This is a genomic window from Pseudoalteromonas sp. ABV4_021, from assembly GCF_056159365.1.
The window spans coordinates 1583491-1814176 of the sequence record NZ_JBSWVB010000001.1 but is presented as its reverse complement, the minus strand read 5'-3'; the positions used below and the strand labels follow the sequence as shown (position 1 = coordinate 1814176).

Here is a 230686-nt window from a genome sequence, read left to right as displayed (position 1 = left end):
AGTAAAATACTTAGCGCTTTTTTTATAACTTATTGATTTCTTTCGCTACTTGGTAGCCATCGTCCGTTACAATTTTTTCAAGTACTTGAACACGTTCAGTTAGCTTGGTGATCTGTTGTTTTAAATCTTCTGTTTGTGCATCACTTGCTTGATTGTGTTTTAACGTCTTCTCTTTAAATTTAATGTGCTTGTTGTACATATCTGCTAACACGCCAAAACCTACTGAGACGAACACGATCATTACAATCATCGTTGTGCCACTCATTGTCGCTCCTAACCTTCGAGTAAATGTGGCTTTAGCTTAATGCAAAAACATACACAATGTGAAATTTAATGATAAGCGGTCAAATTTGGTGTTTTTCGAGTCGATATAAAAAGGCTTTGTAACTTAGCCCTAATAATTTTGCGGCTGCAGTTTTATTATTTTCGCACCGTTTAAGCGACTGCAATAAAATATCGCGTTCAAACTGATGCCAATCTATTCCTTCATTTGGCAGGGTATATTTATCGCCTTGCTGGAGTTGCCCGTTTTCGTGTGTAAGGCTCTCTAATAGTTCGTCTTCATCGCCAAGTAGGGCGTAACGCTCAATGCAATTTGATAGCTGTCTAACATTACCAGGCCACGGGTAGTTTAATAACTGTTTTAACGTGTGTGCACTTAATGGTTCGATAACCCCACCATATTGCTGGCTAAATTTGTCTTTAAAGTAATGAATAAGCTTGCCGATGTCTTCACTTCGCTCACGCAGCGCAGGCATATGAATAGGCACAACGTTTAAACGATAATACAAATCTTCACGAAACAGGCCTTCTTCAACTTGTGCTAATAATTGTTTATGGCTTGCGGCAATCACACGCACATCAAGTGCTACTTCTTGGTGACAGCCTAACGGGGTGATCACCCCTTCTTGTAAAAAGCGCAGTAGTTTAGTTTGTAATTGCGGGCTAAGTTCCGCCACTTCATCTAAAAATAACGTACCGCCGTCGGCCGCGGCAAATTTACCGAGCTTGTCTTGATTAGCACCAGTAAAAGCCCCTTTTTTGGCGCCAAATAATTCAGCTTCGGCAATGGATTCAGGAATTGCGCCACAGTTAATGGCAATAAAGGGGCTATTTTTGCGCGGTGAAATTTTATGAAGCGCACGCGCAGCAAGCTCTTTTCCGGTGCCGCTTTCACCACTAATTAAAACAGTTGCGTTAGTGGAAGCCACTTTTTCAATACGTTGAAATACCTTTTGCATACAGGGAGCACTGCCAATCAAATCGACCATGCTGTCTTGTTGGCTCAGTTGGTTATTAAGCGTTTGGTTGGTTAAACGTAACTGATTTGCTTTATTTGCTTTGGCGAGTGCAAGTAATAGCTCTTGGCGCTGAAATGGCTTTGCTAAATAGTCATCCGCGCCTTTTTCTATGGCAAGAGCTGCATGATCAATTGAGCCATAGGCTGTGGCAATGACAATACCCACGGGAAAGTTGTTTTTTCGCGTAAATTCTAACAACTCAAGCCCGCTTAACTGGCCCAGTTTCCAATCACTAAAAATTAAGCTAATGCGATTATCTGCTTTAAGCGCCACAATCGCTTCTTCCACGCTAAATGTCGCTGTGACGGTAAACCCCTCGGCACTTAGCATTGCAGCGATTAACTCATTTTGAGCAGCATCGTCCTCAACCAATAGAATATGTACGTTATCCATTAAACTTCTCTTTTAAACATTGCGCGAAAGTGACTACCATTTTGACTGGTGTTAACAAGTTGAATATCGCCCGCGTAATATAAATTGATAATCTGTTTAGCGAGGTAAAGGCCGATGCCGGCACCATCTGGCTTGTCGCTTACATGCGGTTGGAATAATTGCTCTTGAATCGCTGAATTTACACCTTTACCTTTATCATTAATATCAACGTGTACCGTGTTTTCATGTGTATTCACATCAATATCAATAGCGTTGTTTTCGCCGCCTGATTCAATACCGTTGACGATAAGCGTATGTAAAATACTGCGCACTTCGGTTTCGAGACCAACGAGTTTAATACTGTTATCGCAACTGATGTTAATGGGTATATTTTCTGATAATAGTTCGAGCTTTATATCCGTTAGTACGGCAGCAAGCGGTACCTCAGTGCTTCTGTCGACTTTATCTTTGGAGAGGGTTAAAAGTGCATTAATATTTTTATCAATATGCTCGATTTTAGTATGCGCAATTTGTTCTAGCTTAGTACGCTCTGTTTCGGGAGCTTTAAAATATTGGTCGATGGTTAAGTTTAGGGTGTGAACGGGATTACGAAGTGCATGGGCAATACCGCGACTTAATTCACCGAGCTGCGCTAAGTGTTTTTTCTGTTCTATTTGGTGCTGTACCTTAGCGAATTCGGCCAGCTTGCTGCTCATTGAATTAAACTGCTGTGCACAACGCTTAAGTTCGGTTACCCCTTTAGCAGGAATTTGAATACCGAGTTTATCGTTATCTAACTCATCCATCGCTTGCACTAGCTGATTAATTGGTCGCGTGATTTTGTTGGTAAGCCAAAGCGCCAGTAGCAATGCAAGGGCAGAGGAAATAGCAATACTCCAAAGAATTGACTGCGTAAAGCGTTCAAAGCTCGCGCTGTCGGTAAGGTATTCGGTACTAATTTGACGGTGTACTTGCATATTGTCTAAGTCGTCTACCGCCATAAATACCGCTTCAATTTGCTCAGCATTTTGACTAATAATTTCAATACTGCGTTCGTTATCTTTATCAATTACCACATGGCGTTTTACAACCGTGGTACTGTTTTCGTGCGCGTTAGAGGTTGCATTAGCATCGCTATCGGATTCTGCAGCGATATGAAATTCAAATTTCATATCACTGTTATCCCCACTTTTTGGGGCAATTTCAATTAGCTTTTTACGAACCTTATCTTTGGTCGAGGCCAATATTTTTTCTGTTAATACTTCACTTTTACTTAAGATTTCACTTTCGATTTGCTGCTTAAAATACATAGTCAGTGCCGTTTGAATTAATGCGACGCTGGCAAACAACACAATTAAAGTGATAATTAACAGTTTTCTGATACTCAAAGACGGCTTCCTTTTTAACGAATGTAAATAACACGTGGTTACATCTTAATTCAAACTTTGTACCAGATTATCAGCTAATGCCTAAATTAAGAATAACTATACAACACATTGAAAGTTATATAGTTACTAATCAAATGTAATTAAGCATTTAAAAAAGAGTTCACCGTTTTTGTACTGTAATTCCTGATATCAGGATATGCGACCCGCATATAGGTAAAATCAATTTCCTTAAAATGTTCAAAAAATAGCAAAAATCATTTTAAATCAGGTGATTATGCTTTTGGCATGAAAATTCCTTAGAAACAAACAGAGTTAACAACAAAACCAATTAAACAAGGAATTAATTATGTTACTTAAAAAAACACGTTTTTTACCATTAGCGGCATTAGCACTTGCATGTACTACAGCGATGGCGGGTGATACAGAGAAAAAAGTAAACGTTATTGAATACAAAACTGATATTGAACTGATAAGTGATGGGGCAACAACGCCTATTAAGATACAGTTCGATGGCAAGCCGAGTGAGCAGCAAATTGAAGATGCAGTTGCGGGTTTACCACCTGAAAAGCAAGAAAAGGTGCGTCAGTTATTACGTAACCTTGAGGTTGAAAATGATGAAGGATTGAAGGTATTTGCATTTAAAAGTGGTGAGGGCGATATTGAAAAGCATATCGAAATACACGCCGATGAAGCTTGGTCGTCACAAAGCGGTAGCAATGTATTTGTTTTGAGTGACGGTGAAAAGCAGGCTCAAGTATTTAAGTTTAAATTTGAAGGTGATGAATCGGATGGACCTTTTCATGCGTTAAAACACCTTTTGAACACGGCCGATTTAACGCCGACGCAAATTGTTGAGTTGCAAAATATACTAAGTCAAAAATAACAAAATATACATCAAGCGAAGCCAAGCAGTTAAAACCATGCTTGGCTTTATTACTTGCGTCCACTTTTCTATAAATCATTAAATCTGTTTATTCTATTTAACCTAAACTCGGGTTGTTTAATGCATCCACAACGTTTAATGCGGGTTAACTCATCTCACGCTTTTTTCGTATATTAATACTACATTGTAGAGTTAATTGGACGGGTTAAACTATTTATTCTACATTGTGATAAAAATTATCTATCTAAATGCCAATGAAAGAGAAATTTCTAGGTGAGTTTGAACAAATGGTGATGCTTGCCATTTTAAAACTCAATGACAATGCATACGGGGTGTCTATTCGCGACATGCTAATTGAAGCTATTGATCGCGATGTGAGTGTAGGGGCCTTGTATACCACTTTAGAACGCCTTGAAAAAAAAGGTTTGTTAACAAGTTCGCAAGGTGAAGCAATTGCTGAACGAGGTGGTAGAGCAAAGAAGTTTTATGCCGTAACCGGTCAAGGAAAGCAGGCGCTTAATCGTGCTAAAAATGCACTAGATACCTTATGGCAAGGTGTACAGTTAAGTAAGTTAGCACGTTATGCATAGTTCATCTCCGCTTAAAAACAAACACGAAATGGTGCTGGCAAATAAACTATTGAGCTGGTGCTTACCTGCATCAATACGTGAAGCGGTAATTGGCGATTTAGAAGAAACGTATTATTTAAAACAACAACAAGGCCTTGCGCCGATTGCAATTCAATATTGGTATTGGCAGCAGACGTTTAATCTAGCCTACCGTTTTATGCCAACAACTCAAAGAGGGTTAATCATGTTTATTTTAAGTCTAATTGTGTTTATGTCGATGATGGTATTTGGCATGGTTATGGGTGCGGATGTAACCGCGTTTATTGATGTGCCATCTGCAATGTTGGTGTTTCCTCCGGCTATCTTTTTTGCTATTGCTGCTACGTCTTGGCAAGAGTTTACCTTTGCATTCGGTTGCGTGGTAAGTGATGAAAGAAGCTTTAGTGAGCGAGAACTTGTGCAATCAAAGCGTGTTTTTTCGGTATTAGGAAATTCTGCGTTGTGGTGTGGCGGCATTACGACCTTGATTGGTTGGGTAGCAATGGCATCAAATATTAGTGCACAAGAGTTTAGCAGTGTAATTGGCCCTGCATTTGCGGTATCAATTTTGACGTTTTACTACGGCGCTATTGTTAAACTGATTTGTTATGTTGCAGCGCAACGAATTGAATCTAAGTTACTAGACTAAAAAAATTACGCTAGCGTTGATACAAAAAAAGCCCGCATTGCGGGCTTTTTTGTCTTTATTTTGTTCGGGTTAATTGACTTTCTTTCTGCCTGAAAACGCATGAGAGAGTGTCATACCGTCTACTAAATCAAGTTCACCACCAACTGGCACGCCATGGGCAATACGTGAAGCACTAATGTTATTTTTAGCACACATATCGGCAATATAATGCGCTGTTGTCTCACCTTCTACCGTTGGGTTTGTCGCTAAGATAACTTCTTCAATGGTGCCCGACTTTAATTGTTGTTCAAATACATCCAAACCAAGTTCCATTGGTCCGATACCGTCAAGTGGCGATAAGTGACCCATTAAAACAAAATAACGGCCTTGAAATTGCCCCGTTTGTTCAATCGCTAGAATATCCGTTGGTGACTCAACGACACATAGCAGACCTGAATCTTGGCGTTTTGTGCTTAAGCAAATATCACATTGGTCGGTTTCGCAAAAAGTTCGGCAAGTTTTACAGTGGCCGACGTTTTCCATTGCAAACGTTAAACTTTGACCTAATTGACGACCGCCATCGCGATCATGCTCTAACAGGTGAAATGCAATACGTTGCGCTGATTTTGGGCCGATGCCAGGCAAGCAGCGCAAGGCTTCAACAAGTTGGCTTACGCCTGATGTTAATTTCATAAGGAGTTTGAGTTTTCCAATTTTGCTATAACATACACTAAGTTACTAAATGAGCCAATTATTCAAAGCTGAGATTACTTGGCTTTGCTAATAACTGTGTATTGCGTGCGATAGGCTCGTAAGTATATTCAATTTGTGGATTACGTAGCCAAAGCTTACCTTTACTAATAAGTAAGGCACCAAACGACACTATGGTGGCTTCATCTGTAATGGGCAGTGTTACCTCAATGTCGCGCCAGTCTCTTGTTCCACCGCTACTTGTATAACGTAAGTTATCAAACGCTAGGGAATTATTGTCTTTGTCTTCGATGCGCATCCAAATACTTGCCATGGACTTAACAAATTGGTGTTTAATTTGTGCGCGAAAGGTGATACCGGTGACGTTTTCTTTTTTGGCACGGGTTGCATCGAAGTTAAATCGTTTTAACAGCACACCGAAGTCAGGGGTATCAATTACACTTTCGAGTAATAGGGTGTCGCCATCATTTCGCGCTTGGTATTCACCATCAAGTTCGTCACTGATTTCCCAAGTTGATAGATCAATAGATTGAGGCCCTAGGGTAAATTTACCAAATGGCGTTGTGTTGTAACCAACTATATTTAAATATTTGGTGCGGTCTTCGCTGGGGGCATCATCTTTTGGCCTAACATAACCGAAAGGGGTGCTCGTGTCTTTTGCATCATGTGGTGCCTCGTTAATTTCAAATTTATCGAACCACACTTGCCCTGAGCCTTGGAGTACACCTGAGTATGACAATGCCGATATGTCGGATGTAATATCCGCAACTACTGAAAAGCGCTGCCACTCAAGGTCGCTTTTAGTGCCAATAAACTTCGCTTCAGCGCGACGAGTAATGCTGTCTTCTTTATCCATTAAATAAAGTCGCAATAAGGCTTCACCGTCTAAATTGCTGGCTTTCACGTAGCCAGATATTTCAATTTTTTTATTTTCAAATGGCGTAGCATCAATCGTTTGTTTAATGGTTGCAATACCCTCTTTACTAGGCAATTTGTTAATTAGAAATACGCTCGATTTACCATCAACTTTTTCCTTGTTTGATAGCCCATAGCGGTAATTGTTAAATGGATAAGCAAAAAAATACCAATCGTTGAGCGCTGGCTTTTTTTCCAGCGATAAAATTTGATGACTTGAGAGAAAATCAAAATGATTTAGTTGCACATTGCGATTATGGATCGCTGAATAAACGAAGGCTGTGCAACAAATTAATAGTATAAAAATCAGAGTACGAATTGCGATTGTCATTGTTGTAATTAACTCAATACAGCGTAGTTGGTGATTGTATCGTTTACGGGGAATATTTAAAACAAGTGTAAGTCTGATTGCGCTTAATTTCGGCAACTATTTCGGATTTGAACGTTTACTCTTGAAATCTAGAAACTCAACCCTATATCAAATTGCACTATAGCAAAAACCTAAGATTTTGACGGAGTTTTCAATGTCTGCCCAAAAAGAAACATTTGGTTTTCAAACCGAAGTAAAGCAACTTCTACAGCTTATGATCCACTCTCTTTATTCAAACAAAGAGATTTTTCTACGTGAACTTGTTTCAAACGCATCCGACGCCGCAGATAAACTGCGCTTTCTCGCACTAGAGAATAACGACCTTTACGAAGGTAATGGCGAGTTACGCGTGCGTATTAGCGCTGATAAAGATGCAAACACCGTAACTATCTCAGATAACGGTATTGGTATGAGTCGCGAAGAAGTGATTAGTTCACTTGGTACTATCGCAAAATCAGGCACGGCTGAATTTTTCCAGAACTTAACGGGCGATCAAGCACGTGATTCACAGCTAATTGGTCAGTTTGGTGTGGGTTTTTACTCAGCGTTTATCGTTGCTGATAGTGTGACGGTACGTACTCGTAAAGCGGGTGAAGCGCAGGCAACTGAATGGCACTCACAAGGTGAAGGCGAATATACGCTTGCGGATATCGAAAAAGCTGAGCGTGGTACCGAAATTATTCTGCACTTACGTGACGATGAAAAAGAATTTTTAGAAGAATTCCGTTTACGTTCAATCGTAACTAAATACTCAGATCACGTATCAATTCCAGTGGAAATGTATCAAGCGCCAACGGAAGAGTCAGAAGGTCCTGATGGCGAGAAAATTCCAGCAACGCCAGGTGAGTGGCAAGCAATTAACAAAGCAACAGCGCTTTGGACACGTGATAAATCAGAAATTTCTGATGAAGAATACAAAGAATTCTATAAGCACGTTGGTCACGATTGGGAAGAGCCACTAACATGGGCTCACAATAAAGTAGAAGGTAAAACAGAGTACACAAGCCTACTTTATATTCCTAAAAAAGCGCCATTTGATATGTGGAATCGCGACCGTCAACACGGTTTAAAACTGTATGTGCAACGCGTATTCATTATGGATGATGCTGAGCAGTTTATGCCTAACTACTTACGTTTTGTTAAAGGCTTATTAGACTCAAACGACCTTCCACTTAATGTGTCGCGTGAAATTTTACAAGACAACAAAGTGACACAAGCAATTCGTAAAGGCTGTACTTCACGTGTGCTTAAAATGCTTGATCGTATGGGTAAAAACAAACCAGAAGAATACCAAACATTCTGGAATGAGTTTGGCCAAGTGATTAAAGAAGGTCCAGCTGAAGATATGGCAAACAAAGAAGCCATTGCTAAGCTACTTCGTTTTGCGTCAACGGATTCAGATCTTGAGACACAAAATGTATCGCTTGAACAATACATTGCGCGCATGAAAGAAGGCCAAGATAAGATTTACTATGTTGTGGCTGATAGCTTCCAAGCAGCGAAAAGTTCGCCGCATCTAGAAATCTTCCGCAAAAAAGGTATTGAAGTGTTACTGCTTTCTGACCGTGTTGATGAATGGATGATGAGTCACCTAACTGAATTTGACGGTAAACAGCTAACATCAATCACTCGTGGTGATTTAGACCTTGGTGATCTGGATGACGAAGAGAGCAAGAAAGAGCAAGAAGCGTCTGAAAAAGAAGTGGAAGGCTTAATTGAGCGTGTTAAAACAGCGCTGGGTGATAAAGTGAAAGAAGTACGCTTTACTCACCGCTTAACAGACTCGCCAGCCTGTGTGGTTGCCGATGAACACGACATGAGCTCGCAAATGCAAAAGCTAATGGAGCAAATTGGTCAACAAGCACCTGAAACAAAACCAGTGTTTGAGTTAAACCCAGAGCATCAACTTGTTAAGCACTTAAATGATGTGCAAGATGAAGACAACTTTGCACAGTGGGCTGATGTACTGCTTGACCAAGCATTACTTGCGGAGCGCGGTAGCTTGAAAGACCCGGCAGGCTTTGTATCTCGTTTAAACAAACTAATGTTAGATTTAAGCAAGTAACCAATCTGGTTAAAAGAAAAGGGCGCTAAGCGCCCTTTTTTATTGTAAGTGTTTAGTCGTTAAATTAGTCATTTTCTTCGGTTGTTGGCGCTAACTGCTGTTTTTGCGCTTTGATAACTGTCCACGCTTCGAGCATTACTAAAACACACACGACTAACACAATAATATCTAGGGTAACTAATAACCAATTACCTGCACTGTAGTATTCTTGCAGTTTAAGTATGCCGGCGAAAAATGCCATCACTAGCACAAATAGCATGGGCACTAATGTGTAACGTGCAGGTCGTCCCATCTTTATTAACATCACAGAAATAACTAACAGTGTTAGACTGGCAAGGATTTGGTTAGTTGAGCCGAATAATGGCCAAATGATCATGCCGCCCGAACCAGACGAACCGCCTGCGCCAAACGCCAATAACAAACAACACGCCACAGCAATAAGTGTGGCGATAATGCCATTTCTAAATGCGCTGATCTGATATATCTCGCCCCATTCTTGAATAATATAGCGCTGTAAGCGAACACCTGAGTCCATTGTTGTTCCAGCAAACAATACAACCATTACGGCAAGTAGAGTGGATGCAAGTTCAGATGGAATGCCCCAGCCTTGAAAGATAAGGTTTGAGCCACCTTGAATAAATGCGCCAACACTACCTGCACCGAGATGACTATATACTTCGTGCCACTCCTGTGGGCTCATTGCGAGTGTTACACCACTTACGGCAACAATGGTAATAAGGGCAAGCGACCCTTCACCAACCGCACCTAAGTAACCAACAAATCGTGCATCGGTATCTTTATCTAATTGTTTAGAGCTGGTGCCACTCGACACAATACCGTGGAAACCAGATACCGCACCACAGGCAATCGTAACGAATAATAGGGGGATAATACTGGGCGTAGACTCTGCAACTTCGCTATTAAAAGCGGGGGCTGTAATGTCAGGCATAAACATAAATACGGCGCCGTAAAGTAACACTAACCCCACCAATAGCTGAACACCATTAATAAAGTCACGAGGTTGTAGTAGCACCCACACAGGTAATAATGATGCGACAGCGGCATAAATAAATAGCAAAATAATCCAGTTAGCTTTGTCACTTAACCCGAACATTTCTTTTGGTAAGGCCAGTGGCATTTCGCTACCTGCATACACGGTTAAGTAAAGCGCCACTACTCCCAACAAACACAAAAACACTAAGTTAAAGTTGCGGCGAATTAACTGACCAATAATTAAGGCAAACACAATCGCAGCCCAGGCTGGCAATACTGCAGTTGGTTGGCTAACAAATGAGTTGGCAATCACCACGCCAAATACCGCGTTAACCATTAACAGCACTAAAAATACCACTATCATAAATAAAGCGCGGGTGCGTTTACCGATAACTTCTTCTGATAGTGCGCCAATTGATTTACCTTTGTGGCGGCTGCTCGCCCAAAGTGCGCCCATATCGTGAACACCAGCAAAGAAAATAGTCCCGAGTACTACCCAAATAACAGCGGGTACCCAGCCCCAATAAACCGCAATGGCAGGACCAACAATCGGTGCAGCTCCAGCAACAGAGGTAAAGTGGTGACCCCATAGAACCACTTTTTTGGTCGGTACAAAATCAACGCCGTCATTAATTTGATGAGCAGGGGTAATGTACTTGTCATCCATTTGGAAAATGCGACATGCAATAAACTTAGAATAGACAAACCAGCCAAACAGCATGCCGATAATGCCTAGCAATACAATTACGACAGATTGCATAGGTGTTCCTTATAATTGATTATTATTTAAACCAGCTTAAAGCAGCATATTGTAAAAGCAAGTATTTGGCTTGAGACTTTGGCATAACACGGCGCCATTTATTTCGCTTTGAGTTAAGCTCCTTTTATATCTTTAGCTTAATTGTTGAACAAAGTTCGCCAGCCTCTTAGCAAAAATACGCGAAATAATAGCTTTGCAGTTAGTTGGTTAAACAAAGGTTAAACTTTTGGCTAATCACTATTGAGAATCAACTGTCACTGTGAAAGAATTCCCCCAATTAAAAAACATCTTGAGGAAAAGTCATGCGCATTATTCTTTTAGGAGCGCCAGGTGCAGGTAAAGGTACGCAAGCACAATTTTTAATGGATAAGTACGGTATCCCACAAATTTCGACAGGCGATATGTTACGCGCTGCGATCAAAGAGGGTACACCACTTGGTCTTGAAGCTAAAAAAGTAATGGATGCAGGCCAGCTTGTTTCTGATGAAATTATTATTGGCCTAGTAAAAGAGCGTGTTGCTAAAGCTGACTGTGAAAACGGTTTCCTATTAGATGGTTTCCCACGCACAATTCCTCAAGCAGATGCAATGAAAGAAAACGGCATTACAGTTGATCACTGTATTGAGTTTGACGTTGCAGACGAAATCATTGTTGAACGAATGGGCGGCCGTCGTGTACACCCAGGTTCTGGTCGTGTTTATCACGTTGTTTACAACCCACCGAAAACAGAGGGTAAAGACGACGTAACAGGCGAAGACTTAATTATTCGTGATGACGACGTAGAAGAAACAGTACGTAAGCGTTTAGCAATTTACCACGAACAAACTAAGCCGTTAGTTGATTACTACCGTGCTGAAGCCGACGCAGGTAATACGCAGTACCACAAATTAGATGGTACACAAGCAGTTGAAGCAGTAAGTGCACAACTTGCAGATTTACTGGGCTAATACCTAATATATAAAAAAACCGCCATCTAGGCGGTTTTTTTATATCTGAACGTTAATTATAACTTCTTAAGAGCTGACTCTACTGAGACATAATCAGGTTCTTTCGCTAAATTAGTCACTAACTGCTTGTAAACAATTTTGTGGTCTTGATCTAAGATGACCACACTACGCGCTAATAACCCCATGTCTTGAATTAGCAAGCCATAGTTTTGGGCAAACTCACGCCATACCGCGTCTGATAAAGTGTGCATTTGAGTAATGTTTTCGGCCTTACAAAAGCGGCTTTGTGCAAATGGTAAATCCATACTGATAGTAAGCATCACCACGTCACTGTAATTCGCTGCAAACTTATCATTGAAGTGTTTTGTTTGTAAGCTACACACGCCAGTGTCTAGGCTTGGTACTGTGCTAATTAGTACTGCTTTTCCTTCAAAATCACTTAAAGAGACTGGTGCAAATTTATTGTTTGCCGCTTTGAACTCGGGCGCTTGTTGTCCTAGTTCAACCGGATTACCACGTAAGGTAAGCATTTTACTGTTGGCTGAAATTTTACCAGAATCAGTTTGATTCAGAGGTAACTGATATTGCGCTGCCGCTAGGTTTAAGGACAAAAGAGACGCGCTAATTAAACCCGTTAACGTCATTAAATTTTTTAACATAATAAAAACACAGTTTCTGCTATAAGTATTGTTAATTTAGCACACGTGTAAGACACTGATAAAGTGATAATAATAGTTATCTAATAATGGTTTTCGACACGCGATACGAAACTTAACAATTTGGTGAAATATGCAACTTTGTGAACGAAACTTTTGTAATTTGTTACAATTTTTAGCACAATAGTCTTAGATTTCATGCAGTGCTAGTTAAAACCTACTTCCTGCTCTAAACTTATAAAGACAAAAAATAAGAGTGATAGTATGGCAACCCCAGTTTTAATATGTGATGACTCTCGTTTGGCGCGGCGACAGCTCGCTCGTTCGCTACCAGATGATTGGGACATACAAATTGAATACGCTGAAAATGGTCTTCATTGTTTAGAGCAAATAAAAGCGATTCAACCTGAAATTCTGTTCCTCGATCTTAATATGCCACAAATGGACGGCTACGAAGTGCTGCAAGCAATTAAAGCAGAGAATTTGCATGTGCTGGTGGTGGTGGTGTCTGGTGATATTCAGCCAACGGCCCATGAACGAGTGATGACACTGGGGGCGATTGATTTTATAACTAAGCCGTGCGATGGCGCCAAGCTAGAAGAGATTATTGAAAAACATGGCATTAAAGACAAAGCCATGCGCGAACGCTTGCAGCATTCACTTGGCGAGCAACTCGATCCTGAGCTGCGAGATATCTATCAAGAAATCACTAACGTAGCGATGGGGCAAGCGGGTAACTTATTAGCACGCTTGCTTAATGTGTTTGTTGAACTGCCCATTCCTAACGTTAACGTATTAGAAGTCAATGAGCTTTCAATGGCGTTGCAATCAATTGATACCAATGCCTCCACATCAGGTGTATGTCAGGGCTTTATAGGCGGTGGCGTATCGGGTGAAGCATTATTGCTACTCAATGATTCAAGTTTTGTTGAAATCGCATCTTTAATGAATTACGAAGGTGAACTGAATCAAAAAGTGGAACTAGAGCTGTTAATGGACGTGGGGAATATTCTCATTGGCGCAGTATTAACGGGGCTCGCTAAACAACTTGATATGCACTTTTCACAAGGGCACCCTGTGGTAATGGGGCAGCACTGTAACGTAGCAGATTTAGTCAGTACTAACCAAGATCGTTGGCAGCGCACGTTAGCAATTGAGATCAGTTACGGCATTGAAAATCACAACGTTAACTGTGATCTAATGTTGTTATTTACTGAAGACTCACTAAAAACACTCAAGTTTAAAACACAATACTTATTAGAAGACTAACACTATGAGCGTAGACTTTGAACTCAATGAAATTCACTGGATGATGGATATGTTTAACACCATAGACGTCGGTTTGGTGGTGTTAGACAGAAAATACAATATTTGTGTTTGGAATGGCTTTATGGAAGCCCATTCCGGTTTGTTACCGAGTGCGGTAAAAGGCAAAGACGTATTTGATGCCTTCCCCGGTATTGATGAACCTTGGTTTCGTTCAAAAGCCGAATCGGTGTTTGTGTTAAAAACGCGTTCTTTCACCATTTGGGAACAGCATCCGTACATTTTTAAGTTTAAAAATTACCGACCAATCACTGGGAAAGCGGATTACATGTACCAAAATGGCACTCTTATTCCGCTGACGAACACCACAGGCGAAGTGTCTCACTTGTGCGTGATTATTTACGATGTAACTGATGAAGCGGTTAACAAACTTGAGCTTGAACAAGCGAACGCAAAACTAGAAGAATTAAGCCGAGTTGATAGGTTAACGAATCTTTATAATCGCGGATTTTGGGAAGAAAGCTTTTCAAAAGAGTTCAAGCGTCAGCAACGCAGTCAGGCAAAAAGCTGCTTGTTAATGTTCGATATCGATCACTTTAAAAAGATTAATGATTTATTTGGTCATCAAGGTGGCGATGCGGCGCTGTGTTTTGTGTCACAAACGTTGAAAAAAGTGCTGCGTGAGTCGGATGTAGCAGGGCGTTATGGCGGTGAGGAATTTGCTGTAACGTTAGTTGATACTGACTTAGATGGCGCTAAAGTATTTGCTGAACGCTTGCGTAAAACCATAGAAGATGCGGTAATCCATTACGAAGAGTCGGAAATCACGCTTACTATAAGCATAGGTATTGCGCAGTTCGATGGTAAATATACAAAATACGAACAGTGGATTGAAGACGCCGATAAAGCGCTATATCGTTCAAAAGAAGCAGGGCGAAACACCATTAATGTGGCGTAATTCTGCAGGCTTAGCGTTAGCAAGTTAACATACTTACTAACGCTATTAGCTTTCTTACTCAGCTAAAATACCCCAACCGTCGCCGTAGCCATTAAGTGGATTAGCAACTGATTCTAGGTAGTTTTCTAAATCTGTAATAAGCTGATGGTCCGGTACCATTTCAACACTCACTAACACTTCAAATACCCCTGTATCAGGACACTTTTGTTGCTTGGTATTAGGAGCAAGACCGTCCTCGCTAATAACTTTGGCAAACTTATCTGCATCACTGACTTTTTCAAAAAGAATAAAGAAGTCGAGTGTATGTGTTTTGGTTAAATCGACACCTTCTTGGTGCATCTCGGCCAAAATTTGCCCATTGTCGTCTGTTGGAAAATCCATCAAGGTACTCACGTAATAATTTATAGCGCTAAGTTTACTGCGTGCGTGAAACGGGGTAAATATGTAATCGTGAATGTTTTTGTTTATTCGCACATTTTGGCAGGTTAGAATAGGTACGGTTGCTTTTTGACGTTCTATTTCATTCTCGTTGAGCGTGTTTTTATCACGGCCTTTGATGTGTTGCATTGTAGGCTCAGCGAGCGTCGACGAGCAAAGGCTGATATGCGCTTAAAGAATCAATCGCCTCCGAATTCATGATTAAAATAAATTGAGTATAAATTGTTCCGCAGCATTATTATTTTTACAGTGTTATGTTTGTTCTCTTGCTCAGTGTTGGCATCGCCAATTGTTTCGAGCATTACTGTAAAAACAGAAAACGACGGGCTAAAACGCAACGTCGAGTTATATTTAAATGAACTCAAACAACAGTCATTTTCTCCAAGCATCATTAAAAAAGCTAAAACGCTTACGCAAAATGCGTTAAAACCGTTTGGTTATTACTTACCGACCATTGACCTTAAAGCAGAAGATGACGACGGGCAAGTACGCCTCGTTGTTAATGTCGATGCAAAAACGGTGACACAAATTAGCCAGCTCGATATTCAGGTCTTCGGTGACGCTGCAAGGCAAAAAGAAATTAACGAAGAGATAGCAAAACTTAACTTGGCGGTTGGTCAGGCGCTTAATCATAGCGCGTATGAAAAAGCAAAAAGCCAGATCAGCTCCGTGCTTTTCGAATATGGTTATTTTGACACAAAGTGGTTAAAGCATGCCATTGAAGTACGCCGTGGTACTTACAGCGCGGTTATTCGCTTACATGTGGATTCGGGAATTCGCTATAAATTTGGCCCTGTTGTGCTAGATAAAGAAATAAAAGCGTACGAGTTGGTGCACCGTTTAAATCCAATGGTTGTTGGCAATCCATATGATAACAACACGGTAACTGATTTTAATATTCAACTGTCAAACATGCCTTACTTTAAAAGTGTGCGTGTTTATCCCGATATTATTAATCGTGAAAATGGTGAGATCTCGGTTATCGTACAACTGCTGCATAAACCTGAGAACAGTTTCGAGGTCGGTGGTGGTGTAAGCACTGACGATAACGGTTTAAAGTTACGGTTTAAATGGACTAAACCATGGATCAGCGAAAATGGCCATTACCTTGAAACCAACATTGAAGCCAGTCAAGTAGACCCACAAGCACGTATTAGTTATACCATTCCGGTGAACGATCCGAATAATGATGTTTGGCGTTTTGGCGCGGGTTATATTTATGACGATAATAAACTATCCCGAAAAGCAACAGTGCAAGCACAACGACAATGGCTTACAGAGAGTAATTGGATCCGTACCGCGTTTTTAAAGTATGAAATCGAAAATTATGAAATAGACAGCACCCATTATCACAGCAATATGGTACTGCCGGGCATTAGTTACGCAAGAAAACGTACGCTAGGTGGAACTACGCCATATTGGGGTGAGCAGTTGTTAATTTCCACCGAATTTGCCAGCGAAAGCCTCGCATCCGATACAGATTTAGTAAAAGTGCAGCTATTAGGTCAACGCATTACCACTTTTGCTGAGCGTCATATGCTATTTGGCCGCATTAATATAGGCGCCATAATCACTGATGATATTAATGATGTGCCAATTTCGATGCGCTTTTTTGCTGGTGGTGATAAAAGTATTCGCGGTTATCGTTATGAGTCGGTGGCACCAAAAATTAATGACCAAGTTGTTGGAGGGCAGTACTTAGCTACTACCAGTGCCGAATATAACTATCGCTTTTTACCGAATTGGCGGGCCGCGTTATTTATTGACGCCGGTACTGCAACCAACGATTTCGAAGATAAAATTCAGGTAGGTACAGGCCTTGGTTTGCGCTGGTTAACGCCAATTGGCCCGGTAAGAATTGATTATGCCTTTGCTGTTACTGATGACACGCGTACAGGTCGCTTTAGTATTACCATAGGGCCAGAAATATGAGTGAAACGGTAACTAAAATCACACTAACGAAAACGGTTTTACGCGTGTTTCGTAATCTATTTTGGTCTTTGTTAGTAGCACTTATTGGATTAGTCGCGCTGGTATTCAGTGGTGTTGGAAATCAACTGATAGTGTATGGTGCAAACAAACTCGTGCCTAATCTTTCTATTTCCATGAAAGACGATCCTTTGTTACGCGGCGGTCAGTTTAGCGTTAGTTATAAAAACGAACAGTTAGCGCTTACGTTAGTTAATGCGCAGCTTGATGTGCGTTTTTATAGTTGTGCAGCGATATGTGTAAAGCAGTTTAATGCGCAATCTGTTGCGGTTGAGTTAGCAGCAAATAAAAATACCCAAGAGCCTGATACGCAATCGCCACTTGGCAAAATAGAGCTGCCAGTGTCGTTAGCGGTAAACACATTTTCAATAAAATCATTTCGTTTTACCCAGGGTGAGTTGGCGCTTGATGTCACAGAGTTTTTTACCCAACTTAATGCGCAAAAGAGTGAGCTGACCGTTGAGCGCTTAGCAGTAAATAAGATTAAGTTAGCGTTGCCTGCACAAAATAAAGAAACCAGTGCTACAAAATCAACATCGCCAATAACGATGCCAAAAATATCGCCACTGCATTTTGAAACCCCACTTGATTGGCAAATAAACGCGCTACGTGTATCGCAATTTGAGCTAGTACAAGCAGATGTATCGCAAGTGATTCGAAATGTATCGTTACAGGCAAAGCAACAGGCGAGTGATTTAAATATTATTCACTTAAGCCTTGATTATCAGGACGTCAGTGCGGCACTGAAAGGCGCTTTATCCCTATCAAACCAAAACCCAATAAGCTTAAACGCAACTGTTAAACACCCAAAACACGCTATTAAGGCGAATCTTGAAGGGGATTTAAGTGCATTAACAATCAGCAGTGAATTAACGGGTTTGTACAGTGCATCAGTTAATGGCAGTGCATCGTTGCTGAATGCGCAACTACCGTTTGAGCTGAGCGTTTTATCAAAGCACTTAGAGCTAGTACAAGACGATAAAACAATCGCCGTAGATGATGCAAGCGTTAGTGCAAAAGGCGATTTGACCGCTTTTGATTATAGTTTGAACACAAAGCTAAGTGTTACAGATATGCCAAAGCTTGCGATTGATGGTCAGGGCAAAGGTAATTTCTCTGAACTCAATATTGAACGCTTGGATATAGAAAGTGAAAAAAGTACATTAACACTCGCGGGTAAGGTGAATTGGCAACAAGGCGTTGATGCCTCTATTTCAGTATTATCTGAGAATATTAGTACTGAGGAGTTTTTGCCTTCGGTTGCTTCTAATTTAGCGCTAAAAGGTGACTTGGCGGTACGCGCAAATGGTAACGAGTGGCAACTCGATATTTCGGAATTCGCAGTTGCCGGTCAAATAAACAATGCGCCTATCGATGCGATTGTTGCGATGAAAGTTGATGATAGCCTAAAAGCGTCAATATCTCAGTTACAGATCACCAGTGACAAAAATCAATTAACGTTACATGGCGAAATTACAAAAGAGTGGGATATTTCAGGTAACCTGAATTTAGTAAACCCCGATACGCTTGACCCAAGGTTGTCAGGACATGGAAACGCTGAGTTTAAAATTACCGGCGAGCTCGAAAAACCAAAAGCGCGCTGGCAAGCAAATTTAAAACAGTTGGCATTTGAAGAGTACCGAATTGATACGCTTAGCAGTGAAGGTCATGTTGATGTTGCAAAAAATTATTTAAGTAAAATTGCGCTTGATGCCAAAGAGATCTCACTTGATGATCAGCCTATTCATGCGGTTTCCATTTTGATAGAGGGCGACCTAAAGCAACATTTGGCTGAGCTATCGTTAGAATCTGAAACATTAAATGCAAAATCACAAATTAACGGTGGTTTAATCAACAACCAATATGCTGGTAGCTTAAATAAGCTGGCGCTTAAAAATCAAAAAATCAATTTAACTAATCAGCAAGCGATAGATTTCAGTTATCACGTAAACTCTGGCCAAGTTAATATTAGCGAACATTGCTGGCAAGGCACCAATACAGCCTTTTGTTTAAAACCGCTAACGGCATCGGCCGAGCAAGGTGAATTATCGTTAGCATTAACGCACTTCGATCTTTCTCTATTAACGTTAGCGCTTCCTAAAAGCATAACGCCTGCAGGCCAATTATTCGGCCATTTAGATGCACGCTGGCAAAATGGCAAATTATTGAGTTTAAATAGTGAGATCAAATCCAGCGACGTTAATTTTGCAATCAACGAAAGCTTTATTAAAACGCAAGTGCCAATCGAACAGTTTTATTTGAACGCTAAAGCGGATCAAAAAAATGTTACGTTAGATGCAAACTTAACATCGTCCGTACTAGGCAACATTATTAGTGATATCGATATTACAGATGTGACCGGAAAACGTGCGTTAACAGGCAAAATACAACTACAAGCGCTCGACTTTAGTAATTTAACCGGCTTTAGCCAGCAAATTGATAAGCTCGACGGTGAACTGAATGCCGATGTTACCTTATCAGGCAGCACGTTTTCGCCACAAGTAAACGGAAAACTAGCTCTACAAGGGCTTGCGTTTCTCGCGCCATGGACGCCATTAAGCATTGAACAAGGCAATATGGCTATAAACTTTAATGATCATAGTGCTAATCTCAACGGCGAATTGTTTGATAGCAATAAAGGCAGTTTAGCGCTTGATGGCCAAGCAAATTGGCAAGACGAACTGAGTGCGAGCGCCAATATTAAAGGCAATGGTTTTAAAATCGCCCTTGAGCCTAATTTGTGGTTTGCAATATCGCCAAATATTAATATGACCTATGAACAGCAGTTCGCCAATGTTTCAGGGCAAGTACGTGTCGTTGATGGCCGCATTAAAGTAAAAGAATTACCTGAAGGTGCTGTAAGCGTTTCCGATGATGAAGTTATTGTTGATGCTGCTAAACAAACCAAGAAACCGTTACCAATTCGCTACGGCATCGATCTTTCAGTTGTCATTGATGAGAATGTGCGTATTGATTCGTTTGGTTTACGCTCAAAGCTAAAGGGCGATGTGCTGTTTAAACAAGTAGGCGATACGCCGCTGATTGCAACGGGTGAAGTAGCGTTAATAGAGGGTTACTATCGTGGGTTAGGGCAAGAGCTGCAAATCGAAAAAGGGCAAATCGCCTTTAATGGTGCGGTTGATAAACCGCTACTGAATGTGAGAGCAATTCGTAACCCCGACCTTACTGAAGACGGTGTTATTGCTGGCATAAAACTCACAGGTGGTGTTGAACAGCCGCGCCTTGAAGTATTTTCAGATCCCAAGATGGATCAAGCCATGGCGCTGTCTTATTTATTGTCAGGGCGTCCGCTCAGCGATTCTAACTCTTCGAGTGATGGCATGTTAACCCAGCTCTTATTATCGCGCGGTCTTGCGCATGGTGAGGGCAGTATTACTAAAATAGGTGAAGCAATCGGTATCGAAGATGTATCGTTATCATCTCGTGGCAGTGGTGAAGAAACCAAAGTAGAGATCTCAGGTTACGTCGCGCCCGGCATTCAAGTGCGATACAGTATTGGCATATTTGATTCGATGAGCGAAGTTGCAGTGCGCTATCAATTACTACCAAAACTGTATATTGAAGCGATTAGCGGCCTAAATGACTCGCTCGATATTTTATATAAATTTGATTGGGACTAATAATGATAAGAAAAACCCTAGTATCGCTTTTTGTAGGCGCGTTGGCTGTTATCAGCACAGCAAGCCAAAGCAATGATAAGCCATTATCACCTGCCAAAGTGATAGCACAATCAAGCCAAAATGAATGGCGTGCGCTCGATTTAGAAAACACGTTAATACTATCGCTAAACACTGGCGATGTAGTAATTGAGCTCAACCCGTTGCTTGCTCCTAATCACGTTACTAACTTTAAAAAGTTAGTACGGGAAGGATTTTATAAAGACTTAAATATTTATCGTTTTGTCGAAGGCTTTGTTGCGCAAGGTGGTGATATTTCAGAAAAGAAACAGCCAAAAGCAGCTAGCAAATCCATCGCCGCGGAATTTATAAAAACAACACAAAAACCCATTACAATACAGCTTGTGGATACACAAGATGGTTATGCTGATAAAACTGGCTTTTTAAATGGTTTTGCTGTGGCGCAAAACGCGGCGGGCACTCAAACATGGCAAACTCACTGTATTGGCAATTTTGCGATGGCGAGAGGCAACGAGCTGGATAGTGGCGGTACAGAGTTTTACGTGATTTTGGGCAATCACCGTTATTTAGATTTAAATATCACATCGTTTGGACGCGTTGTAACGGGTATTGAGCATATTCAACGGCTAGATAGAAAAGCAAAAACGACTATTGAAGATGTTAGCTTTAATCCAATTCGCAATTTTGTTGTCGCAGCAGATTTAAGCGATTCGCCAGCACATGATGTTGAAGTGATGAAAACTAATAGTGATAGTTTTAAGCAGTATATTGAATCACGACGCAATCGCCCAGAACCTTGGTTTCACCACCAAGCAAATTACATCGATGTCTGTGGCTTAAACGTGCCTATGCGCGCAAAAACCACAGAAAAATAACGATAGTTTAAGTAACCGCTTATTGGCGGTTACTTTTTAACTTAAATTGCGTTGTCGAAAAATCGGTAGAGCGATACGGGTTGATATCTAAACCACCACGACGCGTATAGCGTGCAAATACTTCAAGTTGTGTCATCGACAACTTATTCTGAATATCGCAAAACAAGCGCTCGACACATTGTTCGTGAAATTCGTTATGATTTCTAAATGAAATAAGGTACTTGAGCAAACTCTCATGGCATATTTTTTTGCCGGTATAGCGGATCACCACTGATGCCCAATCTGGCTGTGATGTGATCAAGCAGTTAGATTTTAATAAATGGCTATACAGTGTCTCAGTCACAATCTCATTGCTCGCATCGGCTTTGAGCAGCTCGGTATTGAGATCGTATTCACTTACTTCAATATCTAAGTCATCTAAACACGTGCCAGTAAACGGGGTTGGCATTAAGCAATCGAAATCGTCGGCATTGAAAAGTTTTACAACCACATCGCAATTTGCCGATTTAGATAAATCGCGGGTTAGAATTTGCTGAACCTGCGCCATAGAATCAAATTTAGTTTGGTTAAAGCTGTTTAAATATAGTTTAAATGACTTTGATTCAATAATATGGCTGCTGGTGGCTGGGAAAATGAACTCAGCAACGGCTACGACTGGCTTACCTTTTTGATTTAACCAAGAAAGCTCATAGCCTGTCCACGTATCTTCGCCTTTAAATGGCAATGCACTTTCATCGATATTTAAATCGTCGCGATTAAGTTTTCGTGCAATGGGAAACAGTAACGACGCATCGTAACTGTCTTTATATTCGGTTTGTTGTCCGAGTAAAGCACCTTTTAATTCAGGCGCGTCTTGGTAATGTGACATAATCAGATTAAAATCGGTAAAATAATTAACTATTGTAACGAATAAATTGGGCAAAGGCAGTATGTCAATTAGCGAAAACTTACAACGCGTGTACACGGAAATTACGCAATTAGCAAAGCAGAAAACAGGGCAGGCACCGCGCGTGTTTCACGATAGTGATTGGCCAAGTCCATGTGAAATACCAAATAGTGTCGAAAATGAATCGGTTGCTTGGCAGCAAGTGGCGCAAAACGGTAATATGCAGGCGTTAGAAAAAGCCCTTGAAACACAATTTCCGGCGGCACTTCAGGCTTATTTTAGCAGCTTTTACAGCGATAATTTATTTGCCAGTTATCAGGACCATAATCTTTGTTTGTTGCAAGCTTGGAGCGAACAAGACTTTGATCGCTTACAGCAAAATATTACCGGCCATGTGCTTATGAAGCGTCGGTTAAAACAGGCCGATACGGTGTTTTTTGCAACCTGTGAAGAAGATGATTTGCTACTTGTAATGAAATTAGAGGATGCAAGTATCTGGCTTGAATACCTTGGTAAAGAACCACACCATAAACTAGCAGACTCAATGGAAGCATTTTTAGCTGACTGCAAGGGTCTCTACTACACGCAATAACGTGTAATACTAAGGTTATTAATTATCTGATTTTGTTTTCGAGCAAAAGCATCATCACGTACGTTAAAAAATTCTGATGTTGCACAGTGAAAAGTCACATTTTTCACTTTGTTGCAGAATGTTTTTTTGTCGAAGTAAAAAAGTGGTAGTTACTATAATAAGGCGCGCTTTGCGCCTTATAGAAGTATTGACGTTACTGAAAGTCCCACGAAATATTAGATACCAGCTCACAGGTATCACAGCGAAAATCAAACAAGCCAAACCATGGCTCTTCTAAGCGCCAATCACCGTTACATTTCGGACATTTACGCGACAACTCTTGCTCTTTTGATAATCCGCCCACTCGGTATAAATAGTAATACACCGGTTTTTTCGTAAGGAAGCGAATGCGCTTTGATAAATCCATACCGCGTCTAAAAAGATCACTATCAATATCAGCTAATTCTTTAATTGCTGCAAATTCGCAGCGTGTTGCACCATTGATTTGAATTTGGTCGCAAGCTTGCCAATCTTCTTGCCACTTTAACAGAGCTTTAAAGTCACCATTGGCAACTGCAGGCACTTTATAGAGTGGTACGGGCATAAAGTCGTCACCGCAGTAAAGCGGGCTACAGGTATGCAAATAGGTAGTATATAAAATATAGCTCGATGGCGATGAACAAGCGTCAGAGCCATTAGAATGAATATCTTGCCCAATTACTTTTACTTTCGGCTGTAATAGGCCAGCTTCATTGAGTTTCTCTAAGCTAAATTTTACAAATGGACTGTGATTTAATGGATGCAGTGCGTCTTCTTCTGGGCACATAACACGGGTAATAAAAAAGCCATCTTTTAGCGTTGTTGGAAATTCTTCCCCAATAATTTGGCCATTAAAGCGCAGTGCATTAACTAAACGCACTATGGCTTGTTCAGCCGCATCGAGAGTGGTGTCTTGATAGCAATCAAAGGTAAGGTCGACAATGTACATAGGATTATTTATTTTCTAGCAGGGATAACAACTTATCGAGCTTAGCTTCGATACGATCGAGTTGCGTTTGCGACGCACTTGAGGTTTGTGCTGGCTGTTGCACTTGCTTTAGTGTTTGATGTTCAAAATCACTTGGGTTTTGTTTATAACGTGCAAGCACATCAATAATGATAGGCATTGGCACCGGTTGAGGTAAATTTGCTTTTACGAGTGCAACATTGGGTTGCTTGTTGGTAGCTAACAGCTTACTGATAGTTGCGATGACGATATCTTGCATAAATGTGCCCTTTTAAAACCATTGGGCAATTTTACTGTAATCTAACGGAGCAGGCTATCGAGTTGATCGATAATTTCGCACCAATCAGCATCTTGCTCGATTGATTCTTTAATAAAGCTCGCTTGGCTTTGGCTCCAAAATGGCGCATCGGCAAGTATTAGGCTTGGTGAAATTTTATGGGTAGCGATAAATTGTTCAATCGCTTCATCTGTTGAATCGAGCCCAAGTTGTGAAAACAGATCATTCATTGCATGTGAACCTGATTCCATAATATTGCTCCTATGTTTGCTAAAGAAGGTTGTTTTAACGCTATAACTATAGAATAGCTCAAATAATGTGCTAACTTGAAGTGTGAACAATAATAATAAAGGAAGATATTATGGCTGATGAAACATTAGCAACCCCAACGTTAGACACAGAATTAAAAGCTAGCTATTTAACCGCAGAAGACTGCAAAATCGCAGCAAGTGTATTGTATCAAGCGTATCACGATGATGAGTTATTTCAGCAAATCTTGGGATACGATAAAGCAAATAAAGGTGCTTACGAGAAAAAACTCCGCTTATTAATACGTGAAGAGCTAGCCAGCTTTTGGCAAAGCCATCAGCACATTATCGGCGTATTTGCTGGTGACAATTTGCTCGCGGTTAGCTGTGTGCAAAAAGCCAATGATGCGTTAGCTGCGGACAGAGTATGGCACTGGCGCTTAAAATTAATGCTCAACACTGGGGTATTATCTACCAATCAGCTTATCGAAAAAGAAAAAGCAATCCACCAAGCCGTCGCAAGCTTCGCTAATTGCTGCTTTATTAGCTTATTTGCAGTCGATCCTCATGTGCAACACCAAGGTATCGGCCGTTACTTATTAAGGGCAATTGATGACGTTGTTAAATCTGATGGAGCGCAGGCAAGTGCGGTGTTCATTACACGGGAACGTTTTCACGATTTATTTATAAGTGAAGGTTACCAAGGTGAAACTGAACTTACATTTACCAAAGTGTCTGGAAAACTGTTTGTTAAGCAAAAGGGCTAAGTCGCTTTCTGACAAATAGTGTGTAGGAAATATCTCACAATGATGTGAGTTTGTGATGCTTTAAGTGCTGTAAATAGCACTTATTTTCATTTAACTCTATGTAATAAAAGAAAAATTATAATATGTATAAAAGATTAATAAATTTAGAATCGATTTACCTCATTACATTAGTCACAAATTCTCACTATTATTAACATCAACAAGGAAGCAAACATACAGGAAGTATGTTTTATGCCAAGGAATGGAATTTAGGCATAGATACAGGGCGTATCAAGGGAACAAAGGACAAGGATGCAAGGATGACGGTGCACTAAATGAGTTAGTGTTTTGCAAAGATGCAAAAAGGATAAACGCAGGAGCGTTTAAAGGATGGTTTAGGAAAAACCAAAATACAGGGAAAGGCTAGGAGCAAAGGGGACACCTCAGGATGAGGGTAGGAATTGGGACAAGGATAGCTAGGGAAGCATGGATTGGTTTCCTTCAATGGATGAAAAATGGATGTGCGAAAGCATAAATGGTGATGGATAACCAAGGAAAAATGGATGTTTTTTCGAATTTGAGGCGCGGCATTATGTTGCGCCTTAGCTTTTTCTGACGTACTAAAAATTAGTTTATTTTATGTGGCGGCACATCAACACTGATCACTTTGTCATTTTCTAAATTAACCACGCCATTGTAACTGTCCTCGCCATTACTCGAAAACTCCCAAACAAAAGTTGATTTAAGCCCTGGTTTTCCATTTTTTAAAATACCAATACGCTTTTTGGTACACGCAATACTAAGAAACTGTACATTCAGTTTTTCACTATGGCGATTGGCATATTCTCTTGCACTTTCAGCAGCTTGTCGGTCAAGCCAAAATAAGTAGATCACTGTTGCAACAGTCAGAATAAGCCAAATTGACGCCATATCGTTACCTAATAATTATTGTTGAAATAGTTTTCCAATTGCACGCGAAAGGGCTTCGCTTCTATTTTGCATTCGGATCATTGCTAACATATGAGGGCGTAAACTTGGAATTGCAACAAGATCAGCAAATATGCCAGCAAAAACATCTTGGTCGTGCTCTGATGCGAGGTAATCCATAAGAGCGACAACATGTTTTTCGAGCACATGCCAGCAGCGCCCTGTAAGCGTTAACACGACATCAAGGTTAAGCAAGGTTGGTGTTGTTACTAATATTGCGACAGCACGTTCTAAAATACCTGTGGCAGAAGTATTAGACATCATGCGTAAGTAGTTAATGATATTTTCACTATTTTGTTGTTTAACGGCGTTTTCAAACTGAACGTATAAAGCTTCGGTTAAAGCAACCGAAATTGCACTGTGTTCAAGGGTTGCAGCTAATGAATTAACAACGGGCTGTGGTAACTGATCTAATGCTTTTATTAAGTTGTCTTGATTGGTATCAGTTAATCGCATTGCAAAATCAGCGATGCCTTGTAAGCCAAGTTGCTGCCAGTCATTAAAACCGAGCTTACCGCTAAAATAAAGTTCTACATGTTCATAGTAGGCTGATGCGCTTTGTTTTAGTTCTTTTTTAATAATGGCATTAAACGCCGCAAGTTTATTTGCGTTTGGTGTAAATACATACGGGTTATTATCGAGCTGGCTTTGCGCTTCATCATTGCCCGTAAGTTGATTTCCAAGTGCCTCGATTACCATTGATGCAAAATGATTGCGGCTTGCTTGAACCAGTTTACTTTGTTCGTCGAGCGGCATTTTCAAAAACCAAATGTAGGGCGTTTCTGTCTCGTGGCTATTCCAAAATTGAATCGCTAAAAACGCATGTTGTTGCAATGGAAATGGATAGGGAATTTGATTGTTTTCTATTTGCGAAAATGTTTGCTTATCAATTTTTTGAATGCGGCGACCCATGTCAAAAACGCGCCATGTGGTGCCTGCATTATCAAGAAGTTCGCCAAGGCTTGAGATAGTGTGTTGCATTAATAATTATCCATTCGAGCATTTTGCTCATTATACAATGAAAAGCAGCGAAGTTTTGATAAAATACGTGAATAGCTAAGTAATATAACACTGATATGATCATTCAACTGCTCGACGAATTAAGTGACACGCTAAAAGTACATCAACTGTGGTCAAACACACCACCAAATACTGCAGCATTCGCATCTACTGCGCCATTTTGTTATGACACAATGCGGTTTGAACAATGGTTACAATTTGTATTTATTATCAAAATGAAACAACTTGTTGCCGCAAATCAGCCGCTGCCAAAAGGAGCCAATATTACGCCGATGGCAGAGCAAATGTTAGGCGATTATCCAAAAGTGATTGATGTAATTAAAAAATTAGATAAGGCGCTTAATTAATGTTTGGTGAATTACCGATTTTATATCGTGATGAACACTTTATTGCGATTGATAAACCGTCTGGTTTATTGGTGCATCGCTCTTTTTTAGATAAACGCGAAACTAATTTTGCGATGCAGATGTTACGCGACCAAATTGATCAACATGTGTTTCCGCTTCATCGGTTAGACAGGCCTACATCTGGCGTGTTGTTATTTGGTTTAAGTAGTGATGTCGCACGTACCGCAAGCTCACTCTTTTCAGAGCATAAGATCAGCAAGCGTTACTTAGCGTTAACACGCGGGTTTGCGCCAGAATCGTTGCATGTGGATCATGCACTCAAATACAAACACGACAAGATTGCCGATAAGTTTGCCGATAAAGAAAAACCAGCGCAAGAAGCACAAACCGACTTTAAGTGTTTGCACCAAGCTGTGATCAATAAGCCACTTGGTAAGTTTCCAACGGTGCGTTATTCACTGGTAGAATGTTTACCAAAAACCGGCCGTAAGCACCAAATTAGGCGTCATTTAAACCATATCAATCACCCCATCTTGAATGATGCAAATTACGGTGATAACAAGCAGAATCATTTTTTCCAGCAAGAATTTGGCTTAAATCGCTTGATGTTATTTGCTAAAGAACTGACTTTTGAGCACCCCTTTAGTAAGCAGACTATTCATATTGAGGCCTCGATTGGCGAGCCGGAACTTGAATTATTTAAGCGCTTAGGCTGGCCAGATAAAGAACAAGATTATCGGTTGCTAAAATAACACCTGTTTGCCTAAACTGTTTTAGTGCCAGCTTTATTAATTCGAGATTAAGTTAACTACCTTATTTGCAAGGTTAAAGATGTGAGGTGTTACACATTAATGAAGTTGGTTTAGGGAACTAACGCTAGGAGAAAAAATGGCAAATATTAAGTGTTTCATTGGTACCGTTTACGGGGGGGCAGAAGCCCTTGGTGAACAACTAGAGTCAATTGCACAGTCAAAAGGGCATGGATTTGAACTCTATAACCCAGGCAGTGTTGCTGATTTTGTCTCAAGTGATGTGATTTTGGTAGTTACTTCAACAACCGGGCAGGGGGATATTCCTTTTGAACTTGAATCTTTGTATTTGGCCCTTAAGTCGGAATTTCCGCTAATTTCTGATAAACCATTTGCTGTGATTGCAATGGGAGACAGTAGTTATGGGGAAACTTACTGTGGCGCTGGCAGAAAATTTAGAGAATTACTCATTGAGTTGCGAGGTAATGAAGTGTTAGAGATGTTAAAGGTTGATGCGAGCGAACACTTTGATCCTTTGCCAGTAGCAGCGCCTTGGTTTAACTCACTGCTCGAAGCATTAGACAATTAATTGTTGGTTTGACCCATCCTAGCATGAGTTGACACTTTTAATATTAAAACGCTCGATGAACTTCATCGGGCGTTTTGTATTTTAAAGCCGTGTGTGGCCTTCTTTGATTATAGATATCAATGGATTGTTTCACCATTTTCGCAGCTTCTTCCAAGTTATTAGGCTTTGTCAGTAAATACTCGTTTTTCAGTATACCGTTTACGCGTTCCGCCAAGGCATTTTGGTAGCAGTCATATCCATCTGTCATTGAGCACGTTATGCCATATTCTTCGTGTATGCGTTGGTATTCATGTGAGCAATATTGAATACCTCTATCTGAATGATGGATAAGAGGTGAAGTGACTTTTCTATTTTTTAACGCTTGTTTAAACGCCTGTTTTACTGAACTCGTTTTTAAATTATCACTTAGGCTATAACCCACTATTTTTCTAGAGTAAGCATCTGTTACTAGACTTAGATAGGACTCGCATTCTTTCGTTGGCAGGTAAGTGATATCCGCCACCCATAATTGCTCTGGACGAGTTAATTCAATCCCATCTTTTATGATGTTTGGGTGTTTATAAAATCGATGCAGACTCTGTGTTGTTCGGTGATAGGCGCGCTTAGTTAGCACTAATAAGCGGTTTACTCTCAGTAAGGCAAACAAGTGGTCTCGGCCAATGTGTAGCTCTGACTGTTGCATTATGTACTGTAACTTTCTGGTACCAATGCGAGGATGAGTCATCCGCTGTGCCTTTACGAACGATAATACTCGTTGCTCAAACTGCTCTTTTATTACCGCCACTTTACAGCGTTTATAATAAGCTTGTCGTGTTATACCCAAGTACTTACACGCCTTGGTCACTGACAGTTTGGCTATGACTTTTGATTCAACAACCTGTCGCGTTGCTTTTTTGTGATACGTACCCCAAAGTCTTTATCAAGCACATCGACAATTTTCTCGAAGAACTCGGCTTTTAACTTGGTATCTTCTAACTCTTTCTCAAGGGCTTTAATCTTTTGCTCTGGTGTTAAATCTTTAGGCTCTGACATACCGGTAGCCTCACTCATGTGATTAGGTGTTCCCTTACTCCAATCTAGTCGACCATGCTTACGAAGCCAAACTAAAACTGTTGAAGCACCTTGGATACCATAGTGGTCTTGCGCTTGTTTGTATGTACACTCGCCTTTTTCTACTTTTTCGACAATTGATAATTTAAAGGCAAGTGAATAATCTTTTTGAGTTCTCTTAGATATAGGGTTCATAACATTCTCCAAATTTAAGTTGGAAAAGTGTCAACCTTATTTAGGACTGGTCAGTTAAAAGATAAAAAAAGCGGCATATTTGCCGCTTTTTTTATTCTTTCTCTTCAAAGGCTGCTTTTTCTTCGGCAAGCTCTTCTTTTAGCTTTCTAATTTTAAGTCCTAATTCTTGACCACGATAGCGAGCATAGTATGTACAACCAATAAACATACAACTGGCAAAAAGCAGTTCAAGCAAAACAAAAATCATTTCATTTTGTGCTACCCACAAGGACGTAAAACCATGCAAAAAGTAGATAATGACAATAAAGTTAGCCCAAGCGTAAGTGTAAGGTTTATCTTGAATAATGCCTTTGAGCGGTAGTAATAAAGGCACAATGTAAAGGCCAATAACGAACCCTGTGCTGTAACCTTCACGTGGTGATAACCCGAGTAACCATGTTGGCATTAAAATTAATAACCCAATGTAACCGAATAGCGCAATTTTTTGGTAGCGCTTTGTAATTGCTTGTTTCTCTATTTTACTCATTGTAATTGCTTAATTAGTTTAGCGAGTCGATTGCCGACACTTTGGCAAATGGCGATTTCGTCCTGACTTAAATTACTTGAATTTGTAAGCCCAGATACATGGCTTGCACCGTACGGAGTACCGCCAGTTTGTGTGGCAGACAACGCTGGTACATCGTAGGGTACGCCGCATAACAGCATGCCGTGATGCAATAGAGGCAATGCCATTGACAGTAATGTTGATTCATTACCGCCATGTTGACTGCTTGATGACGTAAATACAGCAGCGGGCTTATCAATCAGTTGACCGGCTAGCCATAAATCACTGGTGGTTTCCCAAAACTGTTTAGCTGGTGAGGCCATCATGCCAAAACGTGTTGGACTACCAAAGGCGAGGCCCGCACAATTTTTTAAATCGTCAATGGTCACAACTAGGTCGTCAGAATCATCACTGAAACAGCGAATTTTTACGTCGATGCCGGCGTGTTGTGCTGCATCGCTGATCTCATACGCCATATTTTTTACTGAATCGGTACGAGAGTGATACAGCACTAATAAATAAGACATTAGATAATTGCAAGCACGCTTTCAGGTGGACGGCCAATTGCTGCTTTGCCATTATTGATAACGATTGGGCGCTCAATTAATTTAGGATTCGCAACCATTGCATCAATTAACGCGTCTTCGCTTGTTTCATCTTTTAGATTAAGCTCTTTGTAAATTGTTTCTTTGGTGCGCATTAATTGACGCGCAGAATCAAAATTTAATAGGGATAAAAGTTGCTTAATATCGTCTGCATTTGGCACGTCTTTTAAATATTCAACAATCTCAGGAGAAACGGCGTTTTCTTCAAGTAATGCAAGAGTTTCACGCGACTTTGAACAGCGTGGATTGTGAAAAATTTTAACAGTCATAGGATTCTCAAATCTATTTTTTGCGTGATTGTAATGTGCTTACAGATGAAATTAAAGTTTCGCGAGCTCTTTTTGCATCAGACGATATTCTTTTAATCGCGCTTTTAAGCGTTGCTGCTTAATTTCATCTTCCGTATCCACATGATTTAATGCTTTTTGTACCTCGTTAGAAGCTTGTGCATAGGCGCCGTAATCAGTGTAAATACTGGCTTTTAATTCATGGTAAGACGCTTTGTCATCTTGCTCTTTGTAAGTTTGCGCAAGTAACTCTTTACCTAATACATGCTCTGGCTTTTCGAGTAAAAAGTATTTGAGTAATTGGTGTGCTAAATCGAGTTTGCCTGCTGTGATAGCCGCATTGGCATAATTGAGCGTGACCACCTGATTATTAGGCTGGCGTTGGTACTCTTTTTTTAGCATGGCGAGTGCTTCGTCGTATTTTTTCTGGCCGAGTAATAAATCGGTTTTTGAATCAAGAATAAACAAACTGCCGGGTACTTTTTTCTCTAAATTAGTGAGCAGGTCGTTTGCTTCATCATATTTCTTTTGGTCAATCAGTGTTAAGGCAAGGCCGTACTCTGCTGCTGTGGTAAGTGCAAAACGATTAATGCGCAAATGCTTACGAAATTCTTGCTCTGCTTTCGCGCTTTCTTGCCCGTAGCGTGCAATCACGCGTGCTTTTGCTAACGAGAAATCTAACGACGAATCGATAAAGCGTTCAGGGTATTGCAGTGCGCGCATACGCACATCTGAAACACGAGAATCGGGTAATGGGTGAGTCAATAAAAATGCCGGTGGTTTTGGCATATGACGAATTTGATCAGCAAGCTTGGCTAAAAATTCGCTTGATTCTCTGGGATCAAATCCTGCACTATTGAGCGTTTGCATACCGACTCGATCTGCTTCTTGTTCTGCGCCTCGGCTGTGCGTTAACTGACTTAGTTGCGCTTGTGTTTGACTCGCTGCTAAAATTGCCATACCGGCATCCGGTGCAACTATGGTTGTTAAAATACCGGCAATCATACCCGCAATAGTCATCCCTTGATTATCTTTGGCCTGTTGTAAACGCCTTGCTAGGTGACGCTGGGTTACGTGTGCGATTTCGTGACCAATTACAGAGGCAAACTGGCTTTCATTGTCGGCATTCATAATTAGTCCGGTGTGAATACCAATGTGACCACCGTAAAAAGCGAATGCGTTAATATCTCTGTTATCAACCCAAAAAAACTCAAACGGAAAACGTATATCATCAGCATGTGCAACAAGACGATTACCAATATTGGTAAGGTATTCATCAAGCGCGGGGTCTTGCATTACGCGTGAGGTGCCACGCACTTGCATCATCATAACATCGCCGACGGCGCGTTCTTTTTCGATTGATAATACTTGTACTGCTGAGGTGCCGAGATCGGGTAATTTAAAATTAGTTTGTGCCACAACAGGAAGCGAAAGTGCGAAACAAAAGCACGTTAGCTTTTTTAAAAGGCTGGGTTTTGGCATGTTATTCCTTTTTTTGTAGCATTTCATTTGCCATTAAATGAGCGAGTGCAAGTTCATCCTCACAAGCGTCGGCTGTGCGTTCTGCCTTTTGGTAGTATTCTTTTATTGACACTCCCGAGACTTTTATAACGTTTAGTTCGCTCTTTAAAAATTCAATGGTTTTATGCACTATTTTATGTGAATGCAGAATTAACGCTTTGTCAGCTTCATCACCGCGTTGAAAATAAAACTGGATGTACTTATGTAGCTGATTAATTCGCAGCACATTGCGCATTGCATGGGGATCCCATACTTTAAATTCCATCAATTTATTTTCTTTTACGTACTGGTCTATTTCTTTGTCTTTGGCATAAGGAAAGGCAAAAAGTTCAAAGCCACGTTCAGTGAATACTTGATAAAGGGCAAGCCTTGGTGGGGTATCGCATTTTATTTCACCGTTTTCGAGTTCTTCGCCACCAAGGAGTGCTAAGTTCCAGTTGCGTTTATCGGTAATACGCTTAATCGCGTTATCAAAGCCATGACTGAATACACCTTCAGCTTCACCAACAGAAGCTGCCACCAAATGATAAAAAGGTGGGAGTTCACCCCAATTTAACTGTTTTTTAAACCAGTTAATGTCTTTTAACGTGGGATTTTTCGGTAGTTCGTTTTTTTTATTTTGTTTTGTCATAAACAGAAAGCTAATATGATCAAGTTCGGCTTGTATACTGTGAATTTAGCATAATCATCAAAAACATGCTTGCGCTTTGTAAATTACTGAGTGGTAACTGCTTTATCAAGCTGTTTCATGGTGCGTTTTGTGATAACGTTAATTGCGTAAAAGACATGTTTTTTATTCTGTATGAAAGATCTAACAGGGCTTAAATGTCCTCAATTATTTGTTCAATTTAAATATCTATTAAAACAAAACAATACGGCCAATTATGTGGTGTTTAAGTTCGCTCAAGATGCACAGCTCAACGATGTATTTCGCTATCTTGACAACCAACAGCGAACCTATACATGGCAATCTAATGTATTAATTGTAACTAACCCCATTGAGGAAGCGAATTAGTGTTACATATTTTTAAACAGTGGTACTCGCGCAAGTTTTCAGATCCAAATTCAATTACATTATTAATGCTGACGCTGAGTTTAGCTGCGGCATTTTATTTTTTTGGCACGTATATTATACCGGTAATGGTGGCATTAGTTATCGCGTATCTATTAGATTGGCCGGTACAAAAACTAATGCATACGGGCGTGTCTCGCGTTATTTCTAGCACTTTGGTGATGTTGATATTCAGTGGCGTAGTTGTATCTATTGTGGTTGGTATTATACCAGTGCTATGGCACCAATTATCAAATTTTGTGCAAGATTTACCTTCCATGTTAGAGCAGGGGAAAGGCTACTTAATGACGCTTCCGAGTAGTTATCCTGAATTGGTTAACCCTGAGCAAGTTAAATCGATATTATCGTCTGTGGAAGGGCACGCGGTGACGATTGGTCAAACGGTGCTATCTACATCCCTTAATTCATTGAAAGATGTTGTTGCTTGGTTAGTTTATTTGATACTTGTGCCTCTCTTAGTGTTTTTTATGCTGAAAGATAAACATTTGCTACTTGCGGGCTTTGAAAAGTTTATTCCAAAAGAGAGAAAGTTAATAAGTCAGGTTTGGCAGGAAATGAACCAGCAAATTATGAATTATATACGCGGCAAAATTTTTGAAATTTTAATTGTTGGTTCAACCACGTTTATTACTTTTACAATATTAGACTTACGCTATGCCGCGTTACTTGGCACGTTAGTTGGTTTCTCGGTGCTTATTCCGTTTGTAGGGGCGGCGTTGGTAACAATCCCCGTAGCGCTCGTGGCGTTATTTCAATTTGGTGTGGGCAGTGAGTTTTGGTATGTGATCATTGCTTATGGTGTTATTCAGGCGTTAGATGGAAATTTATTGGTGCCACTGCTGTTTTCAGAAGCAGTAGACTTACACCCGGTTTACATCATTGTTGCGGTATTGTTTTTTGGTGGTTTGTGGGGTTTTTGGGGCGTTTTCTTTGCAATTCCGTTAGCTTCGCTCGTGAGGGCGTTATTAAATGCGTGGTCAATGTCGAACCAACACGAGACAGTCAAAGCTTAAAGGCAAAAAAAATAGCGCAGATTACTGCGCTATTTTTTTATGTGTTTTGCAATTTATACTTTAGGCTGTGCGTCAATCGATTGGCCATTAACACCAATTGAATCATCCGACATTAAGTACAGGTATGTTGGCATTAAATCGGCTGGTGTTTTTAACTTGTCTTTATCTTCACCAGGGAACGCAATGGCACGCATTGCTGTGCGTGTTGCACCTGGATTGATGCAGTTGATACGAATATTCGTTTTACCAACTTCTTTAGACCAAGTTTGCATCATGCCTTCTGTGGCAAACTTTGAAATTGCGTAAGCACCCCAGAACTCTCTTCCTTCGCGGCCAACACCACTTGATGTAAATATTATTGATGCGTTATCGGACTTTCTTAACAGTGGGAAAAGTGACTTAGTTAACACAGCTTGTGCGGTAACGTTCACTTTCATAATGTTTTCGAATGTTGATACGCAGAAATGTTCCAGTGGGCCTAATGAACCAATGATAGAAGCATTGTTTAATAATCCGTCAAGGCGACCAAATTCATTTTCAATCGTGGCTGCTAAATCACGATAGTGTTGTTTTGTTGCGCCTTTCATATCGAGCGGCACAATTGCAGGTTGGGGCGCGCCTAATGCGATAATCTCATCGTATACGGCTTCAAGTTTTGCAACTGTTTTACCTAATAAAATTACCGTTGCGCCGTGTTTTGCAAATTCAATTGCGGCAACTTTACCGATGCCATCACCGGCACCCGTTACGAGAATGACTTTGTTGTTAAGCGCGTCATTACTTGCTTGATAATCATGCATATTAGTTTAGGTGTTCAAAATTTTTCGCCATCATACCATAGTCAAGTAAAATAGTTTTGTGATTTATTTAAATTTAGGTGGAGAAATTGCTTTGTTTAAGTTAACTTTAACTGGTCTAATGTCTTAATAATAACCACCGACGAATTAATTTTTGATGTTTAATATCAAATACACACAATAAAAAAGATCGGGTTTGGAGCAATAAAATGAAAAAAGTGCTACTCACAATGGCGATTACTACAGCGTTATACGGCTGTGGTGAGAGCTTAGAAGATGTTAAAAATGAGTCAGAAGTAATCGCGCCTGCAAGGACTGCAGCTACTGTCGCATTTGATCCGTCAAACGGCGTCGTGTCAGTGCCAAATGATTTACTGTTTTTAGGAACAACTGACGGCACATTAAATATGCCAGGCGAAGCCGCCGAAGAAATTAATTATGCTGACCCACAAACGGCGCTAGGTGCTCTTGATGGTTGGTCAACGCAATCTCCTTATCAAATTGCATTAGATGTTCCTGCAGGTTTAGTGCTTGATACCAGCACTGTTAATGGTGATTCAGTGCGTTTATTTGAAGTCGTAATGGGCGCAAGCATTACTGACCCAGAATGTGCGCAAGTACAAGCGGGTTTAGCGTGTAAATACGTTAAAGAATTAACGTTTGGTGTTGATTTTGTTGCACAAGCTAGTGGTAATAATATTGCGATTGTTCCGCTTAAACCATTCAATCAAGGCTCTGCATATATTAACGTTGTGACAAACGCACTACGTGATACGAGCGGTGAGTCATTTGAATCTTCAGAAACTTACGGTTTAGTTAAGCTCGACATTAATTCATTACCATTGGTAACAGATGAGCAAAAAGCGCTGCAAGGCGTTATTAATAGCTACGAAAATATTGTTACTCAATCTGGTTCTTTGACCAAAGACGATATTATCTATACTGGCGCAATGAGCATTCAATCAGCTGGCTCAGTGATGAGTATGGTTAAAAATGTGTATGCAATGAGTGCAGCTACACAACAAAACATGCCACAGCTTATGATGGGTCCATCTACTGGTTTGACTGTAGGTGACGTATTATTCCGCTCTCAAGGGACACAGCCGCCTTCGCCAGTTTTTGATCAAATCAAGTACGAGCGTGGCTCGGTTGTATTACCGCATTACTTAAGAAAGCCACAGGGCACAGATGATTCTGCGTTAAATAATACATATTGGAAAGCGTTATGTGATGGCGCGGCAACGCTTGCTGGTTTCGTAGCAAATGGCGGCTTTATTCCGGAACAACCTGCAGAAGGTAAAGATACGATTTGCTTTAACGCATCGAATGGGTTGTTGCGTGATCTAGGCTTAGATGAGCAGCGCCACTTAACTAAATATAATCCACTTCCGTATCCTCAAACACCGGCAAATGTTCCAGTTCAAGTTACGGCGCCAGCAGATGACTTAACGGTCATTAATGCGGTACGTGCGCAACTTGGTATGCCAGCACTCGCTATGCCAGCAACAGGTTGGCCGGTTGTTATCTTACAACACGGTATTACCAGTACAAAAGAAAGCATGCTAGCGCTTACTGGTGCGCTTACATTGCAAGGTTTTGTAACGGTTGCAATTGATCACCCATTACACGGTGAACGTGGCATCGACGCTGATAACAACGGCACAATAGACTTTATTGCTTCGGGTGAAAACGGTAACGTACTTCATTACATGAATTTGTCGTCAAGCTTAGTGGCGCGAGATAATTTACGTCAATCAATGGCTGACTTACTTGGCTTACGCTTATCACTAGCGGCGACAAACCTTCAAGGCATCAATCCGACAGACGTAAGCTTTGTTGGTCACTCTCTTGGGGCTGTGGTTGCACCAGGTTTCTTAGCTGCTGCAAATGAGTCAGTTGCACCTCTAGTAGGCCCAGAAAATGCGGCTCTTATCGACCCGCTATTCAAGGTAAACACAGCAGCACTTGCAAGTGGTAGCGGTGGTTTAGCTGGCTTTTTACTTGAATCGAACGCGTTTGGTAACGTAATTAAAGGTTCCGTATTAGCAGGAGCGGGTACAGCTGAATCAGCTGAATTTATTGCATTTATGAGTTCTGATGAGGGTAAGGCCGCATGTGCTGACTATGCGGGCTCACAAAGTGAATTTGCTGGTTGTGCGTTTGTTGCCTATACAACTATGCTTGCACAGGCTGAAGAAACAGCAAAATTAGCCAACATTTCAGGTACGATTAGCCAATTTGCTTTTGCAATTCAAACCGCAGTCGATGCGGCTGATTCTAACTCGTTAGCTAGCAAGGTGGCTTCACAGGGTACAGCTATCTATCAGAATGTAGTAGTTGGTGACGGGATGGGTAATCCGGCTGATACAGTAATCCCTCCTTACTCAACTGTAAGCCCAGTATCGGGTACTGTTCCATCGGGCTTATTTATGGGGCTGACACCTGCAGCAACTTCACAGGTATCTGAAGTACCGGCAAGCTATTTAGTTAAATTTACCAAAGGCCACCATGGTTCGGTTTTAACACCTGCACCAGCTTACGGCGTAGCACCTTCGGATGCTGCAGCTGCAAATGCTGAAATGCAAAGCCAGATTGCGTCATTCTTAGCGAGCAGAGGCTTAATGCTGCAAGTTACAAATACCACTGTTGTAACTGAATAATATTAAACACACTATCAAGCCGCACTCGTTAGTGCGGCTTTTTTTTTGCCTCGATTTTAATTAGAGTACGCAAAACATTAATTACGGAGTTTAAGTTTGGAATTTTTATACGAATACGGATTATTTCTCGCAAAAACAGTCACATTTGTAGTCGCGTTTGCCATTATTGTTGTGTTGATTGTGGGGGCTTCAAGTAAACCTAAAGCAAGTAAAGGTGAATTAGCGATTGAAAGCTTAAGCGAAAAGTTAGATCAACAAAAGAAAGCGCTATTAAGCGTAACGCTTGAAAAAAATGCCTTTAAAGATTTTGAGAAGAGCGAAAAAAAAGCATCTAAAGAGACTGCAAACGAAAACCTAAACAAAGTGTTTGTATTGTCTTTTAAGGGGGGCGTTGATGCGAAGGAAGTCGAGTCATTGCGAAATGAAGTGACGGCGATTATTCAGGTAGCAAAGCCAAGCGATAAAGTGGTCCTTAAGCTTGAAAGTGGTGGTGGCGTAGTGCATGGCTATGGGTTGGCAGCATCGCAATTAGCACGCCTTAAACAGGCGAAACTTGAACTTATTGTGAGTGTAGACAAAATTGCAGCTAGTGGCGGCTATATGATGGCCTGCGTAGCTGATAAATTTGTTTGTGCCCCGTTTGCTATGGTTGGCAGCATAGGTGTCATTGCGCAGTTACCAAATTTCAATAAATTACTAAAGAAAAATCACGTAGAGTTCGAGCAAATCACTTCCGGTGAGTTTAAACGCACGTTAACAATGTTTGGTGAAAATAACGAAATTGGCCGTGAAAAGTTTAAGCAAGAACTAGAGCAAATTCATGTATTGTTTCGCGAACATGTTCAATCAGCTAGGCCAAACCTAAATGTGGAAAAAGTGGCGACAGGTGAAACTTGGTTTGGTACAGATGCACACAAGTTAGGATTAGTAGATGAGATCCAGACAAGTGACGATTTATTGCTAGCGTTAAATGAGCAATTCGAATTGCTTGAAATAACCTATAAAACCAAAAAAGGCTTATCAGATAAACTCGGGTTAGGCGTGACAGGAGTTATAGATAACGTAATCGCCAAATTATTATCAAAAAGCAAAGAGCTTTATCATTAATAATTAAGTTCTAACAACAAAAAAGCCGCTAAAATTAGCGGCTTTTTAGTAAGTGCTGAATATTATCGTATATTTTCAAATTCCTTACCGGCATCGCTATCGTTAAATACCGCATCATCAAATTCGCCTTCAGACTTGGCAACGATACACGTAACCATGCAATCTCCAGTTACGTTAACAGCGGTTCGAGTCATATCTAACAAGCGATCTACACCAATAATAATGGCGATACCTTCAACAGGTAAACCCACTTGATTAAGTACCATTGCAAGCATAATCAATCCAACACCTGGTACACCCGCAGTGCCAACAGAGGCAAGTGTTGCAGTTAAGATAACCATTAAGTAATCGGTAAAGCTTAAATCGACAGTAAACACCTGTGCGATAAATACCGTGGCAACACCTTGCATAATCGCGGTGCCGTCCATATTTATGGTTGCACCTAAGGGTACAGTGAAAGAAGCAACTTTGTTATCGGCACCTAGCTTTTTAGTCGCCGTTTCTAGCGTTACTGGCATAGTTGCACTTGAACTTGACGTACTAAACGCAAAAATAGATAACTCTTTTACCTTGTTTAGAAATATTTGCGGGTTCAATCCTGTAAATGTTTTAAGCAGTACTGGGTAAACAATCAATGCATGAATAAATAGCGCAAGTAAAACGGTGCCGAAATAAAAGATAAGCTTGAGGATTAAGTCGCCTTCAATATAGCTAAATAGCTTCGCCATTAAAAAGAACACACCGTATGGTGCAATATTCATTAAAATAGTTACTAGCTTCAAAATAATTGTATTTAAATCTTCAAATACTGCCGTTAAACGTTTGCCCGCGTCACCGCTAAGTGCCATTGCAATACCAAATAATAGTGCAAACACAATTACTTGTAGCATATTTCCGCTAGACATTGCGTTAATCGGGTTGGTTGGGAACATGTTAATAATAACATCAACAAGTGTCGGCGCTTGCTTCGCATCGAACGTAGATGAACTTGGCATATTAATGCCTTCACCGGGGTTGATTACAAGCGCTAGGGTCATTGCAATGGTAATCGCAATGGCAGTCGTAAGAAGGTACAAACCAATTGATTTGCCACCTAAGCGACCTAATTTTTTAGGGTCACTTAAGCTACATGTACCACACACAAGCGAGATAAATACTAAAGGTACGACTAACATCTTTAAACTATTAACGAATATTTGGCCGCCAATATGAAAAATACCGTCAACAAAAAAGCCTTTAAATGAAAACGTAAACTCACCCGCAGTTAGCGTGAAATCACCCGATTCGCCCATTAGCGCTTTGAACAAAAAGCCAGTGATAATACCTAAAACCATACCGATGAGGATCTTGCCTGTTAACCCCAAACCTTTAGGTTGTGAAATAGTGGATGTCATAATTTAGTATGTATATTTATTGTGATTTTCTGCATAGCCTACCAGTGAACATAAAAATTTAAAGGAAATACGGTAAGTTTTTTTAAAAATGCTATGATTTTTGTTGGATTATTAGTTTAATATAGACTGAATAACTCTAATTATAATTTTAATGCAAGGGAGAAGTCATGCCTTCGATCCGATTACTCTTCGCTCTGCTGTGTAGTTTTATGCTAACAGCATGTGGCGGTGGTGGTAGCTTAGAGTCACCAGATGGTGGTGGTTCAGCGAATAGCTACGAACTTAAAGTTACTCTTCACTCAACAGATGGTGGGAATGGTATTTCTCAAGTATCTGCCGCTCAACCTGGTTTGTTAAAGGCTGAACTAAAGAAAAATGGTAAAGCATATCCGAACCAATTGATTTCTTTTTCGCTGTCTGATTTTAATGGGAGTACCGTTGGTGTTATTGACCCTGAGGTGGGTACGGCGCAAACAAATTCTGATGGTATTGCTGAAATCACACTGCGCGCTGGTTCGGTTGCTGGTTCAGGTAAGGTTACAGCAACATTCGAGCCAATTGACAACGATACACTTGAAGTGCCGTTAACTTTTACAAGTACAGGTGATGAAACTGATGGTGGCGTTGGTGGCGTTGTTACACTTGAGTTAACCGTATTAGATAAAAACGGCAATAAGTTTACTGAGTTCAGCCCAATTACAAAAGATAACCAAGGTATTGTTAGTGCTATTGTAAAAAGCGATGGTCAACCAGTAACGGACGGTTTAGTGGTGTTCAGCACAGAACATACTGGTCGTATCTTATCTGAAACAGGAACGCAACTTCTTGACGAATCGGGTGTTGCTACAGTCACTCTGGGCTCTGGTAATTTTAAAGGTGCAGGTAAAGTAATCGCTCAAATCGATGGAACCAACATAGCTAAAAGTGCTGGCTTTTTCTCTTCAGGTGATGATGCTTCCACTGAAACAGCTGAAACAATAGTCGATATAAAATTACTTACCGGCTGTAATGATGGTTGGGATGCCGACCGCGACAACAATCGACTAGATCCGACTGATCCTAGTACTGGGTGTACAGTTGTAAATCGTGACATTTCTTCAGATAAAATTGGTACTGTATATATTTCAGCTTTGAATGCGAAAACAGGCGATGGCTTTGTTGAGACCTTAGTAAGTGTTGAAACTACGGTAGGTAAGTTGCTGCCAGAGTCAGGTAAAGCAGTAACAGATGCGAACGGTATTGCGTTATTGACTTTAGAGCCTGGTACTAAAAATGACACAGGTGAAATGACTGCAACTGTCAGGGACGTTTCAGTGATTAAAGCTTTTAGTGTCGGAGTTGCAGAGTTTTCTCTAGCGATTGAGAATGGCTTAAACCTGAAAACCGATGGTTCTGGTGAATACCAGCCTCTTGCATCAGGTGCTACAACTGTTATTACCGTCGAAATTAAAGACACTGATGGTACACCATTAACAATTCCTCTTGATGTGGAATTTAGTTCTGCATGTACTCAATCTGGCTTAGCAGAACTAGATGCGAAAGCCACTAGTATAGGTGGCACTGCATCAGCAACATACCGTTCTTTAGGTTGTAATGGTAATCCAGAGGATACTGTAACGGCATTTGTTAACGGTAAATCTATCTCAACTATACTTCCGCTTTCTGCTTCTGAAGTTGCATCTATTGAATTCCTTGATTCAACACAAACGGTTATTGCGCTTAAAGGAACAGGGGGAAAGAATCGTACAGAGTCAAGTAATATCAGATTTAAGTTAATTGATGAGCAAAAGCAACCTGTAGCTAACAGTCGAATTGATTTCAAATTAAACTCATATAATGGTGGTGTAACATTAAACCGTGGTTCTATAAATACTAATAGTCAAGGTATTTCAGAAGTTACTGTTACTTCGGGTAAGGTTCCTATGGCGGTGCGTGTACACGCATGCTACATTCCTGATGAACAAATTCCTGCTGATTACCCGTTTAATGATGTGACTTGTTGGAAAGACCTGTTCGATAGTTGTCAAGCAGAACCTGCGGGGGAACAATGCCCAGATGGAAAATTAACCTTAGTTGATCTCGACTCTCAAATTGTAAGCGTTTCTGACCTTTTAACAATCACCTCGGGTCTTCCAGATAACTCGAGCTTTACAGTGGCTGCTGACAAATTTAATGTCGAAGCGCTTCAATATGAAAATGAAATAAGTAATGTATCTGTGTATATGGCAGATCATTTTGGTAATTTCGTACCTGATGGAACTGCTGTTTATTTACGCACCGAAGGCGGTGCAATCGGCTTAGTTGACGGAGAGCAGTTTAGTGATTTATTACGCTGTGAAACAGTTGATGGTATTTGTACAGTTCAATGGAGAAGTCAAAATCCAAAGCCTTTCACTGATAATAACTGGGGCAACTGGATAGGTGGTACAAACCCTAAAACAAATCAAATTAACTGTGACCCATACTTTGGTGCTCCTGCGCCGTGTTTGCAAGGTATCTTAAATGCCAACAGCTACGAAAATGGCGTACCACTGGGCGGACGAGCGACGATTTTGGCGACTACTGCTGGTGAAGAAACCTACATTGATCGTAATGCAAACGGTATGTTCGATTCGGGTGAGTTTTACTCAGCGTTTGATTTGGCTGAAGCATTTATAGATAACAATGAAAATGGTGTTTTTGATGGTAATGTTGATTGTAGTAACGGTATAAACTGCCTACCAACTAGTACTAATGGCGGTGAGTTTGAAGAATTTGTGGACTTAAATGGAGATGGTATTTGGAGTGCCGCGGACGGTAAATTCAATGGTCTAGTTTGCTCTGAGCTAGCTGAGCAAAATGGCGACTGTTCAAAAGACTTAATCGATTTACGTCGCAACATAGAGATTGTTATGTCAGGAAGCACTGCTTATGGTAGATTTGTAATAAGTAAATCAGAAATGTTTGTTAATCCGATAATGAATACAGAAGGTTTTATTCCAGCTGATTGCACGGATTTAATGTTAACGCTTCCAGACGATGGGTCATGGGAGTTTGCAGATGGTTCTGAAAACGATAAGCAACTACTTCAATTAGAAGTGTCAGAGACTCAAGACGCGTGTGATGTCAAGTCGGTTGATATTTCTCGTTATTTCATCCACTTAGATGATGATAACGATGAAAATACGCCGTCAAATTGTGATAGAGAAAGTGCTACATACGAAAATGGAGTATGTACGGGTGGTGAAGATACCGCGATTGATGTTGGTTTAAGCTATGTACCGTTTGAATTTTACTACAGTGATATGTTTAATAATCCACTGCCTGCTGGAACTAGTGTTACATATGGTTCGACAAACGGAGATACAAACGGCGGAGTTTACGAGTTGCAAAATACGACAACTACTAGGGCAATCCGCTCTACTCACGTAATTGGTCGAGAAGGAACGCCAAATAGAGCTACAACGGGTGACTTTTTCTTTGAATTTGTTACTCCGAAGGAAAATAACTCTAGATCTTTCATTACTATTCGTGATGATGGCTAATCTTTTGACCCATCCTAGCATGAGTTGACACTTTTAATATTAAAACGCTCGATGAACTTCATCGGGCGTTTTGTATTTTAAAGCCGTGTGTGGCCTTCTTTGATTATAGATATCAATGGATTGTTTCACCATTTTCGCAGCTTCTTCCAAGTTATTAGGCTTTGTCAGTAAATACTCGTTTTTCAGTATACCGTTTACGCGTTCCGCCAAGGCATTTTGGTAGCAGTCATATCCATCTGTCATTGAGCACGTTATGCCATATTCTTCGTGTATGCGTTGGTATTCATTTGAGCAATATTGAATACCTCTATCAGAATGATGGATAAGAGGTGAAGTGACTTTTCTATTTTTTAACGCTTGTTTAAACGCCTGTTTTACTGAACTCGTTTTTAAATTATCACTTAGGCTATAACCCACTATTTTTCTAGAGTAAGCATCTGTTACTAGACTTAGATAGGACTCGCATTCTTTCGTTGGCAGGTAAGTGATATCCGCCACCCATAATTGCTCTGGACGAGTTAATTCAATCCCATCTTTTATGATGTTTGGGTGTTTATAAAATCGATGCAGACTCTGTGTTGTTCGGTGATAGGCGCGCTTAGTTAGCACTAATAAGCGGTTTACTCTCAGTAAGGCAAACAAGTGGTCTCGGCCAATGTGTAGCTCTGACTGTTGCATTATGTACTGTAACTTTCTGGTACCAATGCGAGGATGAGTCATCCGCTGTGCCTTTACGAACGATAATACTCGTTGCTCAAACTGCTCTTTTATTACCGCCACTTTACAGCGTTTATAATAAGCTTGTCGTGTTATACCCAAGTACTTACACGCCTTGGTCACTGACAGTTTGGCTATGACTTTTGATTCAACAACCTGTCGCGTTGCTTTTTTGTGATACGTACCCCAAAGTCTTTATCAAGCACATCGACAATTTTCTCGAAGAACTCGGCTTTTAACTTGGTATCTTCTAACTCTTTCTCAAGGGCTTTAATCTTTTGCTCTGGTGTTAAATCTTTAGGCTCTGACATACCGGTAGCCTCACTCATGTGATTAGGTGTTCCCTTACTCCAATCTAGTCGACCATGCTTACGAAGCCAAACTAAAACTGTTGAAGCACCTTGGATACCATAGTGGTCTTGCGCTTGTTTGTATGTACACTCGCCTTTTTCTACTTTTTCGACAATTGATAATTTAAAGGCAAGTGAATAATCTTTTTGAGTTCTCTTAGATATAGGGTTCATAACATTCTCCAAATTTAAGTTGGAAAAGTGTCAACCTTATTTAGGACTGGTCATTTAAATTTAAAAAAGCGCCTTAGAGGCGCTTTTCTTTATACGCTTGACCTGTCCTAAATACGGTTTCCCTCAAAAATCTACTAGTTCAATCTACTCAAATTTTAATCAAGCCGTGTATTTTTAACGCTAACACATATAAAAATAGCGAGTTTTTTAAAAATATGCTTGTCAGGCTGGCACTTTGTCGATATACCTTTAATAATAGCGCCCTAAATGGGTTAACAAATTAAATCGCACTGCGTAAGTAAAAATAGGCAAATATGGGTAAGTCGTTAGTTATTGTTGAGTCACCAGCCAAGGCGAAAACAATCAATAAATATTTGGGCAAGGATTTCGTCGTAAAATCCAGTGTTGGCCACATTCGTGATCTGCCAACATCTGGCAAAGCGAACAAAGCCGCTACTAAATCGCCAGCTGAAGTACGCAAAATGTCACCAGAAGAAAAGGCTAAGTATCGCAAAGAAAAAGATTATGCGAATTTAGTTGCGCGTATGGGTATTGACCCAAATAAAGGGTGGCAACCACATTATGAAGTGCTTCCTGGTAAAGAAAAGGTTGTTGCTGAATTACAAAAACTCGCAAAAGACGCTGACTACGTTTATCTCGCAACCGATTTGGATAGAGAAGGGGAAGCAATTGCTTGGCACCTTGAGCAGGTCATTGGTGGCGATGAGTCAAAGTATAAACGCGTTGTATTTAATGAAATTACTAAAAACGCGATTCAGAATGCCTTTGCAGAACCTGGCCAATTAAATACCGACATGGTTAACGCGCAGCAAGCGCGTCGTTTTCTCGACCGTGTTGTTGGCTTTATGGTGTCACCGTTACTTTGGGCGAAAGTAGCACGCGGTTTGTCAGCGGGTCGAGTACAATCGGTAGCAGTGCGTTTATTAGTTGAACGTGAACGTGAAATTAAAGCGTTCATTCCGGAAGAATTTTGGGATATTCACGCAGAGCTGAAATCTCATGAAGATCAAATTCGTTTTGCAGTAGCAAAATATTTAGGCAAAGCGTTTGAACCAAAGAACAAATCAGATGCAGATGAAGCCGTTGCTAAATTAAAAGCAGCAGAATACAAGGTTGTAGCAACCGAACAAAAACCAAGCAAAAGCAAACCGTCAGCGCCATTTATTACCTCAACTATGCAGCAGGCGGCGAGTACGCGCTTAGGTTACGGCGTTAAAAAGACCATGATGCTCGCTCAGAGGCTCTATGAGGCTGGTTTTATCACGTATATGCGTACTGACTCAACAAATCTATCAAATGATGCTGTAGAGGCTTGTAGAAGCTATATCGAAAATGAGTTTGGTGATAAATATTTACCTGCATCGCCAATTCGTTATTCGTCAAAAGATGGTGCGCAAGAGGCGCACGAAGCAATTCGTCCATCTAATGTTGCTATTTTGTCGGGCCATTTAGACGGCGTAGAGGCTGATGCCAAAAAACTGTACGAGCTGATTTGGCGTCAGTTTGTGGCATGCCAAATGACGCCAGCGGAGTATGACTTAACAACAATTACCCTTGCGGCTAATGACTATGAGCTAAAAGCTAAGGGGCGAGTACTTAAGTTCGATGGTTGGACGCGTGTTCAGCCGTCAGTTAAAAAGAAAAACCAAGAAGAACAAGCGTTGCCTGAGGTTAAAACGGGTGATGTATTAAAGCTTGTTGAACTTGATCCTAAACAACACTTTACCAAGCCTCCTGCGCGTTTTAGTGAAGCCAGCTTGGTACGTGAGCTTGAAAAACGTGGTATTGGTCGTCCATCTACGTATGCATCTATCATCTCTACGATTCAAGACCGTGGTTATGTGCGTGTAGAGAATCGTCGCTTCTTTGCAGAAAAAATGGGTGAAATTGTTAATGAACGCTTGGTTGAAAGCTTTAGCGATTTAATGAATTTCGATTTCACTGCAAAAATGGAAGAGCGTTTAGATGATATCGCAGAAGGCGAGCGCGAATGGACACATGTACTTGATAAGTTCTACCAAGAGTTTTCAGCAAACTTAGATAAAGCCAGTTCTGATGAAAATGAAGGAGGCATGCGTACCAACCAAGTGGTTGAAATCGATTTGTCGTGTCCTACGTGTAGTCGCAATATGGGTATTCGTACCGCCTCAACAGGTGTTTTCTTAGGGTGTACTGGTTACGCATTGCCACCTAAAGAACGTTGTACGCAAACGATGAATTTGGTACCAGGTGAAGAAGCGGTAGCCGCAGATGTGGAAGACGAAGAAACAGAAGTGCTTCGTCAGATGAAACGCTGCCCTAAATGCGAAACGGCAATGGATTCTTACCTAATTGACGAGACGCGAAAATTGCATGTGTGTGGTAATAACCCAGACTGTGATGGCTATTTAATTGAAAGTGGTAGCTTTAAAATTAAAGGATACGACGGCCCAGTCATCGAATGTGACAAGTGTCAGTCTGAAATGCAATTAAAATCGGGTCGTTTTGGTAAATACTTTGGTTGTACTAACGAAGAATGTAAAAACACTCGTAAGTTGCTTAAAAATGGTGAAGCTGCGCCGCCGAAAGAAGATCCAGTACACTTACCTGAGTTACCGTGTGAAAAGTCGGAAGCGTACTTTGTGTTACGTGACGGCGCTTCAGGTATCTTTATGGCTGCGTCAACGTTCCCGAAATCACGTGAAACGCGAGCACCTAAAGTGTCTGAGTTAAAACGTTTTCGCGATCGTATATCACCTAAGTTTTATTACTTAGCAGACGCGCCAGAGAAAGATCCAGATGGTAACGAAGCAATTATCCGCTATAGCCGCAAAGCTAAATCACAATATGTAATGTCTGAAGTTGAGGGTAAAGCAACTGGTTGGACAGCACAATTTGTTGATGGCAAGTGGGTAGAAGAATCAAAGGCTAAAGCAAAGCCAAAGTCTAAAGCGAAAGCCAAAAACTAATTCGCTAATCAAAAAAACGCAGCCAACTGGCTGCGTTTTTTATGTCTAGTATCTTTAAAGCGCCTAGTTACATACTTGGCTTAACGCTACAGTTGCTTTGCACTCATTGTTAGCCTGGCGCCAGTGCTGCACATCCGATTGCGCTGTACAGCCGGCATCTTCAATTAGTAAGGTATTGTTATCACAAAGCAGTAACGCCACGTTGTTTTCATCAATAATGATGTGAAGCTGGTATTTTTTAAACGGGGTTAATCGATTGGCATCATTATTAATTGCGTCTTGGAGCAACTGCTGTCCTTCAGTGTAATGTGTGTCACTAAATTTCAATGTGCCGTCTAGTGCTGCTGCAATATCTTTTAGTTGTGATGCTAAGTCTGCCATTTCCTCGGCTTTATAATCATTCGACTTGTTAGCACATGCTATGCAAAAGAGCATACCAATAATTAAAATAAGGTGTTTCATATTAGTGATCCCATGCTGTTAACTTATTAGTTTCGTCTTTTCCAGTATCTAAATTCCAATTACAAATAGCATCACAAGGCGTATCACTAAAAACACTATTGGCGATAATGGTTATGTAGTATTTGATATTCTCAATCGCTAAATCAAATACATCGTTGTAATGCATTTTACCGCGAGGCGTATCAAGCTGTGTAATGAAATCTAAATCGACTTCTTTAAACATTGGATAGGTTAGACCATGGTCAACACCCACATGTCGCGCCCAAGGAAAAAGCCGGTGGCTCTCTTCAGCATTATTAACCACGAACTGAAAGCCAGAATGCCATGCATCAAAATCAGGCGCTACATCTTTTGTATATTCAGGGTGAGTTTTCTCTAAACAAAGGCGCCAAATTTGCTTTATATCGTCATCCAATTCGTTATTTGCATTGGTGCACGAGCCAATATTGAGCTCGACCCGATCAGCATAGCCAATTTCACCAAGATTAAGCCGTTGCCAAATAAAGGCATCTTGATTCATTTCACATACCCTATGTGCTTTTTGGTTTTGCTCGTACGGCCCCACCTTTAATTCAACGACAGGATGAATAGTAATGTCTGCGGCAACGTGTGCCATATAGCCACACAGCCAAGCAAATGATTTCTCTTGTGCGTTTCCTTCAAGGGTCTTGCAATACGCAATAGCTGCTTTAATGACGTCTCCTGTACGCTCATAATGCATAAGATCAGCCCACTTATTTTGACGTTTTTTATCTAAACCCACCACCAAATAAGGGTAGTCTGGTGAAACACAGCCTAATTCCAAATACTTTTGGTTTTGACTTAAAATAAACTTGGCTTTTTTTGGTATGGCTAATTGGCTTAGTGATTTATTTTCGGTAGCGAAATTAACCGCTGTAATGTGTGCAAATGCACCCGGCATGGTTTAGTCCTTTAAATAATCAACCCAGATAGTATAAATAACTTAAAGTAGTGGACTAAATAGTCAAGGATTGTTGAGCTGAAACAAGCTATTTATGAAGTTTTGTAGTGGTTAAAAGTAGAGCTGTTTGACTAAATTTGAAATTGATAGTTTGATATTCTTACTTATTTAAAAGTTCGAAGTATCTGATTAGGGTGAGAAAAGAATGGTCGGCATAGCAGGATTTGAACCTGCGACCCCTGACACCCCATGACAGTGCGCTACCAAGCTGCGCTATATGCCGACATTGTTGCTAGTGTATTCTCGGATTTGTGTAAAAGCAACTAGTCTAAGTTTAACTGCGTGATAAATATACGATTTAATGAAAGTGTTTGCTTCTTTAGTCCGAAATAACGGGTCACATACGATTGTTATTGTTTTACCTAATCCATCGAATAAATTTGTTCTTCCTCTAAACAACGAGAGATATTTTTTCGCGGCTCACTATCAAGATTCATTAATGTAACAACTCGAAAAATAAACGTATTTAAAAACACGCCAGTTAACTCGCCTAAATGAGTATTCTTTTACTTAACAGCTTGGTTAAATTCGAACGCTGTATTCTGTCAGTTAACGTTACTACAAATATAAGCCAATTCTTACTAATCATTAATTATTTAAAATTATATCTGCAAAATGTTGTTTCATTATCTCTACTAATAAAGGTTGTGCTTTTGCGTTAGGGTGAATGCCATCGGGTAGCATAAGCTCGGGCTTGGTCACCACCGATTCAATAAAAAACGGAATGGTTGGTACAGATTTTTCATTTGCAACTTGCTTATAGGCGTTTTGAAATAGTGTTGCGTAGCGCTTGCCGAGGTTAGGGGTAATAGCTACCTCCATTAAAATGACGTTTGCGTTTGCAGCTATGCTTTTATCAATAATTTGGCGTAAGTTTTTCTTGAGTAATTTTACCGGATAGCCGCGTAAACCGTCGTTACCGCCTATTTCTACTAATACCCAGTTTGGCGAATGTTCTTCTAATAAAGCGGGAAGACGTTGCAATACACCACCACTGGTTTCGCCGCTAATACTTGCATTTATCAAACGGATAGGCGATTTTTCTTGGTTGTACGCATTTTGTAACAACTGAGGCCACGCTTGTTCTTGTTTTAAACCATAGCCTGCGCTTAAGCTGTCACCTAAGATAAGTAATTTAGTTAACTGATTTTTGTCGCTTTTACCATCACTGTGATCGGTGTTGGCGGTTGCCGTGTAACTAATAACAAGTAAGATAACGAATAAACTACGTAACAACATTGAGAGTCCTATGAATAAGCTTTCGCAAATGAATGTGATTCAGGTTAAAGATCTTGAAAAAACTGTCGCAACACTTGATGGCGACCTAACTATCCTCTCTGGCATCAGTTTTAATGTCAAGCCAGGCGAGTCAATTGCGATTGTCGGAGCATCGGGCTCAGGTAAATCTACCTTGCTTGCGCTACTTGCGGGCCTTGATAGCGTCACTCAAGGTGAAATATTTTTAGATGGCGAGCCATTACATAGTTTAGATGAAGAGCAGCGTGCAGCGGTACGCGCAAAGAGCGTCGGTTTTATTTTCCAATCGTTTATGTTGGTGCAAAGCCTAACAGCTCTTGAAAACGTAATGCTACCGGCGGAGCTCGCAGGTGAAACAAACGCTGAAGAAAAAGCCAAAGAACTGCTTGAAAAAGTTGGGCTTTCACACCGTTTACATCATTTTCCGTCACAACTATCGGGCGGTGAGCAGCAGCGCGTTGCGATCGCGCGCGCCTACATTGGCGAACCGAAAGTGCTGTTTGCAGATGAACCATCGGCTAACCTAGATAGTAAAAATGGTCGCATCATTGAAGAGCTTTTATTTGACTTAAATAAAGTCGCCGGCACAACTTTAGTGTTGGTTACGCACGATGAACACCTTGCTGAAAAGTGCCAACGCACACTTCATATAGACTCGGGCCAATTAATCGATGACCGTATCGGAGTACAGGCTGATGTGGGCTAAATTAGCGTTTAAATTATTTCGCCAAGAGTTAAAACGAGGCGAACTCAATATTATATTACTTGCGATTGCGCTTGCCGTGATGACGGTAATGACATTGTCATCCATCACCGACCGCATCGGCCTTTCTATCAATCAAAAAAGCAGCGAATTTATTGCCGCTGACCGTGGTTTGCAAAGTAACCACAAATTGCCACAAGAATTCCTTACAAAAGCGATTGATGACGGCCTGAAAACGGCCACTTGGTATGGCTTTGATAGCATGCTTTTTGCCAACGATGAAATGCAAATTGCGTACATTAAGGCAACTGACGAAGGCTACCCACTAAAAGGCCAACTAAAACTTAAAGACAGCTTTGAAGGAGCTGAGTATGTTACCGATGCACATCCAGCGCCTGGCAATATATGGTTGTCTGATACGGTTTTTTACAGCTTAAATATTGAAGTTGGAGACGTGGTTGAAATTGGTGAAGCCAATTTCATTGCAGAAAAAATTCTTGCTGAAGAGCCAGATGCACCATTTGCGATTTTTTCGAGTTCGCGTCGGGTGTTAATGAATATCGCTGATGTTGAAAAAACACAAGTGATCCAACCGGGCAGTCGCGTTTCTTATCGTTATTTATATGCCGGCACCGAGCAGCAACTTAATGATTATTACGCTTGGCTCAAACCGCAATTACTTGAAAATCAACGTTGGTATGGCGTAAAAGACCGTCAAGGTCCGGTATCTGATTCTGTAAACCGAGCAGAGCGCTTTTTATTACTGGCAGGTTTGCTGGGCATTATGCTTGCGGCGGTAGCAATTGCTGTGTCTGCAAGGCGCTACTGTGAGCGTCAGTACGACCCCGTTGCAATGATGAAAACACTCGGCGGTTCGCGCACGACGATTCGTAATATCTACATTGTGCATTTACTGTTAGTGACAGTGTTTTCGGTCATTATTGGTTTGTTGCTTGGTTTTATTTTACAAGTTATCGCAATCGATGTGCTGAGTGAAAAAATGGGTAAAGCCCTGCCGCCAGCATCACTTTGGCCGCTTGGACTCGCCACCTTTACCGGTTTGGTCTGCGCCGTTATGTTCTCGCTAAAACCGTTAATGGACTTATTTGATATTCTACCAATGCGGGTGTTGCGCCGTAATTTAGGGGATTCCCTTAAAGTATCAAAACTGCATTTGTTACTTGCAACACTTACCGTGTTTGGCTTGATGTGCTTATTTAGTCGCAGTGTTGTGATTGCGGGCATTATGTTTGTGTCGTGTGCGCTTTTAGCAGGTATGTTATTTGGTTTAAGCCGACTATTGTTTACCTCCTCACGTAAATTGGGATTAAAGCCAAGTAATAGCTGGTCTTTGGCAATTGCGTCGTTACAAAAACGCGCTAACGCCAATGCGGTGCAAGTAATTAGCTTTGCACTTGCAATCAAGCTCATTTTATTTTTAGTAGTGATGAAAAACGATCTAATTGCCGATTGGCAATCGCAACTACCTGAAAACGCGCCAAATGGCTTTTTGGTAAATATTAGCGAATATGAACGCAGTGATATCGCAAATTTCTTAGCCGAAAACAACATTCAGCAAACCGATTTTTATGCGGTGGTGCGTGGTCGCGTAAATAGCATTAACGGTGAGCAAGTAGCACGGTCAGTATCGGCGCAAGAAAATGAAAAACGCGATGAAGAAGCGCGCTCGGGTGTCGGTCGTGAGCTTAATTTAACATGGCGCGATACTTTACCAAAACACAATGAAATTGTTGAAGGCGAGTGGTTAAATCCCGATGCCAACGAGCTTTCCATGGAGCAATCTATGGCTGAACGGTTGGGTGTGAAAATTGGCGATGAGCTTGAGTTTTTAATTGGCTCGCAGCGTTTTAGTGCCAAAATTACCAGTTTGCGCGAGGTGAATTGGTCTACCATGCAGCCCAACTTCTTTATTATTTTAAGCCCTAAAGTGCTATCGCAGTTTCCAGCAACGTATATTTCTGCCATTAGCACGCCACAAGAGTCAAAACGAGCCTTACAGCAGCTCGTGCGTAATCACCCTAGCGTGAGCATTATTGATGTAGATTCAATGATAAAACAGGTGCGTTCAACTATCGACCAAGTGGCAACGGCAATTAGTTTTGTACTGATAATTGTGGTGATTTGCGGTGCGTTAGTATTGGTGTCGCAAGTGCAGGCAAGTTTGCACGACCGCATGCAAGAAGTGGTGATATTACGAACCCTTGGTGCTAAAGCCAAGCTCATTAAAAACGCAGTGCTTTACGAATTTGTATTGCTTGGTTTATTTGCCGGCATTGCCGCAGCACTGTTTAGCGATATTGCATTGCTTGTTGTGCAGTACCGTATGTTTGAGCAAGTTGGTAATTTGCATCCAACAATGTGGCTTTACGGGCCTGTAGTTGGGGCATTATTCGTAGCAGTGCTTGGTTACAGTTTAGTGGCAAAAACGCTGCGAAAAAACACCCAAGGACTTGTTAGGGCACTATAAAAAAGTGGGCGTTATCGCCCACCTAATATATTCTCAAGGGCAGGTTTTAAATGTGGGAAATGAAATTTAAAATCTGCGTCTTGCAACGCTTTTGGTTTAACCGCTTGACCAAATATCAGTAAATCAGCCATCTCACCAAACATTAATCGCAATACAAATTCAGGCATTCTAAAAAAGTTAGGCTTTTCTAACGTTTCACTCAAACTTTCGGAGAATTGATTATTCGAAACTGGATTAGGCGCCGTTGCGTTAAACACGCCGTTTAGCGATTCGTTTTCGATTAAAAACAAAATAATGTTTACCATGTCGTTAATGTGGATCCACGACATTTGCTGTTTACCATCAGCAATAGGGCCGCCTAAGCAAAACTGAAATGGCGGCACCATCTTTTTCAGTGCACCACCGTGTTTTGCAAGCACCACACCGGTGCGCAAAATACACACGCGGGTTTTATCCGATTGCGCTTTTTTGGCAAGCGTTTCCCACTGTTTGCAAAGGTAATGACTGTATTCATCAAAGGGTTGGTTATGCTGTTCATCAACCGGCTCAGTTTGCCTGCCATAATAGCCAATAGCACTGCCCGATATAAAAGTATGTGGTGGGTTATCTGCTGCGTTAATTTTGTCGGTGATTTGCTCAGTAATGTGCCAGCGGCTAGATTCAATTTTTTGTTTTTGCGCTTTGCTCCAGCGCTTATCGGCTATTGGTTCGCCGGCAAGGTTAATCACAATATCAAGCTGGTTAAAGTCAATATCCTCGAGGGTTTCAAACGCATTTACATGGTGCCCCAAAATGGTAAACGCTTTCTCTTTTTTGCGGGTTAGCACCATTAACTTATGATGGTTTGCTAAGTGCTTACACAAGTGTGCCCCAATTAGGCCTGTGGCCCCAGTGATTAAAATATTCATAGATAAATCAAATAGCTTCCTATTTGCCACGCTTATAATGTAGCATAGCGCTAATTAGAACAAAGTGATAATACGAACTAAGGATAGCTATGGTTCAGCCTAATTTTACTGGTGCCAGTAAAAGTTTATTGATTTTTGCGGCTTTAATCGTTGTTTTAGCCGGCTTGAAATTAGCAAGCGCAATTGTCGTTCCGTTTTTACTCTCCGTATTTATTGCCATTATTTGTAGTCCGCTGATTAATTTAATGGGGCGTTATCGTGTACCCAAAGGCGCAGCAATTACACTGGTTATTTTACTGATAATGTTAATTGTGGTCAGTCTGGCAGGGCTTGTTGGTCAATCGGTTAATGGCTTTTCACAAAATGTTCCCGTGTATAAAGAGCAATTACAAACCGAGTTCTCAGGCTTATTAACCATGTTGGCTGAGTATAATATTTTGATCGATAAAGATCGCATTATGTCGTTTTTAGACCCCGGTAAACTTATCGACCTTGCTGCTAATACGCTCGCGGGCGTTGGTGGCGTAATGGCTGACTTGTTTTTAATTATTCTAACCGTTGTATTTATGCTCGTTGAAGCGCCTTATATCGGTAAAAAAGTGCATTTAGCCCTTGATGATCCCGATATGAAGCAAAAACAAATCGACCTATTTTTAGACTCGGTTAATTCGTATCTCGCTATCAAAACACTGGTTAGTTTAGCGACCGGTGTTTTGGTTACGGTAATGCTTTGGGCATTTGGCATCGACTACTTTATTTTGTGGGGCGTGCTGGCGTTTTTCTTAAATTATATTCCTAATATCGGTTCGATCATTGCGGCAATTCCGGCGGTATTACTGGCTGTTGTACTGCAAGGACCTGGCGTTGCAGGTTTAATTGGCATTGGTTACATGGCAATTAACACCGTAATGGGCAATATGATTGAGCCACGCTTTATGGGTAAAGGCTTAGGCTTATCACCACTTGTCGTGTTTTTATCATTATTGTTTTGGGGCTGGTTACTTGGCACTGTAGGCATGTTACTTTCCGTACCGCTTACCATGGTTGTGAAAATTGCCCTTGAAAACAGTGAGGAAGGGCGCTGGCTTGCAATGTTATTAAGTGGCGAAGAGCAAATTAATGAAGAACTAGAAAGCTAATTTGTAGTTAAATAGATAAAAGGGTTAGCACGTGGCTAACCCTTTTTTTGTTTGCAGGTATTTAAAAAGTGGCGATAAACCGGGTTGTCGCTCATGGTTTTTTTCATCGCTAAATACATCGGGCGCGATAAACCAAGCGCACCTAATGGAATTGACTTAATTAATCCTTGGCTTTCATAAGGGGTTACTAACCAATCTGGTAAAGCTGCAACACCCATACCGGCGCTTACAAGCTGAAAAATAAGCAAGCCTTGATCGACAGTTTTTAAGGTGCCATCGAAACGCGCATTTTGAATAAAGTGCTTAAAGATATCTTGTCTTTCGCGTGGAATAGGATACGAAATAATCGTTTCGTCTTTTAAATCAAGCGCGGTTACATACGCTTTTTTAGCTAGCGGATGATCTGGGCTGACAATTAGCTTTAACTTAAAATCAAATAAATGTGCGAACTCAAGGCGTTCTGTTTCACGAATATCAGATGTAAGTACTAAATCCAACTCATCGTTTAGTAGCTCCGGAATGGCGTCGTAGCTAAAGCCTCGCTCGTAATCTACCTTAATATCCGGCCAAAAGTTGTTAAATTCTTTAATTGTTGGCAATAACCAATGAAAACACGCATGGCATTCAACGCTTAAACGCAATTGCGAGATAGGTTGGTTTAAGCTTTCTTTTAATCTGCACTTGGTTGCTTCCACTTTTGGCAGTACATCATTTGCAAGCTCTAACAACAACATACCTTGTGGGGTAAAGCGTACGGGGTGTGTTTTACGCTCAAACAACTGACAATCGAGTTTGTTTTCTAAATCTTTGATTTGGTGAGATAAAGCAGATTGGGTTAGAAAAAGCTCTCGTGCGGTATTAACCAAAGACCCTGTCTCTTTAAGGGTTGCGATGGTTTTAAGGTGTTTTACATCAATCATCTTTAGGAATACTCATATTAAACTTGAACGACCGTGAGAGAGATTTGATACTAGCTGTTTATTTTTCATGTTTCAATGTTGATTTGTACATATCGTCGTCATTTTAATAATAAATTTCTATTTTATATATATGTATAGGTTATGATAGCGCTGTCAATTTGTGTTTGGTTTCTATGTAAAATTTTGATTTTGTTTTTTGTATTAATTTATTTCAAGTTAAATTGGAAAAACTTGCGATTTTGTTGAATTAAATTTACCACTAATATTTAGCCATCTAAACGTCTTAAATAAAAAGGATATCAAGATGGCAATTACAATTCACAACTTAGGTTTTCCACGTATCGGGAAAAAGCGCGAACTTAAAAAGGCGGTTGAGGCCTATTGGCGAAATGAGAGTTCACTCACAGAATTGCAAGAGCAAGGACAGGCAATTCGCAAAGACAATTGGCAATTACAGCAAAGCCAAGGTGTTGAGTTGTTGCCGGTAGGGGATTTTGCATGGTACGACCATGTACTTAGTACCTCTTTGTTGTTTGGTGTTGTACCAAAACGCCATCAAAGTAGCATTGGGCAAATTGATCTAGATACTTTATTTCGAATTGGTCGTGGTAAGGCGCCATCAGGCTGTGCTTGTGCAGCCAGTGAAATGACCAAGTGGTTTAATACCAACTATCACTACATCGTACCTGAACTGACTGAGAATCAATCATTTGAAATTAGCTTTACCGAGCTATTTGATCAGGTAAAAGAAGCGCAAGCGCTTGGTTATCAGGTGAAACCTGTATTGGTTGGTCCGGTAACTTATTTGCATTTGGCAAAAACTGTCGGCGAATTTGATAAGTTAGCCCTGTTGCCACGTCTACTGACAGCGTATCAACAGGTCTTAGGTAAATTAGCTGACTTAGGTGTTGAATGGGTGCAAATAGATGAACCTATTTTAGCGTTAGAACTTACGACGGAATACCGTTTAGCGCTTACAACAAGTTTTAATAAATTGCATGGACAAGGTGTAAAGCTGCTGCTGGCAACGTATTTTGGTTCAGTAGAAAACTACCTTGATGATATTACAGCGTACCCAGTCGACGGCGTGCATTTTGATTTGGTTGCCGAAGCGCAAGATATAGAGAAGATTAACGAGCGCATAGCTAAAGATAAAGTATTGTCTTTAGGTGTTATAAACGGCCGTAATATTTGGAAAACGGATCTTGAAACGGTTTACAACCAAATACAACCGATCGTTTCATCACGTGAGCATGCTTGGTTAGCACCTTCGTGTTCGTTGTTGCATACGCCTGTTGATTTAGCCTTAGAAACAACGCTTGATAGTGAAATTAAATCCTGGCTTGCCTTTGCAAAACAAAAAGGCCACGAATTATCGTTATTGAAGCAGGCCTTGCTATCGGGGGATGTAACTTCAATTATTGACTATTCAGCACCAGTGAAAGCGCGTGCGAAATCGCCTCGTGTAAACGATGCCGCAGTGAAGTTACGCGTTGATAGCCTAACCAAGCAAGATGGTGAGCGTACGAGCCCTTTTGCTAAACGTCAGTTGGTTCAAAAGCAAGCGCTTGGTTTACCTATTTTACCAACGACTACTATTGGCTCTTTCCCGCAAACAACGGCTATCCGTGAAGCGCGTCGCGATTTTAAAGTCGGTAATATTAGCGAAGCCGATTACACGGCTCAAATGCAAAATGAAATTTCTTATGCCGTTGCACAGCAAGAAGCTGTGGACCTTGATGTGTTAGTTCACGGCGAAGCAGAGCGTAATGATATGGTGGAGTATTTTGGCGAGCTGCTCGAAGGCTTTGCCTTTACCCAATTTGGCTGGGTGCAATCGTATGGCTCGCGCTGTGTTAAGCCACCGATTATTTGGGGCGATATTAGCCGTAAACACCCAATGACGGTTAACTGGACCGAATATGCACAATCACTCACTAATAAACAGATGAAAGGCATGTTAACAGGCCCTGTGACGATTTTGTTTTGGTCGTTTATCCGCGATGATCTTGATAAACCAACAATTGCCAATCAAATCGCGCTGGCACTGCGCGACGAAGTGGTTGATTTAGAAAAAGCGGGCATAAACATTATTCAAATTGATGAACCTGCATTTCGTGAAGGCTTGCCGTTAAAAGCATCAAAGTGGCAAGACTATTTAAACTGGGCGGCGTATGCGTTTCGTGTATCGGCATCTGGCGTAAGCGACAGCACGCAAATTCACACCCATATGTGTTATGCAGAATTTAACGATATTATTGCGGCGATTGCCGATATGGATGCAGATGTCATTACCATTGAAACGTCGCGTTCAAATATGGAATTACTTAACGCATTTGAAGATTTTGATTATCCCAACGAAATTGGCCCTGGCGTTTACGATATTCACAGTCCGAATATTCCAGAGGTAACGTGGATTAAACAGTTGATGAAAGAGGCTGCGAAAAAAGTGCCGGTGGAGCGCCTTTGGGTAAACCCTGATTGCGGTTTAAAAACTCGTGGCTGGCAAGAAACCCAAGCAGCACTTAAAAACATGGTAACCGCAGCAAAAGAGCTCAGACAAGAGCTCGCATAAGTCACGTTTGATATGCAGGAAAATTGAGTTTGGTTTAACTCAGTTTTCCTGTGGTTAAAAAGGTAAACGCTTGTTTTGCAGGCATAGGTTTTGCCACCAAAAAGCCTTGACCATATTGGCATTTAGTTTGTTTCAGTACATCAAGCTGGGTTTGTGTTTCAATTCCTTCAGCTACCACGTCAAATTCAAGGGCGCTGGCAAGCGTTAAAATAGCATCAACCAATGGGTGGTTTTCGCCGCAGTTAAGGTTATCAATAAAGCTTTTATCAATTTTTAAAATATGAATAGGTAATTGATGCAAATAACCGAGTGCTGAATATCCGGTACCAAAGTCATCTAAACACAGTTTTACGCCACAGGTTTTCAGCTTTTCAATAATTTCAGTTGCAAGGGAAAGATTTTCAATTAGCCCCGATTCAGTAATTTCAATGCATAAACTACCTAATGGCAATTTGTATTCAAAGTAAAGACGCTGAATAAAATCAGCAAACTCTAACGTTGAGAAATGCTTAGACGATACATTAACGGTCACTTTAAAGTCTTCAGGTAATGTGCCGTGCCAAAGGCGTAATTGTTTTGCCGCAAGTTCTAAAATATGTAAATCAAGGGCGAGGATTTGTCCGGTTTCTTCTGCTAGTGGAATAAAATCAGCAGGTGAAATAAATCCACGCTCGGGGTGATGCCAACGCACTAACGCTTCAAAACCAATGATTTCACCCGTTTGAATGGTAAAAATAGGCTGATAGAAAAGCGCAAACTCGTGTTTGTTCATACCACTTTGAATATCGCTTTCTAACAGTGCTGCGCCTTTTAGTTTTTGTCGCATAGTGTCGTTAAAAAACTGTACTTTGCCACGGCCAAGTGATTTTGCTTGGTACATTGCGGCATCTGCTCGCTGCAAAATTTTATAGGCTTCGTCGGTGTCTTTGTTGGCAAAGGCAACACCAATGCTGGTTGATGCTTGCAGTAAATGGTCATCAATTAAAATAGGATCTTTCAGCGCGAGCTTTATGCGCTCAATTACAGGTGTAACGTCTTCAGCGCCAAAAATATCACACAGTAAAATAGCAAACTCGTCGCCACCTAAGCGTGCAAAGGTATCGGTTTCGCGAATACATTGACCAATAATGTTGCAGATCTTAACTAAAAATTTATCCCCGACTTGATGGCCTAAAGTATCGTTAATCATTTTAAAACGATCAAAGTCTAAATAGAGCAGGGCATGAATTTTAGGGTTATTACTGCGGCCAAGTGCGTTAATAGCAAGGGTTAAATGGTCAATTAACAATGCACGGTTGGCAATGCCCGTGAGTTCGTCATGCATTACTTTGTGTTGCAATGCTTGCTCGGCGAAAACGCGATTAATTACAAGGCGAATTTGTTGGCTAATATAAGTTAATAAGTCTTTATCATGCTCGGTGTAGCTAACGCTGTGGTTGTAACTTTGCACCACAATAATGCCTGATAGCTCGTCGTTTAATTCAAACGGTACACCAAGCCAAGAATTAGGTTGTGCACCAATTAAATCAAAGTCACCGTTATCAATATGGCGTTGGTATTCATCGCCATTGATCAGCACGGCTTGTTGTTTATTGATGGCATAAACCGATGCGGTTTTTTGTATTTGTGCATTGCTAAAGCGTTTTAACGTAATACGCTCTACGCCATGCTCAATAATGTAAGGAATTTCTAAGCCACGGGTTTGTTTATTGTAATAACCAATAAACAAATTTTCGGCAGGCAGTAAGGTTTTAACAATGTCGTGCAGGCCAGTATAAAAACTGTCCATGGTCTGCGAATCTGAACTTAAGTTGGCAATTTGCAACATGCCTTTTTCAAGCAGCTGTGCGTAGTTAAGCTGATTAATAGTATCGGTAAGATTGGCAACCGTTTTACATTGATCAATTTTAGCGCTAAGCATGGACGCAACGGTTGTTAAAATACTTAAATGATCGGCAGTGTAGTAGTCTTTCTCAGGGTGTTCGCAATCGATTACGCCAAGTACTTGGCCGTCGTAAACTAGTGGTACACATATTTCCGAAAGCACGTTGCCGCTAATATCTAAGTAACGCTTGTCTTGTGATACGTCGCTAATAATTTCGGCGCAGCCGGTTTCAAACACATGGCCGCAAATACCTTCTGAAATCGAAATTGCGAGCTGTTCGTTTTCAATATCATTGTGTTTATGAATGGATGAAACTTGGTTGAGTATTTGCTTTTCTAAATCGGCGATAAAAATTGAGCACTCATCAAAACCGAGGCGTTTAACTACTTGATGCGTCACGTAGTCGTAGAGCTCGTCTAGATCAACAATACGAATGAGCGACGAAGCAAACTCGTTAATAATACTTAACTGATTAGCTCTGGTGGTAATTGCGTCTACATTGTCGCCCGATGAATACTGCATAAAAGCGCTTGCTAGCCGTGTGTTATTAGAAATTAACACAAATGTAACTCAGCAAGCACTTTTGCTCAATAAAAGTTTGTTTTGCCTTTATAAAATATGATTATGCTCGGCGTTAATTTTAAGCGTTTTAGGCATTAAATAATCGCGATATAAATAACGATATAGTCTATTTGGCTTTTCTTTTTGCGTCGCTTCTTGGTGTGGATTACTTTGTTTATAGCTTGCTAAATAGTGTGCAAACTTATCGCTGTGTTTCACCACTAAACTGTCAAGTAGTTCACTGTAGCCATCAAAGTAGTCAGTACGTAAAAAGTGCGCTAACTGACGATAATCATTTAAGGCATTTTCTGATAAATAACGATGCGCTAGATACGACCATTGATAAACACGTTTAGAACCATCTTGGTAGGTAGTGTCAAAGACTTCACGCAAGGTAGGCCATTTTGCTTGCTCAGTTTCATGCAATAATTTATTTACGCGGTCGTTGCTTTTACCCTGTGCAATTAATTCAGCACCACCTTCGCTCCACCATACCAAGTGACTAGGGAAGTGCCCAAAACCATCGTATTTATTAAAGCGGCCATCTAAATAGTGCACGTATTCATGGTTTAGGTTCCAAACCGAAAAATCTTCTTTCCAAAATGCTTTAAAAGAATAAAAAGTAGCTTGGTTACCGGGCTTGCTTGGCTTACCTTCAATGTACATACCGCCATTGTCGGTGTTGATATCAAAGATCATTTGGCCGTGTTGGTTGTAACCTGTGTAGTTATCAAAAATTACAACGCGCAGCGCTTCATTAAAATCGTTTGGCACAGGTTGACGGTTGGTGGCATATACGTCATGGAAATGTGATTCTTGCGAAATTAAACGCTCGCAACTGATATTAAGTTGCTCGGTAGACAAGGTTTGTGCGCGAATAAACAGCGAATCGGAACACTTATGGTTAATTGGCAGGGCATCATCAAGTGTAATTTCGCTGCAGCGGCCTTTAAACTCCTCATCACAAGCTGATTTACCACGGAAGCTATTAACTAAATAACGCTGTGAAAAGATAAACTCTTTATTTGTGTTTGGGTTTTGCTCAAGTGCCGCCCACACTTTTTCATCAAGTGCTTTTTCAGCTGCTTCATCATCTAAAATATAATGGATGTAACCAAGTGCCCAAGCCGCGTGCGCTTGCTGCCAGCTATTCTCGTTTTGAAGTAAGTCGAGTAACTCTTGCTGCCACTTAGTTTGTGCAAGTACCGCTTGTTTAATCTCATCCTTACTGCGTGCTTCAAATGCTAAAAAGCCAATAGCGCGAAGTTGTTCCCACTTAGCATATTGCGCTGCAAGCGGGCTTGCATCGCTAAGCGCTACATTTGGTAATAAAGGTAAGTGTTTAGCTAATTTATCTTTTAAATCATCAAAGTAGTAATAACGGTAAAGCGTTACCGCGTAGTTTTCGATGGCGCGATAGTCGTCTTTAGCGATGGTTTGCATGCGGGCAAACAACGCGCTATCAAGTGCTGTTAATTGCTCAGCTGTTAAATTTTTCGTATTGCCAAAATAGCTAAAACCGCGCAGGGCATAAAGGGTTTCATTAATGTCGGCGCCAGCGTTTAAGTTGGTAACTAGGGCATCAAAGTCACTGCTGGTTAAACCTAATTGCCAATAAGCTTGTGTGTTAATTGTAATAGGGCTTTGTAAAAGCGTGCCTGTTGGCTCGTTGATTGTCGATGCACAACCCGAAGCAAGTAACCCTGTTAATAACAGAGAAGTAGCGCGTGTTAGTTTCATTTTTGGTCTCTATTTTTATTAATGTGTGCGCTAACTTATCAAAAAGGGATATTGTATACAATTATTATCGATAAACCTCCATGCTAGCGCTTTACAGCAGCATCACAAGTCAATAAGATCACCACAATCGGACGTTCGTCCGCTCACCGTCAATAAAAGGTAGGATCATGACAGACACAACTGCTAAATTAACCATTACTCGCCCAGACGATTGGCACATTCACTTACGTGATGGCGACCAGTTAAAAGACACCGTACGTGACGTAAGCCGTTACATGGGTCGCGCGATTATTATGCCTAACCTTGTACCACCAGCAACTTGTACTGATTCTGCCCTTAGCTACTACGAGCGAATTCAAGCGCACAATAACAGCAATTTTGAGCCGTTAATGGTGTTATATCTAACAGATAAAACAACGCCAGAAGAAATTAAAAAAGCGAAAGCGAGCGGTAAAATTGTTGCAGCTAAACTATACCCAGCTGGCGCAACTACTAACTCAGATTCAGGCGTAACCTCAATTGAAGGCATGTACCCGGTATTTGAGGCGATGGCTGAAGTAGGTATGTTGTTACTTATTCACGGTGAAGTAACTGATTCAAGCATTGATATTTTTGACCGCGAAAAAGTATTTATTGAAAACATTCTGTGCAAAATTGTAGATGATTTCCCAAATCTTAAGATTGTACTTGAGCACATTACGACGAAAGATGCGGCAGAGTTTGTAGCGGCAGCAGGTGATAATGTTGCAGCAACGATTACAGCGCACCACTTACTGTATAACCGTAACCACATGCTAGCAGGTGGCATTCGTCCACATTATTACTGTTTACCAATTTTAAAGCGCAATATTCACCAAGAAGCGTTAATTAAAGCGGCAACAAGCGGCAGCAAAAAGTTCTTCTTAGGTACGGATTCAGCGCCACACCTTAAAGATAAAAAAGAAGCATCATGTGGTTGTGCTGGTTCTTACACTGCGCACGCTGCACTTGAACTATACGCAGAAGCATTTGAAGAAGCAGGCGCATTAGATAAGTTAGAAGCGTTTGCGAGCTTTAATGGCCCAGATTTTTATGGTTTACCACGCAATACCGACACAGTGACACTTGAAAAAGACACGTGGCAAGTACCAGAGTCATACCCACTAGGCGATGACGTGGTTGTGCCTATTCGCGCAGGCGATGAAATCACGTGGAAAGTGAAATAACAAACATTATTCCAAATGTAAAAAAGCCCGCTATTTGCGGGCTTTTTTGTTATTTAAATAAGTTAGCTTGAAGCTTGAGTTTTATTATCTTCATTCGTTTTTAGCGTTTGCTGTGAACTTGCATCTAAATCTGGGTGTTGCTGCTTAGTAAACTCTTGGTCATCAAATTCTTCATCGTCTAAATCTTCTTGAGAGTGAGTGTTTTCCTCAGCCACTACCAGCAATTGCTCGTGCGCTGTGGTTTCTTCAATACGCGGATCCATAGTTGCAGCCAGTGGCGATGCGGTTACATCGGATGTACCCACCACATAATCGCTTGGCTCGGGTTGTTCCGCTTTTTGCTTAGAGTTAATAAAGCTTAGCAGTGCAAACATCACCACAGTGAGTACCGCAGTTGAACCGTACAAAGCTTGGTGACCAAAAAACGCCATAATTTGCGCATTCACCGCCGAACCAATCGCCGCACCAGCGCCAAACATAATCAGTAAGGCTGACGATACACCTACACGATCTTCATCTTCTACACGCGAGTTTGCCAGTGCTGATGAAAGCGGGTAGAGCGTAAAGGCAAATAAACCAAAGGCGAATGTCAGACCATAAGCGATGTATTGCGTAAGTGGCAGCAGAAATAGACCAAGGCTTACCGCACAAATAGCAACTGCATTGGTGCGAATTAAAATACTACGACGAATTTTGTCGGAGATAATTCCCATAGGCCACTGCGCCAGTAAACCTGCAAAAATGGTGATTGACATAAATAATGCAATTTCTTGAGCGCTAAAGCCCGAAAGGCTTGCAAACGTAGGTGCCAAGCCATAAAAACTACCATTAATAATGCCTGCAAAATGCACTGCCGTAAGCGACTGTGGTACTTTTTTAAAATAGCCAAATAAACTCACTTGAATTGGTTTGAGCGGTTTAGGGTGAATACGCCGAGTAATAGAAATTGGAATAATACCAAGCGACAACGCCATACAGACTAAAAAGAGCGGGGCATAACCGAGCTCTGGAAAACGCGATAGCGCTAATTGACCAAGCACCATGCCAAGGTAAGAGGTGATCATATAAAACGAAAACACCCGGCCACGGGATTCGGGCGCTGCTTGCTCATTAAGCCAGCTTTCTAACACCATGTAATTACACATCATGCTAAGGCCAACAATTAACCTAAGCACCAGCCAGAGGTAAATATTGTCACTGAGCGCATGAGCTGCCACACAGGCCGTAACAGCGGCGGTACTTGCCACAAAAGTACGAATGTGACCAACAGACTTAATTAAGTGATAACCCAATTTAGAACCAAGTAACAACCCTAAATAATAAAATGAAGTGAGTAAACCAATCCAAAATGTAGAGACATTGTGTTGGCCTAAATAAAGCGCTAGGTAAGTGGTGAGTAAACCCGTTCCACCAATCAAAAATAAGTTTGTGAAATAAAGCGAAGGGAATGATTTCATTGAAATACTTTTTTACACGGTTAGGCAGTAATACTAGAGGATTGAGAGGGGATTTCCAAGGGATAAGTTGGGACAATTTGATAAAGAAAAAAGTTAATGCTATGACGATTTAAACCACAGAGTAAAGCAAACCGTTGTTAAGCAACTTCATATACACTCCCTGTTTTTCATAAAGCCCATCCATGGGCTCCATGTTACTTTTCTTTGCTTCGCCAAAGATAAAGTAACCAAAAGAAAGGCGACCGCACTATCAAACTTTATCCTCAAAGCAGCTTTGAATTTTTTGATAAACGCCATGAAGCGGCATCCATGCCTAAGCATGGCTTACTCGACTCGCTTCGCTCCCTGTCTCGGATTATCAATTCAAAGTTGATTTGCGGGTTTGATAAAAGCGGAAATGATTCTTAGCGATAACCTTCAAGTCGCAATTGAGCGACCTACGGTCATTGATAAAACTAACGTCATTACACACATTGCATTACGAAGACCTGCTTTTGTTCATGAACATGGCACGTTATGTAAAAAACATATTTGGCTCAATTATGCAGATGTAAAAAACAACTGATTGATACTTAATGCTAAAAATTGAACATTAAAATTACATAACGGTCCTCTAATGGCACGATTAAGTCATGGCTCGTTTATCTAAATCCAATTTTACATTGATAGGGCATAAAACTACTGGTAATCTACTGAAAATATTAAATAAATAATTTATTGGTGTGCCAATATTAGGTTGTGGATAACTTCCTTAAATCGAAATGCGCATTAATAAGCTGTTATGCCCTATTGAAACTCTAATCATGGAGAGATAATGAAAACTAAGATTTTGAACTTACAATTCGCTTTCTTTTTGAGAGACATTGTGGATCGTCCTGATATTGACTTTGGAGATTTGAACTCTAAGCTCCTCAATATATTTGATGCAATGCCTCAGATGATCCCTACTCCAAGAGAACTTCCGCCCGAAGTTCCTGTAATAATCCTCAAGTCCAGCAATGGAAGTTATAGTTGCAATATTTCACGCTCAAGAATTGATTTTACGTTGTCTAGAATAGACGATGAAAAGTCAAATACAGACTTGCTTAAAGATTTTAATGTTAAGGTTTCTGGATTGATTAAGTACATCTTAGAAAAACAAGAGATTGTGCGTTTTGGAATGGTTTCCAGATACTTTCATAAAGACAATATGGCGACTAGAACACTCAGAAATAAATACTTCACGAATGCCGTAGATGGTTCAGAAGAGCTAAGCCTACGATTTAATAAGCAGGCTGATTCGTATGGATATAAAATTAATGACATCGTTGAAGTCAGTGCTGTTGATGCCATAACAAACGGTATTTCTGAAAAAGGTATATTATTAGTTCGAGATATTAATAATAATCCAAAATCAGGAAGTCATTTTGACTACTCTACATTGCTAAAACTTTCTGAAAAATATGCTCCCCGACTTTCTGAGGGAGAGATTGAGAGGTTGATAAAATGAGCACCTCTAGTACTTCAACGAATACGCCCTATGCAGGTGTTAGTTCTTCATCATCCCCTATATCTCCGCATGACTATGTGCCTACACAGCCTTTATCTCTATCAAATACCAGCGACTCTGGATTTACAACTAAGGAGGTTTTGATTTTTGGTGGAGGGCTCGTTCTGACAGCGGTGATAACTTACTTTTCGACGTTGATTTCTGTAAATGCTGATATTTCTAACAATCGAGAGAATATATCTGTCATAAAATCGGATGTTAGTCATCTTCAAAATGATATGGCTAGCGCTGAAAGCGATATCGCGAAAAATGAAGACGTATCTTCTAAGGTTGGGATTTTAGAGGTTAAAATTATAGGTATGGAAAAACAGCTTGATGCACACATTGGCTCTACAAACAAAGAAAAAGGCATAACAAAGTAATTTTACGGATTCGCGTTGCTCACCGTAAATTACGGCGTTGCGAATGTCAGCTGCTTGCGCTGAAAAACCTTCAGAAACAAGTGTTTAGGTTCACTGCTTATCCCCCTTAATCAAACCTGAAAAGAATAATTGAAGAGCAATTGTCAGCAAGGATGCTGGCAAAAGCATACCTGAGATAGGGATATCGATTGTATGCTGTTTGCGTCCATTTCAATTTTTCTTTGAAGAGTTAGTTTGATTTTAGGGGCACGTTTTTTACGAAATACATCCTTGTATTTCACCCTACGGGCCAGCTTCGCTGTTCAAATTTACTCCCGATAAATTTGTGGTTCGTTTTTGTCGTGTGACAAAAATGAACAAGAGGGCGCCATGGATGGCGCAAGATACCCACATGGAAGCAAAGCCGCCCTTTGGCTGTCGTCGCCAGCGCGACAAATGCTAGATTGAAGCGAAAAGGTTAAGGATTACAACCAAACCAAATACATCACAACACGGAATATTCCCTCATCCCCTCTATACCAAAAATCATCCCACTGCGTTCACCATTAGGTAATAACAACTGAAATGGCTTATTGCGAAGCGCAATTGGTCGGTAATCGGCGATAGCTTGAAAACGTTCTACCACGCTGTAATGTACCAGCGGCATACAGTCTTCCAAGCAATCAACGCGCACTTGCCGTGGGTTTAAGGTTTTTGATGACATAAAACCAGTGCGGGCTTTTTGGTGCAGTGGGCCATCAATTTGCGGGAAAATAGCGATATCGTCAGAGCCGATAGAGACCTCATTCTCACTAAGTTTTGAGTAATCGACTTGATGAAGTTCAAGCACTTGTAAACCAAAGCGCTTTGCCTCTTCAAGCATATAGCTTAGGCAAATATCGGCAAGACCATCGTGCCAAAAGCCGCCGCCAATATCTGCATGCACACCAGCAAACCACACTTCTTTTACATTAGCACCTGGTGCCATCAGCAGGGGTTGAAAGGCAATACGGCATTCATCTATCGCAACTAAATGCACTGCCTGTTGAATTAGCGGGCTTACACTGTTGTTTTCAAATACGACATCGCTTGCAGGCTGAGTGTGTGCGCTTAAATCAGGCATGCCGATAGACGCAACAGTGTCGTATACCCCTAAAAAAGTGATTTTTCGCCCTTGCTCAGTGAGTTTGCTGGCAAAGCGCCTTGCAATTGCGGCTCCGCGGCTAAAACCAAAAATAAAAATGTGGTCATCACCTCTAAGAGTGAGGTAGTCATTGTAGGCTTGGTTGTAAATGCTTTCTAAATCAGCGTATTCAGGTGCAAACATGGTATTAAACACTTGGCTTAACCAATTGCCGTAGGTGCCAATGCCCGCGTAATAAAAACTTTTTTGCTGATCAAAGGCGTGGCTTGTATTTACTAAATCACCACCGCAAAAAATATGGGTTTTTAAAATATTGCTGATGCTGCTGTTGTAAAATACATCATCCACATCACTGGGTTCGTTGCAGGTGCCATCGAAGCAAAATACGGCATTCATTTAAAACAGTCCTTGTTAATACTCGTTATTTTATAAACCCATTCAAGGCTAATTGGTTAAGCTAAGTGCAATCATACTTTGCGCGATGTAGTAGGTTGCTAAAATAGCAGGTTGGCTCCACGCATACTCTTTAACAAAACGGCGATACGCTAAAATTGAGTCTGACACCATAAAAAACAGCGCGCCAACAAAGGCGTAAAGGCTCATGTAGTGCCACGATAGCTGGAAGAAGTTGTAGCTTGTAAGCACCATTAACGTCAGTGCCGTTGCATAGGCATAAACCGGAATACGCAACTTACCTAAATGTTTATTTAAAACGGCAATGAGTATGCCTGCATAGGTTAATAAAAAGAGCAGTAACCACGCATTAAACTCAAAGCCTGTGGTGTCGGTAAAGGCAATCACATAGGCTACATGAGCGATAAAAAACGCGATAAGCCCTTGCAAAAAGTAGTCTTTTTTCAACATTAAAAAAATGTCGCCAATAAGTGAAAAGACTAATCCGCCAAATACCCAATAGTGAACAGGGGTAAAGGTGTTAGTTTGCAAATACGCAAGGCAAATGATCAAAATGGTGGTTAACGGCTTAAAAATATAACAGAGTGCATCTTTTTTTAAGCTATCAAAATAAATGTGACTGTATGCCGAAATAAAAATAAAAGGCAGAAGTGTACTAAACATAATTAACGGTTTTACAACAAAATTGTGTCCAAAATACGCAAGAACTGCGAAGAACTCAACAGTTTAAAACAAAAAGCGGCACTTATTTTGTGCCGCTTTTAAATAACGTGAGCTTTGATTAAATCAGCTTGCAGCTAAACTACTTTCAGTATCGCTTACTGCAATCCAATCGTTTTCATCTACCCAGTTTTGTTTACCATCACTTACTGTACGGATAGGCACGATGTATTCGCAGCTTACCTGTGGTTTAACTGAAGCGAATATAGGTAAAAGAGAACAAAACAAAAAGCGGCACTTATTTTGTGCCGCTTTTAAATAACTTGCGCTGTGGCTAAATTAGCTTGCTACTAAATTACTTTCAGTGTCGCTTACTGCAATCCAGTCGTTTTCATCTACCCAGTTTTGTTTACCATCACTCACGGTGCGAATAGGTACAATGTATTCACAGCTTACCTGTGGTTTAACCGAGGCAAACAGCGGCACAAAACCAAAACTATATGCGGTTTCAATAATCGCTTGTTGGTTTTGCGGGTCGATATCTGCTGCTTCATCAATGTAGATAGGAATACGGTATTTGCTTTGTTCTTTATCTGCCAATAAGTAGCGAATAAATAACATGCCGCATAGTAGCTTAATGGTGATACGGGTACCGTTTGACCCAGCCGAGTCGATTTTATCAAAGGTATCTTGCTCACCTGCGCGATTGACCACGACAAAGCGAATATCAAATAAATCACTTAAAGTTAAACCGCCATTACCGGTGGCAAGCTCAATTAAATGATCTTTTGCGCGATTAATCTCTTTTTCGTCAAACGCTTGTTGGCTCAGTAAATCGAGCGTGTCGCCGTTATCGAGCTTATTCGAGGTAGAGATAATGGTATCAATACTTTCAATAAGCTGTTTGCGCGGTAAGACTTCAATTTTAAAGCTCTGTAAGTTTGAAATACGGTGCTGGCTAATGCCGCTATTAAAGCTGTTCATTTCACGGCGCAGGCGATCTAAATCTTCGCGCAGCCCTTTAATGGTGGCAGCTACTTCGGTCAATGCCACACGCGCTTGGCGTTCAACCGCTTGTTGCTCGTTATCAAGGTTATGATAGGCATTAATCACTTTTTGATACTTTAAGTATTCGTCGGTTTCGCCATCAAATTTTGTTAGGCCTGCGTTATAAATATGCAGGTAGGTATTTGATACGTTAACTGCAAAATTTCTAAGCTCATGACAGTCTTTGTTAAAGCCATGAATTAAATCGGCTAAGTTATCAAAATCAATGGTGATATCAATTGGGTAGGGCGTTGACTTACCTGCGTAAAAATCAAGGGTATGGTCAATACGCTCTGATTTTACTTGCGCTAAACGGGCACTTTGGCGCGCCAGCATATCGCGGTTAGCTTTAATAATTGAACGTCTGTCGGCAATGGTGGCAACGGCGTTTTGCACTTCGCTGAGTAACCCTTCTACCTCCTCTTGCTCGCTCTCAAGTTGTGACAGTAATAACTCTTGCGCCTCAATTGATTCCAGCATAGTGGTGTATTTAGCAAATTGACTCAGTGCGGCTTCGTGCGCCATTACCGTTTGGTAAAGGGTTTCTTTTTCTTGCTTTTTACCTTCTAAATCAACGGCAACGTCTTTTTGCGCCAGTAATTCCTTAAGCGATGTTTCAAATGCATTAATTTGCGCTTTAATGGTTTCTTTATCATCGCCCGATTGCATTTTAAGTGCGTTTAAGCCCTTTAATGGAATATCAATACCCGGCAATTTAGCCACATTGCCTTCAATTGAGCGGGAAATTAAATCAAGCAGTTCACTAAAGGCAGTTTCATCATGAATGGTGATGTCGTTTTTACCCGACGTTGCCATGGTCATAATATCGTGGTTAAGCAGGCACGAAATATCCTCTACTTCTTTCAGCGATAAATCTTCACGCATGCGAGTGAATAAGTTGTACTCAAGGTTTTTAAGCTGCTGTTTTAAGCTCTTAATTTGCTTGGTGGCATCTTTAATGCGGAAATCTAGGGTAACAAGTGATTGCCCCTCGGCGCTGGCAAGGGTATGTGAAAGCGCATCGTATTCTTTTTTAACTTGCGAAAGCTCGCCTTTTAACTGCGCTTCGTTAACTAGCTCAAACTCATTTTTGAGGGTAGAAAATTCACTAAACCAGGCATCGAGTTGGGTGCGTTTACGCTCTATTTCACGAAGTTGTCCGACATACAGGCTTTGGCGCTGTTCAAACTCGATTTTCTCGCTTTCAATGCCTTCTAGCTGCTCGGTGATTTCAATTAGTTTGTTGTCGTTAAAATCGCTGTAATCAATTAAGGCTTTATCAATTTTTGGCGCAAAGGCCGCAAGTTTGCCTTTTAGTGCGCTTTGGTGCTCTAACATGCTTTCAAGCGCGGTAATGGCTTCGCCGTTTTGTTCAAGCGCTTTTAACTCTATTTTTGCACGGTTTACTTTTTCAAAGGCGCGTTGCCACACATCGTAAAAGTCCACCTTGGCGTTTGACATATGACGTTCAAACACTTTTAACATAAAGCGTTTTACATCTTGCGCGCCAAGCTTATGTAAGTTAAGAATTCGGCGGAAGATCTCTTTATAAATTGGTGCATCATGGGCATGATTTAGCGGGATCATTTTAAGGTTAAGCACGCTATCAAACGGTGTTGCTCCGCCAGTTAGCAGGGCATTTAGCTCTTGTGCTTTAAGCTCATACGGGGCGTAACCTTTTTCACCTAACTCTTTAAATAGCTGAGTGTATTTTAAAATGCGTTTGTTTTGTGTGTAGTCGGCTAAATCTAATTTGCCGTGGTAGCAAAAATACTGGTAGCCATAACCTGCTACTTTACCAAGGCCTGCTACACCAATGACTACTGGGCCATGGGGGAGTTCTGCTTCTAGTAGAATATACGATTGATCAGACGAGAAATAGAATTTACGGGTTTCGTCGAGGTCGTGTCCGTCCCATTCGGTTAAACGCAAATCGTTAATTAGCGGAAACTGTAATGCGTTGATAACCGAGCTTTTACCTGTGTTATTAGGCGCACAAATAGAGCTACTTTTATTGAGCGGGATCACACATTTTGCGTAACCTGCAGTATTTAGTAGAGCAAGTTTGGTTAATCCATATAACTCAGTCATTACACTTGCTCCTCGTCCATGTGACTTTGAAAATTGCTAATGTCGTTTAGGGCGTCTAAATAGCGGTGCGCTGAGGCAAGAATACGAAAACCCAATTCAGTTTCCCGGGCAACACCAAGTCTTACCATACGTAAAAATACATCACGGCGCATATCGCTACCCGAAAAGATCTCTAGCTGGTCAAATAAGTGTTTATTGTTTTGCACTAAGGTCATCATCAGTTCAAGGTCGATATCGCTATCGAAAAGGGCAACCAGCGGATCTTTACCTAGGTTGGCGTAGTGCTCAATCAACACATAAATGGTAAGGGCGAATGAGCGTGAGATTTTACCCATATTTGGGGTGCCATCATCTACTTGCAGGTAATAAAACCCGCGGGCATCGTGAACAAGGGTTTGGCCAAGAGCAGAAAAAAGCGCTTCATAAGCATCAAATTCTTGATCAAGTTGTTGAAATAGTTGGCTGTCTTGCTCGCAAATATGGTAGCCAGACACCAGTTTTTTGTTAATTGCTTTAAGCTCTGTAAGCAATGATAAATCGATTTGAGACATATAAATTAATCCGATGAAACTGAACGTGCGAGATACGGCTTGAGCGTAAGTTGTTTATTGCCACTTTGAATGGTCACTTGCTCGCCGTGGGAAATAGCGAGCGTGTTATCGCTTGCTAGTTTTTGGTAAAGGTATAATAACTCGTCAGTTTCTAGTTCATCATAGGTGGTCGTTAAGAAATCCATAATAGACGCTTTTTTGCTGCGTTTAGCTTGCGTAAAGCGTTGTTTTACTTGATTGTAATCAGGAATGTTAGGTGCAGTGTACTGATTTACCGTACTCATATCCGGTAATTCGTACTCGTCGTGTTCAAATTCAGCAAGCTCGGCCATGTACGCAGTGATTTGGTTGTTAGAACCAAGCGATAATCGCTGCGCCTCTGAGCTGAAATATGGCATAAATTCGCCAAGGATTTTATCCACCCCTTGTTTACGAATAAGCGCAAGTACCTCTGAGGTTTGCTTGGTTAGCTGGGTATTGCGGCGCAGTTCTTCACGCAGTGGCAATAATACATCGGCACTTTTGGTAAGAGATTGCTGACCAATTAAATACATATCTAAAATACGGCTGCGTAGTTGCTCTAGCTGGCGTTTCTCGTGTTTAAATTTGCCGAGGGTGGTGAAGTGAATAATCAAGTCACTCAGAGAGGCTTCAATTTGCTCAAAACACAGCTTAAATTCGCCGCCAATATCGACCATATTTAGCATTGGCTCGATGTATTCATCAAATGCTTCAATGACCGCTTTATAGCGTTTTGCCAGCGTTAAATTAGAGTCGTTAGATTTAGCTTGTTCAACAAGGTTAAAAATAGCGTTATGATTATGTTGGAATAATTTAACAATTTTACGCACGCGCTCGTCCATAATGCGGGCGTTTCGTTTAATTTCCATTTCATCGTCGTTAAAGCCAGCGTTAGATAAACGTTGGTTTAAGCGCGCCAAATCGTCAACGAGTACGTGAATCTCGCCAATGAGGCCAAGGCTTTCTTCTTGCAATAAAAACTGCGAGAAATCGGCAATAGCACGGTTAATTTCGAGCTGCGACGATTTAGCTAAAGGTATGATGATCTCTAGCTGGATCAACTTGTTAATTTGCTTAAATACCGCCTCGGAAGAGAGTTTTGGTTCTAACTTTTTTAACAAGCTTTGGGCATCTTGGAAGCTAAAATCGCCAAAATCAAAGCGTTTAATTAGGGCTTCAATCAGTGACCAATTGTCTACCAAGGTTGCTAGAATTCTTTTAGGTGGGATCATATTTATCCACGTTAACTTGATATCTATCCAAAAAGTAAATTTTTTATAAAAAAAATGTGTAATTAGACTAAAACCGTAGTGGTTTTAGGTAATCTTCAGTGCTACACTTCGCGCCGCTCAACAGGCTTCTTATCGACCGCAGGTTGGGTGTTCGTTCAAATTTTTAACTCAACTCTACAGGTTAAAATAACAAGATGGTGTCAGGTGTTATTCTCGCGCTGATAATAATCGCATTCGTGCTGATTGTTATAGAGGATATTATCCATGTAAACAAAGCCAAAACAACGCTATTTTTTGGAACTTTGTGCTGGATTATTCTCTTTATTTCCCCTTTACATGGGCAAAGTCCAGAATCTGTTCAAAAAGAACTCGATCATAATATTTTAGAAATTGCGACCTTGTGGTTGTTTTTGATGGCAGCGATGACCTTTGTTGCATATTTAAACTCCAAAGGGTTTATTCAAAGCTTGGTGCATAGGGTATTGCCTAATGAAATGAGCGAACGCAATTTGATGTATTTAATCGGTGCGTTTGCATTTTTCTTCTCGTCGATTTCTGACAACATCACGGCAACGCTGATATCGCTGGCGGTTGTGATGTCGTTAAAGCTTGATGCCAAAAAACTCATTAAGTATGCCACGCTTATTGTATTTGCAGTGAACTCAGGTGGGGTATCGCTTATCACCGGTGATGTAACTACTTTAATGATTTTCCTTGCAGATAAAGTCACCATTGCTAACTTATTGTTGCTTGTGGCGCCTGCTGCGTTATCGGTATTTATTTTAGCGGCAATGCTAAGTATGGGAATGAAAGGCACTATTACGTTTGAAAAAGTAGAGCTACGCCGTATTGAAAAAACCGATATCACCATTGCCTGTATCTTTGTTTCAACCATCGTAGCGACGCTGATGTTTAGTGTGTGGTATCACATTCCGCCATTATTAACCTTCTTATTTGGTTTATCGCTAATGTTCTTAGTTGCGCAATTCTTAATGCGTAAAAAAGACGTGAATAAAAAGATTATCGATTACGTGCGCGAAATTGAGTACGACACTTTATTATTCTTCGTAGGGGTATTACTGCTTGTTGGCGCGATGAAAGAGATTGGTGTGTTGAATCAATTTACCCACCTTTATGAAGTGCTTGCACCTGAATATGCAAACTACTTTATGGGTATTTTGTCAGCGGCTGTTGATAACGTACCGCTTACTGCAGCACTACTAAAAGCAGATATCGTAATGGATACACGTCAGTGGTTAACCTTTACCTATGCAACCGGTGTAGGCGGTTCAATGCTGATTATCGGTTCAGCTGCGGGTATTATTGCGATGAGCAAAATTAAGGAGCTTACCTTTGTAAGTTACCTACGCATGTTTATGTATTTGATGATTGCCTACACCATTGGTTATTCATCATCGTATTTAGTTGGTTGTTTATTTCTTAATTAGTGATTGACAGCTAGACGGCTAAACGGTAAATTTCAAAAGCCTTCTTTTTAGAAGGCTTTTGTTTGTGTGCTTAGTAAGTATTCAAACACAGAAGAGGTGCATTAACCAGGTAGTAGATTCGAGGGCGCATTCCCGACGACGGTCTATCAGGGGGTTAACTGCCGAGGAGTGATCTGGATTTGTGGCCAGCTTGCTTCGGTTCTAGAAGTTGAATCTTCGGGACTGTCACCTGTACCAGGTGGAGAGCTTCTGGCAGAGACTATCCTGATGTAATCAATCACGTTCCTTGCCAAGTTCTCCTTATTAAGATTTAAAGGAGAGACCGTGTCTAATTCGAGTATTAATGTAGCAAAATTTGGTGGTACCAGTGTCGCAGACTATGACGCTATGGTGCGCTGTGCTGAAATTGTTATATCAAACCCAAGCACCCGTTTAGTTGCCGTAAGTGCAAGCTCTGGTGTTACCAATCATTTAGTAAGCCTTGCAAATGACGATTTAACAGAGGCTGCGCGCCAAGAACATATTGACGCCGTGGTAGCTATTCAGCACAAAATTACTGAAAAACTCACATTAGATGACGACATTACCGAAGGTTTTTTAGCAACACTTGAAGCGTTTAAAACCTTTGCATTACAAAACGAATTTGATGACAAAGCAAGCGACGAGCTATTAAGTTTTGGTGAACGTTTATCATCGTATTTATTTACCCAGGTTTTACGCAGCTTAGGCGCACAATCGCTGCGCTTTGACGTACGTGAAGTGCTAGCGACCAATTCACATTTTGGTAAAGCAGAACCGAATGTTGAACGCACTCGTGAATTAGCACAAGCAAATTTATTGCCGTTATTAAGCGAAAACATTGTAGTTACCCAAGGTTTTATTGGTGCCAATAGCCAAGGTGATACGACAACGCTTGGCCGTGGTGGCTCTGATTACAGTGCAGCATTATTGGCTGAAGCGGTTGATGCAAAAGCGGTTTACATTTGGACAGACGTAGTGGGCATTTTTAGTACAGACCCTCGTTTATGTGTAAAAGCGGCGCCGATTGCCAAACTGAGCTTTGATGAGGCGGCAGAAATGGCAACCTTTGGCGCTAAAGTATTACATCCAGCCACTATTTTACCAGCAAGTCGCAGTGGCATTAGTGTGTTTGTTGGTTCGAGCAAAGCGCCAGAGCAAGGTGGTACTTGGATTGAGAAAGAAAAATCAGAACAAGCGGGCATTCGCGCGGTAACCCAGCGTAAAAATCAAATACTATTAACGGTTAAAAGCCCTGAAATGCTACTTGCGAGCGGCTTCTTAGCACGTGTTTTCACTATTTTAGCGAAATACAATATTTCAGTAGATTTAGTTACTACATCTGAAATTAGTGTCGCGTTAACGTTAGATAACGCGCCAAATGCATCGCGTCCGGAGTTGGAACAAGCTTGTCTTGATGAGTTAAGCGAGTTTTGTCATGTAACGGTTGAGAATAATTTAACCTTGGTGGCATTAATCGGCTCTGAAATTCAATTACGCCACGGTGAAATTAACTTAATGGGTGTACTCAGTGATTTTAATATTCGTTTAATTTGCCATGGCGCAAGTAAGCACAATCTGTGTTTCTTAGTTGAGCAAAGTGAATCAGATAATGTGGTGCAAGCGATTCACAGCCGTTTGCTGGAAGCCTGTTAAATCGGGTTTAAGGGAAACTTCAACAAGCGCTGGTGGCTGTTTAACAGTGATTGGCGTTGCCAAACTAAAATCAAACCCATTAATTTGGCAGCTATAGGCTGCTAAATTATGTTTTGCATAACCGTGATATACATTAGGTGAAAGCAGCTGGGCAATTGGCATGGCAACAGCTTTAGCAAGGGCCTCTTTTAATGTCCAAATACGAAAAAAAGTATCGGACATAGGGGTTGCCGCTTCAATTTCATTAATTTCATCAATATGATAAAAGTGGTTGGCTAATTTTAAAAAAGGGCGCTTTTGCGACATAAACTCAAGGTCGATGCCCATACGCTCTGGCTCATGTGCTAAATACACCGCAACCCAGCCTTTGGAATGACTTATCACCAGTGACAGTGGCACGGTGTTGTTTTGATATTTAATTACCAAACGTGCAGTGTGTTCATCAAAAAAGGTGGTGAGTTCAGCTGCTTCATACGCAAAAAACTGTTGCGCTAATTGCTTAATTAAATAACGCGAGGCTAAGTATTCGCGTTTAGCGCTTTCTAACTTGCGCCTTTCTAAAATGCTAATTTCATGCGCAGATAATAAACTTGTGATGTTTATTTGGTCGAAATTAAGGGCTTGGCTATTGGCTATAACTAAATTAATTGGTGACTTAGGGCTTAGCACGCTAAAATGCGCGCGCTCAGGCGAGATGCCTGTAATTGGTGGTTTTTTGTTGTTAATCGTTTCCATACCCGATAGATTAGTCTTTTAGCCAAGCGCAGTTTTACAATTTGCTGCAGTATATCTTGCTTGGTTACGTAAGTCGTGGTGTAGATAATAAAAATAAGAGTTCAATATGGCACAAATTAGAGATGGCTTTCAAAGTCGCTTAGGTTTTGTATTAGCGGCGGCAGGTGCCGCGGTTGGCTTAGGTAATATTTGGGGCTTCCCAACACAAGCGGCAAACCACGGTGGTGGTGCATTTTTGTTGGTTTACTTTATTGTAATTTTTTTACTGGCGTTACCTGCGCTTTTTACTGAACTCTATATTGGCCATAGTGCACAAGCGAACCCCGTAAAGGCGTTGGCTGAAGCGTGCCAATCTACCAGCAAGAAAATGGGCGCGGCAGCAGGTTATATTGGCCTTGGCGGCGCCATTGTGATGCTAAGCTTTTACAGCATTGTTGCTGGCTGGATGCTTGCATTTGCACTTGAACCAATTGCCACATTCTTTGGCCTTACCGACATTGCATACTTCTTAAAATCAGATTCAATATTGCGCAACTTTATTTTTACGCCGTTGATGCTGATATTAACCGCCAGTATTATTTTGAAAGGGGTTAAGTCGGGTATTGAGGTGTGGTCGCGCCGATTAATGCCGGTTTTATTGGTATTACTGCTTACGTTAATTGCCTACATTGCGACGTTAGATGGCGCGAGCGAAGGGTTTAATGCTTATTTAGTGCCTGATTTTAGTAAAGTCACTGATCCAGATTTAATTATTGCTGCCATGGGGCAAGCGTTTTTCTCGTTATCGCTGGGTGTTGGCTGCATGATGATTTATGGCTCGTATCTAAAACGAGATGCTAACGTAGCAAAAATGTCGATTTCGGTTGCCATGCTTGATACCAGCGTTGCCTTTTTGGCGGGCTTGCTGATTATTCCAGCACTTTATGTGGCACAAGCGCAGGGTGTTGAGATTATGCAAGGTGGTAAGTTGATTGGTGAAGGGCAATTAATTTTCGCTGTGTTACCTCAGCTGTTTGCTACCTTAGGTGCCTTTGGTTTAGTGGTGGCGTTTGTATTTTTTGTATTAATGTCGATTGCATCGCTAACGTCAACGATTTCATCGACAGAAATTCCAGTATCGTTTTTAGTCGAAAACCATGGTTTTAATAGAAAACCTGCAACTTGGCTGGTAACGGTTATTGTGGGTATTTGTTCAAGTGTGATAATCGTTAACTTTGAATGGTTGTTTGGCTTAGTGATCACCGTATTTACCCAATATCAATTACCACTAATGGGGTTATTCTACTTTGTGGTTGTGGGGTGGCTTTGGAAACGCGGTAATCAACTGCACGAATCAAACAAACTTGGTTACAAAGTGCTAGCAAATTATATTCGTTTTATTTGCCCAATCTTAATGTTAGCAGTGTTTGCTAACGTGGCATTTAACTTCATTAGTTAATGGTAAATTGGCAATAAATTCATTCACATTGTTGAGTGTGGTCGCCACAATTTCGCTCATTGCTTCTTGTGTGAAAAAGCCTTGGTGGCCTGTGATCAGCACATTGGGAAAGGTGAGTAGACGCTGAAATACATCGTCATCGATAATTTCACAGCTCATATCTTTAAAAAATAGTTCTGATTCTTGCTCGTACACATCAAGCGCTAAATAACCTAATTTGCGCGATTTAAGTGCACGAATACACGCAGCAGTATCAATTAATGCGCCGCGACTTGTGTTTACTAGCATCACGCCCGGTTTCATTTGCGCAAGTGCTTGCTCATTGATGATATGCAAAGTGTCGTTGGTAAGTGGGCAGTGCAGGGCAATAATATCTGATTGCTGGTATAGAGCCTCTAGGCTAACGGGGGTTGCGATATCACTTTCAGCAAAGGGATCAAAGTAAATAACCTCAGCGCCAAACCCATTTAAAATTCGAACAAATGCGCTGCCTATTTTGCCAAGGCCAATTACGCCAACGGTTTTATTATGCAGGTTAAAGCCAAGCAGTCCGTTTAAATCAAAGTTGTTTTCTTTAACGCGGTTATACGCTTTATGTGTTTTACGCGAGAGCGTTAAAATAAGCGCTAAACAATGTTCGGCAACCGCTTCAGGGCTGTACGCAGGCACCCGAACCACGGCCATTTTGCACTGATTTGCGGCTGGGATATCCACGTTATTAAAACCTGCACAGCGCAGTGCAATGAGCTTTATGCCAATTTCGTTAAGGGCGTTAATCACTGTTTCATTAAGCGTATCATTAACAAAGCAACATACCGCATCAAACCCCTCGGCAAGTTTTACTGAGATTTCGTTAAGTGGCTGTGTAAAATATTCAGCTGTTATATCGTTTGGCAATTGGCTGTCAAATGCGCTGATATCGTACTTTTGCGCGCTAAAAAATGCAATGCGAAATGGTGCTGTAGTCATATAGATATCCTTGGCAAAATGTAGGCCTATAATTCAATGTGTTAAATGATTATACTCAATTGCAGTTTTGTAAAGATTAAAAGTGAGTAAGTTATGTCGTTAAAAGTTGCGTTTATTGGCCTAGGTGTAATGGGTTACCCAATGGCGGGTCATCTTAAAAATGCAGGCTATGAAACATGTGTTTATAATCGCACCACTGCAAAAGCGCAAAAGTGGGCCAATGAATACCAAGGTCGCTTTGCCGAAACGCCAAAAGCAGCATCTGAAAACGCAGATTTTGTGTTTATTTGCGTTGGCAACGACGATGACTTACGTCAAGTGGTAAAAGGCGAAGATGGCATACTTGCTGGACTAAAACCGGGCGCGGTTATTGTAGATCACACAACGACATCGGCAGAAGTTGCTAAAGAATTGACTCAGCTTGCAAAAATGCAAGGCAATGATTTTATAGATGCGCCTGTTTCAGGCGGACAAGCTGGCGCAGAAAATGGTGTATTAACCGTAATGTGTGGCGGTGATGAGTTGGTGTTTGCAAAAGCGCAACCAATTATGGCGGCATTTTCACAGTTTAGCCAATTACTGGGGCCGGTTGGTTCAGGCCAACTTTGCAAAATGGTTAATCAAATTTGTATCGCGGGTGTGGTACAAGGGCTTGCAGAAGGCATGCATTTTGCGATGAATGCAGGGCTTGATGGTGAAAAAGTGGTTGAGACCATTGCCAAAGGCGCTGCGGGCTCGTGGCAAATGGAAAATCGTCATAAAACCATGCTTAAGGGCGAATATGAGTTTGGTTTTGCGGTTGACTGGATGCGCAAAGATTTAGGTATCGCGCTAGATGAAGCACGTAAAAATGGCTCACAGCTACCAGTAACAGCAATTGTTGACCAGTTTTACAGTGAAGTACAAAATCTTGGTGGTGGCCGCTATGATACATCCAGTTTATTAGCGCGTTTAGAAGTAAGTAAAGGCAAAATCTAGCTACACATAAAACGCCGCTAATTGTTACAAAAATAGTGGCGTTTTCAGTTAACTAGCAGGTTAGGCTGTTTTATAGTGTGTAATTGAGCTTTTAAGCTGTTGATTTGATTGTGTAAGTCCTTCAATCAATTCATTTAATTGCTCCATATCACTGGTTATGGAGTTAGACTCTTCACTAATAACACTTACTTGTTGCGTAATATGAGATGCGGCTTCCGATTGCTCTTCTGTCGACACCGATACGGACTTTAAGCGTGCCTGAATATTACTGATTTGATTATAAAGTGTGTTTATATTTTCAAGTGAGGAGTTACTGTTAGTTGAGGTGAACTTGCTCGACTCGTGTATATTTTCCATTAAGCTTTTTAATTCTTCTGCGTCATTTTTCACCAGTTCTAACACACCGCTGATTTCGCTTGTGGCATCTTTAGAGCGAATTGCAAGTTGTCTGACTTCGTCAGCGACGACAGCAAAGCCTCGGCCTTGTTCACCGGCGCGGGCGGCTTCTATTGCGGCATTTAGCGCTAATAAATTGGTTTGTTCGGCAATACTATTAATGCTTTCTAGTATTGATACGATTGACTGACTTTTATGATGCAAGCTCTCGGTGGAGTTAAATGCGTTTTCATTTAATTCGATTAGGGTATCGAGCGAACCTTTAGACTGCTCTGTGATAGATCGCGTATGCTTTGACACATCGTCAAGCTGTGAGGTGCTATCCATCGACTCGTCCATTTCGTTTTTAATGCCTAACGTGGTTTGAAAAAGCTGCTCGGTTGAACTGGCAATATTCTGTAGCGCACCATCATTTTTAACAATTTGATCAATAACATGGCGACTGACATCCGATATTTTGTCAATGCTGCCACTCATAATATGCAGTGCGTTTGATAAGTGGCCAACTAAATCTTTTTGTGAATTGAGCAATTTATCAATATCACGACTAATGGAACCGAGTTCGTCATGAGATTGATCGTTTAATCGAATGGTTAAATCGCCAGAGTTTGAAATATACGATAGGGTTTCTTTGATGTGGTTAATTTTTGAAGTAAGGCCTTTTATTACGCGAATATTTGCCCATACGATGACACTGGCAATAACTAATAATGCCACAAGCTTGCCAGTTAAACCTTGGTAATAGCTGTTAATCGTAGCGTGCTTTTGTCTATCTATTTGCGTGGTAAATTCAGTAGCGCGTTGTTTAATTTGATTAATATATTGGGTTGTTGTGGTAAACCATGCGCTTGCTTCTGGCCATGAACTTGTTGGTTTCTGATTTAAAAAGACATCGTTTATGGTGTTATTAATATAATCGTTAAATTTGGCGATACTGAGCTCTTTAAAAAAACGCGATTGTTCTGAGTTGTCTGACAGCAGTGATTTAAAACGTCGAATATTGGCGATGTAACTGGACACCTCTTGCGCCTGTGTTGAATTGAATTTTTTTGCCGATAAAATGCCGTTTAGTTTGCCCCTTACTTGCCCCAAATGCTCTTTTAGGTGTGAATAAAAGTAAACCTGCATAAACTGCGCACGTGTTTGTGAATCATCAATTGAAACAGTAATGGCTTTTACTAAATCAAGGGCCATTAAATTAACTTCTGAATAAAAATTAAAGGCCTCTTTGCCGTTTCGGTTATCAACTTGTTGGCGAATAGCTGTGCGGTCTGCAATGTAGTTTTCAAGTCGTGTTCGCAACAGCATTACTTCACCAGAGAGGGCGTTCATATCGGCATTTTTTAAAGCTTGCAATGCGTTGTCGGCTTTTTTACGTTGCGCTGTTACTTTCGTAAACTGACTTGCTGCGCCACCGGCAATAAACCCCGCTGACAGGCCTCTTTCTACCGCGAAGTTATGCGCAACGTTGTCAGCTTTCAGAGCCAATTTGAGCAGTAATTGATCGCCTTTTGCGCGGTTTATGTTGTTTATATCTTGTTGGATGGAAAAGCCTATGAGTAAAAAAATAAACAAACACGAAACAACAGATATTGCGATAATGGCTTTTTTGAAAGAAAGGTTGTCTAACATGCGTACTTCCTTGTTGATGAACGATATGTCGGCATATTAAATTTAGAACAACTTGTCTGTTTTTCAAGCAGCTAACGGTTGTTTTTATTAGCAAGTTAAAGGCGTGATCGGAACCCGAAAAATAGCATGAACGTAGCGGCTATATTAATGAAACACTAAAGTTATGGTGTTCTATGGCGTTATTGCAGGCACTCAAGGTGGCGACATCGCTGAGATTAATATTTACGAGGGTTTGGTCGCTTTGCATAAGAGAAAGAAATTCAGTGCCATTTTCATGAATAAGTGCTTTCGCGGTGCCACTGAATTGCTGTTTATTTTTTAGCGATACAACTACTTCGCTATTGCGCATACACACAATTTCAAAGTAGTCGTATAAGCTGCATGAAATACGCTTAGCCATTTGTTTTGCTACAAGCTTTGAGCGTAGTGGTATAAGGCTTTTAATATTGCCATTTTTTTCTCATCGCTTTCATGTTCGTGCGCCAAGTTTTCTAGGCTTAACATAAATTCATTGGCGTCAATTGAGGGGTTATCTTCGCCATGCATGAGTTTGCCTTGGCAGTATTTTCGCCATTTTTCGAGCTCTTGGTGACTTAAGCTTTCTGGCCAGTTGCGAGCGCGATAGCGAAACAGCAATTCGTTGTATTTTGCATCGTCAAATTCTAGTTGCAAACCGGCGAGTTGGCTTGGCTCTGTGGTGCGGATAATATCAAATTTCGATTTATCACCACTTGATGCAAAACCCTGATAAAGTGCGTAGTCCGGATTTGTAATCGGAGTTAAATGACTGTCGTCGTTAAATACTTCAACTACTTTTTCACGTAATTCTGGGTGGGCGCGCAGCAACTTAAGGTTTGCCAAACACGCTTCTCTATCTATGCCTAATCGCTCTGCGTTTTCTGGTAACAGGGTTTTTGCCGGTGCGATAAATGGGCATTTATTAACGTGGACTTGCTTTAAACCAATAGGAAGTTGCTCATCTGTGAGGTTTTCACGTTTTGTATAAAGACGCTCTCGAATTTCTTCAACACTCAATTCAATTAAAGGCGTTGGATCAAGTGCTAAATTAAAACAGATAACTGCATTTTTATTTTGGTGATGAAACGCCATTGGTGCAATCCAGGTTGTGCATCCTTGGCTTGCTGGTATTTTTGAAGACACATGTACCAGTGGCGTCATATTAAATACATCTACTAAATCCTGCGCAGCTTTTTTAAAGCGCAAATTAAAATAGTAGTGGTACATTTTTGGCTGTTTGTCTTTGATGAGCTTTGCCAATGCGATGGTTGCAGTGACATCGCTTAATGCATCGTGGGCGTTGCCGTGGTCAATACCGTTTGCTGCTGTTAAATCTTCGAGTTTAAAGCTCGGTGTGCCATCTTCTTTTTCTGGCCAGTTAATGCCTTCAGGTCTTAGTGCATAGGTTGCTCGCACTAAGTCAATAATGTCCCAGCGGCTATTTCCGTTTTGCCATTCTCTTGCGTATGGGTCGTAAAAATTGCGATAAAAAGTATAACGCGATACTTCATCATCAAAACGAATGCTGTTGTAGCCCGCAACACAGGTTTGCTCTTTGGCAAATTCCGAATGAATTTTGCTAATAAACTCTGCTTCACAGAGACCATGTTTCATCGCGTGCTGTGGTGTTATACCCGTTACAAGCGCCGCCATGGGATGGGGAAGATAATCGGCCTGTGGTTTACAGTAAATGACCAGTGGTTCGCCAATAATATTAAGATCCAAATCGGTTCGAATACCCGCAAACTGGCTAGGTCTGTCTTTTTGTGGGGTTGCCCCCCAAGTTTCGTAATCGTGCCAGTAAATTGTGGGTTGTTCTTGGTTCTGCATAAATACTTAGTTCGTTCTTGATATGAGTGGTGTTTGAGCGAGTAACTCTTAGCCATCTGTGTATTATTGTGCGATAGCATATCATTTAACTGTATTTTTGTCTTACTCCACTAAGATTAACGTATTGGGTTGGTTTTGGTATTTAGTAACAGGAAATGCAGCGCGTTAGTGTTTGGTGTAATTCGAGGCGAGTCATCTTGGTAAAGTAACGTTTAATGCGTGTAACAACTTGATTTTGGAAACAACGTATTTTGATTTAAATCAAAAGAGGGTTTTGCAGTTACACAGTGCGGACATTCGTCCTTATAATCTATAATCACATTAGTGAGAATGATGCGTGCAAAACACATCCCTTGAAATTATTTGATAAGTGTATGAGCCATAAAGGCTCTTCACTTTTTTATTTTGGTGAAACTTATGCAATTACCTACGGTTGATTATACCGCTGAAAACGCGGCTGAACAGTTTGTTGAGTCGTTAAGAAATACTGGCTTCGGTGTATTAAAAAACCACCCAATTTCGCAAGATTTGGTTGAGTCGATTTACAAAAATTGGCAAGAGTTTTTCAATTCAAGCGAAAAACATGATTTTCTGTTTAGTAAAGAAACACAAGATGGTTATTTTCCGCCAGAGGTATCTGAGGTAGCGAAAGGTTTTACTATAAAAGACATTAAAGAATACTTTCATGTTTATCCAAATGGGCGTGTACCTGCGCAATTAGAAGCAGAAATTCGTGAGTACTATCGTTTAGCAAACGAATTTGCATCGACGTTACTTAGCTGGGTTCAGGAATACGCGCCAGCAGATGTTAAAGCGAAGTTTTCGATTGATTTGAAAGATATGATTTCAAATTCAGATCAAACATTATTACGTATATTACATTACCCGCCGATGACAGGTGATGAAGAGCCAGGTGCAATTCGCGCTGCAGCTCACGGCGACATTAACTTGTTAACTGTATTACCAGCTGCGAATGAGCCTGGTTTACAAGTACAAGACAAAGATGGCGGTTGGTTAGATGTGCCGTGCGACTTTGGTAACTTAATCATTAATATTGGTGATATGTTGCAAGAAGCATCGGGTGGTTATTTCCCATCAACAATTCACCGCGTAATTAATCCAACGGGTAAGGCATCAGATAAATCACGTATTTCATTGCCGCTTTTCTTACACCCTCGTCCAGATGTAGTGTTATCAGAGCGTTATACAGCTGATGAATACTTAAACGAACGTTTAAGAGAGCTTGGTGTAAAATAACCTAAGCGAATACAAAGCTATGTTGTTTTGAATAAGCAAAGAAAAGCCCGCAACTGCGGGCTTTTTATTTACCTAATCTGAATTAAGGTTAGTTATAACCGCGTTCAAAACACTTTTCATCTTGTGTCGGTTGAAACGGCTTACTAGCATGTTTGTTATTAATCGGTTGTTGGCGGTTAGCGGGCGGGCATAAGCTGCCTGTTGAGTTTCCCATATTCTGCATTCCTGTTGTCATTGGTGATTGCGTTAGCGTCACGTTAAGTTATACAAAACTTATAAAAAGTGACCGAAAATTTACACTCAGTAATTTAACAACAGCAAATTGTAATTGTATTTATCTTAAACTGGTTGTACCTGCCTAAGTTGCTGCGTTTAACCAAGTTAGTGTAGTTGTAACAGGAAATTTGTATTTTGTATACACTGTGAATTGAAAAAGTTTACTTTTTAAGCAATTTTTCTACTGCGGTCAGTAAACGCGTGGGGTCAAATGGTTTTGTAAGCCAGCCACTGGCGCCGCTGTTTTTGGCTTTTTCTTTTTTATAACCGCTCGATTCTGTGGTCAGCATCAAAATTGGCACATATTGATGTTCAGGTAGTCGCCTAATTTTTGGGATTAAGCTCAAACCTGTCATATTGGGCATATTAATATCAGTGATCACCATATCGAACTGTTGTGCGCGCAGTTTGTCCATTGCATCAACACCATCTACTGCGGTTACTACGTCATAACCGGCACCGGTTAGTATTGCTTGGATCATTGATCGAATTGTTTGCTGGTCATCCACAGCTAATATATGCGCCATGAGTTTCTCCTTGTAACTCGTATTTCGTATTAAAAAACCTTAATTGATAGAGTGTATTATTACGTTGTTTTTATATTGTTTGGCTACTTTTTATTAATTTTAAAGCGCAATACATTTTTAATGACTGCGCGATAACTTGTTTCGCTGAAAGTTTTGACAGCATTTTTAGACAAAACGTCTGTGGCCTTGTTCATAAATTGCATGATGGTGCTGCTCGATTGCGCGAAGCACATCACTGCGAGTGATCACCCCAATCAAGCGCTTGCTGCTATCTACCACGGGGTAGATTTTGGGTTTATTTGTTAACATGGTTTGCGCTAAATCCAATACCGAATGATCTTCATCTATTGCCAGTACATCGGTACGCATAATATCAAGCACTTTGTAATGGCTTTCATTTTGATAAGTATCCTCAAGCATACGTTCAAGGCAATCTTGCTCAGACAAAAAACCGACTACATGTTTGTGTTCATCCAGCACTGGCCCGCCGGTTTGATGTGAGATTAATAGTCGTTCAGACGCTTCGCTAACAGTCATATGAACAGAAAAGGATACGGCGCGATGCGTCATGTAATCTTTTACTTTAATTGAATTCATGGCACGGTCTCTTTTGGCTTTGTTTATCCTAAGCTTAGTTTGTAACTTTGTGATTTGCCAAAGAGATAGGCGCTCTCTAAGACTAAAATATGACAATTGATTTTTACACGCCGGAAATTGTATTTTTTGGCTTATTAATTTGACATATTAGGCACAAAGCGCGAACCTGAAATGCCAGCGTTAACCATGGATTACAAGAGTAGTTGGTATCTGCCATTGGGTTTAATAACTATTAGTTTACCGAGATAACGATTGTAATTAAAAGTATACGATAGACGTTATTGTTGAATACGATTTAGACGACTAAAAGTAATTATTTGGCCGTTGTTAAGCGTTAAGTCGGTTCGCTATTAGTCGTATAAGCATAAATTAAATATTAAATAAAACATATGGTTATGCTGATATTAATTAATGGTAAGCAAAAACTATAAAAATTTAATGACAACGCTGTCATTATTTGTGTAACATTAAATCAACACTTGGGTTGAGGAAATGCGTAAAAGTGGATGGTAAACACAATTAACAAATAGATGTGTTCAGTGCTTTTACGGAAAAATTATAAGAATTGAGGTTGTTTAATGGTTGCAAGTAGTGCAAATAAAGAGCAAATCTTTATTGGAATAGACGGTGGCGGTACAAAGTGTCGTGCAACCGTATTTTCGAGCCAAAATGGGGTATTGGGCACGGGCTTGGGCGGTCCTGCTAACCCGTTACATGGCCTAGACCGCACGCTTGAATCCATTATGGTTTCAACTCAGTTAGCAATTCAAGACGCAGGCTTAAACCTCGATAGAGTAAACGATGTGGTTGCAGGTCTTGGTCTTGCTGGCGTCAATCTGCCTGGTTTATATCAACAAATTCAAGATTGGCACCATCCATTTAAGAAGATGTTTCTTACAACTGATCTTCACACAGCATGTATTGGTGCGCACGAAGGGCAGGATGGGGCAGTGATTATTACGGGCACTGGCTCGTGTGGTTTTTCATTTGTAAATGGTCAAAGCACGATATTAGGCGGACATGGCTTTGCACAAGGCGACAAAGGTAGCGGTGCATGGCTTGGCTTAGAAGCGGTAAAATCAGCATTATTAAGCTTAGATGGTCTTGGGCCAAAAACATCACTTGCCGATATACTGTTAGCGCATTTTAAAGTAACCGATGCAATGGGCATAGCCGAAGCAATGGCGGGCAAACCATCAAGCAGCTATGCGCAGCTGGCACGTCCAGTACTTGAAGAAGCAAAGAAAGGCGATGAGGTTGCACTTGCTATCGTAAAAGATGGTGCACGCTACATCAGCGATTTAGCCAATAAGCTATTACAAAATAACCCACCGCGTTTATCAATGATTGGCGGATTAGCCGAGCCATTGCAGGAATGGTTAGATAAAGACGTGGTGGCAAATGTTAAACCTGCAATGCAGCCGCCAGAAATGGGCGCCGTTTATTTTGCGCAAAACTCAATTAAAGGGTAATTATGTCAGCTACGAAGTATTTTGCGACACGCTTATTTAGCGGTGAACAGTTTGTTCAAAATGTGACGTTTAGTGTTGAAGATGGCGTGATCACAGCGTTTGAGCAAGGTCAAAGTGACAATGCGATTGTACTAGAGGGTACCGTTGTTCCGGGCTTTATCGATGTACAAGTCAATGGCGGTGGTGGTGCATTTTTTAACGCCGAGCAAAGTGTAAATTGCGTTGATGCGATTGCAAAAGCGCATGGCCAATTTGGTACGACTGCTTTATTACCCACACTTATCACAGACAGTGTTGAAGTAATGGAACGCGCAGCTGACGCCACAGCTCAGGCAATTAAAGATCAAGTGCCGGGTATTGTGGGCGTACATTTTGAAGGCCCACATTTATCAATGCCGAAAAAGGGCACACATAGCGAAAAGTTTATTCGCCCAATTACTGAAGCGGAATTTGCAGTATTTGAGCGGCAAGATTTAGGCATCAAGGTAGTTACCCTAGCGCCAGAAAATGTATCTGCCAGCGACATTAAACGCCTTGTTGCAGCGGGTGTGAAAGTATCAATTGGTCACACTAATGCCGATTATCCAACGGTATTAGCTGCACTTGAAGCCGGTGCTGACGGTTTTACCCATTTATATAACGCGATGAGTGCATTCACTTCACGCGAACCCGGTGTAGTTGGAGCAGCATTAACTGACACCAATGCATGGTGCGGCTTAATTGTTGACGGTCACCATGTGCACCCAGTATCTGCAAAATTTGCTATCGATAGCAAAACCCGTGGCAAAATTATGCTAGTAACAGATGCGATGCCACCTGTGGGGACTGACGATATGGAGTTTGACTTCTTTGATGGTCGTAAAGTGATCCGCACCGGCGATAGATTAAATTCAACCACAGGTGAATTAGCAGGCAGTGTGTTAGACATGGCAGGTGCGGTGCGAAATACCATTAATACTCTTGATGTTAGTTATGCTGAAGCACTGAGAATGGCATCACTTTACCCAGCACAGTACCTAGGTTTAGGTAATCGAAAAGGGCGATTAGTGGTTGGCGCAGATGCTGACTTTGTGGTGATGGACAATGAATTTTATGCACGAGAAACCTATGTTGCTGGTGCAAAGCGATAATTGATTCCTGGGCAAAAACCCTGCTTTGAAGTAACAAGCGGGGCTTTTTTTTATCTAAAAGAAAGTAAAAAAACAGCGTGTATTTTTAGGGGAAGTACACACGTAATTAGACTTAAGTGATACCAACGGATTGTTTCACTCGGTATTATTGTACCAATTCGCTTAACGCGTTAATCACTTTAGCGAGCTAAATTTATTGCTTATTACGTTCGAATTTATTTATGTAACATGTCTACATAAGAGAAATTCTACTTACTTGGCATATTATTTTTAAGCGCTAGGGCTGAGAGCACGCGTAACAGCATTGGTATTACAAGTATAAAAACGAGGTTGTCGTGAGCGATACAAATAAGAAAACGAAGAAACGATTAGCATCACTTGATGCACTGCGTGGCTTTGACATGTTTTGGATTTTAGGCGGTGAGAAAATTTTTGCCGCCTTGTTTGTTTTAACTGGCTGGGCTGGGTGGAAAGTTGCAGAGGCGCAAACATTACATAGTCAGTGGCACGGTTTTACCTTTTACGATTTGATTTTCCCTTTATTTATCTTTTTATCTGGCGTTGCGATGGGTTTGTCACCTAAGCGTATCGACCATTTACCTTTTGTTGAGCGCAAACCTATTTATATAAAAGCGTTTAAGCGTTTATTATTGCTGTGTTTTTTTGGTGTGCTTTACAACCATGGCTGGGGCACTGGGGTACCACTTAACCCAGAAGAAGTACGTTACGCAAGTGTACTTGGGCGTATTGCTGTCGCATGGTTTGTTGCGGCGATGCTGGTATGGCATACCAGCTTTAGAACACAAATGTTTACCCTTGCTGGGATCTTGATTGGTTATTGGGTTTGGCTTTGTTTCATACCTGTTCCAGGTGGTGTTGCGGGTGATTTATCTGCGGGCGGTGCGGGTTCTTGGAACGCATGGTTCGACACAAACTTACTACCAGGCATTACTTATCAAAACAAGCCAATGGATCCAGAGGGTATTTTGTCGAGTATTCCAGCTATTGCTAACGCGTTATTTGGTGTTATTGCGGGCCGTTATATTAAACAAGCACAAGAGCGTGGCGAATGGAAAACTGCAGGTATTTTATTTGCTGCAGGTTTAGTTGCACTTGCTGTTGGTTGGCTGTGGAATATGGTATTTCCAGTTAATAAAGACCTATGGACGTCGTCATTTGTGATGGTAACGGTAGGTTGGAGCTTTATTTTACTGGCGGTGTTTTATGCTGTTGTTGATTTACTTAATCAACAACGTGCTGCATACCTATTCGTAATTATTGGCGCTAACTCAATTGTGATTTACCTTGCATCAAGCCTAGTAAACTGGGAATACATTTCACGCAGTGTATTTGGTGGGTTTATTGCTGCGGTACTGCCGCCTTGGCAGCCTTTAATAGGTGTGTTTGCCTTACTTGGCGTGCAATTGTTAGTGCTGCATTGGCTATATAAACGCAAGATTCTAATCAGCGTTTAACGCTTACTATTTTAAAAAGCAGGCACCGCCTGCTTTTTTATTTTCTTTATATTTTATAACGCTTTTTTATTCACTTTTACTTTACAAATATGTAAATAGACGCAATAATGACAGCGTTGTCATAATGGTGAAACCTAATATCGTTGTATCCCGATTAGGTTTTGTGATCTATGGATTATCTATACTTGCACGGACAGATATCCATAGATCCCATTTTTATTTAACCCCTTACTAGAGCCTTTCCTATGCAAATAGTTATTTTAAAAGATGCAGCTGCAGTGGCCGAATACGGTGCTCAGATTTTTATCGACCAAATTAATAGAAAACAAGATTCTGTATTAGGATTAGCAACGGGTTCGACACCTGTAGCGCTTTATCAAGAACTGATCAAAGCGAATCAAGCAAATAAAGTAAGCTTTAAGCAAGTAACAAGCTTCAATTTAGACGAATACTTAGGTTTAGACGGCGACCACCCGCAAAGCTACCGTTATTTTATGAACGAGCAGTTATTTAATCACGTTGATATCGACAAAAGTAACACGTTTGTTCCGCCAGGCGATGCACAAAACCCGATCACCGCGTGTAAAATGTACGAGAACAAGATCTCACAAAGCGGCGGTGTAGATGTTCAATTATTAGGTATTGGTCGTAACGGTCATATCGGTTTCAACGAGCCATCATCGAGCCTTGCATCGCGAACGCGTGTAAAAACGCTTACCAAAGAAACGGTAGAAGATAACGCCCGTTTTTTTGCAGAAGGTGAATTCCAGCCACACTTATCAATTACCATGGGTATTGGTACGATTTTAGAAGCGAAAAAAGTGGTATTGCTCGCAACTGGCGAAAATAAAGCTGATGCAGTGCGTGATATGTGCGAAGGTGCGGTTTCTGCAGTATGCCCAGCGTCTGCGCTACAATTCCATCAAGATGCAGTGATTGTTATTGACGAACCAGCGGCAAGTAAACTTGTAAACGCTGAACTATACAAGCACATTGAAGGCGAAAATCAAAAGTTACAACAATATTTAGCTGAGCTAAAGCACTGATCATTTTGTAACATCATTTTTGTTTTAAAAAGCGCCATTGGCGCTTTTTTTATGTTTAAATGTAAGCATATTAAATTCAACAAATTAGCTATGCAAAATCTGCCTTTTAGTCAAATGCCACTGGCGCGTTGCTCGCGCGAACGCAGTAAACCTGAATTTATCACGCAACAACTTAATAGCGACAACGCCAAAGTACTGCTTTTTTATCAAGACATGATGTTATCGACTAGTCATCTTGATGATTTGTTGTGGTTAAGTGTAAAGCAAGTCATAACAATTTTAGGGCGTACGCCGCACCTCTTTTTAGGGCTTGAGAATAATACCCCGTACTTTGCTATCGAAATAACCCAGCAAGAATTAGCGCTTGATGAATTAAGTTGTTATCAAACCCTGCCATTTCGCGGCCAACTCGCCAGTTTCCCTGCTGAAAGTGTAGCGATTGCAGGCTATGCAAAAACCTTATTGCACTGGCACAAAACACACGTATTCTGTGGGCGCTGCGGCAGCCAAAATACCTCGTATGAAGGGGGATATTCCCGTCGATGTGATAATAAAAAGTGTGGTCACATTACGTTTCCTCGTCATGACCCCGCGGTTATTATGATTGTTCGTAAAGTATTTGATGATGGTATTGAGCGCTGCTTGCTTGGACGCCAAGCATCGTGGCCTGCGGGAAATTACTCAGCACTTGCCGGATTTGTGGATGCGGGTGAAACGCTCGAAGAAGCGGTTATTCGTGAAGTAAAAGAAGAGTCGGGCATTGATGTGTCTGAGGTCGAATATATCGCATCGCAACCTTGGCCGTTCCCAAGTTCAGTGATGATTGGCTTTATTGCAACGGCAAGCAGCACAACAATTGATATTGGTGAAGATGAACTGGAAGACGCTAAGTGGTTTAGCCGAGATGAATTAGCGCAATTTGGTGAGTGGGGCGATGACTCATCAAGTTTTAAAAAGCCGCGTTATAGCTCGATTAGTCGCTTCCTGTTAGAGCATTGGATTAACTCATAACAAATTAGATTTGATTAGACGTCTAAAAGTCTATTTAATGTTTGTAACAGAACCAAGAGTAGAATCGATTTATGAAAGCAAATACCCAAATTATTCACGCAGGTCGCAAGTCAAAATACACCCAAGGGGTGGTTAATCCGGTTGTACAACGTGCATCTACCATTGTTTTTGACTCAGTAGCCGAGATGAAAGAGAACACCGCAAAGCGCGGTGAGCAAGCGCTGTTTTATGGTCGCCGCGGTACGCATACCCACTTTGCTTTACAAGACGCAATTACTGAACTTGAGCAAGGTGCAGGGTGTGCCTTGTTTCCAAGTGGCGCGGCAGCAGTTAGTAACGCCATTTTATCGTTTGTAAAAACAGGCGATCATATTTTGATGGTCGATACCGCGTATGAACCGACACGTGATTTTTGCGAAAAAATTCTCGCAAATATGGGTGTGAGCACCACTTATTATGACCCACTTATTGGTGAAGGCATTGCTGACTTGATTCAAGACAACACAGTATTGCTTTTTTTAGAAGCGCCGGGTTCGATTACCATGGAAGTGCAAGACGTACCTTTACTGACTAAAATTGCGAAACAACATGATTTGCTGGTATTTATTGATAATACCTACGGTAATGGCTATTTCTTTAAGCCACTAACCCATGGTGTTGATGTGTCAATTCAAGCAGCGACTAAATACATTGTTGGTCACTCAGATGTGATGATGGGCGTAGCAATTGCAAACGAGGCATGTTGGGAGCAGTTACGTGAAAATGCCTACCTAATGGGACAATGCACATCAGCAGATGATGCTTACCTTGCAATGCGAGGTTTACGTACATTGCCGGTACGCCTAAAGCAACACGAGCAAGCAGCCCTTGAAATTGCCAATTGGTTGGCAGAGCATCCGTTAGTTGATCATGTACGTCACCCAATGCTTGATTCATGCCCAGGGTCAGATGTGTTTAAACGTGATTTTAGCGGCAGCACAGGCCTTTTTAGTTTTGTGTTAAAAGAGGGTAATCAAGCTGCAATTACTGCGCTTTTAGATGGTATGCAACATTTTAAAATGGGTTATTCGTGGGGTGGTTTTGAAAGCTTAATTACCGTTACAACCAGTTTTAATCGCATTCGTACGGTAACAAACTACGATTTTTCAGGGCCTTTGGTGCGCATTCATGTTGGACTTGAAGACGTAGATGATCTTAAACTGGACCTTGCCGAAGGACTTGAACGTTTTCAAGCACAATTAAAATAAAGGATTTGTATGGGGTCAACTAGCTTTCATCGTGTGATTGCATTTGCGCAATTTGAATTTTCACGGTTTCTATTTTCAAAAAGAGGGCTAGTTGCCATTATTAGCTACCTTGCGATTTGGTCACTTATTTTGACCAATGTGGTAGCGAAAGGCGCTGCGTTTTTTAAAGATCCCCAGTTTGAACGCTTTATGGCGCAATTACTTGGCGAAGTAGGGCTTGAAAACTTATCTACGTGGGCGGTTCCTGAATTAATCGTATTTTGGTTAGTCGCAGTGCTGACCTTTCCATTTTTTGCCATGTTTTCTGCAGCCGATCAGTTATGCAGTGATAAAGCGCGCGGCACGATTCGATTTTTACTGTTGCGCGCAAAACGTGAAGATTTGTTACTCGGACGCTTTCTTGGTCAAGTAATGGTAGTTGCTGCGTTTATAGGTATTGCCTTATTGGCAAGCATTATGTTGATTGTTTGGAATGATGCGGGTCAACTTTCGGGTTCACTGCATTTAAGCAGCCAAATATTGGTTGATTTAATGTTTGTTGTATTACCGATGATTGCCTTTATGCTGCTGTTAAATGTTTATTCAACATCATCTAAGCAAGCCATTGTCCATTGTTTACTGTTGCTTACGTTAGGCAGTATTATCATTGGCTTATTGGCTGAGTATATTTGGCAGGGCTTTTCATTTTTGGGTTACTTACTGCCTAATGCAAGCTTGTTTGACACCTTAGCGTTAAGCGCCAGTTTGTCTGAACAATATTTGCTGCCACTTGCACAAACGCTCATCTACGGTGCGCTTACGTTTACATTATTTAAGAAGCAAGGGGTATAACCATGATTGAACTTAAAAATGTAAGCAAACACTTTGGTAGCAATCAAGTATTAACCAACGTTTCAATGTCCATTGAAAGTGGCGAGCCGGTTGCGATTATTGGCCCTAATGGTGCGGGTAAAACCACACTATTTAGTTTAATCTCGGGTTTTATTTCACCAAGTAGTGGTGAAGTACTGTTTGATGGCGACACAATTCCTCATGCAGCGCAGTTTGGTAAACTGGCGGTATTACCGCAAGATGCACAGCTTGATCCACGCTTTAGTATTGAAAAACAACTTGCTTTTTTTGCCAAATTACAAGGTCTTGCAAAAGCGCCTGCGCTCAGTGAAGTGACACGTGTGTTATCGCAAGTAGGGTTAGTTGAACATAAAACTAAAAAGCCACAAGAATTATCACACGGTATGCGAAAACGCGCCTGTATTGCACAAGCGCTGATCGGCAATCCCTCATTTGTGTTACTTGATGAAGCCACAGCAGGGCTTGATCCAATTCATGCCAAAGAGATAAGGGAATTAATTGCGGGTTTGAGCTCTGAGATTACGTTTATTTTGAGCTCACACGATTTGGCAGAGCTTGAGCGCCTGTGCCAGCGTGTATTTGTGTTTGAAGCCGGTAGTTTGAAACAATATTCAGGTGATATTGATACGCAAAACCATGCTTATTTGACCTTGCGATTAAAACAACATAGTGATGATTTTGATAAAACAATTTCAGGGCTCACTGGCCTAACACAAATAAAAACGACGCAATCGCGCGAGTACTTAATTGAATATGATGCCAGAGTTACAGACTTTGATATTCAGTTGCTGCAACACTTGCATCAAAAGCAGATTGCATACCAACAAATTTACAACGGAAAAACGCTTGAAAACCAGTTATTTGATTAAAGATTTTGATGCCATGGCGCTGCCTCAAGCGCCAAGCTATGAATATGCGTGCGCTATTTGCGATTTTACTAACGAAACACATTGGCAACCGCTGATTGAGCAAATATGTGAAAATAATGATTTAGCGCTTAGTGTAGTAGAGCGCGTTAGCTCAGGCGAAAATCCCACATTTTTATTGCACAGTACCAGCAATCAAGCATTTTACATCAAATTTATTGCGCCAAATTGGCTATTTCAGTATCACCATGAAAAAGAAGCACTCAATTTATGCGATGGGGCAACACTGCCGATTGCGACACCTAAATTGATTGCGCACGGCGAACTTAATAACTGGGGTTACTTAATTACAAAAGGGCTTGAAGGGCAACTTCTGTCGGATATTTATAATGAACTGACAGATGAAGAACAACAATCAATAGCCGCGCAGTTGGGGCGTTTTTGCCTACAAATGCACAGTATTCCCATGCAAAAAACAAGTGTACTGTACAAAGATTGGCAAAAATTTATTGATGAGCAATACCACAATAGCTACGCCAGGAGAAAGCGCCAAGGCTTGCGTGCAGATTTTTTAGCGGATTTTATTCCCTATATTGCGCATACGCCTTATACCGCACCAGACACCACTACCCTTTACTTAGTACACAGTGATTTGCACCCGGGTAATTTATTAGTTAAACGCAGTAATGACGGCATTTCACTTTGTGGTGTGATTGATTTTGGTGATGCCTTAGTGTGCAACGAGCCACTATTTGAAGTTACAACAGTTGGTTTACTTGTAGCAAAAGGTAAAACAAAGGTTTTTCAGCAATTTTTAGAAAACTACCTTTATCAAGTTGACGACAAACGAACGTTACTAAACAGTTTAATGACACTGACATTGTTACGCCACACGGGTAATTTAAATTATTTAATTGAATATGTACCCGGTGTAAAACAATGCAAAAATTGGCAAGATGCTGAACAGTATCTTTTTCCGATATAACAGCTAAGGAGACAACAATGGGACTTTTATCAGGCTTATTGGGTAATGCAAGTGAAGTAGACAGCGAGGAAGTTGAGCGTTTTATTGATTCAGCGCTGATTGACGGTGAGCAAGTTGAAAAGGCGTATAAAGTTATTCGCGACGTTTTAGTGTTTACCAATAAACGCTTAATTTTGGTTGATCGCCAAGGTGTACGCGGTAATAAAGCCGAAGTACTTTCAATTCCTTACAGCAAAATAACTAAATTTAGCAAAGAGTCAGCAGGTACATTTGACCTCGATGCTGAATTAAAAATCTGGTTAGGCTCTGAGCCAAATCCGCTAACAAAAGAGTTTAAGGCAGGAGACGATATCGATCAGGTTTACAAAATTTTAAGTCAATACACATTAGGATAGTGGCAAGTTTTATATGAAGAAATTTCTTTTATCAGGTTTATTAATGGCGGCAACAGGTGTAAATGCCGCGAGTTATCAGTCGTTTAACGAATTTAATTATGTTAATGCCGATAACTACGATGGTTTTGCGTTTAGTAGCCATTACTTCTTTAAACCGCAAGCAATGATTGGTGTGTTAGATGAGTTTGGCTATCTAAATACCGATACTAATCTGTACGGCTCAATTAATAACTTTTACGATGATAACTTCTACAATATTGGTGGCGAGTATTTTTTACCAAATAATGTATTTATCACCGCAGATGTTGCCAAACAAGGTGATTATGATGCCTTTAGTGCTGGCGCAGGCTACCTGATTAACGATAATTTTAAAGTCAGTGCGCGCTATAGCGATGCCGATGGTCAAGACGGCGAAGTATTTGCGCGTGCTGAATACAATCATCAAATCAACCGCATTGATTATCTTGCGTTTAGTTTTGATACTGAGGTAGACCTAGATAGTTGGGAGTTGGCGTCTCGCTACTTTATGGCGCTAAACAGTGCGCAGCATTTAGCCGTTGATGCATCCGTGACTGAAACCGGGAATGATATTGTTACCCGTGTATTTGGTACTTATTATTTAAACCAAGCAATCTCTGCAGGCCTTGGTGTAAACGATGGCAAGTTTGAAGTAAAAGCGAAATATTATACCGATGCCAATTTTGCCTTTTCAATTGGCTATCAAGATATTGATGAAGCACTTATTTTTGCCGTGTACGGCCAGTTTTAAAACTATTTAAACACTAAAAAAAACCGCTGAATTTCAGCGGTTTTTTTGTTTAAGTTAAGTTATACCAATTCACTTAAATAGCTGATCATCCTAGCGGGCTAAATATCATGCTAACTGCGTTAAAATTTATCAATGTAGAACAACTACATACGAAAAATTCCGCCTTGTTACCATTTCATTTATCCAGCGCTATCCCTGATCACATACTTAACAGGATTGGTATTAGATTACCAACCGCACTGGCGGCCTTTATTTTGCTCATCTAGGTATTTTTGTAATGGCGCAAAGTAATCAAGAATTGCTGTCGCATCCATTTCTGGTTTACCTGTTACGCTTGCAAGCGCTTCTTGCCATGGACGACTAGAGCCCATTTTCAGCATCGTATCTAAACGCTCACCAGCTTCTTTTGAGTTATAAACGCTACAGCGGTGAATAGACTCTTTGCTGCCAGCGATTTCACACAATGCGCGGTGGAATTCAAATTGTAGAATATGCGCTAAGAAATAACGTGTATAAGGTGTGTTACCTGGTACATGGTATTTCGCGCCTGGATCAAAGTGTTCTTCAGTACGTGCTACAGGAGCCGCTACACCTTGATACTTTTCACGCAGTTCCCACCATGCTTGGTTGTAGTTCTCTGGCGTTACTTCACCTGAGAATACCTTCCAGCGCCATTGGTCAACAAGTAGGCCAAATGGAATAAATGCAATTTTATCCATTGCCATTTTCATGAGAAGGCCGATATCTTTTGATTCATCTGGTACTTCATCAAGTAAACCGATTTCTTTTAAGTAACCAGGCGTTACAGAAAGGGCGATAGTGTCACCAATTGCTTCGTGGAAGCCATCGTTAGCACTTTCTTGATAGTAAATTGGTTGCGTGTTGTAAGCGCGCTGGTAGAAGTTGTGACCCAGTTCGTGGTGAATTACTGAGAATTCTTCACCAGTACGTTGAATACACATCTTAATACGTAAATCGTCTTTGCTATCTAAGTTCCAAGCTGATGCGTGACATTGCACGTCGCGGTCTTGTGGTTTAGTAAATAGTGAACGCTCGTAGAATGTCTCAGGTAATGGTGCGAAGCCCATTGAGGTAAAGAATTTCTCAGCACCGCGCACCATTTTTAGTTCGTCATAGTTGTGCTTAGCAAGCAATTCAGTTACATCGTAACCCGGATCGGCATTTGCTGGTGCAACCACATCGTAGATATTGCCCCACGTTTGTGCCCACATGTTACCAAGTAAGTGTGCTGGAATTGGCTTGTCTTGTGGTACTTTGTCTTCACCGTACTTTTCGCCTAGTTTTGCGCGAACGTGACAGTGTAGTGAGTTATAAAGTGGCTTAACTTGACCCCAAATGCGGTCTAGCTCTTTGGCAAAATCATCGGCAGGCATATCGTATTTACTGCGCCACATAGCGCCAGTATCTGCGTAGCCAAGCTCGTTGGCGCCTTGGTTTGTTAACTCAACCTGTTGCTCGTAAAGAGGACGCATTGGTTTAGCAACTTCGCGCCAACCAGTCCAAATATCAAGTAGTTCGTCGTAATCACGGCTTGTTGCCATGGTTGCAGTCATATCGCCAAGGCTTAAGCACTTACCGTCTTCTTTACAGTATTTACCTTTACCGTAAAGGCCGCCAAGTTCAGCAACGATTTTCGAAAGCTCAGCAGTTTTAGCTGGATCTTGTGGAGCAGGCAGGGTGAGTGCCAGCTTCAGTTTATCTAGTTTACGGCGGCTATCTTCGTCTAGGTCTAATTTATCAAACTTAGACGCTTCATTTGCTAAACGAACTACAGCAGCAGTCATCTTTTCGTTTGCTGCAGCAGATAGGCCTGATGTGTCGTGCGTAATAAAGTTTGCGTAAATCCACTCAGCACGGCTAACTTCGTTATAAAGCGCCATTAATTCGGTTTCAGTATTTGCTAAAAACGCTTTTGCGTCTTGTGCTGTTACTTGTTGTGCCGATTGTGTTTCTTGTTGTTTGCTAGTTGCATTACAGCCAGTAATCGCGACCGCTGATGCGACCAGTAATGCGGGTAGTGAGAGTTTAAATGATGTCATTATTGTTTCCCTTAAAGTAATGGCCTAAAGCCAACAACGCATATTAGCAAGTCGTGGTTTTTGGGTAAATGCCAGTTAGACTTTTTCAGGGATTAAGTCATACTTGGGTAAGCGTTAAATAAATTCAAGGGATAGTTTTTACAATGTTGATTTTTATAATAATTGTTTTTGTTATTGCCGCGATTTTTGGCATTCGTGCCAATCGCTTAAGATTTGTAACAAAACCTGTTTTTAACTATTTCAAAAAGGCTTTGCCGCCGCTGTCAGATACAGAGCGTCAAGCAATGGAAGCGGGTGATATTTGGTGGGATGGCGAACTGTTTTCTGGCAGGCCAAATTGGCAAACATTTCGCGAATACCCCAACCCAAAACTGAGCACAGAAGAGCAGAGTTTTATTGATAATCAAGTATCCACATTATTGGATATGTTGGACGATCATCAAATTGTGACCGAACGCGATTTACCTAAAGCGGTGTGGAAGTACTTAAAAGAAGAGGGCTTCTTTGCCTTAATCGTACCGAAAAGTCACGGTGGTCACGGTTTTTCCGCGTACGCTAATTCAACTATTGTCAGTAAAATTGCCTGTTCGAGTTTATCAGCCGCAGTCACGGTGATGGTGCCAAACAGTTTAGGGCCTGCAGAATTACTTGCTCATTATGGTACGAAAGAGCAACAAGATTTTTGGCTACCTAAACTGGCAAATGGCGAGGAAGTGCCGTGTTTTGCCTTGACTGCCTTAGATGCGGGTTCTGATGCTGGGGCAATTCAAGACTATGGTGTGGTGTGTAAAAAACGCTATAAAAACAAAATGACACTGGGCATCAAACTTAACTGGCGTAAGCGTTATATCACACTAGCGCCTATTGCATCGGTTATTGGCTTAGCATTTAAATTATATGACCCAGATGGGTTATTGGGCGAACAAGAAGATTTAGGCATTTGCTGTGCACTTATTCCGGCAAAAACAAAAGGGGTTACAACCGGTAAACGTCACGACCCGATGGGCATGGCATTTATGAATGGCCCAACCGAAGGGGAAGATGTCTTTGTGCCACTTGATGCGCTAATTGGCGGTGAAGATTATATTGGTAAAGGCTGGCGCATGTTGGTTGAATGTTTGAGTGCGGGGCGAGGTATTTCGTTGCCTGCACTTGCGACTGCAACAGCTCACTTAACTACGCGCACAACCAGTGCGTATGCATTAATTCGTAAGCAATTTGGTTTGCCAATCGCACAGTTTGAAGGCGTAGGCGAAAGTTTAGCGCACATTGCTGCGATGAGTTACCTTACCGAATCGACACGACGTATGACAACAACGGCACTCGACCTTAATTTAAGCCCTGCGGTGATCACTGCCATTACTAAATACCACCTTACTGAAATTGGCCGAGATATCGTAAATCATGGTTTTGATATTCAAGCGGGTAAAGCGGTGCAAAATGGGCCAAGTAATAGTTTAGCGAGTGCCTACAAAGGCACGCCTGTATCCATTACGGTTGAAGGGGCAAATATTTTAACACGTTGTTTAATGATTTTTGGTCAAGGTGCGACGCGCTGTCATCCATTTATTTTGAAAGAAATGGAAGCGGTGGCAATGGATGACGAACAAAGTGGCTTACATCAATTTGATGAGTATCTTTGCAAACATATCGTACATACATTAGGTAATTTTGGCTTTAGTTTTTTCCATGGGTTAACCGCAAATTGGTTTGTGCCTAAGGCAAGCGCAGGACCTGTTGCACATTATTATCAAACGCTGACAAAGCTCAGTGCGTCATTTGCATTTTGCGCCGATTACGCCATGTTACGTTTGGGCGGGGCATTGAAGCGTAAAGAAGCAACATCAGCACGTTTAGGTGATATTTTAAGTCAGCTTTATTTAGCCAGCAGCGTGTTAAAACGCTATGAAGACGACGGTAGGCAAGTCTCCGATTTACCTTTTGTTAATTACGCCATCGACCATTGTTTGTATGAAATAGGCCAAGCCTTTGATGCGTTTTTTGCCAATATCTCATTTGGAAGTGTAATTCGTTTCGCGGTTTTTCCGTGGGGAAATCCGTATCGCAAACCAAGTGATGAAACATTAAATCAAGTGGTTAATAGTTTAAGTAACAACGCAGTTATGCGTGAGCGATTATGCAACTTATGTCATATCAAAGCGGGTAGTGATATTGATAATATGGAGCGCTTATTAGTGATTTTGTCGGAGCACAAAACCTTGATATCGCGTTTTGAAAAAGTCATTAAACATGCGCGTTTTGATATTAAGTTTGACAGACTGAATGCGATAAACACCTTGAGTGATGAGTTTAATCAAGAAGAATTAGCGCAACTCACTGAGTATGAAACGCTGCGTCAAGCGGTAATAAAAGTAGATGAGTTTGAATCGTTTGATTAACGAAGGTTAAACTAAACCGCTCTTTGTAATGCGCAGATTGCAAAGAGCGGTTTATTAAACAAAATATTAGCGCGCGTAAGGGTCGTCGAGTACTTTTTCGATATACCAAGTGCCTTTTACTTTAACAAGTTTAATCTGGCGCATATCGGCGATACGGTTACCGTTATGTTTACCGTGTAAAATAACGTTTAACACGGCAGAATCGCCAAAACGTTTACGCACACTGCGGCTGCCGTGGTCGATTTCAATTTCCACTTCGTCAAAACGCATATTTAGTACATTGCGCGCAAATTGTTTTGTTGAGCCGTATGACTTGATAATGCGGCCATATTTTGGCACCGATGCATTGACTGCTTTATTAATGTCGTCTTCAAGCAATACTGCGTAGAAAAATTCAGATGCTTTATATTCAGGTGAGTCGTTATCTGCTTTTATTTCAGGTGCAGTGTCACCGCACGCAGCAAGCAATATAAACAAAGATGAAAGAAGAAAGTTACGTAACATATGCCTAATTGTCGTTATTTTTATTTAGGCTAAGTGTGGAATGATTTTGATAGGATGTAAAGTGCGAAGCGGTGCTTCGCACTTTTAAAGCAGTAAATTACTGCACTAACTCTTGATCTGTAAACTCTTCAGCAAACAGTGGGCTAGTTAGGTAACGCTCTGCAGAGCTTGGTAAAATAACAACGATTTTCTTATCTTTGTTTTCTGGTAGTTCAGCAATACGTTTTGCTGCAACAACCGCGGCACCAGAAGAAATACCCGCAAGAATACCTTCTTCTTTCATTAGGCGGTGCGCCATCGAGATTGCGTCATCGTTTGAAACTTGCTCAACACCGTCAATCATTTCAACGTCTAAATTACCTGGAATGAAACCAGCACCAATACCTTGGATTTTGTGAGGACCCGGCTTTAATTCTTCACCTGCAATTTTTTGGCTGATCACTGGTGAATCAACTGGCTCAACTGCGATTGATTTAACGTCTAGGCCTTTTTCTAATTTTAAGAAACGGCTAGTGCCTGTAATCGTACCGCCTGTACCAACACCGGCTACGAAGAAATCTATATCGCCATTAGTTACGTCGAAAATCTCAGGACCCGTTGTTTCGAAGTGAATTTTAGGGTTTGCAGGGTTTTCGAATTGCTGTAGTAAAATGTACTTTTCAGGTTCGCTTTGCTGAATTTCTTGTGCTTTTTCAATCGCACCTTTCATGCCTTTAGCGCCTTCAGTTAATACTAGGTTTGCACCTAACGCTTTTAATAGCTTACGACGCTCAAGGCTCATTGTGTTTGGCATCGTTAGCGTTAGCTTATAACCACGTGATGCAGCAACAAACGCAAGTGCAATACCTGTGTTACCTGAAGTTGGTTCGATTAACTCTTTGTCTTTGGTTAATTCACCTGACTTTTCAGCTTCCCAAATCATTGATGCACCAATACGACACTTAACGCTGAAGCTTGGGTTGCGCGCTTCAATTTTCGCGTATACGTTACCAGACGTTACACGGTTAAGTTTAACCAGTGGTGTATTACCAATGCTCAGTGAATTATCTTCAAAAATGTTACTCATTATGTGTATCCCTAAATGTTCGGATTCATTTACGCTAAGCATACTGACTAGTTGCAAAAACGAAAGGAAAGTTTGGCTATAATATATAGCCAAACTGCCTGAAATAGGCGTTTATGGCTAAATTAGCAGTGTTATTGGTACAGAACGTGAAATTAGACGCTAAAAAACGAAATATCAGAAATAAAAAGGGAAGCCTTAGCTTCCCATAAACGTCTGTAATTTATAACATCCAAGCGTATGACATTTTCATAAATACTGAACGGTCAGTCTTTTCTATTTTTGATAAGTCATCATCTTGATAACCGTTATCGGAATATCCAGCAAAAAACACCGTTTGCGGATTCACTTTATAAGAGTAGAGCAGTTGAGTTGAAAACCCTTTATAGTGCGCCGTTACATCATCGATATAATTATTTGGGTTGCGCTCAATATCGCGATAAATTACGGCTAATCGTACAAAACTTCGGTTGTTAAACTGATAACTTAATCGCGCATCCGTTAAGTTTGCAGTGAATAGGTCAGCACCGTCCACGTCCATCGCTTCATATGTATGACGCAAGCGCAATTCTATATGGCGGTTTAAGTTCATATTTAGTACTGGGCGAATACGGGTTTTATCGCCTAAACGATTGTTTGCTAAGTCGATATGATTACCTGTATTAGCGTAAAGTGAGGCAAACATGCCTGAGATTGGTTTAAATTCTAAATACACCCCAACGAGGTTTTCGTTAAACAGCGTGGTGTTACCATCTATATCTAAGCGCGCTTTATTATGGCGAAGACCAACGCGGTCGCGCTGGAGCAATTCAATTTTACCGTAACTTTGCAGTGGCCCGTTAAATGATAGATCTGCTTGGACTTCTTTTTCTAGCAGTTCGCCATTGGCGTTATGGCTAATATCCCAGTCACTGTAGAACTCTATACGATTATACCAATTAACACCTTGCTCACCGTACCAACGATAACGACCACCGCTAACAAACTTATTGAAATCAACTTGGTTCATAAAACCTAAATCGCCGCGGAAATCTTCACCGAGGTTGTCATAGCGTGCAAATAGACTCCAATGCTTTTCGTTGTGCTCATAACTAAGCTTATAGGCAATATCATCAATTGCTTGCTCAGCACTGACACGTAAATATTGTTCGCTTATTTCACAATCTTGCTCATTTTCACATTGAATGCGCGCTTGTTGCTTGCACGTCGAAAGGTTATCGGCGTCGCAAATGCTGTCTCTAAATTCATCGGAATACTTTGTTCGTGACATCGCAAGTTGTGCGATAAAGGTATCGTTTTCAGTTAAACGGTATTTGCTATCAAGTGACGAGACATAGTTGTAGTAGTCATCAGCGCTTCGTGCAGTTGTCGTTGCGGCTATCGAGAAGTCATTAGTAAAGTCATAGCGATAACGCGCCGCAACATTGTTACTTTTACTTTCTAACGAGACAATAGTCGAGCCTAAGTTACCGGGAATAATCACATTGCTTTGGTTATCGTTAGCGATAAAGCTACCAAAGGTATGCGAGCCAACGCTTCCCGTTAGTTTTACCCCGGCGTCAGGCTCTGCCACATTACGGGTATAAATGAGATTCCAAGGTGTTGAAAAGTAGTCGGTATTCTCTAAGAAAAAGGCACGTTTTTCTGGAAAAAACAAAGTGAAACTGTTGTTGATACCGAGCTGTGCAACATCGGCTTCTACTTGTGAAAAATCAGGATTAATGGTTGCGGTAAGCGTCACTTCTGGAGTGATCCCCCATTTTAGGTCTAATCCCGGCTCTAAGGTGTTATCTGCTTGCCAATCTTCAATGGGAGCAACACTGACATCGCGGCTTTCACTGCGGCCAGCAACAATGGTTGGCACTAGCGTTAGGTTATTGCCTTGTTCAGCTTGTTCAAAACCTGACACGGTTTGCATTTGACAAACCCAACAGCTGTTCGCGTGGTCGATTTTTATTGATGAAATACGCAACCGTTCATTTCGTGGTAAAAAGCGAACAAATTCCATCGCCATTTTTTTGCTGTTGTTGCCCTGCTCGAAATTTAATATGCGAAACGGAATTGAAATCTCAACAACATAACCCGTTTCTGTTAATTGCCCCGAGCTGTGCCAAATACCATCCCACGCATCGCTTTCTTGGCCTGTTAACACGTTTTCAATGGAGTCCATTTGCACGCCAAGCGGATTAATAAAAAACTGATACGCCAGCTTTTCGTTATTGTATGAGTCAATTTTCAAACCCACTAAGTCATCGCTCCAGTTTTTATCACGGTCGCGATAAAACGCACGAATCGCATTTGGGTTTGAATCACTTACCACATAAGCGACATTGAGTGATTCACCATCTTCATAAACAAGTGCGTAGGCTTGCTCCTTGGCTGCCTTATTTTCATAGGGCCAAGTGATATTGTTGATTTCGATGCGTTTTGCTTGCTGCCACACACTTTCATTTATATTGCCATCAATGACGACTGAATCTGATAAAAATGGTATTTCAAGTGTGGTGTCGGTTTTTGCTATTGCAGAGGTAGAGAGTAGAGCAGCACACAGTGCTAGCGTGTATTTCATTTTAATTGCACGAGTTTTTATAGTTTCGCAGTATTTTAGAGTGTTGCGGTTTTTCGAGCAATTTAGATAAGGTTAAGCAACAAAAAATAACGATAAAGTAACCACTTTATCGTTATTTTTACAAGGTAGTTAGTTTTTAGCGCGCCACTAACATCATTACTCCAGGCACAACGAAAAAGGCACCTAGCACATAACCTAACGCTAAAGACTTATTATTTGAGCCTACTTCAGCCAGCTTACTTGCAGCACGAAGCGGTAATTCACGTAGGAATGGTGTGCCGTAAATAAGCGCAACAGCAAATACGTTAAACATTACATGAACTAAGGCGATTGTTAATGCTACTTCTGCAGCTGCGCCTGTAATTGATGTTGCAGCAAGTAGCGCAGTAATGGTGGTACCAATGTTTGCACCTAGCGTAAATGGGTAAATTTGTTTTGTAGAAAACACACCACTACCCGCAAGCGGGATCATTAAACTTGTTGTTGTTGACGATGATTGCACCATAACCGTAACCACAGCACCCGATGTAATACCCGCAACAGGGCCTTTACCAATTGCGCGGTGTAGCATTTCTTTTGCTGTACCAACAAGTGCTTTTTGCAATAGTTTACCAAGTGTTGTTACTGCAAATAGAATGAGTGCGATACCCACAATTACCATAGCAATACCAAGAGTTTTGCCATCGAAAAATGCAAGACCATCTTTAACGACGCCTACCGCAGGCTTAACAAGTGGTTTGATAAAGTTATAGCTTTTAAGTGATAGATCAGCGTCGCCCACAAATAAATGCGCGAGGCTTTGAGATAGTTTTTGTAAAATGCCGAACGCTAATTCAAGCGGTAAGAAAATCGCTACAGCAATTAAGTTAAAGAAATCATGTACTGTTGACGCTTCAAATGCGCGTTTAAATTCTTCTTTTGAACGAATATGACCAATTGATACTAAGGTGTTTGTAATAGTTGTACCAATGTTTGCACCCATAATCATTGGAATTGCAATATTAATTGGTAATCCGCCAGCTACTAAGCCAACAATAACAGAGGTAACGGTTGAAGATGATTGTACTAACGCAGTTGCGAGTGCACCAAGCAATAATGCAACAAATGGATTAGTTGCGAATGCAAAAATTTCTTTTGCGCCTTCACTGCCACCTGAAGCTAGTTTAAAACCGCCACTTACGGTACTAACGGCAACTAAAACCAAATAAACTAAAAATGCGATAGCAGCCCAGTTTAAAAACTTGGCCGTAACACTTTGTTGGCCGTTTATTGGATTTGACGTATTTTGACTCATTTCATTTCTCTTGTTTTCGACGACCTTGTTGGTCGTGTTATGTGACATTTACATGTCATTTTTGTGACGACGCGGATTAAAACAAAGAAATATGAAAGAAATATTACAGTGAGTGTAATATTTCAAAGTTAACAACAATCGATGTGTTGTTATCGTCATTAAATTGCTGTTAGAACGTTAAAAATTCGTAATGTAATAGATTGTAAATGATGAAGTTTTTATAAATCGGTGAGTTAGTGAACAATCGGTCAAAATAGCCATAGAAATCCAATTTAAGTTGTTCGACTTTGATAACTAATGTGCTATGGTTAGGCCTCTTAAATCTGTCTTACATTGATAACCGTGAGGTAACTCCTTGATTAACGTATTGTTAGTTGATGACCATGAACTCGTTCGCACAGGTATAAAGCGTATACTTGATGACGTACGTGGCTTTAAAGTGGTTGGTGAAGCGAAAACTGGCGAAGAGGCGGTTCAGTTTTGCCGTCAAAATAACCCAGATATCGTACTCATGGATATGAATATGCCAGGTATTGGTGGTTTAGAAGCAACTAAAAAGATCTGTCGATTCTGCCCCGATGTAAAAGTCATTGTATTGACCATGCAATGTGAAGATCCGTTCCCGAGCAAAGTAATGCAAATTGGCGCACACGGTTACCTAACCAAAAGTGCAGGTCCTGAAGAAGTGGTTAATGCGATTCGCGCTGTGAAAACAGGGCAACGTTATATTGCGCCAGAAATTGCGCAGCAGATCGCACTAGCGCAGTTTAGCGGACGCAATGATGAAAACCCGTTTGCAAGCTTATCAGACCGCGAATTACAGATTATGTTGATGATCACTAAAGGTGAGAAAGTGCAAACTATTGCTGATCAGCTTAATTTAAGCTCTAAAACGGTCAATTCATACCGTTACCGTATGTTTGAAAAGCTTAATGTGGGCGGCGATGTTGAATTAACACACCTTGCTATTCGCCATAAAATGATTGAGATTGACGCCGAATAATACGATGTCGGCGTTTAACGCAAAAGCCTTTCTAAAAACCGTATCAAATGAACCCGGCGTTTATCGAATGTTAGACGCCAAAGGGCAAGTTATATACGTTGGTAAAGCAAAAAATTTAAAAAAGCGCCTTGCAAGCTATTTTCGCGATAACATTCCCGAAAACAAAACCCGTGCGTTAGTGGCGAATATTTGTGGTGTTGAAGTTACACTGACGAATACCGAAACTGAAGCGCTACTGCTTGAAAATAATTTAATAAAAAAATACATGCCGCGTTACAACATCTTGTTGCGCGACGACAAATCCTATCCTTATATTTTAGTAACTAACCATATTCATCCGCGTTTAGCTTTTCACCGTGGCGCTAGAAAAATTAAAGGCGAGTATTTTGGTCCTTATCCTAGTGCCGGAGCCGTGTCTGAAAGTTTGCGCTTAATGCAAAAGATATTTCCAGTGCGTCAATGTGAAGATGCGTACTACCGCGCACGCAGTCGCCCGTGTTTACAATATCAGTTAAAGCGTTGTTCAGCGCCATGCGTAGGTAAAATTTCCGATACGGATTACCAACAAGAAGTCGATATGGTGAAAAAGTTTCTGGCGGGACGCTCGTCAGAAGTAATCGCAACATTGGTTGAAAAAATGGAAGCGGCGAGTATGTTGCTCGAATTTGAAAAGGCAGCGCAATTGCGCGACCAAATTTTATTGCTGCGTAAAATGCAAGAGCAACAAGCAGTATCAGGCAATGTTGCAGAGCTCGATGTAATTGGTTTCTCGGCTAAAAATGGCTTGGTGGCGGTACATGTATTGATGATCCGCGACCATAAGATTTTGGGTTCCAAAACATATTTTCCAAAAACGCCAAAAGACAGTAGCAATGAAGAAGTCTTAGAATCGTTTTGTGCACAATATTATGTGCAATTATCCAATACCGGACGAATTCCAAAACAACTAGTTGTACCGTTTGCATTTGCTGGCAGGGATACGTTAGCAGAAGGGTTATCGGCAATTTGCAGTAAAAAAATTGCATTTGTATTAGCGCTGCGTGGTGAAAAGGCTGACTATTTGGCACTTGCTAATAAAAATGCAGCAAATGCCTTAGAAGTAAAACAAAGTGCTAAAGACTCCATTGCTAAACGGTATGCTCAATTAAAAGAAGCGTTAAGTTTAGAAGCCATTAATCGTATGGAGTGCTTTGATATTAGTCATACCATGGGCGAAAACACAGTTGCGTCGTGTGTGGTATTTGACGACCAAGGTCCAGCCAACAAAGAGTACCGCCGTTTTAATGTTGAAGGCATTACACCGGGTGATGATTATGCTGCCATGGCATTTGCACTTAGAAAGCGTTACAACAAACTGACTGACGAAAGTAAAATTCCCGACATTATTTTTATTGATGGTGGTAAAGGGCAGTTATCGCAAGCTGAACATTATTTTGCTGATTGGCCGCACAATAAATTACCGCTATTAATAGGTGTTGCCAAAGGTACATCACGAAAACCTGGGCTAGAGACGCTATTAATTGATGGCGGCAGGCGCACAGTTAATTTATCGTCAGATGCGCCAGCGTTACATTTAATTCAACATATTCGTGACGAGAGTCACCGTTTTGCAATTGCAGGGCACCGTAATAAACGTCAAAAGCAGCGCAATACATCTGTGCTTGAAGAAATTTCAGGGGTTGGCGCGAAAAAACGTCAAGCCGTATTAAAATATTTAGGTGGCATTCAAGGGGTAAAAAGCGCTACTATTTCTGAATTGGAGCGAGTGCCGGGCATTAGTCGTAGCATCGCAGAACGAATCTATCATCATCTAAATGATGACAAATAAATAAAATACCAATATGTGGAACATTCCAAATACACTTACAGCTTTTCGCCTGATATTAATTCCGATTTTTATTGTTTTCTTTTTTATTCCAGCTAAGTGGTCTTTTTTCTGGGCTGCGTTTATTTTTTGGCTTGCCTCAGTCACCGATATGTTAGATGGCTATTTAGCAAGGAAACTTGAACAATCAACGCCATTTGGTGCGTTCCTTGACCCTGTTGCTGACAAAGTAATGGTCTCAGTTGCACTTATTGCATTAACCCAACATTACCAATCGCTCTATATTACGATCCCGACCATTATTATTATTGGTCGAGAAATTATCGTATCGGCATTGCGTGAATGGATGGCGGAAGTGGGTGAGCGCGCCAATGTCGCTGTATCGCAATTAGGTAAAATTAAAACCGCAGCACAAATGTTGGCGATTATTGGTTTGATTTGGCAATACGATAGCCAAATGATCACCTTATCATTTGTATTATTTTATATTGCGACTATCTTAACCTTTATTTCGATGGTGCAATATTTGGTTGCTGGCTGGGGCGCGTTGTCTCAATCAAACAATTAAATTGGTGTTTGTGCATTGAAATAAGTGCATAAACGAGTGTTTTTAAATCATTTTAGATAAAAAATAATCAAACAACTTATTTCCGACATTTTTATGTTGACGCGTTTAATAATCTATGTAGAATGCGTCGGTGTTGAGAGGGGAGTGGTTAACTAACTGCCCAATTGGAAGTGCGAGTAAAGTTAAGCTGCTCGAAGCAAGGATGCGACAAGGTCGCGTTAGTGCTAAGTTAAAAAACGGTTTATGGAACGCGAGTATAGCTCAGCTGGTAGAGCGCGACCTTGCCAAGGTCGAGGTCACGAGTTCGAACCTCGTTACTCGCTCCAACTTCTTAAAGAAGTCGGCGGAATGGCAGAGTGGCCATGCAGCGGATTGCAAATCCGTCTACCTCGGTTCGACTCCGGGTTCCGCCTCCATTTTCAACACTCCACATGCGAAAGCAGCCCGATGCCCGGGTGGTGGAATTGGTAGACACAAGGGATTTAAAATCCCTCGTCAGTAATGACGTGCCGGTTCAAGTCCGGCCCCGGGCACCATTGATTTTAGAATCAATTTGATGCGAGTATAGCTCAGCTGGTAGAGCGCGACCTTGCCAAGGTCGAGGTCACGAGTTCGAACCTCGTTACTCGCTCCAAATTGGTTTTTGCTGCAACGTAGAAACCCGATGCCCGGGTGGTGGAATTGGTAGACACAAGGGATTTAAAATCCCTCGCTAGTAATAGCGTGCCGGTTCAAGTCCGGCCCCGGGCACCACTTATTGAGTTAAGCCTCACAAAAAGCCATTGGCAGCGAGTATAGTGCAACTGCTCGAAGTAACGTTTGGTTACTAAGCTAAAAAACGGTTGAAATGGAATGCGAGTATAGTTCAGCTGCTCGAGGTGATAACGCGACAAGGTCGCTTTAATGCCAAGTTAAAAAACGGCTTATTGGAATGCGAGTATAGCTCAGCTGGTAGAGCGCGACCTTGCCAAGGTCGAGGTCACGAGTTCGAACCTCGTTACTCGCTCCAATTTTTAGGAAAAATAATTAATAACTTGGTATCACCAAGGAAAAACTTCTAACTTTAAGAGTTCGAACCAATTATTTATCCAGCTTCATTATGAAGGCATTGGCGGAATGGCAGAGTGGCCATGCAGCGGATTGCAAATCCGTCTACCTCGGTTCGACTCCGGGTTCCGCCTCCATTATCGAAAGATAATACTCTCCACATGCGAAAGCAGCCCGATGCCCGGGTGGTGGAATTGGTAGACACAAGGGATTTAAAATCCCTCGTCAGTAATGACGTGCCGGTTCAAGTCCGGCCCCGGGCACCACTTTATATCAAATTTAATTCCTTATAATTCTAAGCATATTTTTAGCTAAATTTACTTTGCTTTGCATCATCTGATGTTTTAGGATCAGACCCACGATGGAATACAAGTTTAACACTTTGAAAAACGCACTGATTTTTACTTTATTACTGGTTTTCAGTAAGGCTATTCTAGCCGTTGAAGTGACCGATCTTTATCAATATAAAGCGGTAGTTGATGATAAATCTCAAGCACAACAACGCCGAGCAAACCGTGTTGGTTTTATTGGTGTGCTTGAAAAAGTATCCGGTCGCAGTATTGATAAATCACACCCAGCAATTGGTGATGCGTTTAAAAACCTGTCTCGCTTTGTACTCAAATACGAGTATGAAGAGTCTTTATACCAAACGTATTTAAAAATTCGTTATCAGCCGCAATTAATCGACGGCGTACTTAATGAAATGGAAATCCCGATTTGGGGTAACCGCAGACCGCTGACGTTAATTTGGCTTGCAATTGAAGAAGACGTGCAACGTTCCTTAGTCACCAAAGAAGACTACCCACAAATTTTTCACTTGCTCGATACCAATAGTAACAATGCAGGTTTACCAATTGTTATGCCGTTACTTGATCTTGAAGATCGCATGAATTTAACGGTTACAGATGTGTGGGCTAACTTTCCGCAGCAAATTTTAAATGCCTCGCGTCGTTACGAACCTGAAGTAATTGTGTCGGCAAGGCTGTATCAACGCGAGAATGTATGGCACCTGGATTGGCAGTTTACCAACCAAGGTACATTCCAATTACACCAGCTTAAGGGTGACAAACTCACGATTATCGGAGAGCTTGTTAGTAGTATTTCAACGCAAATTGCCAAGCAGTATGCATCACTTAGTGAAACTGAAGTTGCGAGCAGTGTGTCAGTACGCTTTTTTGGTGTAAAAGGTATTAAACAGCTTGAGGCGTTAAAAACTCGTTTACGTACACTCACCCAAGTTGATGAATTAGATATAAATTTCCGTCAAGGGGAACGTGTGGATTTAGTGTTATATCTTAATGCACACGTAGATAGCTTGAAAAAAGCGTTACAATTGGATTCACAATTTGAGATTATTTTTGATCCATTTAGTCATCAAAGTACACAACAACTTGAGTATCAATGGCTAAGCCAGTAATGGGTGAATATCAACAAATGGCGTTGCCGGTAACATTGCCGGACGACGAAACATTTATGAGCTTCTTTGGCGGTGAAAATTCCCATGTGGTTAAACAACTTGAAGTGGGATTAACACAACTTCAAACAATGCCATTTAATTATGTGTACTTGTGTGGTTTTTCCGACTCAGGTAAATCACACTTGCTGTATGCAACGTGTATTCGCGCACAAGAGCTCGGCTTATCGTGTTTTTTGTTATCCTGTAAAGATCTCGCTTGGCTTGACCCACACGTACTTGACGACTTAGAAAAGCTCGATGTAATTTGCATAGATGATATTCAGCAAGTAGCGGGCGACCCACTGTGGGAAAAAGCGCTATTTAATTTTTTCAATCGCTTCAATAGTGAAGGAAAAATGTTAGTAGTCGCAGGGGATTTACTGCCTAATATGCTTAATATTGCATTGCCAGATCTCGAATCGCGACTCAACTGGGGCACCACTTTTCAAATCCGCTCGATGAGTGATGATGATAAAGCCGAAGCGTTAGTAAAACGTGCGAAAATGCGTGGCCTAACACTCACCGAAGAAGCAACGCGTTTCTTATTGTCGCGCGTTAGTCGTGATATGCGTGCGTTACTGGATATTTTAGATAAGCTTGATCATGCTTCAATCGTTGAACAGCGCAAGCTTACCATTCCGTTTATTAAGTCTATTTTGGATCTTTAAAGCATGAGCACGTTTTAGAAAATCGTGCTCATGACTATTTTATTTGTTACACAGGTATCGATGCTAGCGAAACGCAGCAAAGACTGTGTTGAAAATCAAAATATAAACCCGCTATCTATCGATTCGTCGCCTTAGTTCTAAATTGTTTTTTATCGCAATATACGACCACTAAATTAGTGCAATCGAAATAAGCCTAAAAAAACCACATAAATTTAACAATAACGTGCCTTTTTAACCATTATCGCTCTAGTAAAAACAATTGTTTTTCGGGTATCATAATGGGCTAATTTTTATTAAAAAATGTTACGTTAATCGATAGTTAAACGTTACGAGAAATCAAGCCAACTCAATGTAATATTGAGTTGATTGGCAAAAACGAGTGAAAAGCCCTTATGAATTTAGAAGCAATCTTGGCTGAAGCCCTTGAAGCTGTTGAGAAAGCCAGTGAAATCGCTCATTTAGAAGATGTGCGCGTAAATTACTTAGGTAAAAAAGGCGAAATTACTAGCCTATTGAAAAGCCTAGGTAAAATGGACCCAGAAGAACGTAAAAATGCAGGTCAGGTAATTAACCAGGCAAAGCAGCAAGTTCAAGAAAAAATCAATGCGAAGCGTGAAGCGCTACAAGAAAAAGCATTAGCAGAGAAGCTAGCAAAAGAAACTATTGATGTGACGCTACCGGGTCGTACTCAACCGACTGCGGGTCTGCATCCTGTAACACGAACTATCGAACGAATTGAAAGCTTTTTTGGTGAGCTAGGTTTTGCTGTTAAATCTGGTCCGGAAGTGGAAGACGATTTCCATAACTTTGACGCGTTGAATATTCCTGAGCATCACCCAGCACGTGCTGATCACGATACCTTCTATTTTAATCCTAAGCTGGTGTTGCGTACGCAAACAAGTGGTGTACAAATTCGTACAATGGAAGCGGAACAACCACCACTGCGTATCATTTCACCGGGTCGTGTATACCGTAATGATTACGACCAAACGCATACGCCAATGTTCCATCAGGTAGAAGGCTTGATGGTTGATAAAAACGTAAGCTTCACAGAGCTTAAAGGGATTTTGCACGATTTCTTACGTAACTTTTTTGAAGAAGATATGGAAATCCGTTTCCGTCCTTCGTACTTCCCATTCACTGAGCCATCAGCAGAAGTGGACGTGAAAGGTAAAAACGGTAAATGGTTAGAAGTATTAGGCTGCGGCATGGTTCACCCAAATGTACTTCGCTCTGTTGGCATCGATCCTGATGAATACACAGGTTTCGCATTTGGTATGGGCGTTGAGCGCTTAACCATGCTGCGTTACGGCGTAAATGACTTACGTGCATTTTTCGAAAACGACTTAAAATTCCTAAACCAATTCAAGTAAGAGTGAAGTAACAATGAAATTTAGTGAAAAGTGGCTAAGAGAATGGGTAAACCCAGCAATTGATACTGATGCACTTTCTGAGCAGCTGTCGATGGCAGGCCTTGAAGTGGATGGTTTAGACGCCGTTGCCGGTGATTTTTCAGGCGTTGTTATAGGTCAAGTGGTTGAATGTGGCCAACACCCAGATGCAGACAAATTACGCGTAACTAAAGTAGATGTTGGCGAAGACGAACTACTTGATATCGTATGTGGTGCTGCTAACTGCCGCCAAGGTTTAAAAGTAGCGGTTGCTAAAGTTGGCGCGGTATTACCGGGCGATTTTAAAATCAAGAAAGCAAAATTACGCGGTCAACCTTCTCACGGCATGTTATGTGCGTTTGAAGAGTTAGGCATGGCTGAAAGCTCAGACGGCATTTTAGAATTACCTGAAGACGCAGTAATTGGCACAGATATTCGTGAATACTTCGGCTTAGATGATGTCACTATTGATGTTGATTTGACGGCAAACCGCAGTGACTGCCTTGGTATTAAAGGTCTTGCGCGCGAAGTGGGCGTATTAAACAGCATTGACGTAACTAACGTTGAAATTACGCCGGTTACACCGACAATTGATGACAAAATTGATATCGAATTAGTTAATCCTGAGTCATGTCCTCGTTATTTAGGTCGTGTAATTAAGGGCATTAACCTAAACGCTGAATCACCACTTTGGATGGTTGAGAAATTACGTCGCAGCGGTATTCGTTCAATTGATCCTGTTGTTGATGTAACAAACTACGTATTACTCGAACTTGGTCACCCAATGCACGCGTTTGACTTAAACGCAATTGAAGGTGGTATTAAAGTACGTAACGCAAATCCAGGTGAAGAGCTTGTATTACTTGACGGCAATACGGCAAAGCTAAAAGAGAACACGCTGTTAATTGCTGATGACCAAAAAGCACTTGCGATGGCTGGTATCTTCGGTGGTGAGAAATCAGGTGTTACCGAAACAACACACGATATCTTATTAGAAAGTGCTTTCTTCAGCCCGCTGGCAATTGCTGGACAAGCGCGTAGCTACGGTTTACATACGGATGCATCGCACCGTTATGAACGCGGCGTTGATTACAAACTTCAGCATGACGCAATGGAGCGTGCAACCCAACTATTACTTGATATTGTTGGCGGTGAAGCAGGCCCTGTAGTTGAAGCTGTATCACAAGCACACCTACCAAAAGCAAAATCAGTGACATTACGTCGCGCACGTTTAGACCGTGTTATCGGTTACCACATTGATGATGCTACGGTAACAAATATTCTTACCCGTCTAGGTCTTACAGTTAGCTTTGAAAATGACACATGGCAAGCTGATGTACCAAGTTACCGTTTTGATATTTCAATTGAAGAAGACTTAATTGAAGAAGTCGCACGTGTATTTGGTTACAACAATATTCCAAACGTAGCACCAACAGCGAAATTGGCGATGACAGATCACCAAGAAGCCGTGCTGCCGCTTAAGCGTTTTCGCAATGAATTAGTAAGCCGTGGTTACCAAGAGGCAATCACCTACAGTTTTGTTGACCCTAAAGTACAAAGCTTGCTACACCCAAGTGCTGATGCGCTGGTATTACCGCACCCAATTTCAATTGAAATGTCGGCAATGCGCGTAAGCTTACTACCAGGCTTGTTAGGCTCTGTGGTATATAACCAAAACCGTCAGCAATCACGTATCCGCTTATTTGAATCAGGCTTAAAGTTTGTTAAAAACGATGCCGCTGAAAATGGTGTCGAGCAAACGCAAATTATTGGTGGTGTGATTTACGGTAACACGCATAACGAACATTGGGGTATCGCATCAACACCAGTCGACTTTTTTGATGTAAAAGGCGACGTTGAAGCACTGTTAAACCTAACTGGTGATATGGCGAATATTTCGTTTGTTGCTGAGCAAAATGAAGGTTTACACCCAGGTCAATCAGCTTCGATTATAAGAAATGGTAAAAAAATTGGTTACTTAGGCTGTATTCACCCAGAAATACAGTCTAAACTAGGAATTAACAATCAAGTTTTTGCCTTTGAAATCGAGTTGTTAGGTTTAGAAAACCGTGTTTTACCTGAAGCGGTTGAGGTTTCTAAGTTCCCATCTAACCGACGCGATATTGCGATTGTTGTTAAAGATTCGGTAAATGCTGGTGATATTTTAGAGTCAATTAAAAAAGTTGGCGGAAATCAACTAGTTGACCTAAACTTATTCGACGTGTATAAGGGCAAAGGAGTTGAGACTGATCACAAGAGTTTAGCGATTGCATTAACACTGCAAAATTCTGAGCGAACCCTTGAAGAGAAAGACATCAACTCAATTGTAGACTTAGTGGTGGCCGAATTGGCTGAACAATTTAACGCATCGTTGAGGGACTAGATTATGGCGCTTACAAAAGCCGACATAGCTGAACACCTATTTGTAAAACTGGGTATTAACAAAAAAGACGCTAAAGACCTTGTCGAAAGCTTTTTTGAAGAGATTCGTACTGCACTAGAAGCAGGCGAGCAAATTAAGCTTTCTGGCTTTGGTAATTTTGATCTTAGAGATAAGAAAGAGCGTCCGGGGCGCAACCCTAAAACGGGTGAAGATATTCCAATTTCTGCACGCAGAGTTGTTACATTCCGCCCAGGTCAAAAACTGAAGACACGCGTAGAAGTTGGTACCAGTAAAGACTAACCAAGCGTATGTATGAAGCCAATTCGAAAAAGCCTGCTTAATGCAGGCTTTTTTATTTGTTTTTTATTACAAGCAATCGAATTTTACTTGATGTGAAAACCTTACCGCGGCGAGGTGAAATTACCGTCTTCAATACGCGATAGGGTATCTGCAGCTAGATTTGCGAGCTCACCTAATGATTTACCTTGATTGGTAAGTTCATATTCAAGCGGGGCTAAGTCAATATTTTGTACGCCAGCTTCTTTTGCAACTAATGCCCAAATATAAGAAAGCTTGTGCTCTTCCATTTGATAGAACATATTTGTTAGTGCCGTGTAGATTTCTGGCTTGGCTTCGTTACCAGCAGGATTTAACTCAAGCGCATGGTACAGCTTGTCTATTGCCAAATCGCTATCAAATTTAGTGTAGTAAGTTGCTAATTTGTATTGGAATTCAGACGTTTCTAACTCACGTTTTTCATCCATTGCAATCAGTGACTGAATAGCACCTTCATCACCATTTCGTGACCAGTGATAGAATAGCAGATGCGGATATTGTGAGTTTCGTGTCTCTTTCGATAAACGGTTTATTTCTTTTAGTGCAGTGAGGTGGCCATTTACGCGCGACGTGGTTTTTTCTTTTAGTTTAATGTGTTCGATGCTAGCTGCTAACTCAACACATTTCGCATAATCGTGAAATGCGCTGAGTAGTTTGTATTTAGTTGCATCATCAGGCGTTTTTGATTCTGCATAGCGACCTAAAATAACCTCGGCCCGTTCAGTATTACAATGGCTGTCTGTGTTAAGATCGGCGCAAAAATGGCTATTTTCGTCACAAATTTCACGAATACTTTTGGCATTGTCGCAGCCAACGAGAAGAGAAAGCAAACAAAGTGCAGATAGTTTTTTTAACACAATTTAATGACATAACTACAATAGGATGTTCTAAGCTTAGCGAATCCTTTGCTTAAATGTAATAGTGCATTGGTCATAATTCGCATAAATTTGTTTTCGCTCAAAGGGATTATCGGTACACGGCAAAAGTCTGATATTGAAATGGTGGAAAAAACAATGTTTTTCAATTAGAATGCACGCGTCTAAAGCACTTCTCACAATTAACGCTTTAGGCTATCCGTTCAAAATTTTACGTTTAGGTAGACAAAATGACCTCATCTCACGAGCAAGATTATCTGAATAGCTGGCAGGAACGCCAAGACTTCGCTGAAAGCATGCAACCAATTATTGGTAAGCTTTACCGTAACCGTGGCATCGAGATTGCCATCTACGGTCGTCCACTAATTAATGCAAGCACAATTGACGTTATTAAAGCACACAAAACTGTTGCACAATTTGAAGACAGCAAACTACGTCTTCGCGAAAGCTTCCCGTTTTTAGAAGCTATCGACAAAATGGAACTGACTTCAGCACGTATCGATTTAGGTAAACTAGCTTATGCTTATATCTATAAAAATGCGGGTGAAGGTCGTTCAATCGAAGAGTACCTAGCAGCAGAATTAGCTGAAATCCACAATAAAGAAGACAAAATTGAACCGCGCGACGTAGTACTTTACGGTTTTGGCCGTATCGGTCGTTTATTAGCACGTCTTCTAATCGAGAAAAGTGGTCCTCACACAGATTTACGTTTACGTGCAATTGTTGTACGTGGCGGTAAAAAAGGCGACCTTGAAAAGCGTGCAAGCTTATTACGCCGCGATTCAATTCATGGTCCTTTCAACGGTTCAATCACTGTTGATAATGAGCGTAATGCAATTAAAGCAAACGGTAGCTACATTCAAGTTATCTACGCTAACTCGCCAAGCGAAGTAGATTACACGCAATACGGCATTGAAAATGCACTTGTAGTTGATAACACAGGTATCTGGAAAGACGAAGATGGCCTTGGTCAGCATTTAGCGGCAAAAGGTGCGTCAAAAGTACTGCTTACAGCACCAGCTAAAGGCAATATCAAAAACGTTGTTTACGGCGTAAATAACAAAGATATCCTGTCTGAAGATACAATTATCTCAGCAGCAAGCTGTACAACAAATGCGATTACGCCAACGCTAAAAGCATTAAATGATAAGTTCGGTATTAAGAACGGTCACGTTGAAACAGTTCACTCGTACACGAATGACCAGAACTTAATTGATAACTATCACAGCGCTGAGCGCCGTGGCCGTGCTGCGGCACTTAACATGGTTATTACGTCAACGGGTGCTGCAAAAGCAGTATCTAAAGCATTACCTGAGCTTGAAGGTAAGCTTACAGGTAACGCTATTCGCGTACCGACACCAAATGTGTCAATGGCAATTCTTAACCTTAACCTTGAAACTGCAACATCAGTTGAAGAGTTAAACGAATTCCTACGTGAAACCGCACTTTACTCAGATTTACGTGACCAAATCGATTACACTGCATCTACTGAAATCGTATCAACTGACTTAGTGGGTAGCCGTTATGCAGGTGTTGTTGATTCACAAGCAACGATTGTTGATGGTGATCGCGTAGTACTTTACGTTTGGTACGATAACGAGTTTGGTTATAGCTGTCAGGTTGTTCGCTGTATGCAAGATATGGCTGAAGTAACACACCCAAGCTTACCTCGTTAATCTAATTTTTTATCTAAAAGCCGGCCATTGTGCCGGCTTTTTTATTCAATTACTCGCATATTGTTTCAGCCCACTCGTTATTTTGGTAGGCTTAAAGCTATTGTGCGTTAGGGAACACAGTTTATGAGAATTACAAGCCAATTCGATAGCGGTAATATTGAGGTACTTAGCCTTGAAAGCCGTGAAGATATTCAATTAAAAATTAAAAATGACAACCAGTCTGAATTTTTCCAGTGGTTTCACTTTAAATTAGAGTCACAAATTGATTTATTACATCGTTTGACGATTGTTGATTTAGATAAATCGGCGTACCCAGAAGGGTGGGTTGATTACCAAGCAGTTGCATCGTATGACCGTCAAACATGGTTCCGAGTGCCAACTAAGTTTGAAAATAACCAGTTAGTTATCGAGTTTACACCAGAGTGCGAACAAGTATATTTCGCATACTTTGCACCATACAGCTATGAGCGTCACCAAGACTTACTTTCTTGGGCGCAGTCACACGAAAGCTGTACCATCGAAACATTAGGTGAAACACTTGATGGCCGCGATATTAGCGTATTACAAATCGGCGAACCTGCTGACGATAAGAAAACAATTTGGATGATCGCCCGTCAGCACCCTGGTGAAACCATGGCAGAGTGGTTTATTGAAGGTGTGCTTCACAAACTATTGGATGATGAAGACGCACATGCCGCTGCATTATTAAATAAAACGGTTTTCTATATTGTACCAAATATGAACCCAGACGGCAGCGTACGTGGTCACCTTCGTACTAATGCGGCGGGCGTTAACCTAAACCGTGAATGGCAAACACCATCAATCGAAAAGAGCCCAGAAGTGTACTTTGTACGCGAAAAAATGTTCGCTACCGGTGTTGATATGTGTCTTGATGTGCACGGCGATGAAGCAATTCCGTTTAACTTCTTTGCGGGCAGTGAAGGCATTCCACGTTACGATGCGCGCTTAAAAGACCTGGAAGATAGCTTTAAAGCGGCGATGTTTGTAACAACACCAGAATTCCAAGATGAACATGGTTATCCAAAAGATGAACCAGGCCAAGCAAATTTAACTGTAGGTTCAAGCTGGGTTGGTCAAGAGTTTAACTGCCTTTCATACACGATTGAAATGCCATTTAAAGATAATAATGGCTTACCAGATGTTGATTACGGCTGGTCAGATCGCCGTTCGTATTCATTTGGACAAGACACACTTGCAGCAATCGTAAGTGTGGTAGATAAACTACGATAATAAAAATAGGGGGGGCGCAGCTCCCCAAAAAAATAATAACAAGAGGAACAAGTTGTGGAAGCATTTGGCAATTTTTTAGATATGCTAGATGGTATGTTAGGGAGCGCCTTTTGGTTTCCTTACGTGCTACTAGGGGTTGGTCTATTTTTTACCATTTACTTAAAATTTCCACAGGTGTTGTATTTTAAACACGCCTGGAAAATTGTAAGTGGCAAATACGATAAAAAAGAACACGAAGGTGATACGACGCATTTCCAAGCGTTAGCAACAGCGCTTTCTGGTACCGTGGGTACGGGTAACATCGGTGGTGTTGCACTGGCAATATCAATTGGTGGTCCAGCGGCGCTTTTCTGGATGTGGATGACTGCGTTTTTCGGTATGACAACCAAATTTGTTGAGGTAACGTTATCTCATAAATACCGTGTTAAAACAGAAGACGGCACTATGGCCGGTGGTCCAATGTACTACATGGACCGTCGCTTAAATATGAAATGGCTTGCGGTACTGTTTGCAATCGCAACCGTAATTAGCTCATTTGGTACCGGTTCACTGCCACAAATTAATAATATTGCCCAAGGTATGGAAGCTAGCTTTGGTCTTGAACCGATGCTAACAGGTGGTGTTTTAGCAATTTTACTAGCACTGGTTATTTTAGGTGGTATTAAACGTATTGCCGCAATTACCTCACGCGTTGTACCATTTATGGCAGCCGTTTATATTATTGGTGCGTTTGGCGTAATTTTTTATAACATAGAAAATATCGGCCCTGCGTTTGTCTCTGTATTTACTAATGCCTTTACGGGTTCTGCAGCAGCAGGCGGTTTTATTGGTGCGTCATTTGCCTATGCGTTTAACCGTGGTGTAAACCGTGGTTTATTCTCAAACGAAGCAGGTCAAGGTTCTGCGCCAATTGCCCACGCCTCAGCAAAGGCAGACGAGCCAGTATCTGAAGGTATGGTGTCAATTCTAGAACCGTTTATCGACACAATTATTATTTGTACGTTAACTGGTCTTGTAATTTTATCATCAGGCGCGTGGACAGAAAAATTTGATACACGTTTTGAACGTACCAGCATGGAGTTCATCGATGGTACATATCATGAGCGTGTTGATGCGCAGCGCAACGAACTTTACGCGTATTTAAATGGTGGCGAGTCAAGCGTTAAGCCGTTTAATGGTACGCTAAATGTTGTTGAAGGTAAGGCTGTAAATCAAAACTTTACAGTGTTACACAATCGCTCAGTGGGTGAGAAAATTCGCTTCTTACTTGATGGCGACCACTTGCATACTGGTACAGTTATTATCAAAAAAGGTAAAATTGTTGATAAAAGTATCGTTGTTAAGGGTAAATCGCTTGTACACTCAGCAGAACTAACAACGCTTGCATTCCAGCGTGGCTACTTTGGTGAAAACGGTCAATACATTGTATCGATAGGTTTATTACTATTTGCGTTCTCTACGGCAATTGCATGGTCTTACTATGGTGACCGCGCAATGACCTATTTACTGGGGTCTCGTTCAGTAATGCCTTATCGCGTATTTTATGTAGCAGCGTTTTTCTGGGCATCATTTGCAGACACCACTTTAGTGTGGAAATTGGCGGCAGTTGCCATTGTTGTAATGACCTTACCTAACTTATTCGGCATTATGTTGCTGCGTAAAGAAATGAAACAGTCAGTAGATGACTATTGGGTGAAGTTTAAAAAAGACAACAGCCAAGAAAAAGAGTAAAATAGAAGGCGCCTTAAGGCGCCTTTTTTATTAGTTTAATGGAGCAGTAAATGGCGAGGATAAGTTGTCCAGCGTGTAGCAAACCGATTTCCGATAAACATAAAGTATGTCCACATTGTGATACTGCTGTAGCAGGGCTTGATGATCATGAAAGAGCAAAGCTCGCCAGTCGTCGTTACGTTAAGCGTAAACAAGCGTTGCTTAATCAATCATTCGTTGCATTAATTATTTTCCTAGGCGGTTTTTTGTATCTTTACTCACGAGAGCCAGCTGCAGATAGCATCGAACAAATGACCACTTATGGCGCCATTGCCGTGGGTTTTATCTGGTACCTTATTAACCGTATACGCATCATTTTATTGAAAAAGTCTTAGCATGAACATTGAACACTTAGTTAACACCTTAACGCCAGAAATTTTCGAGCGCCTAGAGTACGGCGCTGCAACCGGAAAGTGGCCAGATGGCACGCCACTGTCTGATGAGCAACGAGAGCAAACCGTTCAGCTCGTGATGCTATACCAAGCAAAAGTAGCTAAAACCAATGAGCAATTCACGATTGGTGAAGATGGTCAAATGGTGCAAAAGTCAAAAGCAGAATTAAAGAAAGAATTCAGTCCTAAAAATGAGATCGCAAGGTTCGCGCAAGATGATATTTAGTAGTTTATTCACGCCGAAATGGAAAAGTAAAAAAGCATCAGATCGTTTACTAGCAATTAGTCAACTTGATGCCAATAAAGCAAAAGATAATACAATCTTAAATCAGTTAGCCAATAAAGATCACGACGACAAGGTTAAGATTGCAGCACTAAAACGCATCAATGATATTAGTTTATGGTGGCAAACATATAAACAAGAAAACAGCCAGCCAGTTATTAGTGCAGCTGAAAAAGAAATTTTCAATCAGCTTGAACAAAAAAAGCCAACTAACGATGAACTTGATTTACTGGTAAAGCGTTGTGATAAAACCCAACAATTAGAAGCGTTACTGCCACTAGTAAACGATTTTAATGTGCAAGTTTCGTTACTAAAACGTATCGGTAAAAAGCCGTTAATCACAGATTTTTTTGCTAGTGCCAGCGATTCACAACAGCTGGAGTTAGTTCCAGTTATGCAACACTATCAATTAGATAAAGCATTACTGAAACATGCTAAACCAGCACTTGCTGACCAACTAAAACAACAAGAAGAAACGCGTAAACGCGAAGCGCTTAAACCAATCGAGGTGAGTAAGGCAAGTACATTAGTATTGGCTAAGCTAAACGCATTACGCGATAAGTTTGATTTTGTAAAGTGCGATGCCGAATACAAACAACTTGAAGCCCAGTGGCAGCAGCTTGAATTAGATTACTTAGACGATAAGCAAAGTGTGGTTGCTAAATACCAAGATATTACGGCAAAAGCACAAAAGCATTTAGTCGGTTTAAAAGCCAAGTTTGACGAAGAACAAGCGGCTAAGTTAAGACAAGATAAAATTAAGTCAGTAAAGCAAACAAGCGTAAGCTTGAAAGAACGCGGTGAAAATGCGCTAGATGCGCTATTGCTCGAACCGACAGCTGATAACGTATCAGCACTTGAAGCGGTATTATCAGCAATGAATGCGCATCAAGCAGAACTAGACACGTTATCACAAAGCGATAGTGACTTTACTAAGTTCATTCAGCGTTTAAAAGCGCAATGTACTGAAATAAAAGATGTGATTGAGTCATTGCCTGCGATTGCTGAGCAAGTCAATTTAGGTAAAACATTAATTGTTGCAAGTGACTTGCAAGAGCTTGATGAAGCACAAGAAGCTAAGTCTCAGTGGTATAGCACCACGTCAGATATGCTAAAACAGTTACCAAAACCGTTATTACAAAATTATCAAAAGCAAATGCGCGAAATGGATAAGCGCTGGAAAGCCTCGCATAAAGACCTGCTGAAAGAGGTTAAATCGTTACAACAGGATGTAACGAAACAGCTTAAAGATATCAAGCGTTTAATTGATGCTGGTCGCTACAAGGTGTGTTTTGGTATTTTTAAAGGCGTACAAGAAAATATTGAAAAGCTACCTAAGTCATCGCAACAAAAGCTTGAAGCAGAATATCAGCTTGTTGATCAAGAGCTGACGAAAGTAAACGAGTGGCAACGTGAAATTAGTTTACCGAAACGCCATGAGTTAATTGAAGAAGTTAAGCAGAAAATTGCACAAAATGATGCAGATATTGCCGAGTTAAGCCAATGGATTAAGGTAGCACGTAAACGTTGGAATGAACTAGGCTACATTGCAACGGATGAAGAAAAAACGCTGGATGAAACTTTTAATCAACAGTTAGAAATCGCGTTTACGCCGTGTCGTGAGCATTATGCTGCACTTGAAGCGGCACGCGAACAAAATGTTTTGACACGTAAAAACCTGATTGTGCATTATCAAGCGTTAGCAGATAGCGTAAGTACGCTAACACTAAAAGAAGTAGAAAAGCAGCATAAGCAGCTTAAGCAAAATTGGCGCAACGCAGGCGAAGTCGATAACAAAAATTATAAACAGCTGCTTGCAGAGCTAAAACCGATTGATAGCCAAATATTTGCGTTTATTAAAGCGGCGTATGCGGTTAATGCAGATACAAAAGCGAAACTCGTAAAAGAGGCTGAAGCCTGTTTAACAGACGATAATATTGAAAACGTGATTGAGCAATTAAAGTCATTGCAACAACGTTGGAAAGACATCGGTTTTGCTGGTAAAAAGCTTGAAAACCAGCTGTGGAATGAGTTTAGAGCAGTTAATGATCGTGCGTTTTCAATACGCGACAGTGAGCGTCAAGCCAAGCGAGAGCAGCAAGACGAGAAACTTGTTTCACTACAAAGCGAGTTTACGCGCATTACACAAGACGTTGAGTTAGATAATGTAGAGTCGCTAACAAATGCAATGTCAGCGCTAGCGAATTTACGTGATGAACTGAAGCAGGCCTATTTACTGAAATCTCAGTTATCAAATGAGGTAAGCAGTACGTTGACAGAGTATGCTGCAAAGCAAGAAGTACTCAAAAACAGTAAAGATAAAGAAAGGCTAATTTCACTGTTTGAACAGCTTGAACAAGGTGTCATTCCCGCGCCTTGGCAACAAAAAGTACCTAGCGAGTTAACACGTCAGCAAATTACGATTCGTATTGAATTGTTAAACGAAATGGGTTCTCCAGAATCTGATGATGCGGTACGGCTTAGTGAACAAGTAACATTGCTTCAAGAAAAAGTAAATGGTGCGGCGCTTGACAATGAAACCTTGTTAAAGCAGTGGCTTAGTAAAGGTGAAATCGACGGTGAGTCGTTAACGCTGTTGGCACGCATTAAACCAGCGTTTGTATAATGGACTTTTGACTCTAAAAATTGAGTAAAGCCCGTTTCAAAAAGCCACATTAGTGGCTTTTTTTATTGCCATTCCGCTGTAGATAACCATCAGCAGAACGGTGTTAGTACTTAGCTATTTAGACGGATGAAATATAAATACTTAGTTTTGTTTGCTCTCGTGTATTCACATATTAGTTAAATAGTACGCAAGTTAAAAAACGTTAGAAAATGATAGTTATTTTCGACTGTTGCTGAGCTTTTTCTTTAGCCTTTTTAATTCGTCTTTTTGCAAGTCAATTAAATCTCTGTACTCTTCCTTGATTTGCTTGCGTTTGGTTTTAACCTCTCTTTTTAAGGCTGTTTTATCTTCTTTCGACATGTGCTTATCGAGCTGTGTTTTTAATTGTGCCAGCTCATTTAATCGCGCCTGTTTCAGTGCACTTATTTTATGCTCAACCCCTTTTATGTCGGATTTAATTTTCAGTACATGTTGTTTTTGGGTGTAGCGATCGATAGTGTCTTTTTTAGCGAAGGGCTTAGAGCTGGTGTTAACTGCTTTGAGCGTAAGTGTTTGTTGTTGCTGTTTTGATTCACATGGAAATTGACTAAAAGTAATGCCGTTTTGTGTTGTGCATTTATAGTAATCAAGCGCTGAACATGTGAATGGAATAAAGAGTAGGGTGGTGAGTAGTTTCATTGCTATTCCCTCATAATCTAGTGACATCCTGTCTTGTCACTAGATTATAGAAAGAGAATGGCTATTGCTCAAACTGCTTTAATTTCTTCAGGCTTTGCACTAAAAATGGCACTTCAAGGTGACTATCAATCGCGAAGCCTTGCTGTGCTGATACTGTTTCATGTTTACCGTCAGAGGTAAGCAAGGTTAGTTTATCTTTTTTATAGATAAGTAAGGTATTGCCACTAATATTCACACCTGTGTCGCTACCATTATACAGGTTGTTACCTAGCGTCGTATTTTGCACATTTTGGCAATTAAACGTGTTGGCAAGCACCGTTGTAATCACATCTTGTGGTGTGATAATGCCTGCAGGTGTAATGTGTGCAGCGGTATAAAGTGTTGATTTTGACCATGCATCTTCTTCGCTGTTTGCCAGAGAAAATGCAAAATCTACAACGCTATTTTTAATGGAGGCAAGTTCGTCTTGTGTTTTCACATAGTGAACCGTTAAGTTGGCGTTTTCATCTTCTGCTAAGCGCGGCAGATTAATAAACGATGCATTAACGCTATTGCTCCATGCTGGCAAAATCCCCTGTGCACGAATCACTTTTTGATAGTAGCTTGGCAAGCCATAAACCAGGTTAAAAAGAGATTCACGCTTATTTGCTGGCTGATAAAAATTATCTGTAGCATTAAGCTCTTTGTCGCTTAAATAATGAGTTAATAAGGCCTGGTTATCAAAAACTAATATTTCTGCAGAAGCTGAATTTGTATTACAGGTTAGCGGCTGGTTTGGCGCAACATAAGTTACTTTTTCATTGGCAAAGCTAACATTTTGCGCTTCTTTGTACTCGTCTAAATCGACAAGTTGGTAACGCGCTAATAAACTTTTCGCTGTGGTTGGGTAAGAAAGCGGCAAAACATTATCTTGTTTGGTGATATCCAGCTTCACATTCGCGTCAGCCCAAATATGAAGCAGGTGACTGGCAACAAAGGCCACAATAAATACTGGAGAGATATAACGACGAAAAGGCTTTTGTCTTAATTCTGTGAGGTGTCGCCACGTAAAATTACTGGCAACCAGCTCAAAAAATAAAATAACAAAAATAATGCCGCCCGCGATAAATAGCGAAAGGCTAGGATTAGTAGAAATTGTGTCACTAATCAAGGACACAATCTGTTCAAATACCTGCGGCGACAAATGATAGCCAAGTTGAAAATAAACATAGGCGTCTAATGCCAGAAGCGACATGGTGAAAGTTGCAATTACCGCAGCCATGCCCCGAATATGCCGCGGGTATGGAAAAATAAGACTGAGCGGAAAAATTGTCAGCACAAAGCATAAAAATGTCAAAAAGCTAATATGACCTAGCCAGTTTAACAACAAGAATACTTTGCCGCTAAACGTCATCGGCATTGGATCTGAAATTAAATAGAGGCTACTCACAATCAATGCAAATAAAATATTTGCAAAGGTGAACCAGTGGCCCCAGCTCAACAGTTTTGCCGCTTTAGACGAAAACGCTTGTTGTGATGACAAATTCATAGCGTTACTTTACTGAGTCTTTTAATGCTTGTGTAAAATTATCTATTAGGGCTTGTCGTTGTGCTGCCGGCACTTTTTCATTAATGATATGCGAAAGTGTATTGCCAAGACTCATTAGGCTTAAATCTAATGGCGCTTTGTGGGCTACAAGGGTTTTTAAAAGGTCATCAACAAGATTTTCTACTTGCTGGTCTGAATATTTTGATAAGATAGGCATCAATTAAGTTCTAATTTTATAAAATTACTCATATTTTAACATTTGAGGCGCGAAAAACAAAGATGACAGTGCAAGTAGAAAGACTCGTCGTTCACTATGTCGACAAAAAAGACGAAACAGTTGAAATTCATCTTCGCAATGATGAAATGCCAGTCAACGATAAGGTTAATGTGTTTATCGAGCAATTACACCATGCCTACAACGGTAAGCCAGGAAAAGGCTTTTGCGGCTTTAGCCCTGAGAAAAATGGCGTGGTAAGTTCGAGTATTCAAAGTTATCGCCAAGGCGAAATGCATTTTTATCATTTAACTGAAAAGGCTGCCGAGGTTTTAAAAGAAGAATTAAACAAATACGCGTTTAATGAAACAGGTTACCTTATTTTTTGCCATTACCGCTTTGTTGCCGACGATTATGTGATGATTGCATTAGTGAATGTAAAAGAGCATTACTCGATTAATCAAGAGCTTGATCTTACCTCGTCGCGTCATTTAGATATTGCAAAAATGCAGTTAGCGGCACGTATCGATCTTAACGGTATGGCAACAGCGCTTGAAGATAACCGTTATATTTCATTTATTAAAGGGCGTGCAGGGCGTAAAGTGGCCGATTTCTTCTTAGACTTCTTAGGTTGTGAAGAGGGGATTGATGCGCGTCAGCAATCGCAAGCAATGTTATCGGCGGTTGAAGACTATTTATCGGATAGACAATTTGAAAAAACCGAAAAAGATGACTTACGCAAGCAAGTTTTTGATTATTGTTCAGACTGTGTTGCTAGCGGCAGTGATGCTGACGTATCACAGTTATCAAGCACTATAAGTAAAGATGATGAAGTGAGCTTCGATAGTTTTTATAAAGAGCAAGCCTACGATTTAGAAGAATCGTTCCCAGTTGATAAAAAGACGGTAACGTCTATGGTGAAATTTTCTGGTCAAGGCAGTGGCGTAAGTGTGAGTTTCGAGCGCAAGCACTTAGGTGAACGTGTTTTATATGATAAGTACAGCGACACCTTAACCATAAAAGGAATCCCACCTAACTTGAAAGACCAATTAGAACGTTTCTTTGAAGAAAACTAACGTGAATAAGTTTTAACTTGATCTGCCAGATTTGATTTACAGAGCTGAATCAAATCTGGCAGTGAATAGCCGATTTGTGCCAAACTCGGCCGTTCAGTCCAGCTACTAAACTTTTTAATAACAAGGTTCAACTGTCCACATTGCTACAAAAAAAGTTAGCAAAGGTATGCCTATTACAAACACAAAAAACAATATTACACTTATCACTTTTCGTTGCCATGTAGAGTGAATAAATGCCATTTCTTGTATCGTTTTATCATTTTTAACTTTTCTAATGATGCTTAGCGATAAAATAAAATCAATTATAATATACACACCAAAAGCAGCAGTATTTGGGTTTTGATCCAATTCAAACCCTTTACCTAACCACATACACAGTTCCCAATAACTCAAGCCACAAACTGCAAATGCTAGGTGAATACAAATTAACATTGTACATGCTTGCACAAGCATGGTTGGCCCAACTCGCCCCCCATGTGTGCCTTTATTCATCTGAAGAAAGAAAAAATAATAACCTACACAATGCACCAGTTTGGCTGGGAAAAAGAGTATTTCCGAAGTGCGTTTTTTGAGTTTCGTTAAAAAGTCCATTTTACGTCTTTGGTATGAGGAGGTGATGAAAATTAGTTCATTAATTTTATCGGTATCTAGTGGGCATCGTGAACTATTTTCACAATTATATCAACGGCCGTTGTTCGCTCATTACTGTCAGATACATAATAAAATTCAGAGGGTTACTTCTGCTTTGTGCCATTAACGGACGGTGAGCACATGCAACTTTTAGATCCAAACATGATGTTAAATGGAGTACATATCTGAGTCATCAGAAACCGAATTGGAGTCTATGACCTTAATTTTGGGAACTTAACGACTCAGGTCCCATTAGTAACTCCAATTCATTAGTGACCTTTCTGAAAACCTAACGCTGGATATAGGGGAGCGTCCATACATGTGTTGTTAATTATCTAGGGTAAACCTAAAAACAAAGTGATTTTATAATACCCTAGCCTTAAATAACATTTGGCTTACCCTTCTTATTCACGACTTTACCTAATTTAGGGTTGTAAAAAGATGTAAACCACGCCCCAAAATTAATTTTACAGCCCTGTGAGTCTATATCGTATAACAATAGATTTTTTTCACTTCCTTTAACTTTAAACTTATATAACCAGCTATACAGAGGAATGTAGCAGTCTAAGTGCCAACAACTGTCATTCGTAACGCCCCAATAATGGGCAAATATCAGTTGGTTAAAATAAGCGACGCAGGAGCAAAAACCAACTGTTATTTGTCCTGATTAATTGGCTTGTTAGCTGCCGCTTTCAAGTAACCCTTTGCTAAATAAGCAAAATGTAGCGTAACAAAGGTTGGCAATAAAAACATTATAAAGTTACTTAACTCACTTGCTTGCATAGTAATAGCTGCAAGAACCAAAGATAACATACCCGAAATTAAGTATGCGATTATGTGACTAGGCTTACTAATTGGTGATTCAGGATTTAATATTTTAATGAGTAACTGAATAATTCCCCAGAAGCCAAGACCACCTAGAGTTGTAAGAGCAACCATTGTATAACCGCCACTTCCTCCAGTGAATATGAGCATTACACTAGCAGGTAAAACTATCAATGAAAGAATCCAAAGATAGATCACAGGTGAAAAGGCAATTATAAATTCTAAAATGAGTAGGATTCTGAATGCAATTCTCATAGGCAGCTAACATGTTTATAGCGAGCGAATCGCGCGTTTTTCTACCACAGCGTCGCTCGTTTTTCTGAATAACTCATTTGTAGCAAACTTCTTAACTAATTGCCATTACTACTAAAACACAGTAGTTCTCGCTTTTTTTTCAGGACAAAAACGAGCGATTGGGTCGCTTTCCTGACTATGGAAGTAATATGCTTTGACGAAATAAAAAAACAATTTTGAATGACCGTTGTTCGCTCATTACTGTCAGATACATAATGAAATTCAGAGGGTTATTTCCGCTTTGTGCCAAAAGCGGTCGGATGTTGTTCGAAGAATTTAATCCCATTCGAATGCAAAGAACTTTTAATAGTTTTACTACTGCAAATCCCCATTTTTAGGCTTTCCAAATTTATCAAAGTCCCTTTTATTAACCCATTTTTGACTACTCCAATCTGCCCATACTAGCTGTTTCAATTTTTGCCATTCTTCCTTCCCTTGACCGCTATTCCAGTCTTTATGGGCTTTAGCAAAGATGGTAGTCACTCGTTCAGGCAAGTAATCATCAATAGTTTCAACAAATTCAGTGAAGTCTTCTGCCACTTTTATTTTAATAGGTAAATATTGCTCTTTATTTTCTAATACATCTCTAAAACAATATATAGATGCGGTTAATGCCAAATCAGGATTATGTATTTCAATGACTTCAGCCGTCTCAATATACGAAGCAATGGAGCGCAAGTAACTGCTATACCCGTTATAATAATGTTTTGGACTCGGGTAGGGGCTAATTACTAGATAAAATGAGTTTACAAGAAAGTCATTTGCAATATTTTGTACATACTTTTTTTTATCTTTACTTAGCTCATATTGAATATCATTTTGTAATGCTTCTCCATGTAAAAATTTGAAAAGAAGCAGCTCTCTTCCAGCCAAAGGAAGTTCGTCTTTGATTCTCGGTGTGAATGGTGAATGATATCTTCCTGCACATTCTAAGTAACACTCTCTAGCTTGTTTCAACTCCTTCTGCCATATTTCTTCTTTACGCTTTTTAACCTGCTCAATTATATACCTATACATCTCTTCAGTTTGAATAGGGCTAAATAGCATTAATAGAAATACTCTTCCGTGAATACCGCCCAAAGCACAATCAAACTCCGAACTAACATTGCGAGATTCTTTGTAATCTTTCGCTAAATATCCATTTGTGTTATTAAAATCTAGGTTTCCCGTCAAAAAGAAGTCTTTTAGTTTTGCACGCTCTTCTTTATCTCTTGGGCTATAGCAATCAACAACTGGCTCGATGAGCTTCCACTGCTTTTTTCTCGCTTTAAACCATTGTTCATTTTCGTTTTGCCAACCAGCTAAATATTTATCCATTAAAAATACTCTTCAAAAGAATCCATTTGAACTAAGAAAAATAGGTTATTTGATACAGTGAGTTAAGTAAATAAATTGATTACAAAGTTAGCAATATTGTATTCCAGTTTAATGACCGTTGATCGCTCATTACTGTCAGATACATGTTTAAATTCAGAGGGTTACTTCCGTTTTGTGCCAACAACTGTCATTCGTGCTAACTCTAAACCTATTACATTGCCAAAAGTATCGGCTAGCCTTTGAAGCTAGCCGAAACTTCAACTAATGAAACAAGGGTCCAGTAATGACGGCTAACATCACACTTAAAAAGAACAGAGAAACTAATTTTAAATTCGAACGTTCCCTTAAACCCGGTGTATTACTGAGCCTATGTTCTATATCTTCAAATTTTATTTTATAACAACACATGAAGTAAGTAGTTATCGAACCAAAGCCTATTAAAATTAAAAATAATGGAGTTATTGGTCCACGAACATTGACTATCTCTGCTCTTAGTAAATCGACATTTACTGGTATAATAGCTCCTAGAATCAGAAATATGGTTATCATGTTAAATGACGTCACTAATAACGTTGTAGCTATAAACCCCCTCGGTTTAAATGGCTTCTCACCTTCACTTTTAATAGCATGATAATAATAAAAATAGATGTAGTAACTTCTAATCCAACTAAATAATTTCATTGCTTATATTTTTCCTAAATTCATAAGTGACCAATTAGAGTTCACTCTTTGGTTATTTTCTAAAATATTTTGTTGGCTTTCAAAATACAGATAACCCAAGCCTGATTAGCCGCAACGCGCTGCTGCATCATATCAACATTATATTGCTTGCGACTTAAATCAGCGGCAAGTGAAGCTGCATATTGATTCGTGCTATTTACAACGGAAGCAAATGGGGTCAGGTCTTGCATTTTGCATACTGATGGGGGCGGGTTCAATGACCGCTATTCGCTCATGGCGGCCTGTCAGGAGAGGTCCAAACCTATTCATAGAAACTACAAGAACAAATATTAGCTGCTACAATTAATGCTAGCTGAAAAGTGGCTATGTTAATTCACTTAATTAAAAAATACGAATTGTTAATACACTAAATTTCAGACAAAAAAAGAGCCGCATATTGCGGCTCTTTTAGTTACAACTTAAGATTAAACTGTTTTTGCCATTGGTGCGCTTGCTTTACCAACTGGGTTAATGCTACCCGGTTGCATACTGCTTGCACTTGGTACTTGGCGTTCACTATGTGGCATTGCTGATGGCATTTCAAAACCTTCAGTCATTGCGCCACCAGACGCTTTTGTCATTGGCGCACTTGCATGGCGATAAGCTACGCCGTTTGTCGCAGGTGCTGTGTTTGTTTCAGTTTGAGCAGAAACCGCTGCAACACCTGGTGTTTCAACTGTCGTCGTTTCCGCTTGTTGCGTTTCAACAACAACGTCTTCTGAAACTGGAGCGACAGCTTCAAGGTTTTCACCGTTAGCCTCTTCAACTACGTCAGCTTTGACTTCAGGCTGCGTTTGTTCAACTTTTGGTGCTTTTTCAACTTTAGTTGGTTCAACGGCAACGTCAGCTGCTGCATTTTCTGCTACCTTTGTTTCAACAATTGGTGCTTCAACAGCTTCGGTTTTAGTCTCTTGCACTTGAGGAGTTGCGACTGAGTCAACTTCCACTTCCGCCATTGCTTGATCAGCAACTGGTACAAAGCCTGGTGACTCTGTTGTCTCAAGTTCAATATCAGACTTAGTTTCGCTTGGCTTTTTACGACGCTGACCAGCTGCACGTAAATGGCGAGGCGAACGGCGAGAGCGCGTACGGGTCTCTTTTTCGTCGTCGTTTTGTGATTCAGCGCTTTCAGGTTCAGCTTTTGGCTCGCTAACTTGCTCAACAGGTTCATTGGCTACGTCGTTAGCAACAACCTGTTGCTCGGCAACTTCATGTGTTTTTTGCTCTGCAACCGGCGCGTCTGCGTTTGTTTCTGAAGCCGCTACAAGATCAGTGTTTTCTACTTCTTCAGTCACTTTTGTTGGCTTTTTCGCTTTTACAGGCTTAGAACGCTGTGGCTTTTTCTTTTCAACCGGAGCTGCATTTTCAACAACTGGCGCTTGCGTTTCTGTATTTGTCTCTAACGCTTCATTGGTTTTCTCAATGCGCACTTTTTTACGCATATTGCGACGTTGACGACGCTCTTTTACTTTAACTGGCTGTTGTTGATTTGCTTCCGCTTCAACAGGTTTTTGTTCTTTCTCAACCTTGTTAGCGTTTGAGCGGTTGTTACGGCGGCGACGATTGTTGTTCTCTTTTGAGTTACGTTTTTCATCGCGCTGCTCTTTTTGCTCACCAGCAGCTTGCTTATTACGGTTATTTGGTTTGCGCTGATTGCGACGACGATTATCGTTACCACGTTGATTATTACGACGACCACCACTACGTTTTTGCACTGGCTTTTCTGGTTCTTCAGAAGCAAATAGGCTACCAAACCACTTAGCGATCTTAGTGAATAAGCCTTCTTTTACTTCTTTTTTAACTGGCGCTGGTTCGCTTGGTACAACAACACCTTGTAGTACTGGTTGCTCTTTAACCGCTTTTTCAGCGTGAACAATGGCATCCGTTTTTACTTCAGGTGCTTGAACTTGGTCAAAGCTTACAGTTTCAATCGTTTCATCTTTCTTTAAACGCAATACTTCGTAGTGTGGTGTTTCCAAATGTGGGTTTGGAATGATTACTACATGACAGCCGTGGCGTTTTTCGATACGGCGCACGCTCTTGCGTTTTTCGTTTAGTAAGTAAGTTGCTACCGGCACAGGTACTTGTGCATTTACTTGTGACGTATTGTCTTTAATCGCTTCCTCTTCTAGTAGACGAAGAATCGACAATGCAAGTGACTCGTTTGAGCGCACAGTACCTTGGCCGTTACAGCGAGGGCAGGTACCTTGGCTTGCTTCACCCAGTGATGGACGAAGACGCTGACGTGACATTTCTAGTAACCCGAAACGTGAAATCTTGCCGATTTGTACGCGTGCGCGGTCTGGTTTTACTGCTTCTTTTAATTTGTTCTCAACAGCGCGTTGGTGACGCGGCGGTGTCATATCGATGAAATCGATAACAACTAGGCCACCTAAATCACGTAAGCGAAGTTGGCGCGCAATTTCATCTGCTGCTTCTAAGTTAGTGTTTAGTGCCGTTTCTTCAATATCGCCGCCTTTTGTTGCTTTAGACGAGTTGATATCAATTGAGGTTAGCGCTTCAGTTGGGTCGATAACAATTGAACCACCTGACGGTAAACGAACTTCACGTTGGAATGCAGATTCAATTTGGCTTTCAATCTGATAATGGGTAAACAATGGTGCATCACCTGTGTACAGTTTTACACGGTTAATGAAGTCTGGGCGAAAACGTTCAATGTGTGCTTTTGCTTCATCGAATACGCGCTGCTTATCAATTAAAATCTCGCCAATATCACGACGTAAATAATCACGAATAGCGCGGAAAATTACATTGCTTTCTTGGTGGATTAAAAATGGTGCCGGGCCGCTTTCTGATGCTTTTTTGATGGCATCCCAATGTACAAGCAGGGCGCGTAAATCGTATTCAAGTTCTTCGAAAGATTTACCAACGCCGGCAGTACGTACGATTAAGCCCATGCCTTTTGGTAATTCTAAACGAGATAGCGCTTCTTTTAGCTCTGTACGTTCGTCACCTTCGATACGACGAGAAATACCGCCAGCACGTGGGTTGTTTGGCATTAATACTAGGTAGCTACCTGCAACGCTAATAAAGGTAGTCAGTGCTGCACCTTTTTGGCCGCGCTCTTCTTTATCAACTTGTACAATTACTTCTTGGCCTTCTTTTACAACATCTTTGATGTTTGGGCGGCCGTTGAAAGTGTAACCTTCTGGGAAGTAACTGCGGGCAATTTCTTTAAGAGGGAGGAAACCGTGACGCTCAGCGCCGTAGTCGACAAAAGCAGCTTCTAGAGATGGTTCTACGCGGGTAATTTTACCCTTATAGATATTTGCTTTTTTTTGTTCATGGCCAGGGCTTTCGATATCTAGATCATATAAGCGCTGTCCATCAACCAGTGCAACGCGCATTTCTTCTTGTTGCGTTGCATTGATCAGCATACGTTTCATATTGTTAAACTCTGTAATAGTAGTAAGAGATTAACAACCAGTGTTGTTCAGACACCCACGAGTTTGTGCAGTCTCACGACTGGGCTGTCTGGGGGGAGTATAACTCCGATTTTCTGTTAAATTGCCATTCTAGGCAGGTGCTCGGTATTTGTTTCTTACCCAGCACAAAAATTCATTTAATTTTATTCTGAACGACGTTTGGTCGTAAATCTCGTATTTTATCTTTTAAAATACGTTTATTAGCTGAGTTAGATGGGGCTTTTCTGAATTACAATCTAGTACACTCATTGGTTCAGGGGGCCGCTACATGCGCTTTAAGATCGTTAAAAGCTTTAGAAAGCTGTCATAGACCTGTATGATCTGCGTCTTAAAGCGTGTTTCATCGTTAGCTTTGGCTAATAAAACACCAAATTGACACGTGGAGCGTGAATTTTGCTCACAAAAGGTCAATTTCAAGCGCGATTATCCCATTAAATATGGACGCTTCGCAACTAAATTATTACTCAAATCAGTGATTAGGCAATGTCAGAACAGCAAAAAAATCAGGTCCGATTTGTTGACATCGATGAAGGCAACCATGGGCAACGAATTGATAACTTTTTAATTACCGCTTTAAAAGGGGTGCCAAAAAGTGCAATTTACCGAATTTTGCGTAAAGGCGAAGTGCGCGTAAATAAAAAACGCATTAAGCCAGTTTATAAGCTTCAAGCGGGTGATGTGGTACGTATTCCGCCAGTTAAAGTGGCTGAGAAACAAGAGTTTGTACCTAAAAATCTAGATAAAATTGCAAAGCTTGAAGACGCAATTTTATTTGAAGATAAATACCTTATGGTACTAAATAAGCCATCTGGTATGGCTGTTCATGGTGGCAGTGGCTTAAGTTATGGCTTAATCGAAGCACTGCGTAGCATTCGCCCAGATGAACGTAATCTTGAACTAGTGCATCGACTAGACCGCGATACGTCAGGCTGTTTACTCGTTTCTAAAAAACGTTCGGTATTACGTGGGTTACATGAACAACTGCGTGAAAAAACCATGGAAAAAAATTACTGGGCGCTGGTTACAGGTAGCTGGGCAAGTAAAATTAAGAATGTTACTGAGCCACTTCGTAAAAATACTTTGCAGTCGGGTGAGCGAGTAGTGCGTGTAGACGAGGCAGAAGGTAAGCCGAGCCAAACACGTTTTCGTGTTTTAGAGCGTTTTGGCCAATTCGCGACGTTAGTGCAAGCATCGCCAGTAACGGGTAGAACGCATCAAATTCGTGTACATACGCAATGTAAAGGTCACCCAATTGCCTGCGATGATAAATATGGTGTTGCTGAATTTGATAGCGAAATGAAGAAAAAAGGCTTAAATCGCCTATTTTTACACGCACATGACTTAACCTTTATTCACCCTAAAACAGAAGAGTCGATGCGAGTTGAAGCGCCATTGGATAATCAGTTAAAGAACTGCATCAAAACACTACGTGAAGAAGCATAGATGACAGCGAAAGAACTTATCATTTTTGATTGGGACGGTACCATTATGGATACCGTGCCAAAAATTGTGAATACGGTAAAGCTTGTTGCAGATCGTCACCAGTTAACAAGGCCAAGTGATGATGCTATTCGTCAAATTATTGGTCTTAGTTTAGAGGTGGCAATTGAGAAGCTTTTTAATGAACCAAGTGCAACGTTTGAGTTAGCGCAATCATATAAAGAGGTGTATGTCTCAGAAGACGATACGCCATCGACGTTGTTTCCCCATGTTTTTGAATGTTTAACAGCATTAAAAAACAAAGGTCATACATTGGCTGTAGCGACGGGCAAAAGTCGCAAGGGGCTTGACCGTTTAATGCACGAAACCGAGCTAAGTTCATTTTTTAAAGCGACACGTACCGCTTGTGAGTGCGCCTCTAAGCCATCACCAGAAATGATTTTAGAAATTTGTAGCGAACTTAATATAGCTGCTAATAAGGCCGTGATGATAGGCGATACCAGCATGGACTTGGCAATGGCTCAAAATGCCAAGGTAGCCTCTATTGGTGTTAGCTTTGGCGCACATCCGGTTTCTCAATTAGAGCCTTATGCGCCAGTCGCGATCATCGATCAGTTCGAACAGCTCGTCGATTTATTTTAAATCCAGTGGGTCAATACCAATTTGTGCAAGCAGGTTGGTTAGCTTAATTAAAGGCAGACCCACAAGGGAATTGGGATCCTCGCCTAAGATCTTATCAAACAACACAATACCTAACCCCTCCGATTTAAAGCTGCCCGCGCAGTTCAGTGGTTGTTCTTTATCTATGTATTGTTCAATTTGGGCTTGGCGCAAGGTTTTAAAGTACACATCGGTGGTGTCGTGCGTTACTAAGGTGTTATTAGTTGTAATATCAAACACGGCAAGCGAGGTGATAAAACGCACTTTATTACCTGAAAATAACGAAAGCTGTTTAATTGCGTTATCGCGCGTATGCGGTTTTCCGAGTATTTGCACTTTGTTATCAGGCGTTTCAAATACGGCAACTTGATCAGAACCAATCACCACACCTTGTTGATAAAATTGAAGCGCTGTTTTGGCTTTTTCAAGCGCTAATCGCTCAACCAATTCAATCACACTTTCATTAGCTTTTGGCGATTCATCAATATTAGGTGAAAAGCTCTCAAATACCGGTAAAATTTTTTCTAAAATTGATTTTCGAAACGGCGAACTTGACGCTAAAATAAACGGGGTTTTCATGATAATTTTCATCGAATACTTACTTTTTGCGCAGAATAGGATTCAATTGCGCTAAATGCAAAGGAAAGTTGAATTTTATTTTGACTCTAAGTCTAACAATCTATATGATGCAGCCCCTATGCAAAAGGTGAAGATTCCGATCACGCTTGATCCTATACGAACCGCACAAAAACAGGTCACTTATGACGGTATTGTGTTGTTCGAGCAACTTCCTCGATTACTCGATGTAGTTGTACGGAACGAGGGTGAGGTCGAAGTTAAGATTCATTTCAGAAAAGACGAACAGGGAATTAGTGTTGTTGAAGGCCATGCCAACGCCAACATTACAACTATTTGTCAGCGCTGTAATGAAGAGTTAGGGTTGGATTTGGAACTAGACTTTGCTTATTCGCCAATAGGTATAGGTAAGTCATCTGAGCATCTACCGTCATGTTATGACGTAGTAGAGATGGATGAGGAAGGTGAAATTAATTTACATCAACTTGTTGAAGATGAATTAATGTTAGCCATCCCAATAGTACCGATGCATGAAGAGTCTCATTGCAGATTTTCAGAAAAGCCTTTGAGCTTTGGTGAAATAGAAGCAGAAGATGACAAACCAAATCCATTTGAAATTTTGAAACAACTTAAGAAAGATTCTTAGGAGATAAGGCAATGGCTGTACAAAAAAGCAAGAAGTCTCGCTCTAAGCGTGGTATGCGTCGTTCACACGATGCGATCAATGGTCCAACTCTAACAGTTGATCCAGTATCAGGTGAAACGCACCGTCGTCACCACGTAACTGCAGACGGTTACTACAAAGGCGAAAAAGTAGTTTCTTAATAGAGCTATTTTGATGTCTAATCTAACCATAGCGTTAGATATAATGGGGGGCGATTACGGCCCCCGTTCTTCGTTGCCTGCAGCAATTGAAGCTGTAAATTCGCACGATAATATCACCCTGATATTATGCGGTAACGAAACCCTCATTCGCACAGAGCTTGAAAAGCTCGACGCTTTGCAACACCCTCGATTACAGATTAAGCACTGTAGCGAAGTCGTCAATAACGACGATAAACCATCCACAGCGTTACGCTGTAAAAAAGATTCCTCAATGCGAAAAGCCCTTGATTTAGTTAAATCAGGAGAAGCACAAGCATGTGTGTCTGCCGGCAATACTGGTGCACTGTTTGCGATGGCTTATTGCATCTTAAAAATGCTGCCGGGCATTAGCCGACCCGCATTAATCAGTTCGGTTCCAACTGAAAAACCTAAACCAGTTTACTTATTGGATTTAGGGGCGAATGTTACTGCAGATCCAGAAACCCTGTTTGATTTTGCCGTAATGGGCAGTGTGGTTGCTGAACAATCACAAGGCATTGAAAACCCGACAGTAGGGTTACTCAATATCGGCGCAGAAGATATTAAAGGGCATGAAGATATCAAACGCGCGTCAGAGCTTTTTGAACAATCAAATGCACTTAACTACATCGGTTATTGTGAAGGCACCGACATTTTTAAAGGCAAGGCCGATGTTATTGTATGTGATGGTTTTGTTGGCAATATTGCATTAAAAACCTGTGAGGGTATTGCCAAAATGATTATTCATAAACTCAATAAAACCCTCAAAAAAAGCATTTTTTACCGCGCCGCAGCACTTTTAATGTTTCCAGTACTAAAAAAACTCTATAAAAAGATGAACCCCGACCAGTATAACGGTGCAAGTTTGGTAGGATTACGCGGTATTGTGGTTAAAAGTCACGGTAATGCAAAATCGCCGGCATTTTTGGCGGCGATAAATGAAGCCGTGCGGGAGGTTGAAAAGCAACTTCCTGAGAAAATAGCAGCACGATTTGCTGCGCTGAAAGGGCAACAACTTGCGCTTGACAATGAGGAAAATGATCCACTTTGTTCACCGTGCAATAAATAGCGGCACTTTCACCACCAAAAGAATTTTATAACCAGCAAATGCTGGTTTTGTTTTGTTATAGAAGAAGAAACTATGTCAAATAACACAGCGATTTTATTTCCAGGCCAAGGTTCACAAACTGTGGGCATGCTGGCTGAACTACTTGCAGAATCAGATGTTGTTAAAGCAACCTTTGCCGAGGCAAGTGACGCGCTTGGTTACGATTTAGCAGCACTTGTGCTAAATGGTCCAGCAGAATCATTAAATGAAACGCACCGTACTCAACCTGCGTTATTAACGTCAAGTGTGGCTATTTATCGTCACTTTATTGAAGCAGGTGGCGAAAAGCCAAGTGCAATGGCTGGTCACAGCTTAGGTGAATACTCAGCATTAGTTTGTTCTGGCGTTATTTCACTTTCAGAAGCAGTAAAGCTTGTTGAAAAGCGTGGTGTTTATATGCAAGAAGCGGTACCTGCAGGTACTGGCGCAATGTACGCAATTATCGGCCTTGCTGACGATGCAATTGCTAAAGCATGTAAAGACGCAGCACAAGGTGAAGTTGTTTCACCTGTTAACTTCAACTCACCTGGCCAAGTAGTGATTGCTGGTCAAAAGGCAGCAGTAGAGCGTGCTGGTGAATTATGTAAAGAAGCTGGTGCAAAACGCGCGTTACCGCTTGCAGTGAGCGTACCGTCACACTGTGCACTAATGAAACCTGCTGCTGACAAACTAGCGGCTGATTTAACAGCGATTACATTTAATACACCTGAAATATCAGTAATTAATAATGTTGACGTGGTTACAGAAAGTGCAGGCGAAGCAATCAAAGATGCACTTGTTCGTCAACTTTACAGCCCTGTTCGCTGGACTGAAACAGTTCAAAAGCTCGCACAAGATGGCTTAACCACAACCTATGAGTTTGGTCCAGGTAAAGTATTAACGGGTCTTGCAAAACGTATTGATAAATCGGTAACTTGCGCTGCTGTAAACGATTTAAACACTCTTTCTAGCGTTTTAGACGCATAATTTTATTGGAACATTTTATGAGTAACTTATTCTCTTTAGAAGGCAAAGTTGTACTAGTAACTGGCGCGAGCCGTGGTATTGGTAAATCAATCGCAGAAACACTAGTATCACTTGGTGCAACTGTTGCGGGTACTGCCACAAGTGAGGGCGGCGCTGCAAAAATCAGTGATTACTTAGGTGAAAACGGTAAAGGTTACGCGCTTAATGTGACAGAAGCTGATTCGATTGAAGCAACACTTGCAGCGATTAAAGCGGATCTAGGCGATATCGATGTACTTGTTAATAATGCCGGTATTACGCGTGACAACCTACTTATGCGTATGAAAGACAGTGAGTGGGATGACATTATCGACACTAACTTGTCGTCAATTTTCCGTTTATCAAAAGCGGTATTACGTCCAATGATGAAAAAGAAAAATGGTCGTATTATCAACGTTGGTTCTGTTGTTGGTACTATGGGTAATGCAGGTCAAGCAAACTATGCAGCAGCAAAAGCGGGTGTCATTGGTTTTTCTAAATCTATGGCGCGCGAAGTGGCATCTCGTGGCATTACGGTTAACGTAGTTGCACCTGGTTTCATTCAAACGGATATGACTGACGAGCTTACAGATGATCAAAAAGCAGCAACGCTTGCTAACGTACCTGCGAACCGTTTAGGCCAGCCGAACGAAATTGCAGCGGCTGTAGCTTATTTAGCATCTGACGCTGCTGCGTACGTAACAGGCGAAACTTTGCATGTAAACGGCGGCATGTACATGATCTAACCCAAGGTCCTATCACAATTTCGGCGAAATTGTTAAATTTAGGGTTGAAATTGCGGTGAAAGTAGGCGATAAAAGGTTAGTTTTAGATTTATGAGGTTCGACCAGATAATAAAAATCGAAATGAATCTTGAATCATAAAATTTTGCAGCGTACACTACGCCGCAATCTGAAAAATAACGCAAAAGCGTTTTTTAATTAAGGAAACAAGAATGAGCAACATCCAAGAACGTGTTCAAAAAATCATCGTAGAGCAACTAGGTGTTCAAGAAGAAGAAGTAAAAGCAGAAGCATCATTTGTTGATGATTTAGGCGCTGATTCACTAGACACTGTAGAACTAGTAATGGCTCTTGAAGAAGAGTTTGACACTGAGATCCCAGACGAAGAAGCTGAGAAGATCACTACAGTTCAAGCAGCTATCGATTACGTTACTGCTCACGCTGAGTAATAAAAGCATAGACATTAAAGGCAGCATTTTAGCTGCCTTTAGTTTTTCAAAAGCCCTCATTAGGGCTTTTGTATTATCTGCACCTAATATATTTTGGAGATGACTGTGGCTAAACGTCGAGTAGTGGTTACTGGCCTAGGTATGTTAACCCCTCTAGGTAATGATGTTGATACAACATGGCAAGGTTTATTAGCGGGTCAAAGTGGCATTGGTTTAATTGACCATTTTGATACGTCTGATTTTGGTACTAAATTCGCGGGTCTGGTAAAAGATTTTGACCCAACATTGTACATGGCGAAAAAAGACACCAAAAAGATGGATTTATTCATTCAATATGGTATTGCTGCTGGTGTACAAGCATTTAAAGATTCTGGATTAGAAGTTACCGAAGAAAATGCTGAGCGTATTGGTGTTGCGGTAGGTTCAGGTATTGGTGGTCTAACACTTATCGAAGAAAACCATGTTAAATTACTTAACAGTGGTCCTCGCAAATTATCACCGTTTTACGTGCCTTCAACCATTATCAATATGATCTCTGGTCATTTATCGATTATGCACGGTCTTAAAGGTCCAAATATCTCGATAGTTACTGCATGTACAACAGGTCTTCACAATATTGGTCACGCAGCACGTATGATTGCCTACGGTGATGCAGATGCAATGGTTGCAGGTGGTGCAGAAAAAGCATCAACACCAATCGGTATGGGCGGTTTTAGCTCAGCACGCGCGCTTTCAACACGCAACGATGACCCACAAGCGGCATCGCGTCCGTGGGATAAAGACCGTGACGGTTTCGTACTTGCAGACGGTGCAGGTGTAATCGTACTCGAAGAATACGAACACGCAAAAGCGCGTGGCGCAAAAATTTATGCTGAGCTTGTTGGCTTTGGTATGAGTGGCGATGCGTATCACATGACGTCTCCACCAGAAGATGGCGCAGGCGCGGCGTTAGCGATGAAAAACGCACTAAATGACGCAGGCCTTAATGCTGAGCAAGTGGGTTATATCAACGCACACGGTACATCAACGCCGGCAGGTGATATTGCGGAAACCAACGCTGTTAAGTCTATTTATGGCGCTGCAGCAAGTGATGTGCTAGTAAGCTCGACTAAATCAATGATGGGTCATTTACTTGGTGCTGCAGGTTCTGTTGAATCAATCGTAACGATTTTATCGCTTCGCGACCAAAAAGTAACACCAACAATTAACCTGGATAATCCAAGTGAAGGTTGTGATTTAGATTACGTTGCGCACACTGCGCGCGATGCGAAATTGGATTACGCGCTGTGTAATTCATTTGGCTTCGGTGGAACTAATGGCTCTTTATTATTTAAGAAGATATAATCGTTAGCAGAAATCGAATTGCGAATAAAAGCCTAGGATTTCCTAGGCTTTTTTGTGTGTATGGACATAACAATAATAAAAAATAGCCAAACTCAAACTGTCGCCTCTAACGACCGAGCATTGCAATATGGCGATGGCTTTTTCACTACCATTAAAGTAGAAAATGGCAAACCGTGTTTGTTAGAACAGCATTTAGCACGGCTAGAGCGCTGTGTGGCGCGTTTGTATTTTAATAATGTTGATTTATCAGTAATTGAAAACCAAATAAATGCGCTTGCAAGCGGCCATTCTCTGGCTGTTATCAAAGTCATTGTCAGTCGTGGTCAAGGTGGCCGGGGTTATCAACTGCCTACCGTACAAGCGCCGCAGGTTTATATTTACACTTCTGATTTTCCTGAGAATTATTTAACGCTCAAACAACAAGGCATCGCCCTCGATACCTTATCAACGCAATTGGCAGTCAACCCCTTACTCGCAGGGTTAAAAACCCTCAACCGTTTGGAGCAGGTGTTAGCAAAGCAAGAATTACAACAAAAAGGTGTTAGCGAGGGGCTTTTGCTTAACTGTAATCATGAGGTCATTGAAACTACAGTTGCTAATATTGTGCTGTTAAAAAATGGCAAGTTAATTACACCAAAACTCGACAAATCGGGTGTGTTTGGCGTTTATTTAGCGCATCTAGCAAAGCATATTGACATTAAATTTGATACTGTGTCTTCAAGCGACTGCTACAGTGCAGATAATTTATTTTGTTGTAATAGCTTAATGGGGATCGTACCAATTACACGTCTTGATACACATTACTACAGCCTTGAAAACGCACTTCAATTTTTAAACGAGCAGGCATTATGATACGAGCGTTTGCGTTTTTATTTACGACCTTAATTGCGGTGGTTGCCTTTGTGGGTATTCAGCTTAAGCAATTACAAGCAACACAAATTAGCATCTCTGAACCAACACTTTATCAAGTAAAGGCAGGCACGGGCGTAAACGCAATGTGCCGCACATTCAAAGCTAATGGTTGGATAAACGACTGCTTTTGGCTCAAGGTATACGCCAAAATAAACCCTCAGTTAGTGGAATTGAAACAAGGCATGTACTTAATTGAGTCGCAGCCTTTACTATCGTTAATTTCAAAGATGAATAAAGGGCGCGATCATCAATTTGCGTTTACTATTGTCGAAGGCTCAACCTTTAAACAGGTGTTAGCCAGTTTTAAAGATGCGCCGTATTTAGAATTGGTGTCAGAGCAATCGTTGCGAACAACACTCAGCATGTGGGGCATTAATCAAACTAATCCTGAAGGGTGGTTCTACCCAGATACGTATCATTATTCTGCTGGCGATAGCCAGTTAGATATTTTAAACCGCGCTTATGAAAAAATGGCTAATACCTTAGATATCGCATGGCAAACCCGCGATACCTCAGTACCACTTAAATCAAAATACGATGCACTTATTCTTGCATCGATTATTGAGAAAGAATCAGGTCACAATGCAGAGCGTGATTTAATTGCCTCGGTATTTGTAAATCGCCTTCATAAGGGCATGCGCTTACAAACCGACCCAACAGTAATTTATGGGTTAGGGGATGAATATCAAGGTGATATCAAAAAAGAGCATTTAAAACGTCACACCGATTATAATACGTATCGTATTAATGGATTGCCGCCAACACCCATTGCTATGCCATCAGAGCAGGCTATTTACGCGACTTTAAATCCACGATACTCTGATTTTTATTATTTTGTTGCATCAGGAGATGGTAAACACCATTTCTCTAAAACATTAGCTGAGCATAATGCAGCAGTTAGGAAATATATTTTAAAAAAATGAACGGTAAATTTGTTGTTATTGAAGGCCTAGAAGGGGCTGGTAAATCGTCTGCAATTGCAGTGTGTCAGCGCGTATTAAATGACGCGCAGGTTAAATTTGTTAATACCCGAGAACCCGGTGGTACACCACTTGCCGAATCGCTGCGCAGTTTAGTGAAAGCAACGCACGAAGAAAAAGTAAGTGATGCAACTGAATTACTGTTAATGTACGCAGCACGCTCGCAATTGGTTGAAAATGTTATCAACCCTGCGCTTAATCGCGGCGACTGGGTATTAGGCGACAGACATGATTTATCATCGCAAGCATACCAAGGTGGTGGCCGTGAAATCGATAGACACAAACTTGAAGCCTTGGCGGATATTGTGTTGGGCGAGCTTAAGCCTGATTTAACCTTATACCTTGATATCGATCCAAAGATTGGATTAGCACGCGCTGCGAATCGTGGTGAGTTAGACCGTATTGAACTTGAACAATTAAGCTTTTTTGAACGCACTCGCGAAGTGTATTTAAATGCCGCAAAAAACGATAGTTCAATTGTTACCATTGATGCCAGCTTACCAATGGAAACTGTTCACACGCACATTGAAAAAGCACTTAAGCAGTTTATTGATGGAGCGAATGCGTGATCCCAAGCTGGCTTCAACATAATTACCAACAGCTTCAGCAATTAGGCGCCACGGGGCAGCTGCATCACGGCCTGTTGCTACTTGGAAAAGAGGGCGTGGGTAGTTTCGATTTGGCATATCAGCTGACGTTAGATTTATTGTGTATGTCTAACGGCACTCAGGCATGTGGGGTTTGTAAAGCATGTACCTTAAATAAAGGCCAAACAAACCCAGACTTTATGTTGGTCAGTGCTGAAAAAGACAGCATTAGCGTTGAACAAGTGCGTGCGATCAGCGACTTTTTTGTCAGTACAGCAAGCTTTCAAGGTAATAAAGTGGTTATTGTAAAAGATGCCCAATCCTTAACCTTATCAGCAAGTAATGCATTGTTAAAAACCTTAGAAGAGCCCAACGCTAATCGCTATTTGGTACTGCTAAGTGATCCCAATACGCCACTACCAGCAACAATTTTAAGCCGTTGCTTCAAAATTACGTTAACGGTAGACGCCAATCAAGCAAAACAATTTATTGGTGATTTAAGCATTGATGCGACTCAACCTTGGGTTAATGCATTTTTACATAGACCGTTATGTTTAAAGCAATGGCAAGAAGACGGGCAACTAAGTGCCGTTGAATCTTTGTATCAGTTATCTCAGCAGCAAACGTTACAATCATGTCACAAGCAATTGCTTGAACTTTTTAACCAAAACACTGATTATATAGATATATTTGCGCAATTTTGCGCACAGAAATTGCAAACTGAGCTACTCAGTAATACGCTTGATGTAAAACACTATCAAGAAAAAAATCAAGCATTGCTCAGTTTTGCGCATAAGTTTAAAGAAGTTAAAGGACTTAATTTATCGTTGCAGTTAAACCAACTGTTAAAACAATTAAGTTATTTATAAATAGGACATTATTTTGCAAGAATTACTAGTCGATTTTGAAGATACACGTGAATTGTACAAGAGCTACATGCCTTATTTAAAAACAGGTGGCTTATTTGTACGCACCAATATGCAATTTGAAATGTCTCAACCATTAGCATTGCGCATTAGCTTGCCAGATGCACTTGAAGAAGATGTTATTACCGGTGAAGTCGTGTGGATCACACCACAAGGTAGCCAAAACTCAAATCCACCGGGTGTTGGTGTGAGCTTTATCGATGATAAGAGCCAAGTGCGCGATAAAATCGAAAAAATGCTAGGCGGTATGTTAAACTCTAGCGATCCCACTTATACCATGTAGTTTATGGACTTTTTGTGATTGTAGATTCTCACTGTCATTTAGACAGACTTAATTTTGATGAGCTTGGTCTTTCTCTTGACCAAGTATTAGAAAACGCCCGCGCTAAAAGTGTAGAGCACTTTTTATGTGTGTCGGTAACTTTAGATCAATTTCCAAGTATGTTGGAAAAGGTTAAAGCGTATCCCGATGTGTCAGTTAGTTGTGGTGTACATCCGCTAGACCAAAAAGACGTACTTGATAAAGCACGTTTAGTTGAGCTCGCAACGCACGATAAAGTAGTGGCGATTGGTGAAACTGGTCTTGATTACTACTACAGTAAAGACACCCACCAAGTACAACAAGATTCATTTGCCGGGCATATTGATGTTGCCAATGAATTAAACAAGCCGTTAATTATTCATACCCGCGATGCAAAGCAAGATACCCTTGATATTATGCGCGCTCACAATGCACAAAACTGCGGTGGCGTATTGCATTGCTTTACTGAAGATTGGGAAATGGCAAAGCAAGCGCTAGATTTAGGGTTTTATATTTCTATTTCGGGCATTGTAACCTTTAGAAATGCCGCAGCGCTTCGTGAAGTGGTAGAAAAAATTCCGCTTGACCGTTTGTTAATTGAAACAGACTCGCCTTATTTAGCGCCAGTACCGCATCGTGGTAAAACTAATCAACCTGCTTATGTTGAAGATGTTGCCTACTTTATTGCGGATCTTAAAAAGTTATCGTTTAAAGAGCTTGCAAAGGCAACCACAGATAACTTTTACGACCTCTTTAAACTAGCTAAGTAAACAGGATAACTGCGTGACACTGCCTATTCTGTTAACAGGACCTATGATCCGGCGAGCAGAACCGAGACAGGTCACGTTATTTATTGTAAGTTCTCAGCAAGCGCCGTTTAAAGTGAATGCCCCGGCGCTTGGCGAATTTGAACAAACCCAACAAATTTTAGCGCTTGGCGAACACTGTTTTTGCCACTTTTACTTTCTAAATAGCACATCGACTACGGGGTTTGTGGTTGATACGCTAATTTCGTATCAATTAGAGCACAACAATGCGCCCATTGATTTGTCGGCGTTTTATCTTGATGGTCAATCATCGTGCAGCTTTGTTATTGCTAAACAACTTAGCAGTATTTTGCATGGCTCTTGTCGTAATCCACATCATGAATCAAAAGACGCGCTTATAACCGCAAGCCATTTCTTGGCAAGTAAACGCAAAAATAGTGAACCAGAGCCAAGTTTACTGGTGATGTCGGGCGATCAGATATACGCAGATGATGTTGCGGGCCCCATGGTATTGGCGATTGAACATTTAATCCACCAGCTAAAGCTGTTTAAAGAACCTAACCTGATTGACGAACTTCAGGCTGACGCTAAACATACGCTTTATACGCGCGACACTATTTTACCGATAACCAAATGGCATGAGCGCTCTAAACTTGAATTTGGCTATTGGCTGCGCCAAGATTTAGAACACTTTACTAGTTTAAAATCGCATAACCACTTGGTACATCTTGAAGAGTTTTTTGCACTTTATTTATTAACAACTAGTGAAGCGTGTTGGCAGTTAGTTGGGCTAGATGATTTAACGTTTGAATCAAATAATCAAAAACAGACCAATACCTTTTTACAAGAAAAACAAAACTTAATCGACTTTGTTGATGGATTGCCGGAAGTTGAAAAGCTATTTGCCAATATTTCCCATATCACCATGTTTGACGATCACGATGTCACCGATGATTGGAATTTAACGGCGGGGTGGGAGCAGGCAGTTTATTCAAACCCAATAAGCAAACGCATTATTGCTAACGGCTTAATCAGTTATTTAGTGTTCCAAGGTGTAGGTAACGATGGCGGCGAATATACCAAGGCGCTGTTAAATGCATTAGATGAGCAAATCACTACGCAGTATCGTCATTTAAAGCAATTTGATAGTCAAATATTGGCATTTGATAGGTGGCATTACACCCTTGATACTCATCCCAAAATTATTGCGCTTGATACTCGAACACACCGCTGGCGTAACGAAACCGATTTCAACGAACCGTCAGGTTTATTAGATTGGGAACAATTGGTAGAGCTTGACGATAATATGACGGGGCTTGAAGAGGTTATTTTAATCTCACCTGCGCCGGTATTTGGTGTTAAATCAATTGAAGCGATCCAAGCGATTTTTAACTTTTGTGGTCAGCCATTATTAGTTGATGTAGAAAACTGGATGGCCCATGAAGGGGCGGCGCGAAAATTAATGCAAATATTCAAACGCGCAGACACACCAATCGAAACGCTTATTTTGTCAGGTGATGTGCATTATTCGTTTTGTTTTTCGGTGCAAAGCCGTTTTTCGAATCGTGATAACCGTATTTGGCAACTTACCGCCAGTGGCATTAAAAATGAATTTCCTAAATCTTTGCTCAGCAAATTAAACACTTTAGATAGCATTTTGTACCATCCAAGTAGCCCGCTTAATTTCTTTACTAAACGTTGGCAAATGAAGGTGCATAAACACCGTCATAAGCAATCAGCAAAGCATTTAGTGAGTGATTCGGCAATCAGTTTGGTGTGTTTAGACAACAACGAACGGCTGACGCACTACCAGCTATTACATGGTGATGGAAACATTACAGAATTCGATCTAAAAGAAAAAAGTTAAATTAAGCCCCGATTTTAACCTTCAATACCGCTGAAAAGTTGCAAAATACGGGGCTTAAGCCAAGTTTGTTGCGCTTTTACAAACGCCCAATAAAAATCGCCCAGGACCAATCCACATTGTCCTGGGCTTAGGGGAATGGCTCATTTAATGAGCCGTGCGCTAACTTACAAACTTGATCATTTCATAGGGAGAAGTGAAAAAGTATTAATAATTGTAGTTAAATTAATCAAAAAAAGGAAATTTTTGCTCAAAAAATAAACTCAATAAAAACAGTTGGTTATAAATTGTTTAAAAAATTATTAACAAGTTTTCATTGAGTTATTCCCAAGTTATCAACCGACTATCCCGAACTAACTCACGTGGCAACCCATTTTTGATTTTATTCTTTTGCCATTTTCCTAAGCCAATGCAGGTATCGTTTAATAAAAGTAATACCTCGTCTTTCGCGCTAGTAACTTGTGCTAATTTAATATCCTTTCCTTGAAAGTAGTCACAAGCCTCTGAAACTGACAGTTTATGGGTGTTTTTAAGGCCTTCAGCGCCAAAGCAAGTTGCAAATTCATGGTGTAATCGAATGCCATTTTTATGCACCTTACCAAGCAAAATTCCAATGCGACTGTATTTAATTTTGTCTATTACCGAGTCTATATTGCTAGGGAACAACCACAGCTCTTGCTCGCGTTGCCAAAGCTCGCCTGCAAGCGGTTTCATACCAAATTGCTTTTTGATTATTTGGTTAAATTGCTCGGTTGTTTTTTTATCGGCAGCAGTAAATGGAAAAGCGCCTTTTTTAACTTTAGGCTCAGGCTGAGGTACATGGGACTTTTTAACAAACTTAGCGACAAAAAAACCTTCGGTATCGTAAATTTGTGGCCAAATATGTAAATAACCTTCTTCGGTTGCCGAGTCTTTCGCATTTTCAAATAGGTGATTTAGTGGCACTACCTCAATATGGTCGGAAAATGTGGTGAGTAAATATTGGCATACCGCTTGGTTTTCAAGTGGCGTTAAGGTGCAGGTTGAATACACTAGCGTACCACCTGTTTTTAAGGCGTAAAATGCACTTTCTATTAGGCGCTTTTGTACATCAGCAATTTCAATATTAGATTCAATAGACCAATTTTTTAATGCATTCTCGTCTTTACGAATAGTACCTTCGCCTGAGCATGGTGCATCAAGCAGAATATGGTCAAAGCTCTGTTCCATATACTGACCAAAAATACTGGCGTCAAAATGCGAAAGGGCGCAGTTGCTAATACCTAAACGCTGCATATTGGCACTTAACGACTTAATACGCGAACTCGAATACTCATTGGAAATTAATACACCTTCGCTTGAAAGGGCCTCAGCAATTTGAGTTGATTTACTGCCGGGAGCTGCTGCCATATCAAGTACACAGCAGTCACTTAAGTCGTTACCATCTAACAGGGCGGTAACAGGCATCATAGAGCTTGCTTCTTGCACATAAATACAACCAGATAAGTGAATATCGGTATTACCCAGTGAAAGTGATTGTTGGTTAAAAGGGCGTTCTAGCCAAAAGCCATTTTCACACCATGGCACTTGAGTAATTTGCCAGTTGTTTTGTTGTGCGTACTGTTTAAAACTGGCGACTGACATTTTTTTTGTATTTACGCGAACGGCGGTTCTAAGTGGCTTCTTACATGAGGCAAGATAATCATCTATCGAGAGGTGATTTGGAATATAGCTTTCAACATCGTCAATAAACGTTTGTGGAATATAAATATTAGAATGCACTTTTTATCTGCCATGTAAGGGTAATTGCGACAATAATACAGGAAATGTGGCACACTAAGCAGCATTGAAAATAATAATAATCTGATTATGCTTAATAAAATTTGGCTTTCATTTTTCATTATCGCGTTTGTGTCTGCATTGGCTACTTGGATAGGCGGTGACGGCTTAGTATTTGAAAGGTTGGTACAAGCCGTATTTAGTATGGCCAAAGTATCCGTTGAAATTGCTATAGGCCTAATTGGTGCGCTGTGCTTTTGGTTAGGGGTAATGAAAATTGCCGAGCGCGGCGGCATGGTTGATGTACTTGCCAAAGGCTTATCGCCACTCTTTACCCGCTTAATGCCTGGCGTACCAAAAGGCCATCCGGCGTTTGGTTCAATTACCATGAATTTAAGCGCTAATTTACTTGGCCTTGATAACGCCGCAACGCCAATGGGCATTAAAGCCATGCATGATCTGCAATCTCTTAACAAAACACCCGATACCGCAACCAATGCGCAAATTCTGTTTTTAGTATTAAACACCAGCTCAGTAACCTTATTTCCAATTGCGGTATTTGTTTATCGCGCGCAGCAAGGCGCTGCTAGCCCAACCGATGTGTTTATTCCCATTTTATTGGCAACTTTTGCTTCAACCTTTGTTGGTTTATTGGTTACCTGCGCTATTCAGCGAATTAAACTGTTTAATACTGTTGTGCTGTTATACCTTGGTGGGTTAGTCGCCATTGTTATGGCACTCATTTTGTATTTTATGAACTTGAGTACAGAACTGATGCAAACCCATTCGGCGATTTTCAGTAACTTTTTAATATTCGCCTTTATTATTCTGTGCTTATGTTGGGCAAGCATTAAAAAAATTGACGTGTACGACAGCTTTATTACTGGTGCCAAACAAGGGTTCGAGTTATCCGTTTCGTTAATTCCATATTTATTAGCCATGTTATGTGCCATTGGGGTGTTTAGAGCGAGTGGGGCGCTTGATTATGTATTGGACTGGCTGCGTAGCTTGGTTATTACCCTTGGCGGTGATACACAATTTGTTGATGCCATGCCAACCGCTTTTATGAAACCACTCTCAGGCTCTGGCGCACGGGCAATGATGTTAGAAACCATGAATACCCATGGTGCAGACTCATTTGCAGGGCGTTTAGCTTCTACTATTCAAGGTTCTACCGAAACTACTTTTTATGTTTTAGCTGTGTATTTTGGTGCAGTTGGCATAAAACATACCCGCCATGCGGTGGGTTGTGGCTTAGCTGCTGATTTTGCCGGTATTCTAACTGCCATTGGTGTGTGCTACTGGTTTTTTGGTTAGATGTTATAAAATTAAACGTTTACAAATGCGACAAGGGACTAATTACTCCGTTCGCTCCTTGTTGCAAAACATGCGTATAAATTTGCGTAGTTTTAACATCGCTATGACCTAATTGTGCTTGAACAGTACGAATATCTGCACCACTTTGCAGTAGGTGAGTCGCGAAGGAGTGCCTGAGTGTATGTGGAGTAATCGGTTTATTCAGGTTTGCGGCTTGTGCTGCACTTTTGATGGCCTTTCTAACACCTGTTTGATGGAAGTGGTGACCGCGTATTTCGCCTGTTTCAAGATCAGCGCTTAGTTTATGAGAAGGAAAAAGATATTGCCAAAGCAATGATTTATTTGCGTTTGGATATTTTCTAGCAAGAGCATTAGACATCCAGACTCCTGCGTATTGTGCATTTTGCAAATCAATCTTTAGATATTCATCAACTTGTATGATTTGATTTGTTAGCATGGGTATCAGCTCAACAGCAAGGTGACGACTCGATGCTTTGTTCCTTTACCGTTCCATATACGAACACATTTATAGTCGAAATCAATGTCTTGAACTCTCAATTGCACCGCTTCCATAACACGTAAACCACTGCCGTACATTAACCCAGCAATTAAATAGTAACGTTTTTTAAGGCAAGCCATTAAACGCCTTATTTCGTCTGGCGTCATGACAATAGGAAGCTTTGCTTGCCTTTTACTACGCACAAACGAAAGATTGCAAGACAACTCATTTCCAATAATATGTTTGTAGAGAAAAGCTAATGAATTTAGTGCAGTTGCTTGTGTTCGCGGAGATACATTTCCTTTGAGTACAATATAATCTAGATATTCGATTACTTCGTTATCTCCCATTGATGCAGGGTGGCGTTTATTATGGAAATGTATAAAGGAAGCAATCCATTTTAGATAAGTATCGACAGTTCTGATTGAATATTGGCGAGTTAACATAAATTCAGCAATATAGTTTAAAAACGGAGAGCGTGTTTTCATCATCCTATTCAATTTACACTGTTTATTTATACAGTGTTGCATGATTTCTTCTATATTCAAGAAAACGACCCAATGGGTCGTTTTTAAAATTCATAAAAAATGTAGCAGCAAAAAAATATGATATATAGCAACCAATTACGATTTATGTTAAAAGTGGTTTAATAAGATAAAAGACCCAATGTTCGGTAGAAAAACGACCCATTGGGTCGATATTAAATTGTTAGGCAGTAAGGGAGTATGCCAATCCATGGTGACGAAACTGAAATTCAAGAAAAATCGAAATGTAGGGGCTTGGAAGCTCATTGAAAAACTTGGTGCAGGTGGTAATGGTGACGTATGGAAGGTAAAAAATAAAGATGGTGAGTTTTTTGCTTTAAAAGCTTTAAAAAATATTGATGATGTAACATTTAAGAGGTTTTCGATTGAAGAGGCCGTTCTCAGAAAGGTTAAAATTGAAGGTGTTATAAAGATATTAGATTCATTTATACCAGAAAGTAAGGCAGGAGGAACCCCTTGGTTTGTCATGCCTTTAGCAGAGCCTTTTGATAAATATATAGAAGATAAAACACCGCTTAATATTGCCAATGACTTCGTCAAATTGGCGAGAAGTTTAAACGAACTGCATGATTTAGATATAGCACATAGAGACATTAAGCCAGAAAACTTACTTTTTCTAAACGAAAGGCTAGTATTTACTGATTTTGGTTTAGTCAAATACCCCAAAAGAGAATCAATTACACCTAAAAAAAGGGATGTAGGTGCAAAATTTACAATGGCACCAGAAATGAGACGCTATGCTTATGAAGCTGATGGTAAAAGTGCTGATGTATATTCTTTTGCTAAAACACTATGGATAGCTCTTTCTGGTGAAGAAAGAGGCTTTGATGGTCAGTACATCGCAAATAGTATTCTAGGCCTAAAGCACTATCATAGTGAATTATATTTAACTTCTTTAGATCAACTTCTTACTGAAGCAACAGACAATAATCCTGAAGATCGCCCATCTATTTCTACCTTTATTACAGAACTAGAAAAGTGGATAGCGCTAAACAAAGACTTTGAAGAGCGCAACCTAAAAGAATGGTTTGAACTTCAAGAAAAGCTTTTCCCGCTAGGTACGCCAGAGCGAACAACTTGGACAGACACAAATTCTATTGTTCAAGTTATAAATGAATTGTCTAAAGCAAGATCTCTCAACCATATGTTTTATCCAAATGGTGGTGGCCATACAATTATTGGTGCATCTCTCGCTAAAGAAGAAGGATTCATAGCTCTTCATGTTAGTGAAAAAATGGTTGAACTTATAAACCCTAAAAAATTGACTTATGAATCATTTGGTGTCGATCCTTCATGGGATTACTTTAGATTAGAGTCTAATGAAATAGATCCGACAGGGATTCCGAATACTCTCGGCTATAAAGGCATTTCTGAAGAATTAACTGAAGTTTACCCTGGGGTTTATAGTGACTACACAAGCTGGGAGTACCATGAATTCGAAGGAAATCCGTTACCGGATAGTGCTCGTCGCGCACAAAGGTTTCTAAATGGATCTTTTGTCTTTTTCTGTACATCTTCAATATATAACCGTTTAACTGGAAAATATGATGCATATAATGCTGGACATAATTCAATATCAGAGGACGAGTTTAGAGCTTTTATAAAGCAGGGGGCTGAATATATTGCTTCCCAAAAAACTGCCTAACAAGTCATTTCAGCAGGACAAAAAACAGCTGGTTTTTGCTCGTGCCTCGCTAATTTTAACCAGCTATTTTATTGCCTCTGAATGAGGCGTTAGGCACACTTGAAGATTTAATCTATTTAGGTTTTAAGAATGGAATCAGAAGATAGTATTTTTAAAAAAATAGAAAATAGCCGAGAAGAGTTTGGCGTGCTCTTGAGAGCTGCGATGAAAGACGGCCTAACCGAAGTAGCCGATGCAGTAGCTTCTAAAAAATATATTGGCACGTATTATGAGTGGCCTTCAATATCATTAAGAAAAAACGGTCTTCCTAACTTATCTTCTTCGAGTTTTCAGGGCGCGAAAGAGTATAGAAATTGCTTTGGGACCAAAGAGGGTGAAATTAACGAATCAGATATAGCATCATTTGGCAAGTTTTTAGAATTTGTGACATCAAATGAAGATCTTGAAAGTCGATTCATAATGGAACAATGGAAAGAAATAAAGGATGATAAATTCCCAGATGTTAGAACTATATTTATTCACTCTATTGTAAAAGATGCCGTTGAACGATATATACATTTGAATGACAGCTTTGAGTACGATGAAGATAAGGCCAAAGATGTAATTTGTGATATACAAAATTTTATATATCTAGATACGTTACCAATTGATATCGTTATACCAATTCTTTTTGTTAACTTTGAGTTTGATTCATATGCCTTATCCGATGTGATTGAGGTTAGGCGATTGACACAGCAAGAGCATCTAGCTCGATATAATATAAAGTCCTATAATGTTAGCGTTCATGACTCGGTACTTTCTTCAGCAACGCATGCGTTAGTCTTAAAAGGCTGGGAGGTAAAGAACAGTCCATGTTCGATGGATTTTAATTCTTTATATAATATAAGAGCATATCCAATTGAACGAATTAACAAGTTCTTTGCTTCGATTCGCCTAGTTAAAGACATAAGCACAGGATACGCTCAAGTTTTTTCTCTGGCTAAATCTTGGATTAGTCATTGTAAAGCTGACCTACCTCATATTGTTGGAACTACTACGCGTTCTTACCCGGCAATTTTCGAAGACTATTACTGGAACACTGAATCTGTACCATTAGTTGCGAATAATGAAATGGATATCATTAGTAAAATATTTGGTTTGCTATCAGACTCTGAGGAAAACTCAATTGATTTATCAGTTAAACGGTTAAATCAGTGTCTTGTACGAGATAGTGAGGAGGATTCTGTACTTGATGCAACTATCGCACTAGAAGCTTTACTTTCGGATGATGGCAATCAAGAAATGACTCATAAATTGGCGATGAGGGTGGGAGCTCTGGTAAATCTGGATAGCAGTTTCAATAAGACACCACAGCAAGCTTTCAAAGATATTAAAAGTATATATGCATATCGTTCGGCAATTGTGCATGGAAGCAAAAAACTGGACAAAAAGCGAGTTATCAAGCTTGAAGGTAATAAAGAGACTACAACTCATACCCTTGCGGTAGATTACCTCCGCTTTGTTCTAAAAGTCTTATTAGAAAATCCTAAATATCGCGATCCGAAGCTAGTTGATTCAGAGCTTTTGCTCGGTGGAACAAATGCCTAACAAGCGCATGTTGTCGGACTGGCTTTCCGCTGCGCTCCAAACAAGCCGCAAATGCGGGCGTTGGTACAAGGAGTCCCTGTGAGTATTAAACATATCTTTTTAATCTTTGTAGCCTTTACTTGCTCAGCCTGTACAACGTCAGGACAACTTTATTATGTTGATACTAAGGGTAATAAAAAACTTGGTTGTGATGTTGAGTTTATTGGAATGCCAAGTGTAGATAAATTTGCGGTTGAGTATGCTTTAAGCCTTTGTGCCAAAAGTATTGTAAAAAAAGGTGGCGTTGTTCAAGAACAAGATATATATCTTCTAAAGGTTGATACCGCTATCCCTGCGGCACCTTGTGGTAAAGCTTGGAATCATGATTTAGCTAAGCAACAGTTTCAGTCTAAAGAATTATCTAAAAAAGAGTATGGTTATATTGTTGCCAATATTGATTTAGAGTTAGCAGAAATCAACAAATGCACATAACAAGCCAATTAGATTGATATTCATATCGCACGCTTAAACTCATTAAGCACAATATTTTCGCATCTTTTTTTAACTTCAATTTTCACATTTATTACGGGCTGCAGATTACTTTTAATAACAAAGCGTATTAGCTAACCTGTTGTTTAATAATACGCGATATGTTGAGATGTATTGGTATTTAGATAAATGTTGCTGGAGAGTTTATGAGTAATGACCTGTTTCAAAAAGTCCGTTTTGTAATTGCTAAAATCTTTGTGTTTATATTTTTAGGCATGGCGTTAGCCTTGTTGTACTCACTTGGTAAATCGACATTAAGCGGCATTTTGGCAGGTGAAGACGTTACCCAAATCTTCTTAAACGGCATTAATACAGGCATTATTGCATTGGCAGTGTTTGAGCTAGCGTTAGTGATCCATAAAGAATACTCGGTGGCTGAAGAAAGCAACAACGCTATTGAAAGTTTGCGTGGTACAATTCCGCGCTTTATTGGTACAGTGAGTATCGCGCTGTCATTAGAGGGGCTGATTATGGTTATTAAATATAGCCAGCTTGAACTAGCTGGTAACTTATATTATCCCGTAGCCATTATTATTAGCACTGCGTTTTTACTTGCATCACTCGGTGTGTTTTTATATTTAACGCGTAGTACAACAAATAACTAAACGTAGCAATTTGTAATAGCCCAAGCATTTAAATGCTTGTTGCAACAAGTCTATTACTTAGCGATTGAAAATCGTCGATGTTGGCTTTCAAGTTTTAGCGTAAAAAGCAGCGTGCTCTAATAACCCATTAATATTTATATACAATTTCGATTTGCTGAGTGTAATTAAGCAATAGATACTAAACCCCATCTAACGCTATGCAAAAACAGGGAACTTAATTGTGTTAACAGCAAAAATCGCGTCTGCGACCATAGGGCTTGCCTTATCTTTTAGCCTTTGTGCTAAACCACAGCCCACAACACAAACAACAAAAAGCGCTATCGAAAGCGTAATTAACAGTTACGTTTCATATGGTGCATTCGAAGGTGTGTTACTGGTTTCTCAATCGGGCGAAAAAATATTTGAGCAGGCATACGGCTTTGCCAATTATGACAATCGTACACCACTTAGCGTAAACAGTTCGTTTCAAATTGCATCGCTTAGTAAACCCATTACAGCCACGTTAGTGCTTAAACTTAAAGAGCAAGGCAAACTTACGCTTGAAAGTACATTGGCCGACTATTTTACTGAATTTGATAATGATATTGGGCGACAAATCACTTTACACCATTTGTTGAACCACACATCGGGTATACCTAATCATTTTACGCTGAATAACTGGTTTAATCGTGACTTTCACAAAGTAACCACTGAGCAGGCATTTGTTGATGTTATAGCAAATATGCCGTTAAGCGCTGAGCCTGGTGAAGAGCACAATTATTCAAACCCTGCGTATTTTCTGTTAGGTAAAATCATTGAAAAAGTCACAGGGCAATCATTTGCACAGAGTCTAAAAACCAACATTTTAGCACCATTGAATATGACGCATTCTGGTGTTGCCCCTGGTAATACACAAAGTGATCGCGTGATTAAAGCGCACCAATGGCAAGATGCTGGTGGCTATAAACGTGAACCAGACAACAACTACAAATTATTTGGTGCAGGTGCCGCCATTTATAGTAGCGCCGATGATTTATATCGATTTGATTTAGCGCTTTATGGCACAGAACTCATTAATGAACAAAGCAAGCGCCAATTGTTTAACCCTGATTTACCTTACAGCTGGCGAGTAGGCAAATTGCCAATTACAGACTCACATAATGTGAATGTCCATATGTATGATGGCAAAATAAAAGGCTACAGCAGCATGGTGCTGCGTCTTATAGATGATAAACACAGCGTTATTCTACTTAGCAATAATGGTATGAGTTATCAGTTGAAACGCCAACTAGTAGGGGATATTGCCAAGGTGCTTTATGGCGAGCAGGCACCTAATCGTGAAAATGACGTTGCGCTTGCATTAACCAAAGCGATTACCACTGGCACCTTTGAAAAGCTATTAACCGATATTAAAGCCAACAAATACACATTAGATGAAGGCATGATGACATCGTTTGCCTATGAGTTACTTTGGTCAAACCTAGCAAGTAAATCGTTACAATTATTTGCTGTGATCGGTAACCAATTTAAACAATCGGAAGATGCGAAACATCATTTTGCTAAGGCGTGTAATCACAGATTAGTTAAGAACTTAGAAGAACGTAATGCGATTTGTGGCACCACGCTTTAAAGGCCTTTAATAGTTAAATGGCGTTATGTGAACGAAGTTAGAAGTAGGCAGTGGGTTTAGCGATGGCCCACATTTTTTGGCGTTTAACGTGAACAACTAGGGGCTCTTGAATCAAGCGGTTTAATGAAATGAATCAGCATTAAGGTTTGAGTGCATATTCATAGTTTAATGGTTGTTATAGTGTTTACATTAGTTGTGGATCGCACACCAAGTTGTTTCTACTTACTCTTTAGTGTCGACAATTCATCCCTCTTTAGTCTAATTGGACAAAATAAATCACTAAAATTGTCGACAATCTGTTGATCTCTTGAGCTAACACTCCTATATTAACCCTAGTTATTGTCGACAATAGTTAGGTTTTAAATTGGAAAATGAAGTAAAAACAGCGTCTGATAAGGTTTTTGTCGACATTCGCCAAGCCATTGTGGAAGGCGAAATAGCCCAAGGTTCGAAAATCTCTGAGCCAGAACTCTCCAAGAAACATCAAGTTAGCCGCGCAACCCTGCGTGAGGCACTTAACCGTTTAGAAAGTTGTCATTTAATTGAGCGTAAAGCTAATGTGGGCTGCCGTGTAATTTCGCTCACCCCAGAAAAGTTAGATGAAATTTATCAAGTGCGCAGTGCCCTTGAGGGGCTGGCGTGCCGTTTAGCAGCAACCAATATGACAGATGATGAAATCAATCAGGTAAAAGCCTTACTTGATGATCATTTGTCGACACAACGGGTGCGCCAAGGGGAGTCTTACTACCAAGAAGAAGGTGATTTAGATTTTCACTACCGCATTATTAAAGGCAGCAAAAACAGCCATTTAATAAATCTATTGTGCAACGAATTATACCAATTAGTGCGTATGTACCGAGTGCAAATGGGCATGAATGGCCCACGTGTTAGTAAAGCATTTGATGAGCATTTGGCTATTATTAATGCCATTGCAGCGCGCGATGGCGAATTAGCCGAATTATTAATGAAAAGACATATCGCGGCATCAGGTAACAATATTGAACGTAAGTTTCAGTAATGTGTGATGCCAATAAAAGTGTAAACAAATTTAGTTAGCGTAACGCTAGCGTACAAATATAAAAATACCGTTCAAAGGAGACATACATGTCAGCAGGTTTGAAGTTTCGCCAAGCATTAGCAGAGAACCAACCGCTTCAAGTGGTCGGCACTATCAATGCTTATACTGCAATGATGGCAGAGAAGGTAGGGCATAAAGCCATTTACTTATCAGGGGCAGGGGTTGCCAACGCCAGTTACGGTTTACCCGATTTAGGCATGACAAGTTTAGATAATGTGCTTGAAGATATTCGCCGTATTACCAGTGCATCTGATTTACCACTACTCGTCGATGCCGATACAGGCTGGGGTGGTGCATTTAATATTGCCCGTACAGTAAAAGAAATGACAAAAGCAGGTGCAGCGGGTTTTCATATTGAAGATCAAGTCGCGCAAAAGCGTTGTGGCCACCGTCCAAATAAAGAAATTGTAAGTCAGCAAGAAATGGTTGACCGCATTAAAGCGGCGGTTGATGCAAAAACTGATGAGCACTTTTACATTATGGCGCGTACCGATGCGTTTCAAAAAGAAGGGTTAAATGCCGCAATCGACCGTGCAGCTGCATGTATTGAAGCAGGTGCTGATGCAATTTTTGCAGAAGCAGTACACGACCTAGCAGACTATAAAGCATTTAGCGACGCGTTAAATGTGCCTATTCTTGCCAATATTACTGAATTTGGCCAAACACCGATTTATTCAAAAACCCAATTAGAAGAAGTGGGTGTAGGCATGGTGCTTTACCCGCTAAGTGCGTTTAGAGCAATGAATAAAGCAGCGCTTAATGTATATAACACAATTTTAAGTGAAGGCTCGCAAGCAAACGCAATTGATTCAATGCAAACTCGCGCCGAGTTGTATGACTTTTTAGATTACCACTCGTTTGAAAACACACTTGATAAACTTTTTCAGAATAATAAATAAGGGGCAGGAAAATGGTAGATAAAGCATTAGGCGGAGCAGGATTACGTGGTCAAGTTGCTGGTGAAACAGCGTTATGTACAGTTGGTAAATCAGGCAGTGGTTTAACGTATTGTGGTTATGATATTTCAGAGCTTGCGGATAAAGTTGAATTTGAAGAAGTATCGTACCTTTTAAGCCGTGGCGAATTACCAAATCAAGCACAACTTGATGAGTACAAGGCGAAACTAAAAACACTGCGTGGTTTGCCAGCCGCACTAAAAAGTGTTTTAGAGTCTATTCCTAAAACAGCGCACCCAATGGATGTAATGCGTACAGGTTGTTCAATGTTGGGTAACCTTGAAATGGAAACTGACTTTAACGATGTGAACGACCATATCGACCGTATGGTCGCAGTATTCCCAAGTATTATTTGCTATTGGTATCGCTTCTCGAACGATGGTGTACGTGTTGATGTTGAAACGAATGATGATTCAATTGGTGCGCATTTCTTACATTTATTACACGACAAAGCGCCTAGCGAGCTATTTGCTAAGGTAATGAATGTATCGTTAATTTTATATGCAGAGCATGAATTTAACGCATCGACGTTCACAGCGCGCGTATGTGCATCAACACTGTCTGATATTCATTCGTGTGTAACGGGTGCAATTGGTTCACTTCGTGGTCCACTTCATGGTGGTGCAAATGAAGCTGCTATGGAAATGATTGAAAACTTCACAAGCGCAGACCAAGCAGAAGATGCACTAATGGGCATGCTTGAGCGTAAAGAGAAAATCATGGGCTTTGGTCACGCAATTTATCGCGAGTCAGACCCGCGTAATGTGATCATCAAAAAGTGGTCTGAATTACTTGCAAAAGAAGTAGGCGATGAGGTGCTTTACCCAGTATCTGTTCGCTGTGAAGAAGTTATGTGGCGTGAGAAAAAGCTATTTTGTAATGCGGATTTCTTCCATGCATCAGCGTACCACTTTATGGGTATTCCAACAGCGCTATTTACGCCAATCTTTGTAATGAGCCGTGTTACAGGTTGGACAGCACATGTAAAAGAGCAACGTGCTAATAACCGTATTATTCGCCCAAGTGCTGATTACACAGGCCCTGAAGCACGGGAAGTGCCACCTATTTCAGCGCGTTAATCTCTAAGCATTATATCAAGGCATGCATAGCATGCCTTTACTCCGAGTTTGTTGTGGAGCCCATATGAATACCCAATACCGTCAAAAGCTAGGCAATACAGGCCTAGACTATTTTAATGTTGAAGCTGCGGTGAATGCCATTTCACCGGGTAGTTATCAACAATTACCTTATACCTCAAAAGTGCTTGCCGAGAATTTAGTTCGCCGCTGCGAGCCTGCAAAACTTACTGATTCGTTAAAACAACTTATTGAGCGCAAGCGCGATCTTGATTTTCCGTGGTTTCCAGCACGTGTGGTGTGTCACGATATTTTAGGCCAAACCGCACTGGTTGATTTAGCGGGCCTTCGTGATGCTATCGCAGAGCAAGGCGGCGACCCATCACTAGTTAACCCTGTTGTGCCAACACAGCTGATTGTTGACCACTCCCTTGCTGTAGAGCACGGTGGTTACGATAAAGACGCGTTTGAAAAAAACCGTGCAATTGAAGATCGCCGTAATGAAGACCGCTTCCATTTTATTAATTGGACGAAAACGGCATTTAAAAATATTGATGTTATCCCACCAGGTAACGGTATTTTGCACCAAATCAACCTTGAGAAAATGTCACCTGTTGTACAAGCGCGCGATGGCGTTGCCTTTCCAGATACTCTGGTGGGCACTGACAGCCATACACCGCATGTTGATGCATTAGGCGTTATTGCTATAGGTGTCGGTGGCCTTGAAGCGGAAAGTGTGATGTTAGGCCGTGCCTCGTATATGCGTTTACCAGACATTGTCGGTGTTGAAATTGTCGGTGAGCGTAAGCCAGGTATTACCGCAACCGATATTGTGTTAGCAATTACCGAGTTTTTACGTAACGAAAAAGTGGTGTCTACTTACCTTGAATTCTTCGGTGAAGGTACGCAGCATTTAAATTTAGGTGATCGTGCAACCATTTCGAATATGACGCCAGAATACGGCGCAACAGCGGCCATGTTCTACATTGATGAAAAGACCATTGATTACTTAAAGCTAACAGGCCGTGAAGACAGTCAAATTAAGCTAGTAGAAGAATACGCAAAAACCACAGGCCTTTGGGCATCGGAAATGACTGAGGCTAAATACGAGCGTGTATTAACCTTTGATTTGAGTGCAGTTGGCCGAAATATCGCAGGGCCTTCTAACCCGCATCGCCGTGTAGCAACCAATGAACTTAAAAACACCGATTTATTAGGTGATTATTCGCATACAGATACACAAATGCCAGATGGTGCGGTAATTGTGGCAGCTATCACTAGCTGCACCAATACATCAAACCCGCGCAATATGATTGCCGCAGGTTTAATTGCGCGCAATGCCAATAAACTCGGCTTAACCCGTAAACCTTGGGTTAAATCTTCGCTTGCGCCGGGTTCTAAAGTGGTTAAAAGCTATTTAGAAGAAGCAAACTTATTACCAGAGCTTGAAAACTTAGGGTTTGGCGTCGTGGGTTTTGCCTGTACATCGTGTAATGGTATGAGTGGCGCACTCGACCCTGTTATTCAACAAGAAATTATTGAGCGCGATTTATACACGACTGCGGTACTTTCAGGTAACCGTAACTTTGACGGCCGCATTCATCCTCATGCTAACCAAGCATTTTTAGCATCGCCACCACTGGTTATTGCTTATGCAATCGCAGGGAGTATTCGTTTTGATATTGAAAACGATGTATTGGGTGTATCAAGTGAAGGTAAAGAAATTCGCTTAAATGATATTTGGCCAAGCGATGAAGAAATTGATGCGGTAATTGCACAAAGCGTGAAGCCAGAGCAATTTAATGCGGTGTATACGCCAATGTTCGACTTAACCGTGGATTATGGTGAAGACAATAACCCGTTATACGATTGGCGCGAAATGAGTACGTATATTCGTCGTCCGCCATATTGGGAAGGTGCACTTGCTAAACCGCGTACTATGACGGGCATGCGTCCACTTGCTGTACTTGGCGATAACATTACGACGGATCACTTATCACCGTCAAATGCGATTCAAGCAAGCAGTGCAGCAGGTGAATACCTAGCCAAAATGGGCTTACCAGAAGAAGACTTTAACTCATATGCAACGCACCGTGGCGATCACTTAACGGCACAGCGTGCAACCTTTGCTAACCCTAAACTGTTTAATGAAATGGTATTAGAGAATGGTGAAGTGAAACAAGGTTCACTTGCGCGTATTGAGCCAGAAGGCAAAGTGACCCGTATGTGGGAAGCAATTGAAACCTATATGGAACGTAAACAGCCGCTAATTATTATTGCCGGTGCTGATTACGGCCAAGGTTCATCTCGTGACTGGGCTGCAAAAGGTGTGCGTCTTGCTGGGGTTGAAGCCATTGTGGCTGAAGGCTTTGAGCGTATTCACCGCACTAACCTAATTGGTATGGGTGTGTTGCCGCTGGAATTAAAAGAAGGGACTACCCGTAAAACCCTTGAGATTGATGGTACAGAAACCTTTGATGTCATTGGCGAGCCATCACCAAGCTGTGATTTAACCCTGATTATTAATCGTGTAAATGGTGAAGTGGTTGAAGTGCCGGTAACGTGTCGTTTAGATACTGCGGAAGAAGTCTCTATTTACAGTGCGGGTGGTGTATTGCAACGCTTTGCACAAGACTTTTTAGCGGAGACAGCAGCGAGTTAATCGCTGCTATATCTCACTATGACAACAAAATATAAAGTTCCTGCAACCTATATGCGTGGCGGCACCAGTAAAGGGGTGTTTTTTAAGCTCAGTGATTTACCGCTTGAAGCGCAAGTGCCTGGCGAATTTCGCGATAAACTACTAATGCGTGTAATTGGCAGCCCCGATCCTTACGAAAAGCAAATTGATGGTATGGGTGGTGCCACATCAAGTACCAGTAAAACCGTGATTGTTGCGAAAAGCGATAAAGAAAATCACGATGTGGATTACTTATTTGGTCAAGTCGCAATAGATAAACCAAGCGTTGATTGGAGTGGTAATTGCGGTAACCTAACGGCAGCTGTGGGTGCATTTGCGATTAATAATGGGTTAGTGGATGCGTCACGTATTCCTCAAAACGGCGATGTTGAAGTACGCATTTGGCAAAAAAACATCGAAAAAACGCTGGTGGTACAAGTACCGATTAAAGACGGCGAAGTTAACGAATTTGGCGACTTCAAACTCGACGGCGTGGCGTTTGCTAGTAGCGAAATTAAAGTGCAATTTCTAGCGCCATCTCCGCAGGGTGAAAACATGTTCCCAACCGGGAATTTGGTCGATACTCTAACGATTGACGGATTAGGCGATATTCCAGCAACCATGATTAACGCCGGTATTCCAACTATTTTTGTTAATAGTAGCGATATTAATTACACCGGTGTGGAGCTACAAGAAGACATCAATAGCGACAGCGATAAGTTAGCATTTTTTGAAAAGCTACGTGTCGCAGGGGCGCTTAAAATGGGGCTAATTAGTGATCCAAGTGAGGCGAAAACCCGCCAGCACACACCTAAAATTGCCTTTGTATCGCCTTCGCAAGATTACATCAGTTCAAGCGGCGATATGGTAAATAGTGCTGACATTGATTTAAATGTGCGCGCACTTTCTATGGGTAAACTGCATCATGCGATGATGGGGACCGCGGCTGTTGCCATTGCGTGTGCTGCAGTGACGAATGGTACGTTAGTAAACTTAGCCGCTGGTGGCGGTGACATTTCAGATGTGAATTTTGGTCATCCATCAGGCACCATGAAAGTCGGCGCAAAAACAGTTGAAACTGATTCTGATTGGCAAGCCGAGTTTGCCAGTATGAGCCGTAGTGCACGCGTAATAATGGAAGGCGTGTTACACGTACCTTTGTAAATGCACTGTAAATCATTAATTTTAAAGGGAGCTGTGGCTTCCTTTTTTCGTTCTATAAGCGGGTGTTTTGTCTTAAAGTCGTGTAAGAGATCTCTACAGTGCGAGATAATTAATAAACGCCATTGTAAATCCGGTGTTAAATCTGATTAAAAAGCATTAAGTCTATGAATAGAAAAGGATATTATTGATTTAATGTAAATGGCGCTGTAGTTGTACGTGATTCAATGCTTTCTATAATACCCACTGTCGAGAAAATCACTACACAAGGAAAGTAGCATGAAAAAAACACTATTAGCGAGTTTAGTTACGCTTTCATCATTTGCAGCCTGTGCAAATGAATACCAGTCAATTTCAAACGCGTCATATACAGATATTGAAGACAGTGAAATAGTAAGCATTGATTCTGTATATTATTTTGATGCGCGTAAAGCACTGGGCCCATACAACGAATTTTCTTACATTAATACCAAATCTAACATTGGCGCGTTTTATAGCGATAATGAGTATGTGGATAGTATTGGCGCACGCGGTGAATATTTCTTCAACAATTTTGTAGCGGGTGCTAATTACAGCCGCACAGATTCAGATTGGAGCGATGTTGATTCTTATGAAGCGTCATTTGGTTATTTATTTACACCTGATTTAATTGCACGTATTCATTATCGTGATACGGATGTTTCAGGTTCTGATGGCAGCTTTTATGCAACGGCACAATATAATTTAAGCTTAAACACAACGGATTATGTTGGCTTTACGGCATCAGTAGATGAGGAATTTGATTATTTAAGCCTAGATACCAAATACTATGCAGAGCTTGGCCAAGGCCGTTACGTAACCGTAAACCTTGATATTGATGCAGGTGATTTCGATCATTGGTTATTAGGTTCAAACTATTATTTTAATGAAGGTTTATCAGTATTTGCATCAGTTAATAAATCAGATGATATTCAAATTGGTGGACGTTATTACTTTAATACCAACTGGGCTTTATCGGGTAGCTACGGTACAAACCTTGATAACGATTTAGATTACGATATGTATCAAATCAACCTAACAGCACAGTTCTAAAAGAACCGCTTGTTGTAATCTTATTAAAGGGAAGCATTGGCTTCCTTTTTTAATGTGAAAAAGATTTTAGTTAGTCATTAAGTCGTAGACAGCACCTTGTTTAATCGCGATAATTTAGCCTAAAGTCAATTTACAAGTAAGGAATACTATGACCCGCGAATTAACCCTATTAGAAGGTCAAACCTTGTTTCAACAAGGCGACAAGGCAGAGTGTATGTATGTGATCCGCTCAGGTAAAATTAAGTTGGTCAAATCGAAAATGGGGCAATCCGTGGTATTAGGTTACTTTGGCGAGGGTGAGTTTTTAGGTGAGATGGCGATTATCACAAACTCATTGCGTAGTTGTTGCGCCATTGCAACGGAAGATACCGTATTACAAGTATACGAGCGCGAACGCTTTGAAGAAATGTTAGCGAATAACGCGGGTATTGCCGCACGCATAATCGAGGGCTTGGCGGTACGGTTAGAAAAAACCACAGAACGTTTAATGGAGCCTGTCACCTTGTTAGAAGCGGAAGGTGAATAAACGTTCAGTAAAGTCAAACTTTGCTTACAAAAGGCTAACACAACGCGTGACCCCATATTTCAAGGTTAATTACTTGTATGTTTAATCAGGTTGGCAAAAAGTGGTTGTTGTATAGCCTGTTATCGTCGTTAATAAGTGTTTGTTGTGTGTACGTTTTGTCACAAAGTGATGCTTGGCAGCAACTCGAAAATACGGCATTTGATGCACAATCCAGTATTATCCCCGCCAAAGTCAGTAAAACTGACATTGTAATTGTCGCAATCGACGAGCAAAGTTTTGCCCACTATCAAACTAGTTGGCCTTGGCCTGCAGGTTTTTACACTAATTTACTAGAACGGTTAAATCAGGCAGGCGCAAAAGCGGTTGTATTAAATCTACCTATAGATGCTTTACCTAATGCAAATGAGAAAGAAGCTAATAGTTTTTCAAGCAGTATAACAGCGAGCAACTTGCCCGTTTATCTTGCAAAGCGTCAAGGTAGGCAGGACGATTCTTTATTGAATTATTATCGAGATGCGGGTGCAAAAATTAAGTCTTTTGAATTGTCATCTGATCTTGATGGTGTGGTAAGACGTTTACCGCATGGTAGCAACAGTATAAGTTATGAATTTAGCGCACAAAACCCCACAGATAATACCCGAATTCGCTTCATTGGCGATACAAACAGCTTTGTAACAATGCCTTTCGTCAATGCTGCAAATGCAAATCTGTTACCCGATCATATTTTCAAAGACAAAATTGTATTAGTAGGCATCGATATCCTTGCCAATACGCGTTTTGGTGATACGGCCATTGGCCGTTATCGAACGCCGTTTTCCTGGTTATCTGGCAATACAATGTCGGGTGTTGAGGTGCATGCTAACGCGATTGTTAATGTACAAAGCGGGTTAAGCATTTCAACGTTAACTGTATTGCAAACCGCATTTTTCGCTTTGTTGGTTGCATTGTTTGCAAGTTATCTATTTACTGCAGCGTCGTTGAAAAAATCACTACTAGGTTTGGCTAAGTTACTTAGTTTCATTGTGATTATTTCACTTTTTGCGTTTTATCATAGTGTTTCGCTTCCGGTAGTAAGTTTGTGTGCGATAGCAATCAGTAGTTATTTCTTTTACTTTGTCCTTGGCTTTCGAAAACAGCAAAGACAGCAGCAGTTTATTACCACTGCGTTTTCACGCTATGTATCCACTCAGGTATTGCATGAGCTTAAAGACAACCCTACAAAGTTAGAGCTTGGGGGCGAGCGTAAATTTTTAGCGATTTTATTTGCTGATTTAGCTGGGTTTACCAAGCTTGCAGAGCAAACTCAGGCTGAACAAGTTGCGGATATTTTGCATCAGGTGCTGACAGCGCACAGTCGCATTATCGTAAAACACGCAGGCACCCTTGATAAATATTTAGGCGATGCGGTAATGGCATTTTGGGGTGCACCAGTAGCCTGTGAAAACTCGATTGAAAAAGCGGTTGCAGCGGCAATTGAAATGAATGCAACTTGTGTAAAACTCAGTGAAGAATTAAAGCGCCAGGGGTTGCCTGAACTAAAACTGCGTATAGGTATAAATTATGGCGAAGTTATCGTTGGCCATCTTGGCTCAGATATTTTATTTGATTACACCTGCATTGGCGATGCGGTAAACCAAGCGGCGCGCCTAGAAAGCGCCAATAGATTGTACGGCAGTGATTTATTGATTGGACAAGCTGTTTATGAACAACTAAACGACAAATCCCATTTTACCTTAATTGACAAAGTGGTATTAAAAGGTAAGTCGCAGGCCATAAATATCTATTGTTATTTTGAAAGCCCAATGCACCAACAGACCTTAGCACTGGCATTTTCAGCGTATTGCGATAGGGATTGGCAAAAAGCGCACACTAATTATCAATCACTTTATTCTGAACCAGAGTTAATGGTTTTGTGTAAATTGTTTCTTGAGCGCATCGAAGAATATAAACGCCAAGCACTCCCAGCATCGTGGGGTGGTGAGTCATATTTAGATAATAAATGACAGGCTATAATGCATTTATGCTAGCACACTTGAGTACGAGGAAAGATTAGTGCGCTTCGTCACATTTATGGATTAATAAACATGGCGCTAGTGTGACAATTAAAATGCACTAATTAGCACTTTTTACTGGTTTTATTAATTGTTCATTAAATAAGCTTGTCAAACAGATTTGCTTTCTTTATGTTCAAACAAAAAGGAGGATCGTAATGTCAAATATGGCAGAACACGCATTGTTCCATTGTCAAAAAAGCGAACAAGCACAAAGTGAAACGGAAGTGAGTTGCTTTGAGTGCACTAATTGTTTTCATCTTAGTAGCGAATGTTTAATTGATGTATGTCCCCATTGTGGCGAAGCATTAAAAGAACGTAGTTTACGACCCAGTGAATTACTTGAAACACAAGAAAGTCACTGTAGCCGTAATGTAACTAAAGACGATGGTACGGTTTTTCGCGATGACTCAAAAATAGCTTAATACTCAGTAGTAAATAAGCGGCCGTGCACCTTTATAGCGTATTCATCGGTCATTGATGAAATATAATCGCAAAGTTGACGGTAGCCGGTTTCACCGTTTTCAAGTGCTGTTTGGTATATTGTTTGGCGCGTGTGAGGTAACAACCTCAGCGGATCGCTGGCAAACGCGGCAAATAAATCGGAAATAATTTTTTGTCCTTTAAATTCAATTTGCTGCATTTCTGGGTGGCGAATTACGTTACGAAACACAAATTGTTTTAACCCTTCAAGTAAAATAAATAACTCTTTGTCTAAATATACCGAGTGGTCAAGCAACGGGCTGTCAAATACGCCAAGCTTTTTCACTTTAGCCTGTGTAATAAATAAATTAACTAGTTCGCCAATGACTTCTTTTAAATCGGCTTCATCGCGTGAGAATAGTTGGGCAGAAATTCGTGGTAAATTGGTTTTAAGCCAACCGTCTTCTAACTCACTCAAATGATTTGCGACAAATTCATGCCATTGATGCTGACTTACCATGCCCGTGGCAATCGCATCTTCTAAATCATGCACGCCGTACGCAATATCATCGGCTAATTCCATAATCGCGCAGTCGAGCGATTTATATTGGGTGCGAGCAATGCCATTCGCGTTTTCGGCAAATGACGTAAAGGTAGTTTTGTCTGTATCTGAAAGCGGTGCTAATACCCAATCAAACACAGCACTTTCTTCGCAATAAAGCCCTTTTGCGGGAAGCCAACGAGTAGAGTTGATAAATTTATCTGTGCCAACATCATGTGGAATTTTCCACAACGATTTGATCAGCTGTGGGTATTTTATAAAACCTAATAAAGTGCGGCGTGTTAGATTCATGCCGTAGCCTTTACTGTAAGGTTCTAGTTTTGCCACAATTCTAAGAGTTTGGGCGTTGCCCTCAAAACCACCATGCTCACGCATCATGTAATTAAGCGCCGTTTCACCGCCGTGACCAAAAGGCGGGTGACCAATGTCGTGTGCTAGTGATAACGTTTCGATAAGACTGCGACAAGGTAAACATGCTGAAAATGATGCATTGCTTGGATTTGCTCTTAGTTGACCTAAAATACCACTGGCAATTTGTGCTACTTCGAGTGAATGGGTTAATCGGGTGCGATAAAAGTCATTTACGCCAATGCCCATAATTTGGGTTTTTGCTTGTAAACGCCTAAAAGCGGCTGCGTGAATAATGCGAGAGCGGTCTTTCTGATACGGGGAACGTTTATCATCTGGACGATGTTTGTTTTCTTGATAACGTCTAGCCAGCCATTCTTCAGTCATAAATCCGGTTTAATCTACTTATATCATAGTGTTATTTTAGACATAAATTGCAACAACTTAAAACACTATTAAGGTATAAGCTGTGCCATAGTTAAAGCTAGGGTGATATTTGGAGTGAGATTATGCCATTACCAATTTTGCTTGGCGTTTCAGCGGCCGCAGTGTTAGCAAATTCGTTTTATCGTAGTGAGATAGAAAAGCAAGATAAACAACGTAAGTTAGGTTTAAAGGCACGCAGTGCGGTCGGTCGCTATCCGTGCGATCATCTACCGAGTGAATTTCAAATAACGCCGCAAATTGGCAGTATAGTGTGTTGTAGCGTGTACAATGGGTTTATCCACACAGGCTTAGTAATTGATGATGATCTTGTGTTAGAGCTACACGGTTCGGGATTATCGCGTGCCATTAGTTTTAAGCGCTTTTTACAAGACCGCAGTGGTCAGCATATTTTTGTTGCAGCAGACTCGTTCGCCAACCCAATCATATTTGATTTTGACCAAGAACACATCGCTCGTCAGGTGTTTGCTTATCACGATTATCATGTGAGTAAACGTAATTGTTATTCACACTCTTGGTACTGCTTAACGGGTAAAATGACGCCGTTTGCGAGTTTCGAATTATTTAATAAAGCACTCAGTTCATTAGTGGGTCACAGTATTTATTGGGATAGGGCAAAGATTAAAAAGCTTACGTCCTAGTATGCATTAGTGTAGAATTGTTCCTTTTTTTAGACATTTCTAAACTACTTAAATTTTATATGAAGTTATTATTAAAACTAATTATAGCGTGTTTGTTTGGTTACATGTTGGTCGCTCCTTGGCTCACTGACACTGACAAACAAACCGAATCTAAAGATAAAGCAACGCAAGTAAAAAAAGTGGTTGTTGAAAAGCCGCTGCATAATGTGAAATTGCCTGATTTTGCGAAAATTCGTGATGTGAAAGCGCGCAAAAAAGCATTTTTTGAATTGTTGAAGCCACATGTGATTGCGGAAAATAAACGCATATTAAAGCAACGGGAAAAAATTGATTTAGCCTTAACTGAACTCGAACTCGGTTTTGCCGTTCCTGAAACACAAATCGAACCGTTAAAGAAAATTCTTGTTGAATATAAACTCGACGACACAGTTAACGAAGAAAACTTAACCCGTGCATTACGCCGTGTTGATATGATTCCACGCGCCATGGTGTTAACACAGGCGGCGAACGAATCAGGCTGGGGTACCTCGCGTTTTGCACGTATTGGCTTAAACTTCTTTGGCTTATGGTGCTTTAAAGAAGGCTGCGGCATGGTACCTAATAAGCGTAATGAAGGGCGTAGCCATGAAGTGGCGGCATTTAAAACGCTAGAGCAAAGTGTACGCGCCTATTTCAGAAACATTAATACGCACCCAGCTTATCAACAACTTCGTGATCTAAGGCAAAGCAATCGCTACGATGAACAGATTATACTAGCCGAGAAGTTATTGAGTGGTCTTGGCAGTTACTCAGAGCGCGGCCAAGCCTATATTGATGAACTAAATCACATGTTAATGACGAATCAAAGGTATTTCGGTGAATAAGATTTTAGTGGCGGCAGGCATTTTTGCATCAACACTTTCGTTAACAGCAAATGCGTCTGAATTTGTTGTCTCGTATGATGGCTTTTATGATCGTTTAAAAGTGATGTCGAAAGGGGATTACGCAAGTGCAGATGTTGGTTTCTATTTAATTAACCAAAACGCTAATCCCTGTACGATTGAAAGCGGCAGTATTATTACTAAAACCAATGAGTATCCGCTTAATTATACGCAAACCAGTAAATTGCTGTTACCGTTTGACGAAACGCTCGATAAAGACAAAGCGCTTATCGTGGTACAGCCAAAAGCAGGTGAGCAATGTCAGTTAAAATTGCAGATGGAATCAAGCCAAGATTACGGTGATAGTGTGTCGTTAAAACAAATGGCAAAGCTACAAACTGAGTTTGATGATTTAATTGGCCGTTTGTCTGGCTTTTTTATGCGTACGTTGTTCTCGTTTATGATGCCAGAAGTGAAAGGTGTCACCTTAGTGTTTGATAACACAGCAGCAACGCCAATGGGCGCGGGCGATGAAATTAAGTGTAAAGACAATCGCTGTACAATTGAATCACTTGATGTAGAAGGGGAAGACAAGCGTTTAACGTTTTCACAACCCATTACACAAGTGATCCCATATATCGCAAAATAATACCAATTCACTTAAGTAGCTGATCATCCAAGCGGACTAAATATCATGTTAACTGCGTTATAATTTATCAATGTAGAACAACTACATAAGAAAAATTCCGCCTTGTTACCATTTCATTTATCCAGCACTATCTGTGATCACATACTTAACAGAATTGGTATAAGCGATATATTTTTTGTTAAAAACAAAAAAACCAGTTCATTTGAACTGGTTTTTTTATATTAATTTCGGCTTAATCTACCGTTACTAACTTAAGTGTATTTGTTGCACCAACCGTTTCCATCGCATCACCATGGGTCAAAATTACTTTATCACCAGATTGTAAGTAGCCTTTGCTTACTAATGTCGCTAATGCTTGTTTTACCAGCGAACCTGAATCGTATTCTGTTGAATCGAAATACACCGGATAAACGCCACGATAAAGTGCTGTTTGACCAAGTGTGCGGTTGTGGCGAGATAGCGAGTAAATTGGTAAACCAGAGCTAATACGCGACATTAATTTTGCCGTGCTGCCTGATTCTGTTAGTGCAACTAGTGCTTTTACAGAATCTAAGTGGTTTGCTGCGTACATTGCTGATAGTGCGATTGTTTCAGATGTGTTTTCAAACATTGAATCTAAGCGGTGCTTAGAAATAGCAGTTTGAGGTTGAGACTCAGCACCTAAACAAACACGCGCCATAGTTTCAACTGTGATAGCAGGGTAGTCACCCGCTGCAGTTTCTGCTGATAACATTACCGCATCAGTGCCATCAAGTACAGCGTTTGCAACGTCCATTACTTCTGCACGAGTTGGCATTGGGTTATCAATCATTGATTCCATCATTTGCGTCGCAGTGATAACAGTGCGGTTTAGCGTACGTGCACGGCTGATAATTGCTTTTTGCTTACCAACAAGCGCCGCATCACCAATTTCAACACCTAAGTCACCACGGGCAACCATAACAGCGTCAGATGCTAATACGATATCGTCAATGGCTTCTTCCGTTTCAACGGCTTCTGCACGTTCAATTTTTGCAAGTAGTTGCGCTTTTGACCCAGCAGCTTCTGCAAGTGAACGTACATAACGCATATCATCGCCAGAACGAGGGAAAGAAACCGCAATGTAGTCAACGTCGATTTCAGTTGCAGTGATTAAATCTTCTTTATCTTTATCTGTAAATGCTGGTGCGGTTAAACCACCACCTAAACGGTTGATACCTTTGTTGTTTGATAACACGCCACCAACAGTTACTGTGGTGTGCACTTTTTTACCAACAACTTCATCAACAGTTAATTGAATTAAGCCATCATTTAATAGCAATAAGTCACCCGATGACACATCTTGTGGTAACTCTTTATAATCAATACCTACACCATCGATGTCGCCTTGACCTTTTTCCATTTCAGCATCAAGAATAAACTTTGCGCCTACTGCTAAGTCAACTTTACCTTCTTTAAACGTTGAAACGCGGATTTTAGGGCCTTGTAAATCGGCAAGAATAGCGATGTGTGTATCTAATTTTTTAGCAATTTCACGTACTTTTGCTGCACGATCTTTATGATCTTGTGCGACGCCATGAGAGAAGTTTAGGCGTACTACATTGGCACCTGCTTTTATTACTTTTTCTAAATTATCGTCTCTATCTGTAGCAGGACCGAGTGTGGCAACGATTTTGGTACGTCTTGGCATTTAGTAGCTCCCGTTGGCTATTTCTATATATTCTTTGTATTACACAACAACTAAGCTAAAGAGGCTAGCTTAATATACTTGCTTTTTGTGTGGTTAGTAGATTATGACACCGGTGTCATGTTGGCGTCAACTGATTGCACACTAGATTTAGTATGAATAATATTTATGTAAATTTTATTATACGCCTTTTAAATTATCTTAATAGCCCTCAAAAAGGACATAAGTCCGCTGAAATCGGTCGTTAGACGATTGATATTCGGTAGAGAATTGAACAAATCGAGTAAAATTAAGGCCTAGCAAAGAAATTATATTCTATAATTTTTTTAATAATAAAATTGCATGCTGGTCGAAAAGCCATATAATGCGCGCCATTACCGCTTAACTAATCTAAAAATCCAGTGTAAACATCGCACTGACTAAAATTTAGATTAGCAATGAATTCACACCTAACAGTTAGGAGATTTTATATGCAAGTCGCATTAGTTGGCTTAGGCGTTATGGGTAAGAACCTTGCCTTAAATTTAATTGAGAAAGGTTTAAATCTCGTCGCTTATGACAAAAACCCAGATGCAGGCGAAGATTTACTGAGCTTAGCGAAAAAAGAAGGGTTTGCCGAACGACTGCATATTGTAAGCGACTTATCCGACATGGTTCGTCGTCTTGAAACACCGCGTTCAATTTTACTTTTAGTACCAGCAGGCGAGCTGGTAGACAAAGTGTGTTCAGAATTAATCGAAGCGGGCGTTGATATTAATGATATTATTGTCGATTGCGGTAACAGTAATTATAAAGACGGTATTGCCCGTAAACTGAAATATCAAAATAAGTTTGAATTTGCCACTATGGGTATTTCGGGTGGTGCTGAAGGAGCACGTCATGGCCCTGCAATGATGGCGTCGGGCTCTGAAGGCGGATGGGAACGCATTATTCCTTTCTTCGAAAAAGTAGCGGCAAGCCATAATGGCGAATCGTGCTTTGCTCGTGTTGGTCAATCGGCATCAGGTCATTTTGTAAAAATGGTTCACAATGGCATTGAATATGCGTTAATGCAGTTAATTGCAGAAGTGTATCATTTGCTGCGTTTAGGCTGCGGCAAATCAAATGATGAAATTGCAGCGCTTTTTGATACTTGGTCTGAAGGTGAACTAAACAGTTACCTACTGTCAATTTCAAGCCATATATTAAAGCTTAATTCGAGCGATAACACACCGATTGTTGATTTAATCGATAACAAAGTTGGTGCAAAAGGCACAGGCCTTTGGACTGCACAAAATGCCCTTGAATTAGGTATTGCGGTACCGTCGTTAGTCGCAGCGGTTCAAGCTCGCCACTTAACGAATACGCAAGATACTCACGCAGCGTTAGAAATGACTTACGCAGCAAAGCAACCTGCGAAAGTAGACATTGATCTAGAAGAATTACGCAAAGCATTCCACTTAGCGAGCCTGTTATGTTACCGCCAAGGTTTAGCCTTGATTAAAGGTGCATCACGTTCACATCAATGGAAGGTGGATTTAGCTAAAACGTTACAAACATGGCGTGCAGGCTGTATTATTCGTGCAGATTACTTAGATCAAATCGCAGAAGGTAACGGCTTTATTGATGGTTTAAATGATGAAGTGATTGCACTTCGCAACATTGCCGCTGACGCAGTAAGATCAGGCCTTGCATTCCCAGTACTTGCAGCTACGCAAACTTACTATGCAACGCTCACAACACCAAGCAATGGTCATTTAGTGCAAGCGCAACGCGATTACTTTGGTGAGCATGGTATCAAAACGCACGAAGGTGAAACTTGTCATTTAACTGACTTAACGCATATAGATGCAAAAGTACGATAATGGATAAAAAATGGCAATCACACCTCACCGACGCACAAAAACATGTGTGCGTAGATGGGGGCACTGAATACCCATTTACGGGAGAATATAACGACTTCTTTGAGTCGGGTGATTATTATTGTGTTTGCTGTAATGCTTTGCTATTTAAATCGGAAGATAAATTTCAATCTGGTTGTGGTTGGCCGGCTTTTAGTTTTAGTGAAAAAGAAAGTATTCGTTACTTACGTGATAGCTCACATGGCATGGAACGCATCGAAGTGCGTTGTAAGCAGTGTGATGCGCATCTTGGTCACGTATTTAATGATGGTCCGCCGCCCACTGGTACACGCTATTGTATTAACTCAGTGTGTTTAGATTTTAAAGCAAAGTAATTACAAGTTAGTTAAGAAAAAAGCGCCGTAGGGCGCTTTTTTCTTGGCATATTACATCAGCTCTAGCGAGAGAGTTCACCTTTTAGGTTGTCTTGCATTAAATGACGCACCGTTTCAACTTCTAAGTTTTGACTCAGTAAGTAATGAAGTTTGGTAAGACACGCTTCTAACGTCATATCGTAACCGCTAATTACGCCCGCATTTAATAGCGCATTACCGGTTGCATAACCCCCCATATTAACACTGCCTTGAATACATTGAGTAAGGTTGATAATGACTAACCCTGCTTGTGTTGCACTATTAAATAATTCAAGCATTTCGGGGTTTTGAGGTGCATTACCTACACCGAAACTCAATAGCACAAGTGCTTTTAAAGAGTCTGTCATCATACTTTTAATAAGGTCGACAGAAATGCCTGGATACAAGTGCAATACGGCAATTTGCTGAGGCGTAATTTTAGTGACGTCCAGTTTATTGTTTAAACTTGGGCTTAATTGGCCGGCAACTAACTCAATATTAATGCCTACCTTAGCAAGTGGCGACATATTGGGTGAGCCAAAGGCAGCAAAACCATCGGCATGCATTTTGGTTGCACGGTTACCACGGTAAAGTTGATTATTGAAATATAAACTTACTTCACCGATAGGGTAATTAGCCGCAAGATACATAGCGTTGAGTAAGTTAACTTGACCGTCTGAGCGCAATTGCGATAGTGGAATTTGCGAACCAGTAACAATCACCGGTTTGGTTAAATTTTCCAACATAAAGGAGAGGGCAGACGCGGTATAGGCCATGGTATCGGTGCCATGTAGTACGACAAAACCGTCGTAATCTGCGTATTTTGCTTTAATATCATCAGCGATCTGCTGCCAATGCATCGGGCTCATATCAGATGAATCTATTAACGGGCAATACTCGTGAATATCAAATAATGGCATTTCTTCACGATTAAATTCAGCACTGGCTTTAACAGTTTGAGTAAGAAATCCTTCAGCTGGAATATAGCCTTTGCTTGATTTCTTCATACCTATGGTACCGCCTGTGTAGGCGATATATATTTTCTTTCGTTTCATAAAAATAGCCCGGTAGTTGTACCGGGCTATTATAGTGTAAAAGTTAGGGTATAAGTAGCGTTTAGTAGCTAACTGTACACACTAAACACTTAGCATAAACGCCATTTGGATCGTTAAACTGCTCTAAGCTCGATACCTGCTGTTTAAGACCTTGTGCTGTTTGCATTATGCTGTTTTTAACTGGCGCGTAATCGTCTTTGCTAATGTACGCTTTAACAAATGCAGCCGCTTGTGATTCGCCAAAAATCTTTTGCACTAGCATTTCTTGCTCAGTTAGTTGATGCTCAATAGTGATAACGTCGTACATCGATAAACTAGCAAGCTCAGCTGCGCGCTTGATTGCATCTTGTTTATTACCAAGGGCATCCACAAGGCCAAGCTCTTTTGCTTTAGTACCAATCCATACGCGACCTTGTGCTACTTTGTCGACTTCAGCTTTATCCATGCCGCGTGCTTCTGATACAACCGTTAAGAAACGGTCATACGCACTTTCAACAGACATTTGAATAACGTCAGCTAATTTAGGCTCAAGTGGGCGCAGCATAGAAAACGATGCCATATCGGTTGTTGCAACACCATCTGAATAAACACCTAACTTAGCGAGGGTCTTTTCAAATGTCATCATAGTACCGAATACACCGATTGAACCAGTGATAGTACTTGGCGCCGCCCAAATTTCATTAGCGTTTGCTGCAATCCAATAGCCGCCTGATGCAGCCACAGAGCCCATTGATGCAATCACCGGTTTACCTGCGTCTTTTAACGCTAACACTTCTGCACGAATAATTTCAGATGCGAACATACTACCGCCACCTGAATCAATACGCAGTACAACAGCTTTTACTTTGTCGTTTAAGCGAGCGCGGCGCAGTAGTTTCGCTGTTGAATCACCACCAATTTCGCCTGCTTTACGTTCGCCATCAACAATGTTGCCTTTCGCAACAACCACAGCAACTTTATCCGTAATTGGGTTTTCAATTGGGAACGGTGGTTTTAACGTTTTTAAGTATTTGTTAAACGAAATCTGTTTAAATGATTTACCTGATTCATTGCTGCCTACTTCTGCAATTAGCTTTTGGCGTAATGCCTCTTTGCTAACTAACTGGTCTACCCACTTGTATTGCAATGCAAATTGACCTGAATGACCATTAACCTTGGCAAACTTTTCTTTGTACGTTTCCATATCTTCGTCAAAGTTTGTTATTTCAAAACCACGGTGCGCTGCAACGTCTGTTTTATATTCAAGCCAAAGTGCGTCTAACCATGCTTTGTTTGCTTCTTTTGCAGCATCTGACATATTGCTGCGGATCAGTGGCTCAACAGCTGACTTAAACGTACCAACGCGGAAGATATGCTGTGAGATTTCCAACTTATCAATCGCTTCTTTAAAATAAAGCGGGTAAGTTGCATAACCTGAAATATCAACTGCGCCATATGGGTGCATTAAGATTTCATCGGCTTTACTAGCAATGTAATACTGCGCTTGCGAATAATAGTCGCCGTATGCATATACTTTTTTGCCAGTTTCTTTGAACTTATCAAGCTGCGCTGCAATAGCTTTTAATTTATTAAGATGCGCGCCCTGCATTTTTTGCAGGTCGAGTAATAACAGCTTTATTTTTTTATCTTTTGCTGCGTACTTAATCGTCATCAAAATATCGTCAAGCAATACTTCAGGCGGCTCATCATTTGAACCCATAGAGTCATTAAGTGCTGCTTCTACAGGGTCAATGTATGTTTTCTCTTCAACAATATTGCCAGATAATGACAGTACTAGCGCAGAGTCTTGTTCAACAATAATTTCGTCTTCTGAACTCATAATTGATACAAACAGTGCAATTAGAATAAAGAAGAACAGAATGTTTAATACAAGGCGTCTTGAAAAATTTAGAATATTCCAAAAGCCTACAAATGCCTTTTTAACCAAAATCCTATCCTATATATAGATTTATCATCTATTACCATCTTAACTTACTTTTTAGACAAACTTAAATGAAAAACGTAACTAAGTGTTTAGCTAAAAAGTTTAGATAAAACATTATAGTTAGTGAGTAAGTTAAGAGATCACTTTGGACAAGCTTGAGTTAACTGGTTAAACCAGTTAAAGTGCTTGAGGTATGACCAGTAGAGTAAGTAGCAAGTATGTTAGAACAAGAATTAAAACTGAAAAACAATTCACTGCGAAATCGCCTTGTAATGGGCTCAATGCACACCGGTTTAGAAGAAGGTGTTTGGAACATAAAGCGCTTAAAAGCATTTTATGAGGCACGCGCAAAAGGCGGTGTTGGTTTAATTATTACAGGGGGCTTTAGCCCAAACTTGGTTGGTAAATTAACGCCAATCTCGTCGTCATTTAATACGTTTTTTGATGTGTTAAAGCATCGCCCAGTAACCAAAGCGGTGCATGAGCACGGTGGTAAAATTTGCTTGCAACTGCTTCATGCAGGACGATATGCCTATCACCCATTTAATCAAGCGCCAAGCGCAATTAAGGCGCCAATCAATCCATATAAGCCAAAAGAAATGTCGCTTAGCAATATACAAAGCACGGTTAAGTCGTTTGCTAAATCGGCTCGACTTGCAGAGCGTGCAGGCTATGATGGCGTTGAAATCATGGGTTCAGAAGGTTATTTAATTAATGAATTTATGGCTCCGCGTACTAACAAACGCACCGATAAATACGGTGGTTCAAACGAAAACCGTATGCGTCTTGCAAAAGAAATTGTTGAAGCCGTACGCCGTGAAGTAAGCGATAAGTTTATTATTGTATTTAGAATTTCGGTGATGGATTTAGTGGAAGAGGGCTCAACCCAAAATGAAGTGATTGAACAAGCAAAAGTGTTAGAAAAAGCGGGTGTTGATATTTTTAACACCGGTATTGGCTGGCATGAAGCTCGTGTACCAACCATTGCCAGTATGGTACCGCAAGGTGCGTTTGTTGAAGCAACCGAAATGCTAAAACAGCATGTATCTATTCCATGTGTTGCGGTAAACCGTATTAATACGCCAGACCTTGCTAATTCAATCTTAACTAATAAATCTGCTGATTTAATCTCAATGGCAAGACCGTTACTGGCAGACCCGGATTTCTTTAATAAATACGTTGAAAACAAAAGCGACAACATTAATGTGTGCATCGCGTGTAACCAAGGTTGCTTAGATAACGTATTTAAAGGTAAACGCGCCACATGTCTTGTCAATCCGCGCGCAGGCTTTGAATTAGATTATTCATTAGAACCAACAGCTAATGCTAAAAATGTACTTGTTGTTGGTGGTGGGCCAGCAGGCTTAGCGGCAAGTTGTTATTTAGCTGAAAAAGGGCACAAAGTGACGTTAATTGAGCGCTCAAAGCACTTGGGTGGTCAGTTCAATTTAGCGATGCGTGTGCCGGGTAAAGAAGACTTTAACTATACCCTTGATTACTTTAAATCAGAGCTAGCTAAGTTAAAGGTAAATGTTCAGCTTGAAACCGCGTTTGACGATAGCATGTATGAAGCTTACGACAACTTGGTATTTGCTACCGGCGTTCGTCCGCGTGAAGCGTCATTTGCGTTAAAGGATGGCAGAACCTTGCTTGCGTATGATGAAGTGATCCGCGGCGAAGTAGAAATTGGCAAAGATGTCGTAATTTTAGGTGCCGGCGGTATTGGTTTTGATATGGTTGCGTTTTTAGCTGAAAAAGCGAATAAGTCGGTTGACGAATTCAAGCAGCAATGGGCAATTAATGTCGAAGGGCATCAACATCACATTCCACACAATATTACTATGTTAAAGCGCAGTCCAGGTCGTTTTGGTAGTGACCTAGGCAAAACAACGGGTTGGATCCACCGCGCGGTCGCGAAGCAACAAAATGTACAGCAGATCAGTGGTTGTAATTATGTTGAATTGAATAAAGATGGTCTCATTATTGAGGTAGATGGTAAACAACAAACCATTCCATGTGATTCGGTGATCACCTGTATTGGCCAAGTGTCTAATACCAATACCTTCGAATCACAACTCGAAAATGGAAAATATGCGTCTAAAATTGATGTGATCGGTGGCGCAAAATTGGCCTCAGCAATCGATGCAAAACGCGCAATTTTCGAAGCGCTGCAAGTTGCTAGAAAAATTTAGTGAATAAATAACTGTGTTTTACCGGTCTTTAATTTAGTTATAAAAATTAGAGGTCGGTATGACACTGCTTAATCACTATCAAACATTAATTCAAAAGAGCCAGATCTTCTCTGGTATTCCATTTTTACTGTTCCGCTTAATTCTTGCACCTGTCATGATCATTGCAGGTTACAGTAAGCTCGGTATGAGCGAAAACCCTGCTAGCTTTTTCGAAGCCATTACGGCGTTACCTAGCGTTGTTTCATGGTTTGGTAATAGCGAATGGGGATTAGGCTTACCAATGCCGGGGTTATTGGCATTTTTAGCTGGATGGACAGAGTTTCTGGGTGGGTGGTTGATTTTAATTGGCTTATTTACCCGCGCCGTTGCGATTCCATTAGCGTTTACTATGGTTGTCGCGATTACCACGGTGCATTGGCACAATGGTTGGTTTTCAATTACCCCAACAAATAGTGAAACCAGTGCAGCAAAAGTATTGGATTGGCTAGCGATTCCTGGCGCAAAGGCAAGTTTAGAAAATTCCAAAGCAGCACAAGAGCGATTGAACAAGATGCGCGAAATCCTTGATGAACATGGATTTACAGAATACTTGTATGAAACCGGTAAACCCGTTGTGTTAAATAACGGTATTGAGTTTGGTTTTATTTATTTTGCCATGTTGTTGAGCTTATTTTTTAATGGTGGCGGCAGGTACGTCAGCCTTGATTATTGGCTTGCGCGTAAGTTTTTGCCAAACACCCAGCAAGATAGCTAGCCCGTAGGTGCGTTAAACTCTTTTCTTTTTAGTGCAGTTTGTTAAGCTTGGCAAAAAACTAACTTGTCAGCTTAATGAACGCATTAGAACTCTTATTAGAACGTCAATCAGACAGTAAACTCACTACACCAGGTCCAACAACTGAACAGTTGGATATTATTAAACAAGCAGCGCTGCGCGCGCCAGATCATGCGGCACTTAAGCCATGGCAGTTTATTCTTGTTGAAGGTGATGCTCGTGAAAAACTTGGCGAAATTTATTATCAAGCCGCATTGAATAACAACGCCGATGACACAGTATTAGCGCGTGCCAAAGAACTGCCTTTGCGTGCTCCGCTTATTATTATTTGTATTGCCAAGTATAAGCCTCATGACAAGGTACCAAGAATCGAGCAAGTACAATCAGCAGGCTGTGCGGTAATGGCAATGCAACAAGCGGCATTTGCACAAGGGCTTGCCGGTGTATGGCGCACTGGTAGTTATGCACAAGATGATTATGTAAAACAAGCGCTTAATCTTGCTCCAGAAGATGAATTAGTCGGCTTTTTGTATCTTGGCAGCAAAGTAAACGATTTCAAAAAGTCGCGTAATATCGACGTTAATGATTTCTTTACAAGCTTGTAGGGGCACTATGCTAGGACCAATTACCACAGGCATTGATGATAAAACGTTATCACAAGAAGAGCTCGAGTTATTAGCGCACCCATTAGTGGGCGGCGTTATTTTGTTTTCCCGTAACTTTGAAAATATCGATCAGTTATGTGCGCTCACAAAGCATATTAAAAGCATCAATCCATCACTTTTAATTTCAGTTGACCATGAAGGCGGTAGAGTACAGCGTTTTCGTGACGGCTTTACTGAATTGCCAAGTATGTCGGATGCATTTGTGTTTGCTAATAGCGGCTTAAATGATATTGGTTGGACACTGGCTGCAGAGTTACTTGCCTGTCAAATTGATTTCTCATACGCTCCGTGTGTTGACGTGAATGGTATTTCACAAGTGATTGGCAATCGTGCTTTCTCGTCTGAACCCAAGGATGTAACTAATGGCGCGAAAGCGCTGATTGGTGGCTTACACAGTGCGGGTATGAAATCGGTTATTAAGCATTTTCCGGGTCACGGCTCGGTTGGTCCAGATTCGCATATTGCAATGCCGAAAGATGATCGTAGCTTTAGAGAGATAAGTCAGTTTGATTTACTGCCGTTTAAAGCGTTAATTGATTTAGGCATTGCGGATGCGGTAATGCCTGCGCACGTTATTTACTCTGAAATTGATGAAAATCCAGCGTGTTTTTCGCCATTTTGGTTGCAAAAGGTGTTACGACAGCAGCTTGGTTTTAACGGCCCTGTGATATCTGACGATATGGGAATGCAAGGTGCAGTGCAAGTGGGGGATTATGTCACTCGAGTGACAAAAGCTTTGCAAGCAGGGTGTGATAACGTACTACTGTGTAATGAAAAAGAAGGACTTTACCAAGTACTTGACGGGCTTTCGATAGCAGATTTTCAAGAACACGGTTCACGTATGAAGGTGTTTCATCAAAAGCGTTACCCAAGTTGGGATGATGTGAAACGCGATGCACGGTGGCAAAATTGCCAAAAACTGATAAAAAGTTAATCTACAAATAATATGAATAACAATAATAAACATATTTTGATTGGGGCTGTTTTGTGTCTGATTGCTTATTTAGCATCACGATATTTATGGCTGCAACCCGATACTATTTCCTTTACCTTAGCAATTACCGTTATTACCGCTTATTTTTGGGTGACTGAGGCACTGCCTATACCGCTTACGTCGGTCATACCAATTGGTTTGTTTCCATTTGTTGGCGTATTAACGCACCAGCAAGCAGCATCATCGCTAGGTTCACACGTTATTGTATTGTTGATGGGCGCGTTTATGTTAGCGGTGGGAATTGAAAAATCTGGCGTTCATCGACGCATTGCATTTGCCATATTGAAAGTCATTGGTGGCGACAGCGCACTTCGCATTATCTTTGCCATTATGGCGACGAGCAGCATTCTGTCTATGTGGATTTCAAACACCGCCACAGTCGTTGCGTTGCTCCCTGTGGTGCTCGCGATTTGCGCATCGACTGATGATAATCGATTTAAAATCGCCTTATTGCTAGGGCTGGCCTATTCGGCTTCGTTGGGTGGGGTAGGTACACTGATTGGTACGCCACCAAATGTGATTTTTGCGTCGGTTTATGAGGAGTTTGCTGGTGAGGAATACGGTTTTATTCGCTGGATGAAAGTATCCGTGCCGATTATTGTGATTTCAATTCCATTAATGGCGCTATGGCTTGCCCGCGGCATTCGTTTATCATCGGCTATTCATCTGCCTAAGTGCGATGGTTGGAGCATTGCAGAAAAACGCGTGTTAGTGATTTTTGCACTGGTTGCGCTACTTTGGGTATTTCGTAAAGAGCCGCTTGGCGGCTGGTCACAGATGCTTGATATTAATACAGTAGGTGATTCGTCGGTTGCCTTACTAGGCGTACTTGCAATGGCGATAACCAGTAATGGCAAAGGGGGGCGTATTCTTGAGTGGCAGGACGCGAAAGAAATCCCATGGGGCATGCTGCTATTATTTGCCGGTGGTATTTGTATCGCTAAAGCGTTTGTTTCAAGTGGATTAAGCGAGTTACTCGGGCAGTTTTTTGTGGCACTAGGTACGTTACCGGTACTGCTTAGTTTGTTTGCATTGGCGATAGGGGTCTCATTCTTAACCGAAATTACCTCTAATACCGCCACTGCGACGCTTATGATGCCAATTATCGCAAGTGCTGCTATTGCACTTAATTTACCAATTGAACTATTAATGATCCCTGTGGTGATTAGTTGCTCGTGTGCATTTTGTTTACCCGTTGCAACGGCACCTAATTCAATTGTTTTTGCCAGTGGCGAAGTGTCAATTAAAGATATGGCAAAACAAGGCGTTGCACTCAATATTTTAGTTGCGTCAATCGTTGCGTTAGTGAGTTTTTATTTCTTGACATAAAGCTAAAATGGGCTATTTAAAAACTGTTCGTTTTTTGTTAAGGTGATGTATTAACAACCAATTTAATCCATCAAAATAATAAAAGGCGCAGTTATGAATAACTTGTTTTTGCGCGAAAAAGAAAGTTGGTCAATATGGCTTATGTGGGGAGTCGTTTCAGCGATTGCTGTGTATATAACAGCAACGCAAACAAATGATTTTAGTCATATTGTCTTTATTAAGCTTGGCGTTTTTTCGCTACTGACTTGGTATATGACGTATTTGAAACGGTTTTCGTTTTGGCGTGCGATGAAAATTTCGCTTGTGGTGTTTTCGATTGCAATAACACCGGTATTATTTTTTAATTTTGAAGCGGTTAGCTTATTAAAAAATGCAGATATTGCGATAAAAGTGGGGCTTTTATCACTGGTAACGGTTATTTTTAGCTTAGTTTGTTCGTTAATTGCGCGTCAGCCAAAAGAATATTACTAAATATTAAATTTTTACTTTACAACGTGATACGAACTCATTAATATGCGCCCCAACAACGGAGAGATGGCTGAGTGGTTGAAAGCACCGGTCTTGAAAACCGGCATAGGTTAATAGCCTATCTAGGGTTCAAATCCCTATCTCTCCGCCACCTCATTCCCAAAACCGCCTTTAGGCGGTTTTTTTCGTTTTGGAGTTTGATTATGAATAATAAAGCGAAGTCGATTTTTCTGGTGTTAGTATTTGCGGTTATTTATGCAGTAGTGCTGCAACAAGGCATTTTATTGCTTACTGATTACCTGCAAGTGGGGGCGGACGCCCTGATTAGCGAGTGGCAAACAGCATTGGGCTTATTTGTATTTAACTTGCTTGTCGCACAAACCACACGTAAGTACTTTAAAACGCATCAGCGTTTGCTTTTCTCTTTAACAGTTGGATTTGCATCGGCACTTTTACCGACACTATTTGCTTATCAATTGGCGTTGATTTGGCCTTTGTTACTGGCGAATGTGGTGATTTCAATTTTGGCGTTGTTAGCACAAAGTAAGTTAGAGTTGTTACACAGTAAAAGTCAGTAATTGCGGTAACAAGTGGGTGTTATCTATGTTAGACTGACATTTTTATAACTTAAATAAAGTATAGAGATTATGTCAGATAAATTTAATTCAAATGCTGAAAAAGCAAGCTACGGTATCGGTCTACAAATGGGTGAGCAACTTAAGTCAAACCCATTTGAAGGTTTAAACTTAAACTCAGTATTTGAAGGCATGAAAGATGCTTACACGGGTGCTGACTTCCAAGTTGAGATCCCAGCTATTCAAGCAGCGTTTGAAGAAATTAATGCTGAAATCACAAAGCGTCGTGAAGAAGAAGCAAAAGTACTTGCAGCTGAAGGCGAATCTTTCCTTGCTGAAAACGCTAAGCGTGCTGAAGTAACGGTAACTGCATCAGGCCTACAGTATGAAGTACTAACAACAGGTGAAGGCGACAAGCCAACAGCTGAGTCAACAGTACGTACTCATTACCACGGTACATTAATCAATGGTGACGTGTTCGATAGCAGCTACGATCGCGGCCAGCCAGCTGAGTTTCCAGTAGGCGGTGTTATCAAAGGTTGGACTGAAGCATTACAGATGATGCCAGTTGGTTCAAAATGGCGTTTATACGTACCACACGACCTAGCTTATGGCGAGCGTGGTGCTGGTGCATCAATCGCACCTTTCTCAACACTTATCTTCGATGTTGAGTTATTAGATATCCTATAAGCATTTGCTTATTGCTAAAAAAGCCAGCGTTAATGTTGGCTTTTTTATTTGTGTAAATTTAACCAACTAGGTTAAATGCAGCGTCCTGGTTTTGGTAGCCCTGCAATTTTTGTAGCTTGTTTCGCTGGTCCCTTAGGGAACAATTTATATAAATACTTGCTGTTTCCTTTGTCTTCACCAAGTTTTTTTGCCATGGCTTTTACTAACATACGTATTGCTGGACTGGTATTAAATTCAAGATAAAAATCTCGCACAAAATGCACAACTTCCCAATGATTATCACTGAGCGAGATATTTTCCTGCTCAGCAATGATGGGGGCGAGCGCTTCGCTCCACTGGTTAAAATCCTTAAGGTAACCCTCTTTATCAGTGTCGATAGTTTTATCGTTTATGCAATAGCTCATGTTAATTACCAAGTAATATGTTGTTCGCTGTCAACAATGAGCTCTACCCACTGTTGATCAGAAATTGTGATGATCGTTTCGTTTGAGATAGCGCGTGCTTTCATATCCACATCAAGTGCGTATAGGGTGTTTTGACAAAAAGCATCAATATAGCAATTAACGCTGTAGCAGGCGTCGGATAACAGTAAAAGCTTATCATCGGGGTCAATAATAAGTTGATGCTGTTGATAATGCGATAAGGGCTTATTAAATATATGCAGCATTATATTGTTACCACCTGATGCTGTTGTTGAAGTAAAGCCTGTTTTTCTGAGATATCGAGCGTAATGATGTCGTACGCAAACTGAGTAATATCTAAGCCGCGTTGCTTAATTGAGTGTTCGCATACATAAATGTGTTCAATATCGTAAAGGCTCAGGGTACCAAAGGCTTTCAAGTAATTTTTAATCTCGAGTGACTCAATTGATTGGCCTTGAAGTAGGGCATAAAGTGCATCACCTTGTAAAAGCAAACTAACTTGCTGATCAATTGCGGCAAAAATGAGCGCCATATCAAGACTTTCTTTAAGGCTACTATCATTAAAAGGAGAGGCATTACATACGATTAGGTAGTTTTTCATTTAATCTGCACCCATTTATCAGCTTTGCTAGCATCCATCGCGAATTCGGCAAGACCTGCAACTTCAAAGGGTTCACAACGCGTGATATCGAGCCCACGTTTTTCGGCTGCTGTAACGCAAAGTGTCAGTTTAATACCTAAATCGGCAAGCGATTGCCAAATATCAGTTACTTGTAACTCATCTGACGGCAGTGAAAAATGATTACTGGCGTGAAACACCGCATCTTGATAGAGGAAAATCCCAGATACAGTGTGTCCTAGCGCGAGTGCGCTTTTAGTGAAACGTAACAAATGTTGCAAACTGTCGTGTGCGGTAACACTTGCATGATAACTAATAATAATATTGGCCAAAATTTACCCATAAAAAAGCCCCGAAGAACGGGGCTTATTTTATTAAACTTTTAGCGTTTAGTCATTATTTGCACCAAGGAGATGCAGGATAGACGTAAATAAGTTGTATACGTTTAAGTATAGGCTAACAGTTGCACGGATATAATTTGTTTCACCGCCGTTAATAATGCGGCTCGTGTCGAACAAAATTAAACCAGACATAATAAATACGATGGCCGCGTTCATCGCCATAAATACGATTGAACTACCCACGAATAGGTTTACTAGGCTTACTAGTACAACAACAATTAAACCTACGAATAAGAAACCGCCTAGGAAAGAGAAGTCTTTCTTAGTTGTCATTGCATAGGCTGATAAACCAAAAAATACTAATGCTGTAGAACCCAGAGCTTGCATAATAAGCATCGGGCCGTTTGGCATTGCTGCATAGTAATTTAACATTGGACCGAGTGCCGCACCCATAAGACCTGTAAAAACAAATACCCATGGTAAGCCAGATGCACTGTCTGCTTTCTTATTAACTATAAATAAGGTGATCAGACCGCCGATACTAAATACAAGACCCATTAAGTAAGGTAATTGCATTGCCATTGAAATGCCTGCTGTAACAGCACTAAATAACAATGTCATACCTAAAAGCATATAGGTGTTGCGTAGTACTTTATTTGTTTCAAGTACCGACTGCGCCGATTTTGGCGAAGAGTACGTGTGATTAAAGCTCATAAATAACTCCTTAAATTGAAACGCATTCCTGTTAGGTTTCAGAACTGCGAACAGCATATCAATTAACATGTTAGGTGGCAATTCTATTCCTTTATTAGAACAGTGAAGTAGGGCGTTTAGTTCAATTTAATTTTAAAATTTGATTGCATAATGTACGGGTTGCATGTTTATTGCGCGGTTGATAAATAAATTGAAAAAAAAGCTTCACAAGTGAAATAGAATCCCCTAATATTCGCCCCGCTGCGGAGAGATGGCTGAGTGGTTGAAAGCACCGGTCTTGAAAACCGGCATAGGTTAATAGCCTATCTAGGGTTCAAATCCCTATCTCTCCGCCACTTTCTTTTTATGCGGAGAGATGGCTGAGTGGTTGAAAGCACCGGTCTTGAAAACCGGCATAGGTTAATAGCCTATCTAGGGTTCAAATCCCTATCTCTCCGCCACTTACTCTTATCTATATACTTAAGTCTACTGTTAATTATTTATCTATTTGCCATGCTTATCGTGTGTTTAACGTATTTGGCGCGGTTATGGATAAAAAAATTGTACTTAAGGGTGTTGCCTACTCATTGTTTTCTCCCTTTCTGATTGGTTGTTTAATCGGTGTTTATTATGTTGCTGTATTAGATGGCGCAACAACTAAATTATTTTTGTCGATTGTATTAAGTGCGGTTGCAAATGCACATATAGTCGGGTTAACCATGGCGATATGTGTTGTACCTGTTTACATGTATTTGCAAAAGCGAAATAAATCAAATAACACCGCAATGATAACGGCAGCGATATTTGGTGGTGCGTTGTTTAGCTTTATGTTTAATGTCGCGTCAGGGCAAGTATTTGTTGTAAATACGTTAATGGCAACTCTTGCAGCAGGCATATTTATTTTTACATTAAAACAGCAAAAATAAATTTTAGAGTCGAATAATTAGTAAACAATTAAGTGAATATTTAGCGATATTCACTTTTTTTAGCTTAAAAAGGTTTCATTTGTTGTTATGAAAGAGTACCTTTAAGCTTTGTGAATATTGAATTGTTAACTTTTCTACGTAATGAATAAAGAAAGCTTATATCAAAGTCTGAACAACCAAGTAGTTGCTTTGATTGAAGACGAAACCAACCTGATAGCGAACCTTGCAAATGTAAGTGCTTTGTTAAATCTTTCACTTGAAGATATTAACTGGGTGGGGTTTTATTTACTGGAAAACGACACATTAGTTTTGGGACCGTTTCAAGGTAACCCAGCGTGTGTTCGGATCCCTGTTGGTAAAGGTGTATGTGGTACAGCATTTGCCGAAAAACAAACACAGCGCATTGACAATGTTCACGACTTTGAGGGGCACATTGCATGTGATGCCGCATCAAATTCAGAAATCGTTATTCCACTTATTAAAGACGGCAATTATATTGGCGTGCTTGATATTGATAGCCCAAGCCTAAGTCGTTTTGATAGTGATGATCAAACTGGCCTAGAGCGAATTATGGCGTCATTGGCAGAGCATCTTTAATATGAAGGATTGGCTTAGCGTACAAGATTATTTATTTGGTATAGATCAGGTAGGTGATTGGGAAGGGCAAGAAGAAACTGTAGCTGAAAACCTGAATGAATTGATTCATGTTGCATGGCAACAATTGCCTGACGAAACAGACGCAGATACGATTGACAAGATTATTGAAGGTATTTGGCAACATTTACGCGGTGATACTGCAATTTTGGAAGCCGAACACGAAGAATTAATCGATTGGGTGTTACATTACGTGACAAACCAATTGGAAAACAACTTAGACGAAGAGATTTAAAACTTAAGGTTAAACACATGGACTCTACTAACAAGCTAAAAGACATCAAAGAGGTATTAAACTACCTTTTCACAGAGTTTCCAGCCTGCTTCAAAGAGAAAGACGGCATCAAGCCGTTGAAGGTTGGTATCTTTAAAGATATTGCTGAGCGCATCGAAAACGATGAACGCGTAAGCAAAACACAGGTTCGCCAAGCGCTTCGTAAATATACGTCTAACTGGCGTTATTTAGAATCTGTTACAAAACACGAGTTCCGTATTGACCTTGATGGTAACGATGCAGAAAAAGTTGAGCAAGAGCATGTCGAGCATGCAAATAAAGCACTAGAAGAAAGCCGTGCTAAACTTGCTAAACGTAAAAAACCTGCACCGCGTAACGCTGGTGAAAAGAAATCTTACAAAAAGAAAGGCAATTTTGCTGATAAAAATGCTGCGAAAGGAACTAAATTTAGTTCTAGCAACACTAATAAAGACAAACCTGCGCGTCGTTCTAATAAAGTAGAAGCGCTACCTTCAGGTGATATTAAAGTGGATGCTGAGGTAAAAGTTAAACTTGGCCAAGCTTTAGTAAAAGGTACTATCACCGAAGTGAACAAGGAAGACATTCATGTAGTGCTTGTAACAGGCATGCAGGTGAAAACAAAAGCAGAGAGTCTATTTATCGTATAAGGAGACAGTGTATGAGTGAGAAGTTTAGGCTTATTCCACTGGCGGCAGCGCTATTTTCAGCAAATTTATTTGCTTCTGCCGATAATATTAGCATCGAAAACTTACCTGAGTTAAAACAGGAAATTCAGCATATTGCTGCAACCAAGCGAATAACCAATTTATTTACTCGCTCGCACTACAAACTTATTCGATTAGACGATGACTTATCGAGCCAAATCTACGACCGATTTATCGAGTCGATTGACAGTAACAAAAGCTTGTTCCTGCAATCAGATTTGGCTAAATTCGACCATTTCAAGTATGAAATTGATAATGCGTTAATTAAAGGCGATATGTCTTTTGCGTTTGAAATTTTTAACTTGAATATGCGTCGTCGTTTTGAACGCTTTGAATATTCACTTTCTTTACTTGATAAAGAAATGAAATTTGACGTTGAAGACAATTACTTTTTTGATCGCGAAGATGCAAAAATTCCAACCACAATGGCGGAATTGCATGAAATTTGGCGTCAACGCGTTAAATACGACGCGCTTCGCTTACAACTGACAGGCAAAGAATGGCCTGAAATCCAAGAAATTCTGAAAAAACGTTACCGTTACACGCTAAAACGTATTTCACAAACAAATAGCGAAGATGCTTACCAAATTGCAATGAACTCATTTGCAAGAAGCATCGAAGCGCACACTTCTTATCTATCACCACGCCGCGCTGAACAGTTTAAACAAGACATGCAGCTTGAACTAGAAGGTATCGGAGCAGTGTTAGGTGTTGATGAAGATTACACTGTGATCCGCTCACTTGTCCCAGGTGGCCCAGCATCTAAAACCGAAAAACTAAAATCTGATGACCGCATTATTGCTGTTGCACAAGGTCAAGAGAGTTTTGTTGATGTAATCGGTTGGCGCTTAGATGATGTCGTAGACCTAATCAAAGGGCCGAAGGGCACCAAAGTAAGGTTACAGTATCTAAAAGGTTCTGATTCGCACGGTACGCCGCATGAAGTGGAAATTATCCGTGATAAAATCCGCCTTGAAGATAAAGCAGCTAAATCAAGTGTATTTGAGCCTGTTTACTCAGAACTTGATACCAAAATCGGTGTCATTGAGATCCCAGGTTTTTATAACAACTTGTCTAAAGACGTTAAAAAAGAGCTCGCTAAATTACAAGAACAGAATGTAGACGGTATTGTTATCGACCTACGTGGTAATGGCGGTGGTTCGTTATACGAGGCGACACAATTATCTGGTTTGTTCTTCGACAAAGGCCCAGTGGTTCAAATACACAACATTAACGGCAAAGTTGAAAAACAAAAAGATCGCGACGGCGTTACCTATTACGACGGCCCGTTAACAGTATTAGTGGACCGTTACAGTGCATCAGCGTCTGAAATTTTTGCTGCGGCAATGCAAGACTATGGTCGCGCAGTTATTATTGGTGAACAAACCTTTGGTAAAGGTACAGTTCAACAGCATCGTAGCTTAACTAAAGCATTTGATTTATTTGAAAACCCCCTTGGCAGCGTGCAGTACACAATTGCTAAGTTCTACCGTATTAATGGCGGCAGTACGCAGCATAAAGGTGTGATCCCAGATATCACATACCCATCGCCAATTGATCCCGCTGAGTGGGGTGAAAGCCAAGAAGACAACGCATTACCTTGGGATCACATTCGTAAAGCGAATTATTCAAAACTTGACGATTTAACGTCAGCGATTACGTTTTTGACTGATAAACATAAAGAGCGTATTGCAGGCGAGCCTGAGTTTATCTATCTCAATGATGACATTGCCTTGTATCAAAAAGAGAAAGACCGTGCATCAGTGACGCTTGTTAAGGCGAAACGTGAGAAACAACGTGAAGAAGACAAGCAAAAATCACTCGCTCGAGCGAATGAAAGGTTAAAACGTCTAGGGCTTGATGCAATTGCATCACTAGACGATGCACCAGACGTACTTGATGAGATCGACCCGGGACTTGAAGAAGCGGTTCATATAACATCAGATTTTATTAAGTATGGCCGTTACGCAAAACATTAATTTATAACTAATGTAGTAAGCGCCGATTTTCACAAAGTCGGCGCTTTTTTATGTAAAACTAAAAATAATAAAACTCAACGCTTCGTGCTTATACAGAAGTCAGTTGATAAATAATGACAACAATTTGAGGTATCTTTGTGAAGCAAGTAAAACAAGCGACCTTTTTAGACGCGTTAATTCCAATTAGCGTTTTAGTGCTACTGCTTGGCACATCCGTTTATCTATACAGCGACGATTCGTCGTATGGTCCAAACCAAATAGCGTTACTATTTTCAGCCGCAATAGCAGTGATCATTGGTCTTAAAAATGGTTTTAAATGGGCCGAACTAGAAGAGGCGATGATTAAAGGCATCACCATTTCTCTTGGGGCGGTATTAATCCTACTAATGGTAGGGGCATTAATAGGCACTTGGTTATTGTCGGGCACGGTACCATCGCTAATTTATTTTGGCTTGCAGCTGATAAACCCGCATTGGTTCTACGCCGCAAGTTGCATATTGTGCGCTATTGTTGCCTTGAGTATTGGTAGCTCTTGGACGACAGCCGCAACAATCGGTGTTGCCTTGCTCGGCGTATCAACGGGTCTTGGCCTTGACCAAGTTGTTACTGCGGGTGCGGTTATATCGGGTGCTTACTTTGGTGATAAATTAAGCCCATTGTCGGAAACGACAAACCTAGCACCGGCTGTGGCTGGCAGCAATCTATTTGATCATATCCATCATATGCTTTGGACTACAGTGCCAAGCTTTGTTATCGCGCTGATTATTTTCTTAGTAATGGGTTTTAATGCTGAAGGCGTACCAAATGAAGGCCGCATAGAAGAAATTTCTAATATTTTACTGCAGAATTTCAATATTGGTATTGAGATGTTAGTGCCTTTAGTTGTGTTATTGACATTAGCAATTAAAAAAATGCCTGCTTTCCCAGCGGTTGCCATTGGTGCGCTGTTTGGTGCTGTTTGGGCCCTTATATTTCAACAAGACTTAATTGCAGGGCAGATTGAGTCGGGTGTATCGCACTTTGTTGGTACGTTTAAATTGGTATGGGCTGCGCTATTTGATGGTTTTAGCATTACAACTGGTGATGCCAAAATGGATAGCTTATTAAGTGGTGGCGGTATGTCGGGCATGCTCAATACAACTTGGTTAATTATTTGTGCGTTAATGTTTGGCGCGGTAATGGAAAAAGTGGGCCTACTAAAAGTCTTCGTTTCCAACATTTTGAAAATCGCAAAAAGTACCGGCTCATTGATTGCGTCTACCATTGCTACCTGTATTGGCACTAACCTAATAGCGGCAGATCAATATATGGCAATCGTAATGCCTGGACGCATGTATAAAGAAGAATATGAAAAACGCGGACTTGCCAACGTTAACTTGTCACGAACATTAGAAGACGGCGGTACTATAACAAGTCCTCTTATCCCATGGAATACCTGTGGTGCGTATATGCAAAGCGTACTACTCATTAACCCGCTTGATTATGCGATGTATGCATTCTTTAATTTAATTAATCCATTATTGGCAATTATTTACGCCTACTTAGGCATTAAAATCTTAAAAATTACGCCAAAGCATTTACAGACAAGCGATGAATAATTTTGTGGAGCAAACGTTATGACAACACAAGAAAAATCAACTAACCAAGCTAAGTTCAGAACTGATTATAAAGCACCGGATTACACGGTTTCGTCACTGTATTTAGAATTTGACTTAAAAGCGACGCAAACCCGTGTATTGCAAAAAGCGCAGTATCGGCGTGTCGGCGAGAATAATGAGTTATGGCTTGATGGCGTCAATCAAACATTATTGTGCATTAACGTAAATGGCTTACCGTTTAGCGATTATGAAATGTCAGAGCTGGGTTTGACGCTTAAAAACTTGCCAGCAGAGTTTGAACTACATATCGAAACTGAAATTGATCCACAAAACAATACGTCACTTGAAGGGTTATATTTATCCGATGGTGCTTACTGTACACAATGTGAAGCGGAAGGATTTCGCAAGATAACTTATTTTCAAGACCGCCCCGACGTATTAACCAAATATACAGTAAAGGTCATTGCAGATAAGGCGTTTACCCATTTATTGTCAAATGGTAACAAAATTGAGTCTGGCGAATTACCCGATGGCCGTCACTTTAATACGTGGCAAGATCCTTACAACAAACCGAGCTATTTATTTGCATTAGTGGCAGGTGATTTTGATGTATTACATGATAATTTTAAAACGCGCTCTGGCCGTGATGTAAAACTCGAGCTATTTGTTGATAAAGGTAATCTTGATAAAGCTGGTCACGCAATGGCATCGCTTAAGCGCGCAATGAAATGGGATGAAGAGCGTTTTAACCTTGAATACGATCTTGATATATACATGATTGTTGCGGTTGATTTCTTCAATATGGGCGCAATGGAAAACAAAGGGTTAAATGTATTTAACTCAAAATGTGTATTGGCAAACCAAGCTACCGCGACCGACCGAGATTATCACACCATTGAAAGCATTGTGGGTCATGAATATTTTCACAATTGGACAGGTAACAGAGTAACGTGTCAGGATTGGTTCCAATTATCGTTAAAAGAAGGTTTAACGGTATTTCGCGATCAAGAATTTAGCTCAGACATTGGTTCACGTGCGTTAAACAGAATTGATGCAGTAAAAGTGATGCGTGGAGTGCAGTTTAGCGAAGATGCAGGTCCGATGGCGCACCCGATCCGCCCTGAAAAAGTTATTGAAATGAATAACTTTTATACCGTTACTGTATATGACAAAGGTTCAGAAGTGATCCGTATGATGCATACAATTTTGGGAGAAGAAAATTTCCAAAAAGGCATGCAATTGTATATTGAACGCCATGATGGTACAGCGGCGACATGCGATGACTTTGTAAAAAGTATGCAAGATGCATCTAACATTGATCTTTCGCTTTTCTCGAAATGGTATAGTCAGTCAGGCACACCAGAGCTTGTGGTGGAGCGAGAATTTAATGATGCTGACAATACACTAACGCTGACTGTGTCGCAGTTTACACAAGCCACACAAGATCAAAGCGAAAAATCGCCATTGCATATTCCAATCGCACTAGAACTTATTTCACCTGAAGGTAAATCACAACCCTTAGTTATTGACGGTAATAAGATTGAACGCGTTATCAACCTAACAGACGCACACCAGCAATTTAGATTCGAAAATATTGCAAAAGACACTGCGGTCGTCTTTTTAGAAGATTTCTCAGCGCCATGTAAAGTAAAGTTTGAACAATCTCTTTCTGAACTTATCACGATTGTTAAATACGCACGCAGCGATTTTTCAAAGTGGGATGCGATGCAGCGTATAATGGTTGACGCGCTAAAAGCAGGCATCGATAACGGCACGCAACTTAATGAAGAAATAGTGGCGTTGTTTCGCTATTTACTTACCTCAAACGTTAAGGACCTCGCGTTATTAAGCGAGCTTTTAACATTGCCGAGTTTTGATACGGTTGCAAGTGATTATCACCCAATCCCTGTTGATGCCATTACTGAACAATTGCATGCGGTAAAATCATTTTTAGCGAGTACATTGTTAAGTGATATTGCGGCGCATTACCAAACACTTAGCGAAAATGGTGATTTAGATGCAACTAGTATTGCAACGCGTGCACTAAAAGGTCGCTTACTAGATTATCTTGCAGCGGCAGATTGGCAGGATGTAGATAAAGAGCTTGAGACGCAGTTTACCAGCGATAACATGACAAACAGCTTAAATGCGCTGTCAGCAGCATGTGAAAATAAAAGAACCAGCCACGAAGGCTTGCTCGAGCGCTTCAAAGATAAGTGGCGTCACGATGTATTGGTATTGGATAAATGGCTTGCACTGAAAGGTCGATTAAAAGGTGACAATACAACAAATGTGATCCGCGCCATGTTTGAAAGTGGTGAAGTTGATATTACTAACCCAAATCGCGTACGTGCATTGCTAATGAGTTATTGTATGTTTAACCCGCAATCATTCCATGCGCTAAATGGTGAAGGGTATCGTTTGCTGACGGATTTACTGATTAAACTCGATAAAATTAATCCACAAAACGCAGCTCGTTTAATTACGCCGCTGTTAAGCTTTAAGCGTCATACCGATGAACGTCAAATGCACGTTAAAGCACAATTACAACGTCTCGCTGATTTACCAGACCTAAGCCCTGATTTGTTTGAAAAAGTGAGTAACGCGTTAAATGGAGCGTAACACCTACTACTTTTCAATTAATTTAAACTATCAAGAGTGTATGGCCTACTATAAAGGCCATTACACCAGCATTCAGGTATTAAGTGATTGTGGTAAAACAATTCGCTTCGCCGCAGAAAAATTACGACCTTTTATGTCATCAATTGGCATAAAAGGGCGTTTTCGTATCCATTTAACCACCGAAAACAAATTTATTTCAATAGAAAAAACCAATTAAAATCAATTGATTATGTGTTATTTTGCCGGTGGAATTTGAACTTTTTCAAGTTCTTTTCATTAAGCACTTTTCATTTCGATTGTTTAACTGGTAAGATGTCTTACCTATGTGATTAGAAAGTAGAATATCAAATAACAAGAGCGAATATGTAATCGAATTCATTGATTACGCTATATCTCATGTTTTACTTGTAATTTTATGAATTGCTTTCTATCGTTACAAGCATACTAAAAACAATAACTTGATAACAAAACAGCCCGCCATAGGGGGAATATATATGATAAAAAGTCCTCTTTTTGTCAAAAATAAACTGGCTTTAGGTGTTACAGCCGCGTGTATGGCACTTGCAAGCCAAAGTGCTTCAGCTGCATCATTTGAAGTTGGTGGTTTTGAAGTACAATTTGACTCTACTTTTTCTTACGGTACTAGCTACCGTGTAGAAGACCGTGATTTCGATACTCACATTGGTAAATCTAATCACCCAAATTTCGATTGGACTCTAAACGGTGGTTATCACCCAGCACTTAACCCAATCTACACATCAGATCAAATCTGGGCTGAGCCAGGTATTTACTCAAATAATGGTGATGCCGGTAACCTTAACTTTGATAGCGGTGAAGCATTTTCACAGTTATTAAAAGGCACCCATGAATTAGAAATACGTAAAGACAACTTTGGTTTCTTTACACGTTTTATGTATTTCTATGATTTTGCTCTTAATGATAAAGACTTAGCATACAAAAACCCGACGTCAGGACAGGGCGTTGACCCATGTGCAAATAAAGAGTCGGAAGAGCTTGTATGTAAAGATCTTCGTTTACTCGATGCATTTGTGTATGCAGACTTTGATTTGAATGATGGCTACAACCCATTGTCAGTTCGTTTAGGTCAGCAAGTAATTAACTGGGGTGAAAGTGCCTTAATTTCACATGGTATTAATATCAACCCAGTCGACGTGGATCGTTTAAAAGCGCCAGGTGCGGAAGTTAAAGAAGCCTTTATTCCTGTAGGCATGTTGTGGGCTTCACTCGGTATTACAGAAAATGTTTCTGCGGAAATGTTTTATCAATATCAGTGGCACGAAACACGTCTACCTGTCGCTGGAACCTATTTCTCTACTAATGACTTTGCGGCGGTAAACGGTAATGCTAACAATGTTCAGCTTGGTTTTACATCAAACCCAGACATTGATTTAGCGTACTTAACTAACTCACTAAACAGCATGTATGGTCAGTGGGGCCAAGTTGTTGCCGCACAAGGTATGGATCCATCAAGCGCTGAAGCGCAATCACTGCTTGCTAGCATGTATTTAGCGCACCCAACTAAAGTTGCGATTAAAGCAAATGGCGACAAAGCACTTAAAAAACCAAAAGATTCAGGCCAGTATGGTTTGAAATTAGGTTGGTTTGTACCTGAGCTTAATGAAACTGAGTTTGGATTTTATTACGTAAACTACCATGAGCGTAGACCGTTAATTTCAGGTAAGGCGTCAGACTTTACTGCTGCTGGAATTGGCCACGACTTAGCGTATATCGCTACAAACACCATTAATGCAGACAACATCACTAATTTAAAAGGCTTTACCGAAGCACAGCTTGAATATCCAGAAGATATTCAAATGTATGCACTTAGCTGGAATACAGCCATTGGTGAAACAGCGTTTGCTGGTGAATTCACTTACAGAAAAGACGAGCCATTACAAATTGATGACGTTGAATTGCTATATGCCGGTATGGCCGAGCAGCTGGCAAATCCTGGTGTGCCAGATGCAGTGCGTCAGGACATGTTTGCAGGTATCTCACAAGTAGAAACGGTGTCACCAAGTGAAGTTGCACAAGGTTATATTCTACGTGATTCTGCGCAGCTTCAATTTAGTTTTTCACACTTATTTGGCCCATCTTTAGGTGCTGATAGTTGGGCGGTATTAGGTGAAGTAGGTGGTGTACACGTTCTTGATATGCCTGAGTATGATGAACTTCGTTTAAATGCACCAGGCACCGGTCGTAGTGGTATTATGCAAGGTCCAGCTGATGATTACACGGCGCTTCATTTGCTTTTATCGAACGGTCCTGAAACCAATCAATTTGCATCAGCTACCTCTTGGGGCTATCGCCTAGTAGCTAAAGGCGAATACAATAATTTATTCGCTGGTGTGAACTTCTCACCACGTGTTGTGTTTGCACACGATGTGAATGGTACAACACCTGATCCAATGTTCTTATTTGTTGAAGATCGCATGTCTGCGTCTGTAAACCTTAACTTTAACTACCAAAACCAGTGGTCATTCGACTTTGGTTACAATAGTTTCTGGGGTGGCGGTAAAGCCAATGGCTTAGCAGACCGCGATTATGTTTCATTTAATATTAAGTATTCTATTTAAGGGTAACAATATGATTAAAAAACCTACCCTAGTGGCTCTAGCATTGTGTAGCGTATTTAGCGCTTCACAAGCTTTAGCTAAAATTTCACCAGAACAAGTTGCCCGCTTAGGTCAAGATTTAACACCACTTGGTGCTGAAAAAGCGGGTAATGCAGATGGCTCAATTCCATCATGGGAAGGTGGTATTACAAAAGCACCTGACAACTACAAAGTTGGTGACCATCACCCTGATCCATTTGCTGACGATAAGGTATTGTTCACTATCGATAAGTCGAACGTTGAACAGTACAAAGAGATGCTTTCTCCAGGTCAGGTAGCGATGTTTGATGCCTATCCTGATAGCTTCAAAATGAACATTTACCAAACGCGTCGTAGTGCGTCATACCCACAGTTCATCTATGATGCAACGAAAAAGTATGCAACAACGGCAGAGCTTGTTGAAGAAGGTAATGGTATTAAAAATACTGCAATTGGTATTCCGTTCCCAATTCCAGAAACAGGGCTAGAAGCAATTTGGAACCATATTTTACGTTACCGTGGTCTTTCGATTAAACGTTATGGTGGTCAAGCGGCTCCAACGGCAGGCGGTTCATACAACATTGTTGGCTTTGATGAAAAACTACTGGTTAAGTATTCAGAGCAAGACGCAACGCCTGAGTCTCTGCAAAAGTCGAATATCCTGTTTAAGTTTAAGCAAAAAGTAACTGAACCTGCGCGTTTAGCAGGTACGGCACTACTTGTTCACGAAACAATGGACCAAGTATTAACACCACGTCAGGCGTGGACTTATAACACAGGTCAACGCCGCGTTCGTCGCGCACCAAATGTTGCATATGATGCACCGGGAACAGCGTCGGATAGTTTACGTACAACTGATGACTTCGATATGTTTAACGGCTCACCAAACCGTTACGACTGGAAGTTATTAGGCAAAAAAGAAATGTACATTCCATATAACAGCTATAAGCTACATAGCAATGAGCTGAAATATGATGACATTTTGAAGCCTGGTCACATTAACCCTGAACACGTACGTTATGAAAAACACCGTGTTTGGGTGGTAGAAGCGAATCTTAAAGAAGGTACGCGTCATATTTATAAGAAGCGTGTATTCTTTATTGACGAAGACAGCTGGCAAATTCATGTTGCAGATCTTTATGATAACCGCGACCAGTTATACCGTGTAGCAATGGCGCATGGTGTGAACTACTACGAAGTACCTACTCATTGGAGTACTTTGGATGTTTATCACGATCTTAACTCACGTCGTTACTTAGCAATTGGCTTAGATAACGAAGAGAAGATGTATGACTTCCAAGAAATGTTCAAAGACACCGAGTTTACTTCAAACGCATTACGTCGCTCTGGTCGACGCTAAATAATAATACGGCCCGCGAGGGCCGTTTTTCTCACAACGCTACCTATATGAAAAAATATCTATTTTTAATCGGCTCTCTATTGACGACTAGCGCAATTGCGCAAGTAACACCACAGGCGGCAATTCCAGCTAAACTTGCGGCTAAAAACCTCTTAACCGATATTACCCGTGTCGGCAGCCAAACTTTGGCAGTTGGTAAGTGGGGAAACATTGTTTATAGCAATGACAACCAAGAGTGGCTACAAGCAAACTCTCCAGTACAAAGCTTGCTAACGGGTGTTTATTTTATAAATGCAAATGTTGGTTGGGCGGTAGGCCACGACGCAACGATTTTGCATACTACAGACGGCGGAAAAAATTGGACAATTCAGCAGTTTTTACCTGAATTAGATAAGCCGTTACTTGATATTCTGTTTTTTGATGCCAATCACGGCTTAGCAATAGGCGCGTATGGCTTAAGTTATCGCACAACCGATGGCGGTAAAACATGGCAAAAGGAATTTTATGATTCGCTGTTGTATGAAGAAGATCGTGCGTATCTGAATGACTTAAAAGAATCCGATCCAGAAGGGTACAAAATAGAAACCCAAGCGATTCTGCCGCATTTTAATAAAATATTTTTAGATGGCGAAACACTGTGGCTAGTGGGTGAGCTAGGTTTAATGGCAACCAGTAGCGATATGGGCAAAACATGGCAACGTCTAGATGAAATCTATGCTGGTTCATTTTTCTCATTCAATAAATTAGACAATCAATACCTAGTCGGTGGCTTACGCGGTACTGCGTTTTCTAGTACTGATGGTGTTGAGTGGACACAATTAGAAACTGACACCACAGCATCTATAAATAATATTGAAATTGTCGGTAATAAAGCGGTGCTTTTGGCAAATAGTGGTGTGTGGTTTACCTACAGTGATAACCAGTTAGTTAAATTTGTGACAAAAGACGGCAAATCACTTTTGGCGGGTGCGAAGAATAATAATGAATTAATCGTCGCATCAGAAGCGGGAATACATAAACTTAGCGTGCAGTAATTATGAATTCATTATTAACAAAAATAGAAACAAGTCTTTTTAGACACCGCTTAGCAGTATTGTTTATCTTTATTGCGGCCACTGTATTTTTAGGTTTCCAAGCTACTCAAATTAAACTTGATGCGTCGTTTAATAAGAATATTCCGTTAAACCACGAGTACATGAAAACCTACCTTAAGCACGAAAAGCAATTTGGCGGTGCGAATGGTATTTTAATTTCAGTGTGTGATACGCGTGGTGACATTTTTAATGAAGAGTTTTTTACCCAGCTTAAAAATGTGCACGACCAGTTATTCTTTATTCCGGGTGTGAATCGACCGCTTGTAAGTTCGATATTTGCACCGAGCGCGCGCTTTGTTGAAGTAGTTGAAGACGGCTTTGCCGGTGGACCAATTATTCCTGCAGATTTCAAAGCCGACGCGCGCGGTCTTGCAACCGTTAAATCAAACATTGAGAAAGCAAAAGTTGTTGGCCGTATGGTAGCGAACGATTATTCGTGCGCTATGGTAACGGCTCAGTTGATGGAAACGGATCCAAAGACGCAAGAAAAACTGGATACCTTAGTATTTGCTGAAAAGCTTGAATCGGAGATTCGCAACAAATTTACTACCGATAATGTATCTATTCATATTATCGGGTTCGCTAAAATGGCAGGTGATGTTGCCGATGGCGCTAAAGATGTAGTGTTGTTTTTCTTAATTGCAATTTTAATTACAACTGTAATGGTATGGCTTTTCTGTAAGAGTATGAAGCTAACCGTGTTACCAATTGTGTGCTCACTTATCGCCGTAATTTGGCAACTTGGCTTATTAAATTTAGTTGGCTTTGGTCTTGATCCAATGTCAATTTTGGTACCTTTTTTGGTATTTGCCATCGGCGTAAGTCATGGTGTGCAGATGATCAACAGTATTGGTCAGAAAGTTGCGAAGGGCTTGTCTAACAAGGTTGCGGCGCAATCTAGTTTTGCTGCATTGCTTGTGCCTGGTGGTATTGCATTACTGTCTGATACCGTTGGTTTTATCACATTATTATCAATCGATATTGGTATTATTCGTGAGCTTGCGATAACTGCGAGCTTGGGTGTAGCGGTAATTATCTTTACCAACCTCGTATTACTGCCAGTGATTGCATCTTACCTTGACTACACCAAAATGAAGCGTGTTGATGATGGTAATGGCGAAACGCACGACGCATTTGCAGGTATTCGTGAAATGCTTGTTAAAGCCACTGAGCCAAAAGCGAGTAAGGCTATTTTATTTATTGCTGCTGCGCTGTTTGTATTTGGTTTTATCAAATCAAACGAAATGCAAATTGGTGACTTACATGCAGGAGCGCCGTCGCTTCATGAAGATGCCCGTTATAACAAAGACACGTTCCTTATCACCGACAAATATTCGATCTCGGTTGATATTTTAAAAGTGATTGTTGAGGCAGAGCCAGAAGCGTGTACTTTCCACGACACAATGGAGCGAATCGATCGTTTCCAGTGGAAGTTACAAAACGTTGACGGCGTGCAATCGGCTGTATCTCTTAGCAGTATCGCACAGCAGGTTAACGCTGGTTATAACGAAGGTAATTTAAAATGGCAAACCCTGCCGCGCAATACGGCGTCGCTTGTACAAGCCTCTAGCCGCGTAGAAACAAGCTCAGGTTTATTAAATAGTGATTGCTCTGTGATGCCAATTGTTGCCTTTATTGAAGACCATAAAGCTAAAACGATTAATCACGTTGTTGATGCGGTTAAGCAATTCGCCGAAGAAGAGGGCACAGACACACTTAAATTTAAGTTAGCGTCGGGTCCTGTTGGTGTTATGGCGGCAACTAACGAATCAGTAAGCGAAGCGCAATTGCCAATGATGATTTACGTTTATGGTGCGGTAATTTTACTTTGCTTAATCAGTTTCCGTTCATTACGTGCCACCATTGCTGTCGTGTTACCGCTTTATGTGGTGTCAACGCTTGCACAAGCACTAATGGTATCGCTAGAAATTGGTTTAACAGTGAGTACCTTACCTGTAATTGCCCTTGGGGTTGGTATTGGTGTTGACTATGGTATTTACATTCTGTCGTCAATGAGTGGGTTATTGCGCCAAGGCGTACCGTTGACAGAAGCATATCGCCGTGCGTTGATTGAGCGTGGTAGTGCGGTACTGTTTACCGGTATTACCTTAGCTGTTGGTGTAAGCACTTGGGTATTTTCTGCACTTAAGTTCCAAATGGACATGGGAATTTTGCTAACCTTTATGTTTTTGGTCAACATGTTAGGTGCTGTACTCCTCCTACCAGCGCTAGGTACACTACTGTGGCGCAAAAAAACTTCTGAATAAATGTGTACTGAAATGGCCAGAAATGGCCATTTCTATCTATATTTTGTGAATAGTAAGCCAACTGGTTGAAATATGTACTGGTTTGCTACAAAAAATGCTATTTATATCTATGCTAAAAGAGTTAGAATTCACCTGACTCCATTGCAGTTTGTTAGACTGCAAATAGTTACCGTTCACAGGTAGGTATAGATAAGGAACACATAATGACTCAACAAGAAGGCCAAACCTCAGTTTTACTTGAAAACGTATCGTCTTTGATCCGTAGTAAGGTAAAAGCCACAAATGCGTCGCTTGTCGAAAAGTTTGCTAAAACACTCTACAGTAATATGTCGACTGAAGACTTAGCAAGCCGTAATGACAGTGACTTATATGGCGCAGCGCTTAGCTTATGGAATAGCTTGGAAAAACACACTGATGATACAGCGCTTATCCGTGTATTTAATCCAGAACTCGCTAATAATGGTTGGCAATCCTCTCACACAATCGTAGAAATAATCGCAAAAGACATGCCGTTTTTAGTGGACTCTGTTCGCATGGCTTTGGCGCGTGAAAACATTGTTTCACACTTATTACTTCACTCTCCGTTAAAAATTAAGCGCGACAAAGATGGTTTAATCTCTGCATTGTCTGGTATGAAGACAGAGCAAGAGTCTGACTCAAACAAAACCGTGTTCTTTATTGAAATCGACCGTCAGTCTGATAAGTCGGTTATTGCATCTATTAAAAAAGAGTTAGAGTCAGTGTTGGCAGATGTGTCGGTAGCCGTTGAAGACTGGTTAGCGATTAAAGATAAACTTGTGTCTGTCAGCAAAGCGCTGCCAAAACGTAAAGGCATTAAAAATAAAACTGAAGTTAAAGAAACAGTTGAGTTCTTAGATTGGTTAGCAAAAGATAACTTCACACTTATGGGTTATCGCCAATACGACTTATCACCGATTAAAGGTGACTATCAGTTAACGGGTGTGGCTGATACAAGCTTAGGTATGATGAAGTTATCAGATGAGACTAAATCTCGTCGCCTTTCTGATTTACCGGAGGTTGCACGTAAAGAAGCTCACAGTGATAACTTGCTTATCCTTACCAAAACAAACTCACTTTCACGCGTTCATCGTCCAGCTTATATTGATTACATTGGCATTAAACGTTTCGATGACGAAGGCAATGTAATTGGTGAAGATCGCTTCATTGGTTTGTTCTCTTCAAGCTTCTATAACAACAGCGCGGCAGACGTACCGGTACTAAAAAGTAAGATCAAGCGCGTACTTGATATGACAGACTTTGCGCCGGGCACTCATGCATACAAAGCGGTACTTAATATTTTAGAAACGTACCCACGTGATGAGTTATTACAAGCACGCGAAAAAGAATTATTAGAAGTTGCTCTTGGCGTTCACCATATGCAAGAACGTGATATGTCACGTGTATTTGTACGCCAAGATACCTATGGTCGATTCTTCTCGTGCATGGTTTATGTACCAAGAGAGCGCTATAACACGGCATTACGTCGTGAAACGCAAAACATTCTTGCAAATGCGTTTGGCTCAAACGAAAAAGTTGAGTTTACCACCTTCTTCTCAGAATCAATGCTAGCACGTACGCATTATACGGTGCGTGGTTGCGACCAAAATGTTGAATATACAGTGAAACAAATCGAAAGAAATCTAATTGAAGCAGCCCGTACATGGGAAGATAAACTTCACAGTGCATTACTAGAGCGTGCAGGTGAATCGCGCGGCAATGAACTTGCACGTAAATATTCTAAAGCCTTTGCTAGTGCATACCGTGAACAAGTACTGCCAAGTGCTGCTGTTGTTGATATTGAAAAGCTAGAAAGCTTATCAGACGAAAACAAGCTTGCAATGCTGTTTTACCGTCCACAAGAAAGTGCCAATACAAATCAGGTACGTTTAAGTCTATATCACAAAAACGAACCAATTCACTTATCAGATGTAATGCCAATTATTGAGAACTTTGGTCTTCGTGTTATTGGTGAAACACCGTATTCAGTGAAGACCGAAGATGGTCAAGTAAACTGGATTATGGATTTCAGCATGCTGATGAGCAACGATGACCTTGATGATTTCTCAAAGGTGTCGGAGCGTTTCCAACTTGCATTGCTTAATGTATGGAACAACAAGCTTGAAGATGATGGTTTCAATAAACTCGTTCTTGCGGCAAGTTTAAAAGGACGCGAAGCGTCGATCATTCGTGCCTACGCAAAATACATGCGTCAAATTGGTGTGACGTTCTCACAAAGCTACATCGAAAGCACGTTTGAGAACTACCCACACATTGCACAGTTACTTGTAAAGTTATTCGATAAGAAGTTCTCACCTAAGTCTAAGTTTACTGAAAAAGGCTATGAGAAAATCGTTAACGATATTATTGCTGAACTTGATAACGTTGCGAACTTAGATGATGACCGAATTATTCGACTTTACGTTGATATGATTGGTGCAACACTGCGTACTAACTTCTATCAAAAAGACAAAGATGGCATCAACAAGTCTTACATTTCATTTAAGGTTCAACCAAGCCTAATTCCTGAAATGCCATTACCACTGCCTGCGTTTGAGATTTTTGTTTACTCGCCGCGTGTTGAAGGTGTTCACTTACGTGGTGGCAAGGTTGCTCGTGGTGGTTTACGTTGGTCAGACCGCCGTGAAGATTTCCGTACAGAAGTACTAGGTCTTGTTAAAGCGCAGCAAGTTAAAAACACCGTAATTGTACCTGTAGGTTCAAAAGGTGGTTTTGTTTGTAAACAGCTGCCAACTGATCGCGAAGCCTTCTTTAAAGAAGGTCAAGAGTGTTACAAACTATTCATCCGTGGTTTATTAGATATCACAGATAACATTCACCACGGTGAAATTGTACCGCCAGTGGATGTTGTACGTCATGACGAAGACGACCCATACCTAGTAGTTGCAGCCGATAAAGGCACCGCGACTTTCTCAGATATTGCAAATGGCATTTCTGAAGAATACGGTTTCTGGTTAGGTGATGCATTCGCATCAGGTGGTTCAATTGGTTACGACCACAAAGCCATGGGTATTACTGCGAAAGGTGCGTGGGAATCCGTTAAACGTCACTTCCGCGAAATCGGCATTGATTGTCAGACGACTGACTTTACCTGTGTTGCCATTGGTGACATGGCAGGAGACGTATTCGGTAACGGTATGCTGTTATCTAAGCATATTCGTCTGCAAGCTGCATTTAACCACATGCATATCTTCATCGACCCGAATCCAGATGCAGCGTCTTCTTACCTAGAGCGTAAGCGTATGTTTGAACTACCGCGTTCATCGTGGGAAGACTATAACAAAGACTTAATTTCTCAAGGCGGTGGCATTTTCTCACGCAGTGCGAAGTCAATTACACTGACGCCTGAAATTAAGAAAATGCTAGGTACTAAGAAAGCGACAATGACACCAAATGAGTTGTTACGTGCAATCTTAATGATGCAAGTAGACCTAATTTGGAACGGTGGTATTGGTACTTACATTAAAGCGAAATCTGAAACACATGCTGATGTGGGCGACCGTGCAAACGATGCGCTACGTGTTAATGGTGAAGAGCTTAACGCTAAGATCTTCGGCGAAGGCGGTAACTTAGGTGCAACGCAGTTAGGTCGTATCGAATTCACTGCTAACGGTGGTCGCATGAACACAGACTTCATCGATAACGTGGGTGGTGTAGCGTGTTCAGATAACGAAGTAAACATTAAGATTTTACTTAATGGTCTTGTTTCTGAAGGTGATTTAACTAAGAAACAGCGTGACGAGTTACTTTATTCAATGACGGATGAAGTATCAGAGATGGTATTAAAAGATTGTTACCGTCAAACGCACACAATTTCTGTAACACAGTTAAAAGGCCCACAAACGCTTAAAGAGCAAATTCGTTTTATTCATGCGCTTGAAAAAGATGGCAAGCTTAACCGTGATATCGAATTCTTACCGTCAGATGAAGAGTTAGCAGAACGTCAAGCTGCAGGTAAAGGCTTAACTCGTCCTGAGCTTTCTGTACTTGTTTCATACGCTAAAATGGTGCTTAAAGAGCAGCTTGTAATCGAAGAAATCACTGATAATCCGTATTACCGTAGCTTGTTAGTTGATGCATTCCCAGCACCGCTGCGCGAACGTTTCAACAATGCGATGGATAACCACCCACTGCGCGGTGAAATTATTGCAACGAAACTAGCGAACCAAATCGTTAATGATATGGGTCTGAACTTTATCGTTCGTATGAGCGAAGAGACAGGTGCACCAGTAAGCGAAATAGTACTTTGTTACTCAATGGCTAAAGCAGTATTTGAGCTGGGTAATGCATGGCAAGATATCTCTGCCCTTGATAACCAGATCCCGTCAATTGTACAAACAGAAATGTTGTATCAATTACGCCGTACTGTTCGTCGCGCGACACGTTGGTTCTTACGTCACCGCAACAAAGCACTCAACATTGAACAAACAATCGAGTTCTTTGCACCAGCGTTTAATGACTTAAGTGAAAACATCACGTCGTATATGGTTGACGAAGAAGCTGAAAAACTGAATACAGAAATTAACTTATTGGCTAAAGAAGGTGTACCAAGTGCATTGGCTAAGCGCATTGCACAACTTTCAAGCTTGTTCTCAGTGATGGACTTGGCGCAAGTAGCAGATGCATCAAGTAAACCGATTTCACAAGTTTCTGAAACTTACTTCAAGCTTGGTGCGGGTATGGGTCTACACTGGTTCTTAGATCAAATTACTAAGCAACCGGTTGCAAACCACTGGCAAGCACTTGCACGTGCATCGTACCGTGAAGAGCTTGATTGGCAGCAGCGTTCTCTTTCACAAGTTGTGCTTAATAATTGTGAAACAGCGGGTTGTGATGTTGATACCATCATTGAAAGCTGGATGAACGAGCACCAAGTACTGCTTGAGCGTTGGCAGCATATGTTGGCTGAGTTTAAAACGTCGCAAACACACGACTTTGCAAAATTCTCGGTGGCATTACGCGAATTAATGCTACTAAGCCACAATTGCGATACTGCGCAATAACAAAAATTTAGATACAATACCTCGGAATTTTCCGGGGTATTTTTTTATTAAGAGGTCAACACAATTATGTTTTATGATTTAGCGCGTCGTTTTATGTTTAGTAAAGATGCTGAATGGTCGCATGACTTTGCTTTATCAAACCTAAAGCGATTTGCCAATACACCGTTATCGATGTGCTGGTCTCAATCGGTTGCAAGTAAACCAACCACGTTTTTAGGTTTAGAATTGCCAAATCCAGTTGGTCTTGCTGCGGGTCTTGATAAAAATGCCGAATGCATCGATGCCTTTTCACAAATGGGCTTTGGCTTTATTGAAGTAGGTACGGTGACACCACGCCCACAGGCAGGTAACGACAAACCGCGTATTTTCCGTTTACCTCAGGCTAATGCGGTGATTAACCGTATGGGCTTTAATAATAAGGGTGTTGATTACTTACTAGAGAATGTAAAAAATGCGCAATACAAAGGCATTTTAGGCATTAACATCGGCAAGAACAAAGACACGCCTAATGAGCAAGGTAAAGATGACTATATTCACTGTATGCGTAAAGTATTTACAAGTGCATCTTACATTACGGTGAATATTTCATCACCAAATACCCCAGGACTACGTGACTTACAATATGGTGAGGCGCTAGATGATTTACTAGGTTCACTTAAGAATGAGCAGCTTGATTTAGCAGCAAAACACGGTAAACAAGTACCTATGCTAGTTAAAATCGCACCGGATCTTGATCAAATTCAAGTTCAGCAAGTATCGGAATCATTGATCAATAATAAAATTGACGGCGTGATTGCAACTAACACGACGCTTGATCGCAGCGCAGTTGAAGGCATGCAACATGCGAACGAAGCAGGGGGCTTGTCGGGTCATCCAGTTCGTCAGAAATCTACAGAAATAGTTAAAGAAATTAAACGCTTAACTAACGGTGAGTTACCAATTATCGGTGTCGGTGGTATTGATTCAGCTGAATCAGCGAAAGAAAAATTCGCCGCTGGCGCTGATTTAGTGCAAGTGTACACTGGTTTTATTTACCAAGGACCACCGATGATCAAAAAGATCATAAACTCCTTATAAGGATCGGTTATTTAACATTATGATCCTATTGAAAATATTCTAAAAAATAGTTTATTTTTAGTACCATAGCTCTATAATCCTCAAGATGTCATGTTTTGGGGATTTTTTGATATTATGTTGCAAGCAGGGAAAGATTGGCGTTGGCTAACGTGTAAAGAGCGAAACCGTTTAGTGTTGTTTGTTGAATCAACGCGCGAAGAGCTTGTTATGCCATATAAAACGCGTCAACTTACGCAAGCAGCAATCGAGGGCAGTTGCTTTAGCCTCGAAGATGCGGACCTGTATGAGCAGATTTGTCATTATCTTTCAGCTTTTAGCATTTGGAGTGAAGGTGAAATAGCCGTTATTGCACTACATGCGACAGCAGCAAAATTGCACCTTAAGCCAGTTCTCGCTAAAAGTTGGTTTTTCAAGCCTTATCAAGGTCACACCCCAAGTACAGAAGCGATTATTACCCTGAATTCACAAAAGCAAAGCGGTCAGTTTTTGATTATTGAATGTGGTAATGACGCCAGTGTATGTATGTGTTTAGAGCACCAAATGCAACTAGACGATAATTTTGCATTAGGTCGTTTTGAAACCATCAAAGTGCTTAATGATCGTGTAAATCCTATCTTAATCAACCAATCACAACTAAAACGCGCCTAGGGCCTGTTGATCTTTGCCGTTCTATTTTTGTTCTGTTTGGCGTGCTTTTATCGCGGCGCTCGATGTGTGGCCTAGCAATCTAAGCGAATATCGAGCAAAGCTTACGCGTCCTGCTCTCGCCCCTTACCTACATCCATGCTGGCAACAATGAGAAAAGTGCGCTCAAAAGAACCGTTCGGCAGCGCTTGATTGGCTTTTCTACTGTGTTATCGGCTGACTCACATAGAATAACTATGCAACGCAGCCTCTGCCTTGTATAAAACCCAATCAAACTGCTGCAAAAACGAACTTGAAAGGTCGACAGACCCTTGGCTTATCGCTACTCGAATTTAAAACTGTTATACTTCAGCCAGATTTTTTAACTGGGTTTTTTGCTTTGAGCAATTCGCTTTCTTTTATTGCACTAACGTCGATTGGTGTTGAAAATTTACTCGCTACTGAAATTCAAGCGACTGGCGCTGAAATTACTAAACAAAGTATTGGTTCTATTCGTTTTAATGCATCCAATAAGCAAGCACAAACACTGTGTTTAGCGAGTCGCTATGCGACACGGATTATGATGTTATTGACCGAATCGGATACTGTTAATACCAAAGATGATTTATACGCGCTTGCTAAAGGGTTTGATTGGCAAGAGTATTTTGGGCCAACACAAACTTTTGCAATTGATTTTAGCGGTACTAATCGTGAACTGAAAAATACTCAGTTTTCAACACTGGTAGTGAAAGATGCCATTGTCGATTCTTTCTTTGCAAGTCACCAACAACGTCCTAGTATCTCTAAAACGTCACCTAATGTGCGTATTGTTGGTCGCTTAAATAAAGAAAAATGTGCTTTATATATCGACTTTTCAGGCCCTGGTCTTTCGAAACGTGGTTATCGTCCTTATCAAGGCGATGCACCGATAAAAGAACACTTAGCGGCGGCGTTAGTGAGTCGTTCAGGTTGGTTAAATGATACCTCACGCCCATTGTTTGACCCGTGTTGTGGTTCAGCAACGCTATTAATTGAAGCGGCAATGATGGCGTGGAATATTGCACCGGGTCTATATCGCAAACATTTTGCGTTCGAATCACTTCCGGGGTTTCGCGCGGCAAAATTCAAAGAACTAAAGCAAGAACTTAAAGACCAACAAACCGAGCAAAAGCTGTATTTAATTGGTAATGATATTGATGAACGCGTATTACAAAAAGCGCAAAATAATATTGAACATTTACCTTTTGCAAAGTTTATTCAGTTAAAAAAAGCAGATGCCAATAAACTCACTGCCGTAGCAAAACAGCCCGGCGTAGTGCTATCTAACTTACCGTATGGTGAACGTTTAGGTGAAAAAGCAGAGTTAGTTAATTTGTATCGTCACTTAGGTGATGCGTTTAAAAAGCATTTTAAATTTTGGCATTTGGCGCTATTTGCAACCGATGTTAGTTTATTAGCCCTCTTAAAACTTGCTAAGAAAAAGCAGTATAAACTGAAAAATGGCCCGTTAGATTGTGTGCTTAATCTTTATGATTTAGACGAGAAAAATACTGAGCAGTCAAGCCAAACTAAACTTAACTATGATGGCTCGATGGCGTTTGCTAATCGCCTTAAGAAAAACCGTCAAGGCCTTAAATCATGGCTTAAAAAAGAAGGCGTTAGCTGTTACCGTTTATACGATGCGGATATTCCAGAGTACAACGTTGCCGTTGATGTTTATAACGAGTACTTGGTGATTTATGAATATGCGCCACCAAAAACCATTGATGAAGCCACCGCAGAAAAGCGCTTACAAGATATTATTTATTTATCTGCGCAAACCCTTGATATTGCACCAAGCAACATTGTTGTAAAACAGCGTAAGCAGCAAAAGGGCACATCTCAGTATCAAAAAGCACAGCGTACCGACAAGTCAAAAAATAGTATGACGGTAGAAGAATACGGTGTGAAATTTAAAGTTAATCTACACGACTATTTAGACACAGGACTATTTTTAGATCACCGTTTAGCACGTCGTTATATGCAGCAAAATTGCAAAGATTTACGTGTGCTTAACTTGTTTGCGTATACCTGTAGCGCATCAACGCACGCAGCGGTAGGTGGTGCAAAATCAGTGACCAGTGTCGATATGAGTAATACGTACTTAAAATGGGGTCGTGAAAACTTTGCGTTAAATAACCTTAACAGCCCGCGTTATCATTTTGAACAGGCGGATTGCCTTGCATGGTTAGAGCAAGCGAAAGGTCAGTTTGATTTTATCTTTTTAGATCCGCCGACGTTTTCAAACTCAAAGCGTATGAAAAAAGAGTTTGATGTTCAGCGTGATCACATTAAGTTGTTTACCTGGGTAAAACGTATTTTGGCACAAAACGGTACTTTGTTGTTTTCAAATAACAAACGCGGTTTTACGATGAACGAAGAAGGTTTACTTGACCTTGGCTTGATAGCAGAAAATATCAGCGATAAAACACTTTCGCCTGATTTTAAACGCAACAAGCAAATTCACAACGCGTGGCTTATTCGCAATGCCTAAGATATCGCTGTATCACACAGAGGGTTGTCACTTATGTGAGCAAGCGCATGCATTATTTGTGCAAGCCGGCTTAGCTGCATCGCTAGATTTAGTCGACATTGTCGACGATGAAACGTTAATGGCCGAATACCAGACGACGATTCCGGTAGCTGAGTTTAGCACTGGCACAAAATTATTTTGGCCATTTAATCTTGAAGACATTTTAAAAAATAAATAATCATGGATTTAATTAGAATTACAGGAGCGCAGTTAGCGTTCGGCACACACCCATTGCTTGATAATGCAGAAATGCTGATTGAAAATGGCGAGCGGGTGTGTATTGTTGGTCGTAACGGCGCAGGTAAATCAAGCTTGCTTAAAGTGCTTGATAGTCAAATTCAGCTGGATGATGGTGAAATTAACCGTCTGAGTGGATTAAAAGTCGCGCGCCTTGAGCAAGACCCACCAAAAGGCGCAAATGGCACTGTATTTGATTATGTTGCCAATGGCTTACCGCACATTGCGACACTGTTGATTGAATATCACGAAGTTAGCGCGAGACTAAGTCAAGATAACAGTGAAAAAACACTTAAACAGTTCGAGCGTTTATCGTCTCAGTTAGAAGCAAACGATGGTTGGCGTTTTGAAACGCAAATCAACCAAGTGCTAAGTCAGTTAGAACTCGATCCAAACAGTGATTTAACCTCACTTTCGGGTGGTTGGCTTAGAAAAGTAGCGCTAGCGAAAGCACTGGTAGGTGAGCCAGATCTGTTATTGCTGGATGAACCAACGAACCACTTGGACGTTGCCAGCATTGAGTGGCTGGAAAAATTCTTAAAAGAATTTAATGGTGCGATCGTATTTATTTCTCACGACCGTGCATTTATTCGTTCAATGGCAACACGTATTCTTGATTTAGACCGAGGTAAGCTGGTGTCTTACCCTGGTAATTATGAAAAATATTTAGAGCAAAAAGAGCACGCATTAAAAGTTGAAGAAAGCCAAAATGCCTTGTTTGATAAAAAACTCGCAGAAGAAGAAGCATGGATCCGTCAGGGTATTAAAGCGCGTCGTACGCGTAACGAAGGTCGTGTTCGCGCACTAAAACAACTGCGTGTGGAACGAAAAGCCCGTGTTGAAAAACAAGGCAAGGCCGATTTCAACATTGAAAGTGCTCAGCGTTCTGGCAAGTTAGTATTTGAAGCAGAGGCTATTTCACAAGGCTTTACAAGTAAGCCAATAGTGAAAGACTTCTCTACCTTAGTTATGCGTGGTGATCGTATTGGATTAGTCGGGCCAAATGGTGTTGGTAAGACAACGTTACTGAAAATTTTATTTGGCGAATTAGCGCTGGATTCAGGCAAAGTAAAGCAAGGTGTTAATTTAGAAGTTGCTTATTTTGATCAATACCGCTCGGTACTCGACGAAGAAGCTAGCGTGCAAGATAATGTTGCGGACGGTAAACAAGAGGTCAATATCGGTGGCCGCAGTCGCCATGTGCTTGGTTATTTACAAGACTTTTTATTCCCACCAGCACGCGCGCGCTCACCGGTTAAGTCGTTATCTGGCGGAGAGAAAAACCGCTTATTACTGGCAAAATTATTTGTTAAACCAAGCAATGTTTTAGTACTCGACGAGCCGACGAATGATTTAGATGTTGAAACACTTGAATTACTTGAAGAAATTCTCGCTAATTATCAAGGTACTGTGTTGGTTGTAAGTCACGACCGTGAATTTATCGACAATACCTGTAGTACGGTATGGGGCTTTTTAGGTGATGGCAAAGTAGTGGAAGTGGTCGGTGGATACCAAGATTTCCAAAATTATGCGCAGTCACTTGCTGAAAAAACAGTAATTGAACAAAAACAAAAAGACACAGAAAACGACAAAAAAATCAACGATAAGCCTTTAGCTAAAAAAGCAGGCAAGTTATCATACAAATTAAAACGAGAACTCGAAGAGCTACCCGCTTTATTAGAATCGCTTGAACAAGAAGTTGAAGAACTTCAAGAAGTTGTTAACTCACCCGATTTTTTCAAGCAAGATAGCGAGCAAACTCAGAAAACCTTGAACCAATTACAGCAAGCAGAGTCGAAGCTTGAAACCGCTTTTATGCGCTGGGAAGAATTGGAACAGTTACAGGATCAGTAGTAGGAATAAAAATGAAATATAAATTACTTGCAGCGGCAGTTTTTGCTGCAATCACGCCACAGGTTCAAGGCGCTACTCCATATGTTTTAGAAGAGCTTGGCAATCTAGATTACGCTAAACACGCGTATGTAACTGATGCAAACGAAGCGGGCCAAGCCGTTGGTATGGCGCAAGGCGTATTCAATATTGTTATTGATATTGCGGAATTAGATTTTGAAGACACACGTTTGACAAATGCGTATAAAGACCGTGAGCGCGTTTTCGAAAATCGTGATGAAGAGATTACTTTCACACTAGATGATATCGAAAATGGCGATATCAATGGTGATGCGCAAGAATTTCTACAAGACTTTTTATTGTCATCTTATGCTGATAGCCGCTATCAGAAAATTTCTTCAAATAGCGGATCCGAATTTAATGTTGCCATTGAATATAATAACCCAACGCAAGAGCGCGTTATTTATGATGTAGAACACCCTGATTATGATGGTGGTTTAACACGCTCAGTTGAGAACATTTTTACATCAATCTCTGAAGACGGCGTGAAAGCAGGTTGGGGCTCTGCACCTTATACTAAGATTCAATTTACTGAAGACGGCGAAACTGAATCGGACACGCATTATATTCGTGACTTTACACGCCGTGGTTTTGTAATGACCAACACCGGTGAACGAGTTGATTTAATGCCAACAGAAGTAACTTATGGTGGTATTTCTGGTGCGTATAGTATCGTTCAGGTAAGTGATGGTTACTTGGTAGTAGGTGAAACGTCTGTAAGTATTGCTTCTGACTCACAAGAGTCTCTAGACGAAAGTTGTGACGGCGATAAACTTCCAGTAGAGGTATGCCATGAGTCTTATGTAAATTCTTCAAGTCGTGCTCTTTATAACCGTAATGCGACAATGTGGCGTTTAGATAATGCATTGAACGTGACTGATACCGTTGATCTTGGGTTAGGTATTGTACCTGATGAAGATGAGCAAAAGAGAGCGTGGCGCAGTACCGCATTAGCGGTTAATGAAAATGAAATTGCAGTTGGTTATTCTGTTGTTAGGTATCGTGATGGTGACGGTATTACGCAATACCCGGTGTACTACAAAGATGGTAATGTTGTAGAGTTTATTGACGAATACGATTACCGACCAGGTGGTCGAGCAGTTGCTATTAATGATAATAATATTATTACAGGCTATGCAATTAAACGTATTGAAAACACTGAGCGCAGTAAGTTCTTTTATCATAATGTTGCAACTGGCGAGACAACTTTTCCATCAGACTTTTTTAAAAGTAGCTCTGCGGTTGCGACAGACATAAATGATAATGGCCTGATTATTGGTCAAGGCGAAGTTGAAACAAGCTCATCAGCAAGCCGTCGTAAAGAAGCGTTTATTTACGATATTAATAAAGACACGTTCACTAATCTAAATGACTTATTACCGTGTTTTGCAAACGATGGTGAATCATCATTCCCATATGTGGTTGCGGAAGCAATCAGCATTTCAAATGATGGTACTGTATATGGCACAGCGACAAAAACTGTAGATAAGCGTGATGCTCAAGGTAATGTTGTGGTTGATGCTAACGGTAAAGTAGAGCAAGAAAGTGTGGTTGTTTCAGTGAAACTGAAATATAACGCTGATGGTGTAGCTGAGAAGTGTCCTGAAAAAGCGCAAGAAACATATGAACGTCAAGGTGCATCGTTTGCACCATTAGGGCTATTATTATTGCCACTTGTAGCAATTAGACGACGCTTTTTTAAATAGTAAGTGTTTTATACTGTAATTATAAAAGACAAGCTATAAACTCATATTCACAACATATTGATAAAATTATGATTGAAGGCCAACTGCAGAAACAGTTGGCCTTTTTTATTGTGGATCCATTGATCCTCAACACCAAAGGATTATACTGTATTTATATACAGTATAATCCTTTGGTGTATTCATGAATTCACTGATCAAGCAATTACATCATCGCAATCTGCTTTGGTATGCATCCAATCGTATTCAAACAGAGCAGATAGAAAAGCATCAAACGGGCTTTGCGGTTTTAGATGAAAAGCTCGCTGGCGGTATGCCCACTAATGGCGTGATAGAGCTACTGAGTAGTCCCGGCATTGGTGAACTTCGATTGATTGCACCCAGTTTTAAAATGCGGCAAAGCCGTTTTATTGTGTTTATTTCACCGCCTGCGTTAGTTAACAGTGCAGCTTTGCATCATTTAGGTGTTGATGTTAGTCAAGTGTTAGTACTGTATCCTGAGCAACATAAAGATGCGCTTTGGGCAGTAGAACAATGTTTACAAAGTGGCAGCTGCAGTGACGTTATTTATTGGCCGCAGCAAGATTTAACGATTTCCCATATCCAGCGCTTTCAGCAAGCAAGTAAATCGGGTAAAAACCGTTTGTTTTACTTAAATAGCTATAAAACCAGTCAAGGGAGTTTGCCTGTCACTTTAAGCTTAACATTACAAGCACATCCACAAGGGCTGAAAGTAAAGATAAACCGTCGAAAAGGTGGGTGGCCAAGTGATTATTTTATTGTTGATATGCAAACGACATGGCCTTATTGCACCATTGCATCTTCGCCTATCAGCAATGTGATTGCATTTCCGGTTGATAAGGCTGGTTAATGTTAAATTGGCTTTATCTTTACTTTCCACAGTTACAACTCGATACGCAATTTGTAATGTCGAGCACCGAGGTAATTGCCTTAGCCAGTCACCAAGGTAATTTAGTACAACTTTCAACGGCGGCTAAAAAAAAAGGATTAATGCAAGGACAAGGATTAGGGCAAGCTAGTTTATTGGTCTCTGATCTGGCGGTTTACCCCTATCAAGAAGAAGTGGAAGTGGCAGAGCTCAAGCGCATAGCCAGTGTACTTTATAACTACACTGCAGATATTTGTATGATGCCGCCAAAAGGTTTACTGATAGCGTGTGATGGTATGCAGTCCTTATATAACAATAGTGATCAATATTGGCATGTGCTTGAAACACAGTTAAAAACATTGGGGGTTCAGTATTATTTCGCAAGCGGATCTTCACCATTGTTGGCAAAAGCATTAGCACAAGCGGGTACTAATGTGATTTTTACAAACCAACAAAATGCGCGTAATCAGCTTGCGTTATTGTCATTACAATTTGCTGATATCACTACAAAAGAAATTGCTTTGCTAACCCGCGTAGGGATTACGCACTTTAAGCAGTTGTTGGGTGTATCGCTTGATGAGTTAGCTAAACGCTACTCACGTGAATTAGTAATGTATGTAGGTAAATTAACAGGCCAATATCCGCATCGAGTGACGTTTTACATACCTGATACTCATTTTGAAAAACAGCTAACCTTACATTATGAAGTATCGCTCACTAAACATCTTGAAAAACCACTTTTACTTGTATTAAAGCAACAACAAGCTTTTTTACTCTCTACTTTTAAGTTAGCAAAGCAAGTGACCCTTATTTTGCATTTTAGAGAAGTAGCCAATTTGGTCTTTGAACTATCGTCAGCGCATGCTGAATATCGCGCTGAACATTGGTTAACGCTTTTTTTATTACGTTTAGAAAATACCGAGTTACCAGCGCCCGTTATCGCATTAACTATAAAAAGTGATTACCTTGTATCTAATTTAGGTGAAGAAGACGATTTGTTCTCACAGCATAAATCAGGCTTAGATACTGCAATGTTAACAGCAATACTTCAGGCAAAACTTGGGCAGGAGCAGGTTAAAACCTTAACTGTTTATAATGATCTAAGGCCAGAAATAGCTAGCCAAGAGAATACATTCAACACGTTATCAAATGCGCCAAAAATGAATTTAGTCCGGCCAAGTTTTATGCTGCGTTCACCTGTAGCGCTCACTCAGCCAATTATAATATCGCACGGCCCTGAACGCATCGTGACGGGTTGGTGGGATAATAATAATGTTGCTCGTGATTATTTTATTGCACGAGATGAGAGTGGACGGTGGCTGTGGGTTTTTCGTACACCAAAAAAACAATGGTTTATTCATGGGTTTTTTAGCTAATGAATTATGCAGAATTAGTTTGCCAATCAAATTTTTCTTTTTTACATGGGGCATCACATCCCGAAGAGCTGGTTGCCACGGCCGATAACCTTGGTTACTCCCATATTGCGATTACAGATGAATGCTCTGTTGCTGGAGTTGTACGTGCACACCGAGAGATTAAAAACCATAAACGGGCAATTAAGTTAATTGTTGGTAGCTTATTTACGCTTGAAGAGAGTTTAACAGTTGTTTTGTTATGTCCAACAAGAAAAGCTTATGCAGAGTTATGTCGAATAATCACCAATGCACGGCGACGCAGTGAAAAAGGCAACTATTTGCTGACTCGGTGGGATTTAATGTCAATAAAACACTGTCTTTTTATTTGGCTACCAAAGGGCGAAAATATTGATCATCATTGGGCTAATTGGCTTAAAAAACACCATGAAGATCGTTTTTGGCTGGGGTTAACACGCTTTTTATTAGCGCACGAGTCAGAGTATATGGAGCACTGCCAACGCTTGATGGCGCAATATGATATAACGCCTGTGGCATGTGGTCATGTGCTGATGCATCAAGCCAAGAGGTTGCCGTTACAGCACGTATTAAGTGCCATTAAAGCACGTAAAACCGTCGCTCAATTAGGAGAACAACTACTTTCCAATGAAGAATATGCATTACGTGAAAAACAAAAGTTGTCACGTTTATTCTCACCTGATGCTCTGGCGCAAACGACGGCTATTACAAACCGGTGCCATTTCAACCTTGATGAATTGAGGTATGAGTATCCAAGTGAATTAGTGCCAAAAGGCGTTAGTGCAATGGCCTATTTAAGGCAATTAGTGAAACAGGGCATCGTGCATCGTTTTCCTGAAGGGATCACAGCGGATATACAGGCGACCATTGATAAAGAACTCGCATTAATTGAAGAGTTGGATTATCCATTTTATTTTTTAACTATTCATGACATTGTTATGTTTGCTAAAAACAATGGCATTTTGTACCAAGGCCGGGGATCAGCTGCTAACTCAGTGGTATGTTATTGCCTTGAAATCACCGCAGTTGATCCGCGACAAATAGCCGTATTGTTTGAGCGTTTTATTAGTAAAGAGCGAAATGAACCGCCTGATATTGATGTCGATTTTGAACATCAAAGGCGTGAGGAAGTGATCCAATATATTTATCAAAAATATGGTAGAGAACGCACCGCATTAGCCGCTACTGTGGTGAGTTTTCGTTTTAAAAGTGCCATCCGAGAGGTTGGTAAAGCGCTGGATATTGAAAGCAGCAAGCTTGAATATTTTATTAAAAATATCAACCGTCGAGATAAAACAACGCACTGGCAAACGCAGTTACAGCAGCTAGGTTTAGACCCACAATCAAATAAAGCGCAGCATTTTGTATCGCTCACGGAACAAATTTTAGGATTTCCAAGGCACTTATCACAACATGTTGGAGGCTTTGTTATTTCTTCAGGACCGTTATATGAGCTGGTTGCTGTTGAAAATGCCGCGATGAAAGAACGTACGGTGATCCAATGGGATAAAGATGATTTAGAAACCCTTGGTTTATTAAAAGTCGATATTTTAGCCTTGGGCATGCTTAATGCGATACGCAAATGTTTTCAAGAAATTAAAATGCGTCATCAAAGGCAGTTGTCTATCGCTGATATTACCCGAGTAAGCGATGATGCAGCGGTTTATCAGATGATTCAAAAAGCCGATACGGTTGGGGTATTTCAAATCGAATCG

The 230686-nt window shown here is 40.8% G+C and carries 194 protein-coding genes, 12 tRNA genes, 1 pseudogene and 1 riboswitch (1 of these 208 cut by a window edge); of the genes and pseudogenes, 136 read left to right on the top strand and 71 right to left on the bottom strand.

Going from position 1 to position 230686, the window contains the following annotated elements; translation table 11 throughout:
- Positions 1-22: 22 nt before the first annotated feature.
- The 3 genes from ACXAFE_RS08515 to ACXAFE_RS08505 all read right to left on the bottom strand — a co-directional run bounded on the left by ACXAFE_RS08515 (position 23) and on the right by ACXAFE_RS08505 (position 3061).
- A complete protein-coding gene (locus ACXAFE_RS08515; protein ID WP_054980438.1) occupies positions 23-265 on the bottom strand; it encodes a hypothetical protein in 243 nt (80 codons plus the stop codon).
- A 79-nt stretch (positions 266-344) separates the two neighbouring features.
- The gene (locus ACXAFE_RS08510) at positions 345-1694 is read right to left on the bottom strand and encodes a sigma-54-dependent transcriptional regulator (RefSeq protein ID WP_475151320.1); all 1350 of its coding nucleotides are present in this window, start codon (positions 1692-1694) and stop codon (positions 345-347) included.
- The gene (locus ACXAFE_RS08505; protein ID WP_475151317.1) at positions 1694-3061 is read right to left on the bottom strand and encodes a HAMP domain-containing sensor histidine kinase; all 1368 of its coding nucleotides are present in this window, start codon (positions 3059-3061) and stop codon (positions 1694-1696) included. Before ACXAFE_RS08505 ends, ACXAFE_RS08510 begins: the two co-directional genes overlap by 1 nt.
- Positions 3062-3407: 346 nt before the next feature.
- Between ACXAFE_RS08505 and ACXAFE_RS08500 the strand changes: the two genes are divergently transcribed.
- From ACXAFE_RS08500 to ACXAFE_RS08490, 3 genes are all read left to right on the top strand, one after another.
- Positions 3408-3944 carry a hypothetical protein gene (locus ACXAFE_RS08500; RefSeq protein WP_475151315.1) on the top strand — a complete coding sequence of 179 codons (537 nt, stop codon included), beginning with the start codon at positions 3408-3410 and terminating at the stop codon, positions 3942-3944.
- 254 nt (positions 3945-4198) lie between these two features.
- Positions 4199-4534, top strand: a complete 336-nt coding sequence (locus ACXAFE_RS08495; protein WP_234004701.1) for a PadR family transcriptional regulator — start codon at positions 4199-4201, stop codon at positions 4532-4534.
- Positions 4527-5201 (top strand): hypothetical protein, encoded by a 675-nt coding sequence (locus ACXAFE_RS08490; RefSeq protein ID WP_475151311.1) that lies wholly within the window; start codon positions 4527-4529, stop codon positions 5199-5201. Before ACXAFE_RS08495 ends, ACXAFE_RS08490 begins: the two co-directional genes overlap by 8 nt.
- A gap of 69 nt (positions 5202-5270) precedes the next feature.
- Here ACXAFE_RS08490 and recR read toward each other — a convergent pair whose 3' ends face one another.
- A complete protein-coding gene (gene recR / locus ACXAFE_RS08485) occupies positions 5271-5873 on the bottom strand; it encodes a recombination mediator RecR (protein WP_010559840.1) in 603 nt (200 codons plus the stop codon).
- A gap of 58 nt (positions 5874-5931) precedes the next feature.
- Positions 5932-7053, bottom strand: a complete 1122-nt coding sequence (locus ACXAFE_RS08480) for a hypothetical protein (protein WP_475151307.1) — start codon at positions 7051-7053, stop codon at positions 5932-5934.
- Positions 7054-7330: 277 nt separating this feature from the next.
- Here ACXAFE_RS08480 and htpG point away from each other — a divergent pair, with 277 nt between their 5' ends.
- Positions 7331-9241 carry a molecular chaperone HtpG gene (gene htpG, locus ACXAFE_RS08475; RefSeq protein WP_475151305.1) on the top strand — a complete coding sequence of 637 codons (1911 nt, stop codon included), beginning with the start codon at positions 7331-7333 and terminating at the stop codon, positions 9239-9241.
- Positions 9242-9305: 64 nt separating this feature from the next.
- Here htpG and ACXAFE_RS08470 read toward each other — a convergent pair whose 3' ends face one another.
- Entirely contained in the window at positions 9306-10994 is a 1689-nt protein-coding gene (locus ACXAFE_RS08470) for a carbon starvation CstA family protein (RefSeq protein WP_475151299.1), read from the bottom strand.
- Positions 10995-11296: 302 nt separating this feature from the next.
- Between ACXAFE_RS08470 and adk the strand changes: the two genes are divergently transcribed.
- Entirely contained in the window at positions 11297-11941 is a 645-nt protein-coding gene (gene adk, locus ACXAFE_RS08465; protein WP_010559844.1) for an adenylate kinase, read from the top strand.
- 56 nt (positions 11942-11997) lie between these two features.
- Here the strand turns inward: adk and tpx are convergent, their stop codons facing one another.
- Positions 11998-12600 (bottom strand): thiol peroxidase, encoded by a 603-nt coding sequence (tpx, locus tag ACXAFE_RS08460; RefSeq protein WP_475151297.1) that lies wholly within the window; start codon positions 12598-12600, stop codon positions 11998-12000.
- Between the two features lie 261 nt (positions 12601-12861).
- Between tpx and ACXAFE_RS08455 the strand changes: the two genes are divergently transcribed.
- Both ACXAFE_RS08455 and ACXAFE_RS08450 read left to right on the top strand, forming a co-directional pair.
- Positions 12862-13866 (top strand): response regulator, encoded by a 1005-nt coding sequence (locus tag ACXAFE_RS08455; protein ID WP_475151294.1) that lies wholly within the window; start codon positions 12862-12864, stop codon positions 13864-13866.
- Positions 13867-13870: 4 nt separating this feature from the next.
- Positions 13871-14821 (top strand): sensor domain-containing diguanylate cyclase, encoded by a 951-nt coding sequence (locus tag ACXAFE_RS08450; protein ID WP_054980427.1) that lies wholly within the window; start codon positions 13871-13873, stop codon positions 14819-14821.
- A gap of 54 nt (positions 14822-14875) precedes the next feature.
- Here ACXAFE_RS08450 and ACXAFE_RS08445 read toward each other — a convergent pair whose 3' ends face one another.
- Entirely contained in the window at positions 14876-15202 is a 327-nt protein-coding gene (locus tag ACXAFE_RS08445) for a ribonuclease E inhibitor RraB (protein ID WP_475153599.1), read from the bottom strand.
- 315 nt (positions 15203-15517) lie between these two features.
- On the opposite strand from ACXAFE_RS08445, the gene ACXAFE_RS08440 reads away from it, so the two are divergent.
- From ACXAFE_RS08440 to ACXAFE_RS08430, 3 genes are read left to right on the top strand one after another with little or no spacing between them, the layout of a single operon-like run.
- Positions 15518-17191 carry an autotransporter assembly complex protein TamA gene (locus tag ACXAFE_RS08440; protein WP_475151289.1) on the top strand — a complete coding sequence of 558 codons (1674 nt, stop codon included), beginning with the start codon at positions 15518-15520 and terminating at the stop codon, positions 17189-17191.
- On the top strand, positions 17188-20889 hold the full coding sequence (tamB, locus tag ACXAFE_RS08435) for an autotransporter assembly complex protein TamB (RefSeq protein WP_475151282.1): 3702 nt from the start codon (positions 17188-17190) through the stop codon (positions 20887-20889). The genes ACXAFE_RS08440 and tamB overlap by 4 nt, the downstream gene beginning before the upstream one ends.
- A 2-nt stretch (positions 20890-20891) precedes the next feature.
- A complete protein-coding gene (locus tag ACXAFE_RS08430) occupies positions 20892-21782 on the top strand; it encodes a peptidylprolyl isomerase (protein WP_475151278.1) in 891 nt (296 codons plus the stop codon).
- 19 nt (positions 21783-21801) lie between these two features.
- On the opposite strand, the gene queF is transcribed toward ACXAFE_RS08430, so the two are convergent.
- The gene (gene queF / locus ACXAFE_RS08425) at positions 21802-22650 is read right to left on the bottom strand and encodes an NADPH-dependent 7-cyano-7-deazaguanine reductase QueF (RefSeq protein ID WP_475151274.1); all 849 of its coding nucleotides are present in this window, start codon (positions 22648-22650) and stop codon (positions 21802-21804) included.
- A gap of 61 nt (positions 22651-22711) precedes the next feature.
- On the opposite strand from queF, the gene syd reads away from it, so the two are divergent.
- Positions 22712-23260: a SecY-interacting protein gene (syd, locus tag ACXAFE_RS08420; protein WP_475151268.1), complete on the top strand. Its 549-nt coding sequence runs from the start codon at positions 22712-22714 to the stop codon at positions 23258-23260.
- Between the two features lie 193 nt (positions 23261-23453).
- Here syd and ACXAFE_RS08415 read toward each other — a convergent pair whose 3' ends face one another.
- From ACXAFE_RS08415 to ACXAFE_RS08405, 3 genes are read right to left on the bottom strand one after another with little or no spacing between them, the layout of a single operon-like run.
- The gene (locus ACXAFE_RS08415) at positions 23454-24227 is read right to left on the bottom strand and encodes a Zn-ribbon-containing protein (protein ID WP_475151264.1); all 774 of its coding nucleotides are present in this window, start codon (positions 24225-24227) and stop codon (positions 23454-23456) included.
- 4 nt (positions 24228-24231) lie between these two features.
- Complete coding sequence (locus ACXAFE_RS08410) at positions 24232-24504, bottom strand: hypothetical protein (protein ID WP_475151261.1); 273 nt, start codon at positions 24502-24504, stop codon at positions 24232-24234.
- Between the two features lie 41 nt (positions 24505-24545).
- Positions 24546-24773, bottom strand: a complete 228-nt coding sequence (locus ACXAFE_RS08405) for a DUF2789 domain-containing protein (protein WP_105171210.1) — start codon at positions 24771-24773, stop codon at positions 24546-24548.
- A gap of 110 nt (positions 24774-24883) precedes the next feature.
- On the opposite strand from ACXAFE_RS08405, the gene ACXAFE_RS08400 reads away from it, so the two are divergent.
- Positions 24884-25537, top strand: a complete 654-nt coding sequence (locus ACXAFE_RS08400) for a GNAT family N-acetyltransferase (RefSeq protein WP_475151253.1) — start codon at positions 24884-24886, stop codon at positions 25535-25537.
- Between the two features lie 606 nt (positions 25538-26143).
- Here the strand turns inward: ACXAFE_RS08400 and ACXAFE_RS08395 are convergent.
- Positions 26144-26446 carry a DUF3301 domain-containing protein gene (locus tag ACXAFE_RS08395; protein ID WP_475151249.1) on the bottom strand — a complete coding sequence of 101 codons (303 nt, stop codon included), beginning with the start codon at positions 26444-26446 and terminating at the stop codon, positions 26144-26146.
- 15 nt (positions 26447-26461) lie between these two features.
- Positions 26462-27484 (bottom strand): DUF3549 family protein, encoded by a 1023-nt coding sequence (locus ACXAFE_RS08390; protein WP_475151245.1) that lies wholly within the window; start codon positions 27482-27484, stop codon positions 26462-26464.
- A 95-nt stretch (positions 27485-27579) separates the two neighbouring features.
- On the opposite strand from ACXAFE_RS08390, the gene ACXAFE_RS08385 reads away from it, so the two are divergent.
- The 3 genes from ACXAFE_RS08385 (at position 27580) to ACXAFE_RS08375 (ending at position 29208) form a co-directional block, all read left to right on the top strand.
- Positions 27580-27870 (top strand): YqcC family protein, encoded by a 291-nt coding sequence (locus ACXAFE_RS08385; protein ID WP_010559860.1) that lies wholly within the window; start codon positions 27580-27582, stop codon positions 27868-27870.
- On the top strand, positions 27870-28622 hold the full coding sequence (truC, locus tag ACXAFE_RS08380) for a tRNA pseudouridine(65) synthase TruC (protein WP_475151239.1): 753 nt from the start codon (positions 27870-27872) through the stop codon (positions 28620-28622). The genes ACXAFE_RS08385 and truC overlap by 1 nt, the downstream gene beginning before the upstream one ends.
- A gap of 136 nt (positions 28623-28758) precedes the next feature.
- Entirely contained in the window at positions 28759-29208 is a 450-nt protein-coding gene (locus tag ACXAFE_RS08375; RefSeq protein WP_475151236.1) for a flavodoxin domain-containing protein, read from the top strand.
- A gap of 43 nt (positions 29209-29251) precedes the next feature.
- Here the strand turns inward: ACXAFE_RS08375 and ACXAFE_RS08370 are convergent.
- The 6 genes from ACXAFE_RS08370 to ACXAFE_RS08345 form a co-directional block, all read right to left on the bottom strand.
- Positions 29252-30453 (bottom strand): IS3 family transposase gene (locus ACXAFE_RS08370; protein WP_475149860.1). Its coding sequence is split into 2 segments (ribosomal slippage): positions 29252-30105 and positions 30105-30453, totalling 1203 coding nucleotides; the frame shifts between segments, so codons are not numbered across the junction.
- Positions 30454-30544: 91 nt separating this feature from the next.
- Complete coding sequence (locus ACXAFE_RS08365) at positions 30545-30979, bottom strand: DUF2069 domain-containing protein (RefSeq protein ID WP_475151233.1); 435 nt, start codon at positions 30977-30979, stop codon at positions 30545-30547.
- The gene (locus ACXAFE_RS08360) at positions 30976-31524 is read right to left on the bottom strand and encodes an NAD(P)H-dependent oxidoreductase (RefSeq protein ID WP_010559864.1); all 549 of its coding nucleotides are present in this window, start codon (positions 31522-31524) and stop codon (positions 30976-30978) included. Before ACXAFE_RS08360 ends, ACXAFE_RS08365 begins: the two co-directional genes overlap by 4 nt.
- Positions 31524-31871 carry an arsenate reductase (glutaredoxin) gene (arsC, locus tag ACXAFE_RS08355; RefSeq protein ID WP_054980410.1) on the bottom strand — a complete coding sequence of 116 codons (348 nt, stop codon included), beginning with the start codon at positions 31869-31871 and terminating at the stop codon, positions 31524-31526. The genes ACXAFE_RS08360 and arsC overlap by 1 nt, the downstream gene beginning before the upstream one ends.
- Positions 31872-31922: 51 nt before the next feature.
- A complete protein-coding gene (gene bepA, locus ACXAFE_RS08350; protein WP_475151227.1) occupies positions 31923-33371 on the bottom strand; it encodes a beta-barrel assembly-enhancing protease in 1449 nt (482 codons plus the stop codon).
- Position 33372: 1 nt separating this feature from the next.
- Positions 33373-34041, bottom strand: a complete 669-nt coding sequence (locus ACXAFE_RS08345; RefSeq protein WP_475151220.1) for a hypothetical protein — start codon at positions 34039-34041, stop codon at positions 33373-33375.
- 383 nt (positions 34042-34424) lie between these two features.
- On the opposite strand from ACXAFE_RS08345, the gene ACXAFE_RS08340 reads away from it, so the two are divergent.
- Positions 34425-35495, top strand: a complete 1071-nt coding sequence (locus ACXAFE_RS08340; RefSeq protein WP_475151217.1) for an AI-2E family transporter — start codon at positions 34425-34427, stop codon at positions 35493-35495.
- Positions 35496-35548: 53 nt separating this feature from the next.
- Here ACXAFE_RS08340 and ACXAFE_RS08335 read toward each other — a convergent pair whose 3' ends face one another.
- Entirely contained in the window at positions 35549-36295 is a 747-nt protein-coding gene (locus tag ACXAFE_RS08335) for a YciK family oxidoreductase (protein WP_100913605.1), read from the bottom strand.
- A gap of 206 nt (positions 36296-36501) precedes the next feature.
- On the opposite strand from ACXAFE_RS08335, the gene ACXAFE_RS08330 reads away from it, so the two are divergent.
- Positions 36502-38952 (top strand): VolA/Pla-1 family phospholipase, encoded by a 2451-nt coding sequence (locus ACXAFE_RS08330; RefSeq protein WP_475151214.1) that lies wholly within the window; start codon positions 36502-36504, stop codon positions 38950-38952.
- Between the two features lie 96 nt (positions 38953-39048).
- Entirely contained in the window at positions 39049-40059 is a 1011-nt protein-coding gene (gene sohB, locus ACXAFE_RS08325) for a protease SohB (protein ID WP_475151212.1), read from the top strand.
- Between the two features lie 62 nt (positions 40060-40121).
- Here the strand turns inward: sohB and ACXAFE_RS08320 are convergent, their stop codons facing one another.
- The gene (locus tag ACXAFE_RS08320; protein ID WP_475151209.1) at positions 40122-41453 is read right to left on the bottom strand and encodes a dicarboxylate/amino acid:cation symporter; all 1332 of its coding nucleotides are present in this window, start codon (positions 41451-41453) and stop codon (positions 40122-40124) included.
- 167 nt (positions 41454-41620) lie between these two features.
- On the opposite strand from ACXAFE_RS08320, the gene ACXAFE_RS08315 reads away from it, so the two are divergent.
- The gene (locus ACXAFE_RS08315) at positions 41621-44977 is read left to right on the top strand and encodes an Ig-like domain-containing protein (RefSeq protein ID WP_475151206.1); all 3357 of its coding nucleotides are present in this window, start codon (positions 41621-41623) and stop codon (positions 44975-44977) included.
- A gap of 39 nt (positions 44978-45016) precedes the next feature.
- Here the strand turns inward: ACXAFE_RS08315 and ACXAFE_RS08310 are convergent.
- Positions 45017-46218, bottom strand: a protein-coding gene (locus tag ACXAFE_RS08310) for an IS3 family transposase (RefSeq protein WP_475151200.1) whose coding sequence is annotated in 2 segments (ribosomal slippage) — positions 45017-45870 and positions 45870-46218 — 1203 coding nt in all. Because the reading frame shifts where the segments join, the coding sequence is not laid out codon by codon here.
- 314 nt (positions 46219-46532) lie between these two features.
- On the opposite strand from ACXAFE_RS08310, the gene topA reads away from it, so the two are divergent.
- The gene (topA, locus tag ACXAFE_RS08305) at positions 46533-49187 is read left to right on the top strand and encodes a type I DNA topoisomerase (protein ID WP_475151198.1); all 2655 of its coding nucleotides are present in this window, start codon (positions 46533-46535) and stop codon (positions 49185-49187) included.
- A gap of 63 nt (positions 49188-49250) precedes the next feature.
- On the opposite strand, the gene ACXAFE_RS08300 is transcribed toward topA, so the two are convergent.
- The 4 genes from ACXAFE_RS08300 to ACXAFE_RS08285 form a co-directional block, all read right to left on the bottom strand.
- Positions 49251-49649, bottom strand: coding sequence for a hypothetical protein (locus ACXAFE_RS08300; RefSeq protein ID WP_475151196.1), 399 nt, complete (start codon positions 49647-49649; stop codon positions 49251-49253).
- A gap of 1 nt (position 49650) precedes the next feature.
- Entirely contained in the window at positions 49651-50571 is a 921-nt protein-coding gene (locus ACXAFE_RS08295; protein ID WP_475151192.1) for a zinc dependent phospholipase C family protein, read from the bottom strand.
- 206 nt (positions 50572-50777) lie between these two features.
- Positions 50778-50854 (bottom strand) — tRNA-Pro (locus tag ACXAFE_RS08290).
- A gap of 365 nt (positions 50855-51219) precedes the next feature.
- Positions 51220-51870 carry an arylesterase gene (locus ACXAFE_RS08285; RefSeq protein ID WP_475151190.1) on the bottom strand — a complete coding sequence of 217 codons (651 nt, stop codon included), beginning with the start codon at positions 51868-51870 and terminating at the stop codon, positions 51220-51222.
- 10 nt (positions 51871-51880) lie between these two features.
- Between ACXAFE_RS08285 and ACXAFE_RS08280 the strand changes: the two genes are divergently transcribed.
- Both ACXAFE_RS08280 and ACXAFE_RS08275 read left to right on the top strand, forming a co-directional pair.
- Positions 51881-52594, top strand: a complete 714-nt coding sequence (locus tag ACXAFE_RS08280; protein ID WP_475151185.1) for an ABC transporter ATP-binding protein — start codon at positions 51881-51883, stop codon at positions 52592-52594.
- Positions 52584-55079 carry an ABC transporter permease gene (locus ACXAFE_RS08275; RefSeq protein ID WP_475151177.1) on the top strand — a complete coding sequence of 832 codons (2496 nt, stop codon included), beginning with the start codon at positions 52584-52586 and terminating at the stop codon, positions 55077-55079. Before ACXAFE_RS08280 ends, ACXAFE_RS08275 begins: the two co-directional genes overlap by 11 nt.
- A gap of 11 nt (positions 55080-55090) precedes the next feature.
- Here ACXAFE_RS08275 and ACXAFE_RS08270 read toward each other — a convergent pair whose 3' ends face one another.
- A complete protein-coding gene (locus tag ACXAFE_RS08270) occupies positions 55091-55987 on the bottom strand; it encodes a TIGR01777 family oxidoreductase (RefSeq protein WP_475151173.1) in 897 nt (298 codons plus the stop codon).
- A gap of 89 nt (positions 55988-56076) precedes the next feature.
- On the opposite strand from ACXAFE_RS08270, the gene ACXAFE_RS08265 reads away from it, so the two are divergent.
- Entirely contained in the window at positions 56077-57126 is a 1050-nt protein-coding gene (locus tag ACXAFE_RS08265) for an AI-2E family transporter (RefSeq protein WP_010559882.1), read from the top strand.
- Positions 57127-57161: 35 nt separating this feature from the next.
- Here the strand turns inward: ACXAFE_RS08265 and ACXAFE_RS08260 are convergent, their stop codons facing one another.
- On the bottom strand, positions 57162-58046 hold the full coding sequence (locus ACXAFE_RS08260) for a LysR family transcriptional regulator (RefSeq protein ID WP_010559883.1): 885 nt from the start codon (positions 58044-58046) through the stop codon (positions 57162-57164).
- 304 nt (positions 58047-58350) lie between these two features.
- Between ACXAFE_RS08260 and metE the strand changes: the two genes are divergently transcribed.
- Entirely contained in the window at positions 58351-60621 is a 2271-nt protein-coding gene (gene metE, locus ACXAFE_RS08255) for a 5-methyltetrahydropteroyltriglutamate--homocysteine S-methyltransferase (RefSeq protein WP_475151170.1), read from the top strand.
- 34 nt (positions 60622-60655) lie between these two features.
- Here metE and ACXAFE_RS08250 read toward each other — a convergent pair whose 3' ends face one another.
- Positions 60656-63028: a GGDEF domain-containing protein gene (locus ACXAFE_RS08250; protein ID WP_010559885.1), complete on the bottom strand. Its 2373-nt coding sequence runs from the start codon at positions 63026-63028 to the stop codon at positions 60656-60658.
- Positions 63029-63115: 87 nt separating this feature from the next.
- A complete protein-coding gene (locus tag ACXAFE_RS08245; protein ID WP_475151166.1) occupies positions 63116-64807 on the bottom strand; it encodes a collagenase in 1692 nt (563 codons plus the stop codon).
- 167 nt (positions 64808-64974) lie between these two features.
- On the opposite strand from ACXAFE_RS08245, the gene pyrC reads away from it, so the two are divergent.
- Positions 64975-66012: a dihydroorotase gene (gene pyrC, locus ACXAFE_RS08240; protein ID WP_010559887.1), complete on the top strand. Its 1038-nt coding sequence runs from the start codon at positions 64975-64977 to the stop codon at positions 66010-66012.
- Positions 66013-66074: 62 nt separating this feature from the next.
- Here pyrC and ACXAFE_RS08235 read toward each other — a convergent pair whose 3' ends face one another.
- Complete coding sequence (locus tag ACXAFE_RS08235; protein ID WP_475151161.1) at positions 66075-67469, bottom strand: MFS transporter; 1395 nt, start codon at positions 67467-67469, stop codon at positions 66075-66077.
- 814 nt (positions 67470-68283) lie between these two features.
- On the opposite strand from ACXAFE_RS08235, the gene ACXAFE_RS08230 reads away from it, so the two are divergent.
- Positions 68284-68958, top strand: a complete 675-nt coding sequence (locus tag ACXAFE_RS08230) for a hypothetical protein (RefSeq protein ID WP_475151158.1) — start codon at positions 68284-68286, stop codon at positions 68956-68958.
- Positions 68955-69380 carry a hypothetical protein gene (locus tag ACXAFE_RS08225; RefSeq protein ID WP_475151155.1) on the top strand — a complete coding sequence of 142 codons (426 nt, stop codon included), beginning with the start codon at positions 68955-68957 and terminating at the stop codon, positions 69378-69380. The genes ACXAFE_RS08230 and ACXAFE_RS08225 overlap by 4 nt, the downstream gene beginning before the upstream one ends.
- Before the next feature lie 484 nt (positions 69381-69864).
- On the opposite strand, the gene ACXAFE_RS08220 is transcribed toward ACXAFE_RS08225, so the two are convergent.
- From ACXAFE_RS08220 to ACXAFE_RS08200, 5 genes are all read right to left on the bottom strand, one after another.
- The gene (locus tag ACXAFE_RS08220; protein WP_475151153.1) at positions 69865-70899 is read right to left on the bottom strand and encodes a phospholipase effector Tle1 domain-containing protein; all 1035 of its coding nucleotides are present in this window, start codon (positions 70897-70899) and stop codon (positions 69865-69867) included.
- 48 nt (positions 70900-70947) lie between these two features.
- Entirely contained in the window at positions 70948-71580 is a 633-nt protein-coding gene (locus tag ACXAFE_RS08215) for a lysoplasmalogenase (protein ID WP_475151151.1), read from the bottom strand.
- A 336-nt stretch (positions 71581-71916) separates the two neighbouring features.
- Entirely contained in the window at positions 71917-74715 is a 2799-nt protein-coding gene (locus ACXAFE_RS08210) for an AAA family ATPase (RefSeq protein ID WP_475151148.1), read from the bottom strand.
- A complete protein-coding gene (locus tag ACXAFE_RS08205) occupies positions 74715-75266 on the bottom strand; it encodes a condensin complex protein MksE (RefSeq protein ID WP_054980586.1) in 552 nt (183 codons plus the stop codon). Before ACXAFE_RS08205 ends, ACXAFE_RS08210 begins: the two co-directional genes overlap by 1 nt.
- A 5-nt stretch (positions 75267-75271) precedes the next feature.
- Positions 75272-76519, bottom strand: a complete 1248-nt coding sequence (locus ACXAFE_RS08200; RefSeq protein ID WP_475151145.1) for a hypothetical protein — start codon at positions 76517-76519, stop codon at positions 75272-75274.
- A 194-nt stretch (positions 76520-76713) separates the two neighbouring features.
- Here ACXAFE_RS08200 and nhaD point away from each other — a divergent pair, with 194 nt between their 5' ends.
- Entirely contained in the window at positions 76714-77967 is a 1254-nt protein-coding gene (nhaD, locus tag ACXAFE_RS08195) for a sodium:proton antiporter NhaD (protein WP_100913583.1), read from the top strand.
- 83 nt (positions 77968-78050) lie between these two features.
- A riboswitch (Lysine riboswitch) is annotated at positions 78051-78224 on the top strand.
- A 130-nt stretch (positions 78225-78354) separates the two neighbouring features.
- Positions 78355-79641, top strand: coding sequence for a lysine-sensitive aspartokinase 3 (gene lysC, locus ACXAFE_RS08190; protein ID WP_475153598.1), 1287 nt, complete (start codon positions 78355-78357; stop codon positions 79639-79641).
- Here the strand turns inward: lysC and ACXAFE_RS08185 are convergent.
- Positions 79591-80376 (bottom strand): 4'-phosphopantetheinyl transferase family protein, encoded by a 786-nt coding sequence (locus ACXAFE_RS08185; protein WP_475151140.1) that lies wholly within the window; start codon positions 80374-80376, stop codon positions 79591-79593. The genes lysC and ACXAFE_RS08185 overlap by 51 nt on opposite strands.
- Positions 80377-80482: 106 nt before the next feature.
- Here ACXAFE_RS08185 and ACXAFE_RS08180 point away from each other — a divergent pair, with 106 nt between their 5' ends.
- Positions 80483-81814 carry a sodium-dependent transporter gene (locus tag ACXAFE_RS08180; protein ID WP_475151138.1) on the top strand — a complete coding sequence of 444 codons (1332 nt, stop codon included), beginning with the start codon at positions 80483-80485 and terminating at the stop codon, positions 81812-81814.
- On the opposite strand, the gene ACXAFE_RS08175 is transcribed toward ACXAFE_RS08180, so the two are convergent.
- Positions 81773-82783 (bottom strand): 2-hydroxyacid dehydrogenase, encoded by a 1011-nt coding sequence (locus tag ACXAFE_RS08175; RefSeq protein ID WP_475151135.1) that lies wholly within the window; start codon positions 82781-82783, stop codon positions 81773-81775. The two genes, ACXAFE_RS08180 and ACXAFE_RS08175, sit on opposite strands and share 42 nt — an antisense overlap.
- Before the next feature lie 93 nt (positions 82784-82876).
- Between ACXAFE_RS08175 and ACXAFE_RS08170 the strand changes: the two genes are divergently transcribed.
- Complete coding sequence (locus ACXAFE_RS08170) at positions 82877-83761, top strand: NAD(P)-dependent oxidoreductase (RefSeq protein ID WP_475151132.1); 885 nt, start codon at positions 82877-82879, stop codon at positions 83759-83761.
- Positions 83762-83821: 60 nt separating this feature from the next.
- Here ACXAFE_RS08170 and ACXAFE_RS08165 read toward each other — a convergent pair whose 3' ends face one another.
- The 3 genes from ACXAFE_RS08165 to sbcB all read right to left on the bottom strand — a co-directional run bounded on the left by ACXAFE_RS08165 (position 83822) and on the right by sbcB (position 87637).
- Positions 83822-85789, bottom strand: coding sequence for a methyl-accepting chemotaxis protein (locus ACXAFE_RS08165; RefSeq protein ID WP_475151130.1), 1968 nt, complete (start codon positions 85787-85789; stop codon positions 83822-83824).
- Between the two features lie 139 nt (positions 85790-85928).
- Positions 85929-86189: a Rho-binding antiterminator gene (locus tag ACXAFE_RS08160; RefSeq protein ID WP_475151128.1), complete on the bottom strand. Its 261-nt coding sequence runs from the start codon at positions 86187-86189 to the stop codon at positions 85929-85931.
- Positions 86190-86197: 8 nt separating this feature from the next.
- Positions 86198-87637, bottom strand: coding sequence for an exodeoxyribonuclease I (gene sbcB / locus ACXAFE_RS08155; RefSeq protein ID WP_475151124.1), 1440 nt, complete (start codon positions 87635-87637; stop codon positions 86198-86200).
- A 417-nt stretch (positions 87638-88054) separates the two neighbouring features.
- On the opposite strand from sbcB, the gene ACXAFE_RS08150 reads away from it, so the two are divergent.
- Complete coding sequence (locus tag ACXAFE_RS08150; RefSeq protein ID WP_054980599.1) at positions 88055-88894, top strand: isopenicillin N synthase family dioxygenase; 840 nt, start codon at positions 88055-88057, stop codon at positions 88892-88894.
- A gap of 88 nt (positions 88895-88982) precedes the next feature.
- Here ACXAFE_RS08150 and ACXAFE_RS08145 read toward each other — a convergent pair whose 3' ends face one another.
- The 3 genes from ACXAFE_RS08145 to ACXAFE_RS08135 form a co-directional block, all read right to left on the bottom strand.
- Positions 88983-89108, bottom strand: coding sequence for a hypothetical protein (locus ACXAFE_RS08145; protein ID WP_475151122.1), 126 nt, complete (start codon positions 89106-89108; stop codon positions 88983-88985).
- Positions 89109-89331: 223 nt separating this feature from the next.
- Entirely contained in the window at positions 89332-89697 is a 366-nt protein-coding gene (locus tag ACXAFE_RS08140; protein WP_010559909.1) for a response regulator, read from the bottom strand.
- A gap of 165 nt (positions 89698-89862) precedes the next feature.
- A complete protein-coding gene (locus ACXAFE_RS08135; protein ID WP_475151119.1) occupies positions 89863-90294 on the bottom strand; it encodes a CBS domain-containing protein in 432 nt (143 codons plus the stop codon).
- A 578-nt stretch (positions 90295-90872) separates the two neighbouring features.
- Between ACXAFE_RS08135 and nagK the strand changes: the two genes are divergently transcribed.
- The 11 genes from nagK to ACXAFE_RS08080 all read left to right on the top strand — a co-directional run bounded on the left by nagK (position 90873) and on the right by ACXAFE_RS08080 (position 101542).
- A complete protein-coding gene (nagK, locus tag ACXAFE_RS08130; protein ID WP_237129345.1) occupies positions 90873-91766 on the top strand; it encodes an N-acetylglucosamine kinase in 894 nt (297 codons plus the stop codon).
- A 2-nt stretch (positions 91767-91768) separates the two neighbouring features.
- On the top strand, positions 91769-92896 hold the full coding sequence (nagA, locus tag ACXAFE_RS08125; RefSeq protein WP_475151116.1) for an N-acetylglucosamine-6-phosphate deacetylase: 1128 nt from the start codon (positions 91769-91771) through the stop codon (positions 92894-92896).
- A gap of 335 nt (positions 92897-93231) precedes the next feature.
- Entirely contained in the window at positions 93232-94371 is a 1140-nt protein-coding gene (nagX, locus tag ACXAFE_RS08120; RefSeq protein ID WP_475151112.1) for a transmembrane glucosamine N-acetyltransferase NagX, read from the top strand.
- Between the two features lie 245 nt (positions 94372-94616).
- The gene (nagB, locus tag ACXAFE_RS08115) at positions 94617-95417 is read left to right on the top strand and encodes a glucosamine-6-phosphate deaminase (RefSeq protein WP_475151109.1); all 801 of its coding nucleotides are present in this window, start codon (positions 94617-94619) and stop codon (positions 95415-95417) included.
- A gap of 90 nt (positions 95418-95507) precedes the next feature.
- Positions 95508-96428 carry an NAD(+) diphosphatase gene (gene nudC, locus ACXAFE_RS08110; RefSeq protein WP_475151108.1) on the top strand — a complete coding sequence of 307 codons (921 nt, stop codon included), beginning with the start codon at positions 95508-95510 and terminating at the stop codon, positions 96426-96428.
- 71 nt (positions 96429-96499) lie between these two features.
- On the top strand, positions 96500-97675 hold the full coding sequence (locus ACXAFE_RS08105) for a cystathionine beta-lyase (RefSeq protein WP_475151106.1): 1176 nt from the start codon (positions 96500-96502) through the stop codon (positions 97673-97675).
- Between the two features lie 9 nt (positions 97676-97684).
- A complete protein-coding gene (locus ACXAFE_RS08100; RefSeq protein ID WP_475151103.1) occupies positions 97685-98506 on the top strand; it encodes an ABC transporter permease subunit in 822 nt (273 codons plus the stop codon).
- A gap of 2 nt (positions 98507-98508) precedes the next feature.
- Positions 98509-99396 (top strand): ABC transporter ATP-binding protein, encoded by an 888-nt coding sequence (locus ACXAFE_RS08095; protein ID WP_475151101.1) that lies wholly within the window; start codon positions 98509-98511, stop codon positions 99394-99396.
- On the top strand, positions 99374-100378 hold the full coding sequence (locus tag ACXAFE_RS08090; RefSeq protein WP_475151099.1) for an aminoglycoside phosphotransferase family protein: 1005 nt from the start codon (positions 99374-99376) through the stop codon (positions 100376-100378). The genes ACXAFE_RS08095 and ACXAFE_RS08090 overlap by 23 nt, the downstream gene beginning before the upstream one ends.
- 17 nt (positions 100379-100395) lie before the next feature.
- On the top strand, positions 100396-100773 hold the full coding sequence (locus ACXAFE_RS08085) for a PH domain-containing protein (protein WP_010559920.1): 378 nt from the start codon (positions 100396-100398) through the stop codon (positions 100771-100773).
- A gap of 13 nt (positions 100774-100786) precedes the next feature.
- Complete coding sequence (locus ACXAFE_RS08080; protein ID WP_475151096.1) at positions 100787-101542, top strand: putative porin; 756 nt, start codon at positions 100787-100789, stop codon at positions 101540-101542.
- Between the two features lie 227 nt (positions 101543-101769).
- On the opposite strand, the gene ACXAFE_RS08075 is transcribed toward ACXAFE_RS08080, so the two are convergent.
- Positions 101770-103602: a M2 family metallopeptidase gene (locus ACXAFE_RS08075; RefSeq protein ID WP_475151094.1), complete on the bottom strand. Its 1833-nt coding sequence runs from the start codon at positions 103600-103602 to the stop codon at positions 101770-101772.
- A 143-nt stretch (positions 103603-103745) separates the two neighbouring features.
- Between ACXAFE_RS08075 and ACXAFE_RS08070 the strand changes: the two genes are divergently transcribed.
- Complete coding sequence (locus tag ACXAFE_RS08070) at positions 103746-106001, top strand: acyl-CoA dehydrogenase (RefSeq protein WP_475151092.1); 2256 nt, start codon at positions 103746-103748, stop codon at positions 105999-106001.
- Between the two features lie 66 nt (positions 106002-106067).
- On the opposite strand, the gene ACXAFE_RS08065 is transcribed toward ACXAFE_RS08070, so the two are convergent.
- From ACXAFE_RS08065 to ACXAFE_RS08050, 4 genes are all read right to left on the bottom strand, one after another.
- On the bottom strand, positions 106068-106505 hold the full coding sequence (locus tag ACXAFE_RS08065; RefSeq protein WP_475151090.1) for a hypothetical protein: 438 nt from the start codon (positions 106503-106505) through the stop codon (positions 106068-106070).
- A 97-nt stretch (positions 106506-106602) separates the two neighbouring features.
- A complete protein-coding gene (gene cysK, locus ACXAFE_RS08060; protein ID WP_475151087.1) occupies positions 106603-107571 on the bottom strand; it encodes a cysteine synthase A in 969 nt (322 codons plus the stop codon).
- A 220-nt stretch (positions 107572-107791) separates the two neighbouring features.
- A complete protein-coding gene (locus ACXAFE_RS08055; protein WP_475151084.1) occupies positions 107792-110137 on the bottom strand; it encodes a carbohydrate binding family 9 domain-containing protein in 2346 nt (781 codons plus the stop codon).
- A gap of 136 nt (positions 110138-110273) precedes the next feature.
- Positions 110274-111431 (bottom strand): Na/Pi symporter, encoded by a 1158-nt coding sequence (locus tag ACXAFE_RS08050; protein WP_475153597.1) that lies wholly within the window; start codon positions 111429-111431, stop codon positions 110274-110276.
- A 355-nt stretch (positions 111432-111786) separates the two neighbouring features.
- Between ACXAFE_RS08050 and uvrY the strand changes: the two genes are divergently transcribed.
- The 16 genes from uvrY to ihfA all read left to right on the top strand — a co-directional run bounded on the left by uvrY (position 111787) and on the right by ihfA (position 122072).
- Positions 111787-112434: a UvrY/SirA/GacA family response regulator transcription factor gene (gene uvrY / locus ACXAFE_RS08045; RefSeq protein WP_010559928.1), complete on the top strand. Its 648-nt coding sequence runs from the start codon at positions 111787-111789 to the stop codon at positions 112432-112434.
- 4 nt (positions 112435-112438) lie between these two features.
- Entirely contained in the window at positions 112439-114262 is a 1824-nt protein-coding gene (gene uvrC / locus ACXAFE_RS08040; RefSeq protein ID WP_475151079.1) for an excinuclease ABC subunit UvrC, read from the top strand.
- A gap of 13 nt (positions 114263-114275) precedes the next feature.
- Entirely contained in the window at positions 114276-114827 is a 552-nt protein-coding gene (gene pgsA, locus ACXAFE_RS08035) for a CDP-diacylglycerol--glycerol-3-phosphate 3-phosphatidyltransferase (RefSeq protein WP_010559930.1), read from the top strand.
- Positions 114828-115077: 250 nt separating this feature from the next.
- Positions 115078-115153 (top strand) — tRNA-Gly (locus tag ACXAFE_RS08030).
- A gap of 16 nt (positions 115154-115169) precedes the next feature.
- Positions 115170-115243: transfer RNA gene (locus ACXAFE_RS08025), tRNA-Cys, on the top strand.
- Between the two features lie 33 nt (positions 115244-115276).
- A tRNA-Leu gene (locus tag ACXAFE_RS08020) sits at positions 115277-115363 on the top strand.
- 22 nt (positions 115364-115385) lie between these two features.
- A tRNA-Gly gene (locus tag ACXAFE_RS08015) sits at positions 115386-115461 on the top strand.
- Between the two features lie 32 nt (positions 115462-115493).
- Positions 115494-115580, top strand: a tRNA-Leu gene (locus tag ACXAFE_RS08010).
- 180 nt (positions 115581-115760) lie between these two features.
- Positions 115761-115836 (top strand) — tRNA-Gly (locus tag ACXAFE_RS08005).
- A 101-nt stretch (positions 115837-115937) separates the two neighbouring features.
- Positions 115938-116011: transfer RNA gene (locus tag ACXAFE_RS08000), tRNA-Cys, on the top strand.
- Positions 116012-116053: 42 nt separating this feature from the next.
- A tRNA-Leu gene (locus ACXAFE_RS07995) sits at positions 116054-116140 on the top strand.
- Between the two features lie 95 nt (positions 116141-116235).
- A complete protein-coding gene (locus tag ACXAFE_RS07990) occupies positions 116236-117291 on the top strand; it encodes a DUF2066 domain-containing protein (protein ID WP_475151068.1) in 1056 nt (351 codons plus the stop codon).
- Positions 117276-117998: a DnaA inactivator Hda gene (gene hda / locus ACXAFE_RS07985; RefSeq protein WP_475151062.1), complete on the top strand. Its 723-nt coding sequence runs from the start codon at positions 117276-117278 to the stop codon at positions 117996-117998. The genes ACXAFE_RS07990 and hda overlap by 16 nt, the downstream gene beginning before the upstream one ends.
- Before the next feature lie 392 nt (positions 117999-118390).
- On the top strand, positions 118391-119371 hold the full coding sequence (gene pheS / locus ACXAFE_RS07980) for a phenylalanine--tRNA ligase subunit alpha (RefSeq protein ID WP_475151060.1): 981 nt from the start codon (positions 118391-118393) through the stop codon (positions 119369-119371).
- Positions 119372-119384: 13 nt separating this feature from the next.
- Complete coding sequence (gene pheT, locus ACXAFE_RS07975) at positions 119385-121772, top strand: phenylalanine--tRNA ligase subunit beta (protein WP_475151057.1); 2388 nt, start codon at positions 119385-119387, stop codon at positions 121770-121772.
- A 3-nt stretch (positions 121773-121775) separates the two neighbouring features.
- Positions 121776-122072 carry an integration host factor subunit alpha gene (gene ihfA / locus ACXAFE_RS07970; protein WP_010559935.1) on the top strand — a complete coding sequence of 99 codons (297 nt, stop codon included), beginning with the start codon at positions 121776-121778 and terminating at the stop codon, positions 122070-122072.
- Between the two features lie 101 nt (positions 122073-122173).
- Here the strand turns inward: ihfA and ACXAFE_RS07965 are convergent, their stop codons facing one another.
- Complete coding sequence (locus ACXAFE_RS07965) at positions 122174-122965, bottom strand: DUF2989 domain-containing protein (RefSeq protein ID WP_475151055.1); 792 nt, start codon at positions 122963-122965, stop codon at positions 122174-122176.
- A 248-nt stretch (positions 122966-123213) separates the two neighbouring features.
- Here ACXAFE_RS07965 and ACXAFE_RS07960 point away from each other — a divergent pair, with 248 nt between their 5' ends.
- The 6 genes from ACXAFE_RS07960 (at position 123214) to ACXAFE_RS07935 (ending at position 130981) form a co-directional block, all read left to right on the top strand.
- Positions 123214-124659 (top strand): glyceraldehyde-3-phosphate dehydrogenase, encoded by a 1446-nt coding sequence (locus tag ACXAFE_RS07960; RefSeq protein ID WP_010559937.1) that lies wholly within the window; start codon positions 123214-123216, stop codon positions 124657-124659.
- A gap of 123 nt (positions 124660-124782) precedes the next feature.
- Entirely contained in the window at positions 124783-125910 is a 1128-nt protein-coding gene (locus tag ACXAFE_RS07955; RefSeq protein WP_475151050.1) for a M14 family metallopeptidase, read from the top strand.
- 54 nt (positions 125911-125964) lie between these two features.
- Positions 125965-127641 carry an alanine/glycine:cation symporter family protein gene (locus ACXAFE_RS07950; protein WP_475151048.1) on the top strand — a complete coding sequence of 559 codons (1677 nt, stop codon included), beginning with the start codon at positions 125965-125967 and terminating at the stop codon, positions 127639-127641.
- A gap of 50 nt (positions 127642-127691) precedes the next feature.
- Positions 127692-128015: a hypothetical protein gene (locus tag ACXAFE_RS07945; RefSeq protein ID WP_475151045.1), complete on the top strand. Its 324-nt coding sequence runs from the start codon at positions 127692-127694 to the stop codon at positions 128013-128015.
- Position 128016: 1 nt separating this feature from the next.
- Positions 128017-128298, top strand: a complete 282-nt coding sequence (locus ACXAFE_RS07940) for a YeaC family protein (protein ID WP_010559941.1) — start codon at positions 128017-128019, stop codon at positions 128296-128298.
- Positions 128288-130981 (top strand): DUF349 domain-containing protein, encoded by a 2694-nt coding sequence (locus ACXAFE_RS07935; RefSeq protein WP_475151042.1) that lies wholly within the window; start codon positions 128288-128290, stop codon positions 130979-130981. Before ACXAFE_RS07940 ends, ACXAFE_RS07935 begins: the two co-directional genes overlap by 11 nt.
- A gap of 216 nt (positions 130982-131197) precedes the next feature.
- Here the strand turns inward: ACXAFE_RS07935 and ACXAFE_RS07930 are convergent, their stop codons facing one another.
- From ACXAFE_RS07930 to ACXAFE_RS07920, 3 genes are all read right to left on the bottom strand, one after another.
- On the bottom strand, positions 131198-131659 hold the full coding sequence (locus tag ACXAFE_RS07930) for a hypothetical protein (RefSeq protein ID WP_475151040.1): 462 nt from the start codon (positions 131657-131659) through the stop codon (positions 131198-131200).
- Between the two features lie 61 nt (positions 131660-131720).
- The gene (locus tag ACXAFE_RS07925) at positions 131721-133187 is read right to left on the bottom strand and encodes a DUF3413 domain-containing protein (RefSeq protein WP_475151038.1); all 1467 of its coding nucleotides are present in this window, start codon (positions 133185-133187) and stop codon (positions 131721-131723) included.
- 4 nt (positions 133188-133191) lie between these two features.
- Positions 133192-133404 carry a YejL family protein gene (locus ACXAFE_RS07920; RefSeq protein ID WP_010559945.1) on the bottom strand — a complete coding sequence of 71 codons (213 nt, stop codon included), beginning with the start codon at positions 133402-133404 and terminating at the stop codon, positions 133192-133194.
- Positions 133405-133466: 62 nt separating this feature from the next.
- On the opposite strand from ACXAFE_RS07920, the gene yejK reads away from it, so the two are divergent.
- Complete coding sequence (gene yejK / locus ACXAFE_RS07915) at positions 133467-134477, top strand: nucleoid-associated protein YejK (RefSeq protein ID WP_475151035.1); 1011 nt, start codon at positions 133467-133469, stop codon at positions 134475-134477.
- A 114-nt stretch (positions 134478-134591) separates the two neighbouring features.
- Here the strand turns inward: yejK and ACXAFE_RS07910 are convergent, their stop codons facing one another.
- The 5 genes from ACXAFE_RS07910 to rne form a co-directional block, all read right to left on the bottom strand.
- Positions 134592-135068, bottom strand: a complete 477-nt coding sequence (locus ACXAFE_RS07910) for a hypothetical protein (protein ID WP_475151033.1) — start codon at positions 135066-135068, stop codon at positions 134592-134594.
- Positions 135069-135761: 693 nt separating this feature from the next.
- A complete protein-coding gene (locus tag ACXAFE_RS07905; RefSeq protein WP_475151031.1) occupies positions 135762-136187 on the bottom strand; it encodes a hypothetical protein in 426 nt (141 codons plus the stop codon).
- 354 nt (positions 136188-136541) lie between these two features.
- Positions 136542-137543 carry a hypothetical protein gene (locus ACXAFE_RS07900; protein ID WP_475151029.1) on the bottom strand — a complete coding sequence of 334 codons (1002 nt, stop codon included), beginning with the start codon at positions 137541-137543 and terminating at the stop codon, positions 136542-136544.
- Between the two features lie 740 nt (positions 137544-138283).
- Entirely contained in the window at positions 138284-138454 is a 171-nt protein-coding gene (locus tag ACXAFE_RS07895) for a hypothetical protein (protein WP_475151024.1), read from the bottom strand.
- 234 nt (positions 138455-138688) lie between these two features.
- Positions 138689-141670, bottom strand: coding sequence for a ribonuclease E (gene rne, locus ACXAFE_RS07890; protein ID WP_475151021.1), 2982 nt, complete (start codon positions 141668-141670; stop codon positions 138689-138691).
- A 522-nt stretch (positions 141671-142192) separates the two neighbouring features.
- Here rne and rluC point away from each other — a divergent pair.
- Together rluC and ACXAFE_RS07880 are read left to right on the top strand one after the other, a co-directional pair.
- Complete coding sequence (gene rluC, locus ACXAFE_RS07885; RefSeq protein ID WP_054981046.1) at positions 142193-143152, top strand: 23S rRNA pseudouridine(955/2504/2580) synthase RluC; 960 nt, start codon at positions 142193-142195, stop codon at positions 143150-143152.
- A complete protein-coding gene (locus ACXAFE_RS07880; protein ID WP_475151018.1) occupies positions 143153-143791 on the top strand; it encodes an HAD-IIIA family hydrolase in 639 nt (212 codons plus the stop codon).
- On the opposite strand, the gene ACXAFE_RS07875 is transcribed toward ACXAFE_RS07880, so the two are convergent.
- Positions 143783-144388, bottom strand: a complete 606-nt coding sequence (locus tag ACXAFE_RS07875; protein WP_475153596.1) for a Maf family protein — start codon at positions 144386-144388, stop codon at positions 143783-143785. The genes ACXAFE_RS07880 and ACXAFE_RS07875 overlap by 9 nt on opposite strands.
- Before the next feature lie 118 nt (positions 144389-144506).
- Here ACXAFE_RS07875 and yceD point away from each other — a divergent pair, with 118 nt between their 5' ends.
- From yceD to ACXAFE_RS07805, 14 genes are all read left to right on the top strand, one after another.
- Positions 144507-145031, top strand: coding sequence for a 23S rRNA accumulation protein YceD (yceD, locus tag ACXAFE_RS07870; protein WP_040641640.1), 525 nt, complete (start codon positions 144507-144509; stop codon positions 145029-145031).
- Positions 145032-145042: 11 nt separating this feature from the next.
- Entirely contained in the window at positions 145043-145210 is a 168-nt protein-coding gene (gene rpmF, locus ACXAFE_RS07865; protein WP_010559953.1) for a 50S ribosomal protein L32, read from the top strand.
- Between the two features lie 10 nt (positions 145211-145220).
- Positions 145221-146297, top strand: coding sequence for a phosphate acyltransferase PlsX (gene plsX / locus ACXAFE_RS07860; protein WP_051320891.1), 1077 nt, complete (start codon positions 145221-145223; stop codon positions 146295-146297).
- Positions 146298-146369: 72 nt separating this feature from the next.
- Complete coding sequence (fabD, locus tag ACXAFE_RS07855) at positions 146370-147302, top strand: ACP S-malonyltransferase (protein WP_475151014.1); 933 nt, start codon at positions 146370-146372, stop codon at positions 147300-147302.
- A 17-nt stretch (positions 147303-147319) separates the two neighbouring features.
- Positions 147320-148066, top strand: coding sequence for a 3-oxoacyl-ACP reductase FabG (gene fabG / locus ACXAFE_RS07850; RefSeq protein ID WP_475151012.1), 747 nt, complete (start codon positions 147320-147322; stop codon positions 148064-148066).
- A gap of 209 nt (positions 148067-148275) precedes the next feature.
- Positions 148276-148512, top strand: coding sequence for an acyl carrier protein (gene acpP, locus ACXAFE_RS07845; protein ID WP_010559957.1), 237 nt, complete (start codon positions 148276-148278; stop codon positions 148510-148512).
- 105 nt (positions 148513-148617) lie between these two features.
- A complete protein-coding gene (gene fabF / locus ACXAFE_RS07840) occupies positions 148618-149856 on the top strand; it encodes a beta-ketoacyl-ACP synthase II (protein WP_475151008.1) in 1239 nt (412 codons plus the stop codon).
- A 60-nt stretch (positions 149857-149916) separates the two neighbouring features.
- A complete protein-coding gene (pabC, locus tag ACXAFE_RS07835) occupies positions 149917-150708 on the top strand; it encodes an aminodeoxychorismate lyase (protein WP_475151006.1) in 792 nt (263 codons plus the stop codon).
- A complete protein-coding gene (gene mltG, locus ACXAFE_RS07830; protein WP_475151005.1) occupies positions 150705-151691 on the top strand; it encodes an endolytic transglycosylase MltG in 987 nt (328 codons plus the stop codon). Before pabC ends, mltG begins: the two co-directional genes overlap by 4 nt.
- The gene (tmk, locus tag ACXAFE_RS07825) at positions 151688-152317 is read left to right on the top strand and encodes a dTMP kinase (RefSeq protein WP_475151002.1); all 630 of its coding nucleotides are present in this window, start codon (positions 151688-151690) and stop codon (positions 152315-152317) included. The genes mltG and tmk overlap by 4 nt, the downstream gene beginning before the upstream one ends.
- Positions 152314-153204: a hypothetical protein gene (locus tag ACXAFE_RS07820; protein ID WP_475151000.1), complete on the top strand. Its 891-nt coding sequence runs from the start codon at positions 152314-152316 to the stop codon at positions 153202-153204. The genes tmk and ACXAFE_RS07820 overlap by 4 nt, the downstream gene beginning before the upstream one ends.
- 13 nt (positions 153205-153217) lie before the next feature.
- A complete protein-coding gene (locus ACXAFE_RS07815) occupies positions 153218-153544 on the top strand; it encodes a PilZ domain-containing protein (RefSeq protein WP_010559963.1) in 327 nt (108 codons plus the stop codon).
- 14 nt (positions 153545-153558) lie between these two features.
- Positions 153559-154332 (top strand): TatD family hydrolase, encoded by a 774-nt coding sequence (locus ACXAFE_RS07810; RefSeq protein WP_010559964.1) that lies wholly within the window; start codon positions 153559-153561, stop codon positions 154330-154332.
- A 43-nt stretch (positions 154333-154375) separates the two neighbouring features.
- On the top strand, positions 154376-156196 hold the full coding sequence (locus ACXAFE_RS07805; RefSeq protein WP_475153595.1) for a metallophosphoesterase family protein: 1821 nt from the start codon (positions 154376-154378) through the stop codon (positions 156194-156196).
- Positions 156197-156514: 318 nt separating this feature from the next.
- Here ACXAFE_RS07805 and rsmF read toward each other — a convergent pair whose 3' ends face one another.
- Entirely contained in the window at positions 156515-157954 is a 1440-nt protein-coding gene (gene rsmF / locus ACXAFE_RS07800) for a 16S rRNA (cytosine(1407)-C(5))-methyltransferase RsmF (protein WP_475150994.1), read from the bottom strand.
- Between the two features lie 87 nt (positions 157955-158041).
- Here rsmF and ACXAFE_RS07795 point away from each other — a divergent pair, with 87 nt between their 5' ends.
- Complete coding sequence (locus ACXAFE_RS07795) at positions 158042-159268, top strand: nucleoside recognition domain-containing protein (RefSeq protein ID WP_475150991.1); 1227 nt, start codon at positions 158042-158044, stop codon at positions 159266-159268.
- A gap of 19 nt (positions 159269-159287) precedes the next feature.
- Here ACXAFE_RS07795 and ACXAFE_RS07790 read toward each other — a convergent pair.
- Positions 159288-160255: pseudogene (locus tag ACXAFE_RS07790) on the bottom strand (integron integrase).
- Positions 160256-160502: 247 nt separating this feature from the next.
- On the opposite strand from ACXAFE_RS07790, the gene ACXAFE_RS07785 reads away from it, so the two are divergent.
- From ACXAFE_RS07785 to ACXAFE_RS07720, 14 genes are all read left to right on the top strand, one after another.
- Positions 160503-161957 carry a protein kinase domain-containing protein gene (locus ACXAFE_RS07785; protein WP_475150987.1) on the top strand — a complete coding sequence of 485 codons (1455 nt, stop codon included), beginning with the start codon at positions 160503-160505 and terminating at the stop codon, positions 161955-161957.
- Positions 161958-162086: 129 nt separating this feature from the next.
- The gene (locus ACXAFE_RS07780; protein WP_475150985.1) at positions 162087-163544 is read left to right on the top strand and encodes a hypothetical protein; all 1458 of its coding nucleotides are present in this window, start codon (positions 162087-162089) and stop codon (positions 163542-163544) included.
- A gap of 78 nt (positions 163545-163622) precedes the next feature.
- Positions 163623-164015 (top strand): hypothetical protein, encoded by a 393-nt coding sequence (locus ACXAFE_RS07775; protein ID WP_395388866.1) that lies wholly within the window; start codon positions 163623-163625, stop codon positions 164013-164015.
- A 203-nt stretch (positions 164016-164218) separates the two neighbouring features.
- The gene (locus ACXAFE_RS07770; RefSeq protein WP_475150982.1) at positions 164219-164677 is read left to right on the top strand and encodes a hypothetical protein; all 459 of its coding nucleotides are present in this window, start codon (positions 164219-164221) and stop codon (positions 164675-164677) included.
- 220 nt (positions 164678-164897) lie between these two features.
- Positions 164898-166286: a serine hydrolase domain-containing protein gene (locus ACXAFE_RS07765; RefSeq protein ID WP_475150980.1), complete on the top strand. Its 1389-nt coding sequence runs from the start codon at positions 164898-164900 to the stop codon at positions 166284-166286.
- A 364-nt stretch (positions 166287-166650) separates the two neighbouring features.
- Positions 166651-167304 carry a GntR family transcriptional regulator gene (locus ACXAFE_RS07760; protein WP_010559977.1) on the top strand — a complete coding sequence of 218 codons (654 nt, stop codon included), beginning with the start codon at positions 166651-166653 and terminating at the stop codon, positions 167302-167304.
- Between the two features lie 86 nt (positions 167305-167390).
- Positions 167391-168263, top strand: a complete 873-nt coding sequence (prpB, locus tag ACXAFE_RS07755) for a methylisocitrate lyase (protein ID WP_010559978.1) — start codon at positions 167391-167393, stop codon at positions 168261-168263.
- Between the two features lie 11 nt (positions 168264-168274).
- On the top strand, positions 168275-169399 hold the full coding sequence (gene prpC / locus ACXAFE_RS07750; protein ID WP_475150977.1) for a bifunctional 2-methylcitrate synthase/citrate synthase: 1125 nt from the start codon (positions 168275-168277) through the stop codon (positions 169397-169399).
- Positions 169400-169463: 64 nt separating this feature from the next.
- Positions 169464-172058, top strand: a complete 2595-nt coding sequence (acnD, locus tag ACXAFE_RS07745) for a Fe/S-dependent 2-methylisocitrate dehydratase AcnD (protein ID WP_475150975.1) — start codon at positions 169464-169466, stop codon at positions 172056-172058.
- Between the two features lie 18 nt (positions 172059-172076).
- Positions 172077-173240 carry a 2-methylaconitate cis-trans isomerase PrpF gene (gene prpF / locus ACXAFE_RS07740; RefSeq protein WP_475150973.1) on the top strand — a complete coding sequence of 388 codons (1164 nt, stop codon included), beginning with the start codon at positions 172077-172079 and terminating at the stop codon, positions 173238-173240.
- A gap of 276 nt (positions 173241-173516) precedes the next feature.
- Positions 173517-174308 carry a putative porin gene (locus ACXAFE_RS07735; protein ID WP_475150971.1) on the top strand — a complete coding sequence of 264 codons (792 nt, stop codon included), beginning with the start codon at positions 173517-173519 and terminating at the stop codon, positions 174306-174308.
- Between the two features lie 148 nt (positions 174309-174456).
- The gene (locus ACXAFE_RS07730) at positions 174457-174834 is read left to right on the top strand and encodes a Crp/Fnr family transcriptional regulator (protein WP_475150969.1); all 378 of its coding nucleotides are present in this window, start codon (positions 174457-174459) and stop codon (positions 174832-174834) included.
- Positions 174835-174911: 77 nt separating this feature from the next.
- Positions 174912-176837 carry a CHASE2 domain-containing protein gene (locus ACXAFE_RS07725; protein ID WP_475150964.1) on the top strand — a complete coding sequence of 642 codons (1926 nt, stop codon included), beginning with the start codon at positions 174912-174914 and terminating at the stop codon, positions 176835-176837.
- A 206-nt stretch (positions 176838-177043) separates the two neighbouring features.
- A complete protein-coding gene (locus tag ACXAFE_RS07720; RefSeq protein ID WP_237131927.1) occupies positions 177044-177310 on the top strand; it encodes a DUF1272 domain-containing protein in 267 nt (88 codons plus the stop codon).
- On the opposite strand, the gene ACXAFE_RS07715 is transcribed toward ACXAFE_RS07720, so the two are convergent.
- On the bottom strand, positions 177307-178605 hold the full coding sequence (locus tag ACXAFE_RS07715) for an anti-phage deoxyguanosine triphosphatase (RefSeq protein ID WP_475150958.1): 1299 nt from the start codon (positions 178603-178605) through the stop codon (positions 177307-177309). The genes ACXAFE_RS07720 and ACXAFE_RS07715 overlap by 4 nt on opposite strands.
- Before the next feature lie 122 nt (positions 178606-178727).
- Between ACXAFE_RS07715 and ACXAFE_RS07710 the strand changes: the two genes are divergently transcribed.
- Genes ACXAFE_RS07710 through ACXAFE_RS07700 form a run of 3 tightly spaced genes read left to right on the top strand, consistent with a single transcriptional unit; the run spans position 178728 to position 180812 of the window.
- Entirely contained in the window at positions 178728-179303 is a 576-nt protein-coding gene (locus tag ACXAFE_RS07710) for a hypothetical protein (RefSeq protein ID WP_475150954.1), read from the top strand.
- Positions 179304-179362: 59 nt separating this feature from the next.
- Positions 179363-180166, top strand: coding sequence for a glucosaminidase domain-containing protein (locus ACXAFE_RS07705; protein ID WP_475150951.1), 804 nt, complete (start codon positions 179363-179365; stop codon positions 180164-180166).
- Positions 180159-180812, top strand: coding sequence for a DUF2987 domain-containing protein (locus ACXAFE_RS07700; RefSeq protein ID WP_475150949.1), 654 nt, complete (start codon positions 180159-180161; stop codon positions 180810-180812). Before ACXAFE_RS07705 ends, ACXAFE_RS07700 begins: the two co-directional genes overlap by 8 nt.
- 232 nt (positions 180813-181044) lie before the next feature.
- Here ACXAFE_RS07700 and pyk read toward each other — a convergent pair whose 3' ends face one another.
- Positions 181045-182481 carry a pyruvate kinase gene (gene pyk, locus ACXAFE_RS07695; protein ID WP_100913456.1) on the bottom strand — a complete coding sequence of 479 codons (1437 nt, stop codon included), beginning with the start codon at positions 182479-182481 and terminating at the stop codon, positions 181045-181047.
- 467 nt (positions 182482-182948) lie between these two features.
- On the opposite strand from pyk, the gene gndA reads away from it, so the two are divergent.
- Both gndA and msrB read left to right on the top strand, forming a co-directional pair.
- On the top strand, positions 182949-184322 hold the full coding sequence (gene gndA / locus ACXAFE_RS07690) for an NADP-dependent phosphogluconate dehydrogenase (RefSeq protein ID WP_054981264.1): 1374 nt from the start codon (positions 182949-182951) through the stop codon (positions 184320-184322).
- Positions 184322-184693: a peptide-methionine (R)-S-oxide reductase MsrB gene (msrB, locus tag ACXAFE_RS07685; RefSeq protein ID WP_475150938.1), complete on the top strand. Its 372-nt coding sequence runs from the start codon at positions 184322-184324 to the stop codon at positions 184691-184693. Before gndA ends, msrB begins: the two co-directional genes overlap by 1 nt.
- Before the next feature lie 62 nt (positions 184694-184755).
- Here the strand turns inward: msrB and ansA are convergent, their stop codons facing one another.
- Positions 184756-185766 carry an asparaginase gene (ansA, locus tag ACXAFE_RS07680; protein ID WP_475150931.1) on the bottom strand — a complete coding sequence of 337 codons (1011 nt, stop codon included), beginning with the start codon at positions 185764-185766 and terminating at the stop codon, positions 184756-184758.
- Positions 185767-185827: 61 nt separating this feature from the next.
- Positions 185828-187693, bottom strand: coding sequence for a signal peptide peptidase SppA (gene sppA, locus ACXAFE_RS07675; protein WP_475150924.1), 1866 nt, complete (start codon positions 187691-187693; stop codon positions 185828-185830).
- A 215-nt stretch (positions 187694-187908) separates the two neighbouring features.
- On the opposite strand from sppA, the gene ACXAFE_RS07670 reads away from it, so the two are divergent.
- The 9 genes from ACXAFE_RS07670 (at position 187909) to ACXAFE_RS07630 (ending at position 195375) form a co-directional block, all read left to right on the top strand.
- Positions 187909-189882, top strand: coding sequence for an FAD-dependent oxidoreductase (locus ACXAFE_RS07670; protein WP_475150918.1), 1974 nt, complete (start codon positions 187909-187911; stop codon positions 189880-189882).
- A 58-nt stretch (positions 189883-189940) separates the two neighbouring features.
- Entirely contained in the window at positions 189941-190636 is a 696-nt protein-coding gene (locus ACXAFE_RS07665; protein ID WP_475150912.1) for an HvfX family Cu-binding RiPP maturation protein, read from the top strand.
- A 74-nt stretch (positions 190637-190710) separates the two neighbouring features.
- On the top strand, positions 190711-191259 hold the full coding sequence (locus tag ACXAFE_RS07660) for an NAD(P)H nitroreductase (protein ID WP_105171316.1): 549 nt from the start codon (positions 190711-190713) through the stop codon (positions 191257-191259).
- 7 nt (positions 191260-191266) lie between these two features.
- The gene (gene nagZ, locus ACXAFE_RS07655; RefSeq protein ID WP_475150899.1) at positions 191267-192253 is read left to right on the top strand and encodes a beta-N-acetylhexosaminidase; all 987 of its coding nucleotides are present in this window, start codon (positions 191267-191269) and stop codon (positions 192251-192253) included.
- A 12-nt stretch (positions 192254-192265) separates the two neighbouring features.
- Positions 192266-193642 (top strand): SLC13 family permease, encoded by a 1377-nt coding sequence (locus ACXAFE_RS07650; protein ID WP_475150895.1) that lies wholly within the window; start codon positions 192266-192268, stop codon positions 193640-193642.
- A gap of 93 nt (positions 193643-193735) precedes the next feature.
- Complete coding sequence (locus ACXAFE_RS07645; RefSeq protein WP_010560000.1) at positions 193736-194113, top strand: hypothetical protein; 378 nt, start codon at positions 193736-193738, stop codon at positions 194111-194113.
- A 57-nt stretch (positions 194114-194170) separates the two neighbouring features.
- A tRNA-Ser gene (locus ACXAFE_RS07640) sits at positions 194171-194261 on the top strand.
- Between the two features lie 52 nt (positions 194262-194313).
- Entirely contained in the window at positions 194314-194688 is a 375-nt protein-coding gene (locus ACXAFE_RS07635; protein ID WP_475150888.1) for a hypothetical protein, read from the top strand.
- 69 nt (positions 194689-194757) lie between these two features.
- A complete protein-coding gene (locus tag ACXAFE_RS07630; protein WP_010560002.1) occupies positions 194758-195375 on the top strand; it encodes an FKBP-type peptidyl-prolyl cis-trans isomerase in 618 nt (205 codons plus the stop codon).
- 71 nt (positions 195376-195446) lie between these two features.
- Here ACXAFE_RS07630 and tusE read toward each other — a convergent pair whose 3' ends face one another.
- From tusE to ACXAFE_RS07605, 5 genes are read right to left on the bottom strand one after another with little or no spacing between them, the layout of a single operon-like run.
- Complete coding sequence (gene tusE / locus ACXAFE_RS07625) at positions 195447-195779, bottom strand: sulfurtransferase TusE (RefSeq protein ID WP_475150877.1); 333 nt, start codon at positions 195777-195779, stop codon at positions 195447-195449.
- Positions 195780-195784: 5 nt separating this feature from the next.
- The gene (locus tag ACXAFE_RS07620) at positions 195785-196042 is read right to left on the bottom strand and encodes a DsrH/TusB family sulfur relay protein (protein WP_475150871.1); all 258 of its coding nucleotides are present in this window, start codon (positions 196040-196042) and stop codon (positions 195785-195787) included.
- Complete coding sequence (gene tusC, locus ACXAFE_RS07615) at positions 196042-196398, bottom strand: sulfurtransferase complex subunit TusC (protein ID WP_475150863.1); 357 nt, start codon at positions 196396-196398, stop codon at positions 196042-196044. The genes ACXAFE_RS07620 and tusC overlap by 1 nt, the downstream gene beginning before the upstream one ends.
- Entirely contained in the window at positions 196395-196748 is a 354-nt protein-coding gene (gene tusD / locus ACXAFE_RS07610; protein WP_138632469.1) for a sulfurtransferase complex subunit TusD, read from the bottom strand. Before tusD ends, tusC begins: the two co-directional genes overlap by 4 nt.
- 57 nt (positions 196749-196805) lie before the next feature.
- Positions 196806-197471 (bottom strand): Bax inhibitor-1/YccA family protein, encoded by a 666-nt coding sequence (locus ACXAFE_RS07605; RefSeq protein WP_475150853.1) that lies wholly within the window; start codon positions 197469-197471, stop codon positions 196806-196808.
- A 244-nt stretch (positions 197472-197715) separates the two neighbouring features.
- On the opposite strand from ACXAFE_RS07605, the gene ACXAFE_RS07600 reads away from it, so the two are divergent.
- The 24 genes from ACXAFE_RS07600 to ACXAFE_RS07485 form a co-directional block, all read left to right on the top strand.
- Positions 197716-197806: transfer RNA gene (locus tag ACXAFE_RS07600), tRNA-Ser, on the top strand.
- 14 nt (positions 197807-197820) lie between these two features.
- Positions 197821-197911 (top strand) — tRNA-Ser (locus ACXAFE_RS07595).
- Positions 197912-197998: 87 nt separating this feature from the next.
- Positions 197999-198376, top strand: coding sequence for a hypothetical protein (locus ACXAFE_RS07590; protein ID WP_475150846.1), 378 nt, complete (start codon positions 197999-198001; stop codon positions 198374-198376).
- A 141-nt stretch (positions 198377-198517) separates the two neighbouring features.
- Positions 198518-198973, top strand: coding sequence for a GAF domain-containing protein (locus tag ACXAFE_RS07585; protein WP_010560009.1), 456 nt, complete (start codon positions 198518-198520; stop codon positions 198971-198973).
- Between the two features lies 1 nt (position 198974).
- Positions 198975-199265, top strand: a complete 291-nt coding sequence (locus tag ACXAFE_RS07580) for a hypothetical protein (protein WP_010560010.1) — start codon at positions 198975-198977, stop codon at positions 199263-199265.
- 17 nt (positions 199266-199282) lie between these two features.
- Entirely contained in the window at positions 199283-199933 is a 651-nt protein-coding gene (gene proQ / locus ACXAFE_RS07575; protein WP_010560011.1) for an RNA chaperone ProQ, read from the top strand.
- An 11-nt stretch (positions 199934-199944) separates the two neighbouring features.
- Positions 199945-201969 carry a carboxy terminal-processing peptidase gene (gene prc, locus ACXAFE_RS07570; protein WP_475150841.1) on the top strand — a complete coding sequence of 675 codons (2025 nt, stop codon included), beginning with the start codon at positions 199945-199947 and terminating at the stop codon, positions 201967-201969.
- 137 nt (positions 201970-202106) lie between these two features.
- Positions 202107-203567 carry a Na+/H+ antiporter NhaC gene (nhaC, locus tag ACXAFE_RS07565; protein ID WP_475150838.1) on the top strand — a complete coding sequence of 487 codons (1461 nt, stop codon included), beginning with the start codon at positions 202107-202109 and terminating at the stop codon, positions 203565-203567.
- Positions 203568-203585: 18 nt separating this feature from the next.
- A complete protein-coding gene (gene pepN, locus ACXAFE_RS07560; RefSeq protein WP_475150836.1) occupies positions 203586-206189 on the top strand; it encodes an aminopeptidase N in 2604 nt (867 codons plus the stop codon).
- Positions 206179-206406, top strand: a complete 228-nt coding sequence (locus ACXAFE_RS07555; RefSeq protein ID WP_475150834.1) for a DUF2835 domain-containing protein — start codon at positions 206179-206181, stop codon at positions 206404-206406. The genes pepN and ACXAFE_RS07555 overlap by 11 nt, the downstream gene beginning before the upstream one ends.
- A gap of 277 nt (positions 206407-206683) precedes the next feature.
- Positions 206684-208786, top strand: a complete 2103-nt coding sequence (locus tag ACXAFE_RS07550; protein ID WP_475150831.1) for a DUF1302 domain-containing protein — start codon at positions 206684-206686, stop codon at positions 208784-208786.
- Between the two features lie 10 nt (positions 208787-208796).
- Positions 208797-210164 (top strand): DUF1329 domain-containing protein, encoded by a 1368-nt coding sequence (locus ACXAFE_RS07545; RefSeq protein ID WP_475150828.1) that lies wholly within the window; start codon positions 208797-208799, stop codon positions 210162-210164.
- Positions 210165-210211: 47 nt separating this feature from the next.
- Positions 210212-211198: a WD40/YVTN/BNR-like repeat-containing protein gene (locus ACXAFE_RS07540; RefSeq protein WP_475150825.1), complete on the top strand. Its 987-nt coding sequence runs from the start codon at positions 210212-210214 to the stop codon at positions 211196-211198.
- A 2-nt stretch (positions 211199-211200) separates the two neighbouring features.
- Positions 211201-213525: an efflux RND transporter permease subunit gene (locus ACXAFE_RS07535; RefSeq protein WP_475150819.1), complete on the top strand. Its 2325-nt coding sequence runs from the start codon at positions 211201-211203 to the stop codon at positions 213523-213525.
- Positions 213526-213728: 203 nt separating this feature from the next.
- Entirely contained in the window at positions 213729-218567 is a 4839-nt protein-coding gene (locus ACXAFE_RS07530) for an NAD-glutamate dehydrogenase (RefSeq protein ID WP_475150816.1), read from the top strand.
- Positions 218568-218633: 66 nt separating this feature from the next.
- Positions 218634-219644 carry a quinone-dependent dihydroorotate dehydrogenase gene (gene pyrD, locus ACXAFE_RS07525; RefSeq protein ID WP_475150812.1) on the top strand — a complete coding sequence of 337 codons (1011 nt, stop codon included), beginning with the start codon at positions 218634-218636 and terminating at the stop codon, positions 219642-219644.
- Between the two features lie 114 nt (positions 219645-219758).
- The gene (locus ACXAFE_RS07520) at positions 219759-220292 is read left to right on the top strand and encodes a cell division protein ZapC domain-containing protein (protein WP_475150810.1); all 534 of its coding nucleotides are present in this window, start codon (positions 219759-219761) and stop codon (positions 220290-220292) included.
- A 376-nt stretch (positions 220293-220668) separates the two neighbouring features.
- The gene (gene rlmKL / locus ACXAFE_RS07515; RefSeq protein WP_475150807.1) at positions 220669-222801 is read left to right on the top strand and encodes a bifunctional 23S rRNA (guanine(2069)-N(7))-methyltransferase RlmK/23S rRNA (guanine(2445)-N(2))-methyltransferase RlmL; all 2133 of its coding nucleotides are present in this window, start codon (positions 220669-220671) and stop codon (positions 222799-222801) included.
- A complete protein-coding gene (locus tag ACXAFE_RS07510) occupies positions 222794-223018 on the top strand; it encodes a glutaredoxin family protein (RefSeq protein ID WP_475150804.1) in 225 nt (74 codons plus the stop codon). Before rlmKL ends, ACXAFE_RS07510 begins: the two co-directional genes overlap by 8 nt.
- A 2-nt stretch (positions 223019-223020) precedes the next feature.
- Positions 223021-224931, top strand: coding sequence for an ATP-binding cassette ATPase Uup (uup, locus tag ACXAFE_RS07505; protein ID WP_475150800.1), 1911 nt, complete (start codon positions 223021-223023; stop codon positions 224929-224931).
- 11 nt (positions 224932-224942) lie between these two features.
- Positions 224943-226694 (top strand): DUF3466 family protein, encoded by a 1752-nt coding sequence (locus ACXAFE_RS07500; RefSeq protein WP_475150797.1) that lies wholly within the window; start codon positions 224943-224945, stop codon positions 226692-226694.
- A 181-nt stretch (positions 226695-226875) separates the two neighbouring features.
- The gene (gene imuA, locus ACXAFE_RS07495) at positions 226876-227562 is read left to right on the top strand and encodes a translesion DNA synthesis-associated protein ImuA (RefSeq protein WP_475150794.1); all 687 of its coding nucleotides are present in this window, start codon (positions 226876-226878) and stop codon (positions 227560-227562) included.
- Positions 227562-228956 carry a Y-family DNA polymerase gene (locus tag ACXAFE_RS07490; RefSeq protein ID WP_475150792.1) on the top strand — a complete coding sequence of 465 codons (1395 nt, stop codon included), beginning with the start codon at positions 227562-227564 and terminating at the stop codon, positions 228954-228956. Before imuA ends, ACXAFE_RS07490 begins: the two co-directional genes overlap by 1 nt.
- Positions 228956-230686, top strand: the 5' portion of a protein-coding gene (locus tag ACXAFE_RS07485) for an error-prone DNA polymerase (RefSeq protein ID WP_475150789.1). The gene runs 1353 nt beyond the window's last position; only the first 1731 of its 3084 coding nucleotides appear in the window; its start codon is at positions 228956-228958; its stop codon lies off the right edge, out of view. The genes ACXAFE_RS07490 and ACXAFE_RS07485 overlap by 1 nt, the downstream gene beginning before the upstream one ends.

Bases quoted from the DNA above. Each gene is read 5' to 3' on its own strand.
- ACXAFE_RS08515 (WP_054980438.1), bottom strand. From the start codon at position 265: ATGAGTGGCACAACGATGATTGTAATGATCGTGTTCGTCTCAGTAGGT.
- ACXAFE_RS08510 (WP_475151320.1), bottom strand. From the start codon at position 1,694: ATGGATAACGTACATATTCTATTGGTTGAGGACGATGCTGCTCAAAAT.
- ACXAFE_RS08500 (WP_475151315.1), top strand. From the start codon at position 3,408: ATGTTACTTAAAAAAACACGTTTTTTACCATTAGCGGCATTAGCACTT.
- ACXAFE_RS08495 (WP_234004701.1), top strand. From the start codon at position 4,199: ATGAAAGAGAAATTTCTAGGTGAGTTTGAACAAATGGTGATGCTTGCC.
- ACXAFE_RS08490 (WP_475151311.1), top strand. From the start codon at position 4,527: ATGCATAGTTCATCTCCGCTTAAAAACAAACACGAAATGGTGCTGGCA.
- recR (WP_010559840.1), bottom strand. From the start codon at position 5,873: ATGAAATTAACATCAGGCGTAAGCCAACTTGTTGAAGCCTTGCGCTGC.
- htpG (WP_475151305.1), top strand. From the start codon at position 7,331: ATGTCTGCCCAAAAAGAAACATTTGGTTTTCAAACCGAAGTAAAGCAA.
- ACXAFE_RS08470 (WP_475151299.1), bottom strand. From the start codon at position 10,994: ATGCAATCTGTCGTAATTGTATTGCTAGGCATTATCGGCATGCTGTTT.
- adk (WP_010559844.1), top strand. From the start codon at position 11,297: ATGCGCATTATTCTTTTAGGAGCGCCAGGTGCAGGTAAAGGTACGCAA.
- tpx (WP_475151297.1), bottom strand. From the start codon at position 12,600: ATGTTAAAAAATTTAATGACGTTAACGGGTTTAATTAGCGCGTCTCTT.
- ACXAFE_RS08455 (WP_475151294.1), top strand. From the start codon at position 12,862: ATGGCAACCCCAGTTTTAATATGTGATGACTCTCGTTTGGCGCGGCGA.
- ACXAFE_RS08450 (WP_054980427.1), top strand. From the start codon at position 13,871: ATGAGCGTAGACTTTGAACTCAATGAAATTCACTGGATGATGGATATG.
- ACXAFE_RS08445 (WP_475153599.1), bottom strand. From the start codon at position 15,202: ATGGATTTTCCAACAGACGACAATGGGCAAATTTTGGCCGAGATGCAC.
- tamB (WP_475151282.1), top strand. From the start codon at position 17,188: ATGAGTGAAACGGTAACTAAAATCACACTAACGAAAACGGTTTTACGC.
- ACXAFE_RS08430 (WP_475151278.1), top strand. From the start codon at position 20,892: ATGATAAGAAAAACCCTAGTATCGCTTTTTGTAGGCGCGTTGGCTGTT.
- queF (WP_475151274.1), bottom strand. From the start codon at position 22,650: ATGTCACATTACCAAGACGCGCCTGAATTAAAAGGTGCTTTACTCGGA.
- syd (WP_475151268.1), top strand. From the start codon at position 22,712: ATGTCAATTAGCGAAAACTTACAACGCGTGTACACGGAAATTACGCAA.
- ACXAFE_RS08415 (WP_475151264.1), bottom strand. From the start codon at position 24,227: ATGTACATTGTCGACCTTACCTTTGATTGCTATCAAGACACCACTCTC.
- ACXAFE_RS08410 (WP_475151261.1), bottom strand. From the start codon at position 24,504: ATGCAAGATATCGTCATCGCAACTATCAGTAAGCTGTTAGCTACCAAC.
- ACXAFE_RS08405 (WP_105171210.1), bottom strand. From the start codon at position 24,773: ATGGAATCAGGTTCACATGCAATGAATGATCTGTTTTCACAACTTGGG.
- ACXAFE_RS08400 (WP_475151253.1), top strand. From the start codon at position 24,884: ATGGCTGATGAAACATTAGCAACCCCAACGTTAGACACAGAATTAAAA.
- ACXAFE_RS08395 (WP_475151249.1), bottom strand. From the start codon at position 26,446: ATGGCGTCAATTTGGCTTATTCTGACTGTTGCAACAGTGATCTACTTA.
- ACXAFE_RS08390 (WP_475151245.1), bottom strand. From the start codon at position 27,484: ATGCAACACACTATCTCAAGCCTTGGCGAACTTCTTGATAATGCAGGC.
- ACXAFE_RS08385 (WP_010559860.1), top strand. From the start codon at position 27,580: ATGATCATTCAACTGCTCGACGAATTAAGTGACACGCTAAAAGTACAT.
- truC (WP_475151239.1), top strand. From the start codon at position 27,870: ATGTTTGGTGAATTACCGATTTTATATCGTGATGAACACTTTATTGCG.
- ACXAFE_RS08375 (WP_475151236.1), top strand. From the start codon at position 28,759: ATGGCAAATATTAAGTGTTTCATTGGTACCGTTTACGGGGGGGCAGAA.
- ACXAFE_RS08365 (WP_475151233.1), bottom strand. From the start codon at position 30,979: ATGAGTAAAATAGAGAAACAAGCAATTACAAAGCGCTACCAAAAAATT.
- ACXAFE_RS08360 (WP_010559864.1), bottom strand. From the start codon at position 31,524: ATGTCTTATTTATTAGTGCTGTATCACTCTCGTACCGATTCAGTAAAA.
- arsC (WP_054980410.1), bottom strand. From the start codon at position 31,871: ATGACTGTTAAAATTTTTCACAATCCACGCTGTTCAAAGTCGCGTGAA.
- bepA (WP_475151227.1), bottom strand. From the start codon at position 33,371: ATGCCAAAACCCAGCCTTTTAAAAAAGCTAACGTGCTTTTGTTTCGCA.
- ACXAFE_RS08345 (WP_475151220.1), bottom strand. From the start codon at position 34,041: ATGACAAAACAAAATAAAAAAAACGAACTACCGAAAAATCCCACGTTA.
- ACXAFE_RS08335 (WP_100913605.1), bottom strand. From the start codon at position 36,295: ATGCATGATTATCAAGCAAGTAATGACGCGCTTAACAACAAAGTCATT.
- ACXAFE_RS08330 (WP_475151214.1), top strand. From the start codon at position 36,502: ATGAAAAAAGTGCTACTCACAATGGCGATTACTACAGCGTTATACGGC.
- ACXAFE_RS08320 (WP_475151209.1), bottom strand. From the start codon at position 41,453: ATGACATCCACTATTTCACAACCTAAAGGTTTGGGGTTAACAGGCAAG.
- ACXAFE_RS08315 (WP_475151206.1), top strand. From the start codon at position 41,621: ATGCCTTCGATCCGATTACTCTTCGCTCTGCTGTGTAGTTTTATGCTA.
- topA (WP_475151198.1), top strand. From the start codon at position 46,533: ATGGGTAAGTCGTTAGTTATTGTTGAGTCACCAGCCAAGGCGAAAACA.
- ACXAFE_RS08300 (WP_475151196.1), bottom strand. From the start codon at position 49,649: ATGAAACACCTTATTTTAATTATTGGTATGCTCTTTTGCATAGCATGT.
- ACXAFE_RS08295 (WP_475151192.1), bottom strand. From the start codon at position 50,571: ATGCCGGGTGCATTTGCACACATTACAGCGGTTAATTTCGCTACCGAA.
- ACXAFE_RS08285 (WP_475151190.1), bottom strand. From the start codon at position 51,870: ATGTTGTTACGTAGTTTATTCGTTATCTTACTTGTTATTAGTTACACG.
- ACXAFE_RS08280 (WP_475151185.1), top strand. From the start codon at position 51,881: ATGAATAAGCTTTCGCAAATGAATGTGATTCAGGTTAAAGATCTTGAA.
- ACXAFE_RS08275 (WP_475151177.1), top strand. From the start codon at position 52,584: ATGTGGGCTAAATTAGCGTTTAAATTATTTCGCCAAGAGTTAAAACGA.
- ACXAFE_RS08270 (WP_475151173.1), bottom strand. From the start codon at position 55,987: ATGAATATTTTAATCACTGGGGCCACAGGCCTAATTGGGGCACACTTG.
- ACXAFE_RS08265 (WP_010559882.1), top strand. From the start codon at position 56,077: ATGGTTCAGCCTAATTTTACTGGTGCCAGTAAAAGTTTATTGATTTTT.
- ACXAFE_RS08260 (WP_010559883.1), bottom strand. From the start codon at position 58,046: ATGATTGATGTAAAACACCTTAAAACCATCGCAACCCTTAAAGAGACA.
- metE (WP_475151170.1), top strand. From the start codon at position 58,351: ATGGCAATTACAATTCACAACTTAGGTTTTCCACGTATCGGGAAAAAG.
- ACXAFE_RS08250 (WP_010559885.1), bottom strand. From the start codon at position 63,028: ATGCAGTATTCATCGGGCGACAATGTAGACGCAATTACCACCAGAGCT.
- ACXAFE_RS08245 (WP_475151166.1), bottom strand. From the start codon at position 64,807: ATGAAACTAACACGCGCTACTTCTCTGTTATTAACAGGGTTACTTGCT.
- pyrC (WP_010559887.1), top strand. From the start codon at position 64,975: ATGACAGACACAACTGCTAAATTAACCATTACTCGCCCAGACGATTGG.
- ACXAFE_RS08235 (WP_475151161.1), bottom strand. From the start codon at position 67,469: ATGAAATCATTCCCTTCGCTTTATTTCACAAACTTATTTTTGATTGGT.
- ACXAFE_RS08230 (WP_475151158.1), top strand. From the start codon at position 68,284: ATGAAAACTAAGATTTTGAACTTACAATTCGCTTTCTTTTTGAGAGAC.
- ACXAFE_RS08225 (WP_475151155.1), top strand. From the start codon at position 68,955: ATGAGCACCTCTAGTACTTCAACGAATACGCCCTATGCAGGTGTTAGT.
- ACXAFE_RS08220 (WP_475151153.1), bottom strand. From the start codon at position 70,899: ATGAATGCCGTATTTTGCTTCGATGGCACCTGCAACGAACCCAGTGAT.
- ACXAFE_RS08215 (WP_475151151.1), bottom strand. From the start codon at position 71,580: ATGTTTAGTACACTTCTGCCTTTTATTTTTATTTCGGCATACAGTCAC.
- ACXAFE_RS08210 (WP_475151148.1), bottom strand. From the start codon at position 74,715: ATGACTGAGTTATATGGATTAACCAAACTTGCTCTACTAAATACTGCA.
- ACXAFE_RS08205 (WP_054980586.1), bottom strand. From the start codon at position 75,266: ATGTCTCAAATCGATTTATCATTGCTTACAGAGCTTAAAGCAATTAAC.
- ACXAFE_RS08200 (WP_475151145.1), bottom strand. From the start codon at position 76,519: ATGATCCCACCTAAAAGAATTCTAGCAACCTTGGTAGACAATTGGTCA.
- nhaD (WP_100913583.1), top strand. From the start codon at position 76,714: ATGGTGTCAGGTGTTATTCTCGCGCTGATAATAATCGCATTCGTGCTG.
- lysC (WP_475153598.1), top strand. From the start codon at position 78,355: ATGGTGCGCTGTGCTGAAATTGTTATATCAAACCCAAGCACCCGTTTA.
- ACXAFE_RS08185 (WP_475151140.1), bottom strand. From the start codon at position 80,376: ATGGAAACGATTAACAACAAAAAACCACCAATTACAGGCATCTCGCCT.
- ACXAFE_RS08180 (WP_475151138.1), top strand. From the start codon at position 80,483: ATGGCACAAATTAGAGATGGCTTTCAAAGTCGCTTAGGTTTTGTATTA.
- ACXAFE_RS08175 (WP_475151135.1), bottom strand. From the start codon at position 82,783: ATGACTACAGCACCATTTCGCATTGCATTTTTTAGCGCGCAAAAGTAC.
- ACXAFE_RS08170 (WP_475151132.1), top strand. From the start codon at position 82,877: ATGTCGTTAAAAGTTGCGTTTATTGGCCTAGGTGTAATGGGTTACCCA.
- ACXAFE_RS08165 (WP_475151130.1), bottom strand. From the start codon at position 85,789: ATGTTAGACAACCTTTCTTTCAAAAAAGCCATTATCGCAATATCTGTT.
- ACXAFE_RS08160 (WP_475151128.1), bottom strand. From the start codon at position 86,189: ATGGCTAAGCGTATTTCATGCAGCTTATACGACTACTTTGAAATTGTG.
- sbcB (WP_475151124.1), bottom strand. From the start codon at position 87,637: ATGCAGAACCAAGAACAACCCACAATTTACTGGCACGATTACGAAACT.
- ACXAFE_RS08150 (WP_054980599.1), top strand. From the start codon at position 88,055: ATGCAATTACCTACGGTTGATTATACCGCTGAAAACGCGGCTGAACAG.
- ACXAFE_RS08145 (WP_475151122.1), bottom strand. From the start codon at position 89,108: ATGGGAAACTCAACAGGCAGCTTATGCCCGCCCGCTAACCGCCAACAA.
- ACXAFE_RS08140 (WP_010559909.1), bottom strand. From the start codon at position 89,697: ATGGCGCATATATTAGCTGTGGATGACCAGCAAACAATTCGATCAATG.
- ACXAFE_RS08135 (WP_475151119.1), bottom strand. From the start codon at position 90,294: ATGAATTCAATTAAAGTAAAAGATTACATGACGCATCGCGCCGTATCC.
- nagK (WP_237129345.1), top strand. From the start codon at position 90,873: ATGGTTGCAAGTAGTGCAAATAAAGAGCAAATCTTTATTGGAATAGAC.
- nagA (WP_475151116.1), top strand. From the start codon at position 91,769: ATGTCAGCTACGAAGTATTTTGCGACACGCTTATTTAGCGGTGAACAG.
- nagB (WP_475151109.1), top strand. From the start codon at position 94,617: ATGCAAATAGTTATTTTAAAAGATGCAGCTGCAGTGGCCGAATACGGT.
- nudC (WP_475151108.1), top strand. From the start codon at position 95,508: ATGCAAAATCTGCCTTTTAGTCAAATGCCACTGGCGCGTTGCTCGCGC.
- ACXAFE_RS08105 (WP_475151106.1), top strand. From the start codon at position 96,500: ATGAAAGCAAATACCCAAATTATTCACGCAGGTCGCAAGTCAAAATAC.
- ACXAFE_RS08100 (WP_475151103.1), top strand. From the start codon at position 97,685: ATGGGGTCAACTAGCTTTCATCGTGTGATTGCATTTGCGCAATTTGAA.
- ACXAFE_RS08095 (WP_475151101.1), top strand. From the start codon at position 98,509: ATGATTGAACTTAAAAATGTAAGCAAACACTTTGGTAGCAATCAAGTA.
- ACXAFE_RS08085 (WP_010559920.1), top strand. From the start codon at position 100,396: ATGGGACTTTTATCAGGCTTATTGGGTAATGCAAGTGAAGTAGACAGC.
- ACXAFE_RS08080 (WP_475151096.1), top strand. From the start codon at position 100,787: ATGAAGAAATTTCTTTTATCAGGTTTATTAATGGCGGCAACAGGTGTA.
- ACXAFE_RS08075 (WP_475151094.1), bottom strand. From the start codon at position 103,602: ATGACATCATTTAAACTCTCACTACCCGCATTACTGGTCGCATCAGCG.
- ACXAFE_RS08070 (WP_475151092.1), top strand. From the start codon at position 103,746: ATGTTGATTTTTATAATAATTGTTTTTGTTATTGCCGCGATTTTTGGC.
- ACXAFE_RS08065 (WP_475151090.1), bottom strand. From the start codon at position 106,505: ATGTTACGTAACTTTCTTCTTTCATCTTTGTTTATATTGCTTGCTGCG.
- cysK (WP_475151087.1), bottom strand. From the start codon at position 107,571: ATGAGTAACATTTTTGAAGATAATTCACTGAGCATTGGTAATACACCA.
- ACXAFE_RS08055 (WP_475151084.1), bottom strand. From the start codon at position 110,137: ATGAAATACACGCTAGCACTGTGTGCTGCTCTACTCTCTACCTCTGCA.
- ACXAFE_RS08050 (WP_475153597.1), bottom strand. From the start codon at position 111,431: ATGAGTCAAAATACGTCAAATCCAATAAACGGCCAACAAAGTGTTACG.
- uvrC (WP_475151079.1), top strand. From the start codon at position 112,439: ATGTCGGCGTTTAACGCAAAAGCCTTTCTAAAAACCGTATCAAATGAA.
- pgsA (WP_010559930.1), top strand. From the start codon at position 114,276: ATGTGGAACATTCCAAATACACTTACAGCTTTTCGCCTGATATTAATT.
- ACXAFE_RS07990 (WP_475151068.1), top strand. From the start codon at position 116,236: ATGGAATACAAGTTTAACACTTTGAAAAACGCACTGATTTTTACTTTA.
- hda (WP_475151062.1), top strand. From the start codon at position 117,276: ATGGCTAAGCCAGTAATGGGTGAATATCAACAAATGGCGTTGCCGGTA.
- pheS (WP_475151060.1), top strand. From the start codon at position 118,391: ATGAATTTAGAAGCAATCTTGGCTGAAGCCCTTGAAGCTGTTGAGAAA.
- pheT (WP_475151057.1), top strand. From the start codon at position 119,385: ATGAAATTTAGTGAAAAGTGGCTAAGAGAATGGGTAAACCCAGCAATT.
- ihfA (WP_010559935.1), top strand. From the start codon at position 121,776: ATGGCGCTTACAAAAGCCGACATAGCTGAACACCTATTTGTAAAACTG.
- ACXAFE_RS07960 (WP_010559937.1), top strand. From the start codon at position 123,214: ATGACCTCATCTCACGAGCAAGATTATCTGAATAGCTGGCAGGAACGC.
- ACXAFE_RS07955 (WP_475151050.1), top strand. From the start codon at position 124,783: ATGAGAATTACAAGCCAATTCGATAGCGGTAATATTGAGGTACTTAGC.
- ACXAFE_RS07945 (WP_475151045.1), top strand. From the start codon at position 127,692: ATGGCGAGGATAAGTTGTCCAGCGTGTAGCAAACCGATTTCCGATAAA.
- ACXAFE_RS07940 (WP_010559941.1), top strand. From the start codon at position 128,017: ATGAACATTGAACACTTAGTTAACACCTTAACGCCAGAAATTTTCGAG.
- ACXAFE_RS07935 (WP_475151042.1), top strand. From the start codon at position 128,288: ATGATATTTAGTAGTTTATTCACGCCGAAATGGAAAAGTAAAAAAGCA.
- ACXAFE_RS07930 (WP_475151040.1), bottom strand. From the start codon at position 131,659: ATGAAACTACTCACCACCCTACTCTTTATTCCATTCACATGTTCAGCG.
- ACXAFE_RS07925 (WP_475151038.1), bottom strand. From the start codon at position 133,187: ATGAATTTGTCATCACAACAAGCGTTTTCGTCTAAAGCGGCAAAACTG.
- ACXAFE_RS07920 (WP_010559945.1), bottom strand. From the start codon at position 133,404: ATGCCTATCTTATCAAAATATTCAGACCAGCAAGTAGAAAATCTTGTT.
- yejK (WP_475151035.1), top strand. From the start codon at position 133,467: ATGACAGTGCAAGTAGAAAGACTCGTCGTTCACTATGTCGACAAAAAA.
- ACXAFE_RS07910 (WP_475151033.1), bottom strand. From the start codon at position 135,068: ATGGACTTTTTAACGAAACTCAAAAAACGCACTTCGGAAATACTCTTT.
- ACXAFE_RS07905 (WP_475151031.1), bottom strand. From the start codon at position 136,187: ATGAGAATTGCATTCAGAATCCTACTCATTTTAGAATTTATAATTGCC.
- ACXAFE_RS07900 (WP_475151029.1), bottom strand. From the start codon at position 137,543: ATGGATAAATATTTAGCTGGTTGGCAAAACGAAAATGAACAATGGTTT.
- ACXAFE_RS07895 (WP_475151024.1), bottom strand. From the start codon at position 138,454: ATGCAAGACCTGACCCCATTTGCTTCCGTTGTAAATAGCACGAATCAA.
- rne (WP_475151021.1), bottom strand. From the start codon at position 141,670: ATGAAACGTATGCTGATCAATGCAACGCAACAAGAAGAAATGCGCGTT.
- rluC (WP_054981046.1), top strand. From the start codon at position 142,193: ATGTCAGAACAGCAAAAAAATCAGGTCCGATTTGTTGACATCGATGAA.
- ACXAFE_RS07880 (WP_475151018.1), top strand. From the start codon at position 143,153: ATGACAGCGAAAGAACTTATCATTTTTGATTGGGACGGTACCATTATG.
- ACXAFE_RS07875 (WP_475153596.1), bottom strand. From the start codon at position 144,388: ATGAAAACCCCGTTTATTTTAGCGTCAAGTTCGCCGTTTCGAAAATCA.
- yceD (WP_040641640.1), top strand. From the start codon at position 144,507: ATGCAAAAGGTGAAGATTCCGATCACGCTTGATCCTATACGAACCGCA.
- rpmF (WP_010559953.1), top strand. From the start codon at position 145,043: ATGGCTGTACAAAAAAGCAAGAAGTCTCGCTCTAAGCGTGGTATGCGT.
- fabD (WP_475151014.1), top strand. From the start codon at position 146,370: ATGTCAAATAACACAGCGATTTTATTTCCAGGCCAAGGTTCACAAACT.
- fabG (WP_475151012.1), top strand. From the start codon at position 147,320: ATGAGTAACTTATTCTCTTTAGAAGGCAAAGTTGTACTAGTAACTGGC.
- acpP (WP_010559957.1), top strand. From the start codon at position 148,276: ATGAGCAACATCCAAGAACGTGTTCAAAAAATCATCGTAGAGCAACTA.
- pabC (WP_475151006.1), top strand. From the start codon at position 149,917: ATGGACATAACAATAATAAAAAATAGCCAAACTCAAACTGTCGCCTCT.
- mltG (WP_475151005.1), top strand. From the start codon at position 150,705: ATGATACGAGCGTTTGCGTTTTTATTTACGACCTTAATTGCGGTGGTT.
- tmk (WP_475151002.1), top strand. From the start codon at position 151,688: ATGAACGGTAAATTTGTTGTTATTGAAGGCCTAGAAGGGGCTGGTAAA.
- ACXAFE_RS07805 (WP_475153595.1), top strand. From the start codon at position 154,376: ATGATCCGGCGAGCAGAACCGAGACAGGTCACGTTATTTATTGTAAGT.
- ACXAFE_RS07795 (WP_475150991.1), top strand. From the start codon at position 158,042: ATGCTTAATAAAATTTGGCTTTCATTTTTCATTATCGCGTTTGTGTCT.
- ACXAFE_RS07785 (WP_475150987.1), top strand. From the start codon at position 160,503: ATGGTGACGAAACTGAAATTCAAGAAAAATCGAAATGTAGGGGCTTGG.
- ACXAFE_RS07780 (WP_475150985.1), top strand. From the start codon at position 162,087: ATGGAATCAGAAGATAGTATTTTTAAAAAAATAGAAAATAGCCGAGAA.
- ACXAFE_RS07770 (WP_475150982.1), top strand. From the start codon at position 164,219: ATGAGTAATGACCTGTTTCAAAAAGTCCGTTTTGTAATTGCTAAAATC.
- prpB (WP_010559978.1), top strand. From the start codon at position 167,391: ATGTCAGCAGGTTTGAAGTTTCGCCAAGCATTAGCAGAGAACCAACCG.
- prpC (WP_475150977.1), top strand. From the start codon at position 168,275: ATGGTAGATAAAGCATTAGGCGGAGCAGGATTACGTGGTCAAGTTGCT.
- acnD (WP_475150975.1), top strand. From the start codon at position 169,464: ATGAATACCCAATACCGTCAAAAGCTAGGCAATACAGGCCTAGACTAT.
- prpF (WP_475150973.1), top strand. From the start codon at position 172,077: ATGACAACAAAATATAAAGTTCCTGCAACCTATATGCGTGGCGGCACC.
- ACXAFE_RS07735 (WP_475150971.1), top strand. From the start codon at position 173,517: ATGAAAAAAACACTATTAGCGAGTTTAGTTACGCTTTCATCATTTGCA.
- ACXAFE_RS07730 (WP_475150969.1), top strand. From the start codon at position 174,457: ATGACCCGCGAATTAACCCTATTAGAAGGTCAAACCTTGTTTCAACAA.
- ACXAFE_RS07725 (WP_475150964.1), top strand. From the start codon at position 174,912: ATGTTTAATCAGGTTGGCAAAAAGTGGTTGTTGTATAGCCTGTTATCG.
- ACXAFE_RS07720 (WP_237131927.1), top strand. From the start codon at position 177,044: ATGTCAAATATGGCAGAACACGCATTGTTCCATTGTCAAAAAAGCGAA.
- ACXAFE_RS07715 (WP_475150958.1), bottom strand. From the start codon at position 178,605: ATGACTGAAGAATGGCTGGCTAGACGTTATCAAGAAAACAAACATCGT.
- ACXAFE_RS07710 (WP_475150954.1), top strand. From the start codon at position 178,728: ATGCCATTACCAATTTTGCTTGGCGTTTCAGCGGCCGCAGTGTTAGCA.
- ACXAFE_RS07705 (WP_475150951.1), top strand. From the start codon at position 179,363: ATGAAGTTATTATTAAAACTAATTATAGCGTGTTTGTTTGGTTACATG.
- pyk (WP_100913456.1), bottom strand. From the start codon at position 182,481: ATGCCAAGACGTACCAAAATCGTTGCCACACTCGGTCCTGCTACAGAT.
- gndA (WP_054981264.1), top strand. From the start codon at position 182,949: ATGCAAGTCGCATTAGTTGGCTTAGGCGTTATGGGTAAGAACCTTGCC.
- msrB (WP_475150938.1), top strand. From the start codon at position 184,322: ATGGATAAAAAATGGCAATCACACCTCACCGACGCACAAAAACATGTG.
- ansA (WP_475150931.1), bottom strand. From the start codon at position 185,766: ATGAAACGAAAGAAAATATATATCGCCTACACAGGCGGTACCATAGGT.
- ACXAFE_RS07670 (WP_475150918.1), top strand. From the start codon at position 187,909: ATGTTAGAACAAGAATTAAAACTGAAAAACAATTCACTGCGAAATCGC.
- ACXAFE_RS07665 (WP_475150912.1), top strand. From the start codon at position 189,941: ATGACACTGCTTAATCACTATCAAACATTAATTCAAAAGAGCCAGATC.
- ACXAFE_RS07660 (WP_105171316.1), top strand. From the start codon at position 190,711: ATGAACGCATTAGAACTCTTATTAGAACGTCAATCAGACAGTAAACTC.
- nagZ (WP_475150899.1), top strand. From the start codon at position 191,267: ATGCTAGGACCAATTACCACAGGCATTGATGATAAAACGTTATCACAA.
- ACXAFE_RS07650 (WP_475150895.1), top strand. From the start codon at position 192,266: ATGAATAACAATAATAAACATATTTTGATTGGGGCTGTTTTGTGTCTG.
- ACXAFE_RS07645 (WP_010560000.1), top strand. From the start codon at position 193,736: ATGAATAACTTGTTTTTGCGCGAAAAAGAAAGTTGGTCAATATGGCTT.
- ACXAFE_RS07635 (WP_475150888.1), top strand. From the start codon at position 194,314: ATGAATAATAAAGCGAAGTCGATTTTTCTGGTGTTAGTATTTGCGGTT.
- ACXAFE_RS07630 (WP_010560002.1), top strand. From the start codon at position 194,758: ATGTCAGATAAATTTAATTCAAATGCTGAAAAAGCAAGCTACGGTATC.
- tusE (WP_475150877.1), bottom strand. From the start codon at position 195,779: ATGAGCTATTGCATAAACGATAAAACTATCGACACTGATAAAGAGGGT.
- ACXAFE_RS07620 (WP_475150871.1), bottom strand. From the start codon at position 196,042: ATGCTGCATATATTTAATAAGCCCTTATCGCATTATCAACAGCATCAA.
- tusC (WP_475150863.1), bottom strand. From the start codon at position 196,398: ATGAAAAACTACCTAATCGTATGTAATGCCTCTCCTTTTAATGATAGT.
- ACXAFE_RS07605 (WP_475150853.1), bottom strand. From the start codon at position 197,471: ATGAGCTTTAATCACACGTACTCTTCGCCAAAATCGGCGCAGTCGGTA.
- ACXAFE_RS07590 (WP_475150846.1), top strand. From the start codon at position 197,999: ATGGATAAAAAAATTGTACTTAAGGGTGTTGCCTACTCATTGTTTTCT.
- ACXAFE_RS07585 (WP_010560009.1), top strand. From the start codon at position 198,518: ATGAATAAAGAAAGCTTATATCAAAGTCTGAACAACCAAGTAGTTGCT.
- ACXAFE_RS07580 (WP_010560010.1), top strand. From the start codon at position 198,975: ATGAAGGATTGGCTTAGCGTACAAGATTATTTATTTGGTATAGATCAG.
- proQ (WP_010560011.1), top strand. From the start codon at position 199,283: ATGGACTCTACTAACAAGCTAAAAGACATCAAAGAGGTATTAAACTAC.
- prc (WP_475150841.1), top strand. From the start codon at position 199,945: ATGAGTGAGAAGTTTAGGCTTATTCCACTGGCGGCAGCGCTATTTTCA.
- pepN (WP_475150836.1), top strand. From the start codon at position 203,586: ATGACAACACAAGAAAAATCAACTAACCAAGCTAAGTTCAGAACTGAT.
- ACXAFE_RS07555 (WP_475150834.1), top strand. From the start codon at position 206,179: ATGGAGCGTAACACCTACTACTTTTCAATTAATTTAAACTATCAAGAG.
- ACXAFE_RS07550 (WP_475150831.1), top strand. From the start codon at position 206,684: ATGATAAAAAGTCCTCTTTTTGTCAAAAATAAACTGGCTTTAGGTGTT.
- ACXAFE_RS07545 (WP_475150828.1), top strand. From the start codon at position 208,797: ATGATTAAAAAACCTACCCTAGTGGCTCTAGCATTGTGTAGCGTATTT.
- ACXAFE_RS07540 (WP_475150825.1), top strand. From the start codon at position 210,212: ATGAAAAAATATCTATTTTTAATCGGCTCTCTATTGACGACTAGCGCA.
- ACXAFE_RS07535 (WP_475150819.1), top strand. From the start codon at position 211,201: ATGAATTCATTATTAACAAAAATAGAAACAAGTCTTTTTAGACACCGC.
- ACXAFE_RS07530 (WP_475150816.1), top strand. From the start codon at position 213,729: ATGACTCAACAAGAAGGCCAAACCTCAGTTTTACTTGAAAACGTATCG.
- pyrD (WP_475150812.1), top strand. From the start codon at position 218,634: ATGTTTTATGATTTAGCGCGTCGTTTTATGTTTAGTAAAGATGCTGAA.
- ACXAFE_RS07520 (WP_475150810.1), top strand. From the start codon at position 219,759: ATGTTGCAAGCAGGGAAAGATTGGCGTTGGCTAACGTGTAAAGAGCGA.
- ACXAFE_RS07510 (WP_475150804.1), top strand. From the start codon at position 222,794: ATGCCTAAGATATCGCTGTATCACACAGAGGGTTGTCACTTATGTGAG.
- uup (WP_475150800.1), top strand. From the start codon at position 223,021: ATGGATTTAATTAGAATTACAGGAGCGCAGTTAGCGTTCGGCACACAC.
- ACXAFE_RS07500 (WP_475150797.1), top strand. From the start codon at position 224,943: ATGAAATATAAATTACTTGCAGCGGCAGTTTTTGCTGCAATCACGCCA.
- imuA (WP_475150794.1), top strand. From the start codon at position 226,876: ATGAATTCACTGATCAAGCAATTACATCATCGCAATCTGCTTTGGTAT.
- ACXAFE_RS07490 (WP_475150792.1), top strand. From the start codon at position 227,562: ATGTTAAATTGGCTTTATCTTTACTTTCCACAGTTACAACTCGATACG.